Genomic DNA, 179,298 nt, shown 5'->3' with positions numbered 1-179,298 from the left:
AATTTTCAGTTTCAATTCGTTTGCTTGTCAGTATGTGAAAGAACTTGTGCGTTGTTGCGGGTGCAAAAGTAGCACGTTTATTCGTTTAAACAATGACTTTTTACATTTATTTTACTTTAATTTTACATTTATTTTTTAACGTATTGATATATTGAAATTTACACATCCCCTTTTTTATCGATTTCAAAATTTCAATAGGCCCTTTCTGATAATTTAATCAATCTTGCCCTATTTTGGATTTGTTTTGGGGCTGTTGATGCTTTAAAAAATGTGATAAGAATGAATTTCTGTGGATCTTTCCTTTTTCAAACCATGTCTCCTATATATAAGGAGCGGATTTCCTTTAGTAATTTCTACTCCTATATATAACGTATGAATCTTTGACTTTCTTTCTGATGAAAAACCTCATGCCCTAGCCCCGATAGTAGCGGAAATCCTTGTGGTCCGGGGTTCGGACCACAAGATTGCAGCGGATAGCGGGAAATAGCTCCTGAGTATTGGGATTTTGACTACTTTATACATTACCCTTTCATTTGACCTTCTACAAACTATACTTGTGGTTTTTATTACTCCTCAAAAAAAACGAACTTTGCAACCTAAAAATTACATTAATGACACTTCATATAGAAACTCCTGCTTTACTGTTTTCGGCTACTTCATTAATATTGCTGGCTTACACTAATCGGTTTTTGACACTCGCGACCATTATACGCGGCCTGAAGAAAGCCTATAAAGAAAAGGAGAATCGAATGATTTTACTGGAAATAAAAAACCTCAACCTGCGATTGACACTAATTCGCTTTATGCAGATGGCAGGTGTGTTGAGTTTATTTCTGTCTGTTTTTACAATGCTGGTATTATTCTTAGATTATCAATTGACTGGAATTTACTTATTTGGTTTCAGTTTGCTCGCTCTGTTAATCTCTTTGGCACTTTGCTTTTGGGAGATTAACATTTCGGTTGAAGCTCTGCGTTTGCATTTGAGTGATCTGACCCATAAAGAGCTTGAAAAAGAACAACAACCGACTATTTAAACAAAATAGATTTCTCTTTATCACCAAAGAAATCGCTAAAAAATAACACACTCACAAACATGTTTAAAAACAATACACTCAAAGGAGTTTTTTTGGTAGGATTTGGCGCGACTACTTACGGAATGCTAGCAACATTTGTAAAAATGGCTTATGACGAAGGCTACACTACCGCCGAAGTAACTATCTCACAATTTATATTAGGAATTACCGGAATTCTCATTATTAATTGGTTTCAAAAAGCGAAAAGCGAAAATGAAGTTATCAAAGCCACAAAGAAAAACATATTTCAGTTGATGATTGCGGGCACCTCTATGGGTTTGACTAGCGTCTTTTATTATATGGCCGTCAAATACATTCCTGTTTCTATTGCCATTGTATTGTTGATGCAAACGGTATGGATTGGTTTATTACTAGAAATGATTTTGGAAAAAAAAATACCTTCAATACAAAAAATCGTAGCAGCTCTTGTGGTTTTAATAGGAACTCTTTTGGCTACCAACATCTTTGAAAACGAAATTCAATTAGATTGGCGAGGGCTTGTAATGGGAATATTAGCCGCCTGTTCATTTACAACCACTATGTTTACTGCTAATCGAGTTGCTTTAGGAATTTCTTCTGCACAACGCAGTTTGTATATGCTTTTGGGAGGAGCCATAATTGTTTTTGTCTTTGCAATCACTACACAAAATACAGCATTCAATTTTACAATATTCCTTAAATGGGGAATCATACTATCTCTTTTTGGCACAATCATTCCGCCAATGCTCATGAATGCTGGATTTCCGCTTACTGGAATTGGATTAGGAAGTATTGTTTCAGCACTTGAACTTCCTGTATCTGTTTTAATGGCTTACTTCCTTCTTCATGAAGAAGTCGTTTTATTACAATGGATAGGCATACTCCTTATAATATTGGCCATTATAATAATGAATGTTAATTTCAAAAAAGAGCAATCACTCTGATTATCAACATTAAAAAAATATAGTTATAGCTATTATTTGTTAATTTTTTTATAAATTCGTAATCCATACAATTCTTATTAAATTACAAAGATTTTGTATTGAGAAACTATTTTAAACATTTTTACCAATTAGCTATTAACTAAATTTTTTTATCATGAAAAAACTTTTTGCAGAATTTTTCGGAACTTATTGGTTGGTTTTTGGAGGTTGTGGTAGCGCATTATTTGCGGCAGGCATACCTGATTTAGGAATTGGATTTGTGGGAGTTTCACTGGCCTTCGGCTTAACTGTTTTGACCATGGCTTATGCTGTTGGACATATTTCAGGAGGGCATTTTAATCCAGCTGTCTCTTTTGGATTATGGGCTGGCGGAAGATTTTCAACCAAAGAATTACTCCCTTATATTATAGCCCAATCTGTAGGTGCAGTTGCTGCTGCAGGAACACTGTATACAATTGCCTCTGGAAAAGCAGGATTTGCAATAGACAACACAAAGGCTGGCGCTTTTGCATCTAATGGATATGGTGCCTTTTCTCCAGATGGATATTCTTTACAAGCTGCTTTCATTGCCGAATTTGTACTGACATTGTTTTTCCTTTTAATTATACTTGGCGCCACAGATAAATTTGCCAACGGAAGATTTGCCGGAATTGCTATTGGACTCGGACTTACTCTTATCCACTTAATTAGTATTCCAATTACAAATACCTCTGTAAATCCTGCAAGATCATTGTCTCAAGCTATTTTCGTAGGCGGTGAACCATTATCCCAACTTTGGTTGTTTTGGGTTGCTCCTATTTTAGGTGCTATTGTGGCTGGTTTTATTTATAAAAATTTACTGCAAGATCATTCCGAGGTTTAGATTTTATGACCCAAAATAAATTATAAAGAGAAAAACGAAATACTAGATTTTGTTTTTCTCTTTATTTTTGTAATATGAATTCACTCTTTCAATCCGAACCTATAACTTTTAATTTACCTGATGCTGAAATCATCTACTTCCCTGCTTTTCTTTCAGAAGAGGAGGCTGATTCTCTATTTCAGGAACTACTTGAAAACATTCCTTGGCAACAGGATGAAATTACGGTTTATGGCAAAAAACATTTACAGCCACGATTAACTGCATTATATGGAAATGAAGGAAAGCCTTACTCCTACTCTAACATAACGATGCATCCTCATCACTGGACATTGACTCTACAAAAAATTAAATCGCTTGTAGAAAGTGCTTCCTATACAAATTTTACAACCGTTTTATTGAATTATTACAGAGATGGGAGCGATAGCAATGGATGGCACGCAGATAACGAAAAAGAATTAGGTATAAATCCAGTAATCGCATCATTAAGTTTAGGAGCAGAACGCAACTTTCAATTGAAACACAACTTTGATACTACTCAAAAAAAGAATCTTATTTTACAAAACGGGAGTTTGTTATTGATGAAAGGCACTACACAGCATTTTTGGAAACATCAAGTTCCGAAAACTACAAAAATTATTAGTTCTCGAATAAACCTTACTTTTAGAGTCATTCAGTAAAACATTCACAATATTCTTTATTAGAAATATCCCTAAAATAAAAGAATTAAAAATTTGAATATTTTTTTAAATTAAAATAAAAAGTAATAATAATTTTTATTAATATTGGTATAAGATTTAAAATCAGATTTATTAATCATTAACACCAAATAGAATTAATTTTCACGTGATGAAAAAGAGTAACCGCAAAGAATTAAACTGGGAACAAACAGAAAGACTTGTTACATTGGCCCAAGAGGAGAGAAATCCATTTGAGATTATCAAGAAAGAATTCGGCTTAGACGAAAAAGAGGTTCTTGAAATTATGAAAAAGAAAATGCCAACCGAAAAATATGAAATGTGGAAAAAGAAAGCTATTGCAAGTAAACCAAAGCCGAAACCTCTTAAAATCGATGATTTTGACGAAGATTTAGATGGAAAATATTACATAAAAAACAAACTAGACTAACCAAACCTTTCAAACTCCTGAAATTCAGGAGTTTTTTTTATTCCATTTTTAAAAACATTGATTAACAGTTGAACACTGTAAATACAGCACACATTGGCATTTGAAACAATAAACAGTTCTTTCCGAGGAATAACAACTACATTTTTTTAGTTATTTTTTTACAAAAACCTCTTAAATTGAAACATTTTTGTAACATTTTTAGATTTTAAAATACTAATGCACAAAACAAACACTTACAAAATGAAAAAAATAATCTTTGCATTTGCTTTTTCTTCTCTTATTTGGACAAGCAAAGCTAGCACTACAAATCCTGTAGATTCAAGAAAAGAAGAAATTGAAGTCAACATCAATCTTATTGATGTAAAAGACGACCAAGTTATGGTTACGGTAAAAGCGCCAAAAATCAAAACTGACGAAATTACCTATAGCCTACCAAAAATAGTTCCTGGAACCTATTCAGTAGATGATTACGGAAAATATGTTGCCGATTTCAAAGCGTATGATAGCAAAGGAAACTTATTGACAGTTACCAAAACTGATGATAACACTTGGTCAATCAAAAAAGCAAAATCATTAGCAAAAATTACATACCTAGTAAACGACACCTTCGACACTGAAAAAGGAAGAGGTTTCGGGAAAGATGATGTATTCTCTCCAACTGGTACGAACATAGATGTGAATAAAAACTTCATGCTAAACTTGCATGGTTTTGTTGGATACTTTCAAGAAAAAAAAGAGACTCCTTATAAAGTTACCATTACTCATCCTGAAACACTTTGGGGAGCAACTTCAATGATTGACAAAGATGCCTCCAAAACTGTGGACATTTTTGAAATGCCACTTTATTCAGAATTAATAGAAAACCCAATCATGTATTCCAAACCTGACTACACTTCTTATACTGTAGATGGTATGGATATTCAAATTGCTGTATACTCACCATCAGGAAAATTCACGGCAGAGAGTATTACTCCCGAAATGAAAACAATGATGACTGCTCAAAAAACTTTTTTAGGAAAAATCAATTCCACAAAAAAATACACTGTAATTCTTTATCTATCTACAATGTCCCCTACCGATGCAAAGGGCTTTGGAGCACTGGAACATCCTACTGCAACTACTGTAGTTATGCCAGAAATGATGCCGAAAGACGAATTGGTAAAACAAATGAAAGATGTAGTTTCACATGAATTTTTTCATATCGTAACTCCATTAACAATCCACTCAAAAGAAATTCAGTATTTTGATTATAACGCCCCAAAAATGTCACAACATTTATGGATGTACGAAGGAGTAACTGAATATTTTGCCAATCTTTTCCAAATCAATCAAGGATTAATTGATGAAAACGAATTCTATTCTCGTATATCCGAAAAAATAGAAGGTGCAAACGCTTTGAATGACACAATGCCATTTACAACTATGAGTACTAATGTACTAACTGAGCCTTATAAAGATCAATACTTAAATGTATATCAAAAAGGAGCATTAATTGGTATGTGTCTAGACATCCAAATTAGAGAAAGCAGTAATGGAAAAAGAGGAATATTAGATTTAATGCATCAGTTATCAAATGAGTATGGGGTTTCAAAACCATTTAATGATGACGAATTATTTGCAAAAATAACTTCATTAACTTATCCAGAAGTTGGTGAATTTTTAACCAAATACGTTTCTGGACCTACTCCAATCCCATATTATGACTATTTAGCAAAAGTAGGCGTAACTAAAGTTACCAAAAAAACACCCGAAGGAATATTTCTTCAAGGCCAAATTCCATATGTTGGCGTAAACAAAGAAAATGGTGAAATTTTTGTCGCTAAAGAGAAAGAGCTGCACGTTTTCTATACGTCATTAGGGCTTAAGGGAGGAGATATTATCCTTTCTATCAACGACAAACCATATTCTCTTCAAAATATCTATGACATGATTAGCGATAGTCAAAAATGGAAAGAGAATGATCCAATTTCTATCAAAATTAAACGTGATGGAAAAGAAGAAATAGTAAAAGGAAACGTAAAATTACCTTATGTAGATTCAGATGGACCTGAAGCTACAGATCCATCTAAAGCTGCTTTAAGAACAGCCTGGCTGAAAGGATAATCTTAACAACCTTACACAAAATCCCAATCTAAAACTAGATTGGGATTTTTTTTGAAATTCACTCTAATTAAAACGATTCATTCCAACAATTTTCTTTATTTTGCGCCAAAAATAAACAAAACTGAAATCGCCATAATTCAACAATGAAGGATAGCGTTTTTATGTTCCCAAAAAAAACAAATTTATTTACACATGAAAAATTCAATTATTGCTTTTGTTACCCTATTCCTTTTGGTTGCTTGTAACAAAAATGAATCCAAAACAAACCTACATATCACAGGAAACATCAAAGGATTAAAAGAAGGAACTTTGTACATTCAAAGATATGCTGACTCTTCACTTGTAGCCATCGACAGTATCAAGATTGATGGAAATTCTGCTTTTGAAAGTAACATTGATTTAAAATCTCCTGAAATGTTGTATCTATATCTTGACAGAGGTGTGACTAACTCACTTGACAACAACATTACATTTTTTGCAGAGCCTGGAACTATCAATATCGATACTAATCTAGATTCATTTATTACAAGTGCAAAAATCACGGGGTCAAAAAACCACGAATTATATGAGGAATACAAAAAAATAAATTCTCGCTTCACTGACGAAAATTTAACCTTGATTGAGCAAAAATTCAAAGCTATAAAAAGCAACAATGCAAAAGCAATAGATAGCATAAACACTTTGCAAGACAACAATATTAAACGCAAATATCTTTACGCAACCAATTTTGCAGTAAACAATAAAGACCATGAAGTTTCGCCATACATCGCTTTAGCTGAAATTTATGACATCAATATCAAATATTTGGATACCATTCAAAAATCAATGACTCCAAAAGTAGCCAACTCACTTTACGGTAAAAAATTGACTAAATATGTTAATACCATAAAAGAAACTGAATCTAAATAATTCAAATTATTTTATAAATCAAAAACCGCCTATCACTAGGCGGTTTTTTTATATCCCTAATTCAAAAGGCCATTTATCTCATCAGTTCTCCAAAGTTCATTTAGGCGAAACCCCATTATGAAAAGGGGCCCACTCCACATATCGCGTACTCGCCCCCTTCCCAAAATGCGGTCGAGCTATCCACGCTACTTTGGTAGCTAGTTTCTATCCCTTTCGCGAACCAATAGAAATCAAAAACTCTTCTGATTCTTAAAAACCTTTTATACAAATTACAAACAGTCCTAAAACAAAAAAACCACCTAACAAAAGTTAGATGGTTTTACTAAAGAGCCGGCGGAGGGACTCGAACCCACGACCTGCTGATTACAAATCAGCTGCTCTAGCCAACTGAGCTACGCTGGCGGACTCAATATATTTTGTAATGTGCCAACTTAAATAAAAAACCATCTAAATGAATAGATGGTTTTTTTTAAAGAGCCGGCGGAGGGACTCGAACCCACGACCTGCTGATTACAAATCAGCTGCTCTAGCCAACTGAGCTACGCTGGCGACTCATTACGGGTGCAAATATAAGTCTGAATTTCGTTTTTCCAAAATAAATTCAAACTTTTTTTGCCCTTTTTTTTACTGCAAATCGTTGATTTTACCAATCAATTGATTAGCAGTTTGTTCCAATTCTACATTTATTTGTTTGAAATGTGCTTTTTTGTTTTCAACATTTTTAGCATTCACTTTAGTGATCAAAACATCAAAAGCAGCGATAGCTTCGTCAATCAATGCATTCGTTTCTTCAGTAGGTTTTCCTGTTGTAGAAATTTCAAACAAGTAAACTGCTTCAATAATATCTCCTAAAACGTAGTTGATGTCTTTCTTTAAATTCTTAACGTTTGCCATTTTATTTTTTATTTAATTTGCGTTTGCAAAAGTACACATAATCTTTCTATTCCCAACTATGAAATGTAAATTTCTAAAATAGAAGCTTTTCCCTTTAGATTATAACTCTTCATCGCAGCAGGAATAAGCACTGTATCGCCTTTTATATATTGATAAGCTACACCATTGTACTCTAATTCAAAAGAGCCTTCAATGCACATATACACTACAAAGGACAATCCAGAATTCTCAACCGCTTTTTCATTTTCTAGTGGTATAAAATTTGTTGTAAAATAAGGACAGTCAACTACAGTGTTCGATTTATTCACCTCCTTAGTATACTCTTTATAAGTATCCACTTTATTGTAATTTATAGCATCCAAAGCCAAATCAACATGAAGTTCTCTAGTATTACCTTGAGCATCTTTTCGGTCAAAATCGTACAAACGATAAGTGATATCCGAGGTTTGCTGTATTTCGGCTATGACCAATCCTGCTCCAATAGCATGAACCGTACCCGTTTCCAAGAAAAAAACATCTCCTGGTTTTGCTTTTACGGTATCCAATATATCAATCAGTGTATTGCTATTAAGATGCTCCACATATTCTTTTGAACTAGAATCATTTTTGAAACCAACAATAATTCTGGCATCGGCATCAGCTTGAGTAACATACCACATTTCGGTTTTACCAAAAGAGTTGTGGCGTTTTTTGGCCAATTCATCATTAGGATGTACTTGAATCGATAAATCTTCACGAGCATCTAAATATTTAAAAAGTAACGGAAATTGATTTCCAAATCTTTTATAAACTGCTGTTCCTAAAATTTCATTTGGAAACTCATTGATTAATTCCGTCAATGCTTTTCCTTTATAATCACCATTTGCAACAACACTTACATCACCTTCAACTGTGGACAACTCCCAACTTTCTCCAGTAATACTAGATGTGATTGGCTTATTCAAAATTGTTTTTAATTTTTCACCGCCCCAAATTCTTTCTTTGAGAATTGCATTAAACTGTAATGGATAAATTTTTGAATTCATGCTTTATATTTTTTAGAAATTTTTATCTTTTAATCAAACCACAATATTATTTTCTTATTTATTGTTTTAATTCTCTAACCGCTTCAAGCGCTTTTGGAATATGACGTTTTGCCATCATACTATCAAATATCATAATTATTGTTCCGGTTTTGTCGGCAACATAAGTAACTCTACCGGGCAATATTCCGAACAAACCTGAAGGCACCCCAAAAAGCTTTCTTATTTTTTTATCCGAATCTGATAAAAGTATAAAAGGCAGCTTATACTGTTGGGCAAATTTTTGATGCGATGCGACACCATCACTACTAATTCCGATTACTTCCGCACCCAAATCTTTAAAATCCTCGTATTCATCTCTAAAACTACATGCTTGAACCGTACATCCAGGCGTATTGTCTTTTGGATAAAAATAAATAACCAATGTTTTTTGTCCAATCAATTCCTGACTGTCAAAATCATTTCCATTGGTGTCTTTTGCTTTAAAATTTGGAATTTTATCTCCTACTTTCAATTCCATTTATTCTCCTTTATAGGTTACAAAATTTCGAGGTGTCTCATAAAGAACCACTTCCAAATCCAAATTCAATTTTACTTTTTTTCGAATTTTATTCCAAATCACCACTACAATATTTTCTGCTGTGGGATTTAAATCTTGAAATTCAGGTACATCCAGATTCAAGTTTTTATGATCAAATTGATCCTCAACCTCCTCCTTAATAATATCGGTTAGAAATTTCACATCCATAACATAGCCTGTTTCTTTCTCTATCTCACCCGTAACACTTACGATTAATTCATAATTATGTCCGTGAAAATTAGGATTGTTACATTTTCCAAAGACTGCATCATTTTGTTCAAAAGTCCAATCTTTTCTATATAAACGATGAGCTGCGTTAAAATGGGCTTTTCTCGATATGGTTACTCTCATAGGGGGAATTTTAGATTTAGGAGTTTAATTTTAGAAATTTGTAATCTTATATTGTATGTTCTTCTAAAAAATGATAAAATTCATCAAAAATAATTTTGAACCAAACGGTGTAAATATCTGGGTTTAAAACCATATCACTTTGTATATCCTCAATTTTCATCCATTTCCAATCTTCAACTTCTTCAGTATTAATCATAGGTTCGTCATTATAATACCCAATCATTACATGGTCAAGTTCATGTTCAGTCAAACCGTTATCGAAAGGAGCTTTGTAAATAAAGTTAAAAAGCTCTTTTAAGTCTGTCTTAAACCCCATTTCTTCATACAATCTACGACTACCGGCTTCAATATTTGTTTCACCATCTCGTTGATGACTGCAACAGGTATTTGTCCATAATAACGGGGAATGATATTTTTGGTGCGCTCGTTGTTGGAGCATGATTTCTTTTTTATCATTTAAAACAAAAACAGAAAAAGCACGATGCAAAATGGCTTTTTCATGTGCTTCCAATTTGGCCATTAAACCAATTTGTTCATCCAATTCGTTTACTAATATTACTTGTTCTTCTTCCATATTATGTATTAATGAAACAAAAGTACAAAAAAGTTACGCTTTCCAAAGGCTTTAACTCCGTTAGTTATTTCAGATTGCACCAATAAAAACTGCATCAAATGAAATATACAACGACAGCATACCAAGAAATATTGGAATACGGACCATAGAAATTCTACATTTCCTTTTCGTATATTTGATACTATAAAACTCACCAGCAAGACAATGATTTATATCCGAAAAGCAACCTTAGATGATCTAGCTATACTTCTAGAATTTGAACAAGGAATTATCGTCGCCGAACGCCCATTTGACCCAACGTTGAAAGATGGTAAAATAAGTTATTACAACATAGAAAAAATGATTTCGGCCTCCGATGTAGAAGTTGTTGTTGCTGTTTTGGATGAACAAATAATTGGCTCAGGATATGCGAGAATAGAGAACGCAAAACCCTATTTGAACCACAAATTATATGCTTATTTGGGTTTTATGTTTACACATCCAAACCACAGAGGAAAAGGAGTAAACACTCAAATCATTGAAGCATTGAGCAAGTGGGTTCAATCGCAAGATATATTTGAAATGCGACTGGATGTTTATAATGATAATCCGTCGGCGATAAGAGCATACGAAAAGGTAGGATTCAAAAAACATTTAATCAATATGCGTATTGGTATATAGAAAAACATCTTATCTATTTCTCCTTCAAAACAAAAAAGACATTTTTAACGTAACTAACAATAGTTAAAAATTATATAAATAGAAATTGAATTGTAAAATACCCGCCATTTTGATTGTAAATTGTCCTTTCCTTTTGGATATAAAAACAAATAACATGAAAACTACGATATCATTTCTAAGCACTTTACTAATACTTACTTTATTTATTTTTCAAGCTTGTGGGCAGAGTAAAGAAACGAAAAGCAATAAAATGGTTCCAGTTGAAACTTTCCAAAGTAAACCTGGAAATCCATACTACTCTCATACCGATACTAAAAAACTGAATCTGAATGACGCTGAATGGAAAAAAATATTGCCCGAAGATGTTTATCTGGTTTCCCGTAAAGCCGATACTGAAAGAGCTTTTACAGGTAAATATTGGAATACTGATACAAAAGGAACCTATTATTGCGCGGCTTGTGGCAATCTACTTTTTCGTTCGGGAGCCAAATTTTCAAGTAGCTGTGGCTGGCCAAGTTTTTTTGAACAAGAAAACAAAAAAAGCATCATATTCAAAAATGACAATTCTATTGGAATGGAAAGAATAGAAGCACTTTGTGGTAGATGTGACGGTCATTTGGGACATTTATTTGACGACGGCCCTGCTCCTACCGGCAAAAGATATTGTATGAATTCCATAGCACTTGATTTTGTGCCTGATGCTAAATAAAACTCAAATTTTATCAAAATGAAGACAATAATTTTAGCCTGTTTGCTATTTACCGTAACACTATTTTCTCAAATCAATAATACAACAAAAAAAATGACACAATCAAATTTTGAAACCATAACTCTTGGCGGAGGCTGCTACTGGTGCGTAGAGGCTGTTTATGAAAACTTGAAAGGAGTAAAATCTGTTGTTTCGGGTTTTTCCGGAGGCAAAAGTGCAAATCCCAGTTACGAAGAAGTTTGTTCTGGAACTTCGGGTCATGTAGAAGTAGTTCAAATTACATTTGACAAAAACGTGACCAATCTTGATGAAATTTTCAAAGTATTCTTCACTGTTCACGATCCAACAACGCTAAATAGACAAGGTGCCGATAGAGGGACACAATATCGTTCTGTAATTTTTTATACTAATGAAGAACAAAAACAAGAAGCACAATCTATTATTGCCGAATTAAAAAAAGCTAAAGCGTTTGATGATCCTATCGTGACTACCATCGAGCCTTTCACAAAGTTTTACAAAGCCGAAGATTATCATCAAAATTATTATGCCAATAATAAAAACCAGCCGTATTGCCAAATGGTCATTCAGCCCAAGCTAGAGAAATTTGAAAAAGTATTCAAAGATAAATTGAAAACTAAAAAGTAATTCTCAATTTATAAAAAGCCGAAATCCATTTTCGGTTTTTTTATTTTACAAAGACTAAATTTCTCAAATGAAGACAAACAAGACTTTCACTGCTTCAGAAGGTATTCCAGAAGACTTAATTTTAATCCAAGAAATACTTTTTCGCAATTCTAATTTCGAAATCACCCAACCCACTCTAGAAGCCGAAAGTTCAGAATATGGAGCCTGTACTTTTGTGTTAAATAATTTAAACATTCTATTTCGAACTGCAAAAATTACTCCTACCAAAACTGGTCAATTTGTTACGCTGTGGAAAAGAATAAATAAAGGTCCAATTCAGCCTTTTGATTCTACCGACCCAATTGACTTATTTATTATCAGTGCTCGAACAGGCAATCACTTCGGAATGTTTGTTTTTCCAAAATCAATTTTGATAACCAAGGAAATAGTAACTGATAAAAAAGAAGGAAAACGTGCTATTCGAGTTTATCCACCTTGGGATATAACAACGAGCAAACAGGCACAAAAAACACAGAAATGGCAATTGGATTATTTTATGGAAATACAACAAAATCCAGAAGGGAATTTTAATCGAACAAAATTACACTCTCTTTTGATTAATAATTGATTCCTAATTGACCTTTGATTTCACTTTTATAACTTTCCAAACGCTCGTTAACTCCTAAAATTTAGCTTTCTTTGTATCCTCAAAAAAATGAAAAATGAAAGCACTTACCTTCTCCAAATTTGGAAATTCTGATGTACTTGAATATATAGAAATCCCTTCACCAGAACTAAAATCAGGTGAAATATTGGTCGAAATGAAAGCAATCGGCCTCAACTTTGCCGATGTTTATAGACGCAAAGGAAATTATCATCTCAAAGGAAATCCTCCTTTTATTGCTGGTTATGAAGGTGCTGGAATTGTGGTGAAAACCAATGGAAATTCAGAATTTAAAATTGGTGATAGAGTCGCATTTGCCGATGTTCCTTTTGCCAATGCCGAGTTCGTTGCCGTTCCGCTAGAACATATAATTCCACTACCCGACAATATCTCTTTCGAAATCGCCGCCACCATTTTACTACAAGGTTTGACTGCCCATTATTTGGCAACCGACAGTCATAAAACCCAAAAAGGAGAAACCGTATTGGTTCATGCTTCGGCTGGTGGAGTTGGGCAATTCTTGACACAAATTAGCAAACTTTTAGGCGCTAAAGTTATTGGACTAACCTCTTCTTCTGATAAGGCTGAAGTTTCTAAACAAAATGGGGCCGTCGCAGTTTTTCTTTATTCTGAAGATTGGAAAAAACAAGTATTCGATTTTTGTCCAAATGGTGTGGATGCCGTTTACGACAGTATTGGCAGTAATTTGACTGATAGTTTTGAAGTAACCAAAATGTGTGGCCAAGTCGTATTTTTTGGAATGGCCGGTGGTGATCCTGAATTGGTAAACCCGAGAATGTTGATGGATACATCCAAAACATTGACCGGTGGCGATTTATGGAGTTATTTGATATCAAAAGAAGAGCGTATCAAAAGAGCCCATCAATTATTTGATTGGATTGCCAATGGCGATATAACTATTGCAGCACCGACAATCTTCAAGCTATCCGAAGGAAAATTGGCTCACGATTATCTTGAAAGCCGAAAAAGCACTGGGAAAATTATATTGATTCCTTAGAATAATAATCTTTTGGGCGTGCCACCATTATAAAAAGGGGCTGACTTTTAGCATCGCTTAGTCGCCCCTTTTTATAATGCTGTCGGGCTATACGCGCTACTTCGGTAGCTTGCTTCAAATGAAATTCACTGAACTCATATAAAAATAAATGTATAGTGAAGTAATCCCTCACGCGCATTCAACAAATTTATATTTTCAAAGTCTCAGCAATTTTCAAAGCACATTTTTCCCCATCGATAGCTGCAGATATAATTCCACCTGCATAACCTGCTCCTTCTCCGCAAGGATACAATCCTTTTATCTCTAAATGCTCATAAGAAACTGCATCTCTGGGAATACGGACAGGTGAAGAAGTCCTAGATTCTGGAGCGTGTAAAATGGCTTCATTAGTCAAATAGCCTCTCATGGATTTTCCAAATTCAGTAAATCCTTCTCTTAATATTTGAGATAGAAATCCTGGAAAAACCTGTCCCATTTCGACGGAAGTAGTCCCTGGAACATAGGAAGTTTTTGGAATACTGGAAGAAACTTTATTTTGCGTAAAATCAACCATACGTTGTGCTGGTACTTTTTGAGTTTGCCCAGCCAAATGCCATGCTTTTTGTTCAATGCTTTTTTGAAATTCCATTCCAGCCAAAGCTCCAAATTTTGCAAAAGGCTTAAAATCTTCCAGTTTTAATTCGATTACAATTCCGGAATTTGCTGTTGCCTGATCTCGTTTGGATGGCGACCAGCCATTGGTCACAACTTCTCCTGGGCTGGTAGCGCAAGGCGCAATTACACCTCCCGGACACATACAAAACGAATACATTCCGCGACCATTAACCTGTTTTACTATAGAATATGGTGCAGGCGGTAAATGCTCACCGCGGTAATCACAACTGTACTGAATACTGTCAATCAACGATTGTGGGTGCTCGGCTCTTACGCCTAAGGCAAAAGGTTTTGCTTCAATAAGCACTTTCTTTTTGTCCAACAATTCAAATATATCTCGAGCAGAATGTCCTGTTGCCAGAATTAATTTATTTGCCAGAATTGTATCTCCACTTTGGGTTACAATTCCCTGCACTTCATTATTTTTTATCAAAATATCGGTCAAACGAGTTTCGAACAAAACTTGCCCACCACATTCGATGATTTTCTCTCTAATATCTTGTATAATTTGTGGTAATTTATTCGTCCCAATATGCGGATGGGCATCTACCAATATATCTCCTGTAGCTCCAAAAGCAACAAGCAACTCTAATATTCTAGTAACATCACCACGTTTTTTGGAACGAGTGTATAATTTTCCGTCAGAATAGGTTCCTGCTCCTCCTTCGCCAAAACAATAATTGGAATCTTCGTCAACAATATGATCTCTATTAATTGCTTTCAAATCGCGACGACGACCACGAACATCTTTTCCGCGTTCGATTACTATTGGTTTCAAACCCAACTCAATTAGTTGCAAAGCAGCAAAAAGTCCAGCCGGCCCTGCTCCTACAACAATAACTTCTTGGGCAGTCGAAACGTTTTTGTAATCGGGTAATTCTATTTTATACTCCTGAAATGGTTCCCCTTTCAAATAAATCGAAACTTTCAAATTGATTTTGATAGCTTTTTGACGGGCATCGATGGAGCGTTTCAAAATAACAACATGCTGAATCTCATTTGCCGAAACTTTTATCTGTTTGGACAAATAGTCACGTAACAACATTTCGTTTGAAGCTATTTCCGGTGTTACTTGAAGTAAAAGTTCTCTTGGCATTGTATCTTATTTATTCTATTAGCTTTTCTTTTTATGAAAAGAACATGCAAAAATAACATTTTGAAATGAAATTAGTTCTTTAATATAAAATCCATTTTCAAAATAGACTTTGTACCTTTGTTTCTTTGAAACTTTGCACCTATAAAATAATGTCCAGAAAAATAAAACTAATATGGGATTTTCGTGGTCCTGCTTCTGCAAAAACAGCAGAACACCACGAAATTCATTTGAAAGAATACATCAACATTGAAAAATTACCACTAAACATTACTGGATTTCAAATCTTGGATGAAATGTATGCTATTGCCTATATGGTAGTAACAGACGAAAATATGATTCAAGTACGCGATGCATTGAAACCACACCGTGGGGAAGTTTATCAGTAATCAGATTTCAGGTTGCAGAGGGCAGATTTCAGCTGACACTTTATAAAATCAAAAAAGCCGATTCTCATACGAAAATCGGCTTTTTAATATGAAAGCTTTTTATTAACTCTTTTTTCCTGTATTCTGCCCTCTGCAACCTGAAATCTACTAACTAATTAGCCACTTCACTAATAAATTTTATTCGCATTAATCGCAATTCATCCAAATCATAGTCTCCATCAAATTCTTTTAGCGCTTTCTCTATATTATCGGATTCGGATTCCATAAAATACTCATGAATCTCTTCTTGTTGATCGTCATCCAGCATTTCATCTATCCAATATTTGATATTTAATTTGGTTCCAGAATAAACGATCTGTTCCATTTCTTTGATCAAATCATCCATTTTCAACCCTTTTGCGGAAGCGATATCTGTCAAAGCCAGCTTTCTGTCTATGTTTTGAATAATATATAACTTATTGATTGAGTTAACTCCTGTAGATTTCACAACCAAATCATCAGGGCGAATAATATCGTTTTCTTCTACGTAACGGTTTATTAATTCAATAAACTCCTTACCATATTTTTTGGCTTTTCCTTCTCCAACACCGTGAATATTAATCAACTCAGATTGAGAAATTGGATATTTCAAAGCCATATCTTCTAGAGAAGGGTCTTGAAAAACCACAAATGGAGGAACTCCTAATTTTTTGGCCACTTTTTTACGCAACTCGCGTAACATCGACATCAATAATTCATCGGCTGTACCAGATGATTTTGCAGCTGTTATTATAGCTTCATCTTCAGACTCATTGTATTCGTGGTCTTCGGACATCATAAAGGATTCCGGATTTTTCATAAAGGCCAATCCTTCCTTGGTGATCTCTACAATACCGTAGGTTTCTATATCTTTGGACAAAAAGCCTGCAACAAGCACTTGTCGCAATAATGCCATCCAAAATTTCTCGTCATGATTCGAACCTGACCCAAAAAAGGATTGAGAATCTGTTTTATGAGCATTAATAACTGCATTCACACGACCAATTAAGGTAAAAACAATCTCTTTTGATTTGTATATATGCTTAGTTTTTTTGACAACTTCCAATAACTTAAGCACTTCATCTTTGGCTTCTACTTTAGTTTTTGGATTGCGAACATTATCATCCATATCGGCACCTTCACCGGTTTCGCTATCAAATTCTTCACCAAAATAATGCAATAAGAATTTACGTCTCGACATCGAAGTTTCGGCATAAGCCACGACTTCATGCAATAAAGCAAATCCTATTTCCTGCTCAGCTACTGGTTTTCCAGATAGAAATTTTTCTAATTTCTCTACATCTTTATAAGAGTAATAGGCTAAGCAATGTCCTTCACCACCATCTCGACCAGCTCTTCCTGTTTCTTGATAATAGCTTTCTAATGATTTTGGAATATCGTGATGAATCACAAAACGCACATCGGGCTTATCGATTCCCATTCCGAATGCGATTGTTGCCACAACAACTTCTACATCTTCCATCAAAAACATATCTTGATGTTTGGCACGTGTTTTGGCATCCAGACCTGCGTGGTAAGGAACAGCACTAATACCATTTACTTGTAAAACCTCGGCAATTGCCTCAACCTTTTTACGGCTTAAACAGTAAATAATACCTGACTTGCCTTTGTGTTGTTTTATAAACCGAATAATATCCGATTCAATATTTTTTGTTTTGGTACGAACTTCATAAAATAAATTAGCTCTATTAAATGACGCTTTAAATGTAGTTGCATTGGCCATTTCTAGATTCTTCAAAATATCCTCCTGCACTTTTGGAGTTGCAGTCGCAGTAAGTCCAATAATAGGAACTTCTCCCAATTGCTTAATGATATTTTTTAGATTTCGATATTCCGGTCTAAAATCGTGACCCCATTCTGAAATACAATGCGCTTCATCAATTGCTACAAAAGAAAGAGGTACCGTTTGAAGAAAAGCTACATATTCTTCTTTTGTTAAGGATTCTGGAGCTACATATAATAACTTAGTTATACCCGCTGAAATATCGGATTTTACTTGAGCAATTTCTGTTTTAGTAAGGGATGAATTTAAAACATGGGCAATCCCATTTTCGGAAGAAAGACTTCGGATAGCATCAACTTGATTTTTCATTAATGCTATTAACGGAGAGACAACAATTGCAGTCCCTTCTTGGACTAAAGCAGGTAATTGATAACAAAGTGATTTTCCTCCTCCTGTTGGCATAATAACAAATGTATTTTGTTTATTAAGCAAACTCGTTATTACTTTTTCTTGCAGGCCTTTGAATTGGCTAAAGCCAAAATATTTCTTTAATTCTTTGTGTATGTCAATTTCGTTTGAATTCATTCTTTAATATGTGGTATTTTGTATAAATTTGCGGAACATAAAGATACAACTTTCTTTTACACTTACAAATTTAAAATTATCAGTTTTGATTACAAAAGAAAATATACTGGCTAATGCCAAGAAAACTATTAAATCTGAAAGTCAATCTATCGCAAAATTAATGGATTACATTGACGAAACCTTTGCGGAAGCGGTACAATGCATCTACAATTCAAAAGGTAGATTGGTCGTAACTGGGATTGGGAAAAGTGCTATTATTGCTCAAAAAATGGTGGCATCATTTAATTCAACTGGTACTCCATCATTATTTTTACATGCCTCTGAAGCAATTCATGGTGATTTAGGAATGATTCAAAAAGATGATGTCATTATCTGTATTTCAAAAAGCGGTAACAGTCCAGAAATCAAATCATTGGTTCCACTTCTGACTCGTTTTGGCAATAAATTAATTGGTATGACCGGGAATATGACTTCCTTTTTGGCTAAAGGTTCTCATTATGTATTAAATACAACTGTTGATTCCGAATCTTGTCCATTGAATCTTGCACCAACAAATAGCACAACAGCACAATTAGTAATGGGAGATGCCATTGTGGTATGTCTAATGGAAATGAGAGATTTCAAAGCAGAAGATTTTGCAGTCTACCATCCAGGAGGTGCTTTAGGCAAGAAATTATTACTTAGAGTGAAAGACATGCTTGAACACACCTTAAAACCTGAAGTAGATCCTGAAACTCCTATTAAAAAAGCGATTTTCGAAATTTCAGAAAAACGTTTGGGCGTAACAGCTGTAGTAGAAAATAACAAAGTAATTGGAATAATTACCGATGGAGACATTCGAAGAATGCTAAACGACAGAGATACTTTTGCTGAATTAACCGCGAGAGACATTATGACCAAAAACCCAAAAACAGTACAATCCACAGATATGGTAGTGGATGCCTTTAATATAATGGAAGATTTCTCTATCACACAATTAATCGTTGTTGACAATGGAGAATACAAAGGCGTATTGCATTTACATGACATTTTAAAAGAAGGAATCGTATAATGGCACAGAAAACCCTAGGCGAAATGTCCTTTTTAGACCATCTAGAAGAATTAAGATGGCTTTTAGTGAGAAGTACTACTGCTGTGATTATCATGGCATGTGTAACTTATTTTATCAGTGATTACTTGTTTGACACCATCATATTTGGCCCTACAAGACCTACCTTTTTTACCTATCGTTATTTTTGTGAGTTATCACATCAATTGGGTTTTGCAGAAAGCATTTGTATAACCGAAATGCCTTTTATCATTCAAAATACCGAGATGGAAGGACAGGTTAATATTTTTGTCTGGATGTGCATTTTGGCTGGTTTCATTTTAAGTTTCCCTTATATTTTATGGGAAGTTTGGAAATTTATTGGCCCAGCTTTGTATGAAAAGGAAAAGAAAAATGCTAGAGTATTTATATTTACTTCTTCATTGCTTTTCTTTTTAGGAGTCCTATTTGGATATTACGTCGTTATTCCAATGTCAGTGAATTTTGTGGCCACTTTTACGGTAAGTGATGTTGTAAAAAACCAGTTTACACTCGACTCTTATATCGGAATGGTAAAAACCAGTATTTTGGCTAGTGGATTGTTCTTTGAACTTCCTATAATTATTTATTTTCTAACAAAACTAGGTCTGGTAACCCCCGAATTTTTAAGGAAATATTGGAAATATGCCGTTGTAATAATCTTAATTGTTGCCGCAATTGTTACTCCGCCTGATGTGGTGAGCCAAACTATTGTTGCTATCCCAATGCTGATTATTTATGAAGTAAGTATCTTAATTTCAAAAATTGTAGTATTAAATAAAAAGAAAGAAAATGTCTGATATAATTCAAGAATTCAACGACTACCGTTCTAAGATGAACGAAAAATTATTGGCTGACAATAATAAAATAGTAAAACGTATTTTCAATTTAGATACCAATGCCTATGCTGCAGGGGCGCTAGATGTAAAGACCAAAGAACTTTTAGGATTAGTAGCTTCGACGGTTTTGCGTTGTGATGATTGCGTAAAATACCATTTGGAAACTAGCTACAAAGAAGGTGTAACCAAAGAAGAAATGATGGAAGCTATGGGAATCGCAACCCTCGTTGGAGGAACAATTGTTGTGCCTCATTTGCGTAGAGCATATGAATTTTGGGAAGCTTTAGAGGAAACTGAGGCTAAATAATTGTTAATAGGCTTATTTGTTGATTCGTTTATTCGTTAATTTGGACGAATAAACGAATCAAACGTTTAAACGTTTAAAATAAAAAAATGAAGTTAAGAGCAGAGAATTTGATAAAAACCTACAAAGGCCGTAGTGTTGTAAAAGGTATTTCGGTAGAAGTAAACCAAGGTGAAATCGTTGGTCTTTTGGGACCTAATGGTGCTGGAAAAACGACTTCGTTTTATATGATTGTAGGATTGGTAAAACCAAATTCAGGAAATATTTATCTTGACGATTTGAATATTACCGATTATCCAATGTACAAAAGAGCCCAACAAGGTATTGGGTACTTAGCACAAGAAGCTTCTGTTTTTAGAAAATTAAGTATAGAAGACAATATTTTGAGCGTTTTGCAATTGACCAAACTTTCCAAAGAACAACAGGAAGCCAAAATGGAAAGTTTAATTGCCGAATTTAGCTTGGAACACATCCGTACCAACCGTGGTGATTTACTTTCGGGAGGGGAACGTCGCCGTACTGAAATTGCCCGTTGTTTGGCTACAGACCCAAAATTCATCTTACTTGACGAACCTTTTGCAGGTGTCGATCCAGTTGCTGTAGAGGATATTCAAAGAATTGTGGCTCAATTAAAAAATAAAAATATCGGAATCCTAATAACAGACCACAATGTACAGGAAACGTTGGCGATTACCGATAAAACCTATCTTATGTTTGAAGGAGGAATCCTAAAAGCAGGTATTCCTGAGGAATTGGTCGAGGACGAAATGGTGCGTCGCGTGTATTTGGGTCAGAATTTTGAGTTGAGAAAGAAAAAACTGGAGTTTTAGTATCGTATAATGAAAAACCAAAAATATCCAACCAAAGAAACCTTAGAGAAGTGGACTAAAGATCCTAAAAATTGGATTTGGGGAATATTTTATTATAACAAAGAAGACAAACGTATTTTCCCTCCTAAGAAAAATGAAGAAATGGGTAGCACCATAAATTTTGCAAACCCAAAATCAATATTGGCTTTACTGATTGCTTTGGCTTTTTTTGGAATGGTTATTTTTTTATTTTGAAAAAATAATCAAGCTGTTTAACATTCATAATCTGAAATCTGAACACTACTACTCCACAGTAATATATTCCAACTGCTGTAAATCTCCATTGTAAATATTCACATCAACATTAGTATCGATACCAGGTACAGTAGCTTTCTCTGTAAATTGCCAAAAGAGCCAATCGTTTTGAATTTCTTCACGATAAAAGTTATAGTTGGCTATCCAAAAAAGATAATCGCTAAACTCCTCTTTCAGGAAATCGTCATAGTATTTCTCACCTGTATAAATTATGGGCCTTACTCCATAATGCGATTCTACGGCTTTCAACCAACGTCTTAAGCCAATTTTTAGACGTTCTATGGATTGTTCTTTAGGAAGTTTTTCGATATCCAAAACAGGTGGTAAATCTCCTTTTTTCAGTTTAACGGTTTTAATAAAAAGTTCCGCTTGTTCAAGAGAGTTTTCATTTGGACGATAATAATGATAAGCACCACGTATCATTTTATTTTCTTTAGCGCCAAGCCAATTTCTTTTAAACTGGTTATCTACCCTATCCTTTCCAACAGTTGCCCGAATAAAAACGTAACGCAAAGGATATTTATCTTCAATAGTATCAACATAAGACCAACGGATTTTTCCTTGATATTCGGAAACGTCCAGACCGACCACTTTACCCTCATTTTTTTCCAAAACTTTTAAATTTCGAGCTTCAGAAAAAATATTTGTGTTGTTGCTATAGTGTGATTTAAAACCTAAATAATTAATAATACCAGATCGGTAATGATAGGCTATTGACAGGATGAAAAGAATCGCAATTCCAATAAAAAAGAAATCTATCCACCTTCCGGAAAAACCGTTTTTTTTCTTTTTTGGTTTACGCCTTGGCATAGTACTGCTACTTTTTTTCATCCAAAAAAATTACTTTTTTAGAAACTTATTATTAATCACCGAAAGTAAAACATAGAAAATAATCACCAACGGAATAGCCAAATAATCTAGAAACACCAAAAACAAAATGGAACTGATCAGAAAAATAACCTGAAGTGCATTATCCTTAAAATTAAACTTTTTTATTTTTAAGGAGAACAAAGGAATCTCAGCATTCAAAATATAGGCGCTAAACAATGATATCAAAAGCAAAACCCATTTCTCTGTCAAAATTTCAAGTATCATCAATGACTCTCCAGAATAATATTCCTTAACCAAAGGAAGACTCAATATAAAAAGAGCGTTGGCTGGTGTTGGCAAGCCAATAAAAGAATCCGTTTGACGAGTGTCAATATTGAATTTTGCCAATCGAAAACACGATCCCAAAGTAATGATAAAACCTAAATAAGGAAAAAATTGAAGATATCCTTCACTCATATAAACCGAGCTGCTTTGCATCATTTTGAACATCACAAATCCGGGAACTACACCGCTTGTTACCATATCAGCCAATGAATCCAATTGCAACCCCAATGGTCCAGAAACTTTAAACAAACGGGCAAAAAAACCATCAAAAAAATCTAAAAAAATTCCGAGGCAAACAAAAAAGAATGCCATTTCAAATTGGTCTTTACTTACAAATACTAAAGCGATACAGCCACAAAAAAGATTTAGTAAAGTAATTGTATTTGGAATGTGTTTTTTGATGTTCATATTTTTTAAATTGAATTATAAGCTCGACAAATTTAATACAATAAGTGAAAGTGATACTTGTTTTGTTAAGAGATTTTAGTGGCTTGCTAACAAAAATCATTAATTCATTGAATTGAAGTAGCTACATCATCAAAAAACTTTATTTTTGGTGAAAATTAAAATTCACTAAGTCTACAAATAACATCTTTTGAAAAAAATACAGCTCATTTTATTCCTTTTTATTGCGAACACAATCTGTAGTCAAACCGTTCGAAAATATTCGAATGAATTCATGAATATAGGTGTAGATGCTGCAGCTTTAGGAATGTCAAATGCAGTAGTTGCTTCTACTTCGGATGTAAATTCAACCTATTGGAATCCAGCAGGATTGCTTCATCTAGAAGACAATCAAATCTCCTTGATGCATTCCAATTACTTCGCCAATATTGCTAAATATGATTATGCTGCCTATGCTAGTCCCATAGACGACCGAAGTGCTTGGGGAATTTCGTTGATCCGTTTTGGAGTCGATGATATTATGAATACTACCGATTTAATAGATAATGAGGGCAACATAGATTACAATAGAATCGAGCTTTTCTCAACGGCCGATTATGGATTTACTTTTTCGTATGCAGTTAAATTACCAGTACCGGGGTTTCAATATGGAGTAAATGCAAAAATTATCCGAAGAATCATTGGAGATTTTGCAACTTCTTGGGGATTTGGTTTTGATTTTGGATTGCAGTTTGAAAAGAATGATTGGCAATTTGGACTAATGCTCCGAGATATCACGACAACTTATAATATTTGGAACATCAACGAAGAAGCCTATCAAAAAATAGCAGATGCTATTCCGGAACAAAATCAGGAAATACCTGAAAGCACTGAGATTACGCTCCCTAAAGCTCAACTAGGAGTGGCGAAAAAAATACTTTTTCATGAAGATTATAGTCTTTTAGCTTCTGCCAATATGAATATGCAATTTACTGAGACCAATGATTTAATTTCAAGCAGTTTTGTGAGTATAGATCCGGCTGTTGGCCTTGAATTCGGTTATACCAATCTTGCTTTTTTAAGAGCAGGAGTCGGTAATTTTCAGCATGTAACACAATTGGATAATGGCGAAAAGGTAGGGTTTCAACCCAATATTGGTTTGGGATTCAAATACAAAGGAATCGCTATTGATTATGCATTGACCTCATTAGGAAACCAAAGTACAGCATTATATTCTAATGTATTTTCCTTAAAAATTGATTTATCCCTTTTTAGAGGTTAACTTTGAAAGTTGAAAAAACACTTTTGAACTCAAAAAATAAATTTCAGACATATGAAAGCCACCTTATTAAAAAAAATATTCGTTTGTATTCTTTTATTGGGTTCCATTTATAACTCTTACTGTCAAGATGTTTTATTATCCAAAAATGCTCATATAAGCGTACTTACTTGTGGTACTGGTAATGAATCCTATTCTTTATTTGGTCACACCGCAATAAGAGTTAGCGACATTGAGAACAATCTTGATGTGGTTTATAACTATGGTGCTTTTGACTTTGACACGCCCAACTTTGTGATGAAGTTTACCAAAGGGGATATGGATTATTTCATTGCAAATGATCGATACGTTGATTTTATAAATCAGTACAATTATGAAAAAAGGGATGTTTATGAACAAGAATTAGACATTCCACTTGACCTCAAACAAAAATTATTTGACAATCTATCTCAATCACTATTGTCTGACGAACGCTTATATCAATATAAATTCATTGATAATAATTGTACTTCTAAGGTAGTGGATGTCATCAATAAAACATTAAGTACGAAAGTAATAACCAAAAAAACAGATACTGACCAAACTTACAGATCCATTTTGTTTCCCTATTTTGACAACCATTTTTATGAAAAACTAGGAACGAGTATTGTTTTTGGAACAAAAGTAGATCAAATGGGGACTAAAATATTTTTACCGCTTGAGCTTCTTAAAAGCTTAAAACTCATTCAGTATCAAAATCGTCCTTTATGCAAAGAGAACAAAACATTGATCGTTTTCGAAAAAGAAATTCCAAGCTCTTGGTGGAATAATTATTATACTTATGTTTTGCTTTTAGGATTTATAATTTTGATAAATAAGAAAAGTATTGATTATATTTATCTTACGACTATAGCTTTATTGGGTTTGCTATTTGTATTTTTAGGATTTTATTCTTTCCATCAGGAATTGGCATACAATTACAACGTCCTGTTGTTCAACCCGATTATTTTTCTTGTATTATATTTTTGGAGCACAAAAAACTCCAAATGGACGTACAAACTTTCTGTTTTAAGTATTCTTTTGATGGTAGTGTACTTCTTTTTCATCATCACAAAAGTTCACTTACTTATAGTTACTCCTATACTAATAACAAACTTGGTTGTTTTGACTCGATTGGCTATTAAACACAAAAAGCGCATTCCGATAATTATCTAATCTACTGACCTCTATAAAATAAAACCGTAGAAATAGTTTTGAAAGTAATATCCAAATCCAGATAAATACTTCGGTGTTTAATATAATATAAATCGTATTGCAATTTTATCAAGCTATCTTCCAATTTTTCACCGTAGGAATAATTGACTTGAGCCCAGCCCGTAAGACCTGGCTTGATAATATGGCGCGTTTCGTAGAATGGCATGATTTGAGCAATTTCTTTCACAAATACTGGTCGCTCAGGTCTTGGACCTATTACTGCCATATCACCTTTTAGAATATTAATAAACTGAGGGATTTCGTCAATTCTTGTTTTTCTTAAAAACTTTCCAAACTTGGTAATTCTAGAATCATTGAGTTTCGCAAAAACAGCTCCTGCTTTCTCGGCGTTTTTGACCATTGTTCGGAATTTAATGATTTTAAAAACAATTCCATCTTTCCCTACTCTTTTTTGGGTGTAAAACAATTTTCCTTTGTTCCAAAAGGCATTACACAACAATATTAATGGCAATAAAACCAAACCGATTCCTAAACCAACCAATGAAAATGAAACCTCTAATATTCTGGCAGAATACAAATATAGTTTGTTTTGATTACTGCGGCTAAAAGGGAAAAATCGATAAAAATCCCTTGAAATATATTGAACTGGTATACGTTGTGTTTTACTTTCATAAACATGCGTATATTCTCTAACACTCTTTCCCGATTCAAGCAAATGGAGTAATTGCTGGTATAGATCTGCAGTAATTCCTTCTGTTTTTTGGGAAGCAACCACTATTTCCGATATTCCATTTTTGGAAACAAATAAAGTTAAATCTTCTCTTTTTATATGCTCCACAGCTAGATAGTCATATTCATTTTTCGAATAATAATCTAGATTTACGTATCCAATTATTTTATAATGGGGATCAACACTCTCCAATCCCAAAACAAGCTCTTCTACTTGTTCCATGTCACATATCAAAACTGCATTTTGTACAAACCTGTTGGACGCTAAAAATCGAACATAAATCATTCTCCATGCATACAGTGCCATAAAGACTGTAATATAAAAAACCAATAATTGCCAACGATTTTTGGGCAATTGTGGAGAAAAAACAGGAGTCAATAAATAAAATATTACTGTAGTAGAAGTGGTAAGAATAGTACTTCGTAACACTTGAAAATGATTACTAGCCACTTGAAGATTGTACATCTCGAAAATAGCTCCAAATACATTAATGTATATGGCTAGAACAATAGCCCAATTGATAATTTCTGTCGAAAATTTAAAATAATTAAACTGAAAAACAAAACCAATACAATACAAACCAAGCAATACAAAAACCACATCAAAAACTCGTAAAAGAATTTTACGTTCAGAAATTTCGAAATGTATATTTTTTTGATTATCCATTGATTCCAAAATTGGATTGCGTTGCAAGTTACTTATTATCTAAAAATTAAACCTTTTTTATTTTAAAATAGTCATCCATTCCTTTTTAACCACATTCCAATCGAATTGTTCCGATTTCCGTCTTGCATTAGCGGTAATTTTACTAACCAAATCAGAATCTCCAATTAATCTATCGATTGCCTCAACCATTTTCTCAACATCATTATCTGGAATTAATAAGGCATCATTTTGGTTCTCCAATAAAAAAGGAATTCCCCCAACATTGGTTGAAACTACGGCCAAACCCAAAGACATTCCTTCAATCACACTAACTGGCATATTATCAAAATGAGTTGTATTTATAAAAATATCATATTCTTTTGATTTATTTATCCAATCCTGTTTGGACAATTTCCCCGTAAAAAGTATATCCAATTTTAAATCTTTCGCTTTCTGTTTAGCATGCAATAGACTTCCATCTTTTTCAGGACCAACCATACAAAGTGTCGCTTCAGGGTATTTGTTTTTTATAACCGAAAATACCTCAACAGCCATCATGGGATTGTATATTTTCGCAAAAGAACGCACCCATAATAGATTGGGTTTTGCATTTTCTCGTTCCAAAAAAGGATAATTTTCTAGTTCAATCGAATTAGGAATGTGTATAACATTTTCATACCCTTCTAATTTGAATTGCTCTATTAAAAAAAGAGATGGTGACACATTTTGGAAAGAATATTTGAAAATCATTTGGCAAATTTGCGGGTTATTCTTCAATCTAAATGCTAAATTACCTCCATGTAAAATTGGAATGTATTTTAACCCAAACAGTCGGCACAACTGAGAGATAGCGAATGCATACCAAAAATTGGTTGTACTATAGGTGTCTATCAATACACAATCAACATTTCTATATCGAAATACACTCCATATCATAGCGACGAATCGGAGCACTTTATTTTTTTCAGAAGAACTATATGATACAATAAAACCCTCCTGTTCCAAAAGTGGGCCAAGAATTTCAATAGTGGTTGGAGTAACTCCATGCTTGGATAACTTATTCCCTATGTAGAGGAGGTTTTTCATGCGAAGATTATATTTCTTTTTAGCGGAACATGGTATCACCATTCTTCATTATTGTTTTTGTTTTGGAATCATGGCGATTTCAACAGTATAAACTTTTAATAATGAAAGTGCATAAATAAAGGCAGGAGCAGCTAGTCGCATAGCGGCATGATTGATTGTTAGCAACCAAAAAGCTACAAAAGAAAGTGCTAATAAATTTTGACGATTATTTACAAATAAAAACAAAGGAGTGAGAAACAAAATCATTAAATCAATCAAACCAAGAGAACCATGCTCTGCCAACATTCTGGTAATTTCATCATGTGATGCTACAACAATTCCAGTTTCTTTTTTCCTAACTTCTTTAGATCTTCCTACACCTACACCAAAAATAGGATTATCCCAAAACATTTGGACTTCCGTGGCCATAATATCCTCTCTACCTGACATCTTGCTTTTTTTTTCTCTTCCTCTAGCATCCTGATTAGCATAGCGTTTGTTAATCAACCCTCCAGTTTGCAATGAACTGTAGCTCCAAACACCTAGCCCTGCAATAAATGAGAACATTAATATCAACCCTATTTTGCGCTTCGTTTTAAAATTAGCTTGAAAATATAAAACTATCAGAAGAAGAAAAATCATGACTATTCCAGTAATTACCCCTCCTCTTGAAAAAGTAACAATTCCCCTAAAAGCAAAAACCAAAACAAATCCTGAATTAACAATTTGTAGAAACCTACTTTTAGAATTCAGCAACAATTGAACAAAAAAAACAAAAATACCTAATCCTAATATAGTTGACACCTGATTAGGACCAAATCCGCCTGATGTTACAAAGTTGGAACCCGTTCCGGTAACTACATCCTTCACGCTAGGTGTGTACAAATACAAGTAAACCACGACAGCAAACAAAGGCAAACAAAATGCAGTAACAACCCCTTTTAGCCGATCAAATGTTATTTTTCGTTGATAACAGTATATGGACGAAATACCTAAGCATACGGGTCCAGAAATATTAAAAGCGATTGCTTTTCGAATATCGGTTTCAAAATTTAAAGACGTTAAAGACAAAACAATACTAGGTATCAGTAACAGCAAAAAAAGCCAATACGCTAAAGCATTTTTGGAAAAACCAGAATAAATCATTCCCAAAAACATAAAAATTAAGATTGAATATTTACCAAACTCATTCAAAAGCATCCCGTCTGTCATTCTCAAAAGCACCTCAACGCTTACTGCATAGGCTGACATGATTAGTGCTTCATTATTTCTGTTCCTACTTTTAACAATGTAATAAATACCTAGTCCAAATATTGCCAAAGTGTATATTTTGGAAACAAAAGGCAGAGCAAATACCACTATTCCAATAAAAGCATGGAACAACATCAAATAAATATAGGATCGTTCTTCTTTCTTCATTTTAATTTTTTCGCATCCAATTTAAGTATTTTTCAATCACGCTTTCAGCTGTATAATCAGCTTGAATAGTATCATAAAGTTTGCTTCCGAAATCAGACCTTACCGCTTCATGGTCTATCAAATCAACTAAAGATTCATAAAATAATTCGGTTTCATTAGAATCCACAATAAAACCATTTTTCCCGTGTTGCACTATCATTGGAATTTCCCCCACTCGAGTAACGACAACAGCTTTTTTACACAATCCATATTCCAAAAGTGCTACAGGCAAGCCTTCCGATTGTGAAGTCAAAACAGCAATGTCTGATTGGGATAAAATATGTTGTACATCTTGTTTGGAGCCATAAAAAAAAACATTGTTTCCCAAACCACAATCCTCAATCAGCCCCTTAATATGTCTAGAATATTCATCTTCAAAATCTTTTCCAACCAAATGAAAAGTCCACTCCGGATGGGATTGTTTTAGTTTTCGAGCCACTTCCAATAATAAAAAATGATTTTTTTGGGGTCGCAAATTAGCCAAAGAAACAATTCGTCTTCCTTCTTCCCCCTTTAACGATGTATACCCCTCAACCCCCGTTTCCGTCACTGGAAAATTAGGCAAATAAATAACGTTTTTTGCTTTTAATTCCGTTTCTGACCAATTTTTAAGCCTTTGATTTACGGCAATAACACCATTAAAAAAGACAGCAGTCAGTTTCAATACAAAATGAGGTCTAGCAGCTAAAAATTCATTGTTCCCATAATGGTCATGCCTAATAATTTTCAAAAAAGGGCATATGCATTTCAGTAGAAAAGCCAGAAAAAAAGAAGTGCTGTGAGCATGAACATAGCTTACCTTATTTTTCAAAACAAAAGACCGTAATCTGAAAAGAGCACCAATATCGAGCTGTCCTTTCTTATTCAAAAACAAATACGAAACATTCGGATCGATTTGAGGCAACAGTGAACCTTCCTTACGGGTGGCAACAAGCCCGGAAAATTCAATTTCATTGACCAAAGTATTGGCATAATTCACAGCCATACGCTCTGCTCCTCCTGCCTCTAAGGAATCTATGATTTGAATAATTCTCATTGTATGAGCAATTTTCTTATTTCATCTTCAAAAACATCCAACGTATATTTTTGCGACCATTCCATAGCTTTCTCTCTTTTACTGTTAAAAGCCCTTTTATTGTTTAAAATTGTTTCCAATTGTTGTGTATCTTGTTCTAAATTCATTTGCAACAATAACCCTCTTTCCCCATAATCAAGCATAAATGGCACACAGGAAACGACTGTCGCTATTGGAATACAGCCCCAAAACATCCCTTCGGCAATTGCTTTTGGCCAACCCTCACTTTTGGAAGGCAAAATCACAAAATGGCTACTTTGATAAGCTTTTTTTACACGTTCCTGATTTTTGTTTCCTTTCAATACTATAATCTTTTCCAAACCATTGGATTCAATATAATTTACTAAAACACTACGTTCTATTCCTTCACCATACAAGTCTAAAGTCAAATCATATCCTTTCTTTAACAATGCTTCGACTAATTGTATGGCATACAAAGGATTTTTGCTGGAGGATAATGTTCCTACAAAAATGAAATTGATTTTACCCTTTAAATCCAATTCTTTCATCAGCATTTTATCCTTTTCAGAATAAGTTGCCGTAAAAAAAGGTTTTATATTCTTCGTGCATCCTTCCCATTGACCATAAACCAAAACCTGCATATTTCTAGTTAGGAAGGTATTGCTCAAAATCCATTTTTGCAAATGGTAACTCCAAGGCTGTTTCGCTCTTGGATCCCAATTGCCTGCATACTTGGCCGTTTTGGGTTTTCCTGGAAATAAAATTTGGACCAAACAGCCCAATAAACCAATATTACCGGGACAACGCAAATGAATATGATCGGCCTGCCGCATTGCTTTATAAATTTGCCAACAGATTTTTGGAGCTAAAAAAAAAGCTGTAAAAACAGCTTTCAATCCCAATAAACTGATAGATTGAATCTCAATAAATTTGATTCTTTCCTGACTATATGGAATATCTATTGCCGTTTTTTCAGTTTGAATAATCGGCGCAACAATTATAAACACATCTAGATATTTCCCCCAAATATTCATCTCACGTACATAAGGAGCATAAGCAAAATATTGATTTTGTGATTGAATGTGAGGAACGTGAGTAATGACTGCGAGTTTCATAAATTAAAATTTATAACCTTTGTTTTGAAATAAAAAAATAAAAACCGTTTTGTAACAATTTTCGAATGCAAAACATATCCTGCTTTTTCAATTCCTCGAATTGAATTGAAATTATTACTATCAACTAATATAAAAATTTCAGAGGAACCATTCTCGGAAATAATTTCATTAGCTATACTGTTGATTACAAAAGGATAAATTGATTTACCTCTATGTTCATTATTTGTAAAACAGTCTCCTATAGCTGGTCCTTTTTTATGTATCAATTTTAATATATGCAGAGACATAAAAAGACAACTACTATGTATTATTTTATTGTTCTCTTCAATATAATATTTTATTTTATTAATTGATATTTTCTGTTTTTCTATTGTATATCTTTTTGCAGTTAAAAAATGTGTTGGACTAGAAATTCTGTAAACTAAAACATCTATTAAAACAATTCTAAAATATTTTTTAAAATACTTTATAGTTTTTTCCTTAAAAAAACTAATGCCTTTAATGTTTTTTTCTACTAACTCCATATCTCTTAAATTTCAATATTTTTTGTTTTTCTTTTTACCCTCTTATATTTTGACCATTGATAATATTTTTGCTATTTTCTTTTTATAGGGCTTCATATATTGATCAAAAATCAAATACATTTTAAAAATAAATGGGTTCAAAACCCAATGAAATTTAGAATTTTCAAACAATACTTGTTCAGTATTAAAACTATTTTTAAATTCGACAACGCCTTTTGATCCTCCTAAAGAAATATTATATCCATCAAAACTATTTTTTATAGATATTTTTATTGCTTCCCATTGAAGAAAATCTCCCGTTCGTAAATCTGGTATTTCTTTTTTAGAACCTCCTAAAATATAAGTAAAATAATTTCCCGTTTTCAATAACAATATTGCTCCTTTAAGTTCTTTATTTTTGTAAACTCCTAACATTTTCAAAACATTCTTTTCTAATAAAGCAAACAAACATTCTTTTATTTCATCCCATCCTCTTATATTATAATTTGATGTTTTTGAATTCTCAATAAAAAGTTGATAACCTTCTTTTATTTTATCTTTAGTCTCTATTTCCTCAAAATCTAAACCTTTACGATAAGAGCTCCTAATATTTCTCCTTATCGATGATTTTAGCGACATAATCTTTGCTTCATCATCAAACCCTTTTAAATCTACCCAATTCAGTCCATTTGAAGAATAAACATATTTAAATATATGTCCTTGATTTACATCCCTAAGCGAATCAAATTCTGGAAGATCAGTATAAACGTGACTGTTTAAAACAGATGAAAAAGGCAAAGTAATATGACTATAACAAGCTTTAAGCTTTTTTGCTCTTTCAGGAACATTCCCAATAAGCATATTTAAATCATTTTCATGTCCACTTGCAACAATTGGCCCATAAGGAACAACATAAAACTTAAAAAACAATATTTTGGCAATTACAGCTCCATATCCTCCTATAATTAAATCATTTTCTAAACAAAGACACACTTCAAAATCAAAATTATAAGATTCATAAGAACGCAACCAATCCGACAAGATCAGATGACTTCCTTTATCATTAGTTTGCACAAAATTGTCCCATTTTTCTAACCAATACTTGTCTTTCGTAAAAATAATCTCCATTATTTTATTACTCTAAAAATTAAATCAGTTTCATTCTTTACGGCTATGACCCCAAGCTCATCAATATCGAGCAGTATGTTTTCAAAGCCGGACCAGTACCCAACTAATTCTTTCAATGTAGGATTCCAAATTTCATTATTCATTATTTTGGTTCCTAAAACACTAAAATTATTAGCCACTTCTTTATCAATAGTACTTACCGTATCAAACAATTTCCCGTTGTGATACTCCATAGGAACCGAAAAATAAGTATGTGCAATAAAAATCCCCTTCTCTTTTATTAGTAATTCAATATTATCAGGACACAATGCTTTTTTGAAATCGACCATTTCCAAAGTTTGAAAAATATAAAATTCTTTTTCAAAAATGGTGTGTTTGAACAAAATGGGATTGTATTTTGCCAATTTATAAGGCTTATTTCTATTGCTATTCCAAAAAAGTAAAACATTAATAATATTGAAAAAAATACTAAAGCTATCTTTTAGCAATAGATAAAATTTGCTTTTGTCTTTCTGGTAAAATACCTTTTTAAAATTCCCGGCAATGCTTTTGTACTTTAACAATAGTTTTTGATCTCCATAAAAATGAAAAACAATATTTTTAATCATCAATTGCATTTTTTTCGAAAAACCTAAATCTTTATTTCCTGTTAAAAAATCATACAAAGTAAAATGTTGCGAATTCAATTGGTTAATTACTCCAAATGTAGCCGTTCCAGAATCGACATAATTCCACAAAATTTTAATATTTTTGCTTATTAAGTTGTTTTCATAAACTTCTGTTTCTATCTTTTTATTTTTAAATAATGATAAATTATAAGGCTGATAACCGTGGTCTATCCAAGTAGGCATGTCTGAATTTGGCGGTACAAAATTAAAAAAATCTGCATTGCTGCCACTCCCCGATTTTATCGATTGAGAGAGTGAATGGTAACACAATTCGTGTCCGTCTTCTTTCCACTGTTCCAGCTCAACAGCATCATACTCAAAGGAAGCATTGTCGGTGCGCTTAGAAAAATGATTTAAGAAAAAACCTTTAGTGATTTTTACATTGTTTCGCTTAAAAAAATCTCTTTGAATCTTTAAATTTTCTAGTGTATCAAAATCACAATGATCGGTAAAACAAGCTATTGCCGTAAAAGGAATTTTTGAACGACTAAATTCAATGGCATTTTTAGCAGGAAATAGCAGCGCTAAACATTGTATAAACAAAAATCTTTGCTTTGCAAAATCAATAGTTCTTTCATTGTTTGGCGCAATATAATTCGTTAAAGGCGAGGCATATTCTGGATTAAAACGCCATAACAATATTGATTTATTCTTTTTGTTTATTTCCCATATCCCAATGTTCCTATTGGCCTGTACCAATGTTCCATCCTTCAATTTAATAATCTTAGGACAAAATTCATTAGCTATTCTATCACGATTGCATTTTACCCAATTATAATCGTGATCTCTAAATTCGCTAATGGGTTGAGAAAATCGTATTACAATATCGAACGAGTTGATTTGTGGAGTCAAAAATTTTGAAACATCTATCTCAGTTTTGTTCTTTTGGATTTTATCAAAAGAAACATCACTATTACCTGATGATGTCCAAATTGAAATCGTTTGTATCAAAATAAGTGTTTTTTATTAAGTTTTGTTATTGCAAAAAGCTTGTTAGACAGTAAATAATAATACTCAGTACCTTTTTTATTTCAATTAATTGGAGAGACAATTATTTATTCATTAAAATAATTTTTCCAAATATTGATCTTATGGATATGAGAAGTTTATCTAAAAATATTGATTTTGCAATATGGCTGACAATGAATAATTTCATAAATTCAATTTTCGTTTACTAAAAATCAAACTCCACCACCCCAATGTTTCTTTAAAAGCTCCAGTGCTCTTCGTTTTGGTAAATGTATTGCTAAATCGCATAACTGTCAAAAGTAAATAATTGAAAAGCATTTTGTTTAGGTTTATCCATATTAATCAAAACATTTCATTTTTTTGTTTAGCAAAAAAATCAAAATTCAAATTCGCAATAACTGTAACACTAAATCTATCTGTAACATCTGCTCTAGCATTTTTTCCCATCGTTTTTGAAACCTCAGGATGATCCAAGACCCATTTAATTTTATCAGCAATGTCCTCTGGAGAATAAGGATTAGCCAAAATTCCAGTCACATTATTGATTACTGCTTCATTACCTGGGCCAGCAGTAGAACCAACAAAAATTTTTCCCATAGCTAAAACCTCCAACCATGCCAAAGGCATAGCTTCCATATGACTTGGATAACAACAGATATTGCTTTTTGCAATAAGATTTGGCATTTTGCTATTATTCACCAAACCCAAAAAAGTAATGTGTTTTGAAATTTCTGGAGTAATTGATTTTTCTAAGATCGGTAAATACGGAATTTTTGTTCCAGGCAAATTACCACCTTTACCAGCAATCAATAAGTGGATTTCTGGAAATTCATCAACTAAAAACGCTAATGACTCTATCAATTGTCGAATTCCCTTTTTTTCAACGATACTCCCCGCAAACAATAGTGTGTGTTTTACATAATCAATTTCAGAAGCATCAAAAAATTTAGAAATATCTACAGGATTATAAATTACCTGTATAGGAACATCACCCAATTTTAACAAATTTCGGGTCGTTTCTCCCACATATTCTGATACTGCTACCAAAAGATCCGCTTTTTTAAAAGACTTTTTTTCCTGAAAAGCTTTCCACCATTCAATTTTTCTGTTTTCAGCTTTGGCAAAAAAATGATGTCCACCATGCATCCGAATAACATACTTTATCTCTTTTCGTTTTGGCAAAAAAGCTAAACCTAACTCGGTTGCTTCTACAAAATCTATAGGGTGCTCTTTGTGAATAGAATCAATTTTATTGGTAATCACTTTTGAATTATAATACCATTGCAGTCCTTTTTGCTTTTTCGAAACCAAACGGTATACTGTTATCCCGTTTATAATTTCCGTTTCCTCATTAGAAACATAATTCAGCCCAACTACACTAACTTTAATTCCTCTTTCAACCAATTCTCTGCCTAAAGTAGCAATAAATGACCCAACTCCTCCATGAGGAAATCCTTCTTTAGGAAACTCGCTTGTTAAGAAACATATGTGCATTTTAATTAATTTTAATGGTTTGTTGTATTCTTTCCGAAGCATTTTTATAATCCCCAAGCACAATTTTCTCCCACTGACTCATTTCGAAACAATTACCAGCAACATTAGTTAATTTTTCAATAATTTCCTCTTTATTATTTAACCAAATAACAGCATCTCCATTCGGCATACTTTTAAAATGCTGATATTTATAAATTGTTTTAACCGACCAATCTTTTACCTTTTTATTTTCTTGATCATAATTGATAAAAACACACGGCTTGTTGAACATACCAAAATCAAAAGCCATTGTAGAACCAACATTAACAACTATATCAGAATAAAAAGCAGTACTCACCAACAATTTCACATCATCAATAGAAGGATAAACTGCATTCCATTCTTTTGATGTACTAAAATACCATAAAGGAGGGACTTCTCGAATTAAATCTTTATTTTCATTTACTACAGCATCAAATCTACCAGAAAAATCAACTGGACATCGTCGTAACAAAATCTGATATTCCCCTTGCAAATTAGCTTTGATTATTTCCTCAGCAATATCTTTTAAATAACTTGGATCGTCTGGAGAGGTTTTGGTATCGTCCCCAGAAAAACAAATGATTTTTTTACATGAATCCAGTTTATATTTCTCGTAGAAAATCACTTTTTCAATTATATTTTTTTCATTCTCATAAAATTCAAACTGAGGAGTACCTGTGATATGAATAGCATCCGAAGAAATTTCGGGATAATATAATTTCAATTCCTTTTTCATATATTCTGACCATACCAAATAATTATCTGCTCTCAAAGCTAAACGTGCTTTTGGCAAATTATCCCAAGAATAAATTACCGTTGTGGTCTTAATTCCTAAATCTGTGGCAGCTGCAAATATAGTAGCTGCATTTAAAGCTCGTTGATGTGAACAAAAAACGACACTAGGTTCTATTCTCCTTAAAATATTCTTTACCTCATTATAAAAAGGATTTTGGCGAATGGCTTTTTGATACTTTTTTTCTAACTTTAGAATACCTGAATATCTTTTAACATAAGGAGCTATTCTTTCAATTGTCTTATAAAACAGCTTTTTTGAAAATGTTTTTTGTTTCCAATTCCAATTGGTCAGCAAAGTTTTATTATCAACTTTTTCAGTATTATAATACAGTCTGGAAAGACAAATTAATTCTCGAAAAAATTTCTCCTTAACAGATTCTTTGTATTTTGGAATAACAATATCATCATCTATAGAAACATTTTCTTTAACAGCCCTTATAGTCTCCGAATCAAAATTATGAAACAGTATCAAATCTTCCTCAATGCCTTTAAACACATCAGAATATAGATAATTTCTAATTCCAACTCCATCCGGAAAAAGTAATACAATCTTATTTTTCACTGCTCTAAAATTTTATGGTTTCATAAGAAAAAATAGTCCTTATGAATTATTTGTTACTTAAAAAAATCGTGAATTACTGTTTTGGTAAACTTCCTTGCACCTGTGTCATTCAAATGTCCACAAGAAGAAAAGTACTTGTCCTCGACCACCACATTCTCATAATTATGAATTTCGGGATATAGCTTTTGGACTTTTTCAAAATAATTGATTCCTTTGGTGTTTTCACACATCGGTGTCATGACCGCAATGAAATTGATTTTATTGTCCTTGCAAATTTGCTTAATTTCTTCGTAGTATTGGTTATGTACTAAAGGCTTTAGATTGACAATATTATTCTTCATATTGGCATTCGGCTTCTTTCCTAAAGGATAATAACCTTGGTGATCTAAAATACTGGTTGCCTTTTTTAAAGCAGTATCGTAAAATTCTCGAAAACCAATACGCTCATCAAATTTTATATAACGGTAAAAAGGAACATAATACAATTCTAAAAAATCATCTTCATTTGAAAAATGTTTTTTTACAGTTTTCGACTGATGCAAATAGGGCAAAAATTTACTTGAAATCCCATAATCCCTATGCTTATTCGACAAATTCAAATCAGCTTCTAAGATTACATTTTTAATTTTATAATCTCTTTCTATCATCAATTTCAAAAGTAGGGAAGCTTCAAATAGATGACCACCACTCATACCATAATTGAATGTTTTCAGTCCTTTATCTTCAAACATTTGGGCAACAAAATGATTATTCGCTCTGGAAGACCCTAAAATGACCACATCGAAATTTTCATTTTTTGAATTATATACATGATCTATCTTGCCTCGATTACTCGATTGTAGATAAACGGCGGTATATATAAAATCCAAAACAACAGCTATTACAATCGTAAGGATTAATGTTTTTAAAGTGAATAGTAAAAACTTTTGCATTAGAATTGAAAATATATAAATTCTTTATAATCGGAGTAAGTTCCAAAAGCGAGAATGGCTGTTATAGCCAAAGCCAATTTCACTGTATTGTATTTCCCTGAAATAGGCTCTACTTTGGTTCTATTATTCCATTCGACCAAAACAAAAAGACCAATCATAAGCAATAATTCGTAATTGTAACGTTCATTTATAAGATACTGAGAAGTAAATTCTCTGTTTACAACTATTCGTTTCAAATACAAAAAAGCATCAGTTATCGTTTTAGCCCTAAAAAACACCCAGGCAATCGTACTTAGGCAAAAAGTCATTACTATACTCGCTACTGTTCTTACCGAATACCAATTCCAATTCAGTTGAATTTCATCAATATTACTTCGATTTCTCTTCAATAATAAAAGTGGCAAAAAATATACAGCATTGAGGAAACCCCAAGCCAAATACGTCCAATTGGCACCATGCCAAAAACCGCTTACCACAAAAATGATGAAAACATTACGTACTTGCATTGCTTTGGAACCTTTGCTTCCTCCCAACGGAATATAGAGATAATCACGAAACCAAGAGGAAAGTGAAATGTGCCAACGTCGCCAAAACTCGGCTATATCTCTTGAAAAATAAGGATAATTGAAATTGCGTAATAAATCCAGTCCAAACAATTTTGACATTCCCAATGCCATATCTGAATATCCTGAGAAATCACCATAGATTTGGAACGCAAAATAGATTCCTCCAAGAATAAGTGACAAAGAATTCATTGAAGTGTAATTATCAAAAACAGCATTGGCATAAGTCGCACAGGTATCTGCAATAACTACTTTTTTGACCAATCCCCAAATTAATTGACAAATTCCTTCTTTGGCTTTTTCTAAATCAAATTCACGTTTAACTTTTATTTCAGGTAATAAATGGGTTGCCCTTTCTATAGGGCCAGCAACCAAAAGCGGAAAATAACTAACGAATAAAGAATAATCAATAAAGTTGTATTCGGCTTTTATTCGCTTATAATAAATATCAATCACATAAGATAATCCATGAAACGTATAAAATGAAATTCCTACCGGCAAAACTACATCCAAAAGAATTGGACTCGCTTTAAAACCAACAGTAGTCAACATTTCAGCAAAAGAAGCTGAAAAAAAGTTATAGTATTTAAAAACACCTAAAAATCCTAAATTGATAATAACACTTAGCCAAAACCAAAATTTTCTCCCTTTTTCATTACTACTCTTTTCAATTCTGATTCCTGTATAATAATCCAAAAACGTTGAGAAAACCAACAGAAACAAAAAACGCCAATCCCAACAGGAATAAAAATAGTAACTGGCAACTATGAGAAGTGCATTTTGGGTACTTTTTGTTTTGTTGAAAACAAACCAATACAAGAAAAACACTATGGGTAAAAAAATGGCAAAAGCCAGAGAATTAAAAAACATAATTTATTTAAAAAAATTGCATTCTATATTGAAGGCGCAAAGGAAAGGATTATTCTTTAGAAATAATATTATAATTCCTTCCCAAATACGTTTGAATACTTTTTGTAGAGGGTATATATTGATTATTTCAAAACATTCTTTCGAATTATCTATCTCTAAACTGTTTTTGATGATTCATTTGCCAAAACCCTTTATTTTGGAGAGCTTCCAAAAATAATTCGGCGCTATTTCCTTCACCAAAATCGGCTTCCGTTTGCTGTACCATATGGGAATCGATATTCCTTAAGGCTTCTGAGATATTATTTTTACTATAATCAACATTAATAATATCAGAATGAACGGCTCTATTCTGTTGACGAGTGCCAATATTGACAATCGGAATTCCATAATAAGGAGCTTCCCGTATTCCAGCACTGCTATTCCCTATAATGAATTGTGAATTTTTCAATAATGTCAAAAAATATTCAAATCGCAACGATGGAAAAATCCGAAAACGAGAATTACCTTTTAATCTCTCATAAGCTTCCAGAATTACTTGACTTCCCAAATCATTATTAGGAAAAACAACCACGTAATTATGAGTATCCCCCAATAATACATCTACAAAATCTGATGCATATTGTGACATTTCTTTTATTTCTGTGGTTACTGGATGAAACATTACAATGGCAAACGAATCAAAATCAATTTGATAATACTTCTTTACAGTAGTTAAATCAGGAAGTTTATCTGAAAACATAACATCAATATCAGGAGAACCAATAGTGAAGATGGATTCTTTTATCTCACCCATTTGTTTCAACCTATTAGCTGCATCAACATTGGAAACAAAATGAATATGACTCAGTTTACTTACGCTATGACGAATCAATTCATCAACTGTTCCTGATATTTCGCCTCCCTCAATGTGTGCAACCAGAATATTATTTAAAGAACCCACAATAGCCCCCGCCAAAGTTTCAACTCTATCACCGTGTACAAGAATTAAATCCGGTTCCACAATTTTCACATAACTTGAGAGTCCTTCGATAGTTTTGGCTAGTGTCAAATCCATGGTAGTTTCATGGGTATGGTTCTGAAAAGTGTGTATGTTTTTATAACCGCAACGCTGAATCTCCAACAATGTATATCCATATTCTTCCTGTAAATGCATGCCAGTAACCGATACAAAAACTTCGAATTCTGGTTGTTGTTCCAAAATCGAAATCAATGATTTTATTTTACCAAAATCTGCACGAGTCCCAGTCAGGAATAATATCTTTTTATTCACTTATTTAAATTTTTTTTTTAATGTCTATGAATTTTTTCTCATTTTATTCAAAATCAATAAAATCCAATTGCTCATCATTAGCAATATCTCGAGTGGCTTTTTTACCTAAAACAGAATCAAAATGTTCCGCTAGAATCTTTCCCGTTCCTGGACGTTTCACCCAAATATTTTCTTTTGTAAATATCTCTCCTTTTTTTATCTCAGCGATAGTACAAACTGTTGCAAAAGCAAAATCAATTGTCACTTGTTCTTCTTTTGCAGGTTCTTTGATACCACCACGCATTTGCCAAATTTCATTGGAACTAACTATTAATTCCTTTGTAGCTTGCTCATCCATACTGCATATAATATCTGGTCCTGTGCGCTGCATATGATCTGTAAAATGGCGTTCCAAAATACTGGCCCCCAATGCAACTGCTCCCAAACAAGCATTGTTATTCAAGGTATGATCACTCAACCCAAATACTTTATCTGAAAAAGCTTCATGCATTTGAATCATAGCACCAAAACGAACCAAATGTATTGGAGTTGGATATAAATTAGTTGTGTGCAATAAAGCTACAGGGACTTTATATTTATCAAAAACAGCTACAGCTTTGCTAATACTTTCAATAGTATTCATCCCAGTGCTCAAAATAACAGGTTTCCCAAAGGAAGCAATATGTTCCAATAAAGGATAATTATTGCATTCACCCGAACCAATTTTATAAGCAGGAATGTCAAACTTCTTCAACCTTTCGGATGCAGCACGAGAGAATGGAGTTGAAATAAAAATCATCCCTTTGCTTTCTACATAATTCTTTAGCTCCAATTCATCCGCTTCATTCAACGAACAACGCTCCATAATTTCATAAATGGATACATCAGCATTACCTGGAATTACTTTTTTTGCAGCTCCAGACATTTCATCTTCCACGATATGCGTTTGATGTTTTACAACCTCAACGCCAGCTCTGTGTGCTGCATCTACCATTTCTTTGGCTACTTGCAAAGAGCCTTCATGATTAATGCCGATTTCGGCAATGACTAAAGGTGGATAATCAGGGCCTATTTTTCGTCCTGCTATTTCTATATATGAATTCATTTTGATCAGGTATTTTGCTTTTTAAATTTGAAATTTTTGAAACAGATACTCCGCATATTCCAAATCTTCGGGAGTATCGATATCTACATTTGCAAAAATATGATTTACTTGAAATGGAAAAGCATTTTCAGAAATAATCTTGTCTTCAAGAATCAAAGATGCTTTGGTAATATACAACAATCCATTTTCGAAAAACAAAGGTTCCAAATCCTGACTTCTCTGTCCAAAGCAATAATTAAATGGTTGGAATTTGTTATCTATTATTTTTCCAAATTTTTGATGGTTTCTAGTAACTGTAAATAAACTATCAAAATTTCCTTTTTGATAGGTTTCAAAAGCTTCTTTTAGCAAATTATCTGGTCGAAGAGGGTTTGTGGCTTGAAGCAAAATTACATTTTCTACTCCCTCATCAATTGATTCCAAAACATGTTTCAACGCCGAAACTGTAGGCTCATAATCTCCCGAAATGGATTTTGGGCGGTCAATAACTTTAGCTCCATATTTTAAGGCAATACTCTTTATTGTTTTATCATCAGTTGATACATAGACATCATCAATAAATTCGTTATTTACTAATGCATATTGTATTGAATGTACCAATAAAGGTAATCCTCCCAACATCTGAATATTCTTTTCGAGTATGCGTTTTGATCCACCTCTGGCAGGAATTATGACTATTGCTTTCATTGTTACTACATTTTTATAAAACTCAATTTCAAAAAAAAACTATTATTTTCTTTTTATTTTTTATTATATTCTGAATTGGTTTTTCAATATAAACATAAGACAATGAAGAAACTAAAAGCAACATAACAAGTCTAATAAAAAAAAGACTTGTCACATCATTGATATGAAAATATTTATTAATGCTATAGGCACTTACCCAAGAATAAACAGGATATTGCAAAATATAAATTCCAAAACTAATTTCCCCTAAAAAAACAAATATTTTTTTTTGAAATAGCTTAGTTATAAAACCATTGTTTAAAGAGAATAAAATTATCAAAGGAATAAAAAATACAGCAAACAAACCATTATGAAAATTTAACCCAAATCGAAATTTCAAAGCCAATAATACCAATCCTACAAATAGTAAGATAGCAAAATCATAATTGCCTTTTTTCTCCTGTAAATTCTTAATGAAGAAAAGTCCAGCAACATTTCCTATCAAAAATTCATTGAAATGCATTAAAGGATTATAATTTAACATGTTTTTTATTGTATCTAATTCAAAACCTCCATAAAACTCAAATTGTAAATGAAGAAATACTTGGCTTAAAACCCAAAATATAATAATAAAAAACGAAACCTTTTTCAAAGAACTTATTTTATAGAACTTATTAAACATCAATGGAAAAATTATGTAAAACAATAACTCGACAGACAATGACCACCCAGGTGAATTAACAGACAGTACTTTACTTGGAACCCAAGCTTGAATCATAAAAATATTTAAAAAAAGACCTAATATATCTACATTATATGTACGCAATTGCAGAAAAAAAATCAAGAGTATACCAAAAAAATACAATGGATAAATTCTAGAGAATCTATTTATAAAATAATCAGAAACTGAAATAACAGCATTATTCCCATAAGCTATAATCATCACAAACCCTGACAAAATAAAAAAGTAACTTACGCAAACATTGCCATTACTAAATATAAAAGAAACGATATCATTATTAAATAAAAAGCTCTTTTTACCATAATGGAAAACAACAACTGAAACTGCTGCAAGGAACCTGGTAAATGTCAATTGTTCTATTCTCATTATTTGACCGTATTGTTTATTAATCTTAATTTTGCCTGCTCAATAATTTTGTTCATTTCCTCATTCCATTTTTCTTTAGAATACAATATTTCTTGAGTTTCTAGAACTTTAAAATTCCCTTCCAAAAAATCGTTTATGGCAATTTCCCATTCCAAAACAAAATGAGGGTTATTAATAAGTTTCCCTAATCTTCCATACTGCAAAACTTCTGGAACACCTCCCATTGCAGAGGCAATACAATAACTTCCACAATGTAAAGCTTCAATCAAACTCAGTCCAAACCCTTCCTGCCATAATGTTGGGAAAAGATAACAGTCTGAAGCTTGATAATACTTTGGAAGCTCATCGTTTGGAATTCTCCCCAAAAAAACGACTCCCTCCATTTCTTCTCTTGGATCACAACCAATAACAACCAAGATAATATTTTTATGTCTTGAATATATATTTTTCCAAACATCTAAAATTAAATGTAAACCCTTTTTTGGTCTGTCTTGGGAACACCAAACAAAAACTTTTTTGTCTCCAAAACCAAATTTGTCTTTTAATTTAGTTTTCTCAGAATCAGAAATTATTGTAAAAATTTTCGTATCTATACCATTGTATAACACTGAAAAATAGCTTGGCAAAACACTAATTTGTTTCGTGTGTTGCTTATAACTATCATTAGTAAGCAAAACCATCTCATCAATTATTTCATAAAAATCCGTCCCAGCCCCCTGTTTAAGATAAGGTTGATAACCGTGATAAAAAAATTGAATATAACATTGCTTGGAAATTCCTTTTGAAACCAAATATTTGTTCAGGGGTTTCACAATTCCATAGTTATCAATAATTTGAATTATGTATTTTTCATTTGAAACAATCAATCTATCGATAGCCTGAAAATACTCAAGGTATTTTCTGTTTAAATATTTCCGTTGGATTTTATTCCAAAATGTGTGATTAACAAAGCTATATTTTATTCCATCAAATAGTTTTTGTGGTTTCGGGCATACAATACAATCAATTTTGTTATCATTTTCTAAATAATTTTTATAAAGAGTAGTCCAACTTCCTATTTTGGAATAAGGCAAAGGAAATTGAGATATAAGAACAACTTTGATCATTGACAAAAATTAATGGTATGGTAAAAATAGAAAAAGTAGTTTATTCTTTTTGATTTTTTAAATTTTATGCATTTTAAACCATAATATCAATCATATAGAGTAACATTTCACTTGACTTTCCTCCCAATCAAAACAGGTTATTGATGCATTATGGTAATTATGTTATGTAATTTTTTGCTTCTTCTTTGCTTAATCCTTTCCAAATTAAAAAATATTGCATTATTTTCTTATTCAAAATTAATTTGGCAAATAATTTACTTTTGACAAAATAAGCCAGTTTAGAACTTGACTGTATTGGTTTTAATTCAAAAAAACACTTTTTATCGTTTTGTGTTAATTTAGAAACCTCAACAGGCATCCAATCTTCCAAGACATTGCCCATGTGATAGGAGTAATTATCTGCAGTTGATAATCGCCAAAACCCTTTTTTCACAACAGGGAGATCAAATAAATCATCACTATTCCCACCAAGAATAAAATCAGTGTAACGACTTTCTAAATTATTGAAAATAGATGCCCTATAAGTTACAATAAAATGTCCAGCCCCAAGAACTGCCTTGCAATTTGTAGTAGATAGTGTCAAATATTTTTTCAATTGAATTGAATTGTAAAAATTAGCATTACCAACACTACTCCCAAATGCTTTCAAAGCTAATGGATTTACAACATCCTCAAATTGAATTTTATTGAAAAAAAAATTATCCCAAAAAATATTAGAAGTAAATCTTTTGAAGGAACGAGATGAGGGTGTAGGACAAACAGCTCCTGCTTTGGGGAAATCATCAAATATTGAGTAGGTAGCATTTTGCCATCCATCCAAAAATAGTACATCGGCATCTGACGTTGTTATCAAAGAAAAATTTTGTCCCGTAATACCTTTTAACATTGCATTTATGTAGCCTATATTGGTAACATGGATAATTTCTTGTATTTTATTTACTTTATACAATTCATTCAAATAATCGACAATTAAATCACAACTTCCATTATTGACAATAGTTATATAAGTTTTATCATGAATGGTTTTAAATAATGAATCGAGACATAGTTTTAATATTTCAAAACAATCTTTAAAATAGCCTTCTTTATTGGGAATATAAACTGGAATAATAACTTGATGAAAATACTCAGATGTAGTTTGAGTTTTATCTTTGTGTGGGTTGAAGCCTACTCGCATTTTTTCATTTAACGTTTCTAAAATTAAAAAAATCTTTTTATTTCTATTCCCTATGTTTTGTCAATTTTAGATAAATTAATTTAGGAATTTTAATTATGATTTTAATTAATAACCGAATTAATTTTAAAAACTTAAAACTAATAAAATAGTATTTTATCAAAAAAACAATAATACTTATCTTCCTATGATTAAAAACTTCTCTTTCTAATTTATATTCGATGTAAGCAATTTGTTCTTTATTAAATTTTTCATTTAATACCGTTAATAATGTCTGATAAAATTGCAATATCGCTTTAAATCTTTTATTAATTTTCAATCCACTTCCTGACAAATTAAATTTACTTTTCCTTATTTCTACTACTGAAGAATTTATTGTAAAAATATTCTTAAAAGAAGTGTGTTCCAAAATTAAAATATCATCGGAAAACAATCCACTTGGAAAATCTTTAAAAGAATAATAACAAAATTTAACTTTTCTAAAAACATATTCACTCAGTGAATTTCTTGTCAAATTTTTAAGCTTTCTCATTAGAGAATCTACTGCATTTTCAATTTTTGGATGTATGAATGTTTTAGATATTTTATTATCATTTTCGTCAATTGTCATTGTTGAGAACCTGACAACATCAATATTTAAATCGTCTATTTCATCCTTATTGGAATAAAAATCACGTATTACATTTTCATTCAAAACATCATCATCTCCCAAAATCATAATCCATTCTTCGTTTCCTGATAAAGCAATGCAACGCTCCCATTGTTTGGTTAACGAAGTACCACCAAAATTAGTATCAAAGCGATGATAAACAAAATCGAACTTTCCATTATACTTTTCTAATAAATCCATAGGATTTTCGGGACTCGCATCATCCCCAATATAGACTTTAAACCGCTTATCGGTTTGATTGGCTAATGATTGCAAAGCAGCTTCAAAGAAAGTGAGCTTGTAATATGGAATTATTATAGCTAGCATTTTTTTTTATATATTTAAAATAAAATTATTACATAATGAGATAAAACCCACTATCATTGCCATAATAACCATATTTAGAAACTTTTAAAAATTAAAATCTGAATCAAAACATTTATTTATTAGACTTAATAACAAATACATCCAAATACCTCTTTCGTTACCGCTAAAAAATTGATACAGTTTGAGGTCATATTCAATATTATTGCTGATAATCTCATTTTTAATAAAATATTTTATTTACCTTTTCATAAAGAAACATTAGGAACTTATATACTTTATATACAAAACTTGAAACCACTTTTAAATGGAATTTTTTTAATTCGATATTTTCTCTATAAAGTCGAATCGAATTACCATGCTGTTTTAGAAAAAAATCAGCATGCTTAATACTTATATAATTTATAGAATAATTATATTTATTGTCATCGAAAAGTTTTTGCCTTGAAACTTTCTTCACTCTATAATAAAATCCTATGCTGTCTAAACATTTAACTTGTCCTCCTTCTTTTAATAGTGCAATCCAAAATTCCCAATCTTCAACTCCATGCGTCATATTTACATCATAACCACCTACCAATTCCCAATCATTCTTTCTAAATAAAGCAGAACAAAAAATCACATTTTTTATACTTAAATTATAAAGTGAAAAAAAATTTAAATTCCACAAACCAACTTCATCCCCAAACTTCTCAGCCTTACAGTAAACTAATTTTAGCGAAGAATTTTCCTTGAATGCACTTATGGCTAAATCAATATAATCTTTAGAAATTTTATCGTCAGCATCTAATGGTAAAATAAACTCACCATTTGAGTTTGAAATACCTAAGTTTCTAGCACTACTCACCCCCCCATTTTCTTGAGATAGATATTTAAATCGATTGTCTTTTATAATCCATTCCTTTGCTATTATTTCTGTATTATCAGGACTACCATCATTCACAATAATACACTCCCATTGAACATACGTTTGATCGAAAACAGATTGCAAAGCCTCTTCCAAATATTGGGCTTGATTGTAACAGGGAATTATGATGGAAACCAAATATTTCATAAAACTATCATTATGAATTAATATAAATTCTCCTAATAAACTTAAAAAAATTAAACAAATCAGTTTTTCTTAAGTGCCACCGTGTAATTTTAAAAAATAAAAAAACACTTTTTTGTCTAAAAAAATTCACCTCTACCTTTTCTATTAGCTTAATCCTTTGTTTTTTGGTGAAATAAGAAATATAATTATCTGAAATAGTGTAATAGAACAATTGGGTTGCCTTATTTTTTAGATAAATATTATCCAATTTACCAGAAATACTGATATTACTTATCCGAATTTTTATTGTCGCAAAATTAATAGTATAAATAATACTGAAATTAGATAGTAACAAAAAAGCCATATCATCTGAATGCCAACCTAGAGGAAAATCATAAAATTCATATTTTTTAAAGTTTTCTCTTCTAAATAAATATTCACTTAGTGAACTTCTAGTTTGATTTTTCATTTTTTTAAATAAAAAATCTGTAGATTTCTCTTTTATAGGGTGAAAATAAATTTCAGAATTAACCCTAGCCTTTTCATCAATAACCTGAGTTGCATACCTTATTACATTGATACTCTCTCTTTCTATTTCTGGCAAATTTTTATAAAACTCCTCTACCACATTCTCCCCCAAAACGTCATCATCCCCCAAAATCATAATCCATTCCTCATTTCCAGATAAAGTAATGCATCGTTCCCATTGTTGAGTTAATGAAACGCCTCCAAGGTTATTATCAAAACGATGGTAAACAAAATCAAACTTATTTTTGTATTTCTCTAATAGATTGGCAGGATTTTCGGGACCAGCATCATCCCCAATATAAACCTTGAATCGCTTTTCGGTTTGATTGGCCAACGATTCTAAAGTTTCTCCAAAAAATGTAATTTTATAATAGGGGATTATTATTGCGAGCATGTATTTTATCCTTATTGTATTTACTAATATTTTTTCTTGTATAATGTCCATAAAACAAAATAATAGGACATTTTAACAGACTATCTATTTTATCAAATCTTCATTATGAAATGTTTTGGTAAGTCCTCCAGCCGAATATTTAGGTATACTATAATATTTACCAAGTACAACCTGTTAAACATTTGGCTGCGCCAATTCTTTTGGTAGTCTCACCTATCTATTTGGTAAGTCATCCTATTTTTTAGTCACCCTATTTATCTTAAAAAATTAATCTATATTACTGAATGATTTGGCGAGCACTATTTTACACTAAAATTCAATTAATTCAATATTTTTTTCACAGACTGTTCCATTCTTACAGAATCAGAACGTAACTTATTTCTACCTTCATTACCATTAATATATAAATTAGGAAGATGATGTATTAAATTGTCTTCAAAATCCGTAATACAAATCATTTTTTTCATTCCTCCAAATAAATAAATATCTGTATTTACTTTACATTTTACACTATACTTATTTTCTCTTTCGACTTTTAACCCAAACTTTTTTCTTATCTTACGCTTAATTTTAGCATACAGTGTATTTTCATTTTCTAACTCTAAGAAATTAATTTTATTTCCAACTCTAAACAATTGCTCTTGTGTTAGAATGAAAGTTGCCTGATGCACATTGTTAAAATGAGCAAATGTTTTTCCTTCATAAACCTCTACAGAATTGAAGTCCCATTCAAAATCAAAATGATACCCTGGATAATATTTACCCGTTTCATTTTCTTCATACTGTATCAAACCAGAAATTCTATTTTTGGGTAGAATTTTAGCATATTCTAAGTGATTATCAATATGTTTCTCAATAAACAAATGATCGTTTTCTCCATATATGAAAACATCAAATTCATTTCGGTTTTCCCATATTACTTTTCTACATGTTAAAGGCAGTAATTGATAGTCATCTAATTCAAAAACATTAACTTTATCGATACCAGCTAAACTTAATGGAATATTAGAATTTACAATTATAGTAACATCATATTTCTCAAAACTCCTAAATTCCTTGATCACTTTTTCAAGATAAGAAATTTGCTCTTCCCCATAATTAACTAGTACAACTAGAACTCTCATTACTTTTAACATTTATAAAATAATTTATACTGTATTTCTTTAAAACAAATTAAATATTTAAAAAGGCTGATTTCTCAATTATACTTTTTTTCTTATTCTCTATTATTTCTTTCTTATTTTTCCTATTCAAAAGAAAAACTTTCGAAATATTTTTTTTAGCCATATCAAATCTTAAAAATAAAATTGTTTTGATTATTAATTTAAATTGTTTTTTAAATTCATCATTAAAATTATAATCACTAAAAGGATTCGAAACTTTTAAGATAAGTAATCGCTTAAATAACTCTAACTCATCTTTAAAATAAATATTAGTACCTGTTCGAGTTTCTCTGTCGTGAAAAATTTTACAAGTTGCTAAAACTCCAACTCGCAACTTTTTATATTTTGTTCTCTGTACATAATTTTCATCTTCACCATAATGAAAAAAAGAAGGATTAAACCCTCCAACAGTTTCTATACATTCTCTTGTCAATAACCAAGCTGCCGCATTAACAAATTCTACTTCATAAAGTTTACTTTTTAAACTTTTTAGATAAATATCCGAATATATTTTTTTGCATTTTGATGGATTAATATAGATAGAAAAATTGTAGTCTAATGCATCTCCTCTACCATTTAAATGCATTGGGCTTAAGATCCCAAATTGAGGTTCATTTTCATGGGCTCTAATCAAATTCTCAATTGTATTAGGTTCAATCCATGCATCTTGATTAAGTAAAAACACATAATCTGCATTAGCTTCATATGCTTTCTTTATCCCAATATTATTGGCTGCTCCAAATCCTAAATTTTCTTCAAATTGAATATAATCAACTTCTAGATAATTTTTCTTAATATATTCACCAGAATCATCTGAAGAATTGTTATCAATTACAATGGTACGTACTGTACATAAGCTTTGTCTCAGACTTCCCAAACATTTATCAACCCATATTTTTGGATTGTGGGTAACTATCACAACATAAATGACATTCATAAGAATAAATTTTAAATTACCTTATGTGTTTTTTGTACAAATACTTGATTTTTTTTAGTGGAACCAATAAAAAATGTCCTAATCTGTATGAACGGCTTTTGTGTATTTTCTCTAACATCTCTAAATTACTAATGTTCCCTCCATCAAATATTGATAAACCTACTTTTTTAATTTTTGTATTTGAAGCAATAATAAGAAGAAACATTGGATTAACTTCAATGTTTTGGACACTTGAATAATCCCCAGTAAAAAAACTTATTTTATCTTGCTCCAAATCTTCTTGAATTATTGAATTCCCATTTCGATAAGTTTGATTTAATAATTGCAAATCAGAGAAATGACTAGCTAGCAATCCCTTAAATTCATATTTATATAATTCTTTTACATGATGCTCATTATAGTAATTTCTTTTATCTGAATAAAATAATTTATCTGGAGTCGAAATAATAACAACCCCATTTGTTTTCAAAACCCTTTTAAATTCAATCATCATTTCACAATGTTCATCATGATGTTCAATCGTTTCAAAACTAATTATTATATCGACACTGTTGTCCTTTAAAGGAATTTCACTTGTATTACCTTCAATAAACTCAAGATTATTTTTTTTATATTTTTGTCTTGCTCTATCTATACAATTTATATCAATATCAACTCCATATACAAACTCTGCTTTTTCACTTAATATGTTACTTCCATATCCCTCCCCACAAGCAATATCAAGAACAACTTTATCTTTAACATAGTCAAGAACTATTCCATATCTATGCAAATGTTCAATAGTTATTCTATTAAATACAAATGTTTCTAATCTTTCTCCTGTCCAATTTTTCATACTCCTACTTTATTTCCAGTTCAATAAAACTCTAATCACTCCTGGAATTTTTCCGTTAAAATCCCCTCTCATTGTACTATCTGATCTAATTTCAACAATGTTAAATCCTACTGCATCTGCTTCCTGAAAAACAACACTAAAAGGTTTGTACCTCATAATCGCAAAACTACAACTATATGTGCCCTCAGCAAGAATTTTACTCGGTATCAATACTGTTTTTTTGTAAATTCCTTTAGGCAATGGATATTTTAAGGTTTCCGAATCTTTATCATGTGAACTTAAAATATGTAGTCCTTGATAATTAAACAAATTAAAACCATGAGTAAACAATTGATTATCCTTTAAAATTTCATACGTAAATTCAACTTTCACATCATTTGTAATTAAATGATTTAACGTAATTCTATTATCGATATCAATAACTTTAGCTTCAAGCAATTTTATAAAATCAGAACCAGGACACTTATCTTTATCCCATTTTTTATGTGCAATCTGATTTTCTTTTTTTAAATACTCATCAATACTATCTTCAATTTCACCGTTAAAAACCACCTTCCCATGCTCCATAACAATCCCCCTCGTACACAAACTCTTTACCGCTGCCATATTATGACTCACAAACAATACCGTTCTTCCTTCTCCTCTGGAAATATCCTGCATTTTGCCAATAGCTTTTTTCTGGAACTCGGCATCGCCTACAGCCAACACCTCATCAATCACCAAAATTTCGGGTTCGAGAAAAGCGGCTACTGCAAATGCTAATCTAACAGTCATTCCGCTGCTATAACGTTTAACAGGTGTATCAATATATCGCTCACAGCCTGAAAACTCAATAATTTCCTCCAACTTCGATGCAATTTCTTTTTTGGTCATTCCAAGAATGGCTCCGTTCAAAAAAATGTTTTCTTTACCTGTTAATTCCGGATTAAAACCTGTGCCCACTTCAAGCAGGGATGCTATACGACCACGGGACTTAATGCTGCCCGTTGTAGGGGCTGTAACCTTCGAAAGTATTTTTAATAACGTAGATTTTCCAGCTCCATTCTTACCGATAATCCCCAAGACTTCACCTCGCTCCACTTCAAAATTAATATCTTGCAACGCCCAAACATAATCACTCATGCCTTTGGTGCTTCGATCATTGGTATCACCTATTTTTAAATAAGGATCTTCCTTCCCACGTACTTGGTGCCACCAACGGTTCAAGTCATGGCTAAGTGTACCTGTACCAACCTGTCCGAGACGGTATTGCTTGGAAATATTTTCGGCTTTTAATATTATATCTTTACTCATTTATTATCTAATTATAATACAGCTACTTACTAAACTAAACCGTATCTATAAAACTCTTCTCAGTCTTGTTGAAAATTAATAATCCTATAAAAAAAACGGATACTGTAACGCCAAAAGTATAACACAGCCCTAAAACTGAAATTTGTCCAACATCCAATAGCATAAACCGAGCCGTTTCAATTAGATAGGCCAACGGATTGTATTCTACTAACCAACCATAGGCTGGAAGTTTTTGCTTAATTAATTCCATAGGATACATCACAGCAGACAAATACATCAATAATTGTATACCGAAACCTATCAAATAACTAAAATCACGATATTTGGTTACCATAGACGAAATAAGCATTCCTAATCCCAATCCCAAAATCCCCATCAAGAAGATTAAAACAGGAAAAAATAAAATTGAACTGTTCAGACCCAATGGAGCTCCATTTAAGTAATAAAAAAGATAAAAAACAATAAAGATGAAAAACTGGATACCAAACTTAATTAAATTAGAAATCACTACGGAAAGTGGCGTAATAATTCTGGGGAAATAAACTTTGCCAAAAATCGCCGCATTAGCTTTGAAAGTATCCGAGGTACCCGTAAGACAAGCTGTAAAGTAGTTCCAAACGGTAATCCCAGCCAAATTAAATAAAAATGGAGGTACAGTTCCCGTATTGATTCCTGCAACATTGTTGAAAATAATGGTAAAAGTAATCGAAGTAAACAACGGCTGAATAAGATACCATAGTGGTCCTAATACCGTTTGTTTGTAGACCGTGACTATGTCTCTTTTAACAAAAAGGAACAATAAATCGCGATATTGCCAAACCTCTCTCAGATTAAGCGAGAAGAAATTATTCTTTGGCTTTATTTCAAAAAGCCAATCGTTATTTGTGGTATTTTCTGTATTCATTATTTTAACGCTCAATACTGTAATTGGCTTATAATTGCCTCCCCTTATTTATTAAAAAGAGCGCAAATGTAATAATTTAAAAAAAGTATTTTTTTAAACTAAACAATAATTATACCAAAAAGGTTCACAGAGACAACCCTGTAAACCTTTTCTATATCTATTTTTATAAAATTTTTATTTGTCCAAAACTTCAAATGTAGAATTCATACTCTTAAACTCTGGAACAATGACTTTCATCTTGGCTACGATATCATCATTGTCAAAGAAATTAGCAATTCCAATGAGTTCATTAATATCAAGATGCAAATTTTCAAATTCATCTTGAATTTCTTCAGCAATCATGATTTTTTCATGATAAGTAGGTATTGTCTTTGCTGTATCATTTAACAACTCTTCATATAATTTTTCTCCAGGTCGTAAACCTACTATCTCGATCTTAATATCTCTTTCAGGAATAAATCCAGCCAGTTTGATCATTTTTTTTGCTAAGTCTAAAATCCTAACAGGTTTACCCATATCAAAAATGTAAATTTCTCCTCCATTACCCATAGCACCAGCTTCTAGAACCAACTGACAGGCTTCTGGAATTGTCATAAAATAACGAATAATATCAGGATGTGTAATAGTAACAGGACCACCATTAGCAATTTGCTTGGTAAACAGAGGAACAACAGAACCGTTTGACCCTAATACATTTCCAAAACGAGTGGTAATGAATTTAGTCGCATTGATATTATTCTCCTTTTCGTTTTTTATTTGCAAAGATTGCACGTATTTTTCTGCTATTCTTTTGCTGGCTCCCATAACATTACTCGGATTAACTGCCTTATCAGTAGAAACCATCACAAATTTTATTACTCCATGTTCACAAGCTAAATCAGCCAAATGTTTAGTCCCTTCTATATTGGTCAAAATCGCTTGAGATGGATTTTCCTCCATTAAGGGTACATGCTTATAGGCTGCCGCATGGTATACCACTTGAGGTTTATATAACTTAAAAATCCTATTCATCGCTTCCTTATTTCTCACATCGGCAATGACATTATGAATTTTTGATTTCGAATGTGTTTTTTCCAGTTCAAGGCTTAAATGATGCAAAGGTGTTTCAGCTTGATCTAAAATTATTACTCTTTTAGGATTGAATGTCAAAACCTGCCTCACAATTTCACTCCCTATAGAACCTGCAGCTCCAGAGATTAAAACTGTTTTGTCTTTCAACTGTTTTGAAATGGACTTATTGTCCAAGACAATCGGTTTTCTTTCCAGTAAGTCTTCAATCTGAATATTCTTTACCTTTTGTGAAATCTCCTTCTGATTTTCCCAGTCAGTAATCAAAGGCACCGTATAAACCCTATAATTAAATTCCAAACATTGATCCACAATGATTAATTGTTCTTCTTTCTCCAAGCTTTTGTCAGCCATAATTACAGCCTCAGCACCCACAGAACGCATTAAAGAAGGTAATTTTTTCTTTTGAACCAATATAGGCAAATCCAACATTCTTTTGGATGCATTTTGATTGTTTCTGTCCACAAAACCAACAATTTTAAAACGAGTAGGAGTTTCAAACTTCAAAGCATTCGCAACCGAAATAGCATTGGCATCAGTTCCATATATGATGGTACGTATTAATTTTGTAGTGCTTTTCTCGGAAAGATATAATTCAAAAGTCTGTTTGACAACCACACGATACAAAAACAATCCGCAAAAAGAAAGTACGACATTGATAAAAAGTGCAGTCGTCAAAAAAGCTCTTTCATTGTATAATAACTCATACCCAAAATTAAAGACTAAGAACACCACTAAAACAGCCATTTGAGAAAACAAAAGTTTTACTGCATCAATATAGGATGAATGCCTTATGATCCCAGAATAAGTCCTAAACAACCAAAAAAAGAAAATATTAAATCCAAAAAAAGAAAAAATAAACAATACATCATGTGTAGTGTTTATATATTTCAAACCAGTACCTCTAAATATAACTAGGGTAAAGAAAAAAGCAACAATTAAAACTGAAAAATCAATCGTAACTATTATCCACCTTGGAAGATAACTTAAGTTACGAATGCTTAATTTTAAATTGTCTCTTGAAAAAAATCCAGAATGCACAGAATTTTCATTCATTTTTACGATATTTAAATTTCTAAAGAAACTAAGTTTGTTAACAAAAATACAAAATAATTTCTGTATTGAAATAAATTAATTGGATAGAAAAACACTTTACAACTGAAATGTAAAAAGAAAAGCATTAATAACTTGTTTTTTAAAACATTACCTTTATATTTAAACAATCCTTTTTTATTTGAAAGCTAATTGCATAATGAATATTTACAATTGCGCTTTGTGCCTGTTAAGCATTAATTTAAAAGTATCAATAACAATTTCTAAATCAACACAAAGACTTTGATTGTAATAGTATGATAAATTCAGTTGCACTTTATCAGGAAAAAGGATTTTATCATTATATTCTAAAGGGAAACCTTGTTTTTCCAATAATTCATCTTCATTATAATATTTCAAAGAAGCCAAGCTTGTTAAACCTGGTTTTAATTCGAGAATCTTTCTATTTTCACCTTCCAATAAATCATAATAACCTACAATATCAGGTCTTGGTCCCACAACACTCATCTCTCCCTTCAAAACATTAATAAGTTGTGGCAACTCGTCTAGCTTATAGTTTCGAAGGAATCTACCAATTTTGGATATTTTAAGCTTCCTTGTATTGAACACAATTTGAATAGTCCGTAATTTATAGATTTTAAAACCTTTTCCAAACTGACCTATGCGTTCTTGAGTAAATACCCCGTTACTTCTGGTATCAATAATAGCCAAGAACCAAGCCACAAGCAATAACCAAAAAAATAATAAAATTCCAAATACCGAAAAAAAAATATCAAAAAGACGCTTTATAGTTGATTTCAAATTAATAATAGTTAAAAACCATTTAAAAAAGTAAACCCCATTTATACTCCCTTTTTGGACAAGACTAAATCATAAAAGACTAAACCAATCGCTATAGCATGTGAAGGAAATCTACTCAACTGTGACAAAGGGTTTATGCCATCTATAAAACTAATAAAGCAATGTAAATCATTTAAAAGATTATGCATTACGGATTTTCTGCAGTCTGCCTTCTACCATCTATTTTCTGTAATCTATATTCTATTCCAACAACCTACAACTATTACATTTTATACTTCAAAAGTCCCAAAAGATACTCCCCATAACCTGATTTTTTCAAAGGCTCTGCCAAATCTCTCAACTGCTGTTCAGTTATGAATCCTTGTCTCCAAGCAATTTCTTCGATACAACCCACTTTCAATCCTTGGCGTTCTTCTAAAACCTGCACAAATTGCCCTGCTTGCATCAAACTATTAAAAGTTCCCGTGTCCAACCAGGCTGTACCCCTGCTTAAGATTCCAACTTTTAATTTGCTTTGCTCCAGATATACTTTATTCACATCGGTAATTTCATATTCACCTCTCACACTTGGTTTAATGTTCTTGGCAATTTCCACAACTGAATTGTCATAAAAATACAATCCAGGAACTGCATAATTTGATTTAGGTTCCAAAGGTTTCTCTTCGATAGAAAGTGCTTTTAAATTTTTATCAAATTCTACAACACCATATCGCTCTGGATCCGAAACATGATAGGCAAAAACAACTCCTCCTTCCGGTTTTGTATTGGACTGCAATAATTCATGCATATTGGCACCAAAGAAAATATTGTCCCCTAAAACTAAGGCAACCGAATCCGAACCGATAAATTCTTCACCAATAACAAAAGCCTGAGCCAATCCATTAGGAATAGCTTGCTCAGCATAACTGAATTGGCAGCCAATTGCAGATCCATCTCCCAATAATTTTATAAAATTTGGCAAATCGTGAGGAGTAGAAATAATTAATATTTCATGAATCCCTGCCATCATCAAAGTCGACAACGGATAATAAATCATCGGTTTGTCATAAACAGGCATCATTTGCTTACTCATCGCAAGCGTTAGTGGGTGCAATCGGGTACCGGATCCACCGGCCAATATAATTCCTTTCATTTACTTTTAAATATTTAAGAATCAAGTATCAATACACAAACTCAATCCCTATTGTTAATTCTTATTTTTTTATTTAATTACCCAAAAATCATAACTATTCACAACTCATTTCTTAATTCTCACTCAACAACCTCATACACTTTACCAAACTTTCCTTATACTCTGGAACAACAACTCCAAAAGTTTTTTTAATCTTGGTTTTATCCAATAAAGAATACTGAGGACGTTTTGCAGGAGTAGGATAAGCTGAAGATGGAATTCCGCTAATTGCACAATCAAAACCACATATTTCTTGAATCGTCAAAGCAAATTCATACCAGCTGATTTCTCCCTCATTCGAAAAATGATAAATTCCTGCCTGCCAATGATTATGGGTCAGTATGGTCATTATTGCTTGTGCCAAATCGGCCGCATAGGTTGGGCTTCCTATTTGGTCATTGACCACATTCAAAGAATCTCTTTCTTGCATCAAACGAGACATCGTTTTAACAAAATTGTTTCCAAAACTAGAATACACCCAGGAAGTCCTAATGATTATAGCTTCCGGATTTTCTTGTAAACAGGCCTTTTCTCCAGCTAATTTGGTAACCCCATACACATTAATAGGATTAGGCATGGCTGTTTCGAACAAAGCTGTAGAAGCCGTACCATCAAAAACATAATCCGTCGAAACATGAATCAATTGACAATCGTTCACATGACTCCATTGAGCCATTATCGCAACCGATTGATGATTCAACACATCTGACAACTCATGCTCCGATTCAGCCTTATCGACTGCGGTATGTGCTGCACAGTTGATAATAATTTGAGGTTTTATTCTAGTTAAAGCAATTGCTAAATTATCCAAATCACATAAATCCAACTCTTTCCAATCTGTAAAAATCCATTCGAATTGGTTATACGTTTTCGACAAAACCCTTAATTCCGACCCTAATTGTCCATTACCTCCTGTAATTAATATTTTTTTCATATTTTTTATCACTAAGGAACAATAACCCTAGGTTATCTACCTACCATTTTATATTAAATAATTAATCAAACAACAATTAAAACCCTCAGTCATTATGCCCTTTGCGTAATCTTTTCGAACCTAGTGATTAAAACCAAGCGGAGCGTCTTTGTTCTTTTGTTGTTAAAAACTCACAATCTAAAACTCACTATTACAATTAGCAAAATCTGGCAAAACCAAATCCTTTTCAGAGACAATCGAATCCTTTATATCCATTCCCCAATCGATGTTTAGGGCTTCATCATCATATCGAATTCCTCCCTCACTAGCTTTATTGTAAAACTGATCACATTTGTACATCACTACTGCCGTTTCACTTAACACCGAAAAACCATGAGCAAAACCTTGTGGCACCAATAATTGTTTTTTATTTTCCGCTGTTAATTTTACAACGAAATGCTTCCCATAAGTGGCTGAATCTTTCCTTAAATCGACTGCCACATCCATAATCTCGCCCTGTAACACCCGAACCAATTTAGTTTGAGCATAAGGCGGATTTTGGTAATGCAGACCTCTCAACGTCCCTCTTTGTGAGAAAGATTGGTTGTCCTGTACAAAATCGATATCAATTCCCAAACCCCCTAATTTATTTTTATTGTATGCTTCAAAAAAATAACCTCTTTCATCTTCAAACACGTCAGGAGTCAATATGACTAAATCTTTAATAAAAGTTTGTTCTACATTCATATTTTAATTTTAAAATCTATTAAAAAACTACACAAAAATCGTTCTCACCACCTCAGCAATACGCTCTCTTTCATTAGCTGTAAGATTAGAACCTGAAGGCAAACACAAACCTTTTTCAAATAAAGTCTCGGCAACATTGTTACCATAATAGGGATACTTTTCAAAAACAGGCTGTAAATGCATTGGCTTCCATAATGGCCGTGTCTCAATATTGGCATTCTCAAAAGCCAAACGTAATATCTCTCTATCAATTCCATTGGTCAACTGCGAATCAATTGTTATGGCACTCAGCCAGTAATTAGCAAAATAATCATTATTTGGAACGCTAAAAACAGTAACGCCATGTATAGTTTTAAACAAATCCACGTAAAAATTATGCATTTTTCTACGCAACCCCACATGATCATCCAAAACTTCCATTTGTCCTCGTCCAATTCCAGCACAAATGTTGCTCATTCTATAATTATACCCGATCTCGCTGTGCTGGTAATGTGGCGCATTATCCCTAGATTGGGTGGCGTAAAAAACGGCCTTATCTTTTAGGCTCTTGGTTTTCGTTACAATTGCACCGCCTCCTGATGTTGTAATAATTTTATTACCATTAAAAGACAACACCCCTATATCTCCAAATGTACCACATCGTTGTCCTTTATAACTACTCCCTAAAGCTTCGGCACTATCTTCCAAAATCGGTATATTATATTTATCCGCAACAACTCGAACTTCATCAATTTTATACGGCACACCATACAAATGCACTGCTATGATAATTTTTGGTTTTTTTCCTTTTGCAATTCGGTCTATTATAGCTTCTTCTAAAGCAATTGGACATAGATTCCAAGTTTCTTTTTCACTATCAATAAAAACAGGAATAGCTCCTTGGTATAAAATAGGATTCGCCGAAGCCGAAAAGGTCATACTCTGACAAAGCACTTCGTCCCCTGTTTTTACTCCCAACAGAATCAAACCCAAATGAATTGCAGCCGTACCTGAACTCAATGCTCCTACACTGACTTGGCTCCCTAAGTACTTTTCTAAATCATTTTCTAAGCCATTTACATTTGGCCCTAATGGTGCTACCCAATTTGCCTCAAAGGCTTCTTTAATAAATTTCTGTTCGTTTCCTCCCATATGTGGAGAAGAAAGCCATATTTTTGAACTAGTCATTTTCTATTGAATTATATTTTATTATTTTACCAGGGTTGCCCACTATAACAGCAAAATCAGGAACATCATCAATAATGACAGTTCCTGCTCCTATAGTTGACCATTTTCCTATTTGAATTCCTTGTATTACAGAAGCACCTATTCCTATTTGAGTACCTTCTCCTACAACTACATTCCCAGCTAGGGATGAGTTAGGAGAAACATGAACAAAATCATGGATTATACAATCATGTTCAATTACAGCTCCTGTGTTTATAATACAATGTTTTCCTATAGTTACGGAAGCATTCAAAATTGCTCCAGCCATAATTACAGTACCTTCATTAATTCTAACATCATTTGAAATTATTGCATTGGGATGAATTGCATTTATATATGTTGCTGAAAATTTTTTTGAAAATTTTTTTCGTATATTATTATTTCCAATTGAAATAATTAATTGTTTATCTAAAAAAAAATCCAAATCCTTAGTTTTAAAAACAGGTATATCAAAAATTACATTAAATTTAGGGTTATCATCAAATATCCCTTCAATTGTATACTCGTTTGATTTTTTAATAATATCAACGATGACTTTACAATGACCATTCCCTCCAAATAAATACATATTAATTCCCTTTAAAAACTTCTGTTGTCACTGAACCATTTGAATTAATTCCCTCCGACTTAAATACTTTTTTTACAGTCAAAAAAAATATCTTAATGTCTAAAAAAAAATTTAAATTTTTAACATACCAAACATCATACTCAAACTTTTTCTGCCAACTGATAGCATTCCGTCCATTTACTTGTGCCCAGCCTGTTATACCAGGTTTTACATCATGACGCTGCCTTTGTATTTCATCATACAGTGGCAAATATTCTGGTAATAAAGGACGTGGCCCTATTAAACTCATATCACCTTTTACAACATTTATTAACTGCGGAATTTCATCTAAAGATGTTTTTCGAACAAATTTTCCGATTTTTGTCAAACGTTGATCATCAGATAGTAAATTCCCAACTACATCCTTTTTATCGTTCATCGTTTTGAACTTAATAATTTTGAAAGTCTTTCCATTTTTGCCAGGCCGTAGTTGAAAAAAGAAAGGTTTACCTTGGTTAGCAAAAAACAATCCAATCGTACAGAATAGAAGCAATGGGCACAAAATTAACAAGCTGAGAAATGAAACCATAAAATCAACGACTCTTTTAAAAAAGAATTTATACATATTATTTCTTTAATCTTATGGGAAGAAGACTAACAACAAAGAATTGAATAAATTTTTTAGTGCTTCTCATCAAACTAAAATTGTATTTGAATAAAACAAATAATCTTGTCAAAACGTTCTTTGAATATAACTCATAAATATCTCTTTCTTTTGATACTTTAGGAAGCAATTCCACAAATCCTTTAATATTTTCAATATACCAACCTAGATGAACCAGTTTTAATCTTTCGGTAAAAGCAAAAAATGAATTTGAATTTAATTGTCCGTGAACATTATTATCATGAATCCTATATAAGATAAAAGCATTATTATCTATAGAAACTTGATAATTATTTACTCTTGCAAAAAAATAAACAAACCAATCATGAGAGAAGAACTTCCAATTTTCATAATCAATAATCGCCAAAGTGCTTTTTAAATTAATACAAAAATCACTGGTAAAAACATATGTACAACCAGCACTCCCTCCCTCAAACAAATAATCATATCTTTTCTGAGGAAAGCTTTTATTAATTATTGATTTCTTATTAGTTTTTTCATTCCATAAAATCAGATTTGATAAATAAAGACTTGAATTTTCTCCAGTTAGCTTTTCAGTCGCTGCGCGTAACTTGTTCGGTAACCAAATATCATCTTGGTCTGCAAATGAAACAAAGTCATATTGGGAAATAAAATCTTCATCTAGAAATTTAATTGCCCCAAAAAAGTTATTAGCAGCACTTCCAGTTGGAGATTCATTAATAATCAACCGAACCCTTTCATCTTTATTATAAGTATTCACCTCATTTACTGTACCGTCATTACTAACATCATCAAAAACAATAATAGTAACATCAACTTCTTCCTGAGACAATAGAGAATCTAATTGCTCTTTTATATATTTTTCGCCATTATATGAGGCTAGAACCACAAGAATTCTCATATGTATCTTAATTTTTGATTTTTTCCCATTTTTTTGTCAATTCACTATAGACCTTAATGACTCTTGCAGGCGAACCAACTGCAATAGAATTAGAAGGAATATCTTTTGTGACAACACTCATTGCACCTATTATAACTCCATCTCCAATAGTAACTCCTGGCAATATTGAAACAAACTCTCCTATCCAAACATTTCTACCAATATTAATTTTTTCTGATCTAAGAATGCGAGAAATAGGTTTTTCATCAGGACTACTTTGTAGTTCCCCATTATAACAACCATGATTATGGTCAGAAATGAAAACTTTTGATGCTATTAATGTATTATCCCCAATAGTCACTCCATTTGCAACACCAATATGAACATAATCATTAATCTCAACATTCTTTCCAATTATAAGAAAAGGATTTTTCTCTTTTCCATTAATAATATCTATCCTTAAGTTAATTCCGGTTGTTAATTGCTCCCCTCCTTTAATCCCTTTTTTACCACGTATGTATACAGGAAATCTTACTATTCTTGCATTTGGGTAAAATAAAATTGTTAATGCTTTATCTTTTATTAGCCTAAGTAATCCAAAAAAACCGTAAATCTTGTAAATCTTTGTCATCATAATTTTAAATCATTAACCATTTTTTAGAAACTCTTTTTTTTATATACCAATTATTATCCATACAAGATCTTACTACAAGTGCAAAAAAAGGATGAAGTTGTCATAATGAAAAAACTAGAAGAAAAATATTAATGGTACAATTTACAAATGCATACTGTGAAAAAATTATTCTAAAAAGGTGATTCCTAAACAAACTTAGGGTAGGGTAATAAATATTTAGAATAACACATACCTCAAATGTTTGCTATAAATCCTAATAAAAGAAAACATAATAGTATAAAAGAAAATATCAAATAGTTGAAGTAAATCACAAATCATTTTTTGATACCCATAATAAAAATCACTTCGATTAAAAAGAAAAATAATAACTAACAAAAAAACCAATAAAGCTATCATCTTTTATATGTCTTCAAACTAATTTGACCTTTTCTAATAGAGTGTTCGTTTAATTAATTCAAAGATAAATGCTTTTCTTGGTTTGTTGAATTTTTAAATTTTTGATACTCTTTTCTTCGATTTAAAATCGATATTTTCTTTAATCGTTCCCTTTTCCTTTTAAAATTAAGCCGTCTCTCCAGTAATACACATCAGCATGGTTAAGTATTTCATGAAATTTTTATTAATAAATACTTGAGTTAGAATTAAAACACTATCTAAGCTTAACAATAATAATTCTTCTAATATATTTTAACAATGAAAACGCAACCAATAGCAAATATTCAAAATAATTAATTATTTTTAAATTCAACAGTTCCCGTAAATTTTTTAACTCACCCTTTTCCATTTCTTTTAAATTTCCAGAAAGTCCAGAATGTCCAAAATGTGGCTTCCCTCCGCCTGTAAAAGCTAAACTCTCGTTTAAAAGATAACAATTGTAATTTTGAGCGATTTTAATAAAGAAAATTCCCTCTTCAGCAAATCTGAGATTTTCATCAAAATATCCTACAGTTGAAAGGATTTCTTTTTTAAAAATAACTGTTGGAACAATAAAAACAAATTTCGCTAATAAATCCCTAGAAGAAATCTTATTTAAATCACCTAATTTTTTCCACAAAATATTTGAGAATTTTTCTCCATTTCTGCATGCTCCTAAAAAGTCAATAGCAGGATTTTCTTTTAGCACTTGAATCTGTCTTTCTAATTTATTTGCCGACCACTCATCATCACTATCAAGCAATGCAATCCAATCTCCATCAGCTACTTTCATGCCTGCATTTCTTGCTGTAGAAACACCTCCATTTACTTTATTAATTAATCTTATATCAATTGAAGAACTATTGTTCAGTATTAATTCTTCAACAATAGTTTTCGAATTATCATTCGCTCCATCGTTTACTACTATAATCTCTATTTCTCCTCTGAAAGTCTGATTAAGTACCGAATTAATACATGTTGTAATTGTTTTTTCGGAATTGTACATTGGTATGACAACTGAAATTTTCATATTATATTATATTTTATTAATCCGTTTGATAATAATTAGTATCATATTCTGAAGTTTTTTACTGTAAAAATATCCCCATACAATTAGTTATAATCACTACCTAACTGCTATTTTTTAATATTCTTTTTATAACTATCTATTTTATCCGAAATAGTTTTATTACTAGATTCCATCTTTACACTAGATAAATTTGATGTATAAAAATAAAATTCATTCTTACTTTTCAAATAAGATGTTTCATTTATTCTAATATTCCCTTCTAAAATAAAGTTTTTATGTTTATTTTGAACCAATCCTTGCAATGAAAAAGCATTTTTTGATTTTATATCTGTATGGTTTTCTATGTTTATATTCACTTTTTTATTAATTTCCCCCTCCAATCCTTGCAATACAACTAATATACCACTCCATTCATTATTAAAAGTAACAGGATTTAATATATTGATATTCTCAATTATATCATCATTTGTATTTGGTTCAATATCCAATCCGCTTTTTGGGTTATTACCGTTAGTATTAGACAATACTGGCGATAAAATATTAATGTCTGTTCCGCAAGTAATTGAAATTCCATTTCTTCTAACATCATTAATCAATGCATTTACTACATTTATTCTCTCACTACACTCATTACCTAATTTGCCGATGTATATTCCATCTCCCCAAGTTTCATAAACTTTGGGTTCAATAATTAATACATCCTTAGCACCTCTAATACTTATCCCAAAACCCCATTCTCCAGTGCTAGACAAATGTTTATATTTATCACCAATAATATTAGGAAAATATACTTTTACGTTCTTAACCCCATTTACATTCAAAATCTCATAATTAGTTAAATTATTAGGCTCAATAATTATTTTTGATTTCGCTTGAAATAACAAAACACTATTGTTTCTTAATTTTAATCCTTTGATATTAACTAAAACTGGAAAATTTGGAAGTACTACAATTTCATTTTCATTGATCGCATCTTGAATATTTTTTGTATAATCGACCGTACCATTTTTTATGAAATTTTCAGGTAAGCGCTTTTCTGCATAATAAGCCGTTTTTAAATATTTTTTATAGTCTTTGTAGTATTTGTTTATGTTAACACGTTTGTCTAATAACGTAGAATTTAAAGGAAGTACTTTATAATCTTGAGAAAACATACTGACACTAAAGAGTATGATCAAAAAAAATAATTTGTTTTTCACTATATATGTCTCTTAAATTGATTAAAACTTTCCTATTACTTTCACCTAAACAATTTTCACTATCAAAATGTATACTATTTAATTAAGTTCCGACTATTCTTCTCGCTATTTTTTTATACCAATCTTTATCCATACAAGGTCTTTCTATTAATAAAAAGAAGCATGAAGATATTATCCCAATAGCAAATATTAATATTGATATGTATATGAAAGTATTTATATAACTGTACTTTGAAAAAGTATAGTTTAAAATATTATTGCCTATCAAACTGATTATTGGATAATGCAATAAATATATCGAGTAACACATCCCTCCAATATTTGTAATTAATTTGAATGATAAGAATCTGAAAATTTTATGAAAAAGAACATAATAATAAAACAAAAAAATACAACTTAATTGCGCTAATTCAAAAATAATTCTACTATAAATACTATTAAAATCATTGACATCAAATAACCAAATGAAACAAAACAAAAACACACCTATTAAATAATCTATTTTTGTTTTCGGTAATAACTGATAATTTGACACATACAAATCTGCCAGCAAGAAACCGATTATAAAATATTGAAAATATTTTATAAGACTTAAATAAGGCAATGAATATAATTGATTGAAAATCACAAGAATAACTGCAACACACGACAATATCGATCTTCGATTAGAAGCTTTTTTTATTAAAAAAGTACAAGCTAATAGAGGGGCTAAAATATAAAATTGTACTTCAATTTCTAACGACCACGTCACTACATTCAATGTAGAAGTAAAGTTTGGGTAAATAAAATTGTTTAAATAAAATATAGAAGACAAGTAACTAGCTATTCCATCGCTAATTGTAAAAGTTTTAGCCACATATACTGAACCTAACAATAAAAGTGTCATTACTATAATATAAGGAGGTTCCAATCTTGTTAACCTTTTTAAAAAATAATTTTTTAAAAGTACCTTATTCCCATTATTCAAATGTTCATTGGCAAAAGGCAAAGCCAATATGAAACCGCTTATTACAAAAAAAAGGGGCACGCCCAAAAAACCATGTTCCAAAATTCTATGCAAAAAAGAATAATCGAAATCATCATAATATTGGTTGTTATCTTTTTCAACTAAAAAATGGTGGAAATGGTATAAAATAACACTCGTAATTGCTATAAATCTCAATCCATCTATTTCTGGTATAAAACTAGCTTTGGCTGTAATTCTCTTAAACGATAATTTCAAAATAATAATTTAATTGTTTTTTCTATAATAATCAATACTCAATCGTTGAAAACGAATACTTAAAATCGCCAATACTTGTAATATTAAAATCAATTGGATAATCTTAGTTTTTATTTATCCTAACTTTGAAATACTTTATCCAAACTATTTAACTGATTTTCTTCAGTAAAACTTGTTTTTACAAGATTGTAACCATTAATTGCAATAAAATTATATAGTTTCTCATTCTTTATAAGTTTTTCAACATATTCAGCATATTCCTTTGCAGAATTATGATGGGGCAAAAATCCTGTAAAACCGTTCAATATATAATCAGAAACACCACCAACAGCATTAGCTACAACAGGTTTTTTTAATATCATAGCTTCCATTATAACCCTCGGTAAGCCTTCTGTTTCTGATGGATGTATTAGTATATCACAAGCATTAAAATAAGCAATTACATTTGATTTGTTTTTAATAATTTCAACTACATCCTCTAATTTATAAAGTTGAATTAAATCTACTACCTTATTATAAAAAACTTCAGATTCACCTCCTTTATACACTAATCCTGCAAGAACTAGTTTGAAATCTATTCCTCTATTCTTTAATATTTTTGCCATTTCTAATGAAACTAATTGTCCTTTATCTTTTAAAAACCCTCCAGCATGTAATATTATTTTAGTGTTTACTTCTTTTTCAACAACCGCTTTTTCTTTAGACAAGCTAAATTCCGAAATAGCATTATGCACAACATACAAATTATCTAATGAAGTAAGACCACCGCAAAAAAGCGCCTGTTTAGTAGCATTTGAAACACATACAAATTTATCTACCAGATATTTATAAAGTAATTTATCAAGTCTGGTTATTTGACTGAGAATAAACCAACCTCTGGCAAAAAATAAAACCTTAAATTTTTTATTTGGGAAGAAAACCAATGATGACAATACCTTAGAATTATTAAGAACAATATAATCAGGTTGTATTTCTTTAATTATACTTTGAACTTTTTTTCTTATCCCTATTAAATGAGGAACAAACAACACAAAATTTATTATTTTTATAAATAAAATAGGAGAAGTGTTAATGATATAAGGAGTATCTCTTTTCTCAATAATACGCAAATCTATTCCTCTCTTTGTTACATTCTCTAAAAAAGGTTTACAAGATCCATAAAAATCTATTATTGTTACCTTATGCTGTTTCGACAATCTCTCTGCAAGTTCGACGGCACTTATTCTTGCTCCTCCGTAATCTTGTACAGCTTCTAAAAAAATTATTTTTTTTTGTTTCATCTAAAATTATTTTTATCTAATAACAAATAGAATTATAACAACTAATACTATTATTTGTTGTTCAAGGCGTTATTAAATGACTCTCTCAAATTCTCATCAACTAATCCTTCCCTATCTATTGTCATCTCCTTATCAAATATTGAATAGTAAGGATAATAAACATTATAAGCATGTGTCCCTTTAATTAAATTATCCGTAGATCTAAAGTAATATTTTACTTTATGATAAACTGGAATAAATAAAAACAATGAAAAAACAAGAACATTTATTAATACGACCATTCTTGAAATAATTCTATCACTACTTAAATTTCCATTGGAGTTTAGTATTCTTTTTAAGCTTTTTTTTATATTATTAAACATCAAATCAAATGTGTTTGCCACATAAACAATTACAAATGGGGCTAAATAATTGAGAAATCTACCAAGCCCTGCAATAACAATAAAAACAAGCGAAAGTGAAAAATAAATGTAAATTAAGTCGTCAAATAAAGATACTTGTGCATATCTTTTATTATACATATAAATACAATAGGGAAAAATCACAAATACCACAAATGTATATATGACCCCTACAATATTGACACCCACACCCGAATAAGCTTCAAATTTATTAGAGGCAAAATCTCCTAAAAGCAACATAATAAGTTCAATTGGAAAAATTGAACTTAAAATAAATAGAAACATAGCAATTACCGATAAAATCAAAATTCCTTTTCCATTTATTTTTGAGTTTCTAAACAAGGGAAAAAACAATAAAACTAGAGCCGAATAATGGAATAATATTGCAATTGACACAAACGTATAATATTTTAACCAGTTTCTTTTTGAAAAATAAGGATAGATGAGCACAAAAACCATAATAGCAATTGACTCTCTTAAAATCTCAAAATCTAAATAGAAATAAAAGAAAAAAGAATATATAATTAAAGCTACATACTTTTTTGAAGCATACTTCTTTATAAAAACAAAAAGGGTAATGTTTAGAAAAAAAGCATGAACTAATTGAAAAAACCAGAATTCATTCATTATTGTTTTACACAAAGAAACAAGCAACACAAATAACGGTTCCCATTGAAATGTACTAATAAATTCAAAACTTATTTCGTGCAAATCTGGAATTTCATTTTCAAAACTACGTTCATATGACAATGAATCCCCTCCTACTTTCCATCTTAGCCCAGCTATAAGAATAAAAACCAAGAGATAAAACCAATATAATTTATCAAATTGTTTTTTGGAAACATTAAAATCAAATAATATTGAACTGAATACCAATGAAAATAAAACAAAAAAATAAATCATAAAAACTATTTAATACTTAAATATTTTCTAACGAAAAAAATTAAAGAAATCAGATAGAAAAAAGTAACAGAAATCACCAAAATCATTCTGAAAAGAAAGGATATCTCCAGATACATTGAAATAACACTTAATGAAAAAACAGGTAAAAATAGTATTAGAAAATGAACTTTATTAAATGGAATGTAATACAAGTAATTAGAAACAATCCAAGAAAAAATCATTAGGATCAAGTTAGAAATTAATAGCGAAATTACGACTCCCCGCAAACCATCGACTTGAATCAACACATAAAGGATAATAAAGCTTATAAAAAGTGTTAAAAAAAAAGTATACGAAAGAAATTTAGTTTTCTCTTTAATGACAGGCCCTATATCAACAACTTCTTTAATTAGAAATAAGGCAAAATAAAGTGAGAGCCCTCCAATATATTTATGCCCCTCATAAAATTCTTTTGATGTCATTAAAACAAATATTTCGTGTGAAAATAACGATATAAAACTAACTAGTAGAAAAATAAAAGAGCTCATTATTGGCAATACTGAAGAAAATATGATTTTATTATTTTCATTCTTAAATTTATCAAACATAAAAGGTCGCCATGCCATGACGAAAGCAGAATAAAAAAGTTGTATACCTGAGGATAATTTTAAAGAGACAGAATACAAACCAATAGCCGATAAACTAAGAAAACTCAACATAAAAAAACGATTTGCTTGAGACATTAATATACTCCCAATTCTAGCAGGAATTTGAGGTAAAGCATATGTTAAAGTCTTTTTAATTATTATATTCGAATAACGAAAACAAAAATATTTTTTAACAAACCAAAACAATAAACTGGAGGAAAATACTAAAGCCAATAATTGTGCTAAAAAAACACCTTTAATTCCCATTTTATTATAAATAACAAATAAAAAAACTGACAACAAAGACGTTAAAACCTTGACAACAATAATGATTAAAAATTTTAAATTTTGTTTTTCAAACCTAAGAATTATTAGACCAAGAACACTCAAATTAATCAATGGTAATTGAAAACACGCGATTCTAATTAAATTTTCGTATCGGTAATTATCAAATAATAAATTTGCTAACAATGGTGCAAAAAAATACAATAAAGTTGACACAAAAAAAGAAGCAAAAAAAACAAAAAAAAACACATTAAACGTCAACATTTTCCTTCTTACTCCTGTGGATTCGTAATAATACCTTTGAAGCGCTGTTTCAATCTGTAACACTCCAAAAATAGTGGCAATAGCCAAAATTACTCCAACCATATCTATTACACCATATTCAACCTTAGTAAAATATCTAGTATAAATAGGTAATAATGTAAAACCTAATAATCCTTCAATTGAAGTAGCTAATCCAAATATCAAAAATGCTTTAATTAATTCTTTCATTTAATTAATTCCTCCAATAAAAAAATGACTTAACCAATTTTTAAATTCATACTCCTTCATGATTTTATAATCAATCTCATTATAGTCGGAATCTATAAATTGTTTTATTCTGCTAAAATCATCAATCCCTAATATAAATATATTTTTTGAATCATAAAAAGGCTCATCCTTAATAGCAATAAAATTTGTTATTAATTTTCTTTTAAAAAACAATGCCTCCATAGGTCTTAAGGTCATACCGTTATTTTCATTTGGCATTAAATCCAAAATACATTTTGACATACTTACTAATTTTAAATAATTTGAATAATTCATTGGTTTAGGAGAATCATTTTTAGCATTTCCAATATCTGGAACAATATGATAATACCCTTTAACTTCATAAATTATCATTTGCTTTTTTAATTCCTCAATACTTAATCTTCTCCCTTTATCAAAACCTAAAAATAACAAATCAAATTCTTTGTCATTATTATCAATTTCAATTTCTTTGAAAAAAAAAGTGTTATTATATTGCATATTATATTTCAAACAATCAACCTTGTCATATGACCATAATTCGCATAAATCTTTTGCAAAGGTCATTGGATTAATCATTTTTTCTACAGGATTCCAATACCAAAGAATGAGTCTAATATTTGGAGAATGTTTCTTAATGTACTCTATATGATCAATTCTATTAGTTGCAAATACAATAATTGTATCTACAATATCTAATTCTTTTTTCCAATCATCATACCATTTACTAACACCTATCCCAAGTTTTAGACTTATCTTGCGCATTATTTTGTTTAATAACGAAATTTTCTTAAACGTAGGATAAACCTTTATGTTTTTGGTTTCCATATATGAAACAAATTCCGGAACAGAATCATAAATAATAAGCATACTATTTGCTGTATTAAAAATATTACAAGTCGTTAGTAATATTTAAATTAAGTTAATTCTTTTAAATCATTTACGATTTACTACCAATTGTTAAGAAGAAATAATGAATCTTTTATAAGCCAATAGACCTCTGTTTACAAATTTTAAGATTTTAATATGCAGAAAACCCTATTGATCTATTATGTTGACATTAGGTTTTACATTTTTTATTACACTTGCAGGGATTCCCACAGCAATTGAAAAATCAGGAATAGATTTGGTAACAACAGAATTTGCTCCAATAATTGAATTCTTTCCTATTTTAACATTTGCTAGAATAGAAACATTTTGACCAATCCAAACATTATCATCAATAACAATTGATCCTTTGGAAGATAATTTTCTTAATGAAGGAGGAGTATCTATATCACTAAAATTAGAACATCCATGAGAATGATCCGATATAAAAACATTGCTTGCAATTAAAACGTTGTTACCAATAACTAATTTGTTTATCACAACCAATTGACAATTGGGATTTATTGTTACATCATCACCTATAACAATCTCAGGTTCAAATGTTTCTTTTTGATACCGGCTTATTGCCTGAATTCTTAGATTTTTACCACTATCAAAATTTTTTCCTATTATGATTTTATCAAATCCTATTGCTGTTACTGGATATTGAAAACGAGCTATTCCATTGACTTTTTTTAATTTCTTACTTAATGATATCGAAAGCAAGGAATTAAACAAATAAATAATTCTCATAAAAAAATGAAATGAAAAAAAAAAAGATAAAATTTTCAACATATATAAATAAAAAAATTAGGTTAGAAATCTAAAAATCAATCTTTTATTTTTACTTTTTTCTACAATTTTCCATCAACAAATTCCGGTAAAAATCCTTTAACATCATAAATAACTCCAATTTCATTTTGAATAGATTTAAAATCAATATCTAAAAACTCCCTATGCGAAACCCCCAAAACTATCGCATCAAACTTTTCATTAGGCAATCTGGATAAAGTCTCTAAGCCATATTCATGCTTAACTTCGATAGGGTTTGCAATTGGATCATAAATAGTTACTTGAATTCCGTAATCCTTAAGTGTATTAACTACATCTACAATTTTGGTATTACGGACATCAGGACAATTTTCTTTGAAAGTAATTCCTAACATCAATAAATCTGAGCCTTTTATTGAAATGCCTTTTTTTATCATTAACTTAACTACTTGTGAAGCTACATATTCTCCCATACTATCATTTAATCTACGACCAGCTAATATAATTTCAGGATGATATCCAAATTCTTGTGCTCGTTGTGCTAAATAATATGGATCTACTCCTATACAATGTCCGCCAACCAACCCAGGTTTAAAAGACAAAAAATTCCATTTAGTACTAGCAGCCTCTAATACAGCATTAGTGTCAATATTCATTAAATTGAATATTTTAGCCAATTCGTTTACAAATGCGATATTAATATCTCGTTGAGAATTTTCGATTACTTTAGCTGCTTCAGCAACCTTAATACAAGGTGCTAAATGAGTCCCCGCAGTAATAACACTCTTGTACAATTCATCAATCACAATACCAATTTTGGGAGTAGAACCCGCAGTAACTTTTAAAATTTTTTCTACTGTATGTTCTTTATCCCCTGGATTAATTCTTTCTGGAGAATAACCCGCAAAGAAATCAATATTAAATTTCAATCCTGAAACTCTTTCAAGTACAGGAACACATTCCTCTTCAGTTACCCCAGGATATACAGTAGATTCATAAATTACAATATCTCCCTTTTTTAAAACCTTACCAACTGTTTCACTAGCTTTATAAAGCGGTGTTAAATCAGGGCGATTGTTTTTATCAACTGGTGTTGGTACGGTAACTATGAAAATATTACAATCCTTTAAAACTTCAAGATCATTTGTACAATAAAGTCCCGTATTGTTTGAAAGGTGGTCTACCAAAACAGCTTGCAAAATTTCGTCTTTTACTTCAAGAGTACTGTCATGCCCCCTATTTAGTGCAGAAATTCTTGATTTATTTATATCAAATCCTACAGTAGGATATTTAGTAGCAAATAATCTGGCCAACGGAAGCCCAACATAACCTAATCCAATAATGGCAATTTTTTTCATGCAAAATTATATTTTAAATACTAAAACCAAGTACTGAATAGATTGATTTTATCTTTCTGTTTTATATTAAATTGTTATAATACCAAGCGACTGCCTCCTTTAGTCCATCCTGAATAGAAAACTGCGGTTTGTATCCTAATAATTTTTTTGCTTTATCAATACTTGCTAAAGAATGAGGGATATCACCTGCTCTATTAGGTCCATGTAACACTTCAACATCCGCGATTTTAGCATCAAAAACAGATAAATATTCTTTTAATAAACCAACTAATTGTGTCAAAGTAGTTCTGTCTCCGTACGCAGTATTATAGACAGTGTTTATTGCCTCTAAATTTTGAGTAGTCATAGCCAACTCATTCATTTTAATCACATTATCAATATAAGTAAAATCACGGGAATAATTACCATCACCGTTAATCACTGGACATTCGTAATTCATGAATTGCATGACAAACTTTGGAATCACAGCAGCATAGGCACCATTTGGATCTTGTTTTCTTCCAAATACATTAAAATATCTTAATCCAATAGTTTCCAATCCGTACGTTTTGCTGAAAATTTCGGCATATAATTCATTTACATATTTGGTAATTGCGTAAGGTGAAAGCGGTTTCCCTATTACTTCTTCTACTTTTGGCAACCCTTGCGAGTCCCCATAAGTCGAAGAACTCGCCGCATAAACAAATCTTTTTACTTTGGCATCACGCGAAGCAATAAGCATATTTAAAAACCCAGAAACATTTACATCATTTGTTGTAATGGGATCATTAATAGAACGTGGGACAGAACCCAGGGCAGCTTGATGTAATACATAATCAACCCCTTCAACTGCTTTATCACAATCTGACAAATTACGAATATCACCTTCTATCAAGCTAAACCTAGTATTGCTAATAATTGCATCCAAATTGTGACGGTGTCCTGTTGCAAAATTATCCAAACAAACCACATTATACTCTTTAGATAAGAAATATTCACATAAATTAGACCCAATAAATCCAGCTCCTCCAGTAATAAGTATTTTCATAACTTTATAATTTATCAATCGTTTTTCTTATTAATAACACTAAAATCATCAAAAACCCTGCTAAAAAACTACCCATCACTAATCCTTTGGCTTTACCAAAACGCTCTTTAGGTAATGGCAAAATAGGGCGATCAATCACTTGTATTAATGGAGTTTCCTTTCGTAGTGTAACTTTGGCCAATTCAGCCTGTTTAACCAATTCTGTTAATATAGCTGTATTCGCTTGCACATCTACTTGTCTACGGGCAGAAGGTGTACGACGTATATTGAGTGCTGGATTCAACATAAAAGTATTATCGGTAGCCACAGCCACACCTGTAATGGCACTATTCAATTCCGCACGGATAGAATCGGTTTGTCTATCCAAAATCTCCATATTCATACGCGCTTTTTTGCTTTTGGTAGCCACATAAAATTTACCAACCTGTCTCGCAAGTGCTTCACAAAAATAAATGGAAAACAATTCGTTTGTAGAAACCACGTCCATAGAAATAATGGCAATCTTTTTATCTCTTTGAGCTACAGATAAAGAGGTCTTAGATAAATTCTCATAAATAACACCCAAAATACTATCATGCACACGGGTAAAATACTTACGCTTAGTATTGGGCAAAAACTGTATATTCTTGAACTTGGGATCGTCATCCCAACTCTCTCTCCATTCATTGTTTTGGATGTACATTTCTGCCAAAGAAATTAACTTCCCATTTATTGCTACTGGAGTCATTAAAGTTTGTTCCACCATTGTTCTAGACTTGAACAATTCAGTCAAATTAGAACCTGTAAATATACTACCTCCACCACCTCCTCCAAGGTCAATACCAAAAGAACTTGCCAATCCAAGTGCACCACCTAATCCACCGCCCGATTTTTCATCTTCTAATGCAAACGTTAAGGTTGCGGTGTAGACCGGTTTTTTTATGATAGAATAGGCCATCCCTATGACTGCCCCTATTAACCCTGCTAATACAATAATTCTCCATTGTACTAATAAATAAGCACACCATTCTTTTGCTTTCTCTAATAACTCTTTTAAGGATATTTCGTCGTTAGGTATTTGTTCGTTCATCAAATTCGGTATTCTGTTATTAACTATGAATTGCTTTATTTAAGGCTTTCTAATTTCTGAAATCTTAATTGTACTTTCATCTAAAATTTCTAATCTTTATAATCCAATCAAAAATCTGTATTCTGAAATCTCCTATTTAAATGCCGTAACCAAAAGAACTCCCACACTAACTAATACTGAAGATATACTCACCCATTGTGCTGTACTCATCTTTTGGGTTTCCGGTTTTTCAGGCACTACGATTTGTGCACCTGGCACTACTTTGGGGTTGGACCTAAAAAACAATAAAACTTTGTGTGTCACAGCAGCTTCACCGTTGGGATAAATGATGTACGCTTTATTCCTCCACCCTTTCGCATCCAAACCACCAACCGCATCCAAATAATAACCGAACCCTTTGTTTTTATTATAGGGAATCTCTGAAGTCAGAAGCACATTCCCTGCCACTTTTACAGTTTCATTAAAAGGCGAAACATCTATTTCGTCACCCGGTAATAATGTTACATTCGCATTACTGTTTTGATTTTTGGTGACTGCACTCCAATCCACAGGAATAGTGGAAAATTTCAAATCTTCTTTTAGTTTCTTTTCTAATTTGTTCTGAATACTATCCTTTTCACCCAAATTTAGACTTACATTTTCTAAATCTTCAATTTGATCTTTTTTGATAGGTCGTTTTATTTTTACTCCGTTCAGACTCGCCAATGTTGTAAGTCCACCTGCCCTTTTGACAACATCATAAATCTTCTCTTTTTTACTGGCCAAAACATATTTTCCTGGATATGCAACCGCTCCCGATATGGTTACCATCTCTGGCTTTTCATTAACTGCCATTCTTCTTACATTCACAACATCAAAAGGTTTCAACTCAAAATTGGTCGATTGTTCATTCGAACCGGGAGTAATTTCAATATTAAACAATTCAACCTTATTCGGATTAGTGTCATCTATTGCTTCAGCACGAATCATTCTCGCAATTTCAACACGCTTAGACGCAGAACCCGTTAACCCTCCTGCAGCAATAATTAAATCATTTAATGTTAAATTGTCCTGATAATCGTATATATTTGGTTTTTTTATTTCACCATCAATAGTAACTTTGTATTCTTCTTTGAAATCTAAAATGGAATACACAGTAATTCTGTCTTCTTTTTTTAATTCGATATTGGCATTAGCATCAGAGCTCATTGCTTTACCCAAATCAACATTAACAATCTCTTTAGTTAAATCATCTTTTAAACGAATGATTCTGGATCTTTTAAGATAAGCATCTTCTTTTAATCCTTCTGCTTGACGAATCAAATCCGAAACCCGCATCCCAGGATAAAAAGAGTAAGTATCTGGTCTAAAAACAGCTCCGTCAATTATAATACGATTTTCAAATCGATTTAAAATTTTGGAAATTCGGTACACATCCCCATTCAAAGGAATATAACTACCGTATTGTGCTGCTTGTATGTCGGCGACCTTATATTCTTTACCCGTTTTTTGCAAAACATTTACTGAAGCAGTATAAGCAAACTCATTGAATCCTGAACCGAAATTCAATAAATCAGAGAAATGTTCCCCTTTCTTCATCTCAAAAATACCGGGACGTTTCATTTCCCCCTCAACCGTCACTCTATTAACATAAGCAGGAATACGAATGACATCATTGTCTTTTAATCCCACATTGTCTGACTGGTCACCCGTAACCAAAAAACGATAAATATCAATATTTTTATAAACCCTATTGTTACGAATCAGCTCAATATTTCTATAACTGCCATTCTTACTTGGCCCCCCCCCTAAAAACAGCGCATTGTAAACCGTTGCTAAAGAAGAAATAGAATAATTTCCAGGTTGTCTGCTTCCTATAATAGTTACTTTAATCGTTCTAATACGACTTAGGCTTACATCAACTTGTGATTGTCCAGAACGAACCGTACTGTATACGTGAGAAATAGCCCCTTTAATTTTTTGAGTAGCAGCCTCAATTGTTAATCCAGAAACTGAAATTTGGCCAACATACTGGATATTTACTTTTCCTTCAACAGATACGGGTACGTTATCATTAAATTCTTGCACTCCATTGACACTAATTTCCAATTCATCACCAGGTCCTAAAACATAGTTAACTGGGGTTGCCAAGTTTAAATTCGGCTGAAAGTTCAAAGTAGGATTATCAAATAATTCAGAACCAAAAACAAGGGAATTCAGACTGTCTTTAATTTTTTTGTTTTCAATCTTTTCTTGCTTCCGAATATCATCCTCACTCTCATCTTCACCTTCTTCTAAATCGGAATCATTTGTATTCTTCTTGGTTCCTTTTTTTTCATTTTTTGTTTTAGTCTCTTCGGGAAGTCCCAAACGTTTTTTCAATTTGGCAAATTCTGTAGCACTCATCCCTTTAGATAAAGCCATAGACTCAACTTGATCAATAGTCATTTTATTACTTTGCAATTGTGATTTTATCTTTGCGATATCCCCATCCGATAAATAATCAACTCTTACGGTACTTAGGTCATTACCTTTTAAAATATCTTGAGCCATCAAAGATGAGCTCTGAAAAAGGGCTACAAAAAGGACAATTACTGTAATTATTTTTTTCATATGAAGATACTATTTTTGATATTATAGTTTTGGATTTAATTCTAACTAATAATTTACTTTTTATTGCTAAACTAGCAGTGTTTTAAAATTCTACCTTATAATATAGCAACCAATTTATACGGCTTCGCCACAGTGAGTCCCAATAAGGTTTACCGTTTTTTTTACGAATTTGCAAAATTACATTAAAAAAAGAACTTTTCTCTCTTTTTAATGCGCTGATTTGGTGTTTTTATCCTAAAAATTTAAAACAACACAAACAACTAACCTTCAAATAATTAAAAAAATAATGTCTTTTTTATATCTTATATATAAAAAAAAAATTATTTTTTTTCAACTTTAAGAACACAACCCAAAGACTCTAAAACGAGCACATAGTGATTGTGTTTTACTTCCTGAACAATAGCCGATTGTGTAATAAATGGCCCTGATTCTAACACTATTTTATCACCTTTTTGCCATTTGTCCACCATCACTTCAAAAACATCTGGCACGTTCAACCAATTTTGAATAGCCTGAATCTCTTTCTCTTTTACTATCGCTGGTTTTCCTAACCAAAACAAGTAACGTATCGCTCCTGGAATTTCGAAAATGACGTTACGCTCTTTTTCATTGACTTGAACAAAAATATAGGAATTAAATAAAGGGGCCTCTATTTTCTTTTTGCGATCAGACCATTGACGCTCTTTAGTTATCAAAGGACAATAGGCCTTAATTCCAGCTTCATTCAACCGTTCCGCAACTTTCTTTTCCCACTTGGGCTTGGTGTAAACTACGTACCAGTTCATATATTTCCTCTTATTAACCCTAAAAATCAAAAAACCTTTTAAGAATACTGTTTATCATAATAAGAAGCATAAGCTCCTGAAGTCACATTGTTCAACCACTCTTGATTATTCAAATACCAATCAATAGTAACTTCCAATCCTTCTTCAAAAGTTACTGATGGCTTCCACCCCAATTGTGAATTTATTTTGGATGCATCAATAGCATAACGCAAATCGTGCCCAGGTCTGTCTTTTACATAAGTAATCAATTGAGCTGATTCTCCTGCTACTCGACCTAGTTTTTGATCCATAATTTGACATAATACCTTAACCAAATCAATATTTTTCCATTCGTTAAAACCTCCAATATTATAAGTCTCATGATTCTTTCCATCATGAAAAACTAAATCAATAGCAACCGCGTGGTCTTTTACAAAAAGCCAATCTCTTGTATAATTCCCATCTCCATAAACTGGCAAGGGTTTATTATTGATAATATTATTAATAAACAACGGAATTAATTTCTCTGGAAAATGAAAAGGGCCGTAATTATTGGAACAATTAGTAATTACATATGGCAACCCGTATGTTTCTCCGTAAGCTCTCACAAAGTGATCTGAACTCGCTTTGGATGCCGAATACGGTGAATTAGGATCATAAGGAGTCGTCTCTGTAAATAACCCTTCAGTTCCAAGTGAACCATAAACCTCGTCGGTACTCACATGATAAAAACGTTTTCCTTCAAAGTTCCCCAACCATTGTTTTTTTGCTGCATTCAATAAATTCATCGTTCCAATCACATTGGTCTTTACAAAAGCCAAAGGATCTTCGATAGAACGATCGACATGAGATTCGGCAGCTAGATGAATTACACCGTCAAACTGTTGGTTTTGAAATAAGGAATCAATAAAACTTTCATCGGTAATATCTCCTTTTACAAAAGTATAATTGGATTCTTTTTCAATATCCTTGATATTCTCCAGATTCCCAGCATACGTCAAGGCATCCAAATTAAATATTTGATAATCTGGATAATTTTTCACAAATCGTCTTACAACATGCGAACCAATAAACCCCGCTCCTCCTGTAATAAGTATCTTTTTCATTTGTCTTTTCTTGATTTTTTATATTTATAACCTATATTTTACTTTTTGAATTCTGCCTTCTTCATTCTGCCTTCTCAATTCTCACAATTCACTACTCACAATTTCCCATCAACTCCATCTGTCAAAACACCTTTAACATCATAAAGAATACTACATGTCTTTCTCAATAAATTAATATCAATCTTCATAAATTCGATATGGGCCACACCCAAAACGACAGCATCAAAAGTAGTATTTGGTTCCTCATTCACCATTGTTATACCATATTCCTGTTTTACCTCGACTGGATTAGCCCAAGGATCAAAAACAGTCACTTGAATTCCATAATCTTCTAATGCCTTTATCACATCTACGATCTTGGTATTCCGAACATCCGGACAATTTTCTTTGAAGGTAATACCCAACATCAATAAACTTGCGCCATTAATGATTACACCTTTTTTGATCATCAGCTTCACTACTTGCGAAGCTACGTATTCACCCATACTATCATTCAAACGACGCCCGGCCAAAATTATTTCAGGATGATAACCTTTTTCTTGTGCCTTTTGGGCTAAATAATAAGGATCAACTCCAATACAATGACCACCAACTAAACCCGGTTTAAAAGGCAAAAAATTCCACTTGGTACCCGCAGCTTTAAGTACAGCAGTTGTATCAATATCTAGAAGATTAAAGATTTTTGCTAATTCATTAACAAAAGCAATATTAATATCCCTTTGGGAATTCTCAATTACTTTGGCAGCTTCTGCTACTTTTATGGACGGAGCAAGATGTGTTCCTGCAATGATAACAGATTGGTACAATTCATTTACTTTTTGTCCAATTTCAGGAGTGGAACCTGAAGTTATCTTTAAAATTTTCTCTACAGTATGTTCCTTATCTCCTGGATTAATTCGCTCTGGAGAATAACCTACAAAAAAATCGACATTGAATTTCAATCCCGAAACCTTTTCCAAAACAGGTACGCATTCCTCTTCTGTCACACCAGGATAAACAGTTGACTCATAAATAACGATATCTCCTTTTTTCAAAACAGAACCGACAGTTTCACTGGACTTGTATAATGGGATTAAATCGGGACGATTATTTTTGTCCACTGGAGTTGGAACCGTAACAACATAATAATTACAATCCGCTATATCGGCAATTTGTGAAGTACAATACAAGCCTTTTTCGTCACTTGTTTTTTGAACCAGTACTTTTTGCAAAGTTTCCTCATCAATTTCAAGGGTTCTGTCTGTTCCCGATTGTAATGCTACAACTCTTGATGTATTAATATCAAAACCTACAACAGAAAATTGGGTAGCAAACAATCGAGCCAAAGGCAAACCAACATAACCCAAACCTATTACTGCAATTTTTATATCTTTATTCAATTTCTTAAACTATTGTTGGCTTTAAAAGCTTTATTAACAAAATATTTTTTCAGAATCTTAACCTAAGTAATCACATTATAAAAGCCCTTTTTTACAAATAGAAAAAAAAACTCTCGTCGTTCGATAGTGTGTTTTCATCTCATAAAACCTTTATTACTTTAAAACTTTCGACTTACTTATTTAACCCTAACTCCTGAATTAAATTTAGCCAACAAAGGTAGTAAAAATATGATTTCAAATTTGTTAAAAGAAAACGAATTATAACAAAAGAAAAAGATTTTTATAAACTAAAACTGTAAACAACTAATAGTCAATAAAAAAAATTATAAAACCCTAACTGAAGATAAAAAATCACTGTTTTTGATGATACTTAATTAAATAAATATTTAATTAAAGGTCTTTTTATTAGATATCTTAAAAAATTAAGAACCAATAGCCTGATACACAAAGCCAATATCTTCTAATTCCGTTTTATTCAAAATATTTCTTCCGTCAAATACAAAAGCTGGTTTTTGCATCCCATCATATATTTTTTGCCAATCATAGTGTACAAATTCATCCCATTCAGTAAGTACTGCAATAGCATGTGCTTTTTCACAAGACAAATATGGGTCTCCAAATGTAAATATGCTTTTCCCATTCTCCTCCGAAGTTCTAGTTTCTAGATAATCCAAGTCAGAAAGAATCTTTTTTCGAGAAACTTTTGGGTCATATACAGCAATATTAGCGTGCTCATTAATTAAATCATTTGCCACATATATCGCAGCAGACTCTCTCGTATCATTGGTATCTTTCTTGAAAGCCCAACCCAAAAAAGTAATTTTTTTATCTGCAACAGTATTATATAATGTTTGAACTATATTATTTGAAAAACGACGCTTTTGATGGTCGTTCATAATTATTACCTGTTCCCAATAATCGGCTACTTCATTCAATCCATAAGATTTTGCTATATACACAAGATTTAATATGTCTTTTTGAAAACAAGATCCTCCAAATCCTACTGAAGCTTTTAGGAATTTCGCACCAATTCTACTATCCATTCCTATGGCTTTAGCTACTTCATTCACATCGGCGCCTGTTTTTTCACAAAGCTCAGACATTGCATTGATGGATGAAATTCTTTGTGCCAAAAAAGCATTGGCTGTCAATTTTGATAACTCCGACGACCAAACATTAGTCATCAATATTTTCTCTGAACTTACCCAATTAGAATAAACATCAACTAAAGCTTGAATAGCTTTTTGTCCTTCTTCCGTAGTATCCCCGCCTATTAAAATACGGTCTGGATTTAATAAATCTTGAACAGCAGTACCTTCAGCCAGAAATTCTGGATTTGACAGAATTTGAAACTGTACTCCATTCCCGGTAGAATCAAGGATGCTTTTGATAGCTTCTGCTGTACGTACTGGCAAAGTAGATTTCTCGACAACTATCTTATCGCTTTTAGCAACTCTCGCAATTTGTCTGGCACACAATTCAATATATTTCAAATCGGCAGCCATACCTTTTCCTTTTCCGTAGGTTTTTGTTGGCGTATTTACAGATATAAAAATAATTTGAGCTTCGTCTATTGCTTTATCAACTTCGGTAGAAAAAAATAAATTTCTTCCTCTTGCTTCAGCTACAATTGTATCAAGGCCTGGCTCATAAATTGGAATATTGTTTGTATTTTTATCATTCCAAGCCAAAATTCTTTCTTCATTCAAATCAACAACCGTAACTTGAATGTGAGGACACTTTTGCGCTATAACCGCCATAGTAGGCCCTCCTACATATCCTGCACCGATGCAACAAATTTTTGTGATTTCCATATTGTTGTTCTATTTCTCTATTCTGTCTTCTGTAATCTATTGTCTGAAACCTACTACCTGCTAAGATTCTCCCAATACCAACCAACGGCTTCCTTCAACCCTTCTTGCAAGGAAAATTTTGGATTATAGCCTAAAATTGCTTTTGCCTTATCAATACTGGCCAAGGAATGAGGAATATCTCCTACTCTGTTAGGGCCATATTCTATTACTACATCTGCAATCTTTGGGTCATAATCTGCTAAAAAAGCTTTCAAGTAACCAATCAAATCATTTAATGTATTTGTATCTCCATAAGCGGTATTATAAACCGTATTTACAGCTTCTGAATTTTCAATAGTCATTGCCAATTCATTCATCTGAATTACATTATCGATATATGTAAAATCCCGTGAATAATTTCCATCTCCATTTATTTTCGGACTTTCATGACGCATTAATTGCATGACAAACTTTGGAATCACTGCTGCATAAGCTCCATTAGGATCTTGCTTTCGACCAAACACATTAAAATAACGCAACCCTATAGTCTCCAACCCATAAGTTCTACTAAAAATCTCCGCATACAACTCATTTACATATTTTGTAATGGCATAAGGAGAAAGTGGTTTTCCTATTAAATCTTCTACTTTTGGCAATCCAACTGAGTCACCATAAGTCGAAGAACTGGCCGCATACACAAATCTTTTTACATTGGCATCTCGTGAAGCTACCAACATGTTCAAAAAACCGGAAACATTAACATCATTAGATGTTATTGGGTCATTTATTGATCTGGGCACAGAACCTAATGCAGCTTGATGCAGCACATAATCAACTCCCTGTACCGCTTGTTGGCAGGTATCTAAATTTCGTATATCACCTTCAATTAACCTAAAATTATCATTGCCTATAAAATCTTTTAAATTATGACGATGACCAGTGGCAAAATTATCCAAACAAATTACGTTGTATTCTTTAGACAAAAAATATTCACATAGGTTGGACCCAATAAATCCTGCCCCTCCCGTAATTAGTATTTTTTTTTTATTATTTTCTGTCATTTTTAAAATTAATTTTTAAACAGATGATTTTTATTTTTTCTTCCTAATTATTTTATCAATTAAAGTCATTTTCTTTTCGACCTCATGATACCCATTTGAATAATCACCATTTCCATAACCGTAGCCGTACCCATAACCTCCTCCATATTTGGCTTTATTTTCAAAACCATTCAAAACAATACTCGCATTATGAAGTTCACCTCTATTTACCCTATTATTCAGTAATGTTATCATTTCTTTTTTAGTAAAATTTTGTCTTACTATATATAAAGTAACATCACAATATTGTGCCAACTCAAGTGAATCTGCTACCAAACCTACTGGAGGCGTATCCAAAATAATATAATCGTATTTAATTTTAAGCTCTTCTATCAATTCTTTCATCCCATCACTCAAAATCAATTCAGATGGATTAGGCGGAATAGGCCCTGATAATATAACATCAAGAAAAGGAACAGAAGTATGATTTACAATCTCATCCAATCCTTTATCTTTAATTAAATAATTCACTACCCCTACCGTATTATCCAAATGAAATTCTTCAAACAACTTTGGTTTCCTTAAATCCAATCCTACAATTACAGTCTTTTTCTCACTTAAAGCAAATACGGTTGCAATATTTATAGAACAAAACGTTTTCCCTTCACCACTTACTGAAGACGTTATCATCAATGTTTTTGATCCAGCTACATTGTTCTTCTTATATAAAAATTGAAGAGAGGAACGAATGGCTCTAAAGGATTCTGACAACGCAGATTTTGGCTTTTCAAATACTGCCAAATCATTATTATCACTATTAATTCCAACTATACCTATTAACGGAATATCTGTTAGTTTACTTATATCATCTGGATTTTGAATGGTATTATTTACAAAGAAAACAACAACAATAACCAGCAAAGGAAGTAATAATCCAAGAAATAATGCCAAAACATAATTCACTCCAGTCTTAGGCCCAATAAGCCCTCCTCCAATATCTTTTGCTGAATCAATAAAATGAATATCAGACAGATTCGCAGCTTTTACAATATCTGCCTCACTCCTTTTTTGAAGGAAAGTACTATATATATTATCATTTAAATCATATTTTCTTTTGATTTTTATTAATTCTTGCTGATCATCAGGAAGACGTTTAATTTTGCTTTCTGCTTGATTAATTCTGCTCTCAACCATTGCCAAATCATAATCTAAGGAACTTCTAGCTGTAGTAATATTTTCCATTAAAACGTTTTTAACAGCCTCCATTTGATTATCAAAATCCTTAAATATTTTTTCGCTTTTTACTGCATAAGCCATCTCAGATCGTTGAGTAGAAAGAGCTATCAATTTAGATACATTCACAACAATATTAGGATCTTCAATTCCAGCCACAGAAGGCGCAGGTAATTTCGAATAATCAACACTATTTCTTAAATAAGATTTCAAAGAATTATAATAGGTGATTTTTCGATTTATAGCGTCTTTTTCTACATCAAAATCAAGAATCTTATCTGAAAATTTTTGGCCTCCGCTTCCTTCAACCTCGTAAATATTTTTATCTTTCCTAAATGACTTCAGCTCGTCACCAGCCAGTTTTAGTTGAGATTCCATCGCAACAAGTGTGCTGTCAATAAAATTTATTGTGTTTGTTGCAAATTGATTTTTACTGTCTAGCTGTCTTTTTATCAGCATATTTACGGTCGAATTTAGATATTCAACCATTCGGGCTTTATTGGTACCCTGCATCCCCAATGTAATTATAGAACTTCCTTTATCATCAGTTATAACATTTATGTTCCTATAATTCGAAACGGTACCATCAAAGTCATTAAATCTCACAAAGTATTCATTACCCTTATACAAACCTGGATTGTCGTTTATTTGTAATGTCCAATTCAAAAAAGGCAAAGACACTTTTTGTCCAACTTTGTATTTTTTTACAAAGTCACCCTCTACAACTGACGTATTACTATAACTATTATCAGAATAATGAATTAATGAAACAGATGTACCCTCCTCAAAAGGAATTCTTAATTCGTATTCATTTTCAGTAATAAATTTAATCCCAATAAGATTCCCTACTACTTGACCTTGTTTTTTATCGATATCTAGATGAAAAGGAACTGATCCATAAGCGTCAACAAGATTATATTCCCCTTGCTTCAAATAATCAATATAATACTGTAATTTATCAACAACCAACTCATTGTGAGAACGAGATTGCAAAGTGGTCGAGATAGTCTGCATTTGATCCGAAGCACCTCCCCAATTAAAAACCAAATTAGTACTTGAGGTAAAAAGCGGATTGGTTTCTTCCTTAACCGAAATGAGGGTTTCGATTGCATAAATTTTCTCTTTGCGAATATTAACCTGATACGCAATCATTAATGCTATAAATATGGATAGCAAAAACCATTTCCAATAACTTAATATCTTTATTAAAAAACCCTTAAAATCAAAACTGGGATGATTTTCAAAAACCGAAAAATCTTTAATATCTAACATATTTGGAAATTGATTTTATTTTTTAAGCAACAAATAAGTGGTACTTACTAAAGATAATAATGTAATAAGAGTCGTCAAAGATTGAATTCCTGTACTTCCTGTTCCCCAAGTTTTTTGCTTAAGCGGCTTTACATAAATATAATCGTTTGGCTGCAAAAAGTAATATGGCGAATTCATTACATTAATATTTGTCAAATCCAAATCTTTCATTTCTGTACCATTTGGAGTTTGTCTAATAACTGTTACTGCTTTTCTATCACCAGTTGTCGTTATATCCCCAGCATTGGCAATAGCTTCCATTATATTTACTTTTTCCTGAAACAAGGTTTTGGTACCAGTACTACCTACTTCTCCATTAATGGTATATCGAAAGCCAGCTAATTTCACTACTACAAAAATACTGGCATTCTCTTTAAAATACTCTGCCAATAATCTTTTTTCGACATTAACGCGCACTTCCTCTAAAGTAAATCCCATAACATTCATCTCACCTAAAACCGGAATTCGAATGTTTCCATGATCATCTATAGTAAATCCATCAAAATATAAACCCTCCTCTGATTGATCACTTTCGGAACCATTGGCAGTTGGATTAAAAATAGCTACTAACTTTGGGTCTGAAGCCTTAATTGTAATACTTAATACATCATGGGTTTGCAAACGATACGGTTTGGATTCCACCATTACGACTGGACCTTCATTAGAAGAATTATCCTTTTTTTGAAGGTAAACCAAATCCTTTACTGGAATACAGGATGTAAATAACATACTGGTAAATAAAAAAATAAAGACTAAACGTTTATTCATTCGTTTTAATTTAGTAACAAATATAGTTTTTCAATTACGATTTAAAAAGCATCACGCTTAATAAACAGCTTAATTGGTTTTTAATGATTTTTCAAAAGGCACTCTTTGCAATATACTTCGGCCAAGAGTTACTTCATCTGCGTATTCTAATTCATCACCAACAGCAATTCCTCTTGCTATTGTTGAAACTACTATCGGTAAATCAGCAATTTGTTTATAGATATAAAAATTAGTGGTATCGCCCTCCATTGTTGAACTTAAAGCAAATATTATCTCTTTGACTTGACCTAACTTCACTTTCTCTACTAACTTAGAAATAGTAAGCTGACTAGGCCCTACTCCATCAATAGGTGAAATTTTGCCTCCCAAAACATGGTAAATCCCTCTAAATTGGCCAGTATTTTCGATTGCCATTACATCGCGAATATCTTCGACAATACAAATAATTTGATGGTTTCTGCTTGAATTGGCACAAATCTCACAAACTTCACTATCTGATATATTATGACAGCTATTGCAATATTTGATTTCTTCACGCATTGTAACTAATGCTTGAGCTAAAAAAGTAGCCTGTTCTTTGGGTTGCTTCAAAATATGCAATACCAATCGCAAGGCAGTTCTTTTGCCAATTCCAGGCAATTGAGCCATTTCATTAACTGCTTTTTCTATTAGTTTTGAAGAAAATTCCATGGATACAAAAGTAAGCAATTTGACAAACTGCCATTTAGAAAATTGAATCTATTTTAAAATACCGTGCATTAGTATTGAAATAAACAAAATCAGCATTTTTTTTGCTAAGCAAATGTCTAATATTTCCAAAAAAACAAATTGTTTCAATTAAAAATTTAGATAGTTATAGCCTATCCCAGATGGAAGAGGCATCCTACGTTTTTTAAAGTGGATATAGTAGACAGCTGGAATAGATTCTTAAAAATTAATATTTATTTAAGGTCAGCAGCACCAACGTACAGGCAGCTTCATACTTTATATTATTCAATTCCAACAATTGATAAAACTCTGGATTTTCAGTTCCTGGGTTAAATAAGACACGTTTTGGCTTAGCATCAACAATATAATTATAATAATCCCTTTGACGGGTTGGGTTTAGGTACAGCGAAATGGTATCAATATTTTTAACAGGAATCGCTTTGGTATTTATTTTAATACCTGCTACTTCTCCCGTATTTTGTCCCAAAGCAAGGACTGAATGTCCTTTGGCAACCAACAATTCAATAGCTTTGAACGCTGCTTTTTCTGGTTTTACAGTTGCTCCAAGAACTAAGGTTTTTTTATTTTTCGTCATTTTAAATCAATATAAGATGCAAAAGTAATCAAAAAGGATTAAGCACTAACTAAATAGTTGTCATAAACATGGAAATTATAATTAACCATTTTGTCTTTTAACTATTTCAGCAAATGGTTCCAATAATTAAATGAAATAAACAATTACATAACACTTGTTTAAACTTATTTATACATAAATTCGTAATTTTACAATCAAAAACCAAAACCGGATGGATTTATTTATTTACTTATTTGTTGCTTTATTTTCTGTATTAAATCCCATAGGAACCGTTCCAATCTTTGTAGGCCTTACCCAAGGTGATTCCAAAAAAGAATGTTCAAGAATTTCATTATGGACTTCTATAAATGTATTTCTAATTCTAATTATTTCTTTTTTTGTTGGGAAATATGTTTTAAACTTTTTTGGCATCAGTATAGACTCCTTACGAATTGCAGGAGGATTAATCATTGTGAGTTCTGGTTTTTCTTTACTTTCGGGACAATTCAACAAGAAGCGAGGAATCAATAAAAAGATAGAAAACGACGCCCAAAAACGAAATGATATTGCTTTAACACCTTTGGCAATACCTATGCTTGCGGGTCCTGGCTCCATTTCCTTATTAATCGCATTTTATCAAGAACATAATTCCACTAACGAACTTATAATTGCCTCACTAGCAATATTAGCAATCGCAATTGCAATTTTTATCATCCTAAGAAGCGCACATTATTTGGCCCAAATACTTGGTGCCTCTGGTATAGTAGCAATTTCAAGAATTGTAGGGTTTATAGTTATTGCAATTGGTATTCAATACATTGTAAGTGCTCTTATTAATATTATCAAAGGTAATTTGATGTAATTCTAAAAATTATCAAAAAAAAGCCCAAATTCCAATTAGCTCAAGCTATTGAAATTTGGACTTTTTTTATTTTAAAAATTTAAATCTTATTCTCTCGGCAAGAAAATCTCAGCCATCATACAACGGGCACTTCCACCACCACAAGCCTCTATAGTATCCAAACTCGAACTCAAAATAGTTACATGCTCTTCTAATTGAGCTATTTGCTTTTTGGTCAAACTTTGATGAGCCGAAGCACTCATTACCAAATATCTTCTATCGTTGGTACCTTTAACTTCAAGCATGTTTCCTGCAAAGTTATTCACTTGCTCTTCGGTAATTAAAATAATTTCTTTTTCATCACCTTTAAGACTCTCAAGAACCATTTTTCGTTCTTTTTTGTCGTCGATACAATCAGCACATATAACAGCAAAGGTCTCACCAAGACACATCATCACATTGGTATGATAAATCAACTTTCGTTCGTTATTAACAGTATGAAAGGCTTCAAAAATTACAGGCGTAAATTCAAAATCTTCACAAAACTCAATAAATAACTCTTCATCAGCTCTTGGAGAAAGGGCACAATAAGCCTTTCCATTCTCTCTATCCAATAATAAACTTCCCGTCCCTTCTAAGAAAAAACCATCCTCCTCGGCAGAAGTATAATCCATAATGTTATCGATTATAAATCCTTTCTCTTCCAGAGTATCCAAAATATCTTCACGACGTTCTAAACGACGATTCTCAGCAAACATAGGATATAGTGCGACATCCCCGTTCTCATGAAAAGAAATCCAATTGTTTGGAAAAATACTGTCTGGCGTGTCTGAATTTTCCTTGTCATCAACTACCGTTACATCGACCCCAACCGAGCGAAGCTTCTCAACAAAAACATCAAATTCCTGTTGTGCTTTTGCATTTACCGTTGCAGGCAAAAGACCATCCAAAACTTTTTGATAGTAATTATTCACTGCTGTTTGCTCATTCATACGGAATGCAACTGGCCGAATCATCAAAATGGAGTTTGTTGTTTGTTTCATATTTTTATGGTATTATCATTAAAAGAATCTATTGCCTAAAGTTAAACAATAAAACCCAAAACGAATTGTTAATCTCTTATTAATGGCAAGGTGGAACATCTCAACAATCCTTCTTGCTTTGAAATTTCGGCATATGGAATTTCTTCTACAATAAACCCATTAGCTCGTAGCCAATTATTTAATCTTGTAAAATTCTTTTCAGAAACAACAACGTTTGTATCTATCGAAAATACATTAGAATTCATATTATACATTTCATCACGCGTAATATGAAACAAATTTTCTTTACCGAAAAGATTCACTAAAAACATATAATCTGCTTCTTCTCTAAATCCTCTTTTGTATATAATCCCTTTGTCTTTTCCTACTGGCTGAAAGCAACAATCAAGATGCAAAGCATTATCGCGAGCTTCAATTCTTGATTTAACCAAATCAAATTCTTTTACAATTTTATTCGGAAATAAATCTTTTATAAATTTCACACCATGCATATTGGTTCTTGCAGTTATATAACTAGCATAATCACTTCCCTTGTATGTCCCTATAAAAATATAATCATTCCAAAGCATAACATCACCACCCTCAATATGAACTTCTTCGGGAGGCCGAACCACTTTTAAAGGATTCATCTGATCTATTACATATTGAATAGCATCCAACTCTCGTTCACGATCTGGTAAAATATTTGATTTAACAAAAGTGTCATCTATTACAAAGCCAATATCTCTTGTAAATATCTGATTGTAATTTTCGATCATTTCTGGACGCAAAACAGTTACTCCATATTTTTGAAACACCGAATTAAAGGCTTCCATTTCGACAACCATATCAGCCTCTATTGGGTAGGTTTTAGCTAAAATATGTTCTAAAGATTTAGGATCATAAGCTTCTTCAACCTTAGGCGTCGGACCATTATTAACAGCAGAACCTAACACTACTACCCTCAATTTTGAGGTCTCATTTTTTATGTTTAATTCTAGCATTTTTATAACTTTTGCCAAAGATAAAAAAAAAAGCTCCACCGTAAAGTGAAGCCTTAATAAACTATTTTAAGATTTATGATTTAACATATTCTCTCAAAGGATAACCAGTATATATCTGTCTTGGCCTACCAATTGGTTCTTTGTTTTCTCTCATTTCTTTCCATTGAGCTATCCATCCTGGCAATCTACCAATCGCAAACAAAACAGTAAACATATCAGTTGGAATTCCTAATGCTCTATAAATAATACCAGAATAAAAATCAACGTTAGGATATAAATTTCTTGACTTAAAATATTCATCTTCTAATGCCGAAGCTTCTAATTTTTTAGCTATTTCAAGGATAGGATCATTAACTCCCAAAGTTGCAAGTACTTCATCAGCTGCTTTCTTGATTATTTTTGCTCTTGGATCAAAGTTTTTATAAACCCTATGACCAAACCCCATTAATCTGAAAGGATCATTTTTATCTTTAGCTTTCGCTAAATATTTATCTGCATCACCACCAGTAGCATGTATTTCTTCAAGCATCTCAAGTACAGCTTGATTTGCACCACCGTGTAATGGCCCCCACAAAGCAGAAACTCCAGCCGAAATTGAAGCAAAAAGACCAGCATGCGAAGAACCAACCATTCTTACTGTCGATGTAGAACAGTTTTGTTCGTGATCAGCATGAAGAATAAATAATTTATCCAATGCATCAATAACAATAGGATTAGCACTGTAAGGTCCGTTAGGCAACTTAAACATTAAGCTCATAAAATTCTCAACATATCCTATTGTATTATCATAATAATTCAAAGGATACCCCATACTTTTTCTATAAGTCCAAGTAGCAATAACTAAAAATTTAGCAATAGTTTTACAAACCGCATCATACATTTCTTTTTCATTATCCGCATCTACTGACTTAGGATTAAAAGCAGTCAAAGCACTAGTCAATGAAGACAACACTCCCATAGGGTGGGCTGTTCTTGGAAAACCATCCAAAATAATCTTCATTTCTTCACTTACTATAGTGAATTTTCGAATGTCATTTTCAAATTGCTCCAATCTTTCAACAGAAGGTAATTCTCCAAAAATTATTAAATATGAAACTTCTAAAAAATGAGACTTCTCGGCTAATTCTTCAATTGAATATCCTCTATAACGTAAAATTCCAAGTTCACCATCCAAAAAAGTAATTTCGCTTTTGCAAGAACCTGAATTTTTGTAACCTGGATCAAGGGTAATCACGCCTGACATATCTCGTAATTTGCTAATATCAACAGCTGCTTCATTCTCACTACCAACGATTACGGGAAGTTCAAATTTGTTACCATCAATTTCTAATACTGCTATTTTTGACATATTTTTTTATGAAATATAATTTAATTTATAATTTACCAAATCTAAGGAATTCCACATTAAATTAAAAACTTATTGAACATTGAATTTGTTAAAAATTCAAAAAAAAAGCCATTCATCATAGATAAATGGCTTAATTACTATAAACTTATTAGAATTACTTTATTTTGAATGCCTTTTTCCCAGGAAAATATGCAGAATTCCCTAATTCTTCTTCTATTCTTAACAATTGATTGTATTTTGCCATACGATCAGAACGAGAAGCTGATCCTGTTTTGATTTGTCCACAGTTTAATGCAACTGCTAAATCAGCAATTGTATTATCTTCAGTTTCTCCAGAACGGTGAGACATTACTGAAGTATAACCAGCATTTTTAGCCATATTCACAGCAGCAATTGTTTCTGATAATGTACCAATTTGGTTTACCTTAATTAGAATTGAATTTGCTATTCCTTTTTCAATTCCAGTTGACAAACGCTCTACATTAGTAACAAACAAATCATCCCCAACCAATTGTGTTTTATTACCGATTTTTTCTGTCAATAACTTCCATCCATCCCAGTCATTTTCATCCATACCATCCTCGATAGAGATAATTGGATATTTAGTAGCTAATTCAGTCAAGTAATCCACTTGTTCAGCAGAAGTTCTAATTTTTCCAGTTGCTCCTTCAAATTTAGAATAATCGTATTTACCATCAACATAAAATTCAGACGCAGCACAATCTAAAGCAACCATTATTTCATCTCCAAAAGAATAACCTGCTTTTTCAACTGCTAACTTGATCGTATCTAAAGCATCTTCAGTTCCTCCGGCTAAGTTTGGAGCAAACCCCCCTTCGTCACCAACAGCTGTACTCAAACCTCTATCGTGCAATACTTTTTTTAGATTGTGAAAAATTTCAGTTCCCATTTGCATAGCATGAGTAAAAGAAGTTGCTTTTACAGGGAAAATCATAAATTCTTGAAATGCGATAGGCGCATCAGAATGTGAACCTCCATTGATAATATTCATCATAGGAACTGGTAATGTATTTGCAGAAACACCACCCACATATCTATATAAAGGCAATCCTAGTTCATTAGCAGCCGCTTTTGCTACAGCAAGAGAAACTCCAAGAATAGCATTTGCTCCCAAGTTAGCTTTGTTTGGCGTACCATCCAAATCTATCATTGCTTGATCAATCAAATTTTGTTCAAAAACTGAAAATCCAATTAATTCTTCAGCAATTTTAGTATTTACATTTTCAACGGCTTTTAAAACACCTCTACCTAAGAAAGATTTTCCTCCGTCACGTAATTCAACGGCCTCAAATTTACCAGTTGAAGCTCCTGATGGAACTGCCGCTCTTCCTAAAACACCGTTTTCTGTCACAACATCTACTTCTACCGTAGGATTACCTCTTGAATCGAAAATTTGTCTTGCGTGAATTTTAACAATAATACTCATTATTCTTATTTTTTATGTTATTAATTTGTATTTTACTCAAAATTAAGTAAAAAAAATCATAAGTCTTTATTTCAAAAACGTTAATATACTTTTATTTATTAACGATAACGTTTTAGTCTTATACAGATTTGATATTTTCAATAAACTGATCAAAAAGATAAGAAGAATCGTGCGGTCCTGGACTTGCTTCTGGGTGATATTGTACAGAAAAACAATTTTTATTTTTCATTCTCATACCAGCAACAGTTCCATCATTCAAATGCAAATGTGTAATTTCTAAATCCGGATGATTATCAAGTTCTTCCTTATTTACTGCAAATCCATGGTTTTGAGAAGTAATTTCACCTCTGCCTGTTATTATATTTTTCACAGGATGATTAATCCCTCTATGTCCATTAAACATTTTATATGTTGAAACACCATTTGCCAAGGCGATAACTTGATGCCCTAGACAAATACCAAATAAAGGTTTATTGTTTTGAATAATCTCTTTTGCAACTTTTATAGCACTATCCAATGGATCAGGATCTCCAGGACCATTAGACAAGAAAAAACCATCTGGATTAAAAGAAGCTAATTCTGTGTAAGTAGCATTATACGGGAAAACCTTAATATAACAATCTCTTTTTGCTAAGTTACGTAGAATATTTTCCTTTATACCTAAATCTAAAGCTGAAATTTTATATGCAGCATTTTCATCTCCATAAAAATAAGGCTCAATTGTAGATACTTTAGAAGCTAATTCTAAACCTTTCATATCAGGAACTTCAGCTAAAAGCAATTTCAATTCTTCAATCGAGGTATCATCAGTACAGATAACAGCATTCATAGCTCCATTTTTACGAATATAACTAACCAATGCACGTGTATCTACATCCGAAATACAAATCAAGTTTTGTTTAGCAAAATAACTTTCCAAACTTCCTGATGAATCAACTCTAGAATAATTAAAACTAAAGTTTTTACAAATCAAACCTGCAATTTTAATACTACTAGATTCAACTTCTTTATCATTTACCCCATAATTTCCAATATGAGCATTTGTTGCAACCATTAATTGACCAAAATAAGAAGGATCTGTAAAAATCTCTTGATATCCTGTCATACCAGTATTAAAACAAACTTCCCCAAAAGTTTTTCCACTTATTCCAATTGATTTACCGTGGAATATGGTTCCGTCACTTAATAAAAGTATAGCGCTTTTTCGTGTTGTATATTTCATGTGTAATTTAATATTGTGCAAATTTAAATTTTTAAAACAGCGGAAGCAACGTTTTTTGTGAATAATTAAGACTATTTGAAACTCAACAATACAGAGTAACAAAATCACAGCAAAATGTTTAAAAAAAACAGAGTACTACATTCCAAAAAAACAAACTGAAACAGCACCGCTTCAACTACTAATCAATAACCGAAACAATAATTGATTATTTTTTTATAAAAAATCAAAAAAAAAGGATAAACTATAAATAGTTTATCCTTAATTCTTATCGAATGATTATTTTCATAATTATTCAGCTGCGTCAGTTGTTGGTTCTGCCTCAGCAGCTGGAGCTTCAGTAGCTTCGTCTGCTTTTTTAGCTTTTCCACCACGACGGCTTTTTGCTTTTTTAACTTCTTTTTTACCTCCGTTGTAAAGTTCATTGAAATCTACTAATTCGATCATTGCCATATCAGCATTATCTCCTAAACGATTTCCAACTTTAATGATACGTGTGTATCCTCCTGGACGATCTCCTACTTTAGCAGCTACATCTCTGAACAAGTCAGTTACTGCATATTTACTACGTAAGTAAGCAAAAACGATACGACGATTATGAGTAGTATCAGATTTTGATTTTGTTATAAGCGGCTCAACGAATTGTTTAAGCGCTTTAGCTTTAGCAACAGTAGTGTTAATACGTTTGTGCTCAATAAGAGAACAAGCCATATTTGCTAACATAGAACTTCTATGTGCAGTCTGTCTGCTTAAGTGATTGAATTTTTTTCCGTGTCTCATTGCTTTATGAAATTTAATCCCGCAAGCGGGATTAGATTATTCTTTATCTAGTTTGTATTTTGCTAAATCCATACCGAAGGTTAAATTCTTAATTGCAACTAGTTCGTCTAGTTCTGTTAAAGATTTTTTACCAAAATTACGGAATTTCATTAGGTCATTTTTATTGAACGATACTAAATCACCAAGTGTATCAACTTCAGCCGCTTTCAAGCAATTTAATGCTCTAACAGAAAGATCCATATCAACAAGCTTAGTTTTAAGCAATTGTCTCATGTGTAATGACTCTTCATCATAAGATTCTGTTTGTGCAATTTCGTCAGCCTCTAGTGTAATTCTTTCATCTGAAAACAACATGAAATGGTGAATCAAAACTTTTGCAGCTTCAGTAAGAGCATCTTTAGGATTAATTGATCCATCAGTTTTTATTTCAAAAACCAATTTCTCATAATCTGTTTTTTGCTCTACACGGAAGTTTTCAATTGCATACTTCACATTTTTTACAGGAGTAAAAATTGAGTCAGTAAAAATAGTTCCTATTGCAGCATTCTGTTTTTTGTTCTCTTCAGCAGGAACATATCCTCTACCTTTTTCAATAGTTAAATCGAAATTCAGTTTAATTTTACTATCTAAATTACAGATAACAAGTTCTGGATTCAAAACTTGGAAACCTGAAATAAATTTTTGAAAATCACCAGCTGTTAATTGATCTTTACCAGAAACAGATATAGTAACTGATTCATTATCTATATCTTCAATTTGACGTTTGAAACGTACTTGTTTAAGATTAAGGATAATTTCGGTAACGTCCTCAACAACTCCTGAAATAGTAGAAAACTCATGATCTACACCTTCTATACGAACAGATGTAATTGCATAACCTTCTAATGCTGAAAGCAAAACTCTTCTAAGTGCATTACCAACGGTCAATCCATATCCAGGTTCTAAAGGTCTAAATTCAAATTTACCTTCAAAATCGGTTGAATCGATCATGATAACTTTATCGGGCTTCTGAAAATTAAATATTGCCATAAATTTCGACTAAGTCAATTATTATTTGTTGTACAACTCTACGATTAATTGTTCTTTAATGTTTTCTGGAATTTGAAGTCTAGCAGGAACGCTTACAAATGTACCTTGTTTTGTTTCATTATTCCAAGTAATCCACTCATAAACATGACTTGAATTAGATAAAGAACGTTCGATAGCTTCTAAAGATTTAGATTTTTCACGAACACCTACTACATCACCTGGTTTCAAGTGGTAAGAAGGAATATTTACATTTTCTCCATTAACAGTAATGTGACGGTGAGAAACGATTTGACGAGCACCTCTTCTAGAAGGAGCAATACCCATTCTAAAAACTACATTGTCTAATCTAGCTTCACACAATTGTAACAATACTTCACCAGTTACACCTTTAGTAGCTGATGCTTTTTCGAATAAATTTCTGAATTGTTTTTCTAAAATTCCGTAAGAATATTTAGCTTTTTGCTTTTCCATTAACTGAACAGCGTACTCAGATTTTTTTCCTCTTTTTTTTGCCATCCCGTGTTGTCCAGGAGGGTAATTTCTTTTTTCGAAAGCTTTATCGTCTCCGAAAATTGCCTCGCCAAATTTACGAGCGATTCTTGTACTAGGACCAGTATATCTTGCCATTTTAAATTGTTTAAGATTGAGATTATGAATTCAGGTCTTATCCTTCGATAATCTATTTTCAATCTAGGTTATACTATAATTATTTTTGAGTATTAAACTCTACGTCTTTTTGGAGGACGACATCCATTGTGCGGCATTGGAGTAACATCGATAATCTCTGTAACTTCAATTCCACCATTATGCAAAGAACGGATAGCAGACTCACGTCCGTTTCCTGGTCCTTTAACATAAACTTTTACTTTTTTAAGTCCAGCCTCAAGAGCTACTTTACTACAATCTTCTGCTGCCATTTGAGCTGCGTATGGAGTATTCTTTTTAGAACCTCTAAAACCCATTTTACCAGCTGAAGACCAAGAAATAACTTCACCTTTTTTGTTAGTCAAAGAAATGATGATGTTATTAAAGGTAGCAGAAATATGAGCTTCACCCGTTGATTCAACGATAACTTTACGTTTTTTTGCAGTTGCTTTAGCCATATTACTTATTATTTAGTTGCTTTTTTCTTGTTCGCAACAGTTTTTCTTTTACCTTTTCTTGTTCTAGAGTTGTTTTTAGTTCTTTGTCCTCTTAATGGAAGACCAGATCTGTGACGAATACCTCTATAACATCCAATATCCATTAAACGTTTGATGTTTAAAGAAACCTCAGAACGTAATTCTCCTTCAATTTTGAATGTACCAACAGCTTCACGAATTGCTCCGATCTCGTCATCATTCCAATCTTGAACTTTTTTATCTTGGCTAACTTGAGCTTTTTCTAAAATCTCAATTGCTCTACTTCTTCCTAATCCGAAGATATAGGTTAGTGCTATAACACCTCTCTTATTTTTTGGGATATCTACCCCTGCTATTCTTGCCATAATTATCCTTGTCTTTGTTTAAATCTAGGATTCTTTTTGTTTATTACGTACAATCTCCCTTTTCTACGCACAATTTTGCACTCGGGACTTCTCTTTTTTACTGATGCTCTAACTTTCATAGTGAATATCCTTTAATATCTATAAGTAATTCTTGCTTTTGACAAATCATAAGGACTCATTTCTAGTTTCACTTTATCACCAGGTAATAATTTGATGTAATGCATTCGCATTTTACCAGAAATATGAGCAATTACAATATGTCCATTTTCTAACTCTACACGGAACATTGCATTAGATAATGCTTCAATGATTGATCCGTCTTGTTCTATTGCTGATTGTTTTGCCATAAGTTAAGCTACTGCTTTTCTATTTTTACCACTTTTCATCAAACCATCATAATGTTTATTCAACAAGTATGAGTTAATCTGTTGAATAGTATCTATTGCAACTCCAACCATAATTATCAATGAAGTCCCTCCAAAAAACATAGCCCAAGATTGTTGAACATCCATAAGACTTACAACAATTGCTGGGAACACAGCTATCAAAGCAAGAAATAAAGATCCTGGAAAAGTTATTAAAGACATCACTTTATCAAGATAATCTGAAGTCTCTACACCTGGTCTAATACCTGGTATAAAACCACCACTTCTCTTTAAATCGTCAGACATCTTGTTAGTAGGAACTGTAATTGCAGTATAAAAGAAAGTAAAAACAACTATTAAAGTTGCAAAAACCAAATTATACCAAAAACCGAACATATTACTAAAAGCACCAACAACAGATTGAGAAGCATCTGACTTAGACAAACCAGCAACAGCGGCAGGAATAAACATAATCGCTTGTGCAAAAATAATAGGCATTACACCCGCTGCATTAAGCTTTAATGGAATCCATTGTCTGTTACCACCCATCATATCTTGTTCGAAATCACCAGAAGTTGTACGACGAGCATACTGTACTGGAATTTTTCTAATTGCCATTACCAATAATACGCAAGATATTATCACAAGTAACCAGATAATGATTTCAACAACCAATAACATTGGTCCACCATTATTGTTAGTTACTCTTGTTGTAAATTCTTGAATAAAAGCTTGAGGCAATCTAGCCAAAATACCAACCATTATCAAAAGAGAAATTCCATTTCCAATTCCTTTATCAGTTATTTTTTCTCCCAACCACATGGCAAAAATTGTACCAGTAACCAAGATTACAACTGAAGAAAACAAAAATTCAAAGGAATTAAATCCTAAAATAAAAGCTGAACTAGGCAAAGTTCTGTAAAGATTGTAGATATAAGTTGGTCCTTGTACTAAAGTTATAACAATAGTTAACCAACGGGTAATTTGATTGATTTTCTTTCTACCACTCTCTCCATCACTCTGAAGTTTTTGCAAATAAGGAATCGCAATTCCCATAAGTTGCACAACAATAGATGCAGAAATATAAGGCATAATTCCTAAAGCAAAAACTGAAGCTTTAGAAAATGCACCTCCGGTAAACATGTCTAGAATAGATCCTAATCCATTTTTGGTTTGCCCAGCTAATCCGGTTAATTGAGTTGCGTCAATTCCGGGAAGTGTAACATGAGCACCAAAACGATAAACAAGAAGCAGACCTAAAGTAATTAAAATTCTATTTTTTAGTTCTTCTATTTTCCAAACATTACTTATTGATTCAATAAATTTCTTCATCTTAATTGTAATATTACATGATTACAGCTTCTCCACCAGCAGCTTCGATAGCAGCTTTTGCAGTAGCAGTAAATTTGTGAGCAGTTACTTTTAATTTTGCTTTCAATTCTCCTCTACCTAAAATCTTAACGATTTCATTTTTGGTAGCAAGACGATTAGCTACATAAACTGTCATATCAACAGTATCTGTAATTACTCCATTATCAACTAATAATTGAAGAGTATCAAGATTAACACCCTCGTATTCTTTACGATTGATGTTAGTGAAACCAAACTTAGGTACACGTCTTTGAAGTGGCATTTGCCCTCCTTCAAAACCAATCTTTTTAGAATAACCAGAACGAGATTTTGCTCCTTTGTGTCCTCTTGCAGAGGTACCACCTTTACCAGAACCTTCACCTCTACCTAATCTTTTGTTTTGATTGTGTGTAGAACCCTCAGCAGGTTGTAAGTTACTTAAATTCATAACAGTATTTGTTATTTAGCTTCTTCAACAGAAACTAAGTGTTTAACTTTATTTATCATCCCAAGGATAGCAGGATTTGAATCATGCTCTACAACTTGTCCCATTTTACGTAGGCCTAAAGCTTCCAAACCTCTTTTTTGAGTAAGAGGACAGTTGATTTTGCTTCGAACTTGTTTTACTAATAATTTAGCCATAATTTCCTTGAATTAACCTTTAAAAACTTTTTCTAAAGAAACACCTCTTTGTTTTGCAACAGTGTAAGCACTTCTCATTTGTAATAAAGCATCAAAAGTTGCTTTCACTACGTTGTGAGGATTTGAAGATCCTTGTGATTTAGATAATACATCATGAATTCCAACTGATTCAAGAACTGAACGAACAGCTCCACCAGCAATAACTCCTGTACCATGAGAGGCAGGAATTAAGAATACACGCGCACCACCAAATTTACCTTTTTGTTCGTGAGGAACTGACTGTCCATTCAAAGGAATTTTTACAAGATTTTTCTTTGCATCTTCTACTGCTTTCGCAATTGCTTCAGAAACGTCTTTAGATTTTCCTAATCCATGACCTACAACTCCATTTTCATCACCTACAACTACAATAGCAGAAAAACCGAAAGCTCTACCCCCTTTTGTAACCTTAGTAACACGATTCACACTCACCAAACGATCTTTTAATTCAAGACCACTTGGTTTTACTAACTCTATATTTTTGTATTTAGACATAATATATTAGAATTTAAGTCCAGCAGCTCTTGCGCCTTCCGCTAATGATTTAATACGACCGTGATATAAATAACCTCCTCTATCGAAAGTTATCACTTCAATACCAGCTTTTAAAGCTTTTTCTGCTACTAGTTTCCCAACTGCAGTTGCCACTTCAAGGTTCGTACCTTTTCCAATTTCTTTTTCTCTTGAAGAAGCAGCTAATATAGTAACTCCGTTTACATCATCAATTAATTGAGCGTAAATTTCTTTGTTACTTCTAAAAACAGATAGTCTTGGGTTAGTAGCAGTACCACTAATCGTTTTTCTAATTCTGAATCTAATACGTTGTCTTCTTTCAGGTTTTGTTAATGACATAATCTTATTTTTTAAGCTGATTTACCTGCTTTTCTTCTTAATACTTCACCTACAAATTTAACACCTTTTCCTTTGTACGGCTCAGGCTTACGGAAACCTCTAATTTTTGCCGCAACTTGACCTAAAAGTTGTTTATCTAATGATGTTAATTTTACAATTGGGTTTTTACCTTTTTCAGATATAGTTTCAAGAGTTACCTCTGGAGCTACTTCTAAAATAATATTGTGAGAGAACCCAAGCGCTAAATCTAACTTTTGTCCTTGATTTGAAGCTCTATAACCAACTCCAACCAATTCTAAAGATTTTGTAAAACCTTCTGTTACACCAATAACCATGTTATTAATCAAAGATCTATACAAACCGTGTTTTGCTCTTTGGTCTTTATGATCAGAAGATCTTTCTACTAGAACTTGATCTCCTTCAACTGTTACAGTTACGTCCGAGAACTCCTGTGTTAGCTGACCGTTTTTTCCTTTTACCGTAATAATACCGTCGGCAACTGTAATAGTTACTCCAGCTGGTATTGTTACTGGGCTTTTACCTATTCTTGACATCTTATATAGTCTTTAAAATTAGTATACGTAACAAATTACTTCTCCACCTACATTTAATTGCTTAGCTTGTTTCCCAGTCATAAGACCTTTTGAAGTTGAAACAATAGCAATTCCTAATCCATTAAGGATTCTTGGGATTTTAGAAGCACCTGCGTACTTACGTAAACCTGGTTTACTAATTCTTTGGATATCTTTGATTACAGGCTCTTTTGTATCTTTATCATACTTCAAAGCAATTTTGATTGACCCCTGTACAGCGTTGTCTTCAAATTTGTAACTTAAGATATAACCTTGATCAAATAAGATCTTTGTTATCTCTTTTTTTAGATTAGATGCTGGAATTTCGACAACTTTGTGGTTTGCAGCCACAGCGTTTCTAACTCTCGTCAAATAATCTGCAATTGGATCTGTATACATATGTATTGATTTGCGGTAACGGTTTTCGATTAAATGTAATCGAACCTGAAACCAGTTTATAAATGTGAAAAACAGACGTGATTACTCACGTCTGAATATTGTTTCTACCAAGATGCTTTTTTAACACCTGGTATCAATCCATTGTTAGCCATTTCACGGAATGTAACACGTGAAATACCGAATTGACGCATATACCCTCTTGGTCTACCTGTCAATTTGCAACGATTGTGCAAACGAACTGGCGAAGCATTTTTCGGTAATTTCTGCAAACCTACGAAATCTCCAGCTTCTAACAAAGCTTTTCTTTTCTCAGCATACTTAGCTACCGTTTTTTCTCTCTTAACCTCACGGGCTTTCATTGATTCTTTAGCCATATCTTAATTCTTTTTAAAAGGTAAACCTAATTCAGCCAACAATGACTTTGCTTCTTTATCTGTTTTTGCAGTAGTTACAAAAGAAATGTCCATTCCAGATATTTTATTTACTTTGTCAATATCAATTTCAGGGAAAATGATTTGCTCTAAAACACCTAAATTATAGTTTCCTCTACCGTCAAAACCAGTTGCTTTAATACCACTGAAATCTCTAACACGTGGTAATGCAGATGTAATAAGTCTATCTAAAAACTCATACATTCTTTCACCGCGCAAAGTAACTTTTGCTCCAATAGGCATCCCTTTTCTCAATTTAAAAGACGCAACGTCTTTCTTAGAGATAGTAGATACTGCTTTTTGTCCAGTTATCTTTGTTAATTCATCAACTGCATAGTCAATCAATTTTTTATCAGATACTGCTGCACCAACTCCTTTACTCAAAACGATTTTTTCCAATTTTGGAACTTGCATTACGTTTGTGTAACCGAATTCTTCTTTAAGAGCAGAGATAACTCTACTCTTATATTCTTCTTTTAGTCTAGGTATATATGCCATTACTATAGTACTTGATTAGATTTTTTTGAAAATCTTACTTTCTTATCTCCTTCAACTCTAATACCTACTCTTGTTGTTTCCTTAGTTTTAGGATCAATAAGAGATATATTAGAAATTTGAATAGAAGCTTCTTTCTTTACAATACCACCTTGAGGGCTTTTTGCACTAGGTTTCGTATGTTTAGAAACCATGTTTACACCTTCAACAATTGCTTTGTTTTTCTCACGGTAAACACGTAAAACTTTACCTTCTTCACCTTTATGGTCTCCAGCAATTACTCTTACGATGTCTCCTGATTTTATTTTTAGCTTTATCATCTTAAAACGAATTAAAGCACTTCTGGTGCTAATGATACAATTTTCATGAATTGTTTTTCACGAAGTTCTCTTGCTACCGGACCAAAAACACGAGTTCCTCTCATTTCACCTGCAGCATTCAAAAGAACACATGCATTATCATCGAAACGGATATAAGAACCATCAGCTCTTCTCACTTCTTTTTTGGTACGTACAACAACTGCAGTTGAAACAGCACCTTTTTTAACGTTTCCGTTAGGTGTTGCGTCTTTTATAGATACTACAATCTTGTCTCCAACAGAGGCATACCTTCTTTTGGTACCTCCTAAAACACGAATAGTTAAAACTTCTTTTGCTCCCGTGTTATCTGCTACTTTTAGTCTTGATTCTTGTTGTACCATAATTATTTAGCTCTTTCTAGGATTTCAACTAATCTCCAACATTTTGATTTACTCAAAGGACGCGTTTCGCTAATTCTTACAGTATCTCCTATGTTACAGTCGTTTGTTTCGTCATGTGCAACAAATTTCTTTGTTTTCAACACGAACTTACCGTATAATGGGTGTTTTACTTTAGTTACCTGAGCAACCACAATGGATTTATCCATTTTATTTGAAGTAACAACCCCAACTCTTTCTTTTCTTAAATTTCTTTTTTCTTCCATCTTTCAGCAGAATTATTGTAATTCTCTTTTAGTAAGTTCTGTAGCTAATCTTGCAACTGCTCTTCTTACACTTCTAATTTGAAGTGGGTTCTCAATTGGAGAAATAGCGTGAGCCATTTTTAGATCGGCATATGCCTTCTTAGTTTGGCTAAGTTTTTCTTGCAACTCCGCTGCAGAAAGATCTTTTATTTCTGATTGTTTCATAATATAATATAGATTATGCTTCGAAATCTCTAGCAACTACGAATTTAGTTTTTACTGGAAGCTTTTGAGCTGCAAGACGTAATGCCTCTTTTGCAACTGACAAAGGAACTCCTCCAACTTCAAACATAATTCTTCCGGGTTTAACAACGGCAGCCCAATATTCAACGGCACCTTTACCTTTACCCATACGTACCTCAAGAGGTTTCTTAGTGATAGGTTTGTCTGGAAATATTTTGATCCATAATTGTCCTTCTCTTTTCATAAAACGAGTTGCAGCGATACGTGCAGCTTCGATTTGACGAGAGGTTAAGAACATTCCATCTTCATGTACAGATTTAATACCAAACATTCCATTAGAAAGTTCATGTCCTCTTTGAGAATTTCCTTTCATTTTACCTTTTTGTACCTTACGGTATTTTGTTCTTTTAGGCTGTAACATTTTTCTTTAGTTTAAAAATTTACTTTCGTTTACGAGCGTCTGGTTTTCCACCTTTATTAAAAGGCTTTCTATCTCCTCTAGGAGAATCTCCACCTTTACCACCACCAGGTTGTTTTTTATCCATTCCTGCAAGTGGAGAAAGATCTCTCTTTCCATAAACTTCACCTTTCATGATCCATACTTTGATCCCCATTCTACCATAAGTAGTATGAGCTTCAGCCAAAGCATAATCAATATCAGCTCTGAAAGTTGATAGAGGAATTCTACCTTCTTTGAAACCCTCTGAACGAGCCATCTCTGCACCATTCAAACGACCAGAAATCAAAACTTTGATACCTTCAGCGTTCATACGCATAGAAGCAGCAATAGCCATTTTGATTGCACGTCTGTAAGAAATACGGCTTTCGATTTGACGACAGATGCTTGTAGCAACTAGATACGCGTCAAGTTCAGGTCTTTTAATTTCAAAGATGTTGATTTGAACCTCTTTGTCAGTAATTTTCTTAAGTTCTTCTTTTAACTTGTCTACCTCTTGTCCACCTTTTCCGATAATGATACCAGGTCTAGCAGTAGTGATAGTAACGGTTACAAGTTTCAAAGTTCTCTCGATGATTACTTTTGATACACTAGCTTTTGATAAACGAGCATGGATATACTTTCTGATTTTATAATCTTCGGCTAATTTATCACCGTAATCATTTCCACCATACCAGTTTGAGTCCCATCCTCTGATGATACCAAGTCTATTTCCAATTGGATTTGTCTTTTGTCCCATGCTGCTTAAGAATTGCTTTGTGTGTTATTGATAGCTCCTAACACGATTGTAACGTGATTAGAACGTTTTCTTATTCTGTGTGCTCTACCTTGTGGAGCTGGACGAAGTCTTTTCAACATCATTCCACCATCTACACGGATTTCTTTAACAAATAATCCAGCTTCTTCAAGATTACCTTCACTATTTTTTTGCTCCCAGTTATTGATAGCAGATAATAATAGTTTTTCTAATTTTCTTGAAGCTTCTTTCGAACTGAATCTTAATATGTTAAGTGCTCTTTCTACCTTCTGACCTCTTACCAAGTCCGCTACTAAGCGCATTTTTCTAGGTGAAGTAGGGCAGTTATTCAATTTTGCGAAAGCTAAAGACTTATTAGCCTCTTTTCTCGCATCTGCTGTTTCTCTTTTACGAACTCCCATTGCTTCTTATTTTTTACCTTTATTTTTTGCTCCAGCATGACCTCTAAAAGATCTAGTTGGTGAAAATTCTCCTAATTTGTGACCTACCATGTTTTCTGTTACGTAAACTGGTACAAATTGACGACCGTTATGAACTGCGATAGTTTGCCCAACGAAGTCTGGAGTAATCATAGAAGCTCTAGACCATGTCTTAACAACTCCTTTATTTCCACCTGCTATGTTTTCTGCAACTTTCTTGTCTAACTTATAATGAACGAAAGGTCCTTTTTTTAATGAACGTGCCATATCTTATTATTTCTTTCTACGTTCTACGATATACTTGTTACTCGGGTTTTTCTTAGAACGAGTTCTATAACCTTTAGCTGGTATTCCATTTCTTGAACGTGGATGTCCACCAGAAGAACGTCCTTCACCACCACCCATTGGGTGATCGACAGGGTTCATTGCAACAGGTCTTGTTCTAGGTCTTCTTCCTAACCATCTTGTTCTACCTGCTTTTCCAGATACAACTAATTGGTGGTCTGAATTAGAAACTGCTCCAATTGTAGCTGAACAAGTCAACAAGATTAATCTTGTTTCACCTGAAGGCATTTTAATTGTTGCATATTTTCCATCTCTTGCCATTAATTGAGCAAATGTTCCAGCAGAACGAGCGATTACAGCTCCTTGACCTGGTCTCAATTCGATACAAGATATAACAGTTCCCAAAGGAATTCTGCTTAAAGGTAAAGTATTACCAATTTCAGGTTGAGATTCTGGTCCAGAAACTACTTTCTGACCAACTTTCAATCCGTTTTGAGCAATAATATATGTTTTCTCACCATCAGCATAAGCTAATAATGCGATAAACGCAGTACGATTTGGATCGTATTCGATTGATTTCACTGTAGCTGGAATTGCTTCTTTTGTACGTTTGAAATCAATAATACGATATCTCTGCTTGTGACCACCACCCGTATAACGCATGGTCATCTTTCCTTGACTATTTCTACCTCCAGAGTTTTTTATCGGCGCTATCAAAGAGCGTTCCGGCTTATCAGTTGTAATGGCGTCATAACCATTCACAACTCTAAATCGCTGACCTGGGGTAATAGGTTTTAATTTTCTTACTGACATTTTATCTTAGATATTGTTGTAAAAATCAATTGTTTCTCCTTCTTGTACTTGAACAATCGCTTTTTTAATTGCGTTAGTCTTTCCACTGATTAAACCACTTTTAGTGTATTTTGTAGTTCTATCCGGTCTCACATTCATTGTATTAACACTCAAAACATTTACTCCATAAGCAGCTTCAACAGCTTTCTTAATTTGTACTTTGTTTGCTTTTCTGTCAACAACGAATCCGAAGCGGTTTAAAACTTCACTTTCTTTGGTTACTTTTTCCGTTACTATAGGTTTAATTATGATGCTCATATCCTATTATTTACTTAAATTTTCTTCAATTACTTCCAAAGAACTCTCCAAAAGCACTAAATTATTAGCATTTAAAATAGCATAAGTACTTAATTCATAGCTACTTACGACATTTGATGCTTTTAAATTTCGTGAGGACAAATATACGTTTTTATTCGTATCACCCAACACAAACAGTGATTTTTTGTTTTCTAACTCTAAAGCTTTCAAAACATTAATGAAATTTTTAGTGTTTGGCGTTTCAAAATTAAAATCTTCAAGTACGATTATATTCGACTCTTTTGCTTTAATTGAAAATGCAGATTTTCTAGCAAGACGTTTCAAGTTTTTATTCAATTTGAATGAATAACTTCTTGGTCTAGGTCCAAAAACTGTTCCTCCACCTTTAAACAAAGGGTTTTTAGCACTACCCGCACGAGCCGTACCTGTACCTTTTTGTTTTTTAATCTTACGTGTACTTCCCGCAACTTCAGCTCTTTCTTTAGCTTTGTGAGTACCTTGTCTTTGATTAGCCAAATATTGCTTTACATCAAGATATACAGCGTGATTATTTGGTTCGATTGCGAAAACTGAATCAGAAAGTTGAACTTTTCTTCCAGTATCTTTTCCGTTGAAATCTAATACTTTTACTTCCATTACTTCTGAATGATTACATAAGAGTTTTTGCAACCAGGAATACATCCTTTAACAACAAGTAGATTCTTTTCAGCAACTACTTTTAAAACTCTAAGGTTTTGAACTTTTACATTATCTCCTCCCATTCTTCCAGCCATACGCATTCCTTTGAATACTCTAGATGGATAAGAAGAAGCTCCTACAGAACCCGGCGCTCTTAAACGGTTGTGTTGACCGTGAGTTGCTTGTCCAACACCACCAAAACCGTGACGTTTCACAACCCCTTGAAAACCTTTACCTTTAGATACACCTTGTACATCTACAAATTCTCCTTCAGCAAAAATAGAAACATCAATAAGATCTCCTAATTTTTGTTCTGTTGCGAAATCTTGGAATTCAACGACTTTTTTCTTAGCTACAGTTCCAGCTTTCTTAAAGTGACCTACAGCCGCTTTTGTGGAATGTTTCTCGTTTTTGTCATCGAAACCAAGTTGCAACGCTTCATACCCGTCAACACCTTTGGTTCTGACTTGGGTAACAACGCATGGACCAGCTTCGATTACTGTACAAGGAATATTCTTCCCGTTTTCGTCGAAAATACTAGTCATGCCGATTTTTCTACCAATTAACCCAGACATAAATATTAATTATTAATTATTAAATATAAATATAGAACGCAGCTTTTAAGCAAATCCTATTTTTTAAGTGGGTGCAAATGTATAACTTATTTACACACAAACCAAAAAAATATTTTTTACCTAAAAACGGCGTTCCTTTTTACTCTTAAAGTACTTAAACTTTGATTTCAACTTCAACTCCACTTGGCAATTCAAGTTTCATTAAAGCATCAATAGTTTTAGATGAAGATGAATAAATATCAATTAATCTCTTATATGACATTACTTCAAATTGCTCTCTAGCTTTTTTGTTTACGTGTGGAGAACGCAATACTGTAAAAAGTTTTTTGTGAGTTGGTAATGGGATTGGCCCAGTTACAACAGCACCAGTAGTTTTTACTGTTTTTACAATCTTCTCAGCAGACTTATCTACCAACATATGATCGTAAGATTTCAATTTTATTCTGATTTTTTGACTCATTTTCTTAAAGATTATGCGTTTCCTTTTGCTTTTTTGATAACTGCTTCTGAAATATTAGAAGGTGTTTCAGCGTAGTGTGAAAATTCCATTGTAGATGTTGCACGACCTGAAGACAAAGTTCTCAAAGTTGTTACATATCCAAACATTTCAGACAATGGCACATCTGCTTTAATAGTTTTCGCACCATTTCTATCACCCATGTCATTCACTTGACCTCTACGACGGTTAATATCACCTACGATATCTCCCATGTTTTCTTCTGGTGTAATAACTTCCATTTTCATGATTGGCTCAAGAATTACAGCTCCAGCAGCTTTAGCTACTTCTCTATAACCCATTCTAGCTGCAAGTTCAAAAGAAAGTGCATCAGAATCCACAGGGTGGAAAGATCCATCCAATAAAGTAACTTTCAAACTATCTACTTGGTATCCTGCTAAAGGACCAGTTTTCATAGCTTCACGGAAACCTTTTTCTACAGAAGGAATATATTCTTTTGGTACGTTACCCCCTTTTACAGAATTAACAAATTGCAACCCTACAGGAACTTTACCATCAACTTCATCAGCTGGCTCTAAAACAAATACGATATCACCGAATTTACCACGACCTCCAGATTGTTTCTTGTAAGTTTCTCTGTGTTGAGCCGTTTTCGTAAAAGCTTCTTTATATTCAACTTGAGGCTCACCTTGGTTTACTTCAACTTTAAATTCACGTTTCATTCTATCAACCAAGATATCTAAGTGTAACTCACCCATACCAGAGATAATAGTTTGTCCTGAAGCCTCATCAGTTCTAACTGTAAATGTTGGATCTTCTTCAGCTAATTTAGCTAAAGCCATACCCATTTTATCTACGTCAGCTTTTGTTTTAGGCTCAATAGCAATACCAATTACTGGTGCAGGGAATTTCATTGACTCAAGAATAATTGGGTGTTTTTCATCACACAATGTATCTCCAGTTTTAATATCTTTAAATCCAACAGCAGCCCCAATATCTCCAGCCTCAATATATTCGATTGGATTTTGTTTGTTAGCATGCATTTGGTAGATACGAGAAATTCTTTCTTTGTTTCCAGAACGAGTATTCAAAACATAAGAACCAGCATCAAGTCTTCCTGAATATGCACGGAAGAAAGCCAAACGACCTACGAATGGGTCAGTAGCAATCTTAAATGCCAAAGCAGCGAAAGGCTCTTTTACATCTGGCTTACGCAAAATAGTAGTTTGATCTTCTTCAAGTAATTCAGCATCATCTGGATGAATACCAGTAATACCTTCTTTATCCATAGGAGACGGCAAGTATTTACATACTGCATCTAACATGAATTGAACTCCTTTATTTTTGAAAGAAGAACCAGCAATCATAGGAATGATAGCCATATCCATAGTTGCAGCTCTTAAAGCTTTGTTGATTTCTTCTTCCGTGATAGAATCTGGATCTTCCATGTATTTATCAAGCAAGTTCTCATCATAATCAGCAACAGCCTCAATAAGGATATCTCTGTATTCTTTCACTTCATCAACCATATCCGCAGGGATATCGATAATATCAAAAGTAGCTCCTTGTGTAGCATCATGCCATACAATCGCTTGATTTTTAACTAAATCAACAACACCTCTAAAATCATTCTCTTCACCAATTGGCAAAGTGATTGCTACAGCGTTTGATTTCAACATATCTCTAACTTGTTGACATACATTCAAAAAGTTAGAACCTTGTCTGTCCATTTTATTAACAAATCCCATACGTGGCACACGATATTGATCCGCTAATCTCCAGTTAGTTTCAGATTGAGGCTCAACACCATCAACAGCACTAAATAAGAAAACCAAACCATCAAGTACACGCAAAGAACGGTTTACTTCAACTGTAAAGTCAACGTGTCCTGGGGTATCGATAATATTAAAGTGATAAGGTAATGTTTCAGGTAAAACTTTACCTTGTTCTGTTGGAAAATTCCATTCACAAGTAGTTGCAGCAGAAGTAATTGTAATACCTCTTTCTTGCTCTTGTGCCATCCAGTCCATTGTTGCAGCACCATCGTGTACTTCACCAATTTTATGTGATTTTCCAGTATAGAATAATATACGCTCAGTTGTTGTTGTTTTACCAGCATCAATATGAGCAGCAATACCTATATTTCTTGTATATTTAAGATCTCTAGCCATTTCTTAAGAATTAAAATCTAAAGTGAGAGAAAGCTTTATTAGCTTCTGCCATTTTGTGAGTGTCCATTCTTTTCTTAACAGCAGCTCCTTCTTCTTTAGCAGCCGCTAAACATTCTGAAGCCAATCTCTGAGCCATTGATTTTTCGTTTCTTCTTCTTGAATAAAGAATTAACCATTTCATAGCCATAGAAATTTTTCTGTCTGGTCTAATTTGCATTGGAATTTGAAATGTAGCTCCACCAACTCTACGACTACGTACTTCTACGTGAGGCATAACGTTTGTTAAAGCATCTTTCCAAATTTCTAATGAAGATTTTTCTGAATCTTGCTTTTTAGTCTCTATAATGTCAATTGCATCATAAAAAACTTTAAAAGCTGTTGATTTCTTACCATCCCACATCAAGTTGTTCACAAAACGTGTTACCAATTGGTCGTTAAACCTTGGATCTGGTAAAAGTGGTCTTTTCTTTGCCGCTCTTTTTCTCATGTCTTTTTTTTAATAAAATTTCATACCTATACAACCACGACGAATCGTACCTCTACAGGAATAACGTTTTAAATTACTTTTTCGCTTCTTTTGGTCGTTTTGCTCCGTACTTAGATCTTCTTTGCGTTCTTCCTGCTACTCCTGACGTATCAAGTGCACCACGAACGATGTGATATCTTACTCCTGGCAAATCTTTTACCCTTCCACCCCTAACTAATACTATCGAGTGCTCTTGTAAATTGTGTCCTTCTCCAGGGATGTAGGCATTCACTTCATTACCATTTGTCAAACGTACACGCGCTACTTTACGCATTGCAGAGTTTGGTTTTTTTGGTGTTGTAGTGTAAACACGCGTACAAACCCCTCTTCTTTGAGGACAAGAATCTAAAGCAACCGATTTACTCTTCTTAGTTATCTGAGTTCTTCCTGTTCTTACTAATTGTTGAATTGTTGGCATAATTAATACTAAAAATTTCTTATTATATTAAAATCCCGCTTTTTACGGGGTTGCAAATGTATAAATTAATTTTCACTTTACAAACCATAATTGATTAATTTTCAACTGAAGTAAATATTTGCTTACTAACACATAGGCAGAATTCAAACAAACCGCTTTTCAAAACAAAAAAAAGTCTTTGAAACACTATACAACTTCATTGATCCTAAACTATGATTATTCCAACAAAGAACAGATATTTGTAACATCTTAATTAAAGAAATCAAAATTGAAATCTAAAATTCTAATTCTATTATTTCTACTTAATCACCTGACTTCAATTAGTCAAACTTTCCATTTAAAAATAGTTGGAAAAACAACCACTGAAACATCAATTATCGATTCAACCATATACACAACAAAACATCAAAATACAAAACAACTAATTGAAGAAATAAATTCGACAAGAAAAAAACTTTCCAAAAATGGCTATATTGAAAACAAAATACTAGAAAACAAAAAGAAAAATGACAGCAGTTACACAACAACAATCTCACTTGAAAATAAAATAAAAAATATACATATATATATAGGTATAAAAAAAGATCTAAAACTATATGATTTATTCAAAACAAATCAAGACTCAATAATTTTACCATATTCTCAAATAGAATCTTTTTTAAAACAAACCACACAAAATTTAGAACAAAATGGCTTTGCTTTCGCAAAAGTAAAACTTATCAATATTCAAAAAAAAGAACAAACTATATATGCCGATTTAAGCATCGATACAGGAAACAAAAGAACAATAAATACAATTGAATTAAAATACACTAATCAGCAACACAAAAATCTTCTCCCAAAAGGCGCCGAAAAACAAATTAACAAAAAATACAAGAACTCAATATTCAGCCAAAAGACAATTAAGCAACTGCATGAAGATTTTGAAAAATTTGAATTTATCAATCAAATCAAATATCCAGAAATTCTATTCACAAAAGACACCACCAAAGTATTTATCTATTTAGAAAAAAGAAAAGCAAATGTTTTTGACGGATATTTAGGTTTCAATAATACTGAAGATAAAAAAATACAATTTAATGGGTATCTAGATTTAACTTTAATCAACACACTTCACAAAGGAGAAGAACTATCCATATATTGGAAAAACGATGGAAACGATCAAAAAATATTCAATACCAATTTAACTGCTCCATATTTATTTAAAAGCCAAATAGGAATTAAAGCCCAACTAAACATTTTCAAACAAGACAGTATTTTTCAAAATACAAAAACCACCTTGCAACTAGGTTACTCCATAGACTACAACAAAAGATTCTATATCGGCTATGAATCAACTGAGTCAAGCGATATCCAAAATTCAAACAACCAAAATCTAAGTGATTATAAAAATTCATTTTACACCACTACCATAGATTTCAAAAAAAACTCAACAAAATACAATCTATTCCCAATAAAATCGTTTTTAAATATAACCATAGGTACTGGGAATAGAAACACATCAACAAACCTATCTTTAAAACAAAATTTTGTAAATTTTAACATAATGAATGATTTTTATATTAATGAGAAAAATGCCATAAATATTAAAAGTCAAAATTATTACCTTAAAAGTCAAAACTACCTAACGAATGAATTATTCCGTTTTGGAGGAATCAACTCCATACGAGGATTTGCAGAAAATAGCCTACAAGGCAATCTGATAATTTCACTCATGACAGAATATCGCTATTTGATTTCTTCAAATTTTTACTTCAACTCTATATTAGATTACAGCTATTATGAAGATCCCACAGTTGTAATAAAAGAAAACAAAAAAGAAAAACTTCTTGGAATTGGAGTTGGCTTAGGAGCACGAACTATCAATGGTTTGTTGAAATTTGCCATAACAAATGGAAAGACAAAAAATGAAGAACTAAAATTTTATAACACAAACATAACGATAAGTTATAATGTTAAATTTTAGCTTTAACAAAAAAAAGAGTTTAAGATATTAGGATAGTTAACAAATTATTATGATTTTTGCGACACTAATTCAAAATATTTAAAAATGAAACTAAAGTTCAATGGATTCTTAGTACTCTTAGTAGTACTAGTGGCGCAACTAACTTTTGCGCAAGAAAGATCTGTTTCAGGAGTTGTTTCCGACAATGCAGGTATGCCTCTTCCAGGTGTGAGTGTATTAGTTAAAGGAACAAAGAATGGAACTCAATCAGATTTTGATGGAAAATATTCTATCAAAGCTGCACCAAGCGATGTATTGGTATTTAGCTATGTTGGAATGAAATCTTCAGAGAAATCTGCAAGCTCAACATCAGTTAATGTAAAATTAGCAAGTGATGCTACTCAATTAGAGAGCGTAGTTGTTACTTCATTAGGTATTAAAAGAGATAAAAAATCTCTAGGTTATGCTACACAAGAAGTAAAAGGTGAAGATTTAAAAAGTGGAGCACCAAGCGGAAACTTTTTAAATGAACTTTCTGGAAAAGTAGCAGGTGTTAACATTACAAGAAACTCTAACTTTGGAGGATCTACAAGTGCTGTATCAAGAGGTATTAAAGCATTGGGACAAAGTAACGAAATGCTTATTGTAATTGACGGTATGCCAGTTAACAATTCAAACACAACAAATGACGGGACATCCAATCAATCTCGTGGTGCTCTTGGTTTTGATTACGGTAACAATGGTATGGATATTAATCCAGAAGACATCGAAAGCATCAACGTATTGAAAGGTGCTGCGGCATCTGCATTATACGGATATTTAGCTGGAAATGGAGTTTTGATGATTACAACTAAAAAAGGTAAAGCTAAAAAAGGAATGGGAGTTACCATTTCATCTGAATTTGCGATAGGAACTGCAGACAAAGATACCTTTGTAAAATATCAAAAAAATTACGGAGCTGGTTATGGTGGTTCTTTCTTTGATCAAGATATTGATGGAGATGGTACAGATGATCAAGTAGTATACATGGGAGATGACGCCTCAGCTGGAGATCCTTTTAATGCATCACAAAATGTTTACCAATGGGATGCATTTTCAGCATATCCAGGAAATGCAAATTACGGAAAAGCAACTCCATGGGTTGGTGCTAAAAATGACCCAAACTCATTCTTCCAAGATTCTTACTCCTTAGTAAACAGTATTTCATTTGAAGATGGAAACGATAAGACTAATGTAGTTTTCAACTATAGTAATTCTAAACAAACAGGTCTTTTACCTAACAGTGAATTAAAGAAAAACAATTTTAGTTTAAAATTAAACCACCAATTTACTGACAAATTATCAATTAGTACTTTTGCTAATTATTCAGCTCAAACTACACTTGGTAGAAACATGACTGGATACAGTGATAACTTAATTTCTGGATTCCGTCAATGGTGGCAAACAAACGTTGACATCAAACAACTAGAAGAAGCTTATAACAGTTCAGGAGGTCAAAACCTTACTTGGAATAGAAAATCAGTAGAAAATGGAGCTCCAGCATACTGGAACAACCCTTATTTCGAACGTTACCAAAACTATCAAAATGACAGCAGAAATCGTTTTGTAGGATATGCAAATCTAACTTACAAAATCAATGATTGGTTGTCAGCAACAGGAAAAATATCAACAGATACTTATTCTGAAATACGTGAAGAAAGAGTTGCTGTTGGTTCAGTAGCAAAATCATTCGGTATTAACTTACTAGACGAAACATCTGGATACCAACGTTACAATGGTAATTTCTCAGAGCAAAACTATGATTTGCTTTTAAATTTCAAAAAGAACTTTGGAGAAGATTTCAGTTTAAGTGGAGTTGCTGGGGGTACAATAAAAAGAAATACCTTCAATTCAATTTTTGCATCAACACAAGGAGGTCTTATTATCCCAGGTATCTACAGCTTGTCAAACTCTGTTTCAGCAAGTCCTTACCCATATGAAAGAGCTACTAACCTTGGTGTAAACAGTTATTTTGTCTCTGGATCCCTAGGCTATGTAGATACATTCTTCTTAGATGCAACCGCACGTAAAGATGCTTTCTCAAGCCTACCAGAAGGTGACAACTCGATAAATAGTTATTCAGCTTCTGGAAGCTGGGTTTTCTCAAAAAACATTGAAGCGAACTGGTTATCATTTGGAAAATTAAGAGGTGGTTATTCTGAAAGCCCACTGGGATCACCTGGACAAGCTTTAGTTGATACCTACACTAAATCTGACGCATTCGATGGTAATCAAATGTACTCTGTAAACAGTATAAAAAACAACCCTAATTTGGAACCAATCAAAACTACAACATACGAGGTAGGTCTTGAAGCACAATTTTTAGACAGAAGAGTTGGTTTTGATGTATCTGTTTACAAAAATATAAATGACGGTGAGGCTATACAAGTACCTTACTCTACTTCAACCGGAAATAGTGTTCGCTATGTGAATGCAGCTACAGTTGAAAACAAAGGTATTGAGGTTCAGTTTAATGTTACTCCTGTAAGAACAGAAGATTTTGCATGGGATATTAATCTTAACTGGTCTAAAAATGAGAACGAGGTAACAGCATTAGCTGACGGAATTAGCAACTTACAACTTAATTCATTCCCAGGTGGAGTTACATTAAATGCTGTAGTAGGACAACCTTTTGGAGTTTTGAAAGGAACTGACTACACTTATGCTGAAAATGGACAAAGAATTGTAAATCAAACAACTGGTAGATACGTAATAAACACTTCTACTAACAATATTATTGGTAACGTTAATCCTGACTGGATTGGTGGTATTCGTAATAAATTCACATACAAAAGCCTATCTTTTAGTTTCTTAATTGATGTGAAACATGGTGGTGATGTATTCTCAACTGACCAATGGTATGGTGTAGGAACTGGTTTAACTGAAGTAACAGGTGGTAATAACGACTTAGGTAATCCGATAAGAAATACTGTAGCCAATGGTGGTGGAGTTATATTCGAAGGGGTAACTGATGCTACTGGAACAACTCCAAATGCAATCAGAACCGCATATTTTAGACCTGAAGCTGGAGCTATCACAGATTCATATTCTGGAGGAGCAAGAAAAGGATATATTTATGACGCAAGTTTTGTTAAATTGAGAGAGGTAAACATTACTTATACTTTACCAAGTTCAATTGTATCAAAAATGAAATTAAGTCAATTACAAGTAGCCTTAGTTGGATCTAACCTATGGATAATTGACAAAAATCTTCCAGATGCAGATCCAGAAAGTGGATTAGGATCTAACGCTAGTTCATTAGGATTATCTATTGGATCTTTACCAACTGCTAGAACAATTGGTTGTAACCTAACAATAAAATTTTAAGCTATGAAAAATAGACTGCTCATATTAATTCCGATCATATCCTTATTTATATCATGTAGTGATGATATTACAGGATTGAATGAAAACACTAAAGACGCGACAAAAGTTCCTGCTGAATTTTTGTTTACCAATGCAGAAAAATCAATGATGGACCAAGTAACAAGTACATCAGTAAACTTTAATGTTTTTAGATTATTTGCTCAGCAATGGACCGAAGTTCAATACCCTCAAGAAAGTCAATACGACCTTACAGGACGTAATATTCCTGCTGCTCATTGGACTGAATACTATCGTGATGTACTAAGAGATTTTAAAGAATCTAAAGATCAATTAGTAGCATCAAAAGCAACTTTTGTTGGTACTCCAGCCCAAGCTATTGAGTTAGATAATAAAATAGCTGTAATTGACATATTAACGGCATATTCATACGGAATATTAGTTGATACTTTTGGAGATATTCCTTACACAGAAGCATTAGACATTCTTGGACATCCTCAACCAGTATATGATGACGCTAAAACTATCTATGTTGATCTTATAGCGAAATTAACAGCTGCTTCTCATGCTTTGAATCAAAGTAATGGAAGTTTTGGTAGCGCTGATCTTATATTCCATGGAAACACTGCTAAATGGGCTAAATTTGCTAACACTCTTCGTTTGAGAATGGCAATCAATATGGCTGACGTTGATGCTTCTTATGCATCAACACAAGCACTTGCTGCAATAGCTGATGGAGTAATTATGTCAAACGCAGATAGCGCATATCTAGTTTACACACCAAATCAACCAAACACAAACCCATTGTATGTTGATTTAGTAGCTAGTGGACGTGATGACTTCTTACCAGCTGATACATTTGTAAACAAAATGAATACTCTTGTTGACCCAAGAAGAGCTAAATACTTCACAGAATTTCCAGAAGGATCAGGAAATTACGAAGGGGGTGTTTATGGAGAACTTAACACTTATGCTGATTTCTCTCACATCACTCCTACTGTTAAAGTAGAAGATTATCCTGGAGTATTGTTAACATATTCTGAAGTTGAATTCTTGTTGGCGGAAGCTGCTGCAAGAGGTATTGCTGTAGGCGGTACACCTGAAACACACTATAATGCTGCAATTACAGCATCTATGCAAGACTGGGGTGTAGCTGCTGCTGATATTACAACTTATTTAGCAAGAACAGATGTTGCTTATGCAACTGCAACAGGTACCTGGAAACAAAAAATTGGAGAACAATCTTGGATTGCTTTATACAATAGAGGATTTGAAGCTTGGACATCTTACAGAAGATTAGACTTCCCAGTTCTACATGTTCCTAGTGTAACTTATGAAGATGCTGATGGTCCAATTACTGTAGTACCTAGACGTTATTCTTACCCAGGTAATGAAGAAACTCTTAATGCTACTAACTTAAATGCTGCTGTTGCCAAATTAGGTAGCAATGGTACATCTAAACGTATTTTCTGGGATAAATTCTAATTATCTTAAAAATTTAATACATCTAAACCACCAGCCTAGCTGGTGGTTTTTTTTATACAAACCTTTTACTTAACTTTGCCGCATGGAAAAAGAACATCAAATTTTTGGGATCAGAGCAATAATTGAAGCAATACAAGCAGGCGCAACAGTAGATAAAGTATATATTCAGAAGGAAGCGAGTAGCGAACTGATGAAAGACTTAATGAAAGTGATGAAAAGAGGAAATATCAATTTTTCTTACGTTCCTGTCGAAAAACTAAACCGATTAACTCCAAATAACCATCAAGGAGCTGTGGCTACTGTCTCTCCTATTTCATTTTATGATTTGGAAACCTTGATAGAAACAGTTTTTGAAAACGGTAAAAAGCCTTTATTTTTAATCTTGGACCAAATTTCAGATGCGCGTAATTTTGGAGCTATTATCAGAACGGCTGAATGTACGGGTGTTAATGGTATAATTGTTCAAAAAGCAGGTTCCGCTCCAGTAAATGGAGACACCGTAAAAACTTCAGCAGGTGCTGTATTTAATATTCCTATTTGTAAAGTAGAACACATTAAAGACGCTATTTTTCTTTTGCAGGCTAGTGGAATAAAAACAGTTGCTGCAACCGAAAAAACTGAACAAAATATTTATGATATTTCTTTAAACGAGCCGGTAGCGATTATTATGGGATCAGAAGATCGAGGAGTGAATCCATCTGTACTTAAAATCGTTGATGAAAAAGCAAAACTTCCTATGTTTGGTTCTATAGGGTCACTAAATGTTTCTGTAGCGTGTGGTGCTTTTTTATATGAAGCCGTTAGACAGAGAAGCTAAAAATTTTAGAGTCTAGAATTTAGATTGCAGAATTAAAATATAAAAAAGAAATGAATCAAGACTCCGGTTTTGATTCATTTTTTTCGTTTGTATTTTCTTTATTTTTCATAAAATTATAAACGACATTTGAATTCGATTGAAAAAAAGGATTGATTTCTAATTGATTTTCCTCGATAATTTCGGGTTTAGGAGGATTGACAAAGTTTCCGTTTTCATCAAAACGCTGCATAAACTTATCTTCAGACGGATCATAATTTGGGTGTTCCCAATCGTATTTTATTACTTTCTTAAATTCTGTTTTTTTATATAAAAAAGTAAGTACAAAACCAGCGATTAATCCAGACAAATGACCTTCCCAAGAAATGGTTTCATCAACTTTTGGAAAAACATACCAAACCATTCCGCCATACAAAACCACGACAGTGAGAGACAAGGCTACCAATCTATAATACTGGGTTTGCAAGCCTTTGAAAAAAATAAAAGAGACCAATACATAGATTAAGCCACTCGCACCAATATGATAATTTTCCCTTCCGATAAGCCAAGTCAAACTTCCAGAAAGAAGAATTCCATATAGCAATATTTCTATTGCTTCTTTACGGTAAAAAAAGAACAATGCCGCTAAAAGCACTAGCAATGGTATAGAATTATTATAGAGATGTTCAATATTCGAATGGATGAAAGGGCTAAAAATCACACCCTGTAATCCAGAAAAAGTTCTCGGTAAAATTCCGTTTTCATCAAAATCAAATCCAAAACGGATTTCCAACCAATATACAAACCACAGGAACAGCACAAAAAAAAGTGGCACTCCCACTACGCTATTGGTAAATTTAAAATGATTTTCTTCCATTTATAGAATACTGAATTATTGAATTAAATAGATTCTTAATACAAATCAAAAATGTATCCAGAAGCAATTTAGTGCTATTTTGTCATATAAAATAATTTCCATTATGAAAACGAATGCCCTAGCCCTGATAGAAGCGGTATCCTTTTCATAAGGTGATTTTTTCTTCACCTTATGAAAAGATACAAGCGGATAGCAGGAAATAGCTCTTGAAAAATATAGTCATAAAAACTGAAAATTGTGTAATTTTACCACATGGAAGCACCACTCGCAGAACGCATACGCCCACAAAAACTAGAAGATTATATCAGTCAATCCCATTTGGTTGGTCCAAACGGCTCGTTGACTCAACAAATATCAAAAGGAATTATTCCGTCATTAATTTTGTGGGGACCACCTGGAACTGGAAAAACGACTTTGGCACAAATTATTGCCCAAGAATCCAAACGTCCTTTTTATATCTTAAGCGCCATTAACTCGGGGGTAAAAGATATTCGGGATGTAATTGAAAAAGCAAAACAGAGCGGCGGGTTATTTACAGCCAAAAATCCTATTTTGTTTATTGATGAAATTCATCGTTTTAGCAAATCACAGCAGGATTCTTTGTTGGCTGCAGTTGAAAAAGGATGGATTACGCTTATTGGCGCTACGACAGAAAATCCGAGTTTTGAAGTTATTCCCGCTTTATTGTCTCGTTGTCAGGTATATATTTTGAATGCGTTTACTAAAGCGGATTTGGAACATTTGTTACAAAGAGCAATGAAAACGGATACTTATTTGGCTACAAAAAACATACAATTACATGAAACAGAAGCACTATTGCGTCTTTCTGGTGGCGATGGACGCAAACTATTAAATATTTTCGAACTTGTCGTAAACGCCTCCTCTGAAGACGAAATTTTGATTACCAATGACCGAGTTTTTGAATTAGTGCAACAAAATACAGTTTTGTATGACAAAAGTGGTGAGCAGCATTATGACATTGTTTCGGCTTTTATAAAATCAATTCGGGGAAGTGATCCGAACGGTGCAGTCTATTGGCTGGCAAGAATGATTGAAGGTGGGGAAGATGTAAAATTCATTGCCAGAAGGATGTTGATCTTGTCCAGTGAAGATATTGGAAATGCAAATCCGACAGCTTTTATCATGGCAAATAATGCTTTCCAAGCAGTTTCAACCATAGGCTATCCGGAAAGTCGAATTATTTTGAGTCAGTGTGCTATTTATCTTGCCACTTCACCCAAAAGCAATGCTTCGTATTTGGCTATCGGAACGGCGCAACAATTAGTCAAACAAACGGGCGATTTACCTGTGCCTATTCATTTGCGTAACGCTCCTACCAAACTAATGAAAGAATTAGGTTATGGCGAAGAATATAAATATTCACATGATTATGCCAATAATTTTGCGGAACAGGAATTCTTACCGGAAGCTTTAAGCAATACACCTATTTATGTTCCCGGAACTAATTCCAGGGAGAACACTACTCGTGAATTTCTGAAAAATAGATGGAAAGATAAATATGGATATTAAGATTTTAGATTGCAGATTTTAAAATATATAATGTTCATTATATAAATAAAAAACCTCGGAGCAGAGTCACCGAGGTATTATTGAAATCTTTCTATTTCCGAAATAGATCTTCCAGTAAATTGAACCGTAAGAGATTAAAACTTCACTTTAATTATCTCAGACATTAAAGTGTCTTTTTCATAATATTCAAAAAACCATTGATTCTCCTTTAGAATCATAACACCTTGCGTGTTTTCTCTTGATGCTAAATAAATCGAAGAATTTGTAGTTTTGTATGCTTTCAGAACCACTTTTGGTGTACTATCAACTAATTGAAATCCATTTTTTATAGGCTGTGCAAACAATACTGAACCATCAGGTTCTACACTGCTGCTAGGAACATTTGCTGCTACGGCTGCAGTAGTAACAGGAACGACAGAAGCTACAACTGGTGCTGTTGCAGAAGATGCTACTGGTGTATTTTGATTAGGCGCAATAGTTTTTCCATTATATTTGTAATGCAGTGCATAAACAGATGTAAAAGCCATATTTAATGCTTCAACATAGGCTACTTCATATTCCTTCTCTTTGCTTTTTCCAACTTCCGATTTATAAATCACTTTACCGTTACAGTCTTTGAAAACCACATATAATTTAGTAATCAGAAATGCATTCTCTTTCAACACATCAATATTTAAAAGACTGCATCTATTGAATTCTGTAGGAATCTCTTCATTAGCATAAAACGCTTGAAAACCGGCTTTTTGAAGATTAAATTTAGTCAAAGTACTAAGTCTGTATTCATTTTCGCTTTTAAGAAAATCATACTTCACAGGAACTACAACCGCTGCATAATCATTAACCGATTGAGAAAAAACATAGCTTGAAATAAACAATAATAGGAACAGAAATTTCGTCTTCATAATTTATAAATATTTTTTTAGTTCTAATAAATGTGTTACTTGTTTAATATCTTCTTGAACTTTAATCTTTTTGTCATTAAAAAAAATGGCATCTAAACCTGCATTTAAAGCTCCCTGAACATCGGCCTCGAGGCAATCTCCAATCATGATACTGCTTTCTTTATTGGCTTGAGCTGCATTGAGTGCATACTCAAAAATAACAGGATTGGGTTTCTTGACCCCAGCCAACTCTGAATTGGTGATTGTTTTGAAAAATCCAGCAATATTCGAATTGTTTATTTTTTTGTATTGCACATCAGCAAATCCGTTGGTAATAATATGCAACGTATACTTTTTTTCAAGATATTCCAGCACTTCAATTGTACCATCAAACAAACGATTATTTTCGGGCAATAACTGAATATAATCATGGGCGATACTTTCTATTTGAGCATCAGATACAAAATATTCTAATGCATCAAAAGTATGTTTTAGACGATTATACCGTAATTCGGCGTGTGTAATTTTATCATATTGGTATAATTTCCAACAGGCCTGATTGATAGGCGCATACTTTTCTATGAAATCTTCAATTTCGATTGTTGGATGATCTTTCTTCAAAATTGTTTCAAAAGCCAACTCCGAATTGACATCAAAATCCCAAAGTGTATGATCTAAGTCGAAGAATATATCGGTTATTTTAGCAGAAAACATATAAAGACATTATTTAAATATTCGTTTATCAAAAGGAAAATCAATTTGTTCCGTAATTCTAATTTTAGAAAAATCAATGTGATACGGGTTTATCAAAAAATTAAAATCTCCTTTCACCACCGCTGAAGGAACTTTCAAAATACAGGCTTCATTTCTCCTTATGAAATCGTCTCCCAAAAGTGGCGTCTCAAAGGTACAAGGAAAAACATTCCAATCGATAGATAATTTATTCAGATCTAAAACTTCTACAAAAATATCATCTGGAATATCAATCGTTAACATCACAAAATCATTAGGCAATGTTGCCAATGAAAGATGAACTAAAACCTCAGCCATTGCCAAAGCTCTATTTTGGGCACAATAAACAATCTCTGTTCCTTTTGAATTCCAACGCGCACCAGAAATTGACGCTCCTTTTCCGGACAATTCAATAGGGAATTTTTTGCGTGCTAATCGAAAAACTTCCATTAAACAAAAATCCCTTGATCTATTTTATTCAATTCATTCACCACCATTTCTTTACCATAAGAATCTCTGAGTAATTCAATTGGTTGTAAATTTCCAAGTGCAAACGAAGGCGTTTTCAGCCACATATAAAATTGTGCTTCCGAATCAAAAACTTCATTCCCTAATGAAGTTACTTCGGCCAATTCCAATATTTTTTCTGATTGCATAGGTTTGAAAATAAAGTCTTCTTTGATTTTGTTTCTCTGAAGTGACTTTGTGGAAATTCCTAAAAAAGAAGCCCAATCCTCTTCGTTGAAAGGAGTTATTTCTTTTATCAAACTAAAAAAATCATACGCGATTCCTTCACGAATAGCGTGAACAATCAGCATTCTGTTTTTCAAAAACTCATCATAAGTGATGTTCTTATTCAAAAGCTTATACCCTCTCTCCTGCTCTACTCTATTTACTAAAACTCTAACAGCTTTATCAATGGGTCCTTTAGGTTTTAATTTAATCGCTTCCATAAAAATACATTTGTCTGTAAATATAAGACAAATGTCCCTATTGAGCAAGTTTTTTAAAATATTCCTTCATCAGCAAAACTGTAATAATCGGTTTCTGTGACAATTATGTGATCCAAAACAGGAATATCCAATTGCTGACCTGCAGTTTTAATTTTTTTTGTTATTTGAATATCGGCATCACTGGCCTGCAATTTTCCGGAAGGATGATTATGTGTCAAAATAATTGCTGTAGCATTTTGCTCAAAAGCAATTTTAAAAATTATCCGAATATCAACAATAGTCCCAGTCATTCCTCCTTTGCTTAACTGTGTTTTAAAAAGTATTTTATTGGAATTATTCAAAAACAAGACCCAAAATTCTTCATGAGTCAACTCTCCTATTATGGGTTGCATAACTTCAAAAACTGCTTTACTTGAAGTTATTTTTGCTAACTCAACTGCATCTTCACTTCGTCTTCTCCTACCCAACTCCATTGCAGCAATTATCGAAATCGCTTTTGCTTCTCCAATTCCTTTAAAGTTCATTAATTGTGCAATAGATAACTTCCCCAAAGCATTCAAATTATAATCGACACTTGCCAAAATTCTTTTACTTAAATCCACAGCTGATTCATTTCGGCTTCCAGAACCAATCAGTATAGCAATCAATTCGGCATCACTCAAAACGCTTCTGCCTTTTAGCATTAACTTTTCACGAGGCTTATCATCTTCCGACCAATTAGTGATAGGAAAAGCCCCTTGTTCCCGAAAAGGAGAATTAGAATCGTCTAAAATCATAATTTCATAAAGATTTAAATTTATACTATTTCAACAATCCTACTATTTATAAATTTTTCCTATTATTTTTTGCATACAAACACTTTTATCCAAACCTACATAAGGTCCGTAATTATCGACAATTACATATCCAACTTTTTGATACAAAATAATCGCTTCTTGCTGTTTATACAAGGTTTCTAAAACAGAAATTGAATAGTCGAATTCCTTGGCCCAAAGTTCTAATTCGTGTAATACTTTTTGCGCCAGACCCAATCCTCGAGCTTCGGGAGAAACAAACATTCGTTTTATTTCAATCGTATTTTTGTCATACTTTTTAAAGCAACCACAGGCAACAGGTTTTTCATCCAAATAAATTACTACCACATTTGTATTCAACTCAATGACATTATTTCCCCAATAATTGGTTTTCAATTCCGGGTAACGTTCCCACAAATACTCATCAAATGTCTTTATCAACGACAAAAAATCAGGATTTTCGCTGGTTGTTTTCACAACTTTCACTATTGAACTCATAATTTATAATCTTATTTAGGCTAATATACTAAAAAACAGAAAAATCATACAACAAAAAATCATTTCTTATTTTGATAATGAAGTAATTATGTAAAAAAAGTGCCAATTACAAAATCGTAATTGGCACTTTATATATTATAAACAACTATTTCTATTCAATCAATCCTTTTACCTCATCAAAATTCAATCCACCATAATTTCCAGAACTCATCAACAATAAAGCTGAATTTTCTAGATTAAGGTTAAACAAATAATCTTTAAAATCTTTTGGGTTGGTGTAAATAATCAAATCTTCTCTATTGAAAGCTTTGGCTATTTGCTCATAAGTCACTTCTTCCAATTGTTTTATTTTTACAGCATCTGGAGAATAGAAAACCACAGCAACATCAGCATATTCCAATGCTCCTTCGTATTCTTTCAAAAACTCAGCATTCAAACTACTGTAGGTGTGTAATTCTAAACAAGCTACTACAGTACGGTTTGGATATTGCTCTTTTACGGCTTTGGTAGTCGCAGCTACTTTACTTGGCGAATGAGCAAAATCTTTATAAGCAACTTTAGTCTTGCTTTCGGCGATTTTTTCCAAACGTTTGGAAGCTCCTTTGAAACTAGCAATCGCTTCATAGAAATCAGCTTCATCAACTCCCATATTTTGGCAAATCCATTTGGCTCCAGCCAAATTATTTAGATTATGAGCTCCAAATACTTCAATAGGCATAGGTCCTTCTGGAGTCTCCAAAAGCGTTACACCATCATTTACCGTATAATTTGGTGTATGATAAGCTAATTTACGAATAGGATTTGTAGCGGCCTCAGCAACACGTTTTACTTCCGAATCATCTTCATTGTAAACCAAAATTCCGCCGTTTGTAATTTTATCAATAAAAGTTTCAAACTGCTCAACGTAAAAATCATAAGTAGGAAAAACATTGATATGATCCCAAGCAATTCCAGAAATCAAGGCAATATTAGGTTGGTACAAATGAAATTTAGGTCTTCTATCAATTGGTGAAGATAAATACTCGTCACCTTCCAAAACCATAAAATCATTTTCTTCGGTAAGATGAACCATCGTGTCAAAGCCTTCCAATTGAGCGCCAACCATATAATCTACTTCAATATTATGGTAATGCATAACATGCAAAATCATCGATGTTATAGTCGTTTTCCCGTGTGATCCACCAATAACTACGCGTGTTTTATTTTTGGATTGTTCATATAAAAACTCAGGATACGAATATATTTTAAGTCCTAATTCCTGTGCTTTCAAGAGCTCAGGATTATCAGCTTTGGCATGCATTCCAAGGATTACGGCTTCAATATTGGAGTTGATTTTTTCGGGAAACCAACCTAACTCAACTGGCAGAATTCCTTTTTTTTCCAATCTTGATTTTGAAGGTTCAAAAATGGCATCGTCACTTCCCGTAACTTGATATCCTTTGTTATGTAATGCCAATGCTAAGTTATGCATTGCGCTTCCGCCTATAGCTATGAAATGTGTTCTCATTTTTGTTTATTCGTTTATACGTTAATAGGTTCAATCGAAGACAATGTCATCGAATAACCGTTACTTTCTGTTTTTATAGTCTTCCCAAACCTTATTGGCTTTATCGGGTTGCTTCATTTTATTTTTATACAAATCGGCTAATTTTTGATAACAAACTTTTGAACCTCCTATCAGAATAGCTCTTTTGTACTGCTGTTCCGCACTGTTATATCTATCAAAATATTCATCGATATGACCACGTGACAAATACCCGTCAACTGGAGATATTTCTCTTAATTCACTCGAATACTTAATGGCTTTGGATTCACTTCCTCCCACAATTCCAGGCAATTTCAAATTCAACTCAATTAGAGCCCAACGTGCTTCGATGTGTTTTGGGTTTAAGGCTATGGCTTTTTCAAAAGAAGATCTCACTTCACTAATCATCCCCAATGCTTTGAATTTATTGACTTCCAAAGATTTCATCCCCAAAGCACCACCATATTTGTAATAATAATTAGCTTCTGTGGGTTTTAACGTTTTCAGTTTTTTATAATAAGTAATCGCTTTATCCCAAGACTTATTGTATCCTGAAATATCTCCTAAATATTCTATCGTTTTAAGATTTGACGGATTGCTTTTTAAGTAGTTTTCAAGAATAGGTTGCGCTTGATCGAATTTCCCGTCAACGAATAATTTTTCCCCTTTTTCAAAAGATTGGGAACACAACAACAATGGAAATATCAAAAAAACACTTAGCAGTAATTTCATCCTCCAAAAATAAAGAATTTCTAAAAGAATGAAGTGTTTTTTGACAGAAAACCTGAGTTGATTTTTTATTTCCTCCAAAGACTAACTAATCATTCAACCCCTTACCGACAAGAATTTGCGGAATGCTTTTTTCAACCCTTGACTCACGGGTTTTGGATTGTTTTGGTGAAGAAAAATGAAGCATATAAGCTCTTTGCCTTCCCGGTGTCAGACTTTCGAATGCCATTTTCAATTCTGGCAATTCATCTAATTTTTTTTGAAATTCTTCTGCAAGTACAAATTCTTCCGTTTTTTTGAATTTCACTTCCAAACCGGCTTTTTCTACTTCAATCGCTTCATAAATATGGGCTTTCAAAATGTCACGTATATCCGTTATTTCCTTGATATTAGTGAAACGGATTTGGCGTGCCGCCTGTACATTCTTTGATTGTTGGATTAAAATACCATCAGAATTACTTAACAAAGCCCCTTTAAAAAACAAAAAAGCGCAGTATTCTTTAAATTCGTGTATCAAAACAATATTCTTTCCTTGTAATGTATAACAGGGAGTTCCCCATTTCAATTCTTCGGTCAGTTTACAATCCAAAGCAATACTTCTCAATTGCTCTAATTCAGATTGCCATTTTTGGGAATTACTAAAATAAAAATCAACCTTAGGATTCATAAAATTCAAATATTGATTAACAAAATTATCTTCTGTCAAAAGTAAACACTAATTTGAATTTATTTTTTACAAATAACTCAACCACCATATTTCCTTGTGTGCTCGTTTATAGGTGTCAAACTTTTTACATAATGGATAAAGGAGTAAAATCACTCCAATCCAAACAATATAAACAACCCAAAGGCTAAATCCATAGCCTTTCAAATCTGCTTCAAATCCTATCCAAGTTGACAAAATCATTTTCTGCCAACCAAACCCAGATAATTCAGCAAAAATCAATGCTAGTAAATGAATTATATAGAGATGTAAAATATAATAAAAAAAAGGCGCCCTTCCGAAGGTGCAAAAATAGTCCACAACTTTTCCTTTTAGTTTCTCTGTGTTGGCTAAAAATAAAAAGGACAAACCCAAAGTCATCAATATATACAAAAATGATGGTGGATATTTAGTTGGATTTAAAAAAGAAATTAGGGTTTGTAAAAAAGTATTATACTGAATAAACGGTGTTGGGTCTCCATAGATATTTGTCAATCGTAACAGAATAAAAAGAGCAATAGCAATTCCTCCTATATAGTTAAATATTTTTTTTCGTTTGTTACTATCATACGATTGAGCATAAAATCCACCAAAATAATATCCTAATGCCATTATCGCAATCCAAGGGACAAGTGGGTACCCAATCACTAATTGAGTGTTTTCTGTAAGCTGATAAACCATTTGTTCATGAATAATGTCCCACCAAAAATTATCCGCATAATGAACATTATCAAACAAGTTGTGACAGCAAATAAGCAACAAACTAAAGATAAGAATAGCTACTCTTGGCAAATGAATCAAAGCAGATAAAAAAACCATACTAATCCCCAATGACCATATCACACGTAAGCCAAAAGAAACGAATTCAACATTAAAAGACCATGCAAACCCTACAATTGTCAACTCGACAAAAATCAGCCAAATTCCACGTTTTAATAAAAAACTCGATAACTCATTATGAGTTCTTCTTTTGCTGGCCATAAATGCGGAAACTCCAGCCAAAAAACTAAACGTTGGTGCGCAAAAATGAGTAATCCATCGCGTAAAAAAAATAGGCAAAGTAGTCTGAAGAGGATCTGATGGATCAAAAAAGAAAGCAGAATAATGAAAATAATCTCTCACATGATCGAGTGCCATTAAAACCATAACCAAACCTTTTAGTAAGTCAATGGATTCGATTCGGGTATTGACAGGTAAAGTTAATGCCATAAATTAGTTTGTTGGATAGTTAAACTTAATAAAATACATTATGCTTTATTATAGCAGAACACTACAACACAACATACTTATTAGTAATAATTTATCTCTAAATTAATCCATATTATTGGATTCTCCAAAACTTGTAGATAGAGAGTCATTTTTTGCCTTTCAACTGCTCATTTACACCTAGTAACTACCTACAGTGCAAACACAATTATTTATTTTCTAATTTATGCAAATACTCATCACATACTAGCACGGGTGAACATGGACAAACGAACGACAATGGGATTTATTTTTACAAATAACTCAACCACCACTTTTCCTTATTCATTTGCTTATACTCGTCAAACTTTTTACATAATGGATAGAGCATCAAATCAAAACCAACTTTCTATTAAGCCAATTGCCCACCCGAGGCTGCAAGCCGAACAGACGAAGTAAATCCGTTGTAGTAGCTTCTGGTGGTAGGCAGATTCCAAGCAACTATTTCTATTTTTTTTTACTGAATAAAATTAGTCTAAGTCTGATGTATTGTTGTAGAAGAATTGGATAAATGTTATATACTATATTAGTCAGTACCATGATGATAGCCCAAAGTAATTGCCCTTGTAGGAGAGCAAAAATAATTGTCAAACTAAAAAAGAAAAAAAGAATTAAATGGAATTTCTCGAACATATAACTTTGACTAATAAGTCCTGCAATTGAAGTTTTTTTAGGTGTAACAATTTTGTGATCCGGAAATTTTCTTTTTATGAGGTTATTTATTATTGCACCATTTTGAGTAAATTTATTTATTAAATGAACTCGCAACTTCTTGTAAATTCCAATTGTCTTTCCCATTTGAAGTTTGTCTATAAAAGATTTTTTTAAAAATATTGGGATTAAACTTATTGTCAGGAAAACACAGAGTGTTTGATAACTGACGAATCTAAAACAATAGAATGCAATAGGACCTAGATTTAAAATAGACCAGATCAGGTTTGCAATCATATTATACCACGCTAGTGTTTTTTTTACTTTCGCCAAACTTTCCATATCTCTTGCTGCCATTTTGATAAGCTTATATTTTACGGTTTGATTCGTTGCTTACTGCTAACGTTCTGGCGCTTGGCGAGGTTGGGGAATAAAGATGTGAGATCGGTTAAACACAAATTTTCCAAATACAAAACCATCTTTAAATTCAACCTAAAACCCCAATCTTGCCAAACGGCTATTGTGCGTTCGTACTATTTTAGGCATATTTTATAATTTAGTAAATTCTCTTTTCGCAATACATAAAGTCCTCATGGTTTAACTATAATTTTTCCAACTGTTTTGCCTGTTTCCATTTCAATATGGGCATCACCCATTTTATCAAGTGAAAAGCATTTTGAGATATGAGATTTAATAATACCCTTTTCTAAAAGTTCTGCAATTGCTTTCATGTCCTTACCATCTGATTTCACAAGAGAATAATGTACCGTTACATTTTTTTCCTTAGCTTTTTCCAATAAATCGTCACTAATCATTGGCAAAAGACTCAAAATTGTCCCACCGTTTTTAACAACTTTAAGCGATTGATACAAACTATCTTTTGCAAACGCATCAATTACATAATCTACCTCGCTCACAACATCTTGAAATTTTTGTTCGTCATACGCTACATGTTCATCAGCGCCTAACTCCAAGACAAAATATTTGTTTTTTGCAGAGGAAACACCAATTATATAAGCTCCAAAATATTTAGCTATTTGAACTGCATAATGCCCAACTCCTCCTGATGAAGCTTGTATCAAAACCCTATCTCCTCGTTTTATTTTTGCATAATGAACCAATAATTGCCAGGCAGTTAATGCAGATAATGTTGCACCACCAGCTTCCTCGTAGCTTATGTTTATCGGTTTATGGGCGATTTGATCTTCAGGTGCTACTACATATTCTGCATATCCTTTCCCGTGTCCTAAAAAATTAATCAATCCAAAAACAGCATCGCCCTTCTTAAATTTTGTAACTTTTGTGCCTATATCCATAATTATTCCAGAAATATCCCACCCTAATATTAAAGGCATATTGTCTTTGAGGTACTCAGCCATGGCTGAACCACTTCTTGTTCTTACATCCACCGGATTTATACTGATTGCTTTAACTTCAATTAATACCTCATTTTCCAAAACTTCTGGTAACGGTAATTCCGTCATTAATAGCTTGTCTATATCTCCAAATTCATTTATTATAATTGCCTTCATTTTTATTTATTAAGTTAGGTAATGAACTTTATTTACGGGGTATTGTAAGTATGACGCACAACGTCTTGGGACTACAGCGGGTTTGGGACTAAATTAAGCTTTTATCTTCGGATTTGCCAAATTTTCCAAATACAAAACCAACTTTCCATTAAGCCTATTGCCCAAATCCGTTGTAGTAGCTGTGGGCGGCGTTACTACTTTATTGACTTGTTTTTAATATCTCTTATTAGTTTATTATATGCGCCAATTATTAAACTTCTTGAAGGCTTAGAAAAATGAACATCAGAGTTATCTTTTGGTTTTCCTACAGAAGCTATTACTTTTTGAGTGTAAATAATTTGAGAATTTTTTAAATCGTAGATTTCGATTGTTACTTCATTACTGTTCATGCCTTCTCGGCTCATTCTATGTGGAGTCAAATCAATTGAACCAAAATCATTTCTTGTTTGGGTAGCTTTAATGTTTATGAAAAAGTCATAGTTAGTTCCTTTTTTAATGTCAGCAATGATTTGCTTACTTGGATTCAAAGGGATTTTTTTCTGTGTCAAAAGTAAACCAGAAACGTCGGTCACATAATTTAATCTTTCGCCGAGAAGACTCTTAAAGTCACGTATTGAAGTTTCTTTAAGATATTTTGTGCAATCTGCTGGCGCATCTATCTCATTAAGAAGCCATTTTCCATTGGTAAAATCGACACCTGTTGTTTGTCCAGGATTGTAGAAAACATAAGACGGTAAGTTGCAAGAACTAAGTATTATCATGCAAAAGACAAGAAATAGAATTTTCTTCATGAATCAATGTTTAACATTTGTTACGATAATAACACCCAAATCCGTTGTAGCACCTGTTAGGTGTAGTTTTTATTTCCGTCCTACATAAACTGAAATTGGGTAAGAAAAATGAATTTCATTTCCTATTAAATGCGATTCAACGCCTAAATTGTTTTCAGTTAAATCATTTTTAAAGATTTGTCTCAACTTTTCATCATCCCCTTCTTTTGGAAAAGATGCAGTAAGTTGTCTTTCAAGTTCCATTTCGACCTTGTAAGATGCTCTCTTTAAATTTGTCAATTCAAAAAGGGATAAAAGTTCTTCAAATTCTTCAAAAGTCAAAGCCTTTGTATGAGAATTGTCTCTTATAACTTCCATCTCATTAAACGCATTTACTTTTTCTTTTGATAAAACTACATCAGCAATCAAAATTCGTCCATTGGGCTTACAAACTCTATACATTTCAGATAGGACTTTTTTAGGGTCTAAAAAATGATGAAAGCTATACCTTGTAATTACTAATGAGAATGAATTTGAACTATATGGTAATTCTGTAACATTGCCTAAATCCCACTTAATATTTGTCAAACCTAAGTTTTTCTGTCTTTCTTGGGCTTGTTCCAGCATAACCTGTGTTATGTCTATTCCTGTTCCTTGGCTTGCCGTTTTTGCGAACTCACAAAGCACAAGTCCTGGCCCACAGGCAATATCTAAAACATTGTCTTCTGGCGTCAATTCAGCCATCTCTTTAAGTATTTCAATCGAATCTAAATGCCCTGATAGTTTTGTGAATGGAATGGCTTGTTTAGAAAATTGCTCCACAATCTTTGCGTTATGTTCTTCAGTATTCATCGTATTGATTTTAAGATTTCTGATTTTCAAAATTACACCTAACGTCTTGGTACTACAGCGGGTTTGCTACTAAATTAAGCCCATTATTCGGATTTGCCACCCGAGCGATAGCGAACAGGCGAAGCAAATCCAAATCATCCCAAATACAAAACCATTTTTCCATTAAGCCAATTGCCCAAATCCGTTGTAGTAGCTGTTGGCTGCTGCCGTTACCTAGTGCTCGGTCAATAGTGATTATATACTTTGTCCGAAAGTCAGTAGATTGTTATCCGGGTCAAGTAAGGAAAATTCCCTTTGTCCCCAAGCTTTTGTCTCTAATGCACCATTCGGGTGTATGCTTATTTTATTGTCCAACAATGATTGATATAAACTGTCAATGTTGTTGGTTCGGATGTAAACTCCTGAATAGTTTTCTTTCTGGCCAAGTTCTTTAAACTCAAAAAAGTGGATTTCTATGTTGTCTTTTTCAACCATCAAATAACCGTCATAGTCAGAACTTCCAACGTTCCGAAATCCTAACTTGTTTATATAGAAATCTTTTGTTGCGGTCTTGTTCCGCATTGGCATTTTTGGATTTACGTTTGTCAGCATATCTTTATTTTATTAAAAAATTTATTCCTCTGTCAAATTTTAATTGCAGTGAGGGCAGTTATCCAGTGTCTAATTGTTACTCTTGCAACGGTTGTATAGTCGCTTCACACGGTTGCTGCCAACGTTCTGGTACTACAGCGGGTTTGGCACTAAATTAAGCCCATTCTTCGGATCTGCCAAATCATCCCAAATACAAAACCAACTTTCCATTGAGCCAATTGCCCAAATCAGTTGTAGTAGCTGTTGGCAGTAGCCATTTTCATTCGCTTAAATGATTTTTTCTGTAATAAAAACAAATGCCTGTAATTGCAACTCCCATTATAAATATAAAAGCTAATAATCCAACATCTTCGACTTTTGATTCATATCCTTTATCAACGATAGCTTCCCATAAACCTGGTTTGCTTTTAAATCCAAATATCCATTGCCCAAAATTCCAAGCACTATGAAGTCCAAATGAAAGCGCAAGGCCTTTAGTTTTTAATGCCGACACGCCAAATAAAACTGCTCCGATTCCAGAACCTAATATTGCCATTTTCCATGTCATTCCACCAGCAACGTGTTCAAGAATGAAAATTATTGTTATTATTGTTAACGCTAAAAGAGAACCTATTGAAATATTCAGGCTTCTCAAAGGATAAGCGCGAAAAGCCAATTCTTCTCTGCAAGCAACAAGCAAATATAAAATGAACGGTAAGAGTATATCAATTAATGAAATTTGTGAGACAAATTTTAACTGAAAATGTCCAAATGCTATAACTATTAATGCTTGTGAGATAGCCATACAAAAACCAATTGCATAGCCACTTAAAAATCTAAAAATACTGTGTTTATCGGGAATGATTCCGATGTCATTTAGTTTCAATTTCTCCCATTTCACAAATAACAATATTAATATAAATGTTAGAACTGTTGCGGATAAAATAGATATATGATCCGAAATATTTGCTGAAATATTTTGAGTCATACTCGAGCATAATATTAAAATTACAGAACAACTCACGCAAAAAAGCAAAACTCGCCCAAAGGTATAATACCATTTTAAAGTTGTTTTTGAATTATGCTGTATAGTCATGCTATTTCGTTTAATATTCTTTCATAGAGCTCTCGAGAGCAGGTTACTGCCAACTTGTGTATATGTCTGACATAGTCAGACATATACACCCCAATCTGGGTAGCTTTGTCTGACAAACATAGCGTTTTATTTTTTAGAATATAGTGGCGTATATCACTTTCTGATCGTTTCACCCTTTCGCTCCAATCACCTGCAGCAAAAGTTGTTTTTCGGCTTCGAGCAATTTTATTTTTTCTTTCAAAGACTCAATTTCATTGGCAGCCGCTGCATCTATGGGAGCATCCGTCGTGTACGTTTTTGGTAACTGCACCGCTATGTCCATCAAAAAATTATGTTCTAAAACGGCTGAAATTTTTAGCAAAGTATCCACTTCTATCGTGTTTGACTTTCGGTGTTTCAATATAGCCTGATAATCAATGCCCGTTTTTCGTGCCAACGCACTTTTGTAAATGCGTTTTCGATTGTAGTAAGCTGAGAGTAACTCGCCAGTATGTATTACTAACATAATTTCTAAATTGTATAGTTTTTATAAAAGTAGGAATTTATTTCTTATAAAAAATGATTTGTCTTATAAAAAAATAGAATAAAGTAATGTAAACAGATAGAAGAACTATCTATCTGAATAGTTCTTCTATCTATTCAGATAGTTTAATTATCTAAATAGATAGTTCAATTGTCTATTCCAATAGTTTAATTATCTAAACAGATAGTTATACTATCTAATTGAATAGTTCTACTATCTAAACTGATCGTTCTATTATCTATTCAGATAGTTGAACTATCTAGAAGGATAACTCTATTGTCTGCAAGGATAACCGAATCGAATAGCACAAAAAAAACCAACAGCATACACTGTTGGTTTTAGAACTTAGAAATTACTCTTATTTACTATTCAAAATAGCATACCTAATTTATTGTACCATTCTTATGGAGTTTCCTTAAGCGTAGCGCCTCCTCCTGCTTTCTCAAACCTGACTTTTAGTTTGTCATAACTAGCCTGAGCGCCGGCAACACCACCATCGGCAGCCGATTTGTATTGTTCGTAGGCTTTTCGGGCATTAGTCAGTGCCTCCCTGCCCGCAATACGCTGAGCATCCTTAAGCCTGAGTACGATGTTTTGATACAGCGCAATCAACTCTTCGGACTGGTCGTAAAAAGTGACATCGGTAGCCAGATTAGCAATGCTGAACCAGGCAGGCATGATAGCTGCTCCGTTCGAATTGAGCTCGTTCAGCGTGCCATCCACAAAAATTTTGTTGTCCACATTAATGTCACCTCCACTGGCACGCTCTTCTTCGGTCAGGGTAGCTCCTGCCGGAATTTTGGCAATTGTTGCGTTGGCATTGCTCTTCATAAGGGTCATGTCGGCCACAGGATAAGTTACATTCAATCGGTTTGGATTCAAATTGCTCATTTTATACTTTTTTTGGTTAATATTTCCAAATGTAAGAAAAAGCAGATTCAAACAATCACTATTTTATAGGATTTTTTTTATTATACTATAAAAGTAATCCGTATTAAATAGTAATTGGGAAAGTGCCAAATTTATTTTTATACACAAATAACATTTAGAATACATTAGAATAACATAGCGGTCATACTTTCGTAAAAACTAAAAATGAAAAGAAAAAGGAAGATTCCATTAGTAGTAATAAGTGATGTACACTTAGGAACTTACGGTTGTCACGCCAAAGAATTACTGCAATATTTAAAATCAATAAACCCACAAACATTAGTCCTTAATGGTGATATCATCGATATGTGGAGTTTTACTAAAAGCTACTTCCCTGCTGCACACATGAATGTTCTGAGACAGATTATAAAAATGTCCAATCTTGGAACTCGCGTCATTTACATTACCGGAAATCACGATGAAGCGTTACGCAAATATTCCGATTTTATTTTAGGCAATTTTGAATTGGTTGACAAACTAACATTGGATTTGGATGGCAAAAAAGCGTGGATTTTCCATGGCGACGTCTTCGATTCTTCCACTCAGGGTTATGCCAAAATACTTGCTAAACTAGGCGGAAAAGGATACGATTTATTGATTCTTATCAACAGTTTAATCAATTGGTTTTTGACCATTTTGGGTAAAGAAAAAAGAAGCTACTCCAAAATGATCAAAGACAGCGTCAAAAAAGCGGTTTCCTTTATATCCAATTTTGAAACTACCGCTGCCGATGTTGCTATCCAAAAAAAATGTTCTTATGTAGTTTGCGGACACATTCATAAACCGCAGATAAAGGAAGTAAAAAATGAACACGGAAAAGTATTGTACCTCAACAGTGGAGATTGGATTGAAAATCTAACTGCATTAGAATACAAAAAGCAAAAATGGAGCCTTTACCAATATAAACCGGAGCATTATAAAGATTCTGACATCAATGAGGAAAAAGTGGTCAACGACATTGTCAACAAAATTCTTTCTTAAAAATATACAGCAATGAAAATATTTTATGCCATACAGGCAACAGGTAACGGTCATATCAGCAGAGCGGTGCAATTGTATCCTTATCTGCAAAAATTTGGTGAGGTTGATTTTTTCTTAAGTGGTAACAATGCCAGTCTGGATATCAATTTGCCTATAAAATTTAAAAGTGATGGCTGTAGTTTGCATTACAGTAAATGTGGCGGTTTGAATTATTGGGATATTGCCAAAAACATTAAACCGAGAAAAATCTATAAAGACGCTGATGCTTTGCCCTTGAAAAATTATGATGTAGTCATCAATGATTTTGATTCGATTACTTCCCTAGCCTGCAAATTACAAAAGGTTCATTCAATACAATTTGGACATCAAGCCAGTTTTATATCCCCCAAAACTCCCAGACCGGAAAAGAAAAGTGTCATGGGTGAAATGATTCTAAAACATTATGCGCCTTCTCCAAAAAACATTGGATTGCATTTTGACAAATACGATGATTTTATTCATCCTCCCATCATCAAAGATGAAATCGTATATGCAGAACCTAAAAATGCAGGACACATCACTGTTTATTTACCTTCATTTCAAAAAGATTGTTTGGAGAAAGCATTCAACAAACTTCCTAATTTAAAATTTCATTGGTTTTTGAATGACATAAAAACCAAACACACAGTTAAGAACGTTACCTATTTCCCAGTCAATAGAGAATACTTCAACAAAAGCCTCATTAACTGCGAAGGAATTATCACTGGAGGAGGATTTGAAACTCCCGCAGAGGCTTTATATCTTGGCAAAAAGATACTCTCAATTCCTATTCGTAAACATTATGAACAAGAATGCAATGCAGCTGCTCTCAAGAAATTGGGCGTTCCTGTACTGTATGATGTTAGTGATGATTTTGATTTAATAATCGAAAACTGGCTTGATTCCCCCATAAAATATCCAATTATGAAAGCCAATAATATCGATGAAACCTTGCAGCTTTTATTTGATACATATTATGATTGATTGGCATTGTATAAAAAAATAAAACCCCGTTTCGTTTAATAACGAGACGGGGTTTAATATTCAATAACGGTATGTTTTAAGGTTGTGCTTCCTTCACAATTGTCATTTCATCAATAATGTTTTGCGCTCCAGCATATTTGTCAATAACCCAAAGTACGAAACGAATATCAAGATTGATGGTACGTTGCAGTTTTTTGTCAAAAATAACATCACCTGCCATAGCTTCGATATTTCCATCAAAAGCAACACCTATTAATTCACCTTTTCCATTTAATACAGGAGAACCTGAGTTTCCACCAGTAATATCATTATCAGTTAAGAAATTCACAGGCATATATCCAGCTTTGTCAGCATATTGACCAAAATCTTTTGCTTTGTTTAATTCCAACAAACGAGCTGGCAAATCAAATTCTGCATCTCCTGCTTTATACTTATTAACCATTCCGGTCATTGTTGTATAATTGTTTATTTTGGCGTCATTGCGTTTGTCTGCAGGTAAGGCACGAACTTTACCATATGTTAAACGCAAAGTAGAATTGGCATCTGGATACTGAATCGTATTCAATTTTGACTCTCTTAAACCTTCAACTAATTTGCGGTAAGCAATAGCAAAATCATCATCTGCTTTTGATTGCTCATCAGATTTGGCTCTAACTTTTGTTACCAAATCATTTGAAATAACATACAAAGGATCTGTAGCAATTAATTCAGCTTTTGGATTTTTCATAAAAGCCTCAACCGATTCTTTACTGGCAAAAATACTTCCAGTAATTGCTTTATCCACATCAGCAGCAAAATTACCTTTATTGGTTTCTTTCATTTTAGCCACAACTGGAGCCAAACCATATTCTGATGCTTTAGCAGCGTACAAATTAAGCTGAGCAGTCAAAACTTCTTTTTCCAAAGGAGCATAAAACTCACCATAATAGTTATCAATTAATCCAGTTATCTTAGGTAGCATTTCGGCTCTTTTAGCGTCATTTTCTTTGTAATAAGCAATCAATGCATTCCCCAATATAGACGGAGCAATACCATAAGAAGCTGTTCTCACCAACTGTGTAAGGTAATTATCGTGACGTGATTTCAAATTTGTTTTTGCGTAATAATCGTTTATTGTAGCAATAACATTTCCGTATTTTTCTTTGTTCTCAGGTTTATTCGCCCAAGCATTGAATTTAGCTTCTTCATTTGATTTTGTAGCAGCAGTTTTTGCTTTAGTCAATGCATCAATCATCCCTTGACGGTTTTTCCAATAATTGGCAGTCGAAGCATATTTAGAAGCATATTTCAAGTTTACGCTTTCATCTTTACTCATGAACTTTTTCATGTTGTCCATTCCAGTTTTTGCTCCTTCAACCCATGCAGGATAAGCATAACTAACATTTTGTGCTATTCCTCCAGCTGGCATCCAACGGTTTGTTCTTCCTGGATATCCTAAAATCATCGCAAAATCATTTTCTTTTGCTCCAGTAATATTTATTGGCAAATGGTGTTTCGGTTGCAAAGGAACATTCTCTTTAGAATATTCTGCAGGGTTTCCGTCTTTATCTGCATAAACTCTAAACATAGAGAAATCTGCAGTATGGCGAGGCCATTCCCAGTTATCGGTATCTCCACCAAATTTTCCAAGACTTTCTGTAGGTGTTCCTACTAAACGAACGTCTTTATAATCTTGGTATACAAAATAATAGTATTCATTTCCTTGAAAGAAAGGACGAACAGATACAGTGTATTTTCCACCTTCATTGTTTTCTTTTTCGATCAAAGCTATTTCTTGCTGAATCACTTTATTGCGTTCAGTCTCGGTCATTTTATCATTTACTTTTGATAAAATTCTTTTGGAAACGTCGTCCATACGAACGAAGAAACGAACATACAATGATTTTGGTTTTAATTCTTCGCTTTTGTTTTTAGCCCAAAATCCGTTTTTTAAATAATTTTGTTCTTCTGTAGAAAGTTCTGCAATGGCATTGTAACCACAGTGGTGATTGGTTAACACCAAACCTTCTTTTGAAACGATTTCGGCAGTACAACCTCCATTGAATTGAACTACAGCATCCTTCAAACTATGATGATTGATGCTATAAATTTCTTCGGTTGTCAATTGCAAGCCCATTTTTTCCATATCTCTATGGTTCAGTCTTTCGATAAACATCAGAAACCACATTCCTTCATCTGCTCTAACAGGAAAAGCCATTAGGCACATCGTCAGGAATAAAATAATTTTTTTCATAAACAGTTTTTTTAAGTTTTAAATATGAGCTTACTTTACTTATTAGTTTTTGCTAATTTAAGTTTTGCAACTTCATATTTGAATAATTTTTAAGTGCTGCGAATATAAATCATTTTCGCAACTCAAAACTAATTGTTCTTTTAAAATCAAAAGCAAATCATTGATTATTAACTTAATTTTAGGAATTGTGCAATTAAAATAAAAAAAGGTGCTCTATTGCTAGAACACCTTTTTAATATAAAATACTGACTTTTAGTCATTCAACATTTTCCATAATTTATCTTTCAATTCAGTCAAACCTTGTTGAGCAACTGATGAGATAAACATATAAGGGATATCTTTGAAAGCAACATCAAGTTCTGTTTTCAATTCGGCTTTCAGTTCATCATCCAGCATATCGCATTTTGAAATCACCAACAAACGCTCTTTGTCCAGCATTTCTGGATTGTATTTGGTCAATTCATTCACCAAAATATCGTATTCTGCTTTAATATCTGGCGTATCAACCGGAACTAAAAACAATAAGGTTGAATTACGCTCAATATGACGCAAGAAATAGTGACCTAATCCTTTTCCTTCGGCAGCACCTTCAATAATTCCAGGAATATCGGCAATTACAAAAGATTGAAAATCTCTGTAAGCCACAATTCCAAGATTTGGTTTTAAAGTTGTAAAAGGATAATCGGCAATTTTTGGTTTTGCAGAAGTCAATACAGATAACAATGTTGATTTTCCAGCATTAGGGAAACCTACCAAACCTACATCCGCCAATACTTTAAGTTCCAAAATCACATCCATTTCCACACCTGGCAAACCTGGTTGAGAATATCTAGGCGTTTGATTGGTTGAGCTTCTAAAGTGCCAGTTTCCTAATCCTCCTTTACCTCCGCGAGAAAGAATTTGTTTCTCTCCGTCTTCGGTAATTTCAAAAAGGGTTTCACCTGTTTCTTTATCTTTCACAACTGTCCCCAACGGAACTTCGATGTATTTATCATCTCCATCGGCACCAGTGCTACGATCTCCTCCTCCATCTCCACCGTGTCCTGCTTTGATGTGACGTGCAAACTTCAAGTGAAACAAAGTCCAAAGTCCTTTGTTCCCCACTAAATATACGTGTCCACCACGTCCACCATCACCACCGTCTGGCCCACCTTTTTCAATAAATTTTTCTCTATGCAAATGCGTAGATCCTTTCCCTCCTTTTCCTGAAGAAACATAAATTTTTACGTAATCTACAAAATTCCCTTCTGTCATATTTTCTTGTTTAAAGTTTAATCGTTTAGCCGTTTAATCGTTTAGTTGATTCACTAAACTCATAAACTTTCTAAACTTCTAAACCATTTTTTTTAAACCTTTAAGGCTTTAACCATTACTTTATCAATCTTCACGCCATCCATATCGATGACCTCTAACTCAAATTTTTGCCAAATCAACTTTTCTCCTTCTTTTGGGATACGAGATAATTCGGTCATTATTAATCCACTTACCGTGGTCACTTCATAATCATTTATCAAATCATCCAACTCGAAATATGTAAGGAAATCGTGTAGCGAATAATGTCCGTCTACCATCCAAGTTCCATCTTCTCTTTCGATTAACTGGAAATCGTCTTTATAAAAATCGGAGGCATTGCCAACCAATGCTTCAAGAATATCATTCAAAGTAATTACCCCTTGAAAAACTCCATATTCATCTGATACCAATGCATAATGAATTCCTGTTTCCTTAAACTGCTCCAATGCTTTGTATGCTGTGGTTTGCTCCATCATAAAAGGAGCTTCGGTCATAATTTCGGCTAAATTGAAACTATCCTTTTCAAAATGGGCGAAGATATTTTTCAAATTTACAACTCCAACGATATCATCATGATTTTCACCATAAACAGGATAAATGGAATGTAATTCTTTTAGCATAAATTCCTTTACCTGGTTTTTATCAGCATGTAAAGGCAAGAGCATAACCGATTTTCTGTGCGTCATCAACGAATTGATTTTTCTATCTCCAATATGAAAAACACGTTCTACAATATCTTGTTCTATTTCCTGAACTTCCCCCCCTTCGGTTCCTTCTTTGATGATGGCTTTTATCTCTTCTTCGGTAACTTTTCCGTCAGCCGTAGGCTTTATTCTCAGTACATCCAATAAAAATTCGGTTGAAGTGGTTAGCAACCATATAAAAGGAGCGGTAATTATCGAAATGATTTTCATGGGCAAGGCCACTGCCTTTGCAATTCCTTCGGGATGGTTTAACCCAATACGCTTAGGTAATAATTCTCCCAATACCAAAGAAAAAAACGTCAATACTACTACAACAATTCCAACCGCGATGGAATGTGCGAAAGGAATCAATGAATGAAATCCTTTTACAAATAACTCCACGTCGGCAGTGATTTTATCCCCACTATAAATACCTGTAAGTATTCCAATTAGTGTTATTCCTATTTGTACGGTTGATAAAAACTTATTTGGGGAATTGGCTAAATCCAAAGCGATTTGGGCACTTTTGTTTCCCTTTTTTGCTGCGGTTTCCAATCTGTTTTTTCTGGCCGAAATCAATGCAATTTCAGACATAGAGAAAACCCCATTTAAGAGTATTAGAAAAAATATTATTACTATTTCCAATGTTTAGATAATTCGTTTATACTTTTGATTCTTAGAATCTTGTTGTTATGAAATCGTATTTTACTAGCCCAGATGGAAGTGAAAAGCCCACAGTCCCATTGTTTAATTTTTATGAGTGACTCAAAAGCGACTAAAAGAAGCTTATGAGGCGCTTTAGAAAAATAAACAACGGGACGCGGACTTGTAACGTACAGCTGGAAATTGCTCTTACAAATTATCGATAACCGCTGTCAATCTTTCTGTAATTTCTTGAATAGAACCTATTCCATTTACAGCGTAAAATTTATTTTGGTCTTTATAATACCCCATTAACGGAGCCGTTTTTTCGTTGTATTCTTGGTAACGATTTCTGATTTTGTCCTCGTCCTGATCGTCAACTCTTCCACTGGTTTTTCCTCTTTCTAATAATCTAGCCACTAGAATATTGTCATCAGCTTCAAGTGCAATCGTTGCAGCTACAGATGAACCAATTGTTGGCAAAAAAGCGTCTAATGCTTCGGCTTGAGAAATTGTTCTTGGATATCCGTCGAATAAAATTCCGTTGGTATCTGGGTGTTTGTTTACCTCATCAATTAGCATTTTGGTAGTCAACTCGTCCGGAACTAAATCCCCAGCATCCATATACACTCTTGCTTCTTTACCTAATGGAGTGTCGTTTTTCAAATTGTAACGAAAAACATCTCCAGTTGAAATGTGTGTTAAATTGTATTTTTCTTTTAAAAATTCAGCCTGAGTTCCTTTTCCTGCTCCTGGCTTTCCAAATAAAACTATATTGATCATTCTTTTTTTATATATGATTTTTACTCTTTTTATTCCTTTAATTGATATACTTCAGGCAAATTCCTTCCTAAACCATCGTAATCTAAACCAAAACCAACGATGAATTTGTTAGGAATACGAATTCCTACATAGTCAATTTTTAAGTCTTTTTTGAAAGCATCCGGTTTGAAAAACAATGTTGCCACCTTAAAATGTTTAACATTTTGTTCTTTGAATAATCTTTTCAATTCCTCCAAAGTGTTTCCGGTATCGATAATATCTTCTAGAATAACTACTGTACGCCCAGTCAAATCTTGGTTTATGCCAATTAATTGTTTAACGGATTCAGTAGAGGAAGTTCCTTCATAAGAAGCCATTTTGATAAATGAGACTTCACATGGTTTCTTATATAATTTTAAAAAATCAGAAACTACCATAAAAGAACCATTCAACACTCCAATAAAAATTGGTGTTTCATCAAAAAAATCATCTTCTATTTGCGCTACCATTTTTTCAATAGCAAAGTTTATCTCTTCGGCAGAAATAAACGGAACAAATTGTTTATCGTGTAGTTGTATCACAGTTTTATATTTTAAAATATTTTGGCAAAGATACAGAATTACAACCAACTTGTTAGTATCAAAAACAGAGTTAGGTCATACTTTTGGTAATGTTAAATATCCCTTAATATTTACAGTTCTTTGCAACTAAATATTTTTTTAATATGTAAATTGTTGTTTTACAACTTTCTAACGTTTTGTCGCCATAAAAACAGTCACATAACTATTTCCCCTATTGTTTTTAATCTTAGTAACATCCTGCACTGGGGAAGTAAAGAAAGAACAAAAAGAAGCTTTAGCAATACAAGACGACAACGACGTAAAACATCCGTTGGCATTATTACATTGCCTCCACCAATGTCACCGAATCTAAAACAAATAGCAGTAGTGTTATGAATGACGGATCACTTTTTGTAAATGACGATAGCGGAAATATGATTTGGAAAGTTACTGCCAATAAATAACAAAACATTTCTATGACCAGAGAAAAACATTACTTTCTTTTATTCATATTGATTAATTGTCATACCATTTTTGCACAAGAACAGAAAGGCAAAATTATTGATTCTCTAAAAACCACAACACTTCAGGAAATAATTATCAGTCCGCTTCACATTAACAACAGTTTATTAAACACGCCAGCGTCTATTGGCGTTTTATCAAAAAAAGAGTTGGAACAAAACAACTTAACGGATATAAGCACGGTAATTAATACTATCCCTGGGGTTTTTATGCAGTCTTCGAATTTTACAACAACCCGTATTACTATTCGTGGGATCGGCGCCAGAACAACTTATGGCACCAATAAAATCAGAGCTTTTTACGGCAGTATTCCACTAACTTCTGGAAACAGTGAAACTATAATTGATGATATTGACATAGAAAATATTGGTCAGATTGAAATCATTAAAGGTCCGCTTTCCAGCGTTTATGGAGCAGGTTTAGGTGGTGCAATTTTAATAGAACCATTACTTTTAAAAAATAAAGGGCAAACTGCAAGTTTAACTACCGTGCATGGATCTTTTGGATTGATGAAAAACAGTGTCAATTATAATTTGAGCAAAGAAAAAGCAAGTATTAATATTAACTACCACAAACTAAAAACAGACGGATGGCGAGAAAATAGCTCTTACAACAGAGAAGGAATTACCATTGCCGGAGAACTATTAAAAAAACAAAACAGCAAGCTAACTTACTTTTCAAATTATACTTATTTGAAAGCGTATATTCCGAGTTCTATCAATAAGGAAACATATGATAATAATCCACAATATGGTGCACCTACCTGGGTTGCTTCAAAAGGATATAAAGAATATAAATCAACGATGGGCGGATTGGCCTATGACTTTAAAATCAATAAAAATTTAGGTAATTCTACTTCCGTTTTTATCAATTACAAAGATAATAATGAACCAAGACCTTTTGATATTTTGCGTCAATATACTTTCGCTACCGGAGGGAGGACACAATTTTATGGGAATTTTAAAATCAAGAAAACTGTGACCCAATTCATAGCAGGAATTGAATATTTTACTGACGATTATACTGGAAATACTTTTGAAAATTTATACCAACAAAATAATGGTTTAGGTAGTTTAGCAGGAAATCAACTTTCTGAAACTGGTCAGAAAAGGCGTTTTTACAATATATTTTCACAATTCAGAACATTGGTTTCAAAACAAATTGAGTTTCAGGGAGGTCTAAATTATAATAAAACACGATTTGAATTAACCGATTACATTTTAAATTCAACTCAAAAATACAGTTATGATGATATTTTTTCGCCACAGCTGTCCATTTTATTTAGACCACATGAACATCGGAGTCTTTATTTTTCTGTAAGCCGAGGATTTTCATTGCCAAGTACAGAAGAAACCCTTACGAGCAATGGCCTTATAAATGCCGACATAAAACCGGAGACCGGATATAATTTTGAAGTAGGAGGAAAATTTTATTTTTTAAACAAAAATCTATACGCCGAATTTGCCGCTTATAGAATGGAAATAAAAAACTTATTGGTTGCCAAAAGGGTTGATGATGATCAATATGTGGGCGTAAATGCAGGTGAAACATTCCATCAGGGCATTGAAATGGCTATAAAAGACACATGGCAAATCAATTCTATTTTTTCAATAAACGCTTATATTTCAATCTCAATAGGCAAATACGAGTTTAAGAAATTTGTCGACAGTGGCAATGATTTTTCAGGTAATAAATTAACCGGCGTGCCTGCCACTAAAGCCAATGCGGGAGTCACTCTATCTACGCGCTTGGGACTTTATATTTCCTCCGATTTTCAATTTGTAGATGCGATACCTTTGAATGACGCTAATTCGGTCTATTCCGATTCTTATAAAATTATAAATTTAAAAACTGGCTACACCTTTGAGATACTGCCTAATTTAAACACCCAACTTTCTGCTGGAATAAACAATGTAGCCAATGAAAAATATGCTTCGCTAATTTTACCCAATGCAACCGCATCTGGAAGATATTATTACCCTGGACTTCCTATAAATTATTACGGAACAATTTCATTTAATTACTTCTTTTAGTTTTTTTATAAAATAAAAACTACTTAGCAAATCGTAATTTTTAATTGATATTTTTGCAGTTGATTTGTACTTTTAAATCCCAAACAAAAAGATGATTTCTGAATTCCAAAAAAATCTAAATAACGTAACCGGATATCGAGCCAGCAGACAAAAATATGCCGATGAAGTTCTCGATAATAGAGAACTTTTTCCTGAGTTAATCCAGTTGTGTTTTCATACTGCAAATAAAAATTCGTCTAAAGCTTTTTGGATTCTGGAATTTGTGTGTTACCAAAAATTGGAATGGATAAAAGAACATCTGGATTTTTTTTGTTCCCAAATAAAAAGCTTGAAAGACGAAAGTGCCATACGACCAGCAGCTAAGATTTGCCAACTTTTGATTCTTTCACATTCTAAGCAAAAAAAAATTCAGCTTTCTGAAAAAAATTTGGAGGAAATAACAGAAAACAGTTTTGATTGGCTGATTGGTGATACCAAAGTAGCTACCAAAGCGTATTCAATACGTACTTTGTATCTTTTGGGACAACATTATGATTGGATTCATCCCGAATTAAAAACGATAATCACTAAAGATTTTCCAAATCATAGTGCGGCTTATAAGGCTGTCGCCAAAGAAGTTTTGAAGAAAATAAAATAGCATTTTCCTATTCGATTAGGAAAAAGTATCTTTGCACACTTAAGGCAATATGCCAAACAGACAAAGTAAATACCAATCACAATGAACTATTTTTCATCCGATTTCAAATTAGGCATACTCGGTGGCGGACAATTAGGCAAAATGCTATTGTTTGACACCCGAAAATTTGACATTCAAACGTATGTACTCGATCCAAGTAACGAAGCGCCATGCAAAATTGCTTGTAATCATTTTTTTCAAGGTGACTTGATGGATTTTGAAACGGTTTACAATTTTGGAAAACAAGTTGATGTTTTGACTTTTGAAATTGAATTGGTAAATCTAGAAGCTTTGGAAAAATTGGAAAACGAAGGTATAAAAGTATATCCTTCGCCAAAAACACTGAAACTAATACAAAACAAGGGAATTCAGAAAGCCTTTTATATTGAAAATAATATTCCAACAGCTCCTTTTAAACGTTATGCAACTTTAAAAGATTTAGTGGTTGATTTAGTAGATTCTAATATTCAGCTTCCTTTTGTTTGGAAATGTACCGAATTTGGATACGACGGAAACGGTGTAAAAGTCATTAGACAAACTTCTGATTTAGAAAATTTACCGAATGTAGAATGTATTGCAGAAACAATGGTTCCTTTCAAAAATGAATTGGCCGTAATTGTTTGTCGCAATCCGAAGGGAGAAATAAAAACGTACCCGGTAGTTGAAATGGAATTTCATCCTGAAGCCAACCAAGTGGAATATGTAATTTGCCCTGCCCGTATTGACGAAAAAGTAGCCGAAAAAGCAAGAGCAATTGCCTTGAATGTTTCTAAGCAATTCAATCACGTAGGTCTTTTGGCAGTTGAAATGTTCCAAACCGAAGACGATGAAATCTTGGTAAACGAAGTGGCACCTCGCCCACACAATTCTGGTCATTATTCAATTGAAGCCAGTTATACTTCACAATTTGAGAACCATTTACGAGCGATTCTTGATTTGCCGTTAGGAAATACCGAAAGTAAAGTGGCTGGAATTATGGTTAATCTTTCTGGAGCAGAAGGTTTCTCTGGAGATGTCATTTACGAAAATATAGAAAAAATATTAGGTTGGAATGGTGTTACACCACATATTTACGGCAAGAAACAAACACGTCCTTTTAGAAAAATGGGACACGTAACAATTGTCAATGAAGACATAAACGAAGCAAGAAGAATTGCCGAGGATGTGAAAAACACGATTAAAGTAATCAGTGATAAATTGAATAATTAAAAAATTTAAAGATTGAAAAATTTAAAGATTGGGATGTCCTAATTTTTAAATATTTCAATCATTTCATCTTTAAATAAAAAAATAAATGAGCAAAGTAGCCATAATCATGGGAAGCATTTCGGATATGCCGGTAATGCAAGATGCCATAGACATTTTAAAAGGATTTGATATAGCTGTAGAAGTCGACATCGTATCGGCGCACAGAACCCCTGAAAAATTATTTGATTTTAGTAAAAATGCCCATACCCGTGGTATTTCGGTAATTATTGCTGGAGCGGGTGGTGCAGCTCATTTGCCTGGAATGGTGGCTTCAATGTCTCCTTTACCAGTTATTGGAGTTCCTGTAAAATCAAGTAATTCTATTGATGGTTGGGACAGTGTTTTATCCATTTTACAAATGCCTGGCGGTGTTCCTGTTGCCACTGTTGCTTTAAATGGAGCAAAAAATGCTGGAATTCTTGCTGCACAAATCATAGGAAGCTCTGATAAAAATGTTTTAGACAAAATCATCACCTATAAAGAAGGACTAAAAGAAGCCGTATATAAGTCTTCTGAAAACTTGTATAAATAAAAAAAAGCTCCTAAAAAAGGAGCTTTTTTGATATTGTAAAATCTAAAAACTTGGGGGAGAAATTTAGTTTTATCAATAATGTGTGGTATTTAGTAATATAAATTTCTTTGTGATTTGGGGACAAAAAGAGTTTATAATTTCGACTGAATTAATTTATTTGCTAATTAATTTCTCGACAAAAGTATTCAAATAATCGACAAAATACACACTTGTTGAAAATTTTAACATATTTTTCTTGTCTTTTATTTTCAATAGGATAAAAATGCAAAAACATAACAACCACTTGTTTGTAACAAAATAGAATATATAATTATGAATATACTACTTCAAAAATTTGGCACCAAGTTAGACACAGCGCCATTTTCTAAAATAAAAAACGAAGATTATTTTCCTGCTTTTCAGGAAGCAATTAATTTGGCAAAAGCCGAAATTGACGCAATAATCAACAATACAGAAAGTCCTACTTTTCAGAACACAATTGAAGCTTTATCATTTAGCGGTGATGTTTTGGAGCGAATTTCAAGTATTTTTTTTAATCTAAATTCGGCTGAAACGAGTGACGAAATGCAAAAAATTGCACAAGAAGTTTCACCTCTTTTATCTGAATTTGGAAATGATGTTCGTTTGAATGCTGATTTATTTGCTAAAGTCAAAACCATTTATGAACAAAAGGAATCTTTGAACTTAAATCCAGAGCAAAAAACACTTTTGGACAAACAATACAAAAGCTTTTCTAGAAATGGAGCCAATTTACCCGAAGAAAAGAAAAATCAATTAAGAGAAATCGACAAAGAACTCTCGAAATTGAGCTTGCAATTTGGTGAAAATGTTTTGGCCGAAACCAACGCTTTTGAATTGCACCTTACCGATAAAAAGGATTTGGCAGGTTTACCCGAAGGAACAATCGAAGCGGCTTGCTATTTGGCGAAAGCACAAGAAAAAGAAGGTTGGATTATCACTTTAGACCATCCTAGCTACATTCCGTTTGTGACGTATGCAGACAACCGTGAATTACGTAAAAAAATAACCATTGCTTTTGGCGCAAGATCTTTTCAAAATAATGAATTCGACAATCAGGAGATTGTTTTAAAAATTGCCAAACTGCGTTTTGAAAGAGCCAATCTTTTAGGATATAAAACTCATGCCCATTTTGTACTTGAAGAACGTATGGCCGAAAGCCCGGAAAAAGTATTGTCTTTTTCCAATGATTTATTAGCCAAAGCCAAACCAGCTGCGCAAAGAGAATTTGCACAATTATCGGCTTTCGCCAAAGAACTAGACGGCATCGAACAATTAGAAAAATGGGATAGTGCTTATTATTCGGAGAAATTGAAACAACAATTATTCAATTTGGATGATGAGAAATTGAAACCTTATTTCCAATTGGAGAAAGTATTGAATGGCGCTTTCACTATTGCCGAAAAACTATATGGACTGACTTTTACAGAGGTTTTTGATATCGATAAATACCATGAAGAAGTTACTACCTATGAAGTAACAAACAAAAACAACGAATTGGTTGCTGTTTTCTATGCCGATTTCTTTCCGAGAAAAGGAAAAAGAAATGGTGCTTGGATGACTTCTTTCAAATCGCAATATATAAAAGACGGTAAAAACGAAAGACCTCATATTTCGAATGTTTGCAACTTTACAAAACCTACCGAAACCAAACCGTCACTTTTGACATTTAATGAAGTAACAACTTTATTTCATGAATTTGGCCATGGATTGCACGGAATGTTGGCCAATACCGAATATCCAGATCTTTCAGGAACATCAGTGTATTGGGACTTTGTAGAATTACCAAGTCAGATTATGGAAAATTGGTGTTACGAACCAGAAGCTTTGGCATTGTTTGCACATCATTATGAAACTGGCGAAGTTATACCGCAGGAATATGTAGAGAAAATCAAAGAGAGTGCAAGTTTTCAACAAGGAATGGCAACAAATCGCCAATTGAGTTTTGGATTGTTAGACATGGCATGGCATGGACAAGATCCTACAAATATTACTGACATCAAAACTTTTGAAACCGAGCAATTTGCTTCAACACAATTGTATCCAGAAGTAAAAGAAAATGCAATGAGTACAGCCTTTTCACATATTTTTCAAGGTGGATATTCATCAGGATATTACAGTTACAAATGGGCCGAAGTTCTTGATGCTGATGCATTCGAATATTTTCAAGAAAATGGTATTTTCAACCAAGAAGTGGCCGAAAAATTCAAAGAAAATGTACTTTCAAAAGGAGGAACCGAACATCCTATGATTTTATACAAACGTTTTAGAGGACAGGAACCGAAGCCAGATGCTTTACTAAAAAGAGCGGGGCTGATATAAAAATGTAGAATTCAGAAAGAAACCGAAGTAGAAATGCTTCGGTTTTTTAGTTTTATAAACCCTATTCATCAATCATCATACTATTTAAAAAACAAAAGAGAAATCCACCAAACAATTGGTAAACTTTCAACCCAAAAAGAAGTGTAATATTTAGTCCGTTTTTCATTAGCGAAAGTCAAAAAAAGTGTAATCACAATTGCAAGAGCAATATCAAGATTTAATTTCAGCTTCAAAAAATGGGTATTAAAATTACCGTAGATATTGAATAACTCTAATCCGCAGAAAAGAATCAGTAAAACAAAACCCAGAATTTTGGTATTCTCTACCCCTATTTGTTGCGGAACGGTTTTTAGATTAGGATTGTCAAATCGCAAATCGATAATTTCAAAAATCATAATCAATATAAAAATCAGGATAAAGCGCTGCGTACTGACTATCCCCATAGTTACCGAAGGAGCCACTCCAGCATTCAACAAAGGCAAAAATACAGTCGCCCCTACCCAGCAAAACGAAACGATATAAATCTTTATTCCAGCCCAATTTCGGGCATTCACTTTATTGGGAAAAAATGGAAGCGTATAAAGCAATGTTAATCCTAAAAAAACAATAGCTGCTATTTGCGTGATGCGTTCCAACAGAAAAAAATAATAACCTGTCATGATAAAAGAACCCAAAGTAAAAACAGCAATCACTCTTAATTTCTTTCGTAACTGTAATCGCTTACCTCTTGCCAATTCTTCATACTTCACAAAATTATATCCTACAATCGTTCCCCAAAAAGCAAAATAACTTACTGTATTTTGGCCTGAAATAAGGAACACCATTTGGGTAATTTGTACGAATGCAAAACAAGACAAAGCAACGTGTATGCTGCTATTTATATAAAATTGGAGAATACTTTTTAAAACCTTCATTTAACAAATTTAATCAATTGTTAATAAATCAGTCCATTAGTTGAAAAATCCCTATAAAATCAAGTTAAAAAAGAGCTTTATTAAGAGATTAATATTTATTTTTGCACCACAAAAAACACAACGCTTTATTTCTACACAAAATAGTCTTGATTGGACTGAAATTCAAATATAAATGAATATTTAAACAATCAGGCTTTACGTTAGACTTAAAAAAACAAATAGTAGCTACACATATATGAAAACAGATTCTTTTGCTTTAAGACACATTGGCCCGAGAGAAACAGATTTACAACACATGTTGAAAACCATAGGAGTTGACTCTATAGAGCGACTTGTTTATGAAACACTTCCGGATGATATTCGTCTAAAAGCTCCTCTTGCATTAGACCCTGCTATGACCGAATATGAATATGCCAATCATATCACCCAGTTGGGAAGCAAAAACAAAATGTTTCAATCTTACATAGGTTTAGGATATAACCAAGCAATTGTTCCAGCTGTTATTCAAAGAAATATTTTTGAAAACCCAGGATGGTACACTGCTTACACTCCTTACCAAGCCGAAATTGCACAAGGTCGTTTGGAAGCTATTTTGAATTTCCAAACTATGGTAGTTGAACTTACCGGAATGGAGATCGCAAATGCTTCTTTATTGGACGAAGCGACTGCAGCTGCCGAAGCAATGGCGTTATTATTTGACGTAAGAACTCGCGATCAAAAGAAAAACAATATCAATAAATTCTTCGTTTCAGAAGAAATATTACCTCAAACTTTATCAGTTTTACAAACTCGTTCTACTCCAATCGGAATAGAATTAGTGATTGGAAACCACGAAACTTTTGATTTCTCATCAGACTTTTTCGGAGCAATCCTTCAATATCCAGGAAAATATGGTCAAGTAAACGACTATACTTCATTTATTGCAAAAGCGGCGGAAAACGAAATCAAAGTAGCCGTTGCTGCTGATATTTTGAGTTTGACAAAACTAACGCCTCCAGGAGAAATGGGAGCTGCAGTAGTAGTTGGAACAACACAACGTTTCGGAATTCCGTTGGGTTATGGTGGACCACACGCTGCTTATTTTGCTACCAAAGACGAGTACAAAAGATCTATGCCAGGAAGAATCATCGGGGTAACTGTTGATACTAACGGAAACCGTGCTTTGCGTATGGCTTTGCAAACTCGTGAGCAACACATCAAACGTGACAAAGCGACTTCAAATATCTGTACTGCACAAGTATTACTTTCTGTAATGGCAGGAATGTACGCTGTATATCACGGACCAAAAGGTTTGCAATATATCGCCGATAAAGTTCACGCTTTGGCTGCAACTTTGTCTAACGAATTGGAAAAACTAGGTTTACAACAAACCAATACTGCTTTCTTCGATACTATCGTTATCAAAGCTGACGCTCAAAAAGTTCGCACTATTGCAGAACAAAACGAGGTAAACTTCTATTACATCGACGACAATACCGTTTCAATTTCTTTGAATGAAACTACAAGTATTACCGATATCAATAAAATTGCTGGAATTTTCGCTTCCGCAAATGGTAAGCAAGCAACAACAATCGAAACTTTATCTGGGGCTAATCATTTCCCAGAGGATTTAAACAGAACATCATCTTTCTTACAACACGATGTTTTCAACAAATTCCACTCGGAATCAGCGATGATGCGTTACATCAAAATGTTGGAACGTAAAGATTTATCATTGAATCACTCAATGATTTCTCTAGGATCTTGTACAATGAAACTGAATGCAGCTTCAGAGATGTTGCCATTAAGCAATGCACTTTGGAACAATATTCACCCTTTTGCACCGCTAGATCAAGCACAAGGATACCAAGAAATGTTGTCTAAACTAGAACAACAATTAAACGTAATTACTGGTTTTGCAGGAACCACTTTGCAACCTAACTCAGGAGCACAAGGAGAATATGCAGGATTAATGGTAATTCGTGCGTACCACCAATCTCGTGGTGATCACCACAGAAACGTGGCGCTGATCCCATCATCTGCTCACGGAACCAATCCGGCTACAGCAGCAATGGCGGGTATGAAAATCATCGTTACCAAAACATTGGAAAACGGAAATATTGACGTTGAAGATTTACGTCAAAAAGCGATTGAGCACAAAGACGACTTAGCTTGTTTGATGGTTACTTACCCATCAACTCACGGAGTTTTTGAAAGCGCTATTATCGAAATCACAAGAATAATCCACGAAAACGGAGGACAAGTTTATATGGACGGTGCCAATATGAATGCACAAGTTGGTTTGACCAACCCAGCAACTATTGGAGCTGACGTATGTCACTTGAACCTTCACAAAACATTCGCCATCCCTCACGGTGGTGGTGGACCAGGTGTTGGACCAATTTGCGTTGCCGAGCACTTAGTTCCTTTCTTACCTTCAAACCCAGTTATCCCAACAGGAGGAAGCAGTGCTATTACAGCCGTTTCTGCAGCACCTTGGGGATCTGCATTGGTATGTTTAATCTCTTACGGTTACATCACGATGTTAGGTGCCGATGGATTGAAAGAAGCTACAGAGCACGCTATCTTGAACGCCAATTACATCAAAGAAAAATTAAACGGTCATTACGATACTTTATACTCTGGTGAAATGGGTCGTGCGGCTCACGAAATGATTTTGGAATGTCGTCCTTTCAAACAAAAAGGAATCGAAGTTACCGATATCGCAAAACGTTTAATGGATTATGGTTTCCACGCACCAACCGTTTCTTTCCCAGTGGCAGGAACCTTGATGATCGAACCAACCGAAAGTGAAAACCTAGAAGAATTAGACCGTTTTTGTGACGCTATGATTGCCATTCGTAAAGAAATCGAAGCAGCAACCATCGAAGACAGTAACAACGTATTGAAAAATTCTCCTCATACATTGGCAATGCTTACTGCCGAAACTTGGGATTTCCCATACAGCAGAGAACAAGCAGCTTTCCCACTGGATTACATCGCCGAAAACAAATTCTGGCCTACCGTTCGTAGAGCCGATGATGCTTTTGGAGATAGAAACCTGGTTTGTAGCTGTGCACCAATCGAAGCTTACATGGAAAGCTAAAAATAAATAAGAAAAATAAACACAAAATGTCTCGAGAAATCGGGACATTTTTTTTATTTTTGGTTTTTATCAAACCAAATCCTACACCTACTCCATTGAAAAAAGTATTCTGTCTCATTTTATTATTGTGCTTTAGTGTTGCCAATTCACAAAACAAAAGTTTTATTTATACTCCAAACAATATTGATTCAATTCAAAATTACATCAATAAAATAACCACAAACAAAATAGGTTCCTTTGATATTAAAAATCAAAAGAAAATCAAAGAAATACTACTCGAAAGAAAGGAAACTTTTTTCAAAAGCATCAAAGACAGTTCCTTCATTTTTGATAAAAACATCAACAATTATCTTCAAACGGTACTAGCGGAAATATACCGTTCAAATCCACAAATAGACAACAAAGATTTTTACTTTCTGATCAGTAAATCCTTAATTCCAAATGCTGCCTGTTACGGAAATGGAATTTTTACAATAAACCTTGGCCTATTTAATTTAGCAGAGAATAATGATGAAATTGCTTTTATAATTTGTCATGAGCTATCCCATTATATACTCAATCACAATGACAAATCACTTTTGAAACACATCCAGACATTTAATTCTAAGGATGTAAAAAAGAAATTAAGTGCTGCATCCAATTTAAAATACGGTCGAAGAGCTGCCGTTACTTCTTTGTTAAGCGACTTAAAATACAATTTCATGAAACACAGCCGAAACGACGAAATCCAAGCTGATTCTCTTGGAATAGTACTTTTCAGCAAAACAAAATACAGTCAACAGGCTGCGGTCACTGCCTTAAAAAAATTAGATTTTGATGAAGGTATGGTTTTCAATAATCAAACAAATCTAAAACAGAACTTTAACTTCAAAGACTACCCGTTCAAAGAGGTATGGACTGAAAAAGAAGACAAGCTTTTTGACATTACCCAAAGTGCAAATGATTTTGCGTTAGATAAAGATTCTTTAAAAACACATCCCGACATACCACTACGTATTGAAACAATACTTCATAATAATAAATTGTCTTCAACAAGTCCTTCAAAGGAGCTACTTGATCTAGTCAAGAAAAAAGTTGCCGAAAATAGTTTCAGAATTTACTATGACAGCAATAGATATGATTATGCTTTATATCAAATCCTTTCGCTACATGAGAACCAAGACATAGATGATTTAACATACACTAAAGCAATTTCAACCTTATTCAAAAAAATATTCTTGCTGAAACAAAACCATGTTTTTGGAAAATATGTAGAACCAGCAAATACATTTTCGGAAGAAAAATATGTTAACGAGATCCGGTTATTCTTAAACAATCTTGAACTCAAAAATGTTCGAAAAATTGGCTACGCCTTTTGCGCAGAAAATGAACTTAAAGCAAAAGACGACGTACTCTTTCAGGATAATTTCTCCTTTTTTAAAAATTTAAACCAAAATTAATACTTAAACCCCTACCATGAAAAAAACCAGTATTTTACTGCTTACATGTCTTGTTGCCAACTTGACACTCGCACAAACAAAAAACATTGACAATGTCAACGACACCTTCAAAGTAAAAAATTCAGGAGCCATTTTGAACAAAGACAGTGATGTAGATGGCTATTATTTCTTTTATGAATTAGATAAACTAAAAAAAGGAGACCGTGAGTTTGCCATCCAAATTCTAGACAAAAACCTAAATGAAATTGCCCAAAAAAACTACATCGACAATAAGAACACTTTTTTGATGAAAAGTAGTTTCAACAACCAGCAAGTAATGTTTGCTATGGCTAATTACAAAGAAAAAAAAATCACGCTATTGTCTTTTGATACCAAAGCAAACCAATTGCCAAAAGTGGAATTTCCTCTTGAAAGCAAAGAGATTCGTTATCTTCAATACATGCAGCAATCAGGAGATTTTAATGTTCTTTTTCCGATTGAAAACAAAGGATTTATTTTCAATAAATTCGAAGACAATAAAAATATAGGTTATTCTTTAAAATACTACCCAACCAATGGAGATACAGCTTGGGAATACAGTTCTCCTAAAGACTCCAAAGATTATTTAGCGATCAATCCGATTGAAGCAAATGACAAATACCTAGTAGCGCTAGAATCATCAAAATCAAGTTTACTATCTCGTAAAATAACGTTGAAAACTAAAGTTATTGATATCAAAACAGGCGATTTATTATTCGAAAAAGAGTATGCCAAAAACAAAAAACCTAAATTAATCACCAATGTTTTTTTCGACAATAAAAATAATCTTATTTTAATGGGAGAATATTTTAAGGAAGGTGACAATATATACACTGACAAAAGTTTAGGGTTGGCTATGGAACTAATTGACTCTACAGGAAAAACTATAAGAGAAGAATTTATCAGCTGGAAAGATGATGTAGTAAAACTGGCCAATATAAAAGGAGATTATCTTGACGAAAAAGGATATGTCTTTTTCCATAAAATCGTAAAAACAAACCAAAACGAATTTTATGCTGTAGGTGAGTTTTACAAAAAAACAGTAAGTGGCGGAGGTGTAGCATTATCCGCATTATCCATGCTGGGTGGCGGCGGACCAACAAATGTTACTCAACTTACCATAACAAATTCAGTAGTTTTCAAATTTAATTCAGACTTTAAACTAACCGAAATCAAAGAATACGAAAAAGGAAAATCCAGAGCTCCTAGTTTAACCGATTTTGGAAGTCCACAATTAAATGCATTTGCTTTAAAGGGACAAGGTGCTTTTGATTACGAATACACTCAGGTTGACAAAGTCAATGACAGATTCTATTCTTGTTTTATTGACTACGAAAGACTAAAAGGAGAGAAAAACAAAAATGCTTTTAAAACAATCATTTACGACGAAGGAAAACTATCCGAAGACAAAATATATTTACAAAATGACGCAGTCGAGTTTAGAGTTTTACCTGCCAAACTTGGAAATGTATTGCTTTTAGAATACGACAAAAAACTAAAAAAACTAAATCTACATTTAGAGAAAATGAACATCAATTAATTTTCAAAAACCGAGAAAAAATATAAAAATATTTTTAGAATTTCTCAAACAAAACCCTTTCAGTATCACAACTGAAAGGGTTTCTTGTTTATAATCCTAAAGAAAATTAAGGAGCAGAACTCTTCCGTTTTTTATCAACATCACTCCTGCTGTCCGCTCTATTCCAACTCGTAGAAAAAACGAGATGGGATGCAGCTCCCATCAGGGCTATTTTACAGCTTTAGTTTTTCAAAATACTTTTCAAAACATTAAGCCAAAAAAACAGAAAAGAAAGTAAAATAGAATCAGTGCAGCATGCAGATAAAAAGTACTTTTAATAATTTATAAGGAAAAATCTATATATTTGAAAATAAACAAATACTGATATTTATCAGACATATATTCAAGTTGTGCATCATACTGATGAACACCCATAAATTTATACAGATAACTAAGTAAATATGACAGACGATTTAGAAACAGAAAAAAATAGTTTAAATAATTCACCAATAACTGAAGTAGAAGACATTGGTGACATAACTATACCAACAAAAGAAACAGAAACTAATAACCCCAATCAGAAAATAGACAATATGGAAGTACATCATCATTCATCACATGACCATGGCAAAAAAACTTGGCGCACTTATGGTTGGGAGTTTGGAATGCTGTTTTTGGCGGTATTCTGCGGTTTTTTGGCTGAGTATTTTTTAGAGCATCGTATTGAAAAAGAAAAGGGAACACAATATGTACTATCTATGATAGAGGATTTAGAATCGGATTCCGCAAAAATCAATGAGGATCTCGTTAATCTTAAAAAACAAGTGGTTGGTTTAGATAGCTTGTCATTATTATGCTCGAATTCACCGTATAATGATAGTACTATTAAGCATATGTATCAATTAATGTACTACAATACAGCATCTAGTTATCAAATTGGATTTACAAAAAGAACAATAACCCAATTAAAAAATTCGGGCGGAATGAGATTAATAAGCAACAAAGCATCTGCCGATGCAATAACTGAATATGCCGAATTGATAGAAGACGTTGAATCTCAAGGAGAATATTATGATGAACAAGGGATAGGTGAAATAGTGAACCTTAGCAGAAAGATATTTAACTTCAATTATATGAGAGGGTACAATTTAAAAAATAAAAGTAGTTTCTTCTTGAAATCAAAAGTCGTTAAATTGGTCAATGATGATGAAAAATTAATGGCAGAGTATAGTAATCAAAACTTTATCACATCGAGAGTGGTAGCCTTTTATATTTATAAACTCAATAATCTTCAAGAACAAATTCCTAAGACCATTGCAATATTAAAAAAGGAAAATCATTTAGAATAAATAAGCATGAACGCACAAAAGCTACAATGGATTTGAGCAATTGACATAATGGAAGTTGGTTTTGTAATTGGGATGATTTGCTTCGCCTGTTCGCTATCGCTCGGGTGGCAAATCCGAAGAATGGGATTAATTTAGTCGCAAACCCGTTGTAGTATCAAGATGTTATCAGTAATCATTAAGAGAATTTATATAAATTTAAAAATCTTAGTTTATGAATTTTGAAAAACTAATTCCAAATGTTTATTATGTGAATATTATCAATGGATTGAAATTCTTTTATGACTGTTTGGGATTTACTATTGTACATAATGAAATAAAATCAAGCGAACCGTTTTGTGTATTGGAAAAAGATGGATTGCAGATATATCTTTTTGAAAATGTAAAACTTGCTAAAGAGCATAATCCAGAGTTTAGGTTAGTGACAAAAAATATTGACGAAGTTTATGGAAAGGTTTCTAACTCTCATCCTGAATTTCTTCATCCTAACCTTCAGAAAATTACTCTTCGCCCTTGGGGTGCTAAAGAATTCGCATTAAGAGATGAACAAGTTTGCGTTATAATTCAAGAGTGGTAAAACCTGATAGAACAAATTCGCTTAATGGAAAGTTGGTTTTGCATTTGGGATGATTTGTTTCGCCTGTTCGCTACCGCTCGGGTGGCAAATCCGAATAAAGGGCTTAATTTAATCCCAAACCTGCTGTCGAACCAGAACGTTATGAGCTAGTTGAAAAAGAGCATTTCAGTTAAAATCATGTTTTTAATTTCATTCAGTTGCGCAGAAAATTAAAGTTTGATGTTTAGAAACTGAAAATGTGGAAACTTGATTACAGAAACCTAAAAAGTAGAATGCTGAAAATTGAAATATTTTGTGCAGAATATAATAACGTAAAGTGAATAATTAAAAATAATAAACCGAAAATTTATCGGTTACGAACCACAAACCATCAAAGCTACAATGTAAATTACTTTTTTGACACAGCTCAAACATTAAACTATAACATCCAAACATTAAACCATAACATTATGACAAGACTGCTTTTATTTTTTATTTTGTTTTTTGCTTCGGCAGACATCATCGCACAGACAGACAATATTGTTTTAAAAGACCTGACGTGGGACAAAACTGCACCTGCAGGAATGCTGGAGCTAGAAATTCCTTCGGCTAACTCTCAATTACCCGCAATGATGTATACTGCAAACGGAAAGGAAAAACATCCAACATTACTATTATTGCACGGAATGCCGGGAAATGAAAAAAGCCTTGACATTGCACAAGCAGTGCGTGCACACGGGTGGAACGTGATTTATTTTAATTACAGAGGTTCATGGGGAACTTCTGGAAAATTTGATTTTAAAAATTGTGTTGAAGACACCAAGAATGTGGTTGCTTTCTGTAATAAATATCAGGATTCTTTGAGAATTGACACAAAGAACATCGTCTTGTTTGGACATAGTATGGGTGGATTTGTCTGTCTCAAAGCCTTGGAACAATTACCACAAATAAAAAAAGGATTTGCTTTATCGGCGGGTGACTTCTATTATGATTTAAAGACGTTTCCTGATGAAAAAGCATTGACTGCAACAGTCACTAAATATCCTAATTATAAATCATTAAACTCAACCACACTTGAAATCTATTTATCTGCTTATAGAGAGCGTCCTTATTACAATCTTGAGACAGATGTAAAGGCATTAAAAGACAAGCAAATTATAATGTTGGACGAACACGAATGGAATAAAGAATTAGCTGCAACAATAAAATCTCAAAATCCGAAATACTTTGATTATCAGGTTTGGGACACGGACCATAGTTTTACAAACAAAAGAGCATCATTGACAAATCTAGTTCTTTCGTTTCTCGATAAATAAAATATCTTACAGCAGTGGTTTTCGTCAGGTATCCGGAAATGAAAAATTCAACAGCAGTTCTTTCAATTTCCTTCCCAAACACAATGCGCCAAACCGTTATTAATCTAAAACCCAACAAAAAATCCATTCACACGAATGGATTTTTTTATATAATTTCCGAATTTAGAATTAGAAACTCAGCTCGATTATTTGTATTTGGGATGATTTGCTTCGCTGTTCGGAGCGCGAAGATTTTAGCTTCGCTCCGTTCGGCTTTAAGCCTCGGGTCTTAAGAGCTAACTTCAAGCTTATATCCCTTGTTGCGTATAACAACAATGTTAATATTCGGATCAAGATCTAGTTTTTTTCTAAGTTTTGATATGAACATATCCAGACTACGCCCCACAATAACTCCTTCATCTTCCCATATCTCTTTTTGCAGGCGGCTTCTCTCAATAGTCTCGTTAGGTGCTAATGCGAAAATGAGCAGCAGACGCGTTTCAGTTCCCGTCAGATCTATGGTTTTTTTATTTATTAGCAGTTGCCGTTTCTGCGCATCAAATAAGACTGAACCAAAAGTGAATATCTTGTTATCCTCATCTTTAGGTAAGGCTCTCCGCGGCTTCACCGATCTCAAAAAAACAAAGCCAACAAATGCTAAAAATGACAGGCCGCTCAAAAAATATTTATTCCTTACTGTAGTTATGCCATTCGGTTTAAATTTAATGTTAATCATATAACAGGCGACGGGTTGCCTTCTTCCTTTACACGCTACAATATCATCTTTTTTATTTTTGGATATAGCATATCCATAAGCTACACTGGAGTTGCCACAATTAAGTACGTTAACAACATAATCACGTGCGAACGGGGCTTTGGCTAATAAACGCTGAGTAGTATTCACCAGGGAGTCGGTTTGAAAAGTAAGTTCATTCTCAAACCTGATTTGATATTCATTTTCAGCTATCTTTTTTATGGGAAGAACCCTTGATGTACTGTCGCCGGACTGTAAAAGTATTTCATGTCCGATCCTGCGCAGTAAAACTTCCCTTCTGGCAATATCAAAATCGTCACTATCAGTCATACTGAAAGCTGCACAGATTACAAAGATAAACGAGAGTAGTATCAATGCAAATAGGTATTTGCGCTTTCCGGAGAGGAGATTTTGACTAAGATGCATAATGTCAATTTTTTATTTACAAAGTTTACATTTTTATTTACAATCCCAATCTCTCAAACAGAAAAACATCAGTGTAAATTTGCAGAAACAATTTGAAAAGATATGAAACATATGAAAAAAATCATCTATGTGCTGATCTTACCGCTAGTTGTGGTGAGCGGACTAGTATTTAGCTTCGCTCCGTTCGCCTACGGCTCGGGTGCTAATCGTGAAATTAAAAATGAAACTAAGCCATCCCCAAAGCCATTGTCCATTGCTGACAAGAAAGCCAATCTAGATGAAAGAAAAAAATGGGAAGCTTCTCCTGACGGCATAAAGTACAAAGAATGGGAGGTTTCTCCCGAAGGCAAAAAAATTCATGCCAGTCATGATAAAATAAAGGAGTATATAAAGTCTTTCACCAATATGGAGGCCGTGGTAACCTCTGTTACTTTTCAGCGCACAAATGCGAAATCATCAGGGCCAAAATGGCTTATAGTCAGGATTAATGGCGAAGAATACATGATGCAATTTATTCCTAAGGATTTTCAGCAGTTAAATAGCCTGAAAGTTAACGACAAAATAATTGTACGAAGCCGCGGCGCAGGGTATTCACATAATCATCCATATTTGATTATATCGGGGGACTATATCGCGCGAAATAATAAGATACTTTTTAAACGCGACTTTAGCAAAAATAAAGGTTGCTGAGGATTAGGGGCCTCGCGATTAGCGACACCCGAGGCTGCAAGCGGAGCGGAGCTAATGGCAATCAAAACCGGCTCTAACGTCTCAAAAAAAGCTAATAAATACTCAAAGAATCTCCTGTAGAGCTACTGGAAACACAAGCAAAAACCATAAAAGCCTGCAAATTACCTATTGCAGGCTAACCGAGTAATTCTCAAAATGCTTTTCAAGAATAATTATGGATATTGGATTGCTAACAATTTAGTGCTTGATGATTTCCAAAAACAATTTGTTGCGATAGAAATTAGCAAAGAAAATTTTGAGGAAAAGTGGAAATTATTATAAAAACTTCTTTTAACAGCGGTTTTGTGCAATGTCTCATTTTATCTTTCTTAGACGGAAACTACTCAACAGGAAAATTACATATATTTACAACTATCAATTAACAAACGCCACTGCACAAAGCCGCAAAACGCACGTGTAAAACCACAGACTACTAAACAAAACAGAAACCAATGACAAGACTTTTAATTACATTTTTGACTTTTTCATTTTTTGTAATTAGTTGCAATGCACAAAAAACAACTAATCCTAAAACAGAGAAAGTTTACCTTGTCAAAACAGACACAACAAAAAATTGTTACACAATAATATATCCGCCAAAACTACCTTGGACAGGATATTTGTTTCTAATTCCAGGTTTTGGTCAAACAGCCGAAGATGTTTTACTTCAAACTGATTTACCAAATAAATTATCTCAAAATGGAATATTGACTATTATACCAACCTTACAAGATGGCGTTTTGTCATTTGGGATTGATAGCCTAAGTCAACAATCATTCAATAATATTATACTAGATGTAAAGAAAAAGCACAAATTAACTAACCTTAAATATTATGTTGGTGGTTTTTCAATTGGTGGTAGTACAGCAATTAAATTTGCCGAAATTGCAACAATAAAACCAAATGCAATTTTTGCTATTGATCCACCTCTTGATCTTGAAAGATTTTATAATACAGCCGAAAGAGAGATACGATTATCCGTAAACAAAAGTCCAGATGAAGAGAGAGTTTATATGATTGAGAGAATAGGAAAAGAAATGGGTGGTTCACCAAAAGTTGCATTAAAAAATTATTACAAAACATCACCTTATTCATTTAGTGACACAGCTCAAACAGCTATTAAGAACATAATAAAACTTCCTTTGAGAATTTACACTGAGCCTGATGTTGATTGGTGGTTAAAAGAATTTGCAACAGATTTTACAGGGATGAATGCTTCGGAATGTTCGGCAATGATTAATGAATTGAATAGACTTGGGAATACTAAAGCAGAATTGATACTTACACAAAATAAGGGATATAGAAAACTTGATAATAGTAGGCATCCACATTCTTGGAGTATTGTGGAAAATAATGAATTAATTGAATGGTTATTAAAACAGGAATAATACCTGCAGGTAACAGCTAGTACAACGGATTTGGGTAATCGGAGCTATCTGAAATTAATAAATTTTTAACACTTTAATGATTATTCAAAAAAATGAAATAACTTAACTCCCTAATTCTTAATCAAATAATTTCATTATGAAAATTTCAAAAATGTTACTTACTATTTGTTTGTCATTTGCCCTTTTCGGATATGGTCAAAATAAATTAATTGGAAAGGTTCTAGATTTTAACAATAAACCTGTAGCAAAAGCTAAAATATATTTGGATTCCATATACTCAAAAGTGGTAACAAACAAGAATGGTGATTTTGAAGTTTTAATTCCTGCAAAGGTGAGTACAATTAATGTTTACTCTGATGAATATGGATTATTATCCTCCAAATTTAACAATGAAGATAAAATGAGTTTTGTGTATTTAGAGACTGATAAGTCAAAAAAAACCAAAAAAGGGAATGACGTTTCACTTGTATATTCCAAATCAGAGGACAAATATGTTGCCAAATCGAAAAGTAATAGTACCACAAATGACAAGACTAATTACAACACTATTTATGATATGATAAGAGGCAGAGTAGCTGGAGTAACCGTTTCAAGAGATAACAGAATAACGATTCAAGGAGTTAGTTCAATAAACTTTATTTCTGAGCCATTATTTGTTCTTGATGGAGTAATCGTATCAAATATTGATTATATCATTCCTAATAATGTAAAATCAATAAGGGTTTTGAAAGGAGCTGAGGCTTCTTATTATGGATCTCAAGGATCCAGCGGTGTTATAGTAATAACAACAATAAAATAACTTTTCATTAGGTTTAAATTTTAAAATATAGGCTCCATAATAAATGAGTTTCGGCTCCACGTTTTTCATAAAAAGCTGATTTTATCTTTACAAAATGGACTCGTAGAGGATTACGCTTTATATTTAAAATCAAATGATATTTATCCTTTTAATTTACAAAAATATCTTTGTAACAAAAAACATCCACTTTGTTATTTCCAGCTTTTACCAAAACTTAATGCAATTATTTTTGCAAATCAATAAAATATATTCAATAAATTTACCATATATCTAGTATTCCATAATTATATGCATGCATAGTAAATAATTCGTGCTTTATATATTTATTATAATTAATTTAGCCAAAATTTATCTGGAAATTATCAAAATGAAAATAAAAATAACTGGTATTGGAAGCTATATTCCTGAGAAAAATATTAGCAACACCGACTTTAGTGAACATGTTTTCTTAAACGAAGACGGTTCTCCATTTGCTTATCCAAACGAAGTCGTAATTAACAAATTCAAAGGAATTACGGGTATCGAAAAAAGAAGATACGCCGAAGATCATTATACAGCTTCAGATTTAGCTTTTTTTGCTTCCCAAAAAGCGATAGAGAACGCAGGCATAGACCCGGAAACATTGGACTACATCATTTTTGCACATAACTTTGGTGATGTTAAATTTGGCACAACCCAATCGGATATTATTCCAAGTTTGGCAACCAGAGTAAAACACCAATTGCAAATAAAGAACCCAAAATGTGTCGCTTACGATATCCTTTTTGGATGTCCTGGTTGGATTGAAGGAGTATTGCAAGCCAATGCATTTATCAAATCAGGCATGGCAAAAAAATGTCTTGTTATAGGTGCAGAAACATTGTCGCGCGTAGTTGATGCACACGACAGAGATTCCATGATCTACTCTGATGGAGCTGGAGCCTCAGTTATAGAAGCCTCAGACGACGAAACTGGAATGCTATCTTATGAAAGCGCTACTTATGCCGCAGAAGAAGCCAACTTCCTCTACTTCGGAAAATCATACAACCCAGATTTAGACCCAGATACTAAGTACATTAAAATGTATGGTCGTAAAATTTATGAATTTGCACTAAGCCAAGTTCCAGCAGCCATGAAAAGCTGTTTGGATCAAAGTGGTCTTGAGATTGGTGATGTAAAGAAAATCCTTATCCACCAAGCTAACGAAAAAATGGATGAAGCCATCATTCACCGCTTTTACAAACTGTACGGAGAAACACCTCCAAAGAACATTATGCCAATGAGCATACATGAACTTGGAAACAGCAGTGTTGCAACTGTGCCTACCCTTTTTGATCTTATAATTAGAGGCCAAATCGAAGATCAAGAAATCAACAAAGGAGATGTACTCATTTTTGCATCGGTTGGAGCAGGAATGAACATCAATGCCTTCGTTTACCGATATTAAACTAAGCTGTACGCTTATTTATTTCAAGCCCACTCCCTATTTTTTAGCGCAGTGGGCTTTTTTATGGTAACCAAATACCAACCACCAATATCAATAGATATTATTGGACAAATTTGAAATTACAAACTGTATAAGAAACAGAATCTTTATATTTGCAAACTCTAAAGCAAAAGCGATAGTTAAAAATTAAAAACATGTACGAAAAAACGTTTCCCAATAAAAGATTCAAACATACTTTAGAATTTTTAAAAAAACATATCAACATTTCTCAAACCATATTAGACTTGGGCGTTGACAACCCTTTTTCTAAAATAATGAAAGCTGAAGGTTATTCAGTAAAAAACACAACTGGTGAAGATTTAGACTTGAATCAAAGTGTTTTTTCGGAAGGAAAACAAGATGTGGTAACGGCTTTTGAAATTTTTGAGCATTTACTTAATCCATATACTATTTTAAGCGAAATAAAATCAGACAAATTATTGATATCAATTCCTTTACGCCTTTGGTTTTCATCTGCCTATCGCAGTAAAACAGACATGTGGGACAGACATTACCACGAGTTTGAAGATTGGCAATTGGACTGGTTATTGGAAAAAACAGGTTGGAAAATCATAGACAGAGAAAAATTCACTCACCCTGTAAAGAAAATTGGATTTCGCCCGTTGTTGCGATTTTTTACTCCGAGATATTACATTGTTTACGCAGAAAAAATTAAGATTTAAGATTACAGATTTAAAATTGCAGATTAACGATTTTTAAGAAATCAAGAATTGTTAATCATCATTCAAAAATATTTTAAATGAAATATTACATCGTAATTCCTACCTACAACGAAGAAGCTTTTATCGGGTTGACCTTGAAATCTTTGATTTCGCAAACTGTTTTGCCCAAAAAAATAGTAGTTGTCAATGATAATTCTACTGATAAAACAGCCGACATCGTTTTGGCTTTTGCCAAAGACAATCCTTTTATTACTTTGGTAAACAAGACTTCCGAAGCGATACATTTACCCGGAAGCAAGGTAATTCAAGCTTTTCAGAAAGGATTTGAAACATTGGACGAAGATTACGATTTAATTGTAAAAATTGATGCCGATTTAATTTTTCCTTCCAATTATTTCGAAACCATAATTAAACATTTTCAATCTGATTCTACAATTGGAATGGTAGGCGGATTTTGTTACATCGAAAAAAATGGTGATTGGATTTTAGAAAACCTAACCGATAAAGATCATATTAGAGGTGCATTAAAAGCTTATCGAAAAGAAACCTTTGAACAAATTGGAGGCTTAAAACCGGCTATGGGCTGGGACACAGTTGACGAATTGCTTTGCAAATACTACAATTGGAAAGTAGTCACTGATTCTACTTTACACGTAAAACACCTCAAACCAACTGGCGCAAATTACAACAAAACTGCACGTTACAAACAAGGCGAAGCTTTTTACACTCTTGGATATGGTTTCTGGATTACAGCTATTGCATCCGCAAAATTGGCGATGCTGAAGAAAAAACCTCTACTCTTTCTTGACTACATCCAAGGTTTCTGGAAGGCCAAAAAAACAAAAAAAACGTTGTTGGTTTCCAATGAACAAGCCCAATTCATTCAAAAGTATCGTTTACAAAAAATGAAAGAGAAATTGTTTTAATATTTTACAACTCTGTAATTAAAAACAAAATCTAAAATTCCAACAAAATACAGTATTTTTGCATACTTGTATTCCTTTCTGAATACAGCAAACTGTAAACTGAATACTAAAAAAATGATGCTCATTCGCTATACCTCCCAAATCGGGAAATATTTTTTAATGTGGAAAGAAATCTTCAACAAACCAACAAAATGGTCTGTTATGAAAGGTTTAATTTTTAAAGAAGTCGATGATTTAATTATTGATTCATTGGGAATTGTAGCTTTCATTTCTTTCTTCGTGGGTGGAGTTGTTTCCATACAAACAGCTTTGAATCTAACCAATTCCTTTATTCCAAAATACCTTATCGGTTTTGCTACACGTCAATCAGTAATTTTAGAATTTGCCCCAACATTCATGTCCATTATTATGGCTGGAAAAATGGGATCTTTCATAACATCAAGCATAGGATCTATGCGAGTTACCGAACAAATTGACGCACTAGAAGTTATGGGTGTTAACTCACTTAATTACTTGGTTTTTCCAAAAATAATAGCCTTACTTTTGTATCCATTTCTAGTTGGTATCGGAATGTTTTTAGGTATAGCTGGAGGATATTTAGCAACTGTATATGGTGGCTTTGGAGCCAGCATCGACTTTATTGAAGGAATTCAAAGAGATTTTCTTCCATTTCACATTTTTTATGCTTTCACCAAGACATTTATTTTTGGGATGCTTTTGGCTACTATTCCATCTTTTCATGGTTATTATATGAAAGGTGGTGCGCTAGAAGTTGGTAAAGCCAGCACTGTGTCTTTTGTTTGGACCTCGGTTGCCATCATCGTATTGAATTATGTTATTACCCAATTACTCTTAACAAAATGATAGAAATAAAAAACATAGAAAAATCATTTGGTGGTGTCAAAATTCTAAAAGGAGTTTCCAGTGTTTTTGAAGCAGGAAAAACCAATTTGATCATCGGACAAAGTGGATCTGGAAAAACAGTTTTATTAAAATCATTATTAGGAATTCATACACCAGAAGTAGGAACCATCTCTTTTGATGGACGTATTTATTCTGATTTAAGTGCCGATGAAAAAAGAGAAATCAGAACTGAGATAGGTATGCTTTTTCAAGGAAGTGCTTTATTTGATAGCATGACAGTTGCCGAAAACGTGGGTTTCCCTTTGAAAATGTTTACCAACGACAGTAATTCTAAAATTCAAGATCGTGTCGATTTTGTTTTAAAAAGGGTGAACCTGGTGGGTGCTCATAAAAAATTACCTTCAGAAATTTCAGGTGGAATGCAAAAAAGGGTTGCCATTGCTCGTGCGATTGTAAATAATCCTAAGTATTTATTTTGCGATGAACCTAACTCAGGATTGGATCCCAACACCGCAATATTGATCGATAATCTTATCAAAGAAATAACGGAAGAATACAACATTACAACAGTTGTAAACACCCATGACATGAACTCTGTAATGGAAATTGGGGATAACATTTTGTTTCTTAAAAATGGGGTAAAAGCTTGGCAAGGTAACAAAGAAGAAATCTTCCTTACCGAAAATGAAGCTATTGTTGAATTTGTTTATTCATCCAACTTATTCAAAAAAGTGAGAGAGGCATATCTAAAAGGATAAATTAGGCTTTACTTTTTTCAAATAAAGTCTTTCGATATCCAACCCAGTTGATTAAAACTACACCTATTAGAATCACAATTAATGCAAGTATTTGTTTTTTACTGATGGTTTCTTTAGCAAACAACCAACCTAAAAAAACAGCTATAACTGGGTTTACATATACGTAGGTTCCAACTTGTATCAGTGAACGCTTTGTTATTAGCCATAAATAAGCGACAAAAGCAAGTATTCCAAAAACAACAAGATACGCCAAACTCAGCCAAGAAGCTAAAGACACATTACTCAAAACAAAATCTTCGGTCTCTTTCGTAAAATAAGACAGCATCAAACAAAACAATCCTGCACTTATCATTTGCAAAGCGACATTCATCAAAGTAGGTAAATCAGTAGGGTAATATCTAGAAAATAAAGAACCTAATGCCCAAGATATTCCTCCGGCTATAATTACTATTACCCCTAATACAAAATGATCTGAAAAAACAGATGCATTGACATCAAAAAGAATTATAACTCCAGCAAAACCAATAATTAATCCCAAAAGTGAACTGCTATTTGAAAAGTTTTCTTTCCACTTTGGATAATCCAAAATCAAGAACCAAAAAGGTAAACTACAAACTACTATCGAAGCAATACCAGAAGGGACATATTGCTCTGCCCACATCACAGATCCTGTTCCGCCAACAAGTAAAAGAGTTCCGTAAATTGAATTTTTGAGTATTGCATCCTTATTGGGTTTCTTCAAATTTCCTTGCGCTTTTATCAAAATCAATAAAAGTAAACCTGCAATTACAAATCGCATTCCCATCAACATAAAGGGCGGAATCGTTTCAAGTCCCAAAAAAATAAAGAAATAAGTGCTTCCCCAAATAATAAAAATAGCCGCAAAAGCGAGATAAATTAGAAATTGATTTTCATTTTTGGCCATATTATTTTTAGGTTTTTTATAAAAATAAAAAAATGATTCCTTTCTGAAAATTGAGTTTTCCCAAAATTCTTAAGAATTCACTTTTTGATTTAATTATGAATAAAAATATCCACTAGGATTTTAACTGAGATACAATTGCTTTTATTTCTTGCTCCTTGCTTTTAGGATAAATCAACAAGATAGAATCTTTATCTACTATAATATAATCATCCAAACCATCGACAATTACTTGTTTTCCTAACGCAGTTCTAATGATATTATTCGATGCGTTTTGCAATAACACGTTTGCATTTACCACTGCATTATTATTGTCGTCTTTTGGTAATTTTTCATGTAGTGAGCCCCAAGTTCCAAGATCATTCCAGTCAAAAGTTGCTGGAAGCACATACACGTTTTTCGCATTTTCCATGATGGCATAATCAATAGAAATGTTGTCAGCATTTGGATAATTCTCCTGTATAAAAGCACTTTCCTTATCTGAATTATATGCTTCATATCCTTCCATAAAAAGAGTAAACATTTCTGGTTGAAATTCTTCAAAAGCTTTTAAAATAGACCGCACACTCCAGATAAAAATACCAGCATTCCATAAATAATTTCTACTTTGGATAAAGCGTCTAGCTGTTTTAAAATCTGGTTTTTCTCTAAATTGAACAACTTTTTTTATCGAACGACTGTCCAATTTGTCAAATTCAATATAGCCATAACCGGTGTTTGGAGATGTAGGCAAAATTCCCAGAGTCATCAAGGTTTCTTCTCTTTCGCATAAATCAAAAGAGCGTTGCAAATTGGCCACAAACTGCATTTCATCTTCAATCCAATGGTCGCTTGGTGCAACAACCATCACAGCATTTGGATTCAATTTTTTAATTTTTAATGAGGCATACAAAATACAAGGAGCTGTATTTCTCATCGCTGGTTCCAAAACAATTTGATCTTGTTTTACCATTGGTAATTGTTCCAAAATCAAATCATTATAACTTTCGTGTGTCAAAATCAAAATATTCTCTTTTGGAATAATTTGTGATAATCGACTAAATGTTTTCTGAATTAAAGTCTCTCCAGAACCCAACATATCATGAAACTGCTTCGGGAATTCTCTCGTGCTTACTGGCCAAAATCGAGAACCGATTCCACCTGCCATTAATATTGCGTAATAATTTTTGTTCATTGTAATGTTTTGTCTTCGCTACTTTATAGCTAATCATTTATTAACCAGGCAACAACTCTACCTCGGCATTTGGGTTAAATAAATACAATCGTCCGGAACTTATTTCCAAACATTCGTATCGCTTGGTTCGTATTGCTATTTTCTTGAAAATCTTTCCATTTGAAATTCTAAAAACGCTACCGTAAGGAATATCAAAGATATAGTTTTTATCATTTGGTTTATCATACTGCTTTAGAGCCAATGCCAATGTGGTATCGGTATCGCTACTTGCCGTCGGATTCCTAAAATGTCTTGCCAACAATGGCAACAAATGATTCGGAAAAATCTCTGGTCGAATAAATGGAACCATCATCCTTTGAAAAGAATGTTTCCACTCACCTCCGTGGGGTTTAATATTACGTCCAAATTTCTCAAAAGCCACCAAATGTGAAATTTCATGAATAAGAGTAATCAAAAACCTGTATTTATTGAGACTCGCATTCACCGTAATTTCATGTTTCCCGTTCATCCCTTTTCGGTAATCTCCATGACGGGTTTGCCTCTCATTTACAATTTTGAGATGCACTTGATGCGTAACAATCAGTTCAAAAACTGGCTTTACGGCATGTTCCGGCAAATATTTTAAAAGTGTTTCGGGCAAAATTAATTATGGGTTTGTGGAAGAAACGGGCAATACTTTACCGTTAAAATATTTATTCCCTGTAAGAGTGAAATCATAAATATAATTGGCCATTTCACTAGCAGAAAGTGGCGCTTGATATCCTGGAAATGCCTCTTGCAACATTTCGGTCTGAACAGAGCCCAAAGCCAAAATATTAAAAGAAATTCCTTGTTCTTTATACTCTTCCGCTAATAATTCAGATAGCGTAATCACAGCTCCTTTACTCGAACTGTAAGCTGCCAATCCAGCAAATTTTAAGCTTCCCTGTACACCTCCCATGGAACTTATGGTTACTACATGACTCCCTTTTTGCAAATAAGGCAAACAGATTCGGGTTAAATTGGCAACTCCAAAAACATTGACTTTGTAAATATTTTCGAAATCTTGCTGTGTCGTTTCGGCAAAAGGTCTTAATAGCAAACTTCCTGCATTATGGACAACGGCATCAATTCTATCCCAAGTAGCGGAAAGAAAATTGGTTACTTGTTGCAGCTCGTCTTCGCTTGATAAATCAACCGAAAGACTGGTAATATTTTTATGAGAAAGCAAGATTTGATTTGTTTTTCTTGACAAAGCAAGCACCTGGTTTCCTGCATTGGCAAATTGTAAAGCCAACTCCAAACCTATTCCCCTACTGGTTCCTGTAATAATAATGTTTTTCATTCTAAAATTTTCGCTAAATTAAAAAAAATCCATCAAGTCTATGTATAACCTGATGGATTCTTTCAAGATGGAAACTCATGTTTTTTTTCTGATGACCTGTTTATTCTTTAATACCCTACTAGCGATTATCTCATTATCAAAGTTTACTTTTATTATTAAAACCACTGGATTAAAATAAAGTATGCCCCAGTTGAATCCACAACTTGGGGCATCTAAATCTAGAGTGTAACTAGAGCAGCTCAACTGCTGCCACTGCCATTTATATACTAATGAGTAAGTTGCATTTTGAAGCAACCACCATTAGTTACAGTTATATTACCACTCCATTTCAATGATCCTCCTGAAGCACTATAAGAATAAGTTCCTGGATCTAAATTAAAGTTAGCCCCACCCGTTGCTCCACAATCAGGAACACCTGAACTGTAGTAACTATCTATCGTTTTAGAGCTTCCATTACAGGTAACGGTTATGCTGCCAACACCAAAATCAGAAGCTGTCCAAAACATAGCTTGTCCAGTATTAGTTCCTGTTGATCCACCCTCTGCTCCACTACTAGTTAGTTCCATTTTAGAACAACCACCACTTGTTACAGTTATAGTTCCACTCCAAGTCAATAATCCTCCTGAAGCACTATAAGAATAAGTTCCTGGGTCTAAATCAAAGTTTGCTCCTCCAGCTGCTCCACAACTAGGGGCACCAGAACTATAATATTGATTGATCGTTTTAGTGATTCCATTACAGGAAATTGTTATTGCACCAACTCCTAAATCAGTTTGAGTCCAAAACATAGCTTGACCTGCTCCTGTTGCGCCACCAGCATCACTACTTCTTAGTTGCGTTTTTAAGCAACCACCAGCAGTTACAGTTATAGTACCACTCCATAACAATGTTCCTCCTGAAGCAGTATAAGAATAATCCCCAGGAGCTAAAGTAAAGTTAGCCGCGCCAGTTGATCCACAACTAGGAGAACCTGAAGTATAATATTGATTCATCGTTTTATTGATTCCATTACAAGTAACAGTTATACTACCAACACCTAAATCAGTTTCCGTCCAAAACAAAACTTGTCCGTTATCTGTTCCAGTTCCAACACTTATTTCAAGAGGTACACAACCTCCAGACCATGAGCCTTTAGCATACATTGTCGGAATTGACCAGCTAACTGAAGGATATGAAAGTTCTAATTCATTACCAACCAATTTTACTTGAGAGTTAGGAAGTCCGTGTTCTGAAT

181 protein-coding genes and 2 tRNA genes (1 of these 183 cut by a window edge) are annotated in these 179,298 nt (G+C 33.0%); 47 read left to right on the top strand and 136 right to left on the bottom strand.

From position 1 onward, the window contains the following. The first annotated feature begins 611 nt into the window (after nucleotides 1-611). From J2W95_RS15660 to J2W95_RS15630, 7 genes are all read left to right on the top strand, one after another. A complete protein-coding gene (locus J2W95_RS15660; protein ID WP_310008664.1) occupies nucleotides 612-1,034 on the top strand; it encodes a DUF2721 domain-containing protein in 423 nt (140 codons plus the stop codon). A 59-nt stretch (nucleotides 1,035-1,093) separates the two neighbouring features. Next, complete coding sequence (locus J2W95_RS15655) at nucleotides 1,094-1,996, top strand: EamA family transporter (RefSeq protein WP_310008663.1); 903 nt, start codon at nucleotides 1,094-1,096, stop codon at nucleotides 1,994-1,996. Nucleotides 1,997-2,150: 154 nt separating this feature from the next. Beyond that, complete coding sequence (gene aqpZ, locus J2W95_RS15650; RefSeq protein WP_310008662.1) at nucleotides 2,151-2,858, top strand: aquaporin Z; 708 nt, start codon at nucleotides 2,151-2,153, stop codon at nucleotides 2,856-2,858. A 74-nt stretch (nucleotides 2,859-2,932) separates the two neighbouring features. Then, entirely contained in the window at nucleotides 2,933-3,535 is a 603-nt protein-coding gene (locus J2W95_RS15645) for an alpha-ketoglutarate-dependent dioxygenase AlkB family protein (protein WP_310008661.1), read from the top strand. Nucleotides 3,536-3,704: 169 nt separating this feature from the next. After that, entirely contained in the window at nucleotides 3,705-3,983 is a 279-nt protein-coding gene (locus tag J2W95_RS15640; protein WP_310008660.1) for a DUF2805 domain-containing protein, read from the top strand. Between the two features lie 240 nt (nucleotides 3,984-4,223). After that, entirely contained in the window at nucleotides 4,224-6,086 is a 1,863-nt protein-coding gene (locus J2W95_RS15635) for a M61 family metallopeptidase (RefSeq protein ID WP_310008659.1), read from the top strand. 192 nt (nucleotides 6,087-6,278) lie between these two features. Beyond that, nucleotides 6,279-6,995 carry a DUF4369 domain-containing protein gene (locus J2W95_RS15630; RefSeq protein ID WP_310008658.1) on the top strand — a complete coding sequence of 239 codons (717 nt, stop codon included), beginning with the start codon at nucleotides 6,279-6,281 and terminating at the stop codon, nucleotides 6,993-6,995. A gap of 328 nt (nucleotides 6,996-7,323) precedes the next feature. Here the strand turns inward: J2W95_RS15630 and J2W95_RS15625 are convergent. The 7 genes from J2W95_RS15625 to idi form a co-directional block, all read right to left on the bottom strand. Further along, a tRNA-Thr gene (locus J2W95_RS15625) sits at nucleotides 7,324-7,397 on the bottom strand. 73 nt (nucleotides 7,398-7,470) lie between these two features. Then, nucleotides 7,471-7,544: transfer RNA gene (locus J2W95_RS15620), tRNA-Thr, on the bottom strand. 75 nt (nucleotides 7,545-7,619) lie between these two features. Further along, entirely contained in the window at nucleotides 7,620-7,889 is a 270-nt protein-coding gene (locus J2W95_RS15615) for a hypothetical protein (protein WP_111410923.1), read from the bottom strand. A 56-nt stretch (nucleotides 7,890-7,945) separates the two neighbouring features. After that, the gene (locus J2W95_RS15610) at nucleotides 7,946-8,914 is read right to left on the bottom strand and encodes a type I phosphomannose isomerase catalytic subunit (RefSeq protein WP_310008657.1); all 969 of its coding nucleotides are present in this window, start codon (nucleotides 8,912-8,914) and stop codon (nucleotides 7,946-7,948) included. Nucleotides 8,915-8,972: 58 nt separating this feature from the next. After that, a complete protein-coding gene (locus J2W95_RS15605; protein ID WP_310008656.1) occupies nucleotides 8,973-9,431 on the bottom strand; it encodes a peroxiredoxin in 459 nt (152 codons plus the stop codon). Then, nucleotides 9,432-9,842, bottom strand: coding sequence for a 6-pyruvoyl trahydropterin synthase family protein (locus tag J2W95_RS15600; protein ID WP_310008654.1), 411 nt, complete (start codon nucleotides 9,840-9,842; stop codon nucleotides 9,432-9,434). A 46-nt stretch (nucleotides 9,843-9,888) separates the two neighbouring features. Then, the gene (gene idi, locus J2W95_RS15595) at nucleotides 9,889-10,416 is read right to left on the bottom strand and encodes an isopentenyl-diphosphate Delta-isomerase (protein WP_310008652.1); all 528 of its coding nucleotides are present in this window, start codon (nucleotides 10,414-10,416) and stop codon (nucleotides 9,889-9,891) included. A 204-nt stretch (nucleotides 10,417-10,620) separates the two neighbouring features. On the opposite strand from idi, the gene J2W95_RS15590 reads away from it, so the two are divergent. From J2W95_RS15590 to J2W95_RS15570, 5 genes are all read left to right on the top strand, one after another. Continuing rightward, entirely contained in the window at nucleotides 10,621-11,076 is a 456-nt protein-coding gene (locus tag J2W95_RS15590; protein ID WP_310008650.1) for a GNAT family N-acetyltransferase, read from the top strand. Between the two features lie 154 nt (nucleotides 11,077-11,230). Continuing rightward, nucleotides 11,231-11,785, top strand: coding sequence for a peptide-methionine (R)-S-oxide reductase MsrB (gene msrB / locus J2W95_RS15585; RefSeq protein ID WP_310008648.1), 555 nt, complete (start codon nucleotides 11,231-11,233; stop codon nucleotides 11,783-11,785). An 18-nt stretch (nucleotides 11,786-11,803) separates the two neighbouring features. Further along, nucleotides 11,804-12,430, top strand: coding sequence for a peptide-methionine (S)-S-oxide reductase MsrA (msrA, locus tag J2W95_RS15580; RefSeq protein WP_310008646.1), 627 nt, complete (start codon nucleotides 11,804-11,806; stop codon nucleotides 12,428-12,430). Nucleotides 12,431-12,497: 67 nt separating this feature from the next. Then, entirely contained in the window at nucleotides 12,498-13,037 is a 540-nt protein-coding gene (locus J2W95_RS15575; protein ID WP_310008644.1) for a MepB family protein, read from the top strand. Nucleotides 13,038-13,131: 94 nt separating this feature from the next. Next, complete coding sequence (locus J2W95_RS15570; RefSeq protein WP_310008642.1) at nucleotides 13,132-14,091, top strand: quinone oxidoreductase family protein; 960 nt, start codon at nucleotides 13,132-13,134, stop codon at nucleotides 14,089-14,091. Nucleotides 14,092-14,278: 187 nt separating this feature from the next. Here the strand turns inward: J2W95_RS15570 and J2W95_RS15565 are convergent, their stop codons facing one another. Beyond that, a complete protein-coding gene (locus J2W95_RS15565; RefSeq protein ID WP_310008640.1) occupies nucleotides 14,279-15,841 on the bottom strand; it encodes an NAD(P)/FAD-dependent oxidoreductase in 1,563 nt (520 codons plus the stop codon). A 149-nt stretch (nucleotides 15,842-15,990) separates the two neighbouring features. Here J2W95_RS15565 and J2W95_RS15560 point away from each other — a divergent pair, with 149 nt between their 5' ends. Further along, entirely contained in the window at nucleotides 15,991-16,227 is a 237-nt protein-coding gene (locus J2W95_RS15560) for a hypothetical protein (RefSeq protein ID WP_310008638.1), read from the top strand. A 151-nt stretch (nucleotides 16,228-16,378) separates the two neighbouring features. On the opposite strand, the gene recQ is transcribed toward J2W95_RS15560, so the two are convergent. Beyond that, nucleotides 16,379-18,574: a DNA helicase RecQ gene (recQ, locus tag J2W95_RS15555; protein ID WP_310008636.1), complete on the bottom strand. Its 2,196-nt coding sequence runs from the start codon at nucleotides 18,572-18,574 to the stop codon at nucleotides 16,379-16,381. Between the two features lie 85 nt (nucleotides 18,575-18,659). Here recQ and J2W95_RS15550 point away from each other — a divergent pair, with 85 nt between their 5' ends. From J2W95_RS15550 to J2W95_RS15530, 5 genes are all read left to right on the top strand, one after another. Then, nucleotides 18,660-19,625, top strand: coding sequence for a KpsF/GutQ family sugar-phosphate isomerase (locus tag J2W95_RS15550; protein WP_310008633.1), 966 nt, complete (start codon nucleotides 18,660-18,662; stop codon nucleotides 19,623-19,625). Continuing rightward, nucleotides 19,625-20,440 carry a twin-arginine translocase subunit TatC gene (tatC, locus tag J2W95_RS15545; RefSeq protein WP_310008630.1) on the top strand — a complete coding sequence of 272 codons (816 nt, stop codon included), beginning with the start codon at nucleotides 19,625-19,627 and terminating at the stop codon, nucleotides 20,438-20,440. The genes J2W95_RS15550 and tatC overlap by 1 nt, the downstream gene beginning before the upstream one ends. Beyond that, nucleotides 20,433-20,786 (top strand): carboxymuconolactone decarboxylase family protein, encoded by a 354-nt coding sequence (locus J2W95_RS15540; protein WP_310008628.1) that lies wholly within the window; start codon nucleotides 20,433-20,435, stop codon nucleotides 20,784-20,786. The genes tatC and J2W95_RS15540 overlap by 8 nt, the downstream gene beginning before the upstream one ends. Before the next feature lie 86 nt (nucleotides 20,787-20,872). Continuing rightward, nucleotides 20,873-21,613, top strand: a complete 741-nt coding sequence (gene lptB, locus J2W95_RS15535; protein WP_310008626.1) for an LPS export ABC transporter ATP-binding protein — start codon at nucleotides 20,873-20,875, stop codon at nucleotides 21,611-21,613. 9 nt (nucleotides 21,614-21,622) lie between these two features. Further along, complete coding sequence (locus tag J2W95_RS15530; RefSeq protein WP_310008624.1) at nucleotides 21,623-21,847, top strand: DUF5808 domain-containing protein; 225 nt, start codon at nucleotides 21,623-21,625, stop codon at nucleotides 21,845-21,847. Nucleotides 21,848-21,895: 48 nt separating this feature from the next. Here J2W95_RS15530 and J2W95_RS15525 read toward each other — a convergent pair whose 3' ends face one another. Then, nucleotides 21,896-22,738, bottom strand: coding sequence for a glycoside hydrolase family 25 protein (locus J2W95_RS15525; protein WP_310008622.1), 843 nt, complete (start codon nucleotides 22,736-22,738; stop codon nucleotides 21,896-21,898). A 9-nt stretch (nucleotides 22,739-22,747) separates the two neighbouring features. Continuing rightward, a complete protein-coding gene (locus tag J2W95_RS15520; RefSeq protein ID WP_310008620.1) occupies nucleotides 22,748-23,470 on the bottom strand; it encodes a CDP-alcohol phosphatidyltransferase family protein in 723 nt (240 codons plus the stop codon). Nucleotides 23,471-23,657: 187 nt separating this feature from the next. Between J2W95_RS15520 and J2W95_RS15515 the strand changes: the two genes are divergently transcribed. Together J2W95_RS15515 and J2W95_RS15510 are read left to right on the top strand one after the other, a co-directional pair. Then, a complete protein-coding gene (locus tag J2W95_RS15515; protein WP_476400171.1) occupies nucleotides 23,658-24,728 on the top strand; it encodes a putative type IX sorting system protein PorV2 in 1,071 nt (356 codons plus the stop codon). Between the two features lie 51 nt (nucleotides 24,729-24,779). Then, nucleotides 24,780-25,919: a lipoprotein N-acyltransferase Lnb domain-containing protein gene (locus J2W95_RS15510; protein ID WP_310008618.1), complete on the top strand. Its 1,140-nt coding sequence runs from the start codon at nucleotides 24,780-24,782 to the stop codon at nucleotides 25,917-25,919. Nucleotide 25,920: 1 nt separating this feature from the next. Here J2W95_RS15510 and J2W95_RS15505 read toward each other — a convergent pair whose 3' ends face one another. From J2W95_RS15505 to J2W95_RS15225, 57 genes are all read right to left on the bottom strand, one after another. Continuing rightward, complete coding sequence (locus J2W95_RS15505) at nucleotides 25,921-27,315, bottom strand: exopolysaccharide biosynthesis polyprenyl glycosylphosphotransferase (protein ID WP_310008615.1); 1,395 nt, start codon at nucleotides 27,313-27,315, stop codon at nucleotides 25,921-25,923. A gap of 57 nt (nucleotides 27,316-27,372) precedes the next feature. Next, nucleotides 27,373-28,380 carry a glycosyltransferase family 4 protein gene (locus J2W95_RS15500; RefSeq protein ID WP_310008613.1) on the bottom strand — a complete coding sequence of 336 codons (1,008 nt, stop codon included), beginning with the start codon at nucleotides 28,378-28,380 and terminating at the stop codon, nucleotides 27,373-27,375. A gap of 48 nt (nucleotides 28,381-28,428) precedes the next feature. Beyond that, a complete protein-coding gene (locus J2W95_RS15495; protein WP_310008612.1) occupies nucleotides 28,429-29,778 on the bottom strand; it encodes an O-antigen ligase family protein in 1,350 nt (449 codons plus the stop codon). Between the two features lies 1 nt (nucleotide 29,779). After that, nucleotides 29,780-30,853, bottom strand: coding sequence for a glycosyltransferase family 4 protein (locus J2W95_RS15490; RefSeq protein WP_310008610.1), 1,074 nt, complete (start codon nucleotides 30,851-30,853; stop codon nucleotides 29,780-29,782). Next, a complete protein-coding gene (locus tag J2W95_RS15485; RefSeq protein ID WP_310008608.1) occupies nucleotides 30,850-31,968 on the bottom strand; it encodes a glycosyltransferase family 4 protein in 1,119 nt (372 codons plus the stop codon). Before J2W95_RS15485 ends, J2W95_RS15490 begins: the two co-directional genes overlap by 4 nt. Continuing rightward, complete coding sequence (locus J2W95_RS15480; protein ID WP_310008605.1) at nucleotides 31,965-32,492, bottom strand: hypothetical protein; 528 nt, start codon at nucleotides 32,490-32,492, stop codon at nucleotides 31,965-31,967. The genes J2W95_RS15485 and J2W95_RS15480 overlap by 4 nt, the downstream gene beginning before the upstream one ends. Nucleotides 32,493-32,534: 42 nt before the next feature. Beyond that, nucleotides 32,535-33,599, bottom strand: a complete 1,065-nt coding sequence (locus J2W95_RS15475; RefSeq protein WP_310008603.1) for a lipid II:glycine glycyltransferase FemX — start codon at nucleotides 33,597-33,599, stop codon at nucleotides 32,535-32,537. After that, nucleotides 33,599-35,218 (bottom strand): hypothetical protein, encoded by a 1,620-nt coding sequence (locus J2W95_RS15470; protein WP_310008602.1) that lies wholly within the window; start codon nucleotides 35,216-35,218, stop codon nucleotides 33,599-33,601. The genes J2W95_RS15475 and J2W95_RS15470 overlap by 1 nt, the downstream gene beginning before the upstream one ends. A 360-nt stretch (nucleotides 35,219-35,578) precedes the next feature. Next, a complete protein-coding gene (locus J2W95_RS15465) occupies nucleotides 35,579-36,730 on the bottom strand; it encodes a glycosyltransferase family 4 protein (RefSeq protein ID WP_310008600.1) in 1,152 nt (383 codons plus the stop codon). Nucleotide 36,731: 1 nt separating this feature from the next. Then, complete coding sequence (locus J2W95_RS15460; RefSeq protein WP_310008597.1) at nucleotides 36,732-38,108, bottom strand: CDP-glycerol glycerophosphotransferase family protein; 1,377 nt, start codon at nucleotides 38,106-38,108, stop codon at nucleotides 36,732-36,734. A 53-nt stretch (nucleotides 38,109-38,161) separates the two neighbouring features. After that, nucleotides 38,162-39,040: a hypothetical protein gene (locus tag J2W95_RS15455; protein ID WP_310008595.1), complete on the bottom strand. Its 879-nt coding sequence runs from the start codon at nucleotides 39,038-39,040 to the stop codon at nucleotides 38,162-38,164. Continuing rightward, nucleotides 39,040-40,473 (bottom strand): MBOAT family O-acyltransferase, encoded by a 1,434-nt coding sequence (locus tag J2W95_RS15450; protein ID WP_310008593.1) that lies wholly within the window; start codon nucleotides 40,471-40,473, stop codon nucleotides 39,040-39,042. Before J2W95_RS15450 ends, J2W95_RS15455 begins: the two co-directional genes overlap by 1 nt. Before the next feature lie 145 nt (nucleotides 40,474-40,618). Further along, nucleotides 40,619-41,743 carry a UDP-N-acetylglucosamine 2-epimerase gene (gene neuC, locus J2W95_RS15445; protein WP_310008591.1) on the bottom strand — a complete coding sequence of 375 codons (1,125 nt, stop codon included), beginning with the start codon at nucleotides 41,741-41,743 and terminating at the stop codon, nucleotides 40,619-40,621. A gap of 43 nt (nucleotides 41,744-41,786) precedes the next feature. Continuing rightward, on the bottom strand, nucleotides 41,787-42,827 hold the full coding sequence (gene neuB / locus J2W95_RS15440) for an N-acetylneuraminate synthase (RefSeq protein ID WP_310008589.1): 1,041 nt from the start codon (nucleotides 42,825-42,827) through the stop codon (nucleotides 41,787-41,789). A gap of 21 nt (nucleotides 42,828-42,848) precedes the next feature. After that, the gene (locus tag J2W95_RS15435) at nucleotides 42,849-43,514 is read right to left on the bottom strand and encodes an acylneuraminate cytidylyltransferase family protein (RefSeq protein ID WP_310008587.1); all 666 of its coding nucleotides are present in this window, start codon (nucleotides 43,512-43,514) and stop codon (nucleotides 42,849-42,851) included. A gap of 28 nt (nucleotides 43,515-43,542) precedes the next feature. Next, nucleotides 43,543-44,601, bottom strand: a complete 1,059-nt coding sequence (locus J2W95_RS15430) for an acyltransferase family protein (protein WP_310008585.1) — start codon at nucleotides 44,599-44,601, stop codon at nucleotides 43,543-43,545. Further along, nucleotides 44,601-45,707 carry a glycosyltransferase family 4 protein gene (locus J2W95_RS15425; RefSeq protein ID WP_310008583.1) on the bottom strand — a complete coding sequence of 369 codons (1,107 nt, stop codon included), beginning with the start codon at nucleotides 45,705-45,707 and terminating at the stop codon, nucleotides 44,601-44,603. Before J2W95_RS15425 ends, J2W95_RS15430 begins: the two co-directional genes overlap by 1 nt. A 157-nt stretch (nucleotides 45,708-45,864) precedes the next feature. Further along, complete coding sequence (locus J2W95_RS15420) at nucleotides 45,865-46,884, bottom strand: glycosyltransferase (protein ID WP_310008581.1); 1,020 nt, start codon at nucleotides 46,882-46,884, stop codon at nucleotides 45,865-45,867. A gap of 43 nt (nucleotides 46,885-46,927) precedes the next feature. Further along, complete coding sequence (locus J2W95_RS15415) at nucleotides 46,928-47,857, bottom strand: glycosyltransferase family 2 protein (protein ID WP_310008579.1); 930 nt, start codon at nucleotides 47,855-47,857, stop codon at nucleotides 46,928-46,930. Between the two features lie 220 nt (nucleotides 47,858-48,077). After that, nucleotides 48,078-48,908, bottom strand: a complete 831-nt coding sequence (locus tag J2W95_RS15410; protein WP_310008578.1) for a glycosyltransferase family 2 protein — start codon at nucleotides 48,906-48,908, stop codon at nucleotides 48,078-48,080. A 10-nt stretch (nucleotides 48,909-48,918) separates the two neighbouring features. Next, nucleotides 48,919-49,809 (bottom strand): glycosyltransferase family 2 protein, encoded by an 891-nt coding sequence (locus J2W95_RS15405; RefSeq protein WP_310008575.1) that lies wholly within the window; start codon nucleotides 49,807-49,809, stop codon nucleotides 48,919-48,921. A gap of 320 nt (nucleotides 49,810-50,129) precedes the next feature. Then, the gene (locus J2W95_RS15400; protein WP_310008573.1) at nucleotides 50,130-50,945 is read right to left on the bottom strand and encodes a hypothetical protein; all 816 of its coding nucleotides are present in this window, start codon (nucleotides 50,943-50,945) and stop codon (nucleotides 50,130-50,132) included. Nucleotides 50,946-50,982: 37 nt separating this feature from the next. Further along, a complete protein-coding gene (locus J2W95_RS15395; RefSeq protein WP_310008571.1) occupies nucleotides 50,983-51,909 on the bottom strand; it encodes a glycosyltransferase family 2 protein in 927 nt (308 codons plus the stop codon). A 16-nt stretch (nucleotides 51,910-51,925) separates the two neighbouring features. Next, nucleotides 51,926-52,744 carry a class I SAM-dependent methyltransferase gene (locus J2W95_RS15390; protein WP_310008569.1) on the bottom strand — a complete coding sequence of 273 codons (819 nt, stop codon included), beginning with the start codon at nucleotides 52,742-52,744 and terminating at the stop codon, nucleotides 51,926-51,928. 9 nt (nucleotides 52,745-52,753) lie between these two features. Beyond that, nucleotides 52,754-54,037 (bottom strand): ABC transporter ATP-binding protein, encoded by a 1,284-nt coding sequence (locus tag J2W95_RS15385; RefSeq protein ID WP_310008567.1) that lies wholly within the window; start codon nucleotides 54,035-54,037, stop codon nucleotides 52,754-52,756. 34 nt (nucleotides 54,038-54,071) lie between these two features. After that, nucleotides 54,072-54,941: an ABC transporter permease gene (locus J2W95_RS15380; protein WP_310008565.1), complete on the bottom strand. Its 870-nt coding sequence runs from the start codon at nucleotides 54,939-54,941 to the stop codon at nucleotides 54,072-54,074. A gap of 174 nt (nucleotides 54,942-55,115) precedes the next feature. Next, on the bottom strand, nucleotides 55,116-57,065 hold the full coding sequence (locus tag J2W95_RS15375; protein ID WP_310008563.1) for a polysaccharide biosynthesis protein: 1,950 nt from the start codon (nucleotides 57,063-57,065) through the stop codon (nucleotides 55,116-55,118). A gap of 204 nt (nucleotides 57,066-57,269) precedes the next feature. Continuing rightward, nucleotides 57,270-57,863 (bottom strand): sugar transferase, encoded by a 594-nt coding sequence (locus J2W95_RS15370; protein ID WP_310008561.1) that lies wholly within the window; start codon nucleotides 57,861-57,863, stop codon nucleotides 57,270-57,272. A gap of 262 nt (nucleotides 57,864-58,125) precedes the next feature. Beyond that, nucleotides 58,126-58,995 (bottom strand): glucose-1-phosphate thymidylyltransferase RfbA, encoded by an 870-nt coding sequence (rfbA, locus tag J2W95_RS15365; protein WP_310008559.1) that lies wholly within the window; start codon nucleotides 58,993-58,995, stop codon nucleotides 58,126-58,128. 112 nt (nucleotides 58,996-59,107) lie between these two features. Next, nucleotides 59,108-59,968: a dTDP-4-dehydrorhamnose reductase gene (gene rfbD, locus J2W95_RS15360; protein ID WP_310008557.1), complete on the bottom strand. Its 861-nt coding sequence runs from the start codon at nucleotides 59,966-59,968 to the stop codon at nucleotides 59,108-59,110. A 177-nt stretch (nucleotides 59,969-60,145) separates the two neighbouring features. After that, the gene (rfbC, locus tag J2W95_RS15355; protein WP_310008555.1) at nucleotides 60,146-60,694 is read right to left on the bottom strand and encodes a dTDP-4-dehydrorhamnose 3,5-epimerase; all 549 of its coding nucleotides are present in this window, start codon (nucleotides 60,692-60,694) and stop codon (nucleotides 60,146-60,148) included. A gap of 27 nt (nucleotides 60,695-60,721) precedes the next feature. Continuing rightward, nucleotides 60,722-61,861 carry a DegT/DnrJ/EryC1/StrS family aminotransferase gene (locus tag J2W95_RS15350; RefSeq protein ID WP_310008554.1) on the bottom strand — a complete coding sequence of 380 codons (1,140 nt, stop codon included), beginning with the start codon at nucleotides 61,859-61,861 and terminating at the stop codon, nucleotides 60,722-60,724. Beyond that, a complete protein-coding gene (locus J2W95_RS15345) occupies nucleotides 61,854-62,468 on the bottom strand; it encodes an acetyltransferase (RefSeq protein WP_310008552.1) in 615 nt (204 codons plus the stop codon). The genes J2W95_RS15350 and J2W95_RS15345 overlap by 8 nt, the downstream gene beginning before the upstream one ends. Nucleotide 62,469: 1 nt before the next feature. Then, nucleotides 62,470-63,072 carry a sugar transferase gene (locus tag J2W95_RS15340; RefSeq protein ID WP_310008550.1) on the bottom strand — a complete coding sequence of 201 codons (603 nt, stop codon included), beginning with the start codon at nucleotides 63,070-63,072 and terminating at the stop codon, nucleotides 62,470-62,472. A gap of 1 nt (nucleotide 63,073) precedes the next feature. After that, nucleotides 63,074-63,994: a glycosyltransferase gene (locus J2W95_RS15335; protein WP_310008548.1), complete on the bottom strand. Its 921-nt coding sequence runs from the start codon at nucleotides 63,992-63,994 to the stop codon at nucleotides 63,074-63,076. Between the two features lie 7 nt (nucleotides 63,995-64,001). Next, the gene (locus J2W95_RS15330; protein WP_310008545.1) at nucleotides 64,002-64,607 is read right to left on the bottom strand and encodes an LbetaH domain-containing protein; all 606 of its coding nucleotides are present in this window, start codon (nucleotides 64,605-64,607) and stop codon (nucleotides 64,002-64,004) included. Nucleotides 64,608-65,256: 649 nt separating this feature from the next. Next, nucleotides 65,257-66,051, bottom strand: coding sequence for a glycosyltransferase family 2 protein (locus tag J2W95_RS15325; protein ID WP_310008543.1), 795 nt, complete (start codon nucleotides 66,049-66,051; stop codon nucleotides 65,257-65,259). 107 nt (nucleotides 66,052-66,158) lie between these two features. Further along, nucleotides 66,159-67,250 carry a hypothetical protein gene (locus tag J2W95_RS15320; protein ID WP_310008541.1) on the bottom strand — a complete coding sequence of 364 codons (1,092 nt, stop codon included), beginning with the start codon at nucleotides 67,248-67,250 and terminating at the stop codon, nucleotides 66,159-66,161. A gap of 82 nt (nucleotides 67,251-67,332) precedes the next feature. Next, complete coding sequence (locus J2W95_RS15315) at nucleotides 67,333-68,472, bottom strand: acyltransferase family protein (protein ID WP_310008539.1); 1,140 nt, start codon at nucleotides 68,470-68,472, stop codon at nucleotides 67,333-67,335. A 119-nt stretch (nucleotides 68,473-68,591) separates the two neighbouring features. After that, nucleotides 68,592-69,752 (bottom strand): glycosyltransferase, encoded by a 1,161-nt coding sequence (locus J2W95_RS15310; protein WP_310008537.1) that lies wholly within the window; start codon nucleotides 69,750-69,752, stop codon nucleotides 68,592-68,594. A gap of 50 nt (nucleotides 69,753-69,802) precedes the next feature. Next, nucleotides 69,803-71,056, bottom strand: a complete 1,254-nt coding sequence (locus J2W95_RS15305; protein ID WP_310008535.1) for an EpsG family protein — start codon at nucleotides 71,054-71,056, stop codon at nucleotides 69,803-69,805. Nucleotides 71,057-71,061: 5 nt separating this feature from the next. Then, nucleotides 71,062-72,459 (bottom strand): lipopolysaccharide biosynthesis protein, encoded by a 1,398-nt coding sequence (locus J2W95_RS15300; protein ID WP_310008533.1) that lies wholly within the window; start codon nucleotides 72,457-72,459, stop codon nucleotides 71,062-71,064. Beyond that, nucleotides 72,460-73,305, bottom strand: a complete 846-nt coding sequence (locus J2W95_RS15295; RefSeq protein ID WP_310008531.1) for a WaaS/CpsH family glycosyltransferase — start codon at nucleotides 73,303-73,305, stop codon at nucleotides 72,460-72,462. Between the two features lie 210 nt (nucleotides 73,306-73,515). Beyond that, a complete protein-coding gene (locus tag J2W95_RS15290) occupies nucleotides 73,516-74,097 on the bottom strand; it encodes an acyltransferase (protein ID WP_310008530.1) in 582 nt (193 codons plus the stop codon). A gap of 101 nt (nucleotides 74,098-74,198) precedes the next feature. Further along, a complete protein-coding gene (locus J2W95_RS15285) occupies nucleotides 74,199-75,473 on the bottom strand; it encodes a nucleotide sugar dehydrogenase (protein WP_310008528.1) in 1,275 nt (424 codons plus the stop codon). A 61-nt stretch (nucleotides 75,474-75,534) separates the two neighbouring features. Further along, nucleotides 75,535-76,500, bottom strand: coding sequence for an SDR family oxidoreductase (locus tag J2W95_RS15280; RefSeq protein WP_310008526.1), 966 nt, complete (start codon nucleotides 76,498-76,500; stop codon nucleotides 75,535-75,537). A gap of 4 nt (nucleotides 76,501-76,504) precedes the next feature. Next, nucleotides 76,505-77,569, bottom strand: a complete 1,065-nt coding sequence (locus tag J2W95_RS15275; protein WP_310008524.1) for a Wzz/FepE/Etk N-terminal domain-containing protein — start codon at nucleotides 77,567-77,569, stop codon at nucleotides 76,505-76,507. Between the two features lie 132 nt (nucleotides 77,570-77,701). Continuing rightward, complete coding sequence (locus tag J2W95_RS15270) at nucleotides 77,702-80,161, bottom strand: SLBB domain-containing protein (RefSeq protein WP_310008523.1); 2,460 nt, start codon at nucleotides 80,159-80,161, stop codon at nucleotides 77,702-77,704. A gap of 320 nt (nucleotides 80,162-80,481) precedes the next feature. Beyond that, nucleotides 80,482-80,946 carry a UpxY family transcription antiterminator gene (locus J2W95_RS15265; RefSeq protein WP_310008521.1) on the bottom strand — a complete coding sequence of 155 codons (465 nt, stop codon included), beginning with the start codon at nucleotides 80,944-80,946 and terminating at the stop codon, nucleotides 80,482-80,484. Nucleotides 80,947-80,984: 38 nt separating this feature from the next. Continuing rightward, nucleotides 80,985-82,031, bottom strand: a complete 1,047-nt coding sequence (rfbB, locus tag J2W95_RS15260; RefSeq protein ID WP_310008519.1) for a dTDP-glucose 4,6-dehydratase — start codon at nucleotides 82,029-82,031, stop codon at nucleotides 80,985-80,987. A gap of 95 nt (nucleotides 82,032-82,126) precedes the next feature. Continuing rightward, nucleotides 82,127-83,410 (bottom strand): nucleotide sugar dehydrogenase, encoded by a 1,284-nt coding sequence (locus J2W95_RS15255; RefSeq protein WP_310008517.1) that lies wholly within the window; start codon nucleotides 83,408-83,410, stop codon nucleotides 82,127-82,129. A 422-nt stretch (nucleotides 83,411-83,832) separates the two neighbouring features. Then, nucleotides 83,833-85,224, bottom strand: coding sequence for a UDP-glucose 6-dehydrogenase (locus J2W95_RS15250; RefSeq protein WP_310008515.1), 1,392 nt, complete (start codon nucleotides 85,222-85,224; stop codon nucleotides 83,833-83,835). Nucleotides 85,225-85,277: 53 nt separating this feature from the next. Then, a complete protein-coding gene (locus tag J2W95_RS15245; protein ID WP_310008513.1) occupies nucleotides 85,278-86,264 on the bottom strand; it encodes an SDR family oxidoreductase in 987 nt (328 codons plus the stop codon). Between the two features lie 30 nt (nucleotides 86,265-86,294). Beyond that, nucleotides 86,295-88,748 (bottom strand): polysaccharide biosynthesis tyrosine autokinase, encoded by a 2,454-nt coding sequence (locus J2W95_RS15240; RefSeq protein ID WP_310008511.1) that lies wholly within the window; start codon nucleotides 88,746-88,748, stop codon nucleotides 86,295-86,297. A gap of 15 nt (nucleotides 88,749-88,763) precedes the next feature. Continuing rightward, nucleotides 88,764-89,555 (bottom strand): polysaccharide biosynthesis/export family protein, encoded by a 792-nt coding sequence (locus J2W95_RS15235; RefSeq protein ID WP_310008509.1) that lies wholly within the window; start codon nucleotides 89,553-89,555, stop codon nucleotides 88,764-88,766. A 69-nt stretch (nucleotides 89,556-89,624) separates the two neighbouring features. Further along, nucleotides 89,625-90,245, bottom strand: a complete 621-nt coding sequence (gene recR, locus J2W95_RS15230; RefSeq protein ID WP_310008507.1) for a recombination mediator RecR — start codon at nucleotides 90,243-90,245, stop codon at nucleotides 89,625-89,627. A 244-nt stretch (nucleotides 90,246-90,489) separates the two neighbouring features. Beyond that, nucleotides 90,490-90,858 (bottom strand): CoA-binding protein, encoded by a 369-nt coding sequence (locus tag J2W95_RS15225; RefSeq protein WP_310008505.1) that lies wholly within the window; start codon nucleotides 90,856-90,858, stop codon nucleotides 90,490-90,492. Between the two features lie 211 nt (nucleotides 90,859-91,069). Here J2W95_RS15225 and J2W95_RS15220 point away from each other — a divergent pair, with 211 nt between their 5' ends. Then, entirely contained in the window at nucleotides 91,070-91,699 is a 630-nt protein-coding gene (locus J2W95_RS15220) for a MarC family NAAT transporter (protein ID WP_310008503.1), read from the top strand. An 86-nt stretch (nucleotides 91,700-91,785) separates the two neighbouring features. Here J2W95_RS15220 and ctlX read toward each other — a convergent pair whose 3' ends face one another. The 37 genes from ctlX to rpsL all read right to left on the bottom strand — a co-directional run bounded on the left by ctlX (nucleotide 91,786) and on the right by rpsL (nucleotide 115,196). Then, nucleotides 91,786-92,721: a citrulline utilization hydrolase CtlX gene (ctlX, locus tag J2W95_RS15215; protein ID WP_310008500.1), complete on the bottom strand. Its 936-nt coding sequence runs from the start codon at nucleotides 92,719-92,721 to the stop codon at nucleotides 91,786-91,788. A 68-nt stretch (nucleotides 92,722-92,789) separates the two neighbouring features. After that, on the bottom strand, nucleotides 92,790-93,704 hold the full coding sequence (locus J2W95_RS15210) for a dimethylarginine dimethylaminohydrolase family protein (protein ID WP_310008498.1): 915 nt from the start codon (nucleotides 93,702-93,704) through the stop codon (nucleotides 92,790-92,792). A gap of 73 nt (nucleotides 93,705-93,777) precedes the next feature. Then, complete coding sequence (locus J2W95_RS15205) at nucleotides 93,778-95,052, bottom strand: citrate synthase (RefSeq protein WP_310008497.1); 1,275 nt, start codon at nucleotides 95,050-95,052, stop codon at nucleotides 93,778-93,780. Nucleotides 95,053-95,206: 154 nt separating this feature from the next. Further along, the gene (eno, locus tag J2W95_RS15200; protein ID WP_310008495.1) at nucleotides 95,207-96,499 is read right to left on the bottom strand and encodes a phosphopyruvate hydratase; all 1,293 of its coding nucleotides are present in this window, start codon (nucleotides 96,497-96,499) and stop codon (nucleotides 95,207-95,209) included. 118 nt (nucleotides 96,500-96,617) lie between these two features. Further along, on the bottom strand, nucleotides 96,618-97,721 hold the full coding sequence (carA, locus tag J2W95_RS15195; RefSeq protein WP_310008493.1) for a glutamine-hydrolyzing carbamoyl-phosphate synthase small subunit: 1,104 nt from the start codon (nucleotides 97,719-97,721) through the stop codon (nucleotides 96,618-96,620). Nucleotides 97,722-98,009: 288 nt separating this feature from the next. Then, nucleotides 98,010-98,498 carry a 50S ribosomal protein L17 gene (gene rplQ, locus J2W95_RS15190; protein WP_100433336.1) on the bottom strand — a complete coding sequence of 163 codons (489 nt, stop codon included), beginning with the start codon at nucleotides 98,496-98,498 and terminating at the stop codon, nucleotides 98,010-98,012. 36 nt (nucleotides 98,499-98,534) lie between these two features. Beyond that, nucleotides 98,535-99,527, bottom strand: a complete 993-nt coding sequence (locus J2W95_RS15185; protein ID WP_035637337.1) for a DNA-directed RNA polymerase subunit alpha — start codon at nucleotides 99,525-99,527, stop codon at nucleotides 98,535-98,537. Between the two features lie 21 nt (nucleotides 99,528-99,548). Then, nucleotides 99,549-100,154 carry a 30S ribosomal protein S4 gene (rpsD, locus tag J2W95_RS15180; RefSeq protein ID WP_111411022.1) on the bottom strand — a complete coding sequence of 202 codons (606 nt, stop codon included), beginning with the start codon at nucleotides 100,152-100,154 and terminating at the stop codon, nucleotides 99,549-99,551. Between the two features lie 92 nt (nucleotides 100,155-100,246). Then, nucleotides 100,247-100,630 carry a 30S ribosomal protein S11 gene (rpsK, locus tag J2W95_RS15175; RefSeq protein WP_024981527.1) on the bottom strand — a complete coding sequence of 128 codons (384 nt, stop codon included), beginning with the start codon at nucleotides 100,628-100,630 and terminating at the stop codon, nucleotides 100,247-100,249. An 8-nt stretch (nucleotides 100,631-100,638) separates the two neighbouring features. Next, a complete protein-coding gene (gene rpsM / locus J2W95_RS15170; RefSeq protein ID WP_100433334.1) occupies nucleotides 100,639-101,013 on the bottom strand; it encodes a 30S ribosomal protein S13 in 375 nt (124 codons plus the stop codon). Between the two features lie 2 nt (nucleotides 101,014-101,015). Beyond that, nucleotides 101,016-101,132 (bottom strand): type B 50S ribosomal protein L36, encoded by a 117-nt coding sequence (ykgO, locus tag J2W95_RS15165; protein ID WP_008992256.1) that lies wholly within the window; start codon nucleotides 101,130-101,132, stop codon nucleotides 101,016-101,018. Between the two features lie 12 nt (nucleotides 101,133-101,144). After that, nucleotides 101,145-101,360, bottom strand: coding sequence for a translation initiation factor IF-1 (gene infA, locus J2W95_RS15160; RefSeq protein ID WP_007136545.1), 216 nt, complete (start codon nucleotides 101,358-101,360; stop codon nucleotides 101,145-101,147). Nucleotides 101,361-101,363: 3 nt separating this feature from the next. Then, on the bottom strand, nucleotides 101,364-102,710 hold the full coding sequence (gene secY, locus J2W95_RS15155) for a preprotein translocase subunit SecY (RefSeq protein ID WP_111411023.1): 1,347 nt from the start codon (nucleotides 102,708-102,710) through the stop codon (nucleotides 101,364-101,366). 13 nt (nucleotides 102,711-102,723) lie between these two features. Then, nucleotides 102,724-103,176, bottom strand: a complete 453-nt coding sequence (gene rplO / locus J2W95_RS15150) for a 50S ribosomal protein L15 (protein ID WP_100433332.1) — start codon at nucleotides 103,174-103,176, stop codon at nucleotides 102,724-102,726. Nucleotides 103,177-103,187: 11 nt separating this feature from the next. Further along, nucleotides 103,188-103,370: a 50S ribosomal protein L30 gene (gene rpmD / locus J2W95_RS15145; protein ID WP_026706255.1), complete on the bottom strand. Its 183-nt coding sequence runs from the start codon at nucleotides 103,368-103,370 to the stop codon at nucleotides 103,188-103,190. 12 nt (nucleotides 103,371-103,382) lie between these two features. Further along, the gene (gene rpsE / locus J2W95_RS15140) at nucleotides 103,383-103,907 is read right to left on the bottom strand and encodes a 30S ribosomal protein S5 (protein ID WP_116797193.1); all 525 of its coding nucleotides are present in this window, start codon (nucleotides 103,905-103,907) and stop codon (nucleotides 103,383-103,385) included. 3 nt (nucleotides 103,908-103,910) lie between these two features. Then, complete coding sequence (gene rplR, locus J2W95_RS15135; RefSeq protein ID WP_116797192.1) at nucleotides 103,911-104,261, bottom strand: 50S ribosomal protein L18; 351 nt, start codon at nucleotides 104,259-104,261, stop codon at nucleotides 103,911-103,913. Nucleotides 104,262-104,272: 11 nt separating this feature from the next. After that, the gene (rplF, locus tag J2W95_RS15130) at nucleotides 104,273-104,815 is read right to left on the bottom strand and encodes a 50S ribosomal protein L6 (RefSeq protein WP_111411025.1); all 543 of its coding nucleotides are present in this window, start codon (nucleotides 104,813-104,815) and stop codon (nucleotides 104,273-104,275) included. An 18-nt stretch (nucleotides 104,816-104,833) separates the two neighbouring features. Beyond that, on the bottom strand, nucleotides 104,834-105,232 hold the full coding sequence (gene rpsH, locus J2W95_RS15125) for a 30S ribosomal protein S8 (protein ID WP_077377752.1): 399 nt from the start codon (nucleotides 105,230-105,232) through the stop codon (nucleotides 104,834-104,836). Between the two features lie 104 nt (nucleotides 105,233-105,336). Then, nucleotides 105,337-105,606 carry a 30S ribosomal protein S14 gene (gene rpsN, locus J2W95_RS15120; protein ID WP_026707007.1) on the bottom strand — a complete coding sequence of 90 codons (270 nt, stop codon included), beginning with the start codon at nucleotides 105,604-105,606 and terminating at the stop codon, nucleotides 105,337-105,339. 3 nt (nucleotides 105,607-105,609) lie between these two features. Beyond that, the gene (rplE, locus tag J2W95_RS15115) at nucleotides 105,610-106,161 is read right to left on the bottom strand and encodes a 50S ribosomal protein L5 (RefSeq protein ID WP_077377755.1); all 552 of its coding nucleotides are present in this window, start codon (nucleotides 106,159-106,161) and stop codon (nucleotides 105,610-105,612) included. Nucleotides 106,162-106,163: 2 nt separating this feature from the next. After that, complete coding sequence (gene rplX / locus J2W95_RS15110; protein ID WP_077377758.1) at nucleotides 106,164-106,478, bottom strand: 50S ribosomal protein L24; 315 nt, start codon at nucleotides 106,476-106,478, stop codon at nucleotides 106,164-106,166. An 11-nt stretch (nucleotides 106,479-106,489) separates the two neighbouring features. After that, entirely contained in the window at nucleotides 106,490-106,858 is a 369-nt protein-coding gene (rplN, locus tag J2W95_RS15105) for a 50S ribosomal protein L14 (RefSeq protein WP_007803649.1), read from the bottom strand. Nucleotides 106,859-106,860: 2 nt separating this feature from the next. Continuing rightward, on the bottom strand, nucleotides 106,861-107,121 hold the full coding sequence (gene rpsQ, locus J2W95_RS15100; RefSeq protein WP_026707010.1) for a 30S ribosomal protein S17: 261 nt from the start codon (nucleotides 107,119-107,121) through the stop codon (nucleotides 106,861-106,863). Nucleotides 107,122-107,133: 12 nt separating this feature from the next. Further along, nucleotides 107,134-107,325: a 50S ribosomal protein L29 gene (gene rpmC, locus J2W95_RS15095; RefSeq protein ID WP_100843385.1), complete on the bottom strand. Its 192-nt coding sequence runs from the start codon at nucleotides 107,323-107,325 to the stop codon at nucleotides 107,134-107,136. Between the two features lie 13 nt (nucleotides 107,326-107,338). Then, on the bottom strand, nucleotides 107,339-107,764 hold the full coding sequence (rplP, locus tag J2W95_RS15090) for a 50S ribosomal protein L16 (protein WP_007803637.1): 426 nt from the start codon (nucleotides 107,762-107,764) through the stop codon (nucleotides 107,339-107,341). Between the two features lie 19 nt (nucleotides 107,765-107,783). Beyond that, a complete protein-coding gene (gene rpsC, locus J2W95_RS15085; RefSeq protein ID WP_077377764.1) occupies nucleotides 107,784-108,539 on the bottom strand; it encodes a 30S ribosomal protein S3 in 756 nt (251 codons plus the stop codon). A 5-nt stretch (nucleotides 108,540-108,544) separates the two neighbouring features. Then, nucleotides 108,545-108,958, bottom strand: a complete 414-nt coding sequence (rplV, locus tag J2W95_RS15080; RefSeq protein ID WP_268847741.1) for a 50S ribosomal protein L22 — start codon at nucleotides 108,956-108,958, stop codon at nucleotides 108,545-108,547. 6 nt (nucleotides 108,959-108,964) lie between these two features. After that, entirely contained in the window at nucleotides 108,965-109,243 is a 279-nt protein-coding gene (rpsS, locus tag J2W95_RS15075; RefSeq protein WP_035637298.1) for a 30S ribosomal protein S19, read from the bottom strand. A gap of 6 nt (nucleotides 109,244-109,249) precedes the next feature. Beyond that, on the bottom strand, nucleotides 109,250-110,074 hold the full coding sequence (gene rplB / locus J2W95_RS15070) for a 50S ribosomal protein L2 (RefSeq protein ID WP_077377767.1): 825 nt from the start codon (nucleotides 110,072-110,074) through the stop codon (nucleotides 109,250-109,252). A gap of 6 nt (nucleotides 110,075-110,080) precedes the next feature. Further along, nucleotides 110,081-110,371, bottom strand: coding sequence for a 50S ribosomal protein L23 (gene rplW, locus J2W95_RS15065; protein WP_077377770.1), 291 nt, complete (start codon nucleotides 110,369-110,371; stop codon nucleotides 110,081-110,083). Nucleotides 110,372-110,377: 6 nt separating this feature from the next. Further along, entirely contained in the window at nucleotides 110,378-111,007 is a 630-nt protein-coding gene (gene rplD / locus J2W95_RS15060; RefSeq protein ID WP_111411027.1) for a 50S ribosomal protein L4, read from the bottom strand. Beyond that, a complete protein-coding gene (rplC, locus tag J2W95_RS15055) occupies nucleotides 111,007-111,624 on the bottom strand; it encodes a 50S ribosomal protein L3 (RefSeq protein ID WP_310008479.1) in 618 nt (205 codons plus the stop codon). The genes rplD and rplC overlap by 1 nt, the downstream gene beginning before the upstream one ends. A 154-nt stretch (nucleotides 111,625-111,778) precedes the next feature. Then, a complete protein-coding gene (rpsJ, locus tag J2W95_RS15050; RefSeq protein WP_007803605.1) occupies nucleotides 111,779-112,084 on the bottom strand; it encodes a 30S ribosomal protein S10 in 306 nt (101 codons plus the stop codon). Nucleotides 112,085-112,095: 11 nt separating this feature from the next. After that, the gene (fusA, locus tag J2W95_RS15045) at nucleotides 112,096-114,252 is read right to left on the bottom strand and encodes an elongation factor G (protein WP_310008476.1); all 2,157 of its coding nucleotides are present in this window, start codon (nucleotides 114,250-114,252) and stop codon (nucleotides 112,096-112,098) included. Between the two features lie 10 nt (nucleotides 114,253-114,262). Further along, a complete protein-coding gene (rpsG, locus tag J2W95_RS15040; RefSeq protein WP_035637287.1) occupies nucleotides 114,263-114,739 on the bottom strand; it encodes a 30S ribosomal protein S7 in 477 nt (158 codons plus the stop codon). 73 nt (nucleotides 114,740-114,812) lie between these two features. Further along, nucleotides 114,813-115,196 carry a 30S ribosomal protein S12 gene (gene rpsL / locus J2W95_RS15035; protein ID WP_007136570.1) on the bottom strand — a complete coding sequence of 128 codons (384 nt, stop codon included), beginning with the start codon at nucleotides 115,194-115,196 and terminating at the stop codon, nucleotides 114,813-114,815. A 268-nt stretch (nucleotides 115,197-115,464) separates the two neighbouring features. Here rpsL and J2W95_RS15030 point away from each other — a divergent pair, with 268 nt between their 5' ends. The 4 genes from J2W95_RS15030 to rlmB all read left to right on the top strand — a co-directional run bounded on the left by J2W95_RS15030 (nucleotide 115,465) and on the right by rlmB (nucleotide 122,806). Further along, entirely contained in the window at nucleotides 115,465-117,162 is a 1,698-nt protein-coding gene (locus J2W95_RS15030; RefSeq protein ID WP_310008474.1) for a BamA/TamA family outer membrane protein, read from the top strand. Nucleotides 117,163-117,246: 84 nt separating this feature from the next. Beyond that, nucleotides 117,247-120,507, top strand: a complete 3,261-nt coding sequence (locus tag J2W95_RS15025) for a SusC/RagA family TonB-linked outer membrane protein (protein WP_310008472.1) — start codon at nucleotides 117,247-117,249, stop codon at nucleotides 120,505-120,507. A 3-nt stretch (nucleotides 120,508-120,510) separates the two neighbouring features. Next, the gene (locus J2W95_RS15020) at nucleotides 120,511-121,989 is read left to right on the top strand and encodes a SusD/RagB family nutrient-binding outer membrane lipoprotein (RefSeq protein WP_310008470.1); all 1,479 of its coding nucleotides are present in this window, start codon (nucleotides 120,511-120,513) and stop codon (nucleotides 121,987-121,989) included. Nucleotides 121,990-122,071: 82 nt separating this feature from the next. Continuing rightward, nucleotides 122,072-122,806 (top strand): 23S rRNA (guanosine(2251)-2'-O)-methyltransferase RlmB, encoded by a 735-nt coding sequence (rlmB, locus tag J2W95_RS15015; RefSeq protein ID WP_310008468.1) that lies wholly within the window; start codon nucleotides 122,072-122,074, stop codon nucleotides 122,804-122,806. Nucleotides 122,807-122,861: 55 nt separating this feature from the next. On the opposite strand, the gene J2W95_RS15010 is transcribed toward rlmB, so the two are convergent. Beyond that, entirely contained in the window at nucleotides 122,862-123,659 is a 798-nt protein-coding gene (locus tag J2W95_RS15010) for a rhomboid family intramembrane serine protease (RefSeq protein ID WP_310008467.1), read from the bottom strand. A 252-nt stretch (nucleotides 123,660-123,911) separates the two neighbouring features. On the opposite strand from J2W95_RS15010, the gene J2W95_RS15005 reads away from it, so the two are divergent. After that, a complete protein-coding gene (locus J2W95_RS15005; protein WP_310008465.1) occupies nucleotides 123,912-125,189 on the top strand; it encodes a replication-associated recombination protein A in 1,278 nt (425 codons plus the stop codon). A gap of 134 nt (nucleotides 125,190-125,323) precedes the next feature. Here J2W95_RS15005 and J2W95_RS15000 read toward each other — a convergent pair whose 3' ends face one another. The 18 genes from J2W95_RS15000 to J2W95_RS14915 all read right to left on the bottom strand — a co-directional run bounded on the left by J2W95_RS15000 (nucleotide 125,324) and on the right by J2W95_RS14915 (nucleotide 140,134). Next, complete coding sequence (locus J2W95_RS15000) at nucleotides 125,324-126,091, bottom strand: hypothetical protein (protein ID WP_310008463.1); 768 nt, start codon at nucleotides 126,089-126,091, stop codon at nucleotides 125,324-125,326. A 3-nt stretch (nucleotides 126,092-126,094) separates the two neighbouring features. Continuing rightward, nucleotides 126,095-126,784 carry a YjjG family noncanonical pyrimidine nucleotidase gene (locus J2W95_RS14995; protein ID WP_310008461.1) on the bottom strand — a complete coding sequence of 230 codons (690 nt, stop codon included), beginning with the start codon at nucleotides 126,782-126,784 and terminating at the stop codon, nucleotides 126,095-126,097. A 9-nt stretch (nucleotides 126,785-126,793) separates the two neighbouring features. Continuing rightward, entirely contained in the window at nucleotides 126,794-127,252 is a 459-nt protein-coding gene (locus tag J2W95_RS14990) for an RES family NAD+ phosphorylase (RefSeq protein ID WP_310008459.1), read from the bottom strand. Further along, complete coding sequence (gene parS, locus J2W95_RS14985) at nucleotides 127,252-127,755, bottom strand: type II RES/Xre toxin-antitoxin system antitoxin (RefSeq protein WP_310008456.1); 504 nt, start codon at nucleotides 127,753-127,755, stop codon at nucleotides 127,252-127,254. The genes J2W95_RS14990 and parS overlap by 1 nt, the downstream gene beginning before the upstream one ends. A gap of 53 nt (nucleotides 127,756-127,808) precedes the next feature. Then, nucleotides 127,809-128,531: a RadC family protein gene (gene radC / locus J2W95_RS14980; RefSeq protein ID WP_310008454.1), complete on the bottom strand. Its 723-nt coding sequence runs from the start codon at nucleotides 128,529-128,531 to the stop codon at nucleotides 127,809-127,811. Nucleotides 128,532-128,573: 42 nt separating this feature from the next. Then, nucleotides 128,574-129,047 (bottom strand): GNAT family N-acetyltransferase, encoded by a 474-nt coding sequence (locus J2W95_RS14975; protein WP_310008452.1) that lies wholly within the window; start codon nucleotides 129,045-129,047, stop codon nucleotides 128,574-128,576. Between the two features lie 151 nt (nucleotides 129,048-129,198). Beyond that, the gene (locus J2W95_RS14970; RefSeq protein WP_310008451.1) at nucleotides 129,199-130,554 is read right to left on the bottom strand and encodes a UDP-N-acetylmuramate--L-alanine ligase; all 1,356 of its coding nucleotides are present in this window, start codon (nucleotides 130,552-130,554) and stop codon (nucleotides 129,199-129,201) included. Nucleotides 130,555-130,614: 60 nt separating this feature from the next. Next, nucleotides 130,615-131,304 (bottom strand): tetratricopeptide repeat protein, encoded by a 690-nt coding sequence (locus J2W95_RS14965; protein ID WP_310008449.1) that lies wholly within the window; start codon nucleotides 131,302-131,304, stop codon nucleotides 130,615-130,617. A gap of 85 nt (nucleotides 131,305-131,389) precedes the next feature. Then, nucleotides 131,390-131,968 (bottom strand): YdeI/OmpD-associated family protein, encoded by a 579-nt coding sequence (locus tag J2W95_RS14960; protein ID WP_310008447.1) that lies wholly within the window; start codon nucleotides 131,966-131,968, stop codon nucleotides 131,390-131,392. Between the two features lie 66 nt (nucleotides 131,969-132,034). Continuing rightward, on the bottom strand, nucleotides 132,035-133,213 hold the full coding sequence (locus J2W95_RS14955) for an acetyltransferase domain-containing protein (protein WP_310008446.1): 1,179 nt from the start codon (nucleotides 133,211-133,213) through the stop codon (nucleotides 132,035-132,037). A 483-nt stretch (nucleotides 133,214-133,696) separates the two neighbouring features. Beyond that, nucleotides 133,697-134,257, bottom strand: coding sequence for a glycosyl-4,4'-diaponeurosporenoate acyltransferase CrtO family protein (locus J2W95_RS14950; protein WP_310008444.1), 561 nt, complete (start codon nucleotides 134,255-134,257; stop codon nucleotides 133,697-133,699). Nucleotides 134,258-134,490: 233 nt separating this feature from the next. Beyond that, complete coding sequence (locus J2W95_RS14945) at nucleotides 134,491-135,432, bottom strand: NADP-dependent oxidoreductase (protein ID WP_310008442.1); 942 nt, start codon at nucleotides 135,430-135,432, stop codon at nucleotides 134,491-134,493. A 194-nt stretch (nucleotides 135,433-135,626) separates the two neighbouring features. Further along, nucleotides 135,627-136,223, bottom strand: coding sequence for a hypothetical protein (locus tag J2W95_RS14940; RefSeq protein ID WP_310008440.1), 597 nt, complete (start codon nucleotides 136,221-136,223; stop codon nucleotides 135,627-135,629). Nucleotides 136,224-136,292: 69 nt separating this feature from the next. Beyond that, nucleotides 136,293-137,054 carry a class I SAM-dependent methyltransferase gene (locus J2W95_RS14935; protein ID WP_310008438.1) on the bottom strand — a complete coding sequence of 254 codons (762 nt, stop codon included), beginning with the start codon at nucleotides 137,052-137,054 and terminating at the stop codon, nucleotides 136,293-136,295. Nucleotides 137,055-137,288: 234 nt separating this feature from the next. Next, nucleotides 137,289-137,645 (bottom strand): bleomycin resistance protein, encoded by a 357-nt coding sequence (locus J2W95_RS14930; RefSeq protein ID WP_310008436.1) that lies wholly within the window; start codon nucleotides 137,643-137,645, stop codon nucleotides 137,289-137,291. A gap of 259 nt (nucleotides 137,646-137,904) precedes the next feature. After that, complete coding sequence (locus tag J2W95_RS14925; RefSeq protein WP_310008434.1) at nucleotides 137,905-138,612, bottom strand: CPBP family intramembrane glutamic endopeptidase; 708 nt, start codon at nucleotides 138,610-138,612, stop codon at nucleotides 137,905-137,907. A gap of 277 nt (nucleotides 138,613-138,889) precedes the next feature. Further along, nucleotides 138,890-139,225: a helix-turn-helix domain-containing protein gene (locus tag J2W95_RS14920; protein ID WP_310008432.1), complete on the bottom strand. Its 336-nt coding sequence runs from the start codon at nucleotides 139,223-139,225 to the stop codon at nucleotides 138,890-138,892. 420 nt (nucleotides 139,226-139,645) lie between these two features. Beyond that, the gene (locus J2W95_RS14915; RefSeq protein ID WP_310008430.1) at nucleotides 139,646-140,134 is read right to left on the bottom strand and encodes a hypothetical protein; all 489 of its coding nucleotides are present in this window, start codon (nucleotides 140,132-140,134) and stop codon (nucleotides 139,646-139,648) included. Nucleotides 140,135-140,338: 204 nt separating this feature from the next. Here J2W95_RS14915 and J2W95_RS14910 point away from each other — a divergent pair, with 204 nt between their 5' ends. Next, the gene (locus J2W95_RS14910; protein WP_310008428.1) at nucleotides 140,339-141,154 is read left to right on the top strand and encodes a UDP-2,3-diacylglucosamine diphosphatase; all 816 of its coding nucleotides are present in this window, start codon (nucleotides 140,339-140,341) and stop codon (nucleotides 141,152-141,154) included. 12 nt (nucleotides 141,155-141,166) lie between these two features. After that, the gene (locus J2W95_RS14905) at nucleotides 141,167-142,156 is read left to right on the top strand and encodes a glycosyltransferase family protein (RefSeq protein WP_310008426.1); all 990 of its coding nucleotides are present in this window, start codon (nucleotides 141,167-141,169) and stop codon (nucleotides 142,154-142,156) included. A 76-nt stretch (nucleotides 142,157-142,232) separates the two neighbouring features. Here J2W95_RS14905 and J2W95_RS14900 read toward each other — a convergent pair whose 3' ends face one another. From J2W95_RS14900 to hpt, 5 genes are all read right to left on the bottom strand, one after another. Further along, the gene (locus J2W95_RS14900) at nucleotides 142,233-144,389 is read right to left on the bottom strand and encodes a S46 family peptidase (RefSeq protein WP_310008424.1); all 2,157 of its coding nucleotides are present in this window, start codon (nucleotides 144,387-144,389) and stop codon (nucleotides 142,233-142,235) included. Nucleotides 144,390-144,641: 252 nt separating this feature from the next. Then, nucleotides 144,642-145,643 carry a GTPase ObgE gene (gene obgE / locus J2W95_RS14895; RefSeq protein WP_310008422.1) on the bottom strand — a complete coding sequence of 334 codons (1,002 nt, stop codon included), beginning with the start codon at nucleotides 145,641-145,643 and terminating at the stop codon, nucleotides 144,642-144,644. 92 nt (nucleotides 145,644-145,735) lie between these two features. Then, nucleotides 145,736-147,010: a hemolysin family protein gene (locus J2W95_RS14890; RefSeq protein ID WP_310008420.1), complete on the bottom strand. Its 1,275-nt coding sequence runs from the start codon at nucleotides 147,008-147,010 to the stop codon at nucleotides 145,736-145,738. Between the two features lie 207 nt (nucleotides 147,011-147,217). Continuing rightward, nucleotides 147,218-147,790 carry an adenylate kinase gene (locus tag J2W95_RS14885; RefSeq protein WP_310008418.1) on the bottom strand — a complete coding sequence of 191 codons (573 nt, stop codon included), beginning with the start codon at nucleotides 147,788-147,790 and terminating at the stop codon, nucleotides 147,218-147,220. Nucleotides 147,791-147,819: 29 nt separating this feature from the next. Then, on the bottom strand, nucleotides 147,820-148,350 hold the full coding sequence (gene hpt / locus J2W95_RS14880) for a hypoxanthine phosphoribosyltransferase (RefSeq protein WP_310008416.1): 531 nt from the start codon (nucleotides 148,348-148,350) through the stop codon (nucleotides 147,820-147,822). Nucleotides 148,351-148,805: 455 nt separating this feature from the next. On the opposite strand from hpt, the gene J2W95_RS14875 reads away from it, so the two are divergent. The 5 genes from J2W95_RS14875 to J2W95_RS14855 all read left to right on the top strand — a co-directional run bounded on the left by J2W95_RS14875 (nucleotide 148,806) and on the right by J2W95_RS14855 (nucleotide 155,680). Beyond that, nucleotides 148,806-150,884 (top strand): TonB-dependent receptor, encoded by a 2,079-nt coding sequence (locus tag J2W95_RS14875; RefSeq protein ID WP_310008414.1) that lies wholly within the window; start codon nucleotides 148,806-148,808, stop codon nucleotides 150,882-150,884. A gap of 91 nt (nucleotides 150,885-150,975) precedes the next feature. Next, nucleotides 150,976-151,521: a hypothetical protein gene (locus tag J2W95_RS14870; protein ID WP_310008412.1), complete on the top strand. Its 546-nt coding sequence runs from the start codon at nucleotides 150,976-150,978 to the stop codon at nucleotides 151,519-151,521. Between the two features lie 81 nt (nucleotides 151,522-151,602). Then, nucleotides 151,603-152,769, top strand: a complete 1,167-nt coding sequence (locus J2W95_RS14865) for a 5-(carboxyamino)imidazole ribonucleotide synthase (RefSeq protein ID WP_310008410.1) — start codon at nucleotides 151,603-151,605, stop codon at nucleotides 152,767-152,769. 85 nt (nucleotides 152,770-152,854) lie between these two features. Then, nucleotides 152,855-153,340, top strand: coding sequence for a 5-(carboxyamino)imidazole ribonucleotide mutase (purE, locus tag J2W95_RS14860; RefSeq protein ID WP_310008409.1), 486 nt, complete (start codon nucleotides 152,855-152,857; stop codon nucleotides 153,338-153,340). A gap of 312 nt (nucleotides 153,341-153,652) precedes the next feature. Next, complete coding sequence (locus tag J2W95_RS14855) at nucleotides 153,653-155,680, top strand: M3 family metallopeptidase (protein WP_310008407.1); 2,028 nt, start codon at nucleotides 153,653-153,655, stop codon at nucleotides 155,678-155,680. A gap of 80 nt (nucleotides 155,681-155,760) precedes the next feature. Here J2W95_RS14855 and J2W95_RS14850 read toward each other — a convergent pair whose 3' ends face one another. Beyond that, nucleotides 155,761-156,594 (bottom strand): UbiA prenyltransferase family protein, encoded by an 834-nt coding sequence (locus J2W95_RS14850; RefSeq protein ID WP_310008405.1) that lies wholly within the window; start codon nucleotides 156,592-156,594, stop codon nucleotides 155,761-155,763. Nucleotides 156,595-156,829: 235 nt separating this feature from the next. Here J2W95_RS14850 and gcvP point away from each other — a divergent pair, with 235 nt between their 5' ends. The 6 genes from gcvP to J2W95_RS14820 all read left to right on the top strand — a co-directional run bounded on the left by gcvP (nucleotide 156,830) and on the right by J2W95_RS14820 (nucleotide 165,873). Next, nucleotides 156,830-159,679, top strand: a complete 2,850-nt coding sequence (gene gcvP, locus J2W95_RS14845; protein WP_310008403.1) for an aminomethyl-transferring glycine dehydrogenase — start codon at nucleotides 156,830-156,832, stop codon at nucleotides 159,677-159,679. 26 nt (nucleotides 159,680-159,705) lie between these two features. Next, nucleotides 159,706-161,118: a M48 family metallopeptidase gene (locus tag J2W95_RS14840; protein ID WP_310008402.1), complete on the top strand. Its 1,413-nt coding sequence runs from the start codon at nucleotides 159,706-159,708 to the stop codon at nucleotides 161,116-161,118. A 16-nt stretch (nucleotides 161,119-161,134) separates the two neighbouring features. Further along, complete coding sequence (locus J2W95_RS14835) at nucleotides 161,135-162,676, top strand: DUF6770 family protein (RefSeq protein WP_310008400.1); 1,542 nt, start codon at nucleotides 161,135-161,137, stop codon at nucleotides 162,674-162,676. A gap of 440 nt (nucleotides 162,677-163,116) precedes the next feature. Continuing rightward, entirely contained in the window at nucleotides 163,117-164,004 is an 888-nt protein-coding gene (locus tag J2W95_RS14830; RefSeq protein WP_310008398.1) for a hypothetical protein, read from the top strand. Between the two features lie 211 nt (nucleotides 164,005-164,215). Beyond that, the gene (locus tag J2W95_RS14825; protein WP_310008397.1) at nucleotides 164,216-164,578 is read left to right on the top strand and encodes a VOC family protein; all 363 of its coding nucleotides are present in this window, start codon (nucleotides 164,216-164,218) and stop codon (nucleotides 164,576-164,578) included. A gap of 449 nt (nucleotides 164,579-165,027) precedes the next feature. After that, a complete protein-coding gene (locus J2W95_RS14820; RefSeq protein ID WP_310008395.1) occupies nucleotides 165,028-165,873 on the top strand; it encodes an alpha/beta hydrolase family protein in 846 nt (281 codons plus the stop codon). Between the two features lie 268 nt (nucleotides 165,874-166,141). Here J2W95_RS14820 and J2W95_RS14815 read toward each other — a convergent pair whose 3' ends face one another. Beyond that, complete coding sequence (locus tag J2W95_RS14815; RefSeq protein ID WP_310008392.1) at nucleotides 166,142-167,032, bottom strand: winged helix-turn-helix domain-containing protein; 891 nt, start codon at nucleotides 167,030-167,032, stop codon at nucleotides 166,142-166,144. A 111-nt stretch (nucleotides 167,033-167,143) separates the two neighbouring features. On the opposite strand from J2W95_RS14815, the gene J2W95_RS14810 reads away from it, so the two are divergent. The 8 genes from J2W95_RS14810 to J2W95_RS14775 all read left to right on the top strand — a co-directional run bounded on the left by J2W95_RS14810 (nucleotide 167,144) and on the right by J2W95_RS14775 (nucleotide 174,644). Beyond that, nucleotides 167,144-167,722, top strand: a complete 579-nt coding sequence (locus J2W95_RS14810; RefSeq protein ID WP_310008391.1) for a hypothetical protein — start codon at nucleotides 167,144-167,146, stop codon at nucleotides 167,720-167,722. A gap of 491 nt (nucleotides 167,723-168,213) precedes the next feature. After that, on the top strand, nucleotides 168,214-169,149 hold the full coding sequence (locus tag J2W95_RS14805) for an alpha/beta hydrolase (RefSeq protein WP_310008389.1): 936 nt from the start codon (nucleotides 168,214-168,216) through the stop codon (nucleotides 169,147-169,149). A gap of 151 nt (nucleotides 169,150-169,300) precedes the next feature. Beyond that, entirely contained in the window at nucleotides 169,301-169,948 is a 648-nt protein-coding gene (locus J2W95_RS14800; RefSeq protein ID WP_310008385.1) for a TonB-dependent receptor plug domain-containing protein, read from the top strand. A 367-nt stretch (nucleotides 169,949-170,315) separates the two neighbouring features. Beyond that, the gene (locus J2W95_RS14795; RefSeq protein WP_310008383.1) at nucleotides 170,316-171,374 is read left to right on the top strand and encodes a 3-oxoacyl-ACP synthase III family protein; all 1,059 of its coding nucleotides are present in this window, start codon (nucleotides 170,316-170,318) and stop codon (nucleotides 171,372-171,374) included. 194 nt (nucleotides 171,375-171,568) lie between these two features. Beyond that, the gene (locus tag J2W95_RS14790; RefSeq protein WP_310008381.1) at nucleotides 171,569-172,096 is read left to right on the top strand and encodes a class I SAM-dependent methyltransferase; all 528 of its coding nucleotides are present in this window, start codon (nucleotides 171,569-171,571) and stop codon (nucleotides 172,094-172,096) included. Nucleotides 172,097-172,173: 77 nt separating this feature from the next. Continuing rightward, a complete protein-coding gene (locus tag J2W95_RS14785) occupies nucleotides 172,174-173,022 on the top strand; it encodes a glycosyltransferase family 2 protein (RefSeq protein WP_310008379.1) in 849 nt (282 codons plus the stop codon). Nucleotides 173,023-173,136: 114 nt separating this feature from the next. Further along, entirely contained in the window at nucleotides 173,137-173,886 is a 750-nt protein-coding gene (locus tag J2W95_RS14780; RefSeq protein WP_310008377.1) for an MlaE family ABC transporter permease, read from the top strand. Continuing rightward, the gene (locus J2W95_RS14775) at nucleotides 173,883-174,644 is read left to right on the top strand and encodes an ABC transporter ATP-binding protein (RefSeq protein ID WP_310008375.1); all 762 of its coding nucleotides are present in this window, start codon (nucleotides 173,883-173,885) and stop codon (nucleotides 174,642-174,644) included. The genes J2W95_RS14780 and J2W95_RS14775 overlap by 4 nt, the downstream gene beginning before the upstream one ends. A gap of 1 nt (nucleotide 174,645) precedes the next feature. Here J2W95_RS14775 and J2W95_RS14770 read toward each other — a convergent pair whose 3' ends face one another. The 5 genes from J2W95_RS14770 to J2W95_RS14750 form a co-directional block, all read right to left on the bottom strand. Continuing rightward, on the bottom strand, nucleotides 174,646-175,569 hold the full coding sequence (locus tag J2W95_RS14770) for an EamA family transporter (RefSeq protein ID WP_310008373.1): 924 nt from the start codon (nucleotides 175,567-175,569) through the stop codon (nucleotides 174,646-174,648). Nucleotides 175,570-175,681: 112 nt separating this feature from the next. Then, nucleotides 175,682-176,740: a mannose-1-phosphate guanylyltransferase gene (locus J2W95_RS14765; RefSeq protein ID WP_310008371.1), complete on the bottom strand. Its 1,059-nt coding sequence runs from the start codon at nucleotides 176,738-176,740 to the stop codon at nucleotides 175,682-175,684. 40 nt (nucleotides 176,741-176,780) lie between these two features. Beyond that, the gene (locus J2W95_RS14760) at nucleotides 176,781-177,380 is read right to left on the bottom strand and encodes a SprT-like domain-containing protein (RefSeq protein WP_310008369.1); all 600 of its coding nucleotides are present in this window, start codon (nucleotides 177,378-177,380) and stop codon (nucleotides 176,781-176,783) included. Nucleotides 177,381-177,386: 6 nt separating this feature from the next. Continuing rightward, on the bottom strand, nucleotides 177,387-178,064 hold the full coding sequence (locus J2W95_RS14755; protein ID WP_310008368.1) for an SDR family NAD(P)-dependent oxidoreductase: 678 nt from the start codon (nucleotides 178,062-178,064) through the stop codon (nucleotides 177,387-177,389). 266 nt (nucleotides 178,065-178,330) lie between these two features. Beyond that, nucleotides 178,331-179,298, bottom strand: the 3' portion of a protein-coding gene (locus J2W95_RS14750) for a hypothetical protein (protein WP_310008366.1). 367 nt of this gene lie beyond the right edge of the window; the window shows 968 of its 1,335 coding nt (coding positions 368-1,335); the start codon falls outside the window, past its right edge; its stop codon occupies nucleotides 178,331-178,333.

This window comes from Flavobacterium granuli (assembly GCF_031456055.1).
In the GTDB taxonomy this organism is placed as follows: Bacteria; Bacteroidota; Bacteroidia; order Flavobacteriales; family Flavobacteriaceae; genus Flavobacterium; species Flavobacterium granuli_A.
The sequence above is the reverse complement of the archived record's forward strand: the minus strand, read 5'-3'. Positions and strand labels throughout refer to the sequence as shown.

Bases quoted from the DNA above. Each gene is read 5' to 3' on its own strand.
- J2W95_RS15660 (WP_310008664.1), top strand. From the start codon at position 612: ATGACACTTCATATAGAAACTCCTGCTTTACTGTTTTCGGCTACTTCA.
- J2W95_RS15655 (WP_310008663.1), top strand. From the start codon at position 1,094: ATGTTTAAAAACAATACACTCAAAGGAGTTTTTTTGGTAGGATTTGGC.
- aqpZ (WP_310008662.1), top strand. From the start codon at position 2,151: ATGAAAAAACTTTTTGCAGAATTTTTCGGAACTTATTGGTTGGTTTTT.
- J2W95_RS15645 (WP_310008661.1), top strand. From the start codon at position 2,933: ATGAATTCACTCTTTCAATCCGAACCTATAACTTTTAATTTACCTGAT.
- J2W95_RS15640 (WP_310008660.1), top strand. From the start codon at position 3,705: ATGAAAAAGAGTAACCGCAAAGAATTAAACTGGGAACAAACAGAAAGA.
- J2W95_RS15635 (WP_310008659.1), top strand. From the start codon at position 4,224: ATGAAAAAAATAATCTTTGCATTTGCTTTTTCTTCTCTTATTTGGACA.
- J2W95_RS15630 (WP_310008658.1), top strand. From the start codon at position 6,279: ATGAAAAATTCAATTATTGCTTTTGTTACCCTATTCCTTTTGGTTGCT.
- J2W95_RS15615 (WP_111410923.1), bottom strand. From the start codon at position 7,889: ATGGCAAACGTTAAGAATTTAAAGAAAGACATCAACTACGTTTTAGGA.
- J2W95_RS15610 (WP_310008657.1), bottom strand. From the start codon at position 8,914: ATGAATTCAAAAATTTATCCATTACAGTTTAATGCAATTCTCAAAGAA.
- J2W95_RS15605 (WP_310008656.1), bottom strand. From the start codon at position 9,431: ATGGAATTGAAAGTAGGAGATAAAATTCCAAATTTTAAAGCAAAAGAC.
- J2W95_RS15600 (WP_310008654.1), bottom strand. From the start codon at position 9,842: ATGAGAGTAACCATATCGAGAAAAGCCCATTTTAACGCAGCTCATCGT.
- idi (WP_310008652.1), bottom strand. From the start codon at position 10,416: ATGGAAGAAGAACAAGTAATATTAGTAAACGAATTGGATGAACAAATT.
- J2W95_RS15590 (WP_310008650.1), top strand. From the start codon at position 10,621: ATGATTTATATCCGAAAAGCAACCTTAGATGATCTAGCTATACTTCTA.
- msrB (WP_310008648.1), top strand. From the start codon at position 11,231: ATGAAAACTACGATATCATTTCTAAGCACTTTACTAATACTTACTTTA.
- msrA (WP_310008646.1), top strand. From the start codon at position 11,804: ATGAAGACAATAATTTTAGCCTGTTTGCTATTTACCGTAACACTATTT.
- J2W95_RS15575 (WP_310008644.1), top strand. From the start codon at position 12,498: ATGAAGACAAACAAGACTTTCACTGCTTCAGAAGGTATTCCAGAAGAC.
- J2W95_RS15570 (WP_310008642.1), top strand. From the start codon at position 13,132: ATGAAAGCACTTACCTTCTCCAAATTTGGAAATTCTGATGTACTTGAA.
- J2W95_RS15565 (WP_310008640.1), bottom strand. From the start codon at position 15,841: ATGCCAAGAGAACTTTTACTTCAAGTAACACCGGAAATAGCTTCAAAC.
- J2W95_RS15560 (WP_310008638.1), top strand. From the start codon at position 15,991: ATGTCCAGAAAAATAAAACTAATATGGGATTTTCGTGGTCCTGCTTCT.
- recQ (WP_310008636.1), bottom strand. From the start codon at position 18,574: ATGAATTCAAACGAAATTGACATACACAAAGAATTAAAGAAATATTTT.
- tatC (WP_310008630.1), top strand. From the start codon at position 19,625: ATGGCACAGAAAACCCTAGGCGAAATGTCCTTTTTAGACCATCTAGAA.
- J2W95_RS15540 (WP_310008628.1), top strand. From the start codon at position 20,433: ATGTCTGATATAATTCAAGAATTCAACGACTACCGTTCTAAGATGAAC.
- lptB (WP_310008626.1), top strand. From the start codon at position 20,873: ATGAAGTTAAGAGCAGAGAATTTGATAAAAACCTACAAAGGCCGTAGT.
- J2W95_RS15530 (WP_310008624.1), top strand. From the start codon at position 21,623: ATGAAAAACCAAAAATATCCAACCAAAGAAACCTTAGAGAAGTGGACT.
- J2W95_RS15525 (WP_310008622.1), bottom strand. From the start codon at position 22,738: ATGAAAAAAAGTAGCAGTACTATGCCAAGGCGTAAACCAAAAAAGAAA.
- J2W95_RS15520 (WP_310008620.1), bottom strand. From the start codon at position 23,470: ATGAACATCAAAAAACACATTCCAAATACAATTACTTTACTAAATCTT.
- J2W95_RS15510 (WP_310008618.1), top strand. From the start codon at position 24,780: ATGAAAGCCACCTTATTAAAAAAAATATTCGTTTGTATTCTTTTATTG.
- J2W95_RS15505 (WP_310008615.1), bottom strand. From the start codon at position 27,315: ATGGATAATCAAAAAAATATACATTTCGAAATTTCTGAACGTAAAATT.
- J2W95_RS15500 (WP_310008613.1), bottom strand. From the start codon at position 28,380: ATGAAAAACCTCCTCTACATAGGGAATAAGTTATCCAAGCATGGAGTT.
- J2W95_RS15495 (WP_310008612.1), bottom strand. From the start codon at position 29,778: ATGAAGAAAGAAGAACGATCCTATATTTATTTGATGTTGTTCCATGCT.
- J2W95_RS15490 (WP_310008610.1), bottom strand. From the start codon at position 30,853: ATGAGAATTATTCAAATCATAGATTCCTTAGAGGCAGGAGGAGCAGAG.
- J2W95_RS15485 (WP_310008608.1), bottom strand. From the start codon at position 31,968: ATGAAACTCGCAGTCATTACTCACGTTCCTCACATTCAATCACAAAAT.
- J2W95_RS15480 (WP_310008605.1), bottom strand. From the start codon at position 32,492: ATGGAGTTAGTAGAAAAAAACATTAAAGGCATTAGTTTTTTTAAGGAA.
- J2W95_RS15475 (WP_310008603.1), bottom strand. From the start codon at position 33,599: ATGGAGATTATTTTTACGAAAGACAAGTATTGGTTAGAAAAATGGGAC.
- J2W95_RS15465 (WP_310008600.1), bottom strand. From the start codon at position 36,730: ATGCACATATGTTTCTTAACAAGCGAGTTTCCTAAAGAAGGATTTCCT.
- J2W95_RS15455 (WP_310008595.1), bottom strand. From the start codon at position 39,040: ATGCAAAAGTTTTTACTATTCACTTTAAAAACATTAATCCTTACGATT.
- J2W95_RS15450 (WP_310008593.1), bottom strand. From the start codon at position 40,473: ATGTTTTTTAATTCTCTGGCTTTTGCCATTTTTTTACCCATAGTGTTT.
- neuB (WP_310008589.1), bottom strand. From the start codon at position 42,827: ATGAATTCATATATAGAAATAGCAGGACGAAAAATAGGCCCTGATTAT.
- J2W95_RS15435 (WP_310008587.1), bottom strand. From the start codon at position 43,514: ATGAAAGCAATAGTCATAATTCCTGCCAGAGGTGGATCAAAACGCATA.
- J2W95_RS15430 (WP_310008585.1), bottom strand. From the start codon at position 44,601: ATGAGAATAGAACAATTGACATTTACCAGGTTCCTTGCAGCAGTTTCA.
- J2W95_RS15425 (WP_310008583.1), bottom strand. From the start codon at position 45,707: ATGATCAAAGTTGTTCTTATATCTCAATTTCCTTTGCCTTATTCCAAA.
- J2W95_RS15420 (WP_310008581.1), bottom strand. From the start codon at position 46,884: ATGCGAGTAGGCTTCAACCCACACAAAGATAAAACTCAAACTACATCT.
- J2W95_RS15415 (WP_310008579.1), bottom strand. From the start codon at position 47,857: ATGCTAGCTATAATAATTCCATATTACAAGCTCACTTTCTTTGAAGCT.
- J2W95_RS15410 (WP_310008578.1), bottom strand. From the start codon at position 48,908: ATGAAATATTTGGTTTCCATCATAATTCCCTGTTACAATCAAGCCCAA.
- J2W95_RS15405 (WP_310008575.1), bottom strand. From the start codon at position 49,809: ATGCTCGCAATAATAATCCCCTATTATAAAATTACATTTTTTGGAGAA.
- J2W95_RS15400 (WP_310008573.1), bottom strand. From the start codon at position 50,945: ATGTTAAAAGTAATGAGAGTTCTAGTTGTACTAGTTAATTATGGGGAA.
- J2W95_RS15395 (WP_310008571.1), bottom strand. From the start codon at position 51,909: ATGAATGTCATTTATGTTGTGATAGTTACCCACAATCCAAAAATATGG.
- J2W95_RS15390 (WP_310008569.1), bottom strand. From the start codon at position 52,744: ATGAAAAATTGGACAGGAGAAAGATTAGAAACATTTGTATTTAATAGA.
- J2W95_RS15385 (WP_310008567.1), bottom strand. From the start codon at position 54,037: ATGAGTAAAGATATAATATTAAAAGCCGAAAATATTTCCAAGCAATAC.
- J2W95_RS15380 (WP_310008565.1), bottom strand. From the start codon at position 54,941: ATGAATACAGAAAATACCACAAATAACGATTGGCTTTTTGAAATAAAG.
- J2W95_RS15375 (WP_310008563.1), bottom strand. From the start codon at position 57,065: ATGAATGAAAATTCTGTGCATTCTGGATTTTTTTCAAGAGACAATTTA.
- rfbA (WP_310008559.1), bottom strand. From the start codon at position 58,995: ATGAAAGGAATTATATTGGCCGGTGGATCCGGTACCCGATTGCACCCA.
- rfbD (WP_310008557.1), bottom strand. From the start codon at position 59,968: ATGAAAAAAATATTAATTACAGGAGGTAATGGACAATTAGGGTCGGAA.
- rfbC (WP_310008555.1), bottom strand. From the start codon at position 60,694: ATGAATGTAGAACAAACTTTTATTAAAGATTTAGTCATATTGACTCCT.
- J2W95_RS15350 (WP_310008554.1), bottom strand. From the start codon at position 61,861: ATGACTAGTTCAAAAATATGGCTTTCTTCTCCACATATGGGAGGAAAC.
- J2W95_RS15345 (WP_310008552.1), bottom strand. From the start codon at position 62,468: ATGTATTTATTTGGAGGGAATGGTCATTGTAAAGTCATCGTTGATATT.
- J2W95_RS15340 (WP_310008550.1), bottom strand. From the start codon at position 63,072: ATGTATAAATTCTTTTTTAAAAGAGTCGTTGATTTTATGGTTTCATTT.
- J2W95_RS15335 (WP_310008548.1), bottom strand. From the start codon at position 63,994: ATGAGAATTCTTGTGGTTCTAGCCTCATATAATGGCGAAAAATATATA.
- J2W95_RS15330 (WP_310008545.1), bottom strand. From the start codon at position 64,607: ATGATGACAAAGATTTACAAGATTTACGGTTTTTTTGGATTACTTAGG.
- J2W95_RS15325 (WP_310008543.1), bottom strand. From the start codon at position 66,051: ATGAAAATTTCAGTTGTCATACCAATGTACAATTCCGAAAAAACAATT.
- J2W95_RS15310 (WP_310008537.1), bottom strand. From the start codon at position 69,752: ATGAAACAAAAAAAAATAATTTTTTTAGAAGCTGTACAAGATTACGGA.
- J2W95_RS15305 (WP_310008535.1), bottom strand. From the start codon at position 71,056: ATGATTTATTTTTTTGTTTTATTTTCATTGGTATTCAGTTCAATATTA.
- J2W95_RS15300 (WP_310008533.1), bottom strand. From the start codon at position 72,459: ATGAAAGAATTAATTAAAGCATTTTTGATATTTGGATTAGCTACTTCA.
- J2W95_RS15295 (WP_310008531.1), bottom strand. From the start codon at position 73,305: ATGGAAACCAAAAACATAAAGGTTTATCCTACGTTTAAGAAAATTTCG.
- J2W95_RS15290 (WP_310008530.1), bottom strand. From the start codon at position 74,097: ATGAGAATTATTTATTTGTTTAATTCCTTGCTTTCGATATCATTAAGT.
- J2W95_RS15285 (WP_310008528.1), bottom strand. From the start codon at position 75,473: ATGAAAAAAATTGCCATTATTGGATTAGGTTATGTTGGGCTTCCGTTG.
- J2W95_RS15280 (WP_310008526.1), bottom strand. From the start codon at position 76,500: ATGAAAATACTTATTACTGGAGGAGCTGGATTTATTGGGTCTAATTTA.
- J2W95_RS15275 (WP_310008524.1), bottom strand. From the start codon at position 77,569: ATGAACGAACAAATACCTAACGACGAAATATCCTTAAAAGAGTTATTA.
- J2W95_RS15270 (WP_310008523.1), bottom strand. From the start codon at position 80,161: ATGAAAAAAATAATTACAGTAATTGTCCTTTTTGTAGCCCTTTTTCAG.
- J2W95_RS15265 (WP_310008521.1), bottom strand. From the start codon at position 80,946: ATGAACTGGTACGTAGTTTACACCAAGCCCAAGTGGGAAAAGAAAGTT.
- rfbB (WP_310008519.1), bottom strand. From the start codon at position 82,031: ATGAAAAAGATACTTATTACAGGAGGAGCGGGGTTTATTGGTTCGCAT.
- J2W95_RS15250 (WP_310008515.1), bottom strand. From the start codon at position 85,224: ATGGAAATCACAAAAATTTGTTGCATCGGTGCAGGATATGTAGGAGGG.
- J2W95_RS15245 (WP_310008513.1), bottom strand. From the start codon at position 86,264: ATGACAGAAAATAATAAAAAAAAAATACTAATTACGGGAGGGGCAGGA.
- J2W95_RS15240 (WP_310008511.1), bottom strand. From the start codon at position 88,748: ATGTTAGATATTAAAGATTTTTCGGTTTTTGAAAATCATCCCAGTTTT.
- J2W95_RS15235 (WP_310008509.1), bottom strand. From the start codon at position 89,555: ATGAATAAACGTTTAGTCTTTATTTTTTTATTTACCAGTATGTTATTT.
- recR (WP_310008507.1), bottom strand. From the start codon at position 90,245: ATGGAATTTTCTTCAAAACTAATAGAAAAAGCAGTTAATGAAATGGCT.
- J2W95_RS15225 (WP_310008505.1), bottom strand. From the start codon at position 90,858: ATGACGAAAAATAAAAAAACCTTAGTTCTTGGAGCAACTGTAAAACCA.
- J2W95_RS15220 (WP_310008503.1), top strand. From the start codon at position 91,070: ATGGATTTATTTATTTACTTATTTGTTGCTTTATTTTCTGTATTAAAT.
- ctlX (WP_310008500.1), bottom strand. From the start codon at position 92,721: ATGAAACAAACAACAAACTCCATTTTGATGATTCGGCCAGTTGCATTC.
- J2W95_RS15210 (WP_310008498.1), bottom strand. From the start codon at position 93,704: ATGCTAGAATTAAACATAAAAAATGAGACCTCAAAATTGAGGGTAGTA.
- J2W95_RS15205 (WP_310008497.1), bottom strand. From the start codon at position 95,052: ATGTCAAAAATAGCAGTATTAGAAATTGATGGTAACAAATTTGAACTT.
- eno (WP_310008495.1), bottom strand. From the start codon at position 96,499: ATGAGTATTATTGTTAAAATTCACGCAAGACAAATTTTCGATTCAAGA.
- carA (WP_310008493.1), bottom strand. From the start codon at position 97,721: ATGAAATATACAACACGAAAAAGCGCTATACTTTTATTAAGTGACGGA.
- rplQ (WP_100433336.1), bottom strand. From the start codon at position 98,498: ATGAGACACGGAAAAAAATTCAATCACTTAAGCAGACAGACTGCACAT.
- J2W95_RS15185 (WP_035637337.1), bottom strand. From the start codon at position 99,527: ATGGCAATATTTAATTTTCAGAAGCCCGATAAAGTTATCATGATCGAT.
- rpsD (WP_111411022.1), bottom strand. From the start codon at position 100,154: ATGGCAAGATATACTGGTCCTAGTACAAGAATCGCTCGTAAATTTGGC.
- rpsK (WP_024981527.1), bottom strand. From the start codon at position 100,630: ATGGCTAAAGCAACTGCAAAAAAACGTAAAGTTATCGTTGAATCAACG.
- rpsM (WP_100433334.1), bottom strand. From the start codon at position 101,013: ATGGCAAGAATAGCAGGGGTAGATATCCCAAAAAATAAGAGAGGTGTT.
- ykgO (WP_008992256.1), bottom strand. From the start codon at position 101,132: ATGAAAGTTAGAGCATCAGTAAAAAAGAGAAGTCCCGAGTGCAAAATT.
- infA (WP_007136545.1), bottom strand. From the start codon at position 101,360: ATGGCAAAACAATCAGCAATAGAACAAGACGGATCAATCATTGAAGCA.
- secY (WP_111411023.1), bottom strand. From the start codon at position 102,710: ATGAAGAAATTTATTGAATCAATAAGTAATGTTTGGAAAATAGAAGAA.
- rplO (WP_100433332.1), bottom strand. From the start codon at position 103,176: ATGAATTTAAGTAACTTACAACCTGCTGAGGGTTCTACACACAATCAA.
- rpmD (WP_026706255.1), bottom strand. From the start codon at position 103,370: ATGGCTAAATTATTAGTAAAACAAGTTCGAAGCAAAATCAACTGTCCT.
- rplR (WP_116797192.1), bottom strand. From the start codon at position 104,261: ATGTCATTAACAAAACCTGAAAGAAGACAACGTATTAGATTCAGAATT.
- rplF (WP_111411025.1), bottom strand. From the start codon at position 104,815: ATGTCAAGAATAGGTAAAAGCCCAGTAACAATACCAGCTGGAGTAACT.
- rpsH (WP_077377752.1), bottom strand. From the start codon at position 105,232: ATGTATACAGATCCAATTGCAGATTATTTGACGAGAGTTAGAAACGCT.
- rpsN (WP_026707007.1), bottom strand. From the start codon at position 105,606: ATGGCTAAAGAATCAATGAAAGCCCGTGAGGTTAAGAGAGAAAAAACG.
- rplE (WP_077377755.1), bottom strand. From the start codon at position 106,161: ATGGCATATATACCTAGACTAAAAGAAGAATATAAGAGTAGAGTTATC.
- rplX (WP_077377758.1), bottom strand. From the start codon at position 106,478: ATGATAAAGCTAAAAATAAAATCAGGAGACATCGTAAGAGTAATTGCT.
- rplN (WP_007803649.1), bottom strand. From the start codon at position 106,858: ATGGTACAACAAGAATCAAGACTAAAAGTAGCAGATAACACGGGAGCA.
- rpsQ (WP_026707010.1), bottom strand. From the start codon at position 107,121: ATGGAAGAAAAAAGAAATTTAAGAAAAGAAAGAGTTGGGGTTGTTACT.
- rpmC (WP_100843385.1), bottom strand. From the start codon at position 107,325: ATGAAACAATCAGAAATAAAAGATCTTTCTGCAGCGGAGTTGCAAGAA.
- rplP (WP_007803637.1), bottom strand. From the start codon at position 107,764: ATGTTACAGCCTAAAAGAACAAAATACCGTAAGGTACAAAAAGGTAAA.
- rpsC (WP_077377764.1), bottom strand. From the start codon at position 108,539: ATGGGACAAAAGACAAATCCAATTGGAAATAGACTTGGTATCATCAGA.
- rplV (WP_268847741.1), bottom strand. From the start codon at position 108,958: ATGGGAGTTCGTAAAAGAGAAACAGCAGATGCGAGAAAAGAGGCTAAT.
- rpsS (WP_035637298.1), bottom strand. From the start codon at position 109,243: ATGGCACGTTCATTAAAAAAAGGACCTTTCGTTCATTATAAGTTAGAC.
- rplB (WP_077377767.1), bottom strand. From the start codon at position 110,074: ATGTCAGTAAGAAAATTAAAACCTATTACCCCAGGTCAGCGATTTAGA.
- rplW (WP_077377770.1), bottom strand. From the start codon at position 110,371: ATGAGCATCATAATTAAACCTATAGTAACGGAAAAAGTAACCAAAGAA.
- rplD (WP_111411027.1), bottom strand. From the start codon at position 111,007: ATGGAAGTAAAAGTATTAGATTTCAACGGAAAAGATACTGGAAGAAAA.
- rplC (WP_310008479.1), bottom strand. From the start codon at position 111,624: ATGTCTGGGTTAATTGGTAGAAAAATCGGCATGACTAGTATTTTCGAC.
- rpsJ (WP_007803605.1), bottom strand. From the start codon at position 112,084: ATGAGTCAAAAAATCAGAATAAAATTGAAATCTTACGATCATATGTTG.
- fusA (WP_310008476.1), bottom strand. From the start codon at position 114,252: ATGGCTAGAGATCTTAAATATACAAGAAATATAGGTATTGCTGCTCAT.
- rpsG (WP_035637287.1), bottom strand. From the start codon at position 114,739: ATGAGAAAAAGAGCGGCAAAGAAAAGACCACTTTTACCAGATCCAAGG.
- rpsL (WP_007136570.1), bottom strand. From the start codon at position 115,196: ATGCCAACAATTCAACAATTAGTAAGAACAGGAAGAACTCAGATAACT.
- J2W95_RS15025 (WP_310008472.1), top strand. From the start codon at position 117,247: ATGAAACTAAAGTTCAATGGATTCTTAGTACTCTTAGTAGTACTAGTG.
- J2W95_RS15020 (WP_310008470.1), top strand. From the start codon at position 120,511: ATGAAAAATAGACTGCTCATATTAATTCCGATCATATCCTTATTTATA.
- rlmB (WP_310008468.1), top strand. From the start codon at position 122,072: ATGGAAAAAGAACATCAAATTTTTGGGATCAGAGCAATAATTGAAGCA.
- J2W95_RS15010 (WP_310008467.1), bottom strand. From the start codon at position 123,659: ATGGAAGAAAATCATTTTAAATTTACCAATAGCGTAGTGGGAGTGCCA.
- J2W95_RS15005 (WP_310008465.1), top strand. From the start codon at position 123,912: ATGGAAGCACCACTCGCAGAACGCATACGCCCACAAAAACTAGAAGAT.
- J2W95_RS15000 (WP_310008463.1), bottom strand. From the start codon at position 126,091: ATGAAGACGAAATTTCTGTTCCTATTATTGTTTATTTCAAGCTATGTT.
- J2W95_RS14995 (WP_310008461.1), bottom strand. From the start codon at position 126,784: ATGTTTTCTGCTAAAATAACCGATATATTCTTCGACTTAGATCATACA.
- J2W95_RS14990 (WP_310008459.1), bottom strand. From the start codon at position 127,252: ATGGAAGTTTTTCGATTAGCACGCAAAAAATTCCCTATTGAATTGTCC.
- parS (WP_310008456.1), bottom strand. From the start codon at position 127,755: ATGGAAGCGATTAAATTAAAACCTAAAGGACCCATTGATAAAGCTGTT.
- radC (WP_310008454.1), bottom strand. From the start codon at position 128,531: ATGATTTTAGACGATTCTAATTCTCCTTTTCGGGAACAAGGGGCTTTT.
- J2W95_RS14975 (WP_310008452.1), bottom strand. From the start codon at position 129,047: ATGAGTTCAATAGTGAAAGTTGTGAAAACAACCAGCGAAAATCCTGAT.
- J2W95_RS14970 (WP_310008451.1), bottom strand. From the start codon at position 130,554: ATGAGAACACATTTCATAGCTATAGGCGGAAGCGCAATGCATAACTTA.
- J2W95_RS14965 (WP_310008449.1), bottom strand. From the start codon at position 131,304: ATGAAATTACTGCTAAGTGTTTTTTTGATATTTCCATTGTTGTTGTGT.
- J2W95_RS14960 (WP_310008447.1), bottom strand. From the start codon at position 131,968: ATGAATCCTAAGGTTGATTTTTATTTTAGTAATTCCCAAAAATGGCAA.
- J2W95_RS14955 (WP_310008446.1), bottom strand. From the start codon at position 133,213: ATGGCATTAACTTTACCTGTCAATACCCGAATCGAATCCATTGACTTA.
- J2W95_RS14950 (WP_310008444.1), bottom strand. From the start codon at position 134,257: ATGGCAGCAAGAGATATGGAAAGTTTGGCGAAAGTAAAAAAAACACTA.
- J2W95_RS14945 (WP_310008442.1), bottom strand. From the start codon at position 135,432: ATGAAGGCAATTATAATAAATGAATTTGGAGATATAGACAAGCTATTA.
- J2W95_RS14940 (WP_310008440.1), bottom strand. From the start codon at position 136,223: ATGAAGAAAATTCTATTTCTTGTCTTTTGCATGATAATACTTAGTTCT.
- J2W95_RS14935 (WP_310008438.1), bottom strand. From the start codon at position 137,054: ATGAATACTGAAGAACATAACGCAAAGATTGTGGAGCAATTTTCTAAA.
- J2W95_RS14930 (WP_310008436.1), bottom strand. From the start codon at position 137,645: ATGCTGACAAACGTAAATCCAAAAATGCCAATGCGGAACAAGACCGCA.
- J2W95_RS14925 (WP_310008434.1), bottom strand. From the start codon at position 138,612: ATGACTCAAAATATTTCAGCAAATATTTCGGATCATATATCTATTTTA.
- J2W95_RS14920 (WP_310008432.1), bottom strand. From the start codon at position 139,225: ATGTTAGTAATACATACTGGCGAGTTACTCTCAGCTTACTACAATCGA.
- J2W95_RS14915 (WP_310008430.1), bottom strand. From the start codon at position 140,134: ATGAGCAATTTGAATCCAAACCGATTGAATGTAACTTATCCTGTGGCC.
- J2W95_RS14910 (WP_310008428.1), top strand. From the start codon at position 140,339: ATGAAAAGAAAAAGGAAGATTCCATTAGTAGTAATAAGTGATGTACAC.
- J2W95_RS14905 (WP_310008426.1), top strand. From the start codon at position 141,167: ATGAAAATATTTTATGCCATACAGGCAACAGGTAACGGTCATATCAGC.
- J2W95_RS14900 (WP_310008424.1), bottom strand. From the start codon at position 144,389: ATGAAAAAAATTATTTTATTCCTGACGATGTGCCTAATGGCTTTTCCT.
- obgE (WP_310008422.1), bottom strand. From the start codon at position 145,643: ATGACAGAAGGGAATTTTGTAGATTACGTAAAAATTTATGTTTCTTCA.
- J2W95_RS14885 (WP_310008418.1), bottom strand. From the start codon at position 147,790: ATGATCAATATAGTTTTATTTGGAAAGCCAGGAGCAGGAAAAGGAACT.
- J2W95_RS14875 (WP_310008414.1), top strand. From the start codon at position 148,806: ATGACCAGAGAAAAACATTACTTTCTTTTATTCATATTGATTAATTGT.
- J2W95_RS14870 (WP_310008412.1), top strand. From the start codon at position 150,976: ATGATTTCTGAATTCCAAAAAAATCTAAATAACGTAACCGGATATCGA.
- J2W95_RS14865 (WP_310008410.1), top strand. From the start codon at position 151,603: ATGAACTATTTTTCATCCGATTTCAAATTAGGCATACTCGGTGGCGGA.
- purE (WP_310008409.1), top strand. From the start codon at position 152,855: ATGAGCAAAGTAGCCATAATCATGGGAAGCATTTCGGATATGCCGGTA.
- J2W95_RS14855 (WP_310008407.1), top strand. From the start codon at position 153,653: ATGAATATACTACTTCAAAAATTTGGCACCAAGTTAGACACAGCGCCA.
- J2W95_RS14850 (WP_310008405.1), bottom strand. From the start codon at position 156,594: ATGAAGGTTTTAAAAAGTATTCTCCAATTTTATATAAATAGCAGCATA.
- gcvP (WP_310008403.1), top strand. From the start codon at position 156,830: ATGAAAACAGATTCTTTTGCTTTAAGACACATTGGCCCGAGAGAAACA.
- J2W95_RS14840 (WP_310008402.1), top strand. From the start codon at position 159,706: ATGTCTCGAGAAATCGGGACATTTTTTTTATTTTTGGTTTTTATCAAA.
- J2W95_RS14835 (WP_310008400.1), top strand. From the start codon at position 161,135: ATGAAAAAAACCAGTATTTTACTGCTTACATGTCTTGTTGCCAACTTG.
- J2W95_RS14830 (WP_310008398.1), top strand. From the start codon at position 163,117: ATGACAGACGATTTAGAAACAGAAAAAAATAGTTTAAATAATTCACCA.
- J2W95_RS14825 (WP_310008397.1), top strand. From the start codon at position 164,216: ATGAATTTTGAAAAACTAATTCCAAATGTTTATTATGTGAATATTATC.
- J2W95_RS14820 (WP_310008395.1), top strand. From the start codon at position 165,028: ATGACAAGACTGCTTTTATTTTTTATTTTGTTTTTTGCTTCGGCAGAC.
- J2W95_RS14815 (WP_310008392.1), bottom strand. From the start codon at position 167,032: ATGCATCTTAGTCAAAATCTCCTCTCCGGAAAGCGCAAATACCTATTT.
- J2W95_RS14810 (WP_310008391.1), top strand. From the start codon at position 167,144: ATGAAAAAAATCATCTATGTGCTGATCTTACCGCTAGTTGTGGTGAGC.
- J2W95_RS14805 (WP_310008389.1), top strand. From the start codon at position 168,214: ATGACAAGACTTTTAATTACATTTTTGACTTTTTCATTTTTTGTAATT.
- J2W95_RS14800 (WP_310008385.1), top strand. From the start codon at position 169,301: ATGTTACTTACTATTTGTTTGTCATTTGCCCTTTTCGGATATGGTCAA.
- J2W95_RS14795 (WP_310008383.1), top strand. From the start codon at position 170,316: ATGAAAATAAAAATAACTGGTATTGGAAGCTATATTCCTGAGAAAAAT.
- J2W95_RS14790 (WP_310008381.1), top strand. From the start codon at position 171,569: ATGTACGAAAAAACGTTTCCCAATAAAAGATTCAAACATACTTTAGAA.
- J2W95_RS14785 (WP_310008379.1), top strand. From the start codon at position 172,174: ATGAAATATTACATCGTAATTCCTACCTACAACGAAGAAGCTTTTATC.
- J2W95_RS14780 (WP_310008377.1), top strand. From the start codon at position 173,137: ATGATGCTCATTCGCTATACCTCCCAAATCGGGAAATATTTTTTAATG.
- J2W95_RS14775 (WP_310008375.1), top strand. From the start codon at position 173,883: ATGATAGAAATAAAAAACATAGAAAAATCATTTGGTGGTGTCAAAATT.
- J2W95_RS14770 (WP_310008373.1), bottom strand. From the start codon at position 175,569: ATGGCCAAAAATGAAAATCAATTTCTAATTTATCTCGCTTTTGCGGCT.
- J2W95_RS14765 (WP_310008371.1), bottom strand. From the start codon at position 176,740: ATGAACAAAAATTATTACGCAATATTAATGGCAGGTGGAATCGGTTCT.
- J2W95_RS14755 (WP_310008368.1), bottom strand. From the start codon at position 178,064: ATGAAAAACATTATTATTACAGGAACCAGTAGGGGAATAGGTTTGGAG.